The 198,833-nt window shown below is 60.0% G+C and carries 190 protein-coding genes, 1 tRNA gene and 3 pseudogenes; 96 read left to right on the forward strand and 98 right to left on the reverse strand.

The annotated features are described in order from the left end of the window. Positions 1-344 precede the first annotated feature (344 nt). Positions 345-1,133: an AraC family transcriptional regulator gene (locus PspCFBP13528_RS17090; protein ID WP_101221296.1), complete on the reverse strand. Its 789-nt coding sequence runs from the start codon at positions 1,131-1,133 to the stop codon at positions 345-347. 187 nt (positions 1,134-1,320) lie between these two features. Between PspCFBP13528_RS17090 and PspCFBP13528_RS17095 the strand changes: the two genes are divergently transcribed. From PspCFBP13528_RS17095 to PspCFBP13528_RS17115, 5 genes are read left to right on the forward strand one after another with little or no spacing between them, the layout of a single operon-like run. Continuing rightward, entirely contained in the window at positions 1,321-2,946 is a 1,626-nt protein-coding gene (locus tag PspCFBP13528_RS17095) for an APC family permease (RefSeq protein WP_137200836.1), read from the forward strand. 11 nt (positions 2,947-2,957) lie between these two features. After that, the gene (locus tag PspCFBP13528_RS17100; protein ID WP_065952646.1) at positions 2,958-3,884 is read left to right on the forward strand and encodes a 4-hydroxyproline epimerase; all 927 of its coding nucleotides are present in this window, start codon (positions 2,958-2,960) and stop codon (positions 3,882-3,884) included. Positions 3,885-3,921: 37 nt separating this feature from the next. Further along, the gene (locus PspCFBP13528_RS17105; protein ID WP_065952645.1) at positions 3,922-4,869 is read left to right on the forward strand and encodes a dihydrodipicolinate synthase family protein; all 948 of its coding nucleotides are present in this window, start codon (positions 3,922-3,924) and stop codon (positions 4,867-4,869) included. 60 nt (positions 4,870-4,929) lie between these two features. After that, positions 4,930-6,501 (forward strand): aldehyde dehydrogenase (NADP(+)), encoded by a 1,572-nt coding sequence (locus PspCFBP13528_RS17110; RefSeq protein WP_137200838.1) that lies wholly within the window; start codon positions 4,930-4,932, stop codon positions 6,499-6,501. Positions 6,502-6,504: 3 nt separating this feature from the next. Beyond that, positions 6,505-7,752, forward strand: a complete 1,248-nt coding sequence (locus tag PspCFBP13528_RS17115) for an FAD-dependent oxidoreductase (RefSeq protein ID WP_101221297.1) — start codon at positions 6,505-6,507, stop codon at positions 7,750-7,752. Positions 7,753-7,760: 8 nt separating this feature from the next. Here PspCFBP13528_RS17115 and PspCFBP13528_RS17120 read toward each other — a convergent pair whose 3' ends face one another. The 3 genes from PspCFBP13528_RS17120 to PspCFBP13528_RS17130 all read right to left on the reverse strand — a co-directional run bounded on the left by PspCFBP13528_RS17120 (position 7,761) and on the right by PspCFBP13528_RS17130 (position 10,668). Beyond that, entirely contained in the window at positions 7,761-8,678 is a 918-nt protein-coding gene (locus PspCFBP13528_RS17120; protein WP_137200840.1) for an ADP-ribosylglycohydrolase family protein, read from the reverse strand. Positions 8,679-8,710: 32 nt separating this feature from the next. Then, positions 8,711-9,694, reverse strand: a complete 984-nt coding sequence (locus tag PspCFBP13528_RS17125; RefSeq protein ID WP_137201060.1) for a GlxA family transcriptional regulator — start codon at positions 9,692-9,694, stop codon at positions 8,711-8,713. A gap of 365 nt (positions 9,695-10,059) precedes the next feature. Continuing rightward, the gene (locus PspCFBP13528_RS17130; protein WP_137200842.1) at positions 10,060-10,668 is read right to left on the reverse strand and encodes a LysE family translocator; all 609 of its coding nucleotides are present in this window, start codon (positions 10,666-10,668) and stop codon (positions 10,060-10,062) included. 227 nt (positions 10,669-10,895) lie between these two features. Between PspCFBP13528_RS17130 and PspCFBP13528_RS17135 the strand changes: the two genes are divergently transcribed. After that, positions 10,896-11,153 carry a hypothetical protein gene (locus PspCFBP13528_RS17135; protein ID WP_137200843.1) on the forward strand — a complete coding sequence of 86 codons (258 nt, stop codon included), beginning with the start codon at positions 10,896-10,898 and terminating at the stop codon, positions 11,151-11,153. Positions 11,154-11,186: 33 nt separating this feature from the next. Here the strand turns inward: PspCFBP13528_RS17135 and PspCFBP13528_RS27615 are convergent, their stop codons facing one another. Continuing rightward, positions 11,187-11,354 carry a hypothetical protein gene (locus PspCFBP13528_RS27615; RefSeq protein WP_175413306.1) on the reverse strand — a complete coding sequence of 56 codons (168 nt, stop codon included), beginning with the start codon at positions 11,352-11,354 and terminating at the stop codon, positions 11,187-11,189. Positions 11,355-11,602: 248 nt separating this feature from the next. Further along, entirely contained in the window at positions 11,603-11,800 is a 198-nt protein-coding gene (locus tag PspCFBP13528_RS17140; RefSeq protein WP_137200845.1) for a hypothetical protein, read from the reverse strand. A gap of 534 nt (positions 11,801-12,334) precedes the next feature. On the opposite strand from PspCFBP13528_RS17140, the gene PspCFBP13528_RS17145 reads away from it, so the two are divergent. Further along, positions 12,335-12,544 carry a hypothetical protein gene (locus PspCFBP13528_RS17145; RefSeq protein WP_137200848.1) on the forward strand — a complete coding sequence of 70 codons (210 nt, stop codon included), beginning with the start codon at positions 12,335-12,337 and terminating at the stop codon, positions 12,542-12,544. Positions 12,545-12,547: 3 nt separating this feature from the next. Here PspCFBP13528_RS17145 and umuC read toward each other — a convergent pair whose 3' ends face one another. Beyond that, positions 12,548-13,822, reverse strand: a complete 1,275-nt coding sequence (umuC, locus tag PspCFBP13528_RS17150; RefSeq protein ID WP_137200850.1) for a translesion error-prone DNA polymerase V subunit UmuC — start codon at positions 13,820-13,822, stop codon at positions 12,548-12,550. Beyond that, the gene (locus tag PspCFBP13528_RS17155) at positions 13,815-14,240 is read right to left on the reverse strand and encodes a S24 family peptidase (RefSeq protein WP_137200852.1); all 426 of its coding nucleotides are present in this window, start codon (positions 14,238-14,240) and stop codon (positions 13,815-13,817) included. Before PspCFBP13528_RS17155 ends, umuC begins: the two co-directional genes overlap by 8 nt. A gap of 101 nt (positions 14,241-14,341) precedes the next feature. Here PspCFBP13528_RS17155 and PspCFBP13528_RS17160 point away from each other — a divergent pair, with 101 nt between their 5' ends. After that, on the forward strand, positions 14,342-15,091 hold the full coding sequence (locus PspCFBP13528_RS17160) for an SOS response-associated peptidase family protein (RefSeq protein WP_137200854.1): 750 nt from the start codon (positions 14,342-14,344) through the stop codon (positions 15,089-15,091). Positions 15,092-15,182: 91 nt separating this feature from the next. Here the strand turns inward: PspCFBP13528_RS17160 and PspCFBP13528_RS17165 are convergent, their stop codons facing one another. The 6 genes from PspCFBP13528_RS17165 to PspCFBP13528_RS17190 form a co-directional block, all read right to left on the reverse strand. After that, on the reverse strand, positions 15,183-15,713 hold the full coding sequence (locus tag PspCFBP13528_RS17165; RefSeq protein WP_137200856.1) for a lysis system i-spanin subunit Rz: 531 nt from the start codon (positions 15,711-15,713) through the stop codon (positions 15,183-15,185). Next, a complete protein-coding gene (locus PspCFBP13528_RS17170; protein WP_137200858.1) occupies positions 15,710-16,243 on the reverse strand; it encodes a glycoside hydrolase family 19 protein in 534 nt (177 codons plus the stop codon). Before PspCFBP13528_RS17170 ends, PspCFBP13528_RS17165 begins: the two co-directional genes overlap by 4 nt. A 56-nt stretch (positions 16,244-16,299) precedes the next feature. Further along, positions 16,300-16,854 (reverse strand): tail fiber assembly protein, encoded by a 555-nt coding sequence (locus PspCFBP13528_RS17175; protein ID WP_137200860.1) that lies wholly within the window; start codon positions 16,852-16,854, stop codon positions 16,300-16,302. Then, positions 16,855-17,628 (reverse strand): hypothetical protein, encoded by a 774-nt coding sequence (locus PspCFBP13528_RS27620; RefSeq protein WP_178084437.1) that lies wholly within the window; start codon positions 17,626-17,628, stop codon positions 16,855-16,857. A gap of 56 nt (positions 17,629-17,684) precedes the next feature. After that, a complete protein-coding gene (locus tag PspCFBP13528_RS17185) occupies positions 17,685-18,383 on the reverse strand; it encodes a hypothetical protein (RefSeq protein WP_137200862.1) in 699 nt (232 codons plus the stop codon). A 334-nt stretch (positions 18,384-18,717) separates the two neighbouring features. Then, on the reverse strand, positions 18,718-22,680 hold the full coding sequence (locus PspCFBP13528_RS17190; RefSeq protein ID WP_137200864.1) for a phage tail protein: 3,963 nt from the start codon (positions 22,678-22,680) through the stop codon (positions 18,718-18,720). A 78-nt stretch (positions 22,681-22,758) separates the two neighbouring features. Between PspCFBP13528_RS17190 and PspCFBP13528_RS17195 the strand changes: the two genes are divergently transcribed. Beyond that, positions 22,759-23,097, forward strand: coding sequence for a YceK/YidQ family lipoprotein (locus tag PspCFBP13528_RS17195; protein WP_162515433.1), 339 nt, complete (start codon positions 22,759-22,761; stop codon positions 23,095-23,097). Between the two features lie 48 nt (positions 23,098-23,145). Here PspCFBP13528_RS17195 and PspCFBP13528_RS17200 read toward each other — a convergent pair whose 3' ends face one another. Both PspCFBP13528_RS17200 and PspCFBP13528_RS17205 read right to left on the reverse strand, forming a co-directional pair. Continuing rightward, entirely contained in the window at positions 23,146-23,757 is a 612-nt protein-coding gene (locus PspCFBP13528_RS17200) for a tail assembly protein (protein WP_137200866.1), read from the reverse strand. A gap of 62 nt (positions 23,758-23,819) precedes the next feature. Continuing rightward, complete coding sequence (locus tag PspCFBP13528_RS17205) at positions 23,820-24,170, reverse strand: hypothetical protein (RefSeq protein ID WP_124424266.1); 351 nt, start codon at positions 24,168-24,170, stop codon at positions 23,820-23,822. A gap of 180 nt (positions 24,171-24,350) precedes the next feature. Between PspCFBP13528_RS17205 and PspCFBP13528_RS17210 the strand changes: the two genes are divergently transcribed. After that, complete coding sequence (locus PspCFBP13528_RS17210; protein ID WP_137200869.1) at positions 24,351-24,839, forward strand: hypothetical protein; 489 nt, start codon at positions 24,351-24,353, stop codon at positions 24,837-24,839. 203 nt (positions 24,840-25,042) lie between these two features. Beyond that, positions 25,043-25,246 carry a hypothetical protein gene (locus PspCFBP13528_RS17215; protein ID WP_137200871.1) on the forward strand — a complete coding sequence of 68 codons (204 nt, stop codon included), beginning with the start codon at positions 25,043-25,045 and terminating at the stop codon, positions 25,244-25,246. A gap of 510 nt (positions 25,247-25,756) precedes the next feature. Here the strand turns inward: PspCFBP13528_RS17215 and PspCFBP13528_RS17220 are convergent. The 20 genes from PspCFBP13528_RS17220 to PspCFBP13528_RS17315 all read right to left on the reverse strand — a co-directional run bounded on the left by PspCFBP13528_RS17220 (position 25,757) and on the right by PspCFBP13528_RS17315 (position 42,047). Next, complete coding sequence (locus PspCFBP13528_RS17220; protein WP_241669102.1) at positions 25,757-26,584, reverse strand: C40 family peptidase; 828 nt, start codon at positions 26,582-26,584, stop codon at positions 25,757-25,759. Positions 26,585-26,586: 2 nt separating this feature from the next. Then, positions 26,587-27,339, reverse strand: coding sequence for a phage minor tail protein L (locus PspCFBP13528_RS17225; RefSeq protein ID WP_137200873.1), 753 nt, complete (start codon positions 27,337-27,339; stop codon positions 26,587-26,589). A gap of 11 nt (positions 27,340-27,350) precedes the next feature. Next, positions 27,351-27,689, reverse strand: a complete 339-nt coding sequence (locus PspCFBP13528_RS17230; RefSeq protein ID WP_057009018.1) for a phage tail protein — start codon at positions 27,687-27,689, stop codon at positions 27,351-27,353. Beyond that, the gene (locus tag PspCFBP13528_RS17235) at positions 27,689-30,733 is read right to left on the reverse strand and encodes a phage tail tape measure protein (protein ID WP_137200875.1); all 3,045 of its coding nucleotides are present in this window, start codon (positions 30,731-30,733) and stop codon (positions 27,689-27,691) included. The genes PspCFBP13528_RS17230 and PspCFBP13528_RS17235 overlap by 1 nt, the downstream gene beginning before the upstream one ends. Before the next feature lie 27 nt (positions 30,734-30,760). Continuing rightward, entirely contained in the window at positions 30,761-31,063 is a 303-nt protein-coding gene (locus tag PspCFBP13528_RS17240; RefSeq protein WP_137200877.1) for a DUF1799 domain-containing protein, read from the reverse strand. A gap of 17 nt (positions 31,064-31,080) precedes the next feature. Beyond that, positions 31,081-31,461: a phage tail assembly chaperone gene (locus PspCFBP13528_RS17245; RefSeq protein ID WP_065950818.1), complete on the reverse strand. Its 381-nt coding sequence runs from the start codon at positions 31,459-31,461 to the stop codon at positions 31,081-31,083. A gap of 3 nt (positions 31,462-31,464) precedes the next feature. Beyond that, positions 31,465-32,121, reverse strand: coding sequence for a phage tail protein (locus PspCFBP13528_RS17250; RefSeq protein ID WP_137200879.1), 657 nt, complete (start codon positions 32,119-32,121; stop codon positions 31,465-31,467). 72 nt (positions 32,122-32,193) lie between these two features. Next, entirely contained in the window at positions 32,194-32,610 is a 417-nt protein-coding gene (locus PspCFBP13528_RS17255; protein WP_137200881.1) for a phage tail terminator-like protein, read from the reverse strand. Beyond that, positions 32,607-33,191 (reverse strand): hypothetical protein, encoded by a 585-nt coding sequence (locus tag PspCFBP13528_RS17260; protein ID WP_137200883.1) that lies wholly within the window; start codon positions 33,189-33,191, stop codon positions 32,607-32,609. The genes PspCFBP13528_RS17255 and PspCFBP13528_RS17260 overlap by 4 nt, the downstream gene beginning before the upstream one ends. A gap of 1 nt (position 33,192) precedes the next feature. Next, the gene (locus PspCFBP13528_RS17265) at positions 33,193-33,585 is read right to left on the reverse strand and encodes a hypothetical protein (protein ID WP_137200885.1); all 393 of its coding nucleotides are present in this window, start codon (positions 33,583-33,585) and stop codon (positions 33,193-33,195) included. A gap of 2 nt (positions 33,586-33,587) precedes the next feature. Beyond that, a complete protein-coding gene (locus PspCFBP13528_RS17270; protein WP_137200887.1) occupies positions 33,588-33,965 on the reverse strand; it encodes a hypothetical protein in 378 nt (125 codons plus the stop codon). 10 nt (positions 33,966-33,975) lie between these two features. Continuing rightward, complete coding sequence (locus tag PspCFBP13528_RS17275; protein ID WP_101220443.1) at positions 33,976-34,281, reverse strand: HeH/LEM domain-containing protein; 306 nt, start codon at positions 34,279-34,281, stop codon at positions 33,976-33,978. 55 nt (positions 34,282-34,336) lie between these two features. After that, positions 34,337-35,314, reverse strand: a complete 978-nt coding sequence (locus PspCFBP13528_RS17280) for a major capsid protein (RefSeq protein WP_012724055.1) — start codon at positions 35,312-35,314, stop codon at positions 34,337-34,339. A gap of 3 nt (positions 35,315-35,317) precedes the next feature. Then, positions 35,318-36,055 (reverse strand): hypothetical protein, encoded by a 738-nt coding sequence (locus PspCFBP13528_RS17285; RefSeq protein WP_178084438.1) that lies wholly within the window; start codon positions 36,053-36,055, stop codon positions 35,318-35,320. Between the two features lie 92 nt (positions 36,056-36,147). After that, positions 36,148-36,918 carry a hypothetical protein gene (locus PspCFBP13528_RS17290; RefSeq protein WP_137200889.1) on the reverse strand — a complete coding sequence of 257 codons (771 nt, stop codon included), beginning with the start codon at positions 36,916-36,918 and terminating at the stop codon, positions 36,148-36,150. 50 nt (positions 36,919-36,968) lie between these two features. After that, complete coding sequence (locus PspCFBP13528_RS17295; protein WP_101220440.1) at positions 36,969-37,457, reverse strand: DnaT-like ssDNA-binding protein; 489 nt, start codon at positions 37,455-37,457, stop codon at positions 36,969-36,971. 8 nt (positions 37,458-37,465) lie between these two features. Next, entirely contained in the window at positions 37,466-38,560 is a 1,095-nt protein-coding gene (locus PspCFBP13528_RS17300; protein ID WP_178084439.1) for a minor capsid protein, read from the reverse strand. Then, a complete protein-coding gene (locus PspCFBP13528_RS17305) occupies positions 38,496-39,956 on the reverse strand; it encodes a DUF4055 domain-containing protein (RefSeq protein WP_137200891.1) in 1,461 nt (486 codons plus the stop codon). The genes PspCFBP13528_RS17300 and PspCFBP13528_RS17305 overlap by 65 nt, the downstream gene beginning before the upstream one ends. Further along, positions 39,956-41,446 carry a terminase gene (locus PspCFBP13528_RS17310; RefSeq protein ID WP_101220437.1) on the reverse strand — a complete coding sequence of 497 codons (1,491 nt, stop codon included), beginning with the start codon at positions 41,444-41,446 and terminating at the stop codon, positions 39,956-39,958. Before PspCFBP13528_RS17310 ends, PspCFBP13528_RS17305 begins: the two co-directional genes overlap by 1 nt. 1 nt (position 41,447) lies before the next feature. Further along, positions 41,448-42,047, reverse strand: a complete 600-nt coding sequence (locus tag PspCFBP13528_RS17315; RefSeq protein WP_101220436.1) for a hypothetical protein — start codon at positions 42,045-42,047, stop codon at positions 41,448-41,450. Between the two features lie 71 nt (positions 42,048-42,118). On the opposite strand from PspCFBP13528_RS17315, the gene PspCFBP13528_RS17320 reads away from it, so the two are divergent. Next, positions 42,119-42,325 carry a hypothetical protein gene (locus tag PspCFBP13528_RS17320; protein ID WP_101220435.1) on the forward strand — a complete coding sequence of 69 codons (207 nt, stop codon included), beginning with the start codon at positions 42,119-42,121 and terminating at the stop codon, positions 42,323-42,325. Between the two features lie 31 nt (positions 42,326-42,356). Here the strand turns inward: PspCFBP13528_RS17320 and PspCFBP13528_RS17325 are convergent. Next, positions 42,357-42,610, reverse strand: a pseudogene (locus PspCFBP13528_RS17325) (hypothetical protein). Positions 42,611-42,726: 116 nt separating this feature from the next. Between PspCFBP13528_RS17325 and PspCFBP13528_RS17330 the strand changes: the two are divergent. Both PspCFBP13528_RS17330 and PspCFBP13528_RS17335 read left to right on the forward strand, forming a co-directional pair. After that, positions 42,727-43,173 carry a hypothetical protein gene (locus PspCFBP13528_RS17330; RefSeq protein ID WP_137200893.1) on the forward strand — a complete coding sequence of 149 codons (447 nt, stop codon included), beginning with the start codon at positions 42,727-42,729 and terminating at the stop codon, positions 43,171-43,173. A 108-nt stretch (positions 43,174-43,281) separates the two neighbouring features. After that, complete coding sequence (locus PspCFBP13528_RS17335; RefSeq protein WP_101220434.1) at positions 43,282-43,647, forward strand: hypothetical protein; 366 nt, start codon at positions 43,282-43,284, stop codon at positions 43,645-43,647. A gap of 9 nt (positions 43,648-43,656) precedes the next feature. Here the strand turns inward: PspCFBP13528_RS17335 and PspCFBP13528_RS17340 are convergent, their stop codons facing one another. From PspCFBP13528_RS17340 to PspCFBP13528_RS17385, 10 genes are all read right to left on the reverse strand, one after another. Continuing rightward, entirely contained in the window at positions 43,657-44,001 is a 345-nt protein-coding gene (locus PspCFBP13528_RS17340) for a hypothetical protein (RefSeq protein WP_137200895.1), read from the reverse strand. Further along, the gene (locus tag PspCFBP13528_RS17345) at positions 43,998-44,336 is read right to left on the reverse strand and encodes a hypothetical protein (RefSeq protein ID WP_003175039.1); all 339 of its coding nucleotides are present in this window, start codon (positions 44,334-44,336) and stop codon (positions 43,998-44,000) included. Before PspCFBP13528_RS17345 ends, PspCFBP13528_RS17340 begins: the two co-directional genes overlap by 4 nt. 432 nt (positions 44,337-44,768) lie before the next feature. Beyond that, positions 44,769-46,364, reverse strand: a complete 1,596-nt coding sequence (locus tag PspCFBP13528_RS17350; protein WP_101220432.1) for a histidine kinase famiy protein — start codon at positions 46,362-46,364, stop codon at positions 44,769-44,771. Between the two features lie 167 nt (positions 46,365-46,531). After that, positions 46,532-47,209 carry a hypothetical protein gene (locus tag PspCFBP13528_RS17355; protein ID WP_101220431.1) on the reverse strand — a complete coding sequence of 226 codons (678 nt, stop codon included), beginning with the start codon at positions 47,207-47,209 and terminating at the stop codon, positions 46,532-46,534. Then, positions 47,206-47,805 (reverse strand): recombination protein NinG, encoded by a 600-nt coding sequence (locus tag PspCFBP13528_RS17360; RefSeq protein WP_137200897.1) that lies wholly within the window; start codon positions 47,803-47,805, stop codon positions 47,206-47,208. The genes PspCFBP13528_RS17355 and PspCFBP13528_RS17360 overlap by 4 nt, the downstream gene beginning before the upstream one ends. Then, complete coding sequence (locus PspCFBP13528_RS17365) at positions 47,802-48,272, reverse strand: hypothetical protein (RefSeq protein WP_104503085.1); 471 nt, start codon at positions 48,270-48,272, stop codon at positions 47,802-47,804. Before PspCFBP13528_RS17365 ends, PspCFBP13528_RS17360 begins: the two co-directional genes overlap by 4 nt. Further along, positions 48,269-49,066, reverse strand: coding sequence for a hypothetical protein (locus PspCFBP13528_RS17370; RefSeq protein ID WP_137200899.1), 798 nt, complete (start codon positions 49,064-49,066; stop codon positions 48,269-48,271). Before PspCFBP13528_RS17370 ends, PspCFBP13528_RS17365 begins: the two co-directional genes overlap by 4 nt. Next, a complete protein-coding gene (locus PspCFBP13528_RS17375) occupies positions 49,053-50,030 on the reverse strand; it encodes a phage replication protein (RefSeq protein ID WP_137200901.1) in 978 nt (325 codons plus the stop codon). The genes PspCFBP13528_RS17370 and PspCFBP13528_RS17375 overlap by 14 nt, the downstream gene beginning before the upstream one ends. A gap of 176 nt (positions 50,031-50,206) precedes the next feature. Beyond that, positions 50,207-50,821 (reverse strand): hypothetical protein, encoded by a 615-nt coding sequence (locus PspCFBP13528_RS17380; RefSeq protein ID WP_137200903.1) that lies wholly within the window; start codon positions 50,819-50,821, stop codon positions 50,207-50,209. A gap of 54 nt (positions 50,822-50,875) precedes the next feature. Continuing rightward, positions 50,876-51,103: a helix-turn-helix transcriptional regulator gene (locus PspCFBP13528_RS17385; RefSeq protein ID WP_137200905.1), complete on the reverse strand. Its 228-nt coding sequence runs from the start codon at positions 51,101-51,103 to the stop codon at positions 50,876-50,878. 43 nt (positions 51,104-51,146) lie between these two features. Here PspCFBP13528_RS17385 and PspCFBP13528_RS17390 point away from each other — a divergent pair, with 43 nt between their 5' ends. The 15 genes from PspCFBP13528_RS17390 (at position 51,147) to PspCFBP13528_RS17460 (ending at position 60,958) form a co-directional block, all read left to right on the forward strand. Then, positions 51,147-51,854 carry a LexA family transcriptional regulator gene (locus PspCFBP13528_RS17390; RefSeq protein ID WP_137200906.1) on the forward strand — a complete coding sequence of 236 codons (708 nt, stop codon included), beginning with the start codon at positions 51,147-51,149 and terminating at the stop codon, positions 51,852-51,854. After that, a complete protein-coding gene (locus PspCFBP13528_RS27875) occupies positions 51,854-52,093 on the forward strand; it encodes a hypothetical protein (RefSeq protein WP_137200908.1) in 240 nt (79 codons plus the stop codon). Before PspCFBP13528_RS17390 ends, PspCFBP13528_RS27875 begins: the two co-directional genes overlap by 1 nt. 133 nt (positions 52,094-52,226) lie before the next feature. Next, a complete protein-coding gene (locus PspCFBP13528_RS17400) occupies positions 52,227-53,141 on the forward strand; it encodes a hypothetical protein (RefSeq protein ID WP_137200910.1) in 915 nt (304 codons plus the stop codon). An 88-nt stretch (positions 53,142-53,229) separates the two neighbouring features. Continuing rightward, positions 53,230-53,574 carry a hypothetical protein gene (locus PspCFBP13528_RS17405; protein WP_137200912.1) on the forward strand — a complete coding sequence of 115 codons (345 nt, stop codon included), beginning with the start codon at positions 53,230-53,232 and terminating at the stop codon, positions 53,572-53,574. Positions 53,575-53,722: 148 nt separating this feature from the next. Next, on the forward strand, positions 53,723-54,049 hold the full coding sequence (locus PspCFBP13528_RS17410) for a DUF2388 domain-containing protein (RefSeq protein ID WP_137200914.1): 327 nt from the start codon (positions 53,723-53,725) through the stop codon (positions 54,047-54,049). Between the two features lie 104 nt (positions 54,050-54,153). Further along, positions 54,154-55,038: a zinc ribbon domain-containing protein gene (locus tag PspCFBP13528_RS17415; RefSeq protein WP_241669103.1), complete on the forward strand. Its 885-nt coding sequence runs from the start codon at positions 54,154-54,156 to the stop codon at positions 55,036-55,038. A gap of 164 nt (positions 55,039-55,202) precedes the next feature. Then, positions 55,203-55,454: a DUF1654 domain-containing protein gene (locus PspCFBP13528_RS17420; protein WP_124426948.1), complete on the forward strand. Its 252-nt coding sequence runs from the start codon at positions 55,203-55,205 to the stop codon at positions 55,452-55,454. A 779-nt stretch (positions 55,455-56,233) separates the two neighbouring features. Then, positions 56,234-56,671, forward strand: a complete 438-nt coding sequence (locus PspCFBP13528_RS17425) for a hypothetical protein (RefSeq protein WP_137200916.1) — start codon at positions 56,234-56,236, stop codon at positions 56,669-56,671. Beyond that, entirely contained in the window at positions 56,668-56,859 is a 192-nt protein-coding gene (locus PspCFBP13528_RS17430) for a hypothetical protein (RefSeq protein WP_104503097.1), read from the forward strand. Before PspCFBP13528_RS17425 ends, PspCFBP13528_RS17430 begins: the two co-directional genes overlap by 4 nt. Continuing rightward, on the forward strand, positions 56,856-57,050 hold the full coding sequence (locus PspCFBP13528_RS17435; RefSeq protein ID WP_137200918.1) for a hypothetical protein: 195 nt from the start codon (positions 56,856-56,858) through the stop codon (positions 57,048-57,050). The genes PspCFBP13528_RS17430 and PspCFBP13528_RS17435 overlap by 4 nt, the downstream gene beginning before the upstream one ends. 156 nt (positions 57,051-57,206) lie before the next feature. Beyond that, a complete protein-coding gene (locus PspCFBP13528_RS17440; RefSeq protein WP_137200920.1) occupies positions 57,207-58,370 on the forward strand; it encodes a hypothetical protein in 1,164 nt (387 codons plus the stop codon). A 7-nt stretch (positions 58,371-58,377) separates the two neighbouring features. Further along, the gene (locus PspCFBP13528_RS17445) at positions 58,378-59,193 is read left to right on the forward strand and encodes an ERF family protein (RefSeq protein ID WP_178084440.1); all 816 of its coding nucleotides are present in this window, start codon (positions 58,378-58,380) and stop codon (positions 59,191-59,193) included. Continuing rightward, positions 59,190-59,957: a lambda exonuclease family protein gene (locus PspCFBP13528_RS17450; protein WP_137200922.1), complete on the forward strand. Its 768-nt coding sequence runs from the start codon at positions 59,190-59,192 to the stop codon at positions 59,955-59,957. Before PspCFBP13528_RS17445 ends, PspCFBP13528_RS17450 begins: the two co-directional genes overlap by 4 nt. Then, the gene (locus PspCFBP13528_RS17455) at positions 59,954-60,550 is read left to right on the forward strand and encodes a hypothetical protein (protein WP_137200924.1); all 597 of its coding nucleotides are present in this window, start codon (positions 59,954-59,956) and stop codon (positions 60,548-60,550) included. Before PspCFBP13528_RS17450 ends, PspCFBP13528_RS17455 begins: the two co-directional genes overlap by 4 nt. A 69-nt stretch (positions 60,551-60,619) precedes the next feature. After that, entirely contained in the window at positions 60,620-60,958 is a 339-nt protein-coding gene (locus tag PspCFBP13528_RS17460) for a hypothetical protein (protein WP_137200925.1), read from the forward strand. Here PspCFBP13528_RS17460 and PspCFBP13528_RS17465 read toward each other — a convergent pair. Together PspCFBP13528_RS17465 and PspCFBP13528_RS17470 are read right to left on the reverse strand one after the other, a co-directional pair. After that, positions 60,930-61,379 carry a hypothetical protein gene (locus PspCFBP13528_RS17465; protein ID WP_137200927.1) on the reverse strand — a complete coding sequence of 150 codons (450 nt, stop codon included), beginning with the start codon at positions 61,377-61,379 and terminating at the stop codon, positions 60,930-60,932. The genes PspCFBP13528_RS17460 and PspCFBP13528_RS17465 overlap by 29 nt on opposite strands. 94 nt (positions 61,380-61,473) lie before the next feature. Further along, the gene (locus tag PspCFBP13528_RS17470) at positions 61,474-62,031 is read right to left on the reverse strand and encodes a hypothetical protein (protein WP_137200929.1); all 558 of its coding nucleotides are present in this window, start codon (positions 62,029-62,031) and stop codon (positions 61,474-61,476) included. Between the two features lie 106 nt (positions 62,032-62,137). Between PspCFBP13528_RS17470 and yejK the strand changes: the two are divergent. Then, a pseudogene (yejK, locus tag PspCFBP13528_RS17475) lies at positions 62,138-63,144 on the forward strand (nucleoid-associated protein YejK). A 41-nt stretch (positions 63,145-63,185) separates the two neighbouring features. Here yejK and PspCFBP13528_RS17480 read toward each other — a convergent pair. Then, complete coding sequence (locus PspCFBP13528_RS17480; protein WP_137200932.1) at positions 63,186-63,455, reverse strand: hypothetical protein; 270 nt, start codon at positions 63,453-63,455, stop codon at positions 63,186-63,188. A gap of 85 nt (positions 63,456-63,540) precedes the next feature. On the opposite strand from PspCFBP13528_RS17480, the gene PspCFBP13528_RS17485 reads away from it, so the two are divergent. The 9 genes from PspCFBP13528_RS17485 to PspCFBP13528_RS17525 all read left to right on the forward strand — a co-directional run bounded on the left by PspCFBP13528_RS17485 (position 63,541) and on the right by PspCFBP13528_RS17525 (position 69,711). After that, entirely contained in the window at positions 63,541-64,899 is a 1,359-nt protein-coding gene (locus PspCFBP13528_RS17485) for a DNA cytosine methyltransferase (protein ID WP_137200934.1), read from the forward strand. 46 nt (positions 64,900-64,945) lie between these two features. Then, on the forward strand, positions 64,946-65,587 hold the full coding sequence (locus tag PspCFBP13528_RS17490) for a hypothetical protein (RefSeq protein ID WP_137200935.1): 642 nt from the start codon (positions 64,946-64,948) through the stop codon (positions 65,585-65,587). After that, on the forward strand, positions 65,584-65,895 hold the full coding sequence (locus tag PspCFBP13528_RS17495; RefSeq protein ID WP_137200937.1) for a DUF4406 domain-containing protein: 312 nt from the start codon (positions 65,584-65,586) through the stop codon (positions 65,893-65,895). The genes PspCFBP13528_RS17490 and PspCFBP13528_RS17495 overlap by 4 nt, the downstream gene beginning before the upstream one ends. Continuing rightward, positions 65,892-66,401, forward strand: coding sequence for a hypothetical protein (locus tag PspCFBP13528_RS17500; RefSeq protein WP_137200939.1), 510 nt, complete (start codon positions 65,892-65,894; stop codon positions 66,399-66,401). The genes PspCFBP13528_RS17495 and PspCFBP13528_RS17500 overlap by 4 nt, the downstream gene beginning before the upstream one ends. Before the next feature lie 46 nt (positions 66,402-66,447). After that, positions 66,448-66,771 (forward strand): hypothetical protein, encoded by a 324-nt coding sequence (locus PspCFBP13528_RS17505; RefSeq protein ID WP_137200941.1) that lies wholly within the window; start codon positions 66,448-66,450, stop codon positions 66,769-66,771. 49 nt (positions 66,772-66,820) lie between these two features. After that, on the forward strand, positions 66,821-67,900 hold the full coding sequence (locus PspCFBP13528_RS17510; RefSeq protein WP_137200943.1) for a site-specific DNA-methyltransferase: 1,080 nt from the start codon (positions 66,821-66,823) through the stop codon (positions 67,898-67,900). A 50-nt stretch (positions 67,901-67,950) separates the two neighbouring features. Further along, positions 67,951-68,331 (forward strand): hypothetical protein, encoded by a 381-nt coding sequence (locus tag PspCFBP13528_RS17515; protein WP_137200945.1) that lies wholly within the window; start codon positions 67,951-67,953, stop codon positions 68,329-68,331. Between the two features lie 86 nt (positions 68,332-68,417). Continuing rightward, positions 68,418-68,660: a DUF4224 domain-containing protein gene (locus PspCFBP13528_RS17520; protein WP_137200947.1), complete on the forward strand. Its 243-nt coding sequence runs from the start codon at positions 68,418-68,420 to the stop codon at positions 68,658-68,660. Between the two features lies 1 nt (position 68,661). Further along, on the forward strand, positions 68,662-69,711 hold the full coding sequence (locus tag PspCFBP13528_RS17525; RefSeq protein WP_137200949.1) for a tyrosine-type recombinase/integrase: 1,050 nt from the start codon (positions 68,662-68,664) through the stop codon (positions 69,709-69,711). Between the two features lie 100 nt (positions 69,712-69,811). On the opposite strand, the gene PspCFBP13528_RS17530 is transcribed toward PspCFBP13528_RS17525, so the two are convergent. Together PspCFBP13528_RS17530 and PspCFBP13528_RS17535 are read right to left on the reverse strand one after the other, a co-directional pair. Further along, positions 69,812-69,885 (reverse strand) — tRNA-Cys (locus PspCFBP13528_RS17530). A 240-nt stretch (positions 69,886-70,125) separates the two neighbouring features. After that, a complete protein-coding gene (locus tag PspCFBP13528_RS17535; RefSeq protein WP_137200951.1) occupies positions 70,126-72,405 on the reverse strand; it encodes an acylase in 2,280 nt (759 codons plus the stop codon). Positions 72,406-72,640: 235 nt separating this feature from the next. On the opposite strand from PspCFBP13528_RS17535, the gene PspCFBP13528_RS17540 reads away from it, so the two are divergent. Continuing rightward, positions 72,641-73,021, forward strand: coding sequence for a fe2+ zn2+ uptake regulation protein (locus PspCFBP13528_RS17540; protein ID WP_065952631.1), 381 nt, complete (start codon positions 72,641-72,643; stop codon positions 73,019-73,021). 11 nt (positions 73,022-73,032) lie between these two features. Here the strand turns inward: PspCFBP13528_RS17540 and PspCFBP13528_RS17545 are convergent, their stop codons facing one another. Further along, entirely contained in the window at positions 73,033-73,227 is a 195-nt protein-coding gene (locus PspCFBP13528_RS17545) for a hypothetical protein (RefSeq protein ID WP_005788056.1), read from the reverse strand. Between the two features lie 414 nt (positions 73,228-73,641). Between PspCFBP13528_RS17545 and PspCFBP13528_RS17550 the strand changes: the two genes are divergently transcribed. Continuing rightward, a complete protein-coding gene (locus PspCFBP13528_RS17550; protein ID WP_241669104.1) occupies positions 73,642-78,429 on the forward strand; it encodes a hypothetical protein in 4,788 nt (1,595 codons plus the stop codon). Positions 78,430-78,484: 55 nt separating this feature from the next. Here the strand turns inward: PspCFBP13528_RS17550 and PspCFBP13528_RS17555 are convergent, their stop codons facing one another. Genes PspCFBP13528_RS17555 through PspCFBP13528_RS17575 form a run of 5 tightly spaced genes read right to left on the reverse strand, consistent with a single transcriptional unit; the run spans position 78,485 to position 82,901 of the window. Further along, the gene (locus PspCFBP13528_RS17555) at positions 78,485-79,255 is read right to left on the reverse strand and encodes an ABC transporter permease (RefSeq protein ID WP_137200955.1); all 771 of its coding nucleotides are present in this window, start codon (positions 79,253-79,255) and stop codon (positions 78,485-78,487) included. Next, positions 79,252-80,451 (reverse strand): ABC transporter substrate-binding protein, encoded by a 1,200-nt coding sequence (locus PspCFBP13528_RS17560; RefSeq protein WP_137200957.1) that lies wholly within the window; start codon positions 80,449-80,451, stop codon positions 79,252-79,254. The genes PspCFBP13528_RS17555 and PspCFBP13528_RS17560 overlap by 4 nt, the downstream gene beginning before the upstream one ends. Next, complete coding sequence (locus tag PspCFBP13528_RS17565) at positions 80,438-81,241, reverse strand: ABC transporter ATP-binding protein (protein ID WP_137200959.1); 804 nt, start codon at positions 81,239-81,241, stop codon at positions 80,438-80,440. The genes PspCFBP13528_RS17560 and PspCFBP13528_RS17565 overlap by 14 nt, the downstream gene beginning before the upstream one ends. Then, on the reverse strand, positions 81,238-82,299 hold the full coding sequence (locus PspCFBP13528_RS17570; protein ID WP_101221287.1) for an acyl-CoA dehydrogenase family protein: 1,062 nt from the start codon (positions 82,297-82,299) through the stop codon (positions 81,238-81,240). The genes PspCFBP13528_RS17565 and PspCFBP13528_RS17570 overlap by 4 nt, the downstream gene beginning before the upstream one ends. 41 nt (positions 82,300-82,340) lie before the next feature. Continuing rightward, a complete protein-coding gene (locus tag PspCFBP13528_RS17575) occupies positions 82,341-82,901 on the reverse strand; it encodes a carboxymuconolactone decarboxylase family protein (protein WP_137200961.1) in 561 nt (186 codons plus the stop codon). Positions 82,902-83,003: 102 nt separating this feature from the next. On the opposite strand from PspCFBP13528_RS17575, the gene PspCFBP13528_RS17580 reads away from it, so the two are divergent. Then, positions 83,004-83,906, forward strand: a complete 903-nt coding sequence (locus tag PspCFBP13528_RS17580) for an AraC family transcriptional regulator (protein ID WP_137200963.1) — start codon at positions 83,004-83,006, stop codon at positions 83,904-83,906. Here PspCFBP13528_RS17580 and PspCFBP13528_RS17585 read toward each other — a convergent pair. Then, complete coding sequence (locus PspCFBP13528_RS17585; RefSeq protein WP_137200965.1) at positions 83,903-84,814, reverse strand: LysR family transcriptional regulator; 912 nt, start codon at positions 84,812-84,814, stop codon at positions 83,903-83,905. The two genes, PspCFBP13528_RS17580 and PspCFBP13528_RS17585, sit on opposite strands and share 4 nt — an antisense overlap. A 114-nt stretch (positions 84,815-84,928) precedes the next feature. On the opposite strand from PspCFBP13528_RS17585, the gene PspCFBP13528_RS17590 reads away from it, so the two are divergent. From PspCFBP13528_RS17590 to PspCFBP13528_RS17710, 23 genes are all read left to right on the forward strand, one after another. Continuing rightward, entirely contained in the window at positions 84,929-85,924 is a 996-nt protein-coding gene (locus PspCFBP13528_RS17590) for an aldo/keto reductase (protein ID WP_137200967.1), read from the forward strand. A gap of 132 nt (positions 85,925-86,056) precedes the next feature. After that, positions 86,057-88,051: a methyl-accepting chemotaxis protein gene (locus PspCFBP13528_RS17595; protein ID WP_065952621.1), complete on the forward strand. Its 1,995-nt coding sequence runs from the start codon at positions 86,057-86,059 to the stop codon at positions 88,049-88,051. 89 nt (positions 88,052-88,140) lie between these two features. Further along, complete coding sequence (locus PspCFBP13528_RS17600) at positions 88,141-88,611, forward strand: SRPBCC family protein (RefSeq protein WP_101221293.1); 471 nt, start codon at positions 88,141-88,143, stop codon at positions 88,609-88,611. 88 nt (positions 88,612-88,699) lie between these two features. Continuing rightward, on the forward strand, positions 88,700-89,143 hold the full coding sequence (locus PspCFBP13528_RS17605) for a YqaA family protein (RefSeq protein ID WP_065952619.1): 444 nt from the start codon (positions 88,700-88,702) through the stop codon (positions 89,141-89,143). 46 nt (positions 89,144-89,189) lie between these two features. Beyond that, positions 89,190-90,191, forward strand: a complete 1,002-nt coding sequence (locus PspCFBP13528_RS17610; RefSeq protein WP_137200969.1) for an alpha/beta hydrolase — start codon at positions 89,190-89,192, stop codon at positions 90,189-90,191. Between the two features lie 18 nt (positions 90,192-90,209). Further along, positions 90,210-91,163 carry a D-2-hydroxyacid dehydrogenase family protein gene (locus PspCFBP13528_RS17615; RefSeq protein ID WP_137200970.1) on the forward strand — a complete coding sequence of 318 codons (954 nt, stop codon included), beginning with the start codon at positions 90,210-90,212 and terminating at the stop codon, positions 91,161-91,163. A gap of 1,011 nt (positions 91,164-92,174) precedes the next feature. Next, on the forward strand, positions 92,175-93,731 hold the full coding sequence (gene glgA, locus PspCFBP13528_RS17630) for a glycogen synthase GlgA (RefSeq protein WP_065952616.1): 1,557 nt from the start codon (positions 92,175-92,177) through the stop codon (positions 93,729-93,731). Positions 93,732-93,750: 19 nt separating this feature from the next. Next, entirely contained in the window at positions 93,751-95,499 is a 1,749-nt protein-coding gene (gene treZ / locus PspCFBP13528_RS17635) for a malto-oligosyltrehalose trehalohydrolase (RefSeq protein ID WP_137200975.1), read from the forward strand. After that, positions 95,496-97,580 (forward strand): 4-alpha-glucanotransferase, encoded by a 2,085-nt coding sequence (gene malQ / locus PspCFBP13528_RS17640; protein ID WP_137200977.1) that lies wholly within the window; start codon positions 95,496-95,498, stop codon positions 97,578-97,580. The genes treZ and malQ overlap by 4 nt, the downstream gene beginning before the upstream one ends. Continuing rightward, a complete protein-coding gene (locus PspCFBP13528_RS17645; protein WP_137200979.1) occupies positions 97,577-100,327 on the forward strand; it encodes a malto-oligosyltrehalose synthase in 2,751 nt (916 codons plus the stop codon). Before malQ ends, PspCFBP13528_RS17645 begins: the two co-directional genes overlap by 4 nt. Before the next feature lie 21 nt (positions 100,328-100,348). Further along, entirely contained in the window at positions 100,349-100,609 is a 261-nt protein-coding gene (locus tag PspCFBP13528_RS17650) for a DUF2934 domain-containing protein (protein ID WP_101220905.1), read from the forward strand. 129 nt (positions 100,610-100,738) lie between these two features. Continuing rightward, positions 100,739-102,898 (forward strand): glycogen debranching protein GlgX, encoded by a 2,160-nt coding sequence (gene glgX / locus PspCFBP13528_RS17655; protein ID WP_065952611.1) that lies wholly within the window; start codon positions 100,739-100,741, stop codon positions 102,896-102,898. A gap of 1 nt (position 102,899) precedes the next feature. Continuing rightward, positions 102,900-103,898: an acyl-CoA dehydrogenase family protein gene (locus PspCFBP13528_RS17660; RefSeq protein ID WP_101220904.1), complete on the forward strand. Its 999-nt coding sequence runs from the start codon at positions 102,900-102,902 to the stop codon at positions 103,896-103,898. Beyond that, a complete protein-coding gene (locus tag PspCFBP13528_RS17665; protein ID WP_101220903.1) occupies positions 103,895-104,653 on the forward strand; it encodes a PIG-L family deacetylase in 759 nt (252 codons plus the stop codon). Before PspCFBP13528_RS17660 ends, PspCFBP13528_RS17665 begins: the two co-directional genes overlap by 4 nt. Continuing rightward, positions 104,650-105,249 carry an SAM-dependent methyltransferase gene (locus PspCFBP13528_RS17670; protein ID WP_137200981.1) on the forward strand — a complete coding sequence of 200 codons (600 nt, stop codon included), beginning with the start codon at positions 104,650-104,652 and terminating at the stop codon, positions 105,247-105,249. The genes PspCFBP13528_RS17665 and PspCFBP13528_RS17670 overlap by 4 nt, the downstream gene beginning before the upstream one ends. Next, entirely contained in the window at positions 105,246-105,905 is a 660-nt protein-coding gene (locus PspCFBP13528_RS17675; RefSeq protein WP_065952607.1) for a glycosyltransferase family A protein, read from the forward strand. Before PspCFBP13528_RS17670 ends, PspCFBP13528_RS17675 begins: the two co-directional genes overlap by 4 nt. A 141-nt stretch (positions 105,906-106,046) precedes the next feature. After that, a complete protein-coding gene (locus PspCFBP13528_RS17680; protein ID WP_065952606.1) occupies positions 106,047-106,847 on the forward strand; it encodes a PIG-L family deacetylase in 801 nt (266 codons plus the stop codon). A gap of 123 nt (positions 106,848-106,970) precedes the next feature. Next, the gene (locus PspCFBP13528_RS17685) at positions 106,971-109,127 is read left to right on the forward strand and encodes a TonB-dependent siderophore receptor (protein WP_137200983.1); all 2,157 of its coding nucleotides are present in this window, start codon (positions 106,971-106,973) and stop codon (positions 109,125-109,127) included. Positions 109,128-109,300: 173 nt separating this feature from the next. Then, a complete protein-coding gene (locus tag PspCFBP13528_RS17690) occupies positions 109,301-110,794 on the forward strand; it encodes a methyl-accepting chemotaxis protein (protein ID WP_065952604.1) in 1,494 nt (497 codons plus the stop codon). A gap of 259 nt (positions 110,795-111,053) precedes the next feature. Further along, positions 111,054-111,293 (forward strand): hypothetical protein, encoded by a 240-nt coding sequence (locus PspCFBP13528_RS17695; RefSeq protein ID WP_065952603.1) that lies wholly within the window; start codon positions 111,054-111,056, stop codon positions 111,291-111,293. Positions 111,294-111,452: 159 nt separating this feature from the next. Next, positions 111,453-112,598: a sensor histidine kinase gene (locus PspCFBP13528_RS17700; RefSeq protein ID WP_137200985.1), complete on the forward strand. Its 1,146-nt coding sequence runs from the start codon at positions 111,453-111,455 to the stop codon at positions 112,596-112,598. A gap of 138 nt (positions 112,599-112,736) precedes the next feature. Further along, complete coding sequence (locus PspCFBP13528_RS17705; RefSeq protein ID WP_137200987.1) at positions 112,737-113,684, forward strand: hypothetical protein; 948 nt, start codon at positions 112,737-112,739, stop codon at positions 113,682-113,684. Positions 113,685-113,753: 69 nt separating this feature from the next. Then, positions 113,754-114,374: a hypothetical protein gene (locus tag PspCFBP13528_RS17710; RefSeq protein WP_137200989.1), complete on the forward strand. Its 621-nt coding sequence runs from the start codon at positions 113,754-113,756 to the stop codon at positions 114,372-114,374. A gap of 711 nt (positions 114,375-115,085) precedes the next feature. On the opposite strand, the gene PspCFBP13528_RS17720 is transcribed toward PspCFBP13528_RS17710, so the two are convergent. Further along, on the reverse strand, positions 115,086-115,625 hold the full coding sequence (locus PspCFBP13528_RS17720; protein ID WP_137200991.1) for a GNAT family N-acetyltransferase: 540 nt from the start codon (positions 115,623-115,625) through the stop codon (positions 115,086-115,088). Positions 115,626-115,795: 170 nt separating this feature from the next. On the opposite strand from PspCFBP13528_RS17720, the gene PspCFBP13528_RS17725 reads away from it, so the two are divergent. Next, positions 115,796-116,416, forward strand: a complete 621-nt coding sequence (locus PspCFBP13528_RS17725; RefSeq protein WP_137200993.1) for a LysE family translocator — start codon at positions 115,796-115,798, stop codon at positions 116,414-116,416. Positions 116,417-116,471: 55 nt separating this feature from the next. On the opposite strand, the gene PspCFBP13528_RS17730 is transcribed toward PspCFBP13528_RS17725, so the two are convergent. Together PspCFBP13528_RS17730 and PspCFBP13528_RS17735 are read right to left on the reverse strand one after the other, a co-directional pair. Beyond that, entirely contained in the window at positions 116,472-117,686 is a 1,215-nt protein-coding gene (locus PspCFBP13528_RS17730; RefSeq protein WP_137200995.1) for an aldose 1-epimerase family protein, read from the reverse strand. Positions 117,687-117,897: 211 nt separating this feature from the next. Next, positions 117,898-118,344, reverse strand: coding sequence for a GNAT family N-acetyltransferase (locus tag PspCFBP13528_RS17735; protein ID WP_137200997.1), 447 nt, complete (start codon positions 118,342-118,344; stop codon positions 117,898-117,900). 716 nt (positions 118,345-119,060) lie between these two features. Between PspCFBP13528_RS17735 and PspCFBP13528_RS17745 the strand changes: the two genes are divergently transcribed. Continuing rightward, positions 119,061-119,294 carry a DUF6124 family protein gene (locus tag PspCFBP13528_RS17745; RefSeq protein WP_065896840.1) on the forward strand — a complete coding sequence of 78 codons (234 nt, stop codon included), beginning with the start codon at positions 119,061-119,063 and terminating at the stop codon, positions 119,292-119,294. A 253-nt stretch (positions 119,295-119,547) separates the two neighbouring features. Here the strand turns inward: PspCFBP13528_RS17745 and PspCFBP13528_RS17750 are convergent, their stop codons facing one another. From PspCFBP13528_RS17750 to PspCFBP13528_RS17765, 4 genes are all read right to left on the reverse strand, one after another. Then, the gene (locus tag PspCFBP13528_RS17750) at positions 119,548-120,339 is read right to left on the reverse strand and encodes a hypothetical protein (protein WP_137200999.1); all 792 of its coding nucleotides are present in this window, start codon (positions 120,337-120,339) and stop codon (positions 119,548-119,550) included. A 420-nt stretch (positions 120,340-120,759) separates the two neighbouring features. Next, complete coding sequence (locus tag PspCFBP13528_RS17755; protein WP_124433416.1) at positions 120,760-121,095, reverse strand: GrlR family regulatory protein; 336 nt, start codon at positions 121,093-121,095, stop codon at positions 120,760-120,762. Positions 121,096-121,476: 381 nt separating this feature from the next. Further along, entirely contained in the window at positions 121,477-123,246 is a 1,770-nt protein-coding gene (locus PspCFBP13528_RS17760; RefSeq protein ID WP_137201001.1) for a hypothetical protein, read from the reverse strand. Between the two features lie 278 nt (positions 123,247-123,524). Continuing rightward, a complete protein-coding gene (locus tag PspCFBP13528_RS17765) occupies positions 123,525-124,040 on the reverse strand; it encodes a GNAT family N-acetyltransferase (RefSeq protein ID WP_065952591.1) in 516 nt (171 codons plus the stop codon). 119 nt (positions 124,041-124,159) lie between these two features. Between PspCFBP13528_RS17765 and PspCFBP13528_RS17770 the strand changes: the two are divergent. Continuing rightward, positions 124,160-124,630: pseudogene (locus PspCFBP13528_RS17770) on the forward strand (GNAT family N-acetyltransferase); the annotation flags it as partial. Positions 124,631-124,817: 187 nt separating this feature from the next. Here the strand turns inward: PspCFBP13528_RS17770 and PspCFBP13528_RS17775 are convergent. Then, positions 124,818-125,072: a hypothetical protein gene (locus PspCFBP13528_RS17775; protein WP_101220890.1), complete on the reverse strand. Its 255-nt coding sequence runs from the start codon at positions 125,070-125,072 to the stop codon at positions 124,818-124,820. A 425-nt stretch (positions 125,073-125,497) separates the two neighbouring features. On the opposite strand from PspCFBP13528_RS17775, the gene PspCFBP13528_RS17785 reads away from it, so the two are divergent. Beyond that, positions 125,498-125,992: a hypothetical protein gene (locus PspCFBP13528_RS17785; protein ID WP_241669105.1), complete on the forward strand. Its 495-nt coding sequence runs from the start codon at positions 125,498-125,500 to the stop codon at positions 125,990-125,992. Between the two features lie 69 nt (positions 125,993-126,061). Continuing rightward, positions 126,062-126,877, forward strand: a complete 816-nt coding sequence (locus PspCFBP13528_RS17790; protein ID WP_137201003.1) for a hypothetical protein — start codon at positions 126,062-126,064, stop codon at positions 126,875-126,877. Positions 126,878-126,950: 73 nt separating this feature from the next. Here the strand turns inward: PspCFBP13528_RS17790 and PspCFBP13528_RS17795 are convergent, their stop codons facing one another. Next, positions 126,951-128,003, reverse strand: a complete 1,053-nt coding sequence (locus PspCFBP13528_RS17795) for a DUF1176 domain-containing protein (RefSeq protein ID WP_137201005.1) — start codon at positions 128,001-128,003, stop codon at positions 126,951-126,953. A 234-nt stretch (positions 128,004-128,237) separates the two neighbouring features. Between PspCFBP13528_RS17795 and PspCFBP13528_RS17800 the strand changes: the two genes are divergently transcribed. Next, positions 128,238-128,789: an ankyrin repeat domain-containing protein gene (locus PspCFBP13528_RS17800; RefSeq protein WP_101220887.1), complete on the forward strand. Its 552-nt coding sequence runs from the start codon at positions 128,238-128,240 to the stop codon at positions 128,787-128,789. Positions 128,790-128,912: 123 nt separating this feature from the next. Here PspCFBP13528_RS17800 and PspCFBP13528_RS17805 read toward each other — a convergent pair whose 3' ends face one another. The 3 genes from PspCFBP13528_RS17805 to PspCFBP13528_RS17815 are packed head-to-tail and all read right to left on the reverse strand — an operon-like array spanning position 128,913 to position 131,378. After that, positions 128,913-129,581 carry a hypothetical protein gene (locus PspCFBP13528_RS17805; RefSeq protein ID WP_232790588.1) on the reverse strand — a complete coding sequence of 223 codons (669 nt, stop codon included), beginning with the start codon at positions 129,579-129,581 and terminating at the stop codon, positions 128,913-128,915. Positions 129,582-129,614: 33 nt separating this feature from the next. Next, entirely contained in the window at positions 129,615-130,946 is a 1,332-nt protein-coding gene (locus PspCFBP13528_RS17810) for a M48 family metallopeptidase (RefSeq protein WP_241669106.1), read from the reverse strand. Positions 130,947-130,949: 3 nt separating this feature from the next. After that, positions 130,950-131,378, reverse strand: coding sequence for a hypothetical protein (locus PspCFBP13528_RS17815; protein WP_065952583.1), 429 nt, complete (start codon positions 131,376-131,378; stop codon positions 130,950-130,952). 173 nt (positions 131,379-131,551) lie between these two features. Between PspCFBP13528_RS17815 and PspCFBP13528_RS17820 the strand changes: the two genes are divergently transcribed. Beyond that, positions 131,552-132,499, forward strand: coding sequence for an AraC family transcriptional regulator (locus PspCFBP13528_RS17820; RefSeq protein WP_065952582.1), 948 nt, complete (start codon positions 131,552-131,554; stop codon positions 132,497-132,499). An 89-nt stretch (positions 132,500-132,588) separates the two neighbouring features. Here the strand turns inward: PspCFBP13528_RS17820 and PspCFBP13528_RS17825 are convergent, their stop codons facing one another. Together PspCFBP13528_RS17825 and PspCFBP13528_RS17830 are read right to left on the reverse strand one after the other, a co-directional pair. Then, positions 132,589-134,610: a methyl-accepting chemotaxis protein gene (locus PspCFBP13528_RS17825; protein WP_137201007.1), complete on the reverse strand. Its 2,022-nt coding sequence runs from the start codon at positions 134,608-134,610 to the stop codon at positions 132,589-132,591. Positions 134,611-134,936: 326 nt separating this feature from the next. Then, positions 134,937-135,830, reverse strand: a complete 894-nt coding sequence (locus tag PspCFBP13528_RS17830; RefSeq protein WP_137201009.1) for a LysR substrate-binding domain-containing protein — start codon at positions 135,828-135,830, stop codon at positions 134,937-134,939. Positions 135,831-135,924: 94 nt separating this feature from the next. On the opposite strand from PspCFBP13528_RS17830, the gene PspCFBP13528_RS17835 reads away from it, so the two are divergent. From PspCFBP13528_RS17835 to PspCFBP13528_RS17850, 4 genes are all read left to right on the forward strand, one after another. Then, on the forward strand, positions 135,925-137,130 hold the full coding sequence (locus PspCFBP13528_RS17835; protein ID WP_065952579.1) for an MFS transporter: 1,206 nt from the start codon (positions 135,925-135,927) through the stop codon (positions 137,128-137,130). A 16-nt stretch (positions 137,131-137,146) separates the two neighbouring features. Continuing rightward, positions 137,147-137,533, forward strand: coding sequence for an ester cyclase (locus tag PspCFBP13528_RS17840; protein ID WP_137201010.1), 387 nt, complete (start codon positions 137,147-137,149; stop codon positions 137,531-137,533). A gap of 288 nt (positions 137,534-137,821) precedes the next feature. After that, on the forward strand, positions 137,822-139,198 hold the full coding sequence (locus PspCFBP13528_RS17845) for a cystathionine beta-synthase (RefSeq protein WP_137201012.1): 1,377 nt from the start codon (positions 137,822-137,824) through the stop codon (positions 139,196-139,198). Then, on the forward strand, positions 139,195-140,361 hold the full coding sequence (locus tag PspCFBP13528_RS17850; RefSeq protein ID WP_137201014.1) for a cystathionine gamma-synthase: 1,167 nt from the start codon (positions 139,195-139,197) through the stop codon (positions 140,359-140,361). The genes PspCFBP13528_RS17845 and PspCFBP13528_RS17850 overlap by 4 nt, the downstream gene beginning before the upstream one ends. Positions 140,362-140,655: 294 nt before the next feature. Here PspCFBP13528_RS17850 and PspCFBP13528_RS17855 read toward each other — a convergent pair whose 3' ends face one another. From PspCFBP13528_RS17855 to PspCFBP13528_RS17880, 6 genes are all read right to left on the reverse strand, one after another. Further along, the gene (locus tag PspCFBP13528_RS17855; RefSeq protein WP_137201016.1) at positions 140,656-142,854 is read right to left on the reverse strand and encodes an OsmC domain/YcaO domain-containing protein; all 2,199 of its coding nucleotides are present in this window, start codon (positions 142,852-142,854) and stop codon (positions 140,656-140,658) included. A gap of 144 nt (positions 142,855-142,998) precedes the next feature. Further along, a complete protein-coding gene (locus PspCFBP13528_RS17860) occupies positions 142,999-146,502 on the reverse strand; it encodes an AAA domain-containing protein (protein WP_137201018.1) in 3,504 nt (1,167 codons plus the stop codon). 119 nt (positions 146,503-146,621) lie between these two features. Further along, positions 146,622-148,031 (reverse strand): hypothetical protein, encoded by a 1,410-nt coding sequence (locus tag PspCFBP13528_RS17865; RefSeq protein WP_137201020.1) that lies wholly within the window; start codon positions 148,029-148,031, stop codon positions 146,622-146,624. 126 nt (positions 148,032-148,157) lie between these two features. Further along, positions 148,158-148,916 carry a nucleotidyltransferase domain-containing protein gene (locus PspCFBP13528_RS17870; protein ID WP_137201073.1) on the reverse strand — a complete coding sequence of 253 codons (759 nt, stop codon included), beginning with the start codon at positions 148,914-148,916 and terminating at the stop codon, positions 148,158-148,160. Between the two features lie 14 nt (positions 148,917-148,930). Next, a complete protein-coding gene (locus tag PspCFBP13528_RS17875; RefSeq protein ID WP_065952571.1) occupies positions 148,931-149,410 on the reverse strand; it encodes an ATP-binding protein in 480 nt (159 codons plus the stop codon). 40 nt (positions 149,411-149,450) lie between these two features. Further along, entirely contained in the window at positions 149,451-150,479 is a 1,029-nt protein-coding gene (locus PspCFBP13528_RS17880; RefSeq protein ID WP_065952570.1) for a UV damage endonuclease UvsE, read from the reverse strand. 252 nt (positions 150,480-150,731) lie between these two features. Between PspCFBP13528_RS17880 and PspCFBP13528_RS17885 the strand changes: the two genes are divergently transcribed. From PspCFBP13528_RS17885 to PspCFBP13528_RS17895, 3 genes are all read left to right on the forward strand, one after another. Next, on the forward strand, positions 150,732-151,055 hold the full coding sequence (locus PspCFBP13528_RS17885; RefSeq protein ID WP_137201022.1) for a hypothetical protein: 324 nt from the start codon (positions 150,732-150,734) through the stop codon (positions 151,053-151,055). Positions 151,056-151,169: 114 nt separating this feature from the next. Next, entirely contained in the window at positions 151,170-151,592 is a 423-nt protein-coding gene (locus PspCFBP13528_RS17890; protein WP_065952568.1) for a DUF2231 domain-containing protein, read from the forward strand. Further along, a complete protein-coding gene (locus tag PspCFBP13528_RS17895; protein WP_137201024.1) occupies positions 151,589-152,881 on the forward strand; it encodes a sorbosone dehydrogenase family protein in 1,293 nt (430 codons plus the stop codon). The genes PspCFBP13528_RS17890 and PspCFBP13528_RS17895 overlap by 4 nt, the downstream gene beginning before the upstream one ends. 30 nt (positions 152,882-152,911) lie before the next feature. Here the strand turns inward: PspCFBP13528_RS17895 and PspCFBP13528_RS17900 are convergent, their stop codons facing one another. After that, a complete protein-coding gene (locus PspCFBP13528_RS17900; protein WP_137201026.1) occupies positions 152,912-153,820 on the reverse strand; it encodes a LysR substrate-binding domain-containing protein in 909 nt (302 codons plus the stop codon). 92 nt (positions 153,821-153,912) lie between these two features. Between PspCFBP13528_RS17900 and PspCFBP13528_RS17905 the strand changes: the two genes are divergently transcribed. Further along, positions 153,913-154,881, forward strand: a complete 969-nt coding sequence (locus tag PspCFBP13528_RS17905) for a DMT family transporter (protein ID WP_137201028.1) — start codon at positions 153,913-153,915, stop codon at positions 154,879-154,881. Here PspCFBP13528_RS17905 and PspCFBP13528_RS17910 read toward each other — a convergent pair. The 8 genes from PspCFBP13528_RS17910 to PspCFBP13528_RS17950 all read right to left on the reverse strand — a co-directional run bounded on the left by PspCFBP13528_RS17910 (position 154,868) and on the right by PspCFBP13528_RS17950 (position 168,080). After that, positions 154,868-156,280: an MFS transporter gene (locus tag PspCFBP13528_RS17910; RefSeq protein WP_101220873.1), complete on the reverse strand. Its 1,413-nt coding sequence runs from the start codon at positions 156,278-156,280 to the stop codon at positions 154,868-154,870. The two genes, PspCFBP13528_RS17905 and PspCFBP13528_RS17910, sit on opposite strands and share 14 nt — an antisense overlap. A gap of 142 nt (positions 156,281-156,422) precedes the next feature. Next, positions 156,423-156,953: a GNAT family N-acetyltransferase gene (locus PspCFBP13528_RS17915; RefSeq protein ID WP_137201030.1), complete on the reverse strand. Its 531-nt coding sequence runs from the start codon at positions 156,951-156,953 to the stop codon at positions 156,423-156,425. A gap of 593 nt (positions 156,954-157,546) precedes the next feature. Beyond that, entirely contained in the window at positions 157,547-159,097 is a 1,551-nt protein-coding gene (locus PspCFBP13528_RS17925) for an efflux transporter outer membrane subunit (protein WP_101221353.1), read from the reverse strand. Continuing rightward, entirely contained in the window at positions 159,094-162,201 is a 3,108-nt protein-coding gene (locus PspCFBP13528_RS17930; protein WP_137201032.1) for an efflux RND transporter permease subunit, read from the reverse strand. Before PspCFBP13528_RS17930 ends, PspCFBP13528_RS17925 begins: the two co-directional genes overlap by 4 nt. A 112-nt stretch (positions 162,202-162,313) precedes the next feature. Continuing rightward, the gene (locus PspCFBP13528_RS17935) at positions 162,314-165,406 is read right to left on the reverse strand and encodes an MdtB/MuxB family multidrug efflux RND transporter permease subunit (protein ID WP_065952561.1); all 3,093 of its coding nucleotides are present in this window, start codon (positions 165,404-165,406) and stop codon (positions 162,314-162,316) included. Continuing rightward, on the reverse strand, positions 165,403-166,701 hold the full coding sequence (locus PspCFBP13528_RS17940; RefSeq protein WP_101221351.1) for an MdtA/MuxA family multidrug efflux RND transporter periplasmic adaptor subunit: 1,299 nt from the start codon (positions 166,699-166,701) through the stop codon (positions 165,403-165,405). The genes PspCFBP13528_RS17935 and PspCFBP13528_RS17940 overlap by 4 nt, the downstream gene beginning before the upstream one ends. 232 nt (positions 166,702-166,933) lie before the next feature. Then, complete coding sequence (gene tpx, locus PspCFBP13528_RS17945; RefSeq protein ID WP_065952559.1) at positions 166,934-167,434, reverse strand: thiol peroxidase; 501 nt, start codon at positions 167,432-167,434, stop codon at positions 166,934-166,936. Between the two features lie 241 nt (positions 167,435-167,675). Then, positions 167,676-168,080: a hypothetical protein gene (locus tag PspCFBP13528_RS17950; protein ID WP_137201034.1), complete on the reverse strand. Its 405-nt coding sequence runs from the start codon at positions 168,078-168,080 to the stop codon at positions 167,676-167,678. Between the two features lie 234 nt (positions 168,081-168,314). On the opposite strand from PspCFBP13528_RS17950, the gene PspCFBP13528_RS17955 reads away from it, so the two are divergent. Both PspCFBP13528_RS17955 and PspCFBP13528_RS17960 read left to right on the forward strand, forming a co-directional pair. After that, the gene (locus PspCFBP13528_RS17955) at positions 168,315-169,604 is read left to right on the forward strand and encodes a glycosyltransferase (protein WP_137201036.1); all 1,290 of its coding nucleotides are present in this window, start codon (positions 168,315-168,317) and stop codon (positions 169,602-169,604) included. Between the two features lie 71 nt (positions 169,605-169,675). Next, on the forward strand, positions 169,676-170,581 hold the full coding sequence (locus tag PspCFBP13528_RS17960; RefSeq protein ID WP_065952557.1) for an AraC family transcriptional regulator: 906 nt from the start codon (positions 169,676-169,678) through the stop codon (positions 170,579-170,581). 217 nt (positions 170,582-170,798) lie between these two features. Here PspCFBP13528_RS17960 and PspCFBP13528_RS17965 read toward each other — a convergent pair whose 3' ends face one another. The 5 genes from PspCFBP13528_RS17965 to PspCFBP13528_RS27890 all read right to left on the reverse strand — a co-directional run bounded on the left by PspCFBP13528_RS17965 (position 170,799) and on the right by PspCFBP13528_RS27890 (position 173,786). Beyond that, positions 170,799-171,278, reverse strand: coding sequence for a DUF6392 family protein (locus PspCFBP13528_RS17965; RefSeq protein ID WP_137201038.1), 480 nt, complete (start codon positions 171,276-171,278; stop codon positions 170,799-170,801). A gap of 189 nt (positions 171,279-171,467) precedes the next feature. Continuing rightward, positions 171,468-171,944 carry a DUF6392 family protein gene (locus PspCFBP13528_RS17970; protein ID WP_178084442.1) on the reverse strand — a complete coding sequence of 159 codons (477 nt, stop codon included), beginning with the start codon at positions 171,942-171,944 and terminating at the stop codon, positions 171,468-171,470. Next, on the reverse strand, positions 171,944-172,300 hold the full coding sequence (locus PspCFBP13528_RS27885; protein WP_241669107.1) for a hypothetical protein: 357 nt from the start codon (positions 172,298-172,300) through the stop codon (positions 171,944-171,946). The genes PspCFBP13528_RS17970 and PspCFBP13528_RS27885 overlap by 1 nt, the downstream gene beginning before the upstream one ends. After that, positions 172,300-173,409, reverse strand: coding sequence for an S-type pyocin domain-containing protein (locus PspCFBP13528_RS17975; protein WP_241669108.1), 1,110 nt, complete (start codon positions 173,407-173,409; stop codon positions 172,300-172,302). Before PspCFBP13528_RS17975 ends, PspCFBP13528_RS27885 begins: the two co-directional genes overlap by 1 nt. A gap of 206 nt (positions 173,410-173,615) precedes the next feature. Next, positions 173,616-173,786, reverse strand: coding sequence for a PAAR domain-containing protein (locus PspCFBP13528_RS27890; RefSeq protein WP_241669109.1), 171 nt, complete (start codon positions 173,784-173,786; stop codon positions 173,616-173,618). A 453-nt stretch (positions 173,787-174,239) separates the two neighbouring features. Between PspCFBP13528_RS27890 and PspCFBP13528_RS17990 the strand changes: the two genes are divergently transcribed. The 9 genes from PspCFBP13528_RS17990 (at position 174,240) to PspCFBP13528_RS18030 (ending at position 185,820) form a co-directional block, all read left to right on the forward strand. After that, the gene (locus PspCFBP13528_RS17990; RefSeq protein ID WP_137201044.1) at positions 174,240-174,488 is read left to right on the forward strand and encodes a DUF6124 family protein; all 249 of its coding nucleotides are present in this window, start codon (positions 174,240-174,242) and stop codon (positions 174,486-174,488) included. 203 nt (positions 174,489-174,691) lie between these two features. Continuing rightward, positions 174,692-176,014 (forward strand): sugar ABC transporter substrate-binding protein, encoded by a 1,323-nt coding sequence (locus PspCFBP13528_RS17995; protein WP_137201046.1) that lies wholly within the window; start codon positions 174,692-174,694, stop codon positions 176,012-176,014. Between the two features lie 152 nt (positions 176,015-176,166). After that, entirely contained in the window at positions 176,167-177,057 is an 891-nt protein-coding gene (locus tag PspCFBP13528_RS18000; RefSeq protein ID WP_065952553.1) for a sugar ABC transporter permease, read from the forward strand. 10 nt (positions 177,058-177,067) lie between these two features. Then, on the forward strand, positions 177,068-177,898 hold the full coding sequence (locus tag PspCFBP13528_RS18005) for a carbohydrate ABC transporter permease (protein WP_065887345.1): 831 nt from the start codon (positions 177,068-177,070) through the stop codon (positions 177,896-177,898). A 23-nt stretch (positions 177,899-177,921) separates the two neighbouring features. After that, positions 177,922-179,025 (forward strand): sn-glycerol-3-phosphate ABC transporter ATP-binding protein UgpC, encoded by a 1,104-nt coding sequence (gene ugpC, locus PspCFBP13528_RS18010; RefSeq protein WP_065952552.1) that lies wholly within the window; start codon positions 177,922-177,924, stop codon positions 179,023-179,025. A gap of 18 nt (positions 179,026-179,043) precedes the next feature. Next, the gene (locus PspCFBP13528_RS18015; protein WP_137201048.1) at positions 179,044-180,525 is read left to right on the forward strand and encodes a mannitol dehydrogenase family protein; all 1,482 of its coding nucleotides are present in this window, start codon (positions 179,044-179,046) and stop codon (positions 180,523-180,525) included. Positions 180,526-180,664: 139 nt separating this feature from the next. Then, on the forward strand, positions 180,665-182,146 hold the full coding sequence (gene xylB / locus PspCFBP13528_RS18020) for a xylulokinase (RefSeq protein WP_101221345.1): 1,482 nt from the start codon (positions 180,665-180,667) through the stop codon (positions 182,144-182,146). A 12-nt stretch (positions 182,147-182,158) separates the two neighbouring features. Beyond that, positions 182,159-183,097, forward strand: a complete 939-nt coding sequence (locus PspCFBP13528_RS18025; protein WP_101221344.1) for a carbohydrate kinase — start codon at positions 182,159-182,161, stop codon at positions 183,095-183,097. Between the two features lie 116 nt (positions 183,098-183,213). Further along, entirely contained in the window at positions 183,214-185,820 is a 2,607-nt protein-coding gene (locus PspCFBP13528_RS18030; protein ID WP_137201050.1) for an autotransporter outer membrane beta-barrel domain-containing protein, read from the forward strand. A 67-nt stretch (positions 185,821-185,887) separates the two neighbouring features. Here PspCFBP13528_RS18030 and PspCFBP13528_RS18035 read toward each other — a convergent pair whose 3' ends face one another. Next, positions 185,888-186,154: a DUF1652 domain-containing protein gene (locus PspCFBP13528_RS18035; RefSeq protein WP_065952547.1), complete on the reverse strand. Its 267-nt coding sequence runs from the start codon at positions 186,152-186,154 to the stop codon at positions 185,888-185,890. 369 nt (positions 186,155-186,523) lie between these two features. On the opposite strand from PspCFBP13528_RS18035, the gene PspCFBP13528_RS18040 reads away from it, so the two are divergent. Further along, complete coding sequence (locus tag PspCFBP13528_RS18040; protein WP_065887356.1) at positions 186,524-186,727, forward strand: ParD-like family protein; 204 nt, start codon at positions 186,524-186,526, stop codon at positions 186,725-186,727. Continuing rightward, complete coding sequence (gene map / locus PspCFBP13528_RS18045; RefSeq protein ID WP_137201052.1) at positions 186,724-187,479, forward strand: type I methionyl aminopeptidase; 756 nt, start codon at positions 186,724-186,726, stop codon at positions 187,477-187,479. The genes PspCFBP13528_RS18040 and map overlap by 4 nt, the downstream gene beginning before the upstream one ends. Before the next feature lie 57 nt (positions 187,480-187,536). Here the strand turns inward: map and sfnG are convergent, their stop codons facing one another. Continuing rightward, the gene (sfnG, locus tag PspCFBP13528_RS18050; RefSeq protein WP_065952545.1) at positions 187,537-188,622 is read right to left on the reverse strand and encodes a dimethylsulfone monooxygenase SfnG; all 1,086 of its coding nucleotides are present in this window, start codon (positions 188,620-188,622) and stop codon (positions 187,537-187,539) included. A 266-nt stretch (positions 188,623-188,888) separates the two neighbouring features. Here sfnG and PspCFBP13528_RS18055 point away from each other — a divergent pair, with 266 nt between their 5' ends. Then, complete coding sequence (locus tag PspCFBP13528_RS18055; protein WP_137201054.1) at positions 188,889-190,127, forward strand: acyl-CoA dehydrogenase family protein; 1,239 nt, start codon at positions 188,889-188,891, stop codon at positions 190,125-190,127. A gap of 775 nt (positions 190,128-190,902) precedes the next feature. On the opposite strand, the gene PspCFBP13528_RS18065 is transcribed toward PspCFBP13528_RS18055, so the two are convergent. The 3 genes from PspCFBP13528_RS18065 to PspCFBP13528_RS18075 all read right to left on the reverse strand — a co-directional run bounded on the left by PspCFBP13528_RS18065 (position 190,903) and on the right by PspCFBP13528_RS18075 (position 193,839). Beyond that, positions 190,903-191,688, reverse strand: a complete 786-nt coding sequence (locus PspCFBP13528_RS18065) for a sulfite exporter TauE/SafE family protein (protein WP_065952543.1) — start codon at positions 191,686-191,688, stop codon at positions 190,903-190,905. A 144-nt stretch (positions 191,689-191,832) separates the two neighbouring features. Continuing rightward, a complete protein-coding gene (locus tag PspCFBP13528_RS18070; RefSeq protein ID WP_137201056.1) occupies positions 191,833-193,134 on the reverse strand; it encodes an ATP-binding protein in 1,302 nt (433 codons plus the stop codon). A 3-nt stretch (positions 193,135-193,137) separates the two neighbouring features. Next, on the reverse strand, positions 193,138-193,839 hold the full coding sequence (locus PspCFBP13528_RS18075; protein WP_065952541.1) for a response regulator transcription factor: 702 nt from the start codon (positions 193,837-193,839) through the stop codon (positions 193,138-193,140). Between the two features lie 289 nt (positions 193,840-194,128). Here PspCFBP13528_RS18075 and PspCFBP13528_RS18080 point away from each other — a divergent pair, with 289 nt between their 5' ends. Then, a complete protein-coding gene (locus tag PspCFBP13528_RS18080; RefSeq protein WP_137201058.1) occupies positions 194,129-195,271 on the forward strand; it encodes an efflux RND transporter periplasmic adaptor subunit in 1,143 nt (380 codons plus the stop codon). Positions 195,272-195,277: 6 nt separating this feature from the next. Beyond that, entirely contained in the window at positions 195,278-198,376 is a 3,099-nt protein-coding gene (locus PspCFBP13528_RS18085; protein WP_065952539.1) for an efflux RND transporter permease subunit, read from the forward strand. Positions 198,377-198,833: the final 457 nt, after the last annotated feature.

The following is a 198,833-nucleotide window of genomic DNA, read 5'->3' on the forward strand; positions in this document are numbered from 1 at the left end:
CAGGAAAAGTGAGAACCTCAGTAGTGTAGACCTGAGGTTCTCGCCGGGCTGACCATCTCATTAAGGCTCTTGCCCCACCACTCGGCACCTCGCCTAGGCTCGGTGTGCCCTCTCTCCGGCTTGAATCCGTGGGCCGCCGCAATGGGCCATCCATGGCCCAGTGCGGCTAACCCGGCGTCCTGCCGGGTTACCCACGGATTCAAGCCTGCGTTCGGCCAGCGTGGTTTAACGGGGCGCCTGAGATCAAGATCAAAAGCAGATCAAGATCAAGGTCAAGGTCAAGAGCGGCTCGCTTCGCATCGTGGTTAGCGTTGGCTGCTACAGCATTGTGTAGATAGCCAAGGCTATCGGGAGCAAGCCCCCTCCCACGAAGGTTGGGTGGCCTGCCGGTATTGCCTGGGCGTGAACCCTGTCGATGCCTTGAACTGTCGAGTGAATGCACTGTGGTCGGTATAACCGCACTGCAACGCCACGTCGGTAATCGGCAGTTCGGTGTGCAGCAATCGGTGGGCATGCTCCAGCCGTACCTTCTGGATCATTTGCCGGGGCGTGAGGTGGAATACGCGCTTGCAGTAGCGCTCCAGCTGCGCCACGGAAATGCCGGCAATGCGCGTCAGCTCGCCGAGGGTGACACGGCGGTTGAAGTGCGCGCGGATATGTTCGTCCACGGCCGCCAGGCGCTGGTAGGCGGGGTGGGTTTCGCTGGCCGATTGCAGGTCGAGCGAGATGCCGGCCAGGCCGATGATCGCGCCGTCATCGTTATACAGCGGCCATTTGTGCGTCAGGCACCAACCCGGTTCGCGGCTGCCGTAAAGGTGCAGCTCAAGCTGGTCCTCCAGCACCAGACCCTGCTGCAGCACACGCCGGTCCTGTTCGGTATAGCCCGGCCCCAGTTGTGCGGGGAATACGTCGGCGCTGGTCTTGCCCAGCAGCGGCTGCAGTTGCCGCAGACCGCAGCGCTGCACCAGGGTGCGGTTGGCGAGCACGTAGCGGGCCTCGATGTCCTTGATGAAAATCGCCGCGTTGGGGATCACGTCCAGCAACGGCAACAGCTGCGCCGCGCCCGTCAGCAACTGCTCGATGCTGTGGGGGCGACTGCCCTGCAAGAGACTCGCAAACACGTGCTGAACCATGACCTTCATCGCCCGTTTCTGACCCCGACGCCGAGCAGATTGCCCCATGCCCGAGACACTGTCGAGCGCTGAAAACTGTGCTGAATTCGTCGTCCATTCCGGCGCAAACCATCAATCGCCGCTCGCGCATCGGCATCACGATAGCGCCACTGCATGCCTATCCAATAACTCACAAGAAGGCGCCGCTATGTCAGGCCAAGGCAAGTTCAAGAAACAGCTGTCATTGATGGACCTCACCTTTATCGGGTTGGGGGCCATCTTCGGTTCGGGTTGGTTGTTCGCCGCCAGTCATGTCTCTGCAATTGCCGGTCCCGCCGGGATTATCTCCTGGCTCATCGGCGGCTTCGCGGTGCTGCTGTTGGGCATTGTCTACTGCGAACTCGGCGCCGCCCTGCCCCGTGCCGGTGGCGTGGTGCGTTACCCGGTGTATTCCCATGGCCCGCTGTTGGGCTACCTGATGGGTTTTATCACGCTGATCGCGTTTTCCAGCCTGGTGGCGATCGAGGTGGTCGCCTCGCGCCAATACGCGGCGGCGTGGTTTCCGGAACTGACCAAGGCCGGCTCCAGCGACCCCACTACCCTGGGCTGGCTGGTGCAGTTCGCGCTGCTGTGCCTGTTCTTCGTCCTCAACTACCGCAGCGTAAAGACCTTCGCCATCGCCAATAACCTGGTGAGCGTGTTCAAGTTCATCGTGCCGCTACTGGTGATCGGCGTGCTGTTTACCTTCTTCAAACCGGCAAACTTGCAGATGCACGGCTTTGCGCCGTTCGGGCTGTCGGGCATCGAGATGGCGGTGTCGGCCGGTGGGGTGATCTTTGCCTACCTGGGGCTCACGCCGATCATTTCAGTGGCCAGTGAAGTGAAGAACCCGCAACGTACCATTCCGATTGCGCTGATTCTCTCGGTACTGCTGTCGACCACGATCTACGTGCTGCTGCAAACCGCCTTTCTGGGTGGCGTGCCCACGGACATGCTCGCCGATGGCTGGGCGGGCATCAGCAAGCAATTGGCGTTGCCGTATCGCGATATCGCCCTGGCACTCGGCGTGGGCTGGCTGGCCTACCTGGTGGTGGCCGATGCGGTGATCTCCCCGAGCGGCTGCGGCAATATCTACATGAACGCCACGCCGCGCGTAGTGTACGGCTGGGCGCAGACCGGCACCTTTTTCAAGATTTTTACCCATATCGATGCGAAATCCGGCATCCCACGCCCAGCCCTGTGGCTGACCTTCGGCCTGTCGGTGTTCTGGACCCTGCCGTTCCCATCCTGGGAAGCGCTGATCAACGTGGTTTCCGCCGCACTGATCCTGAGTTACGCCGTGGCCCCGGTCACCGTCGCTGCGCTGCGCCGCACGGCCCCGCAGTTGGCGCGCCCGTTCCGGGTCAAGGGCATGGCGGTACTGGGCCCGCTGTCGTTCATCATCGCCGCGCTGATCGTGTACTGGTCGGGCTGGAGCACGGTGTCCTGGTTGCTCGGCCTGCAAATCCTGATGTTCGGGGTGTACCTGCTGTGCGCCCGCTGGGTGCCCACCGCGCACGTGAATCTCAAGCAGCAGGTGCGCTCGTCGGCCTGGCTGATCGGGTTCTATGCGCTGACCATCCTGCTCTCCAAGCTCGGCAGTTTCGGCGGCCTCGGCCTTATCAGCCACCCGTTCGACACCGTCGTCGTGGCGGTCTGTGCCCTGGGCATCTACTACTGGGGCGCCGCCACCGGGGTACCGGCCCATCTGGTGCGCCTGGAAAGCGAGGACGATGAAAGCGAAGCCGTCAGTGACGATCGTTACAGCCCCCCACTTTCTCCGGCCACCCACTGATGGAGCCTTGCATGAAACGCCTGCACGTTATCGACTCCCACACCGGCGGCGAACCCACACGCCTGGTCATGAATGGCTTCCCCACGCTGGCCGGCGCCACGCTCGCCGATCAACTTGACGACCTGCGCAACCACCACGATCAATGGCGCCGCGCCTGCCTGCTGGAACCGCGCGGCAACGATGTGCTGGTGGGGGCGCTGTATTGCGCGCCGGTCACCCCGGGCGCGACCTGTGGCGTGATCTTTTTCAACAACGCCGGCTACCTCGGCATGTGCGGCCACGGCACCCTCGGCCTGGTTGCCTCGCTGCACTACCTGGGGCTGATCGAGCCGGGCGTGCACACCCTCGACACACCGGTGGGCCCGGTGACGGCCACGCTGCACGCCGACGGCACGGTGACCCTGCGCAATGTCCCCGCCTATCGCTATCGTCGCCAGGTCGCGGTGCAGGTGCCCGGCCACGGCGAGGTCGTGGGTGATATTGCCTGGGGCGGCAACTGGTTTTTCCTGGTGTCCGACCACGGTCAGGCGCTGCAGATGAGCAACGTCGACGCCCTCACCGACTATACCTGGGCCATGCTCAAGGCCCTTGAAGCCCAGGGAATACACGGCGAAGACGGCGCGCTGATCGACCACATCGAACTGTTCGCCGATGACACCGAGGCCGACAGCCGCAACTTCGTGATGTGCCCCGGCAAGGCCTATGACCGCTCTCCCTGCGGCACCGGCACCAGCGCCAAGCTCGCCTGCCTGGCGGCCGACGGCAAACTCGGCGCCGGTGAGCCCTGGGTCCAGGCCAGCATCACCGGCAGTCAATTCCAGGCGCGCTATGAATGGGACGGCGAACGCATACGCCCGTTCATCACCGGCCGTGCCCACATGACCGCCGACAGCACGTTGTTGATCGACGAGCAGGACCCGTTTGCCTGGGGCATCTGAGCCCTTCCCCACTACTCAATACCAAGGAGTCAGCACCATGAGCGACAACCTCTTCACCGGCTGCATGCCCGCCCTGATGACGCCGTGCACCGCCGCACGCAAACCGGACTTCGACGCCCTGGTGGCCAAGGGTCGCGAACTGATCGATATCGGCATGAGCGCCGTGGTGTATTGCGGTTCCATGGGCGACTGGCCGCTGCTCACCGAAGCCGAGCGCCAGGAAGGCGTGGCGCGCCTGGTGGCCGCCGGCGTACCGACCATCGTCGGCACCGGGGCGGTCAACAGCCGTGAGGCCGTGGCTCACGCCGCGCATGCCGCCAGGGTCGGCGCGCATGGCTTGATGGTGATTCCGCGTGTGCTGTCCCGTGGTGCCTCGGCTACCGCACAAAAGGCCCACTTCGCGGCGATCCTCAAGGCGGCGCCCAACCTGCCGGCGGTGATCTACAACAGCCCGTACTACGGTTTCGCCACCCGCGCCGAGCTGTTCTTCGAACTGCGCCGCGAATACCCGAACCTGATCGGCTTCAAGGAATTCGGCGGCGCCGCCGACCTGCGCTATGCGGCCGAAAACATTACCTCCCAGGACGATGACGTGACGCTGATGGTGGGTGTCGACACCCAGGTGGTGCACGGTTTTGTCAATTGCAACGCCACCGGCGCCATCACCGGCATCGGCAACGCGCTGCCCCGCGAAGTGCTGCAACTGGTAGCGCTGAGCAAGCTGGCCGCCACGGGCGATGCCAAGGCCCGGCGCCAGGCTCGCGAGCTGGAAGCCGCGCTGGCGGTACTGTCCTCGTTCGACGAAGGCTGCGACCTGGTGCTGTATTACAAACACTTGATGGTACTCAACGGTGACCAGGGCTACGCCCTGCACTTCAACGAAACCGATGTGCTCAGCGACGCTCAGCGCCGCTATGCCGAGCAACAGTACGCGCTGTTCCGCCAGTGGTACGCCAACTGGTCGGCCGAGCAGAACGTCGACTGATCCCTGTGGCGAGGGAGTTTGCTCCCCCGCCACACCCACCTTTGTTTCCAGGATGATCCCATGACTCTGACGGGCAAGATGCTGATCGGTCAGCACTCCCTTTCCGGCACGCGCGAGGCGATCCGGGCCATTGATCCAGCCACGGGCACGCCGCTGGAGCCTGCCTATGCCGGCGCCGATTGCCAACAGGTCGAGCGGGCCTGCGCACTGGCAGGGTCCGCGTTGGATACTTATCGCGAAACCTCCCTGGCCGCACGCGCCACGTTTCTCGAGACCATCGCCGACAACATCGAAGCCTTGGGTGACGCGCTGATCGAACGCGCCGTCGCCGAAACCGGCCTGTCCCGTGTGCGTATCCAGGGCGAACGCGGTCGCACCTGCGGGCAGTTGCGCACCTTCGCCCGCACCGTGCGCCTGGGCGAATGGCTGGACGTACGCGTAGACACCGCGCAACCCCAGCGCCAACCCCTGCCCCGTGCAGACCTGCGCCAACGCCACATCGCCCTGGGCCCGGTGGCGGTGTTCGGCGCCAGTAACTTCCCCCTGGCCTTCTCGGTGGCGGGCGGCGATACCGCGTCGGCACTGGCCGCCGGTTGCCCGGTGATCGTCAAGGCGCACGCGGCCCACCCCGGCACCAGTGAACTGGTGGGCCGCGCCATCGCCCAGGCGGTGCACCACTGCGGCTTGCCGGACGGCACATTTTCTCTGCTCTACGACGCCGGGCATGACGTGGGAGTTGCGCTGGTGACCGACCCCCGTATCAAGGCGGTAGGCTTTACCGGCTCGCGCAGTGGCGGTATTGCCTTGTGCCAGGCGGCCCAGGCGCGCCCGGAACCGATTCCGGTGTATGCGGAAATGAGTTCGATCAACCCGGTGTACTTGTTTGCGGCTGCGCTGCGCGCACGGGGCGACGCGCTGGCCGAGGGTTTTATCGCCTCTCTGACCCAGGGCGCCGGCCAGTTCTGCACCAATCCGGGCCTGGTGATCGCGGTGCAGGACGCCGCCCTGGACCGCTTTATCACCCGCGCCAGCGACGCGCTGCAGCGCTGCCCGGCCCAGACCATGCTCACTCGCGGTATCTTCAAGGCTTACGAAAGCGGGGTCGGCAGCTTGACCCAGCATGCGCGGGTCGCCGCAAAGGGCTTGTTGCCCACCGGACCGAACCAGGGCCAGGCCCACCTGTTCGTGACCCAGGCCCAGGCTTTTCTCGGCAACCCACATTTGCAAGCCGAAGTCTTCGGCGCGGCCGCGCTGGTGGTGCAGTGCAGCGATGCCGAGCAGGTGCGCCAGGTGTCCGAACACCTGGAAGGCCAGCTCACCGCCACCCTGCATCTGGACGACGATGACCTGCCGCAGGCACAAGCCTTGCTGCCGGTGCTGGAGCGCAAGGCCGGTCGCCTGCTGGTCAACGGCTGGCCGACGGGCGTGGAAGTGTGCGACGCCATGGTGCATGGCGGGCCGTTCCCGGCCACCTCGGATGCGCGCAGCACCTCGGTGGGTACGGCAGCGATCCTGCGATTCCTGCGCCCGGTGTGCTATCAGGATTTCCCGGACGCGTTGCTGCCCAGCGCCTTGCAGCACGGCAACCCGTTGCTGCTGCGGCGCTTGCTCGACGGCCGGAGAGAGGCATAAGTGATGGCCGATCCCCACTCAGCGGACATCGTCGTGATCGGCGCCGGCATCATCGGCGTTGCCTGCGCCTTGCAACTGGCGCGACAAGGGCGGCAAGTGCTGGTGATCGACGCGCAGGCACCCGGTATGGGCGCCTCCTACGGCAACGCCGGGCACCTGGCCACCGAGCAGGTATTTCCCATCGCCGACCTGTCGATCCTCAAGCGCCTGCCGGCCATGTTGCTCGATCCCATGGGCCCGCTGCGCCTGGACTGGACCTACCTGCCCCGCGCCCTGCCCTGGTTCATGCGCTTGTTGCTGAATCTGCGGCCGACACGCTATCGGCGCACTGTCGCCGGCATTCGCGCGTTGAATGAAGCCAGCCTGGGCGCTTGGCAGCGTTTGTTGGGCTCTATCGGGCAACCGCAGCTGCTGCGCGAAGACGGTTCGCTGCTGGTCTTCGAGCACGCCGAATCCCGCGCGGCGCTGGATGCCTTGCACCAACGGATGCAGCAGCAAGGCGTGCCCGTGGCGTTCTGGTCGGCGCAAGCGGTACGCACGGCGGCGCCGCAGTTGAGCGAGGCGATACGGGGCGGCTTGTTTTTTCCGGGCACCGGGCATTTTCTCGACCCGTTCGCAGTGGTCGGCGAGTTGGTGAACGCGGCCAGGGCCTTGGGTGTGACCTTTCTGCAACAACGCGTCGTGGATGGCCGCGTGGATAATGACGGTGTGTCATTGATGACGGATCACAGCGTAGTCACCACGCGCCAGGTCCTGATCGCCTGCGGCGCTCACTCGGCTCATCTCACCGCCGCCCTCACCGGCAAGCACGTGCCGCTGGACACCGAGCGCGGCTACCACCTGATGCTGCCCCACGAACACCAGCGCCTGCCCTTCGCCGTCACCTCACTGGAACGCAAATTCATCATGACCCCCATGGCCGACGGCCTGCGTCTGGCCGGCACCGTGGAATTCGCCGGCCTGGAACGTCCGGCGAATATGCAGCGGGCGTGGCAGTTGCACCGTTTGAGCGACGGCCTGTTCCGCCAGCCGCTGAATGCCGCTGACGCCACACCGTGGATGGGCTTTCGACCTTCCCTGCCCGACTCATTGCCGATCATCGACCGGGTATGCGACGGCAAGGTGCTGCTTGCGTTCGGTCATCAGCATCTGGGGTTGACCCAGGCGGCGGTGACGGCGGAAAAAATCGCCGGGCTGGCAGGCGGTGAGGCGGTGCCGGGATTGCAGGCGTATCGATTGGAGCGGTTTTGATAAAGCCCTTAACAGGGCTGATTCGAGGAGGCCGCGAATAATGCATCGGCGGTCTCCTGGATATCGTCGCACTGGCAGAGCGTGTTCAGCCAACCGATGGGGATCCCATGGACACCATAATGTGCACCGGCCAACTGCCCCACGATAGCGGCGGTCGTGTCGGCATCATCCCCCAGGTTGGCCGCTGCGAGCACCGCTTCGGCAAAACTTGCGGTGTGCTCGAAACACCAGAACGCCGCTTCCAAGGACGCGACCGCATAACCTGATCCTGTAATGTCTGCCTGGGCCTTGTCGCGATACTCACCACGGGCGATCGCCATGACCTTGGGCGCCGATAACGCGCTGTCCTCCAGGCGCAGCACTTCATTCTTCGGCGCACCGCTCAAGGCCCTGCTCATCGCCTCGGCCAGCAGCACGCAGCATTCGATAGCCTCTTGGGCGGCGTGAGTAGTACGCGAACTGAGCGCGCTGAATCGGCGGATGCTTTCCAGGTCTGGAAAGTAAAACAGCACCACAGGCGCGAGTCGCATCATCGAACCATTACCGGCCGAATACGGGTCGGTGGAACCGGAAAACGCCTCGCCATTGCGCTCGAATGACGCCAGCGCTTCACGCACTGTCATGCCGATATCGAAGCATTCACCGGTCGAGCTCAAGTAGCCCCACTTCCACCAGTTCAGATAACGCCCCATCTGATCGGCTGCGTCAAAACCGCCCTTGCGCAGCAGGCTCTCGGCCAGGCACAGCGCCATGGAGGTGTCGTCGGTCCATTGGCCCGATTGGAGGTTGAACGGCCCGCCGCCGACCATATCGGTGACGGGCGAAAAGGTGCCCCTGGGCATGAACTCAACCGTGGTGCCTACCGCGTCGCCACAGGCCAGCCCAAGCAAGCTGCCGCGATAACGATCCAAAAGCGTGATGTCCATCAACCCTCCCTGAGAAAACATTGCCCCCCCTACTACTTGACCAAGCGCTTTTCTTTAGAGGGGCGATAGCCGAAATACGCGCTGTAGCACTTGCTGAAATGACTCGGTGAGACAAAACCGCAGGCCACCAGCACGTCAACCTGCGACAGCTCGGTGTGCTGCAACAGCCGCCGCGCTTCGGTCACGCGCAACTCCATGTAGTAGCGCTGCGGCGTGGTGCCCAGCTGTTCCTTGAACAGGCGCTCCAACTGGCGACGCGAGCGGCCGGCGTAGACGGCGAGTTGGTCGAGCTCAAGCGGTTCTTCGAGGTTGGCGTCCATCAGCTTGAGCACTTCGCGCAGCGGTGCGCTGACGCAGACGTTTTCGGTCGGCTTGATGCGGCGGTAGCGCGACTCTTCGAAGGCGAGGATGTCTTCGATGCCTTCGACCAACGCCTTGCCGTGCAGGCCCTTGATCCAGTCCAGGGCCATATGGAAGGCACCCGAGGGGCTGGAAGCGGTGAGGCGGTCGCGGTCGATCACATAGGGCTCGCTGGTGACCTGCGCGGCTTTGCACACCTCCGCCAGCGCCGGACGATGCTCCGGGTGGATGGCGCAACGGTAACCCTGCAACAACCCGGCGCGGCCGAGAAACCACGAGCCGTTCCACAGGCCGGCAAGCCCGATACCCTGTTCGGCAGCGGCGTGCAGGATATGGATAAAGTCTTCACTGGCCTTGAGTTCGGTGCGAAATCCGCCACAGATCACCAGCAGGTCCAAATCCTGCAACACCGAAGGTTCCAGGCGCGCATCGGGACGGATGACCAGGCCCAGGTCGCTGATGATCTCACGCTCGTCCCACCCGAACGTGCGTGTCACGAACAGCTCCGGACGCAGCAGGTTGGCGGTGACCAGCGTGTCGAGGGTCTGGGTGAAGGCAGGCAGCGAGAAATGTTCGAGCAGCAGGAAGCCGATGCGGGTGACCGCCGCTCTATGCTGGGGGTTGTCATTGAGGTAGCGCAGGTTCTTACCCTTCATGCCACCGCTGAACTGGCGTCTTTCCATCGCGGGTTGGCCCACTCTTATTGTTGATGCAGTGGGCGCTATCTTAGGGGCAAACGCGGTGGCTGTCTCACTCCCTGCGGCTGATCAGCAAAAACCTGTGGTGCCTGAAAACCTGCGACTCAGGCGCTCGCTCGCCATCTGATACGGTTTTTTGCGCATCATCTGCCTCTGTATCGAAAGCCGCCCGAAGCGGACAATGGCGCCACCCGACATTCCTGTCGTCTCCCCCTTCCCTTTGGAGGCCTTATGACCAAGATGGCTATTTTCCTGTTCGGTTTTCTGGTGCTGACCATCGGCATCGGCTTGCTGGCGACCATCTCGCCGGTCTAGTGGGGCTGTCACCCCACAAAAAGCATCGGATACAGCGACAGCACCAGCAACCCCGCCATGGTCCAGTTGAATGCCCGCAACCAGCGCGGCTCGCGCAATACACTGCGCAAGCCGCTGCCGCAGCCGACCCACACGCACACACTCGGCAGGTTGACCACGGCAAACACCAGCGCAATCACCAGCACATTGGTCACGTAACCCTCGGCCGGCGTGTAGGTCGTGATCGCGCCCAGTGCCATGATCCACGCCTTGGGGTTGACCCACTGAAACGCCGCCGCGCCAAGAAAAGTCATCGGCTTGCCCTGTTCGTCCTCACTGTCCGTCATGCCGCCGGCGCTGGCGATCTTCCAGGCCAGGTACAGCAGATAGGCAGCGCCGACATAGCGCAGCAGCGTGTACGCCCAGGGGAACAGCTTGAACACTTCGCCCAGGCCCAGTCCCACGCAAATCACCAGCACCATGAACCCAAGGCTGATCCCCAGCGCATGGGGCATCGAACGGCGAAAGCCGAAATTCACGCCAGAGGCCAGCAACATGGTGTTGTTGGGCCCAGGAGTGATCGACGACACGAAAGCGAACAGCACAAAGGCTGACAGAAGACTGGTGGACATGACCATGGCGCGGCATCCAAGCGGGATTGATGTGCCTGCGACAGTAGAGGGTTGTGCGCTTTATCGCCCCATACAGCTGGCGCTGGATCGAGGAATACACTTTGATGACATGGGTTTCACGAAGCTTTCACAGACGCAGGCCTAGAGTTATCCCAGCTCCTACATGAACACCTTTTAGCCCGCTCCCCCATCGCGGGCTTTTCTTTGCCTGTGATTTTCCCCGGATAAACACAATGGACGCGTTGATAGACGATCTCGGCGGTCCCAGGACTGCGCAGCAGGAACTGTTCTACGACCTCGAAGATGCCGGCGCCGTGATCGGCTGGTCGGTGGTTGAACTGACGGCCCTGGCGGCCGGCGGCAGCGCGGGTAATCAAGCGGCGCTGCTGACCAAAGTGTGCGCCCTGCTGGCCATCCAGCAGAAACGTCTTGAAGCCTATGCGCATGAAGTCAAAGAGCAGCGAATCAATCGAGCTGAAGCGGCTGGCTGAGACCAGCCGCAAATCTGCATGGGGGTGGGGCAATCAGCGATGTTGCGTTGAATGCTGGCTACCGTCGGTTTGTTGTTTTTTTACACGTTTGCGCGTTCTGAGTTCGTATTGGTGGTGGACAAACCAGATCACCAGAAGCAGAGCCGTCACGCCGAAAACCAAAGTTAAAAGCTCTAGCGCAGTACCTTCGTGTGCAAACATTTTTCGTTCCTCATCCTGAAGCCGTGTGACCGGAAAACAGTCACACCGAAATTGTTTGTAACAATACAAACAATTTCAGGGTAGTCGGCTGAGGCGTCCGTGACAACCGTTTAAGGGCCGGAACCCTTGATCCAGACACGTCATTCGTCGAAAACCACGCATTCGGGATTTGAAAAAACGAAGGCTGGATCGTTCTGCACCGCAAAAAAACCCGGCGCCAGGCCGGGTTCATTCGCGTGAATCAATCACTAGTTATCCGGATGCTCACTGGCCACCGAATCGGCCGCATCCACATCCGACATATCCTCCTCCAGCGGCGCCTCGTCGTCCGGCGGCAGTGGAATAGTGCCCTCATCACGCTTAGGGTCGTGACCTGTTTCGTTATCGGTATTGCGGGTCACATCCTGTTGAGACAGGTTCCCCGGGGCATTTTCGTTGATATGCATGCTGGCTCTCCGTTCCTACGCTCGGGATATCCGCGCTTGATATTCAGAGACGGCATGGCAGGCAGAGTGCCGGGTGGCAGACGAATGGTGATCCTATGTGGGAGGGGGCTTGCTCCCGATGGCGGTGGGTCAGTCAATATAGATGTTTCTGACTCACCGCTATCGGGGGCAAGCCCCCTCCCACCTTTGATTTTTAGTCCTGATTCTTGGGCGGATGAGATTTCCACTTTTTCACGGACAATAAAAAACCCCGTAGACGCTAATCTACGGGGTTTTCAAGAGTGGAGGCCGAGGTCGGAATCGAACCGGCGTAGGCGGATTTGCAATCCGTACGTGAAACACAAGCGCGCTGCGGCTTATAGCCATATTCATTTCCGAAACCCCGAATAATTTTATGCCCTGGAGACCGCGTAGAATGCGGTTCTTCCTTTTTGTTTCGGAACGTTTTTTACCCCTCCTTCGGCGTTCTGCCGACTCAAATCAAATACCCTATTTCATTGCCTGCTACGCTGTTCAATCTACGGAGGAACAGCTATGCCCAACTCAGACCTACTCCCTTCCCTGCTCTCAAAACTGTACGAAAACCAACTGGCCCTTGAGGCTTCCATCATGGAGCTATCGAACTGGGTTGAGCAGCGTGGTTCCGCCGAGGTCGCAGAAAATATCCGGGGTGCGCTGCACACCATCGACGGCAACGAAGAGTTCATCAAATTGACGCTCGCAGTTCTCATGGCACCGGAGTAATCGCTACTTGCAGGCCACTGACCAGAGCTGGTCCAGCTTGGTGGTGTAGCTCTGGCTCATCATTTCCCGGCGCATGCCCCACTCAGGATTGGTAGGCACGCTGGCCGACCGCAGCGTTCCCCTTCCCCATCGATCGTTAATTTGGTCCAGCACCGACATGACCCGCGTTGCTTCTGTCGGCTGCGAGACCGCGAACAGATCATCGGTGTACTCGCCAGGCTGGCAGAGGTTTAGCAGCATCACCTCGGCCTTGCTGTACTTGAATCCAGGCCGGAATATCCGGTCTAGCGCGTCGACGGCAGCCTTAGTGAGCAAGCGAACGTCATCTGTTGGATACGGCATATCGACCACCACCCCGTTCGCATACTTCGCCTCGTCCGGGTTGAACATGCCGGTGCGTATGCACACTCGGACCGTCTTGCAGAGCGAGTTCTGGGCGCGGAGCTTTTCAGAGGCTCGCATCATGTAGGTGGCCACCGCCTCTTTGATCGGTGCAAGCTCGGTCAAGCGCATGCCGAACATTCGGCTGCAGCAAATTTCCTGCTTCGGCGGATCGGGCTCATCAAGTTCCAGACACGAAGTGCCGGCCAGCTCCCGCGCCGTCTTCTCGATCACCACGCTGAATTTTTTCCGGAGTGTCCAAGGATCGGCTTTTGCCAGGTCCATCGCGGACTTAATGCCCAGGGCGTCTAGGTGCAGCTTCATTTTGCGGCCCACGCCCCACACCTCAGATACATCCGTGTTGCGCAAAACCCAATCACGCTTCATCGGGTCGGTGATGTTTACCACTCCCCCAGTCTGAGCCTGCAAGCGTTTAGCCGTATGGTTCGCCAGCTTGGCCAGGGTCTTTGTATTGGCGATGCCGACACCTACGGGGATGCCGGTGCAGCGAAGTACTTGGGCTCGGATCTGCCTGCCGAGCGCATCAAGTTCACCAATCCCAGTGAGGTCGGCAAAGGCTTCGTCGATGCTGTAGATCTCGACAGCCGGCACCATGCTCTCGATCAGCGTCATCACTCGCTCGCTCATATCACCGTACAAGGCATAGTTCGATGAAAACGGGATGATCCCGTGCTGCTTTAGCTTTTGCTTAATCAGAAAATACGGCTCGCCCATCTTGATGAAAGGCTTCGCGTCGTAGCTTCGGGCGATGACGCAGCCGTCGTTGTTGCTGAGCACCACGATAGGCGTCTTGGCTAGGTCAGGCCGAAACACTCGCTCGCAACTGGCATAGAAGCTGTTGCAGTCGATCAGCGCGAATACCGGCGGATTAGACATGGCTACGTACTGTGCTGGTGATTACACCCCAGATAGACAGCTCGTCTCCTTCCAGCACGTAGCGTGCGGGGTACTTAGGGTTTTCGGATAGCAAGATCACTTCCTTGCCACGCTTGCACAGTCGCTTGCACATAGGGTCATTGTTGAGCAGGGCCACCACGATGTGCCCATGAGCCGGCTCAATTGAGCGGTCAACCACAGCCAGATCGCCCTCAAAAATCCCTGCGCCTTGCATGCTCTCGCCGGTGATCATCACCAGGTAGACGTGCGGGGCCCTGATATTGAGCACTTCATCCAGAGAGATATGCTGCTCGATATGGTCTGCTGCCGGCGAGGGAAAACCGGCAGGAACGTGAAACGAACAGAGAGGGAGTTTTGCGCCCCCGAGGGCAATCGGACCCAGGATGTTGAAGCTCATGACAACGCCTTATGCGGATACTGTACGAATATACAGTTAACTTTGTGGGGCGCTTGCGGTCAATTTCTCTATAGGGGATTTCGACGGGCGGAGGTGTTTCTATGTGCGGTCGATTCGTGCAATACGAGGGGATGGCTATCTACATTGAGGAGCTAAGCCCTCAAGTAGAGCTGTTCAGCGGGTACGACGCCGAGCCGATAAATCGATTCAACGTCGCTCCAACGACGCGCGTGCAAATTATGCACGGCAAGGAAGATGGTTTGCACATTGACGCGTTGCACTGGGGATGGGCGCCCTTTTGGGCGAAGGGAAAAAGGCCTGACCCAATAAATGCCAGGGTAGAGACCGTCACGACGGGGAAGTTTTTCAAACAGTTGTGGCCCACAGGACGCGCCATTGTCCCGAGCGAAGGCTGGTACGAGTGGGTCAAAGACCCAGACGCCCCGAAAAAGAAGCAGCCCTACTTCATTAGGTTAAAGAGCCGGAGGCCAATGTTCTTTGGCGCCCTGGCCCAAGTACACCCTGGACTCGAGCCGCACCATGGTGACGGATTTGTCATCATCACCGCCGCCAGCGATCAGGGCATGGTCGACATTCACGACCGAAGACCTTTGGTGCTGACACCTGAGCTTGCGAACGAGTGGCTTGATCCTGATTTGGCGCCATCGCGCGCCGAGGAAATCGCGAAAGAGTTTTGCCAGCCTACAGAAGACTTTGAGTGGTTTGCTGTAGGCAAGGCCGTGGGCAACGTCAAAAACCAGGGGCCCGACCTCATACGCCCAGATCCGTCAGCTGAAAAACCACATCACGAAGATCACGGCAGTGACCCAGCTGAGGGTGAGCAGAATTGAAAGGCCTGCAAGACGTTTGTCCATGCTTCCCCTTTGGGGTTGGTTCGGTGATCGCAATACGAACTTCTGGTGGAAGCGTAGTTCAGTGATCTCAGCGGGCAACTTCCCTTACGTACGCCTGGCAAGCGCGCAGCGCAATCAGTCCTTGGTCGCCGGCGTTGGTGATATCGATAATTCGTTGAGCATGCGCTGGGTCAAGTTGGGCTCGACGGGCTGCATGAACCACGCCGACGGCGCCGGGGGCGGTAGGCACGTCGCAGCGACTGGCTGTGTCCGTGGCGTCGAGAAGGACTGACAGCCTGACATCAGCAGTGGCAAGGCGATCGCGCAGAGCAGCTTGGTTACGGTGGGCATCGGATAATTCCTGGGCGTGTTGTTGGTCCTGCACCGCAATCTGTTGCTCGGTGGCCAGGCGCTTTTCCTGCTCGGCCTTCTGCTGACGCCAGGCCTCGTTGGTGATGGCGTCGAGCTGACTCTGGTGCGCGGTGTTCTGCGCTGATAGCTGTTCAGACAGTTGCTTGCCCAGGCGCCAGTCCTGAATCTGCCAGGCGCCGGCGGCGGCACTGGCCATCAGGACCAAAATCAGCACGACCAGGCCGGCCAACTTCTGCACCGGCGTCATGCCAGCACCTTGAGCGCTTTGTCGTACAGCGCCTGGCGGTCGGCCTGTCCGGTGAGCCCACCATTGATTCGCTTGGTGATCCTCTCGAACTGCCCCTGATCCGCCAACGTGTTCAGACCCTTGGTCGACCAGAACCAAGCCGCTGACATGGCGGCGTGCTGGGGCAGCTCAAGCAATTCAGGCTTGTTGATCAGGTCCAGGCCCAGGGCCTCGCCGCACGCGGCATAATTCGCGCGCCCGGTGACCTGGATCAGGCCGCGTCCGCGGTACTTTGAACCGTCTCCCTTCACGGTGTTGCCCAGATCGGCACGACCGTCGTACCCGGCCTGCTGCTTGGTTGGCCCCCAAATCTCCCGCACATATCGCAACTGGCCCGACTCATGCCCGACCTGGGCGATGAATGCGGCGATGCGCAGCGGGGTCACGATCGCGTGCCGGCCCATGGCCGTGTTCAGCACGGGAACAAAAACGCCGGCATTGCGGCCGGCGTTCGGGAGTATCTGCAGCAACTGCTGCTCGGTGATAGGCATGGCTTTCTCCAGGCGAAAAAAAACCGCACAAGGCGGGTGGTGGTCTGCTCCAGGGTTTACGCGGGGACTTGCGGCCACTCAATCGTTTGAGGGTAATCCGATTGGTCGGGAACACGGCTCAGCGCCACGCGGTATTTCTTCCACGCTTTCAGTGCGGCCAGGCCGGCATCGGTGGCTTCGTCGACATCAACCGCATCCTGGAGTGGAACGATCGCGTAGTCGGCGGCGGAGCGTAAACGGGCGATTTCTTCCTGGGCAACTTCCAGAGGATCAGCTGACGGCGGGGGCAGTTCGGGCATCTCCTGAACGGGCAAGGCCTCGACGGCCACATGAAGGGTGATGCTGTGTTCCAGATCAGCAGGCTCGCCGTCCTTGGCAATGCTGACCGCCAGCACCCCGTCGTGGTAGCTGATCGCGACCGAGCAGGCCGCATCGATCTGGTTCACGACGTAGCCCCAACCTTCAGGGGCCGGCGCCATCCCAAGCGTGCCGTAGACCAGGTACTGCCCTGGGCCTGGGTGTTCCGTGGTGATGGTTTCCACTCCCAGGGACGTGATGTCGATGACGGCGCCCGTAGCGCCGAGGATATTTACTGCTGCGCGAGTTTTCATTTAGATCGCCTTCAGTGTGCCGTCAGCGGCGCGAGTGGTGTTTGCGGTGCTGTAGAACTTCGCCCAGGCAGACCAGCCTGAAGCACCGGTGAGCCGGCGCATCATCAATTCTGTCGACGCATAGTCAATTGCCAACTGCGCGCCATAGTTGTACGTGCCATCGTATGAGGCTGAGAATTGCTGGAGCGCTCCAAATCCGGAGCCGAAATCAGGCTTGCCGGCAGTAGTGGACGAATAACGGTAGATGCCGGTTTTCGATACCTGACTACCGCTGATGTCCGTGCACAAGCTCAGCCCGGTGAGGTAGTCGACGCCGTTCCCGAATGCGCCGACTCCCATAACGTTGCCGGGGTTGAGGCCGATGGTGGCCGTAGCAGCGTTGCCCAAACCCAGAGCGGTGCGAGCTGCAGCTGGAGTAGAGCTCCCGGTACCGCCCTTCGTAACCGGCACAATGTTCTCAACAGATACCGACCCAAGGCCCGCGAGAGTCGCCCCCCACTGCTGCACCAAAAGGTTGACGGCGTCAGCGAGCGCCTTGGGGTATCCGTTCACGGGAACGATTCCATAACCAGCGCCTGCTGAAGTGGGACCCCGGTACGCGGGCGAGATCGATACCGACGTGTCGTTCGCCGGATTGATGATTTGGTATATACCGTTGTCCGGCCCGACAAACATATCGCCAGATCGGCAATTTGAAAACTTCGTGCCTGCACCTGTTACAACGGTAGTTCCATTGGTAACGGTGACCGTCCCTTCTGAAAACCAAGATGGCATGTTTTTCTCCAGAAAAAAAATACCCGCATGATGCGGGATTCGGAACTTTAAAATAATTAAGAAGTCATTCGCGCTACGACAATCGTAATTCCGAGAAACGACGCATTGTAACCGGGTATACCTACGGCTCCGACGTTGATAAGCCTGTTTGGATAATCCCAGAAAAAACCAATCTGCCTATTTGACTCAACTCCAATGGTGTTAACTCCTACCCCCATGTTATTTATCAATACATACTCATCCTCTGCCATTGCAAAAGGCGCTTGAAAGTAGGTAATGGTTTGTCCTTGCCCTGTCTGACCACTTCCCGTAAAGGTCCAGGTGTTTGTGGCCCTAACGAATAAAGCGGCGGGCGTGCCAGTATCAAAAATGACCTTCTGCCCTGGCCCCAAGATACGCGCACCAAATTGTGCTACAGGCGCACCGCCAAATATTCCTGCAAACCAGCGACCTACCGGCTTGATGGTGTAATTGTTATATATCCGAACCCGGAAACCAGTCCAGTTACCAGGCCCACCTAAAACTTCTATGTTCGCCATGCCTATCATTCCGGCGGCACTGTCTGGGCGTATGAATATAAGCGGCTGTTCTTGGGTCGTGAATGGGGAGGGAAATAAAGTTGTAGATGAATTGCCGCTTTCCTCAGTTCCTACATATCTCCCTTTATGAATAACCGTCAATCGGAAGAATTCGGAATCGATGATGACACGACCGTCAGGAGGAGCGGTGAAAGACATGCCAAACGTTTCAGCCATTATTTAAACCTCACCACAAAGAGCCGCATAACTGTAGAGGATCTCCCTGAGTTACCCCAGGGATCCCCTCTCAATGTTTTCCAAACCCTGACAACTCCATTCAGCACCTCCGGCTCAAGCTGCTTGTCATAAAGAGGTGCCGCTGCCTGAGCAAGAACGCAGAATGCCGAGGCATTGTCAGGAGTGATTCCCGCGACCGCGATATCCAGATATTTGACGTTTCCCCAGGCCGCTGGCGTGAGGACCGCTGTGTAAACGGTCCGCATCGTGAAAGACGTCGGAGTGATCTCGGCGACGTTGCCAGGGCCCCACGTCCACATTCCGTAATCGGCCATTAGGAAAGTCTCCCAACCATCACGCGCCGATCTTCATTCCCATCGAATACAGAAAGTCCGTCGTTGTTGAGCAGCGACGATCCACCAGTGCCCGAACTGCGCAGGGTGAAAGTACCCGCCGGAATGTTGATCTCCAGTAATGGGCGCCCTTTCGAATCCACCGTCGGCGAACGAAGCACCATGCCCAGGATGATTTCCTGAATAATCGCTTTGCTGATGATCGCGGTGTTGAACACGGCCTGGCCGTTTTCAATAACGAACATCGGGTCGATCTTGCCGCTCACCTCGTTAACGACGCCGAACCTCTGCGCGAAGATAAGGAATTCCGACTGCTCGCCATTCGATCCGAAGGCCATGCCCGTAGTGACCCTGCGGCCGTCTACGATTGTCTGGGCCTTCAAGGTGACCTGAGAGGACACCCTTCCGTCCAGGCCAACCAGCGTCTGGCTCACCTGCTGAACCGAGGCGTTTGTCTGACCGAGACTCGACTGGACCGTATCAGTCCGTTTGGACAGAACATCTATCGCAGTGGCCCTGACCAGCTCCTCCTGCTGGATAAGACCCTTCGCGCCATCAACCCCAGCTTGCAAGGTAGTCAGGCGCTCAGCAGTTGCTAATTCGCGGGATGCTTCTACACGAATTTGCTGGGCGATACTCGCGACGGACTCATACGTTTTCAAAGCCCCCGCCAGTTCCCCGGCCCCGTCATCGCCGCGCACAGAAGCGCGCAACGCCTCGTTGCTCGAAGCCTGGGATGTGATCTTCCCGTCGAGGTTTGTGACTTTCGTGTTGAGGCCCGTGATTGCCTGGGCATTGCCGGTCGCCTTCTGCTCGACAACAGACAGATCGCTCTTGAGCTGGTTGATCTGCGCTGCTGAAGCCTCGCGGTTACTGGCCACCACCTGCTCCAGAACGGTCAACGACGACTTGTTGTCGCCGACCTGAGCGCCGAGGGTGAGCAACTGCTGGGCCGCCGCTTCATTCTCGCTGGCTCGCGTTTTACGCTCGACGGCGAGATCTGCCGTGGACGTCCATCCCTTGATCGCGTCAGCAAGATCGCCCGCGCCATCATCACCTCGAGCAGCAGAGCGCAACGCCTCCACAGAGGTGGCGGTGGCCAACACCCTGCCGTCGATTTCTTCGATGGTGGTTTCGATGATCTTGACCTGAGACACCAGTGCATCAGTGGTCTCAAGAATGGTGCCGATATCGATCCAATACGCAGCGTCCGGCGGTGCTGCCCCAACCGGGACAGGGCCTTTTGCTTGGTACAGATGCTGATCGAGCCGGACAATATCGCCCTTCAGATAAGGTTTCGCAGGGTCGTAGGCGAGCGCGTCGTTCACCTGCTTGATCAGCTCCTCCAGTTCCTGCTTGGCTTCCTCGAGACGTTCATTTACAGAGCCTGGCCCGTCACCGGTGATCAGCTCTATCTCTTCGCGCAGGCTCTGGTACAGGGCACCCTTGCCGATTTTGTCGGCGTAGTACGCCTCATAGTCGCTCTGCTTGGTGCTGGCCTGTCCATTGACCGCACCAGGTACCGGCCAGAACGGGCCGATGTTGCCGGTCCGGTCCACCAGGCGAGCCCAGAAGAACAGGCTCGCACCAGGCAACAGCGCGTGCATCTCGTGCTTCGTCTGCGGATAGCTGAAGTCGCTCAGCTTGATCGCGGTGGCCAGGTCGGCCGACTGGCTGTACCAGATCTCCGTCCGCTGAGTGTCCTCTGCACCTGGTGGAAAGCCCCATTGAATGCCGATGCCATAAACCAGGCTGGTGGTGGTCAGGAAAGACACCGCCGGCGGCAAACCGGTTTTGCCTTCCAGGTTGGTCAGGATGGAGTTTTTCCAAACCGACGAAATGTCGAAGGCACTCACCGCGCGCACCCGAGCCAGGTATGCGCCCGAATAGATGCCGGTTACGTCGACGCTCGTCGAGCCGGTGCGCTGCACCTTGATCCAGTTTCCGCTGTCCTTGCGCCACTCCACGTCATACGCGACGGCGCCGGTGACGCCCGGCCACGAGATGTTCATGGTGCTGATGGCGATGCCCTGATTAACCGAGTAGCTCGACGTCAACGTGACGCTGGCCGGTGCCGGTACCACCGTGATCGGAATCACGCTGATGGGGCGCTCTTCCAGACGCGCGCCGGTGTCGATGTGAGCAAACTTGCTCGGATCGTACTGAATTGCCGATATCTCAAACACGCCTGGCTCAGGCCGGGCCACGCTCACCACGCGGTACAGCGGAATCGCCAGGTCGTCAGCATCCAGCGCCCACACCAGCTCGCGCTCAGGCGGCATGGAATAGGCGACGGTCACGGTGACCTGCCGGCCGCTGACAAGCTGAACCGTACGTCCCTCGCACTTGCCGTCAGGCAGATTGAGTATCAACCGGTCGCCGGGCTTGGCCTGGGTATCGCGGTCCAAGGTGATCACTTTGCCGTTTACCGCCGAGATCCGGCCGCCGACGGCCCGACCAGCCAGCAGTTCGTCAGCAATCGGGATTACGTAACCAGGCAGCGGAATACGCCCGTCCAAGCCCACCTTGAAGGTGACGGCCCGATCCTTAGAGTTGGTGAACAACGCCCACTTGCCGCGGCGCTGCGCCTCGGATTCGCGGGTGCAGCCGATGGCACTGATCTCCAGCGGGTTGTCGCCGTAGCGCCGCTGCAGCTTGGCATCGGTTACAGCTGTGACGTCGGTGTCGAAGTTGTTCAGCGGGTTGTCGTAGCTGATCAGCGCCCGGGTGTAGCGGGTGCGTTCCGACGCACTGGAGTAAGTGAACTTGCCATCGATGACGTTTGCCCGGGTGTAGGCGAAGTCGAAGTCGGTAGCGCGCGGCATATCTGCCAGGGTGAAGACTTGGCCCTGGGCCCAGTAGGTCATGCCGCGGTAGATGGTCGAGATGTCCTGAAGCAGCGACCAGGCGTCAGCCTTGCCCTGCAGGTTCAGGTTGCAGATGAAGCGCGGCTCCTGACCGCCCTTCCCGTCCGGCACCAACTGATCGCAGTACTGGGAAATCCGGTACAGCTCCCACTTATCCACCATCCACGGCTTGATACGACGGCCGAGGCCGAAGCGGTCAGCGGTGGTGATGTCGTAGGTCATCCAGACAGGGTTGTCGGTCCAGGCCTGCTTGAAGGTCCCGTCCCAGACGCCGCTGTAGGAGCGCGACATAGGTTCGTAGTTGCTCGGCACCTGTATCTTCTTCAGCTTGGTCTCGACCGTCACGGCCGGGATGCTGCGGAACTGCTCGGCAGAAAACTCGACGTAGAGTAGCGCCGTGTTCGGGTAGCGGATCTTCGCGTCGATCACCTCGGTAAACCCGGCGATCTGCATCGTGTCCGAGATTTTGTTGTTGTTCTGATTCAGAGTGATGCGGGTGATGCGCATCAGCCAGCCCGTCGTGGCTTTGGGTAAGTCGATACGGCGCGTGCGCTCGTACACGCTGGTGGTCTTCCCATCGACCGCCTCGCTCAGTACCTGCTGGTAGGCGCCGCCATCAGTGGCCAGTTCGACTTTGTATTCGATTCGGTACCCGTTGATGTTGCCCCCGGCGTCCACGGACTGGAGCGCTGGCCACGCAAAACGAACGCGCACAGCGGAGAGCTGGGTGTTGTTGATCGCCCTAATCCACGGGGTGCCGCTGCGCAGCTCGGTGCTGATGGTGGTCTCGTTCTCGACCGATGGAATCCCCTGGATATAGGTTTGGTCCACGGCCCCAGTGCGCCATTCCCACTTCACATTCGGGAAGTTCATGTTCCCCTGGGGGTCTTGCAGTGGGGTGTTGTCGAGGTAGATGTCCCTGGCGGTCGGCGTGCCTTCGAATTCCCCCTCGCCCACGGCGATCAGCATTTTGGCAATGGCAACAGAGCGCAGACTGTCCGGGGCTTCCGTCGGCGTTTTTGGTTTTTTTTCGCCGCCCTTAGCGCCGTGGATGTCGATCTTGCGTGCTGCGCCCATGCTTTTCTCCAGGCAATAAAAAACCGCGATATCGCGGCTTCGGTTAACCTCAAACTTTTCTGGCAAGGAGCCAATGTGATGAAGATCAAAAACGCTTTGGTGCTGGTAGCGGCGATATCAGCTACAGGCTGTGGGACTGTCAACACCACTTTCCGAGACGACACCGTCGCGAGCAATAAGCTGGCTCGTTGGAGTTCGAGCTGCGATTCGGTACCGAGAATCTATAGCGGTGCCGTTTTTGATTACTGCACACTCGATGCAGCGCCACGTCAGAGCACCGGCTTTGACGGACACCCGTCTGCGTCATTAATTTTGCTAGATATGGGGCTGTCTGGAATTGCAGACACCCTCATTTTGCCCTACACAATTTACCTACAGAGTAAGCACGGAGACATAGAAAAGGCGCGATTCGAGTAATCGCACACGCACTAACTTCAGGTGACAAGTAGCTTGCTCCGACCATTGCTACATATGGTCCTCGGCGTAAATGGCAGCGCTAATGATCGCCCCGCCGACACGGCGCTTGCCGTAGCACAGCGGAACCGGGTTACCGGATGCCGTGGTGTTCTTGGCACTGCCGAAGGCGTAGCCGGGGGTGTTCTCCGGCGCGGCGCTGGTCTTGAGTCCACCAGCCTGGGGGCTGAGCATTTGGATCACGCCGCCCAACGCCATCGATCCGCCCATCATTATCAGGGCGGAGCCGAAAGGAGCGCCCGCGCCGAAGGTGCCGCCGGTGATGACGAGACCAACAACGATAAGCACTGCCCCGATAATGGTTTGCAGCGCACCGCCGCGCTTACTGCCGGTGATAACGGGAGCAATGCGGATATCTCCAGCGCCCGCGAACCCAATTTCTTTCTCGCCCAGGTTCGTTTTGCCTCGAAAAACCGCGAACTCAATACCCTTAGATTTGGCATTGGACAGAAACCGCTCGAAACCTGGAATTTGGACGCAAAGCGCTTTCACGGCCTCGGCCGGAGTACTCACAGCCATTCGGAAAGACCGTCCAAACTGTCGGAGCTGACCGTAGAGCAGGATTGTGGTCATGGGCTGATAATTGATGGCAAGTGCCGCCATTTGCTTTTCTCCAGGTAATAAAAAAGCCCGCCGAAGCGAGCCTTGAACAATTTGATGTGACGCTATAAGCAGCCTTGCAGCGCGGTCAGCCGTTTATTCGCGATCCAATTACCCACCACCACGTAATATTTCGCCTCTGATCCGTAGCCCTTTGGCTGGATGTCAACGAAGTACTGAGAGCCCTCAGTGAATACCGTATACCCGGTGTCACGCCCAGGCTGAGAGGTTGCGCCAGGCGTGCCGCCGAAGATCGGCTGGTTCTGCCATTCATACTGCACGCACTTAGCCAGCGCGGCGTCAGTTTTCTTCGAGGTCAGTACCTTGTAAGGTCCTTCCTGGCGCGCCTCGTTCATCGTGGGTGCCATGCACCCCGCCAGCATCGCCACCGCTACCGCCGCTATCAAAATCCGCATGTCGTTCTCTCCTTATTTAGAGCGGAAATCTAGCATCTCCGATCTGTACCTAAAACCGACATCGGGCAGATCGCCAGATTATTCATCAGCTAGGTTAAGGCTACCCGCCATTTTTTCATCCTGCCGTAAAGATTCGGAACGCGGTGCAGATAAGAGGTGTTCCATATAAGGAAATTAAGCATGCTCCCTAATATCAGACCCTCCCTTTCGCTGCTCACTATGCTGTTAGCTACTTCCGCCTTAGCCCAACAGCAGATCACTGAGCCTTTCCCGCACATTCCAGCGATGAGCCATCAAACGATGACCTACAACGGAAAAGTCATTTACGAAGCGGACGTAGATCAAAACGCCCCAAATCCTAGGCCGTTTTCTCTTCAGGTGAAGGTCGACTCCTACACTGGGAGTTGCACCAGCATCGTGGGCCATGTTTCGGCTGCCGCCTCAAATAATAGTGGCGCGAAAGGAGCCTCATCGTCTGAATACATCAGCTGTGTGATCACTGAGTTCTCCCCTGACGGGCGGGCAAAAGCAGATATCGTTTATGACTTCCAGAACGAGAAACAAAACGTTCACAAATCCGGCCACGTCAAAGCCAATTTGCAGGCAGGGAAAGAATACAAAACCGAAAGCAATGGCTCACAAGTAACTCTTCTTTTGCGCACCCACTGACGTACGAAAGCTGCCGAGTTGTGCGAGACCGAGCACTGGGATCACGGCAAGTGAAACCAGTGCTACCTCAAGCGATAGATAGCTCAGCAGAAAAGTTTTCGTTGATCAGACCTGTCCGGGCATCCAGCGTGGATGGAATGCCAGTAACGCCCAAGTCGCAATCAGTAGTAGCGTTTGGCCTTCAACCCAGAAGGAACTGAGCGATGGCCAAGCAACCCTCCAACGGCGGCAAGGAATGGACAGCGGCAGAGATTACCCAACTGCGCACGCTGGCAGCAGGCAACACCCCCACCCGCGTAATCGGCCTCAAGCTCGGTCGTTCTGAGGCGTCCATCTACAGCAAAGCCGCCGAGCTAGGCATCAGCCTCAAGCCGACGAATCAGTCACCTTACAATCGCAAGCCTTGAGGGTTGCTGTGGCGCGCTCGTAGGAAGCTCTTAGCTCATCACTCCAGCTGTGCCCGTGATCAGCCAACGCCAACGCGAGAGCATCCATCGTGCGCGCGATGTCGCTACGTTCGATTTGAGTCATTTCGAATACTCGAATGAGTGAAAAAGGATTTCCCCAGTCCTACGCCTGCAAGCCAAGGACTGGGATAGCGCCAATGTCGGCGCGTTAATGACCTGGAGGTCAATGTGTCAGGAACACCAGCAAACCCAAGTGAAGTTCGCGCTCTCGGACTAGCGCTTCAATGTCTAGCAGCGAGCCTAAAGCAAAATGGCGCCCTCAACGCTGACCTTTATACTGCAAGACTCAAAGGTCATATTGCCGCGGAGTATCCAGCAGCCGAAAACAAAGATGTTTTCAATCTTGTGCTAGAAAACTTGATCAATGACTTAGCACGCATACCAGCCCCTGACGCTTAACGACCTTTGGGGCCGAACAGAGCGAAGTCTCTCTCGGCCCTTTTTTTAACTTCATCGTCGATAGCTTTTTGTTGTGCGTCCGTAAGCATGCTCTTCTCCTGCGGCCATGCCGCGTGATGTTGGTTGTTTTGCGTCTTTGTGCCTGAGGATCAGGCGTGTGCGGTCGTGCCAGGGCCCGCCGTAGACGATGATCTCCGACGGCCTGCCATACAGGTGGTGCAGCAGGAAGGGGCCGGGGCCGAAAGCGCCCGAATCTTCACTAGGCAATGCCGGATCTGTGCCGAGGTAAATCCCAGCGTGGTTCGGGTGAACTGTCCGGCCCACATGCATAACGATCAGATCGCCGCGCTGCGGCTGGTCGACTCGCACAAAGCCGGCCGCGTCGTAATGTTGCTCGTACAGGCTCGCGTTCTCCGCACTCTCCCACCAGCCGTCGGTGCGCTGGAAGGCTTCGAACTCAAGCCCCCATTCACGCTGGTACCAGTCAGCGCAGACCTGCCAGCAGTCCCAAGCGCCGTGCACGAACGGACGCTTAAGCAGCGGCGTGCAGCCCGTGGGAGTTATCGTGCGCATATCGCCCTCAGGCCAGCTCAGAATGTGCCAGGGCAAGGCGGTGGCCTCGCACATGGCCAGGTCATGCGGTGACGGCCTGCTGGTGGCGTCCGGGTGGGAGTGAGCGATGCCGATAACTTCACCCACGTCTTCAGCCGCAGCGTAGTCCTCAGGATCAAGCCGGAATTCTTCGTTAGGCTCCGCGGCGATGTTCCGGCATGGAAAGTACTTCTGCGCGCGGCCGACGGCCAGCAATAGGCCGCAGCATTCGCGCGGATATTCGGCTGCCGCATGCGCCTGGACCGCCGCGATGATGTGCTTGCGCATGGTCAACTCCGGGCAATGAGGGAGACAGCGGGGAATCCGCCGAAGGACAGTTCGTTGTTCTCGCCGAAGCGCAGCTTGCAGGACGACAGGCAGCCCTTGCACTGGTCGAGGGCTGGGTTATCTGTGGGGTTGTCCTCGTCATCGAACATCGCCGATCCGGTGTACCCGCAGTCCGGCCCCCGGTAACCGTTGGTCATGGCCCAGTGGCAGAACGTCGTCATTTGCCGGCCGGGAAGACCGTGGTTATCGATCTCGCCCGGTGAAGACAACTCCCAGACCACAGCCTCGCCGTCTTCGCTGGTTTTTTGGTCGATGTACCAAATTTCCAGCGCTTCCTGTGTTGGGTCAGCAGTTGGGTTGCCATCGGGGAAGTTGGCCGCATCCAGGTACTGGGCCAGGGTCTCGCGAACTGTCAGCTTGAACTTCAGCATGTCCTCGAAGGCCAGGCACAAGGCGGTCACCCGTCCGTTGACGTTGCCGGCGGCGAACGTTGGCCGAGAAGCGGTACCGTCGCTGCTCGAGGAAATACCCTCAATCTGCACCGGCCAGGCGGCGTACTCCTGGCCCTGCCAGATAATCGACTTGGCGGGCAAGTCGTCCTCAGAATGCTCGTAGGCCAGCAGTTCCTCAGCCGTATGCGGGATTGCGTGGCCGTGAAAGCGCAGGTAATCAGCGCCGTATTCCGTCCCGTCAATTTCAAACAGGCGAATTTCGCCGCCGGGCTCCAGTTTCTGGATGTCCGTGATCAGTGCCATGGGCGGTTATCTCAGGGGTGGAAGGTTTGCTGGAAGGTGGCGGTGATGGCGTAGACCTGACCGCCGCGGTGAATCGGCTTGTAGCCGTTGCACTTGTAGAGGCCAAGCTCGCCAAGGGGCGGCTCCCACAGGAAGCCCTTCGCACCCTTGTGCCGGTCGAGGAATGCCATGATTTCCTTGATTCGCGGTTTCAGACCGGTAAAGGTGACCGGCCAGGACTGCGAGCGATTGTTCAGGCCATCCTCGACCGACTGCTCGTAGCCATCGCCGAACTGCTTGGATCGGACGCGCTGAGCGATATCGCCCTCCGCGCCCTTCTCCGTTGCCCAGGTAAATCGTTCGATTGCCATCAGCGCCCCTTGATTGCTTTGTTGATGACGCCACCCTGACGCATGTCCTTCGATCGCAGCTCCTGATACTTCTGCTCCACGAAGGTCGCCAGCTCTTTACCAAACAGGTCGTAACCAGGTGCGTCAGCGGTGGAGGAAGCGTTGCCGTCACCGTCGATATGCACTTCTACATTGATCTGCGTTGCGCCAGACCCACCGCCGCCCATAGCCATAACGCCAAGCTTGCCGCTCGACGTACGGGTCAGAGGCATAATGGCCTCTGCCCCCGCCTCGCCCATGACGCCTGTTTTGCCTCCGGCCATGCCGAATGCCGTGGGCTTGCTGACAACCGAGTTGGTGAAGGCACCGCCGTCGGCGAACATCTGGACGCCGCTCGCCCATGCGCCACCTTTGGCCTGGTTGACTCCGGACCAGCCTGCCAGCACTTCAGGGCTGTAGCCGGCAGCGGTTGAGCCGGCCGATGCTGGTGTCGCGCCTCCGCCGAAATACGCACCTGCTGCCGAAACGCCAAGGCCCACTAGAGAGCCGAGCAGTCCCGATGCTGCTTGACGGGTGGCGATGCGCGCCATATCGGCCAGGATCGACTTGGCGAAGTCCGAGAACGACGCTTTACCGGTCATGGCGAAGTTGACGATGGAATCCTCCATGGAGCTGAAGGCGTTGCCGAATAGGCTCTTGGTCTGGCCGGCAATGTCCTTTGCTGAGTCCAGGTAGTTTTCCCATGCGGCCGTTGCACCCTTGGTCCAATCGCCCTGGGCACTTTCCACGTCCGCGTAGTTCTGCCTGATCTGGTCGGTGGATTTCTTGTTCGCGTCAGCGAGCGCCTGCGACTTGCGAGTGAATTCCTCGTCCGACATTTTGCGTGACGGGTCGGATCGCTGGTTTTCCAGTTCAAGCGACTGCTGAGCAAACCGGTCTTGCTGGCTGTTCAGTTGCCCGTTCAATGCGTTCTGACGATCACCCTGGCCCACGCCCAGCACGGCTCGTTGCCCGGCCAACTCCAAGGCCCTCTGTTGCTGCCCCAGCGCCTGCACGTACGAACTTATCGCCCGTTCCTGCTTGGCCAGGCGCCCGGCCTCGTTGGTCGCCAACACCTCAAGTTGGCTGTCAGCTTCTTTCTGTGCCTTGACCATCCCTGCGCGCGCGTCAGCGATTTTCTGGTCCAACTGGATGCTTTGCGCGGCTGATGTTGTCTTCTTGCCCTTGGCGGTTTCCAGCGCGGAAATCTCGGCCTCGTAGGCCGCCGTTGTCTGGTCGAGCTGGTTGCCGATCAGCGCCTGACGCCGCAACAGATAGTCTTCCTCAGACAGCAGGCCGGCTTTCTGCGCCGCTTCCAGTTCCTTCTGGTAGTTTTTGTAGGTGTCGGTGATGGCTGCCAGGTCGTTTTTGGCGTTGTTGAAGCTGGTTAGGTCGACCTGGGTGCCAGCGGCTTTCGGATCCTTGAATTTGTCGTTGATGTTGGAGATGTTTTTATCGACAACGTCCTGCTGGAGACGGGGATCATTCGGCGCAACCTTCCGGATATCCGCGAGTTGCTGCTTATAGTCCTCAATCTCCTTTGTCCGCTTTTGCTCGTTGGTCAAAGCCGACTTGGTCAGCGCATCAACCTTCGTCATTGCCGTGACTGCCGCCCCTTGCGCCTTGGCCTGCTCGCCCTCCCACTTGGCGATATCGGCCTGGGCCGCCTTTTCGTCCTCAAGCATGTTCAGACGATTCTGCCGGAACTCGATAATCTCCTTCTGGTTTTGGAACAGCCCGATATTTCCTTTCTGCGCATCGGCCAGGTCTCGGCGAGCCTGCTCAATGTCTGCACCAATGTCAGGTCGGCCGATGTTTTTGAGATTGTCAGCAGCACGCGCAACGGCGTTGTAGCCTCGCTCCCAGAAGCTCAGATTTTCCAGAATCTTCGGCGTGCGCTCATTGATCGCGTCGGCGTAGGACTCGGTCGCCAGCTTCACGGCTCCCGCGTGATCGCCCTGCTCTTCCAGTGCGGCAATCTGCGAGTAAACTGAAGTGGTGAGGTAGTGGTACTGCTCGTTGAGCGCAGCGGATGCCTTGACCGGGTCATCGGCCAGCTTCACGAACTCGGAAACCGTCTCGCTTACTGCCTTGCCCGTGGCTTCCTGCATCGACACTGCGGCCTGGGTGATTCCGGTAAAGCTCTCGCCGGCGATCTTTCCGTTGTCCGCCAGCTGCGCCAACACTGCGGCCGCCTGGCCAGTGGTGCCCACGGTAGCGCTGACCTGCCGCGCCATATCGCCAAGTTGTCCGGCACTGACCCCGGCGTAGTTACCGGTCAGAATCAACGATTTGTTGTAGCGGTCCTGCTCTTCGCTGCCCTTGTAGTAAGCAACGGCGAGGCCACCAACCGCGGCGGTGGCCAGTGCTAACGGCGCCAGGATAGCCAGCAACCCGGCAGCGCCCGCACCAGCACCAGCGCCCAACTGCGCAACGGCGCGTACGCCGCTACCCCAGTCACCCGACGAGAGTGCATTACCAAGCTGAACAACGTTTTCCTGCGCCTGGCGGGTGCCGAGGCGTAGCTTGTCGAAGCCGGTGGCTGTCTTTTCGAGCTTTCCGTAATCCTTGTCGATCTTGCTCAGGGCGCTGTTGTACTGGTCCTGGCTGATCCGGCCCTCGTCGAGGTGTTTGCCGAGCTGCTCGACCTGATTGTCCAGTTTTGCCAGCGCCGCGCGGGCCGGGTCAATGGCGCCCAGCAGGCTGTTCAGCGCCTTCTGCTCGTCCATCGCAGACTTGGCCAGGGCGATCTGCTGCTTATCGAGCTGAGCCGATATCTTCGCTGCCTCGGCCTCGCCATAGGCGCCGGTCTTGGTCAGCTTGGTTAGCGCTTCACGCTGCTTAGCCAGGTCCCGGGTGGTTTTGGCGCTGGTGGACAGCGACTTTTCCAGCGCCTGCATTTCGTTCATCAGCGAAACAGCGGACTGCTCGGCCCGGCCGCCAGCTTTCGCCATTTCATCCAGGCTCGTTTTCGCCTGGATTGCATCGGCCGAGTCGATCTTGACGCCGAGTTCTGCAATGTTCATCGACTCACCTTGAATAAGTGCCCGTGATTACGGGCTATTTTCCCTTTCCTCCGCCATAACGCGCAGGGCTTCGCCTTCCAGGACCTGAAGATCAGGGAAGATTTCAGCGAGTTTCTTTTTCTTGATGCCGAGGAAACCGGCCACGTCGCGGATGCAGCTGTAGTCGAGACCGATCGCGCCGCCTGCGCCTGCTCGCCACTGGGTGGACATGCGGTTGAACAGGAGGAAGGCCGGCCAGTTGCATAGCCAGACCTCCACTTCTTCAACCAAATCGCCAGGGGCAAGGCCGAACATGCCGATAATTGCGTCGGGCACGCTTGGCGAGTACATGGCGCGGGCAGCGTCGGTCAGTTTCCCAGGCGGGCCTGACTGTATGCTCCCTCGTGAGCCTTGACGACAGCCTCGGCAGCGCCCTGGCAGGACTTCACGAATGCGACGATGTTGTCGTCGTTGTATTCGTCATCGAAGCCCCAGCCAACCACCAAGTCCTTGATCTGCTGAGTTTGCTGCTCAGTATCCACAGCAACAATTTCTGACCATGACGGCTTATCGCCCAGCGCAGCCTGTGCCTTCTTGCGCTTGTCGTTCCATTCATCGAAAAGAGCGGCAAGCTCGGCTCGATCCCGGTACTTGAAGGTGAACTCGATTTTCTCGGGCTCACCCCCAACGATCGGGATTGACACGAGGGTCTTGAACGTCGGGTTCTGGGCAATTCTGATCTTTGCCATGGATTAAGCCACCGAAGTCAGGTAACGGGTTGGCTCGCCCTGCAGCGCCAGGTTCACAGTCCGGGTCAGCAGGTTGCTACGGGACACGGTCGGCTGGTTGGAGAACGAGGTGAAAGCGCCGTAGAAAAGCGTGTCGTTGCCAGGCAGGTTCAAGCGCGCAGCCTGAATGGTCTGACTGGCATCCGCTGCGCGCAGAATGGCGTTGAATGCTTGGGCCGGGTCATCCGCGATGGTCAGCGCCAGGCTCGCGGCAGCCTTGTCAGTCGGCATCTGGCGTCCCTGCTTGTCTTCCAGAAACGCCACATCGAGATAATTCTGGGTTCCGCCAGCGAAATTGACGTCGGTGATTTGTGGAATTTGCACCCAGGTCAGCACCTTCTTGAGCGAGCCGATGCCGGAGCCTGCCGGGTAAACCTGCAGGTCGGTGGTGTCGATACCTTCGAGTGTGATTGCAGTAGCTGTCGCAGCTTTGACGCGCACAACGCGATTCCCCAGGCGGGTCCACCCGGAGGTGACAATCACGATGTCGCCAGCCGACAGGGTGCCGCCTGTGACTGTAGCCACGGCTTCTGCCGCATTGCTCAGCGCCGAAAACGGGATATCAGGGCCATAAGTGGCACCGTGCTGAAAGGTGCCGCCGTCGGGAATTTTGTAGCCCATGGGTATTTCCTCTTTGCAGATGTGAAAAAACCCGCTCGATGGCGGGCCTTAGGGTTTGCCCAATGGGCGGGATCAGTTGGTGTCGGCCCGGTACAAGAACGAGACCGGGACGGTGTAGGTCGAATCGCCGGTGATGCCTGGCCCCGGGTCAACTGGCGACATGGTCACCACGGTGACCGCACCCTTCGTGTCCCGCGCGTAAATAGGAAACAGGTCGGTCAGTTCTGCTGCGACTGGATTCGTCTTGGTCTTGCCGGTGCCGGCCGGCGCGATGATGCTCACCTGGAACACTCCCGTGAACAGCCGGTGATCTCCGCCGAGCGTGTTACTGGCGGTATCGCCGGGAATGGTGAAGGCTCGTAGGTAGGTCTCGCCGTCTGCCGGCGCGTAGGCCGTGTTCTCGAACACGATCTTGAGCTTGTCCGCCCTGCCAGCGCTCCAAGCGATCAGCTTGGCCTCGTAGATCGAGGTGATGATTGCGTGACTCATACCTGGTTGTTCCTGATGGCCTCCAGCACGATTTGCTGAAAGCGAGCCACGGTTACCCGGACCATGCCGCCGGGGGCCTGGGTGGAATGGCCAAACTCAAGCGGGATCGCGTAGGGCAAGTTATTGATGATGTAGGCCATCTGGCCGGCGGAGAAATCGCTCATAGCGGCGACCAGAGCAGCGGTGGTTTCGGCGCCGCTCGGGTCTACCTCGTCAAAGGTGACATTCTCGACCACGCCGAGCGAGATGTGCCAGTTCGCACGGAACCGGCCGCCGACGTAGCCTTCGGGCGCCTTGATGTCCATGCCGTCATTGAGCTTGCGGCCCTTCTTGAGCCTGCCACCCTTCGTGAGGTTGTCCGGGTCACTGCGCAGCGTGCTGTTGTGGTCGTCGACGGCCTTGTTGTACTGGGTCGCCAATGCGTTCACCGCCCAAATCTCCGGGTTACCCACTGGAGACATGCGAATCAGGCTTCTGCCAACCTCGATGATGATTTCGCGGACGCTGGCGTCAATGGCCTCACCTGTCTGAGCGGCGAACTCAGCCAGGCTCAGGGCGAAGCTGCCGGATTGAGTCGCCATGTCACTTCTTCAGCTGAGCTGTCCAGGTGGCATCTGCCGGATCGGCGGACACATTCATAACCCGAAACCCGTTGACGATATCGCCAATGGCCGGGGCAGCCGGTACCGCTGTCCGAACACCGGCCTCCGATACGAACAGCTCGTTTTGCAACACCAGCAGCTTCTTGTCGGTGGTCTGGATAAGGGAGCCGTCGATTTCCTTGGACAGGTAGCTGCCTAGAACACCGCGCCCCGTGTAAGTGACGGTGCTATCTGGCGTTTCGCCCCCTAGGTCAGGGTCATACTCGCCCGCAACCTTGCGCACGCCCGTCACGGGCTTAACCGCGTCGGCCAAGCCATCAGGATCATCGAACGCTTCGGCCAGTTCGGCCTGGATCTCCTCGCGCATGCCCATGATCAGATCCTTTTCAGCATCATCACGCCGGAGCGCGTGATCCACGGCGCCAGCAGGGCCAGGGCGAAGTTCACGCCCGCCGACTGATCGGTAGAGCCTGACACATAGGTCTTGCTCACCGATGTGCCGGACTGAGCCGATACCGTCTTACTCTGCACTTCCTTCTGCGTTGCTGTGTACAGCTTGCCCGCCGCCGCCTCTTTGGCAACCTGGGCGCCGGCTGTTTTGATCTCATCCGGTACCGGATCAGGAACAGCCCGCTTAATCTTGGCCGTAAGCCAGGCGTTTGCCATGGTCACAGCACGGACCGGATCACCGGTGCCAGCCCAACCAGAACCCAGCGAGGCGTCAACATCGGCAACGGTGATGAAGTCGGTCATATGCTTGTCCTTATTCCGCCGGCACTAGGGCCTGCAGGTCTTCTTTCTTGGCGGACGGGTCGAAGGCAATGCCCTTCTCGGTTAGCCATTCTTTCAGCTCGGGGACCTTCATTTTCAGCGGGTCGGTTTCTTTGCTCTCTGGCTCCTTGTCGTCGGAAACCTTGATGCCGGCGGCCTGGTAAGCATCGGAGATATCCGGTGCATCGCCATCAACGACTACCTCCGTCGCGGAACCGATGACGCCGAAAAACTCGCTCAGCAGGCGGTAGCACACGCCGCGCTCTTTGCCCGGCTTGTCCGTGTAGATCACTTTCATAAGTCACCTCAAAAGCATCCCGGCGCCATGTGGGCGCCAGGCTGTGTGGGCCGAGTTACGGCGTGGTGGTACCGCTGATCACAGCGGCGAACGGAACCTGCTTGCGGCTGAACACCCGCTGCCAGTTGGCAGCAGCGGCGTATTGGGTCGCGGTCGGGCTGAGGTTCTGAGCCTCGGAGCCCTTCCAGCTGAAGCCGGCAGGCTGGAGGATGTAAGTCTTCCGCTCCCACAGCACTTCGGCACCGCCGCCGTTACCGCCGCCGGGCTTACGCTCCAGTTCTACCGGAACCTTCGGCGTGCCTTCGCCGTAACCGAAAGCGCCCTGGCCGAAGAACACGGACAGGTACTTGCCAGCGCCGTACACCAGGGCGTCGTCCATGAAGACTGGTTTGCCGAGGTAGGTTGCCAGGATGATCTTGCCGTCGGAGTCACGCAGGTACTCGATGAGATCCTGCTTGACCATCTGGTTCATCACCACGGAGTGCACGCCGATCGCGCCGAACTGGTCAGCGGCATCGCCCGCGGTGAACGCAGCATCCTGGAAGGCGTTCGCGCTGATGGTCGCGCCCGCGTCGATGACCATGTCACCGCCGTTGTTGGCGATGTTCGACGCGATGATGCCGCGAGCCGCGCCCAAGGTGTAACGCTGCCACTGGCGGGTCCAGTAGGTGCCGAAGCGGTTGCGAATCTGCTGCTGTGGCTCGCTGTTTGCCAGCTCAGCAGTGAGGTCAGTCACGCCGTAGCCTTTGTTGAGGTACAAGACGCGGGCACGCATGCTGTCCTGGGTGACTTTGCCAACTTCGCCCTGGTCGTTCGGGTCGTCGTTGCTGATGTTCGGCGCTTCATCGGCGTTGAGATCCTGCCAGTAGCTGATCTCGGCGGTGCCCTGGCTGCCGGAGGCGATCGCGTCCAGCACAGGGGAGCGAGTCACGATGCCCGACTCGTATACAGCGGTCTTTTCCGGGCTGTTAACCGGCGCCAGGGAGGCGTAGTAGTCGCCGACGAAGATATCGGTCAGTTGGGTAGTTGCCATGGATTAGGTTCCTTTGGTGGCCTGGATTTTCTTGAAGAGCTCAGGGTTGTCACGGGCGATCGCGGCACGCTCGGTTTCCGTGTACTCACCCCACTTTTTCGTGGCCTTGCCACCGTTGTCGCCGGTCTGCCCGGCACCCTGAGCCCTTGGCCACAGGTGTGTTGCTGTTTCGCGCAGCGATTCCGCCCATTCGAGCGGCGACAGAGGGGTCTTCCCGTCCTTCCCGTAAACGACCTCGCCGTCACGGTCGGTGGCAATCGCCTCGCCGTCCTCACTGAGTTTGAAAGTGCCCCGGGCGCGCAGGATAATGTCCTCGGCGGCCTCGGGGAGCGCGCCGGCCTTTATGGCGGCGGCGCGGATTGAATCAGCAAGCACCTTGTCGCTGTACTTGGCGGCGAATTGTTCGGCCTTGTCGGCTCGGGCCTTCTCGGCTGCCAACTTGGTGTCGTAGTCGGTGCGCAGGCGCTCGGTACGGCGGGTGATGACCTCGTCCAGCTTGCCCTCGGCAATCAGCTTGGTCTCTTCATCCTGGCCAACCTTGGTCAGCAGCCCCTTCACTGCTGCAATGTCCAGCCCTTCGAACTGGGACTTGAAGCCGTCCAGCTCGGTTTTGGTGGTCCGGAGCGAGCCAAGCAGCTCGGTGTTTTTGTTCTTGAGGCCCAGGGTGGCCGCTTCCACCGCTTCGGCGATCGCGGATTTAACTGCTGGGTCTTCAAGATCAATCTGGTTTTCTACTGCCACTTGGTGCACCCCTTGGGTTTGATCGGCCCGCTTTGCGGGCATAAAAAAACCGCCCATTGGGCGGCTTGAGGTTAATTAATCACTCTTGAAACTTACGTCTCTGGATCACCGTATTCAAGGTGAAGTCCTGCGTCATATCTTGCTCGCGCCTCGCCATTCCTAGATGCCGCTCGCTCTGTTTCTTCAGTCTTCCTAGTATTTATAACGTAGCTCTTAGCTACCGATGAAAACTCTGGAGAGACCTCAACTTTTACATCCTTGCTAACCAGCCTAATTAGGATTTTTAGCTCTTGCTCAAAGAAATCCTCAAGCCGATCAAAGAACACCTTGTTCAACTTAAAATAGCCGTTACCTGGATGAATTTCACTTCGACGCATTTGATTTATGGGGTTTGCAACCCATTGCTCAATAAACTGAAGTAGGTCGTGCTTATTCAAAGCAAGGATATCAAGATATTCTCCCCTCTGAAGTTTTGTCGTTGCGCCACCTTTTGGGATTCGACTAAACGTCAACAGGTCGATCTTAGAACCATCTTTTTTGGATATCAGCTCAGCACCCAGAACACTCTCAGGAACAATCCCCTCTGAGACAACCCTAAGTAGCCATTCATCAGGCGTAAATTGATTGATTATTTTTACTCTTGGAAGTTCTTTTTGTTGCTGTCTATGAGACTGCCACAATGCAAAGGCAACTGCGGAGAAGGCACCTATAGCGGATGCCCAGTCTCCCAAACTCCCCCAGACCGGGACAAATGTGATTGTGGATTCAGGATTAAAATAGATACCTATAGTTAGGCCAAGAAGTCCGCAAACTATCCCTAACAAAATCCCTGCAACTGCTATCGCTACCCATTTGATTTCCATAAGGCCTCCATTCCGAAAAGCCACTTATACCAAATGGCCACCTTTTCAAGCTATGAAATTATCAATTGCAGTCCTCTCATTACCAAATAATCGGCAAACTGCGTCCTGCTCGGCGCGTATGGCGGCGGTCGCATACGCAGGCCTGGCGTATCTCGATTCAATCGAGTCCGCCGCCCGTTCGGCTCGGTACAGTGAGTCGGCTCTTCGATCTGGAGGCCCTGCTCGGAAGCGTATAGCTCGACCGCCAGCCTTACCTGCCCCCACTCAAGCTCAAAGGGCACGAATGTCTCCGACAGCGTCTGGTATTCGATCTTGCAGTCACGCCGGGGCCAGGCCATTGCCTGATCTGGATTGGCCTTTCGTCCCTTCCACTGGCGGCCATTGATATCAGCGGCGGCCCGCAGCAACAGCTCGAGCTGGCCAGCCTCAGCGTCAGGTATCCGGAACCCGTAGTAGTCGCGGTAAAAGGTCAGCTTCTCCAGTGGCACGAAGCTATTCGCGTCTGGCCTGCCCTTCCCGTCCTCAACGATGATCTGCATCGACTATCTCAACCTGGTGGAGCGCCAAGTGTAACGCCGGCTCGGGTGAACATGTCAGGCTCTGCGTCCTTCAGCTGCGCCAAGGTCAGCGGCTTGAACGATTTGTCGAGCTGCAGCTTGGCAAACTTCTCCGGCGTCAGCCCTCCATCGCGGAACAACTTGCCCCGGACCGGCCCGAGGGCATGATCCTGGAAGCTAGCCGGCTGCGTTGCCAGCCACTGGTAATAATTCAGGCCTGCGTCGACCTGGGCCCCGCCGTTATCTCCCACCGAGGCGCGTGTGGCGTCCTTGGCGAACATCTCCGAAAGCCTGGTGGTGGGCACCGTGGTTGACCGGCAGTTGATGTGCGCCGGCGGTAGCGGGCCTTTGCCCAGGTCGAATCGCATGCCATCCAGGCCCTTGCACTGCTGCGAGGTCTTGCGGTCGAGCGTCGACACCCAGCGATAGCCCAGCACCACATCGCTGTTGGCCTTCAGCGTTTCCATTCGTGCCGTGGTGGCCACATGCTGGATTGCTGTCTGCACCGCAGCGGCAGCGTTGCGGTTGCTCACCGCCAGGACGCCGTCCGTGAAGTTCTGCGCCGCGGTGCCGCGAATCGCCTGAATGATCTGGGCGTTGGTCTGGCCCTGGCCGAAGCCGAGCCGTATGGTGTTTGTGACGCGCATCGTCTCGGTGCGAGTCCAGCCGCTGACGAAGCTCTTCAGCAGCTTGCCACCGTCGATGCCCTTCACCTGCAGCGGATAGGAGAATACCGCCGCGCGGATCACTGTGTTGGTAGGCACCACTGCGTCGATGGAGAGCGCATTGCTCAGGCTGTTCGCCTCAAAGGTCGACTCATACAGCGCGATATCGACCAGATCGGCCTGCACTAGGTCGCCGTAGGCCTTGTATATGCCCAGCAGTTTGCCGTCCACGCGGGCCAGGAACTGCTCAAGGCGGTCCCGGCTATAGGTGGTCAGTTCCTTGCGGGTCAACTGCTCCCGTACCAACGTGTCGATCTGGCGCAAGTACTTTTCGAACTTCTTGACCTCGCCAGCCTTAAGCCGCTCCAGCATTACCGAGTGGCGCGTCGTCTGCTCTAGCAGCTGGCTGTCCGCCTGCATCAGGTTTGTCGTTGGCATCGTCTTTGTCCAAGTTGATGCCGGCCGACTCGCGCTCATCGCTGATCAGTTCGGCTTCTTCTTCGTATGGGCGCTCCGGCAGCTTGCCGGTGGTGAGGTACTGCCAGTAGGTGTCGGCGCTGATCGTGCCGGCCATCACGCCCTTGAGCAGCTCGGCGAGAACCTGGGCGTCGACCACTGGGGTCACGAACTCAGGATTCACCTTGAACGTGACCTGCTTGGGGTCGTAGCCCTTCCACTCGGCGGCGTACCGCAAGCCTTGCTCCACTGCCTCGGCCACGGTGATGACAATGCTGTGTAGCGTGGCGTGCTGATCGTTCTGGCGTGTTTTGCGTGCCTCTCCTGACTCGGTACCGGCCACGTCCATGACCTTGGCACCGGCTTCGAGCGCGGCGTTCTTCTGGTCATCCATGGCCTTGCGCACAGCTTCAATGCCCGCGCCCTGGAATTCCAAGTAGCCACATTCGCCATTCGGGCCTAAGTCCCACGCAGCAGATGGGCCGGTGACGCTCAACTCTACCGCCTCATCCAGCCCTGAGACCCACGGCTGCGGGTGACTGGTCTGGTGCAGCGAAGTGAAATAGTCAGCACTTAGCTGATAGGACTTCAGCGCCGCGCGCGCCATTGTTAACAGCGGCACCTCGTCGACTTCCGGTGAGTTGTCGGTCGAACCGCAGTAGATCACCGGCAGGTATGGCAGGCCTTTGACCAAACGGTTGTCGGTACCGGCGGTGCCCAGCGGCTTCTCGTCCTCGACCAGCTCCCCGCCTTCATTCCGCACCGCGGTGTAGCAAACGTCGCCGTCCATGAAGAACTCACGAAATACCGTGTCGCAGTCATGGCTATAACGATCACCGCCCTTCCTGCGGAACTCGCGAAACACCGAAAGTACCAGGTCCTGCCGACCGCCTTGATCAGCAGTGTCCCAGTTGATCGCGTTGCGAGTGGCATACGTAGAGAAGTACGGCTCGCCGCTCTCGTCGATGTTCACCACCAGCGGTACCCGGCCGTGGGAGATAGCCTGGCGCACCATGCGGAAGAACAGCTGTTTCAGGCCGAAGCCGTCGGCAGTGGCGTTGTCCTCCAGCCCTTTCAAGCCAAACGGTAGTTCGATCTCAGGGATCAGCCGGGAAACCAGGCCCATCATCGACCGCAGCGAGTCGCGCACCCAGTGTTCGTACTGGGCACGGTTCGTGTAGTTCTCGTAGAGGTACTTGTTGCCCGCACCGTCGAGCTTTTCAGCCTCAACCATGCCGCTTGGCTTGGGCAGGTTGCGCTCATTGCGCTTGACGGCACACTCACCCTCGAGCGCGTCGTCCATCATCTCCCACTCGGCGATATGCGCGTCGTAGTCGGGGTTTGTCGATTGCACTGGCATCAGGCCAAGCCTCCAATTCGGCGTGTTCCGCCTGTGCGTTTGCGCCTGCCCATCGAGACGGCGAAGTAGCGGAAGGCGTCCGCGCCGTGCGATGACCAGTCGTGAAGTGGTTTGTCTTTCCAGCAGCCGCGCTTGTCGTCCCACTCCTTTCGGTAGTTCTCCAGGCAGGAAATACCCAGTTCGCACTTGGACTCATCGAAGGCACAGGCCGGAAGGATCTCCCGCACCTGCTCAATGCCCTCGTCGATGCCGAGCTTTGGAACAACGCTGAACTTGAGGCTGTATTTTTGCCCGTCGATCTCGTAGCCCTCCCTGGCCAGCTCGCGCCGGGTCTTGCCGTCGCTGCCAAATTCACGGTTATCGATGTCGTGGGGCCCCCAGTGATCGCCATACGTGTATTTGCGATCCTTGAGCATCTTCATGTAGTGCCGCAGGCCTTCGCCGCTGTTCTCATAGAAGTCGATGACGTGGTATTCCTCGCCGACGATCCGGACGAACCAGATGGCCGTGGAGTCGCCGACACCGATATCCCATATCGTATGCACCGGCAGATGACTGTTGTCTGGTAGCGGGCCGATCCTCTGCGCGCCATACAGCTTGGTGAACTGCTTGGCGTAATAGGCGCCTTCGACCGACTGCTGAAAGGCTTCGGCGGGGATCGACGGGTATTCCCGCTTCATGTCGTCGCCGAGCGTCTTCTCCTTGGCCGCATACCAGGCGCGTTGGCCGTCGTTGGTGACGATCCCGTGCTTGGCGTGCAGTTCGTTGAAGTAGTCGGTCAGGCGCTGGGGCAGTACTACGTCGGTCGAATCAAGGCTGTAGGCCTTGTTGTTCCACCAGCTGAAGAAAAAGAACTTCCAGTCGAGCAGGCCCAGTGGCACACCAGCCAGTTGCTGGCGCTCTGCTGACTGACTGTAATCAAAGAAATACCCGGCCCTGCCCTCTGCCGTCGACTCGATGGTGACAAAACACTCAGCAGCGACAGCCTCGAAAGCACCGGTGACGATCTCCCGCGCCTTGTGCGGGAACTTGGCGCAGATCTTCCCGAACTCGGATACGTGCAGATACCGTAGAGTCCCGCCCCGGAAGGACGTGGACACGTAGAGCGATCCGCCCTTGCTGAACACAAGCTCACCAGCAGCATCGTTAGAAGCAGGGTTGGCAGCGCGTATTTCAGCAGGCAAGTTGTCGTAGGCATATTTGACCTTCTCCCGGAACAGGCGCTTCGCGTCGTTCAGGGTGTGAGCGATCAGGGCGCACTTGGCCGACTCGAACAGAGCGGCGTCCAGTTGGATGATGCAGCACTCGGTCGTGAAGCCGAGCTGCCGGGCTTTCAGGATGATGTTGCGGGTGTGCATCCCATCGAAGTATTCAATCTGCTCGTCCGTCATCCGGAAGCGGACTTTCTTGCCCTGCTTGTCGGTGATGAAGTAGAGATTGTTCAACCGCCAACGCTTATCCCGGAGCAGCTTCATGTGCTCGGGCTTCATGTCAGGCGTCCTTCGATAGTTCGTCCATCATCTTCGAGAGTTCGTCGGCTTCGTCCGTCTTCTCCTTCTCGTCCAGGCTGTATGCCTGACGCTCCAGAACCTGCAGGTTCTTCATTGCAGAGGAAAGCTGGAACAGTGTTTTGGAATTGCTGGGCAGAGAGACGGCGGCGAGCATTGAGGCGCGGCGCATACCATTGTTGTCTTCGGAGGTCTCGGCCTCGATGTCCTCTTCGATCTCTTCGCGGCGCCGGATGGTCGACAGCAGATCATCCATCAACAGGTTCGCAAGGTTTGTGGCCTTGCGAATGTCTCGCCTGTGGCTGCGAACCACCCGGGCTCCTTCCTCGGCGGCCTCTTCGATGATCTCAGCATCAAGTTCGCAGTTCGCGCCTTGGTCGTTGCGAACCTCTCCGCGAACCAGCTTGCTGCGAACCTCTTTACGCACCTGGTCAGAAAGGTCTCTCGCCCATCCTTGAACCTTGGCTTTCTTCCGGATTGCCGTGTCGCTCACGCCTTGGCGCTCAGCGATAGTCCTGATGGAAAGCGAACCAGCCCGGTAGGCGCGCTCGATCGCCTCCCAGTCGGGTTGCTTGGTTGTCATATCGTCTCTCTGATGCTTGAAATAGTGGCGCGTTGCCGGTATTGATGAGGATCAACCAAAGGAGAGCCACTGTGACTCAAACTTTTATCGATCTGAACACTTACAACAATCGTGTCAAAAGCGCTGAAGATAGACGAGCTATGGCGGTAGCAGCTGCCCTATCAGTCATCCACGCAAAGGCCTCTAACACCCCTGCCGACTGTAATATTTTGACGGACGAAATGAACAATCTCAGCGACTACGCCGATCAGATTCAGGAAGCGCTGAAAGTTAAGTGATGCACCAGTGCCGTATTAACCTGCGGCACGCCTAACCTTCCCCTCCATCCAGCAGCACATCAATCAGCTTCTGCTCGCCCAGGCGCATCGCACCGAGGCATTGCAGGTCGTCGCACTTAGGGCCGAGGCCGAACACCGTCACCTCTCCCTTGGCGCCGATTAGGGTCGAGGCGCCTGCAGTGCACTCTGGATGCTCACCTGCATCCAGGTCATCGGCGATCTTGCGCAGGTCTTGGCGGCGTCGCGCCAGTCCTCCCACTTGAACTCCAGCAATTTAACGGTCATTCAGGCCACCATGAATTTGTTGATCTACAAGCTGCGCGCCAGCATGATCTAACGTTCCGATCCGTAAAACGTGACCAGACTGCCTGGCACTACACCAGTCAAAGGATACTGACCTAATGAAGTCAATGCTCACCGCTGCAGCGCTAATATCTGCGACGACTCTTATGGCAGCCTGTCAGAGTGGGCCATACGCCCCGCCGGAGCCAAAAACTGAAGTACCGACTGCAAAAATGAGCGTTGGCAACTTCATTTCACCGAAAGCGTGTACGAGTGGCACAAATACTCTGAATGGCAAATTGATTGGAGCCAGCCTATGTATCCGATCGCAGAAATATGAAGTCTTCGGCGGTCCAGATATCACCCTGAGTTTCAATCGTGAGCTCGTTACGGTGCTTACCCCTGAGGAAGCGGTCAAAGGGTTCAGAGCTACAAAATACGGCGTCACTGCGTCATTCAAGTGCGAAGAAATCACGAAAAAAGACACCGATGATGGGCGTTCTTATCATTGCTCCTACGATGCAAGCAATCTTCCTTTGATTAGGGCTGATATCACATTTCCGTAGCCAAGCATGACACCCAACCTCGCGCCACGATTTGGCGCATTCGAAAACGTGGCGCGGATCAGCCGGATATAATCCGCCGACTTTGATTTTTTTCGAGACGTCGATCCCATGCACGGACGCTTGTATCTCTCCGCCTTACTTCTCGCTGGCACAGCAGTTGCTGCGGAGCCATCCCGCTACAGCTACGACGAAGCCCCAACTGACGGCTACATGTATGCCGTTAGGTATCAGCAGGCCAAACTGGCTTGTGAATCGCTGCCTGATGACCTTGAAGCTGACTATGCGAAAGCGATGCGCCTTACCAAAGAAGCCAGCCCCGAATTTGAGCAAACTTACGCCAAAGGCTCGACGGCTAATATTCGGTGGCGCAAACCAGCAACTCCCGAAGATCAGCAGCAGGAGTGCGAGCAAAGCCAACATGCACTGCGTGTGACGGTGAACCTTGCCAGACAGTGGTTTCCAGGGGGCTGGTAGGCCCTGCCATTACTTGCTCCGGCGCTCGATGCCGCCCGGCGCCTTATCACAGTGCAGACAGTGCTCGCAGTTCAGCGTCCGGCAAAGCCAGACCTTCGCCCGCTGCCAGTACGTGACCATGAAGATGTGACGTGCACCGGCTAGGGCCAGGGCGACATGCAGCGTCAGGCCAGCAGTCGTCGGTCCAAAGAAGATGTTCTGGCTGCGCACCGACACAACGAAACCGGTGATGGCGATCGTGGTGTAGATCAGCTTGCCAAGAATGCCGTCCCTCACCTTACCGCTCAGTACGCACCAGGTGGCCCACAGCGCGATGAGGCCGCAGGCGATGGAGTTGATCAGTTCAAGATTCATGGTGGATTGCCTCCCCCGAACCGCTGGCGGATAAGCGCCCAGAGGTCAGCGGCTTTGATGGCTCGGTTGATTGCTGCCAGGAGCGAGCCGCCGAACGTGCCCAGCAAGAAACCGATGCCGGCGACGATCTTGGGCTCGGTGACATTCAGGTAGGCGCTGACCATGCTCGTCAGGTACAGAGAGCAGGCCACCCCAGTGACCAAGAACACCATCCAAGCGCGCCAGTCGGACAAGTCGTCCTTATGCCACCAGCTCGCAACGACAGCCCCAATGAGACCCGCAATCAACAATTCGAACCTGTCGATCTTGTCGAGCAGGCGCTGTAGATACTCCATGCGCTCGACTCCGTGGGGCATGTTTGGGAATTGAATCGGCTCACACAGCACTCCCAGCTCGGAGCAATGGGTGTGGTGGAGCCGAAAACGAAAAGGCCCCGATCATGTCGAGGCCCTGAATAGGTGCGCGGTCTTTCCCGCAGTCATCCAAAGACCATTCCAGCGTCCACGCCCAAATGCATCGATCTCGCTAATCTGGTCTCGCGCCACCTCGGAAGCACAGTGAGATCAGGATGCACGGGCTGCCGGTTTTTCCCCCAGCGCCGCACTACTGGCTCATCAGCGTCCAGGCCTAACAGAAGGAAGCGTCGGGAACGACGGAGCTTGATCCTTCCCCCACAAAAAAACCCGACATGATAGTCGGGCTTCAAAGGACTCGTTTCATTCAGCAGCTAAAAAGCCGCATGGTTATTGATGCATAGATAACAAGAATTAAATGCCACCTGGAGAATCCAGGATCTGCCTGACTTTACGAGCGAGGTCGTGAGGCAGATACGGCTTCGATATCACTTCAAATTCCGATCCACCTGCATCCGTGCGCTCGATGGAGTTTTCTGCATAACCGGTAGTAAGCAATACCTTGGTCTTCGGCATGCGTCTCCTGACCTCTCTCGCCAGCATTACCCCATTCATACCACCAGGCATGATTAAATCTGTGAAAAGAAGATCGTACTTTTCGCCGGCTTCGTATCGCTTTAACGCCTCACGCGCATTCAGCGATATTTCAGTAGTGTACCCGTAATCCTCAAGCACCATCTTAACTAGCTCAGCAACGTCTGGACGATCTTCTACGATCAGGACCTTTTCAGTACCATCCTCATAGTCAGACTTCTGCCTATTCTCCTCGGGCGTAACGGAAGCCGTATCAACAGGGAAGTACAAGCGAAGGGTTGTGCCAATACCTTCTTCTGAATAGATCCGAGCTACCCCACCGGACTGCTTGGCAAAACCATAAACCATAGACAATCCCAATCCAGATCCTTTGCCCTCATCTTTGGTGGTAAAAAATGGATCCATCACCCTATCGCGAATCGTTGAAGGCATACCAATGCCGTTGTCCGTTACCGATATGCTTACATAAGAGCCTGGGAAAAGTCCTTCGTAGGATGTGGCCAAGTCTCGAATACTGACGTTTCTTGTTTCAACGAATACTTTCGGATTATTACGACCTATCAATGCATCGCGCGCATTGATAAAGATATTCAGGAGCGCCATTTCCGCTTGAGTAGGATCGATTCGGCAATTTTGTAACGAATCGTCTAGATCAAGTTCTATCCTGACGCCACTACCAAATGTCCGCTCAATCAGCGGCTCTACGAGTCCAACCAGGGTGTTTAAATTCAAAACCCGACCTTGCAGCTTTTGCTTTCGCGAAAAAGCCAATAGCTGCTTCGTCAGTGTACTGGCCTTCTCGACTGCAGATTTTGCGTGGAAAGCGCTCTTTTTGATCCGCTCTAGGTTTGCTTCAGGCTTTTCGACAGCACTACCAATTAGATCGACATAGCCGCCTATGACCTGGAGGAGATTGTTGAAGTCATGCGCGATCCCGCCGGTGAGCTGGCCAAGCGCTTCCATTTTCTGAGCTTGTCTCAGCCCTTCCTCTGCATCGCGTCGTCGGCTCACGTCCAACTGAGAGGCAAAGAAATAAATCAAATCGCCCTTTTCGTTATAAATAGGAGATATGAATAACGCGTTCCAAAAGCTGCTGCCATCTTTTCTGTAATTCAGAATCTCAGTGGAGAACTCTTGCTTCGCTTTTATGGCGTTCCTGATAGAGGTTACGACGTCCCTATCGGTATCCACCCCTTGGAGAAAACGACAATTTTTGCCAAAAATCTCGTCGTGCTCGTAACCCGTCATCTCCAAAAAAGCTTGATTGGCGAAAATTATCGGGTTGTTTGGCGAATTGGGGTCCGTGACGATCATCGGCATGCGAGTCGTTTCAACAGCAGCGAAAAAAATATCTTTAGGGTGGTCAGATATATCGGCAGAGACATTATCGTCTACCCGAAGGTCTTTATGCGGCACACATGCCTCCAGCCAAAATAGAAGTCGTATGAGTTACTGATTCTACTCAAATTTCTTTCGGCTGGAAAAAAACCCGGCGAGTGGCCGGGTTCAGAGTTTCGTGTGCGTTTCGCGTTACTTGTGCACTATGGGAAAAGTACGCTCAAAACCCCGTCATGTCAACATCATTATGCCGCTTCTTGATCTTTTTCCGCGTGAATCACCTGCCACACTGGCTGTTGTGCCTGAATATCCACTTCCTTGATCACTTCTTTCAGGGATTCCCACAGGTCAAGCCAGTCGCGCGTCCAGTTCTTTGGGTCAATGGTAACGCCGAAGAAGGTGTTCATCTCGGCAGCGACCCGCGCCGGCCCCCACTCGGCAGATCCGGCCACCTCCCCCTTGTACGATTGCAGGGCCAGGGTAACCAGGTACTGCGCCTTCACGCGCTTGGCGGATGTCAGGTCTGGCAGCGCAGCCTTTGCGGTGATTAGCAGCACCGCATTCAGCAGGTGCCGCATGTTCATCGCTGGGTGATAGAGATAGTGCCCGAACTGCTGCACCTGGAACGGCAGAGTGTCTATGGCGCGCAAAACCTTACCTATGGTCGCCAGGTGAGCGGCGCGGGCGGTGGAGCGACCAACCGGTGTCCCGCGCGTCTCGCTGATGCTGATCTTCTGCCGCACAACCTGGATGCGCTCTTCCTTGTCATCTCCAAGCGCAGCAAAGACTGCCTCGGCGCGGCGCATGCGCTGGCCTTTCTTGATCGGTGCGGATTGCGCTTTGTCGATTGCCACAGCGCTGATCGACGCGTTCGATTCATGTTGTGCTTCGGTCCACACCTGTCTTGCATTGATCAGCTTCATGCGGCTTCCCCTTTTTTCAGTTCTCTGGTCATTGCTCGATACTTGGCCTTGATGGCCTTGATCTCTTCCACGGTGTACTTGCAGGGCGCATGCTGCCCTTCCAGCCAGGCCACCTTCTCGGCGCCGATGCGAACCACCAGGCGAATGCGGTACTCCACGGCGTTGCCGGACAGGTTGCGGTTGCACCTCACGCACTGCCGGTGGATGTTCAGCGGCTCGAAGCGCAGCTCCGGGCAGGCGCCGACGGAACGGTAATGTCCGGCGTCCCAGCGGCTGCCGGTCATGAGGTCGTTGTCGTTGGGCGCCGAGTCGCAACTGATGCACGGCAAGTACGCGTCGCGAAGGCGCACGTACGCATTCACTGCGGCCTGAGCCTCACGCAGGTGATCCGCCCTACTCTTCAGCTTCTCCTTACGGACTTTGATCTCGCGGCGGTTAACCTGGGCCAGCGACTTGCGCGCCTTCGCCTGATTCACGTCCTTGATGGCCAAGCCGCATTTCGGGCTGCATACGGCTTGGCCCAGGCGCTGCGGCGGGAAGCTGATGCCGCATGCGGGGTTCTTGCACTTCTTCGGTTTGGGTTGCTTGGCGATCATGCAGCCTCCTTGCTGAGCAGATCATTGAAAACCACACCCTGGCCTGTGAAATAGGCGGCGATGCGATCGGTGTAAGCGACGCCCTGGGCGCGGTTGAACAGGCTGGTCACCGGGAAGCCATCAGGGCCAAACAAATGGCACTCGCCCATCATGGCCAGCTTCGTTTCGTATGGCAGATGACGCATGACCCGGTACCACTCGGCCTGGAACCCAGCGTCCTCGTTCAGCAGGATCTGCACGCCGAAGTGCAGCTTGCAGTAACGGCGGGCGTCGGCCGCATCGCCGATCTGGCTCATCTCGGCGATGCGCTTGTACATGCCGAACCACAGCCGGTTCTGGTCGAGCGTACGGTCCTTGCCTGGGCGCAGGGAGACCACTACAAACTTCTTGTCCCGGTACATGGTGGTCAGGCATGTGATGGCCTCAGTGAGCTTGGCCTGGCAGTTGACGCTGATCTTGTCGGTCATTGCGCCGCACTCTTCTCTTCCAACTCTCGGGCCTGCTTGATAAGGAACGCCCGGCGATCTGCCAACTCGTTGGCCGCTGCTATCCGTATTTCGTCCCTCTGCTCTGCGCTGGCTTTGCGCATTTCCAGCATCGAGCTCTTAACGATCTCGAGCTTTGCGCGAAGGGCGGGCTCCGGCCGGGTGACGTTGCCAGTAAGTAATCCGGCAATGGCCCGGCCATCCTCGGTGATCGGCTCAACACTCAGGTCTTCCAAGTACTTCTGGGCGTGTTCGCGCAGGATGCGCTTCAGCTCCATCGCCTTGGTCACAGCCTGGATGCGGCGGTTGGCGTCGAAGCCTACGGATACGTGCCAGTTGACCGGCTTCGCATCCTCGCGGGCCTGGCTCACGAACCGCTGGTAGGCGTCGATGAACGCCATGCGCGCACCGATTTTGTCGCCACCATCCAGGATTGGTTTCGCGGCAGCCAGTGCCAGCTGGATCTCGTCGGTCAGCACCACGGTTTCATATTCGTCGTTGGTGGTCATTGCAATCGCCCAAGCCTCGTCTTTCCCAGGGCGGCCGTCGGAGGTTTGTACGCGCTGCAGGATGTCGGCCATTGCCAGCTTGCCTTTCACTTCGAAGCGGCAGGACTTCAACGCGGCTTTGACGACGGGTACCTGATAGGCGCAGAGGTCTTCGGCCATCATCGCGGCAGTGCCTGGGTTCATTTCCTGACCCATGGCCTCGGCGGTTGCGCAGATGGCGGCGGCCAGCCCTGCAACTTGCTGGTCGTTCATTTCAGAGGTATTCATTGCGGTCACCTGATTGGCGTTTGGAAAGGACCATCTGGGCGGCCTGCTCGGCTGCGGAGTGGTTCGCCTCGGTCCGTTCCATCTGGCGTGCGGTCGTCCCGTTGATGCGCTGCCCGGTCACCCACTGGGTGTGGTAGCTCTCGGCGTTGGCCAGCAGTTCGTTGAGGCTGTGGCACTTGCGCAAGACGGCGGCATCGCTGGTTTTCAGGAAGTGCGCCGCGACGTGGTGGGCAACATCGGCGCCGAGGCGGTCGACCAGTTGGCCGAGCTGGCCGCCAACCTTGGCATTCCACACCGGCCACGCGCCGTAGCGTTTGCGGTAAGCCATTGCGTAGTTCGCCCAAACCTTGAAAGTTTTGCAGGTCTGTTCCTTGGGGCCTGGCATGTCGGCGGGGATCTCAACCCGAGGAGTGTCGGTGCGATCCACCACCAGCACCAAGCCGCGGGACTGAGCCGGCTTGCCGTTGGCGTCCTGCAAGTCCTGACTGGTGCCCTGATTGGTACCCTGATGATTGGTATCCTGATTTGTCGGAGATTTTTCCGACCCTTGCCCGGATTTTTTTCCGACCTTGCTCGGAGATTTATCCGAGGTAGATCGGATTTTTTTCCGACCCTTATTGTTTGGCGGGGTCGGATATTTTTCCGACCCGTCGAGTTTCTGGTTCCACTCGACGGCCTTCTCTGTGAGGCGGAAAAGCGTGATGTTCGAAGTACTTGAAAGCTCAATCAAACCCGCCTCTTCCAGGGCCTTCAGCATGCGATAAGCAGTGTCCGGCTTGTCAGTGAGCAGCGGCAGCTCCTCGATGATCTTGGCCTTGCTCAGCGCGAAGAAGATCCCGTCATCGGTCTTCATTGGCTTGGTCCAGCTCGGGCAGCCGTAGACGAAGGCGAACAGCAGGGCCTGCTGAGAATTCAGTCCCCACTCCAGCGCCTTCACCTGGTTAATCGTGACGGTGTATTGCATGTCAGGCCGCCAGGTAAACTGTATGCGAGCTATTGCGCGCCACGTTTTCAGATTGCGAAAAACGTGCCGCGAGATTGGTAGTGCTATTGATATGTGGCAGGGTTTGCATATAATCGGTCTCACAAAGTGTTATCGAATCAGCCGACCTCGTACGTCGGCTTTTTTGTGCCTCAGATTCAGGCGATGGATTTCAGCGCAGGCTTGCCGTTGAGCAGAGCCTCAGCCTTACGGCGCAACTCTCCCGCCTTCGCTTCAACTTGCCTGCATTGCTTGGCGAACGCTGGCAAGTGCGGTAGGTCCTGCTCGCACATCACCTGGTCATCAAACACTTCGCTGCCGGTGTCGATCACATCGCCAAGGGCACGGATCAATGCGCTGAAGCTTTTGTTCGCGCATTGGTCGCTGGTCATCTGGCGGGCGCCGGTCAAGCCGTGACGGCTTGCCAGTTCGTTTACGCAGTGGTCGCGGAATTCAGGCTCAAGGGCGTTGACCCACGACTCTTCTAGCCAGGACGGCATTTCCTGATCGCCGGATAGCCAGCGCTGAACACGCTTGAGCCAGCGGCCGGTCGCCTTCACAAAGTCAGCGACGTCGTTCTGCAGCGTCAGCGCGGCGAAGTCCGGAACCTCTTTGGCGACGGCCTTCTCTGGGCACGACAGATGCAGTTCGCGGCTCAACGCCTGGGCGAAGTCGTCTTGGCTCAGGCTGGTTCGCGCGATCTGGTTTGCAGCGTGGGCAACCAGCACCTGATCACGGGTTTGTACGGTGTGTCTGGAACTGGACGTTTGCATGGAGACTGCTCTCTTTTAATCTGGCTTCAATGGAACGGCGGACAGGGATGTTGCTTAGGCGGCCCGAACATCCGCATAAGATTGCTGCGGAAAAACGCGATCCAAAGTGCATTTCGCACCCAATTCATTCAACGCCTGGACGATCTTCCGGGCGTCTTCAAGCTTCAATGGGCGAGCCCCCGACTCGTAGTTAGCGAGCCGCGACTGCTTCCAGTTGAGCTTTCGGTGTAAGGCTGCCTGGGTGATTCCGGCCTCCTCACGAAACTCTGCTATGAGATTCATTGCGTTGCTCCTACGGACAATAAACCAAGGATAAACACATATCGTGTTATTGGCAAACACAATAAGTGGGCGGATTTTATTTCACTCCGTGATTAAAATTCGACCCATGAAGACACTCGGATCGCGCATCGCGCACTACAGAGAAAAAGCAGGACTTTCTCAGGCTGCATTGGCAAAGGCTTGCGGATGGAAATCCCAATCGCGCATAGGAAACTATGAGAAAGATGCTCGGGAGCCAAACCTTGAAGATATCGCCAAGATTGCCCATGAGCTGAAAGTCGATCCGGCAGCGTTGCTTTTGCCTGGCGCAAGCCCCTCGAATATCTCAATCGCCGCCCAGCCCACCAAATCATTCCGCTACCCGGTAGTGAGCTGGGTCGCCGCCGGGGCTTGGGCGGAAGCAGTGGAGCCCTACCCGGCTGGAGTCTCAGACACCTACGAGTTTTCGGAGTACGACTCCAAAGGCCCTGCGTTCTGGCTGACGGTCAAAGGTGACTCAATGACGGCGCCCGCCGGCCAGAGCATCACCGAAGGCACGCTGATTCTGGTGGACACTGAGGCTGAAGTTGCACCAGGTAAGCTGGTGGTGGCCAAGCTACCGGACAGCAATGAAGCCACGTTCAAGAAGCTGGTCAGCGATGGCGGACGGCTGTTCCTGAAACCGCTGAACCCGAGCTACCCAATTGAGGCTGTCGACGAGAACTGCCGGATCGTGGGCGTGGTTGTGCAGGCGCTGCAGAAGTTTTACTGATGCCATCCGCCCTTGGAAAACCTTCGACCTTATGGCGAAAGCAAAGCGTTTGGAGCAAGGTGTGGACCTATACTCTGCTGGCGCTCATGGTGGTTTTCACAACCGAAGCTGGCATTTGGCCGGACGACAGTTCATCCCATCGCAAGCGAGTCTTCAGCCCTGGCTTCGTTGTGCTTTGCGTTTTCGTAGCGGTGGTTGAGCTGATAGTGCTGAATCACTTCTATGGTGTGCCCAGGTGAGCTGACGGTCAGCTGATTATCAGGTTTGTAGCTGAGTGGGCGGCATTTAGACGGTTCTGGGGATGGTGGAAGTTATAGCCTACAGACCAAGCAGCAGGCCGTAGATTTTTTGTTGTTTATCATGGAGTTAACGATGAAAAAACAAGGTTTGCAGGCCATCAAAAAGCAGTTCACTCTCGACCTAGGCGTGGAGGTCCAGCGAGATGTCAACGGGATAGAAATGGGTATTCTGGAAAACGGAATACCATTTCTCACACAGCGAGGCTTGGCATTGGCAACTGGAGCGCAGCGTAGTGCGATCCAAGAGATAACCCAAGAATGGATCGACCACTTCGACGACGACATCCTGACCAAGGACAGAATTTCATTTATCAGAGGATATTTGTTCGCTCAGGGATACACTGACAAATCCCTATATATTGAGACCGTACGAGAAGGGAAGCCACACTACGCATACCCCGACGTCGTTTGCATGGCAATTCTTGAATACTATGCATTTGAGGCGAAATCACCGAACAAGCAAGCAACTGTTAACTACAGGAATTTTGCAGCTTTCGGATTACGTCGTTTTATATACGATTCTCTAAACTACACCCCGGGTGACAAATGGCAATATCACCATGAAAGGGTATCCATACTTAACGATGCTGCACCCTTAGGCTATTTCATAATTTTTAATGAGATAACGGGTCTCATAGTGGATCTGATAACTGCCGACCTCACCGTAAACCATAAAACCATACCTGATATAAGCGTTGGTCAGATGTGGGCTAAACACTGGAAAGAATTCAACTATTCATCCATATACGGTGAGCGTGTGCCTTGCCAGCATAATTATCCGGCCCGATACCCGCAGGCAAAAAGCAATCCGCAAGAGGCTAGCGCTTATCCGAACCACGCCCTCGCCGAATTCCGCAGATGGTTTAGGTACGACTATCTCGTCACTAGATTCCCGGAGTACATATTGAAGAAGGCGCCAATGTTGACAGGGGGTAAGGCCGAGGCGCTGAAGATCGGAGCTATGTACCAACCGAAACAGATAAAATAGCGATATAGAGCCCGGCCCAGCGCCGGGCTTCTTGTTTCTGTCATCTGAGCTGATAAAATCTTGGCCCCTCTCGAATGGACTCGTTTTCATGCGCCTATCCTCGATGCCACTGGTCTTCTGCGCCATATTCACCTGCATTTCCTTAACCGCCCAAGCAGAAACCCCAAAAGAGAGAGATCTCCACTGCGCGGCCTACTACGAAGTGCTTTCAGTAGCTGGTGACCAGCCAGACATAAGCCGCAGTCAGTCCTCAAGAGCCTCCTATGTACTATTGGTGCATGCTGGCTATACCCCGGAGGCTCAGGAAGAAGTTGCGCAAAAAATGGTGGAATTGCACAAAGAGACACCAGGGCGGATGACGCCAGCTAGCACTGCCAAGCTGCGTGAAAAATACGACGCCGAATGCAAAGTCCTTCTGAAGGCCGCCATGTGAAGATCCTGGTGCTTGTGAGAGCTGTTACCCTGGCGTTAGCAGCATAAGCAGCCATCATCGAGCCCGGCCCAGCGCCGGGCTTCTTGTTTCTGCCAAGCGCCCTCCTCTGCTATGGTGGTCCCTCTGATCGCAGTGGACGCAACGAAGCATGGACTCATGGAAGACCCTGGCGATCGCCTTACTGGCATCGGTCAGCACGCAGGCCGTATCAGGTGATGGCGCCAACCCTATCGCTGCCGCGATATTTCTCACAATTTCCGCGCCAACCATTTTAATTGGGGCGACCACATCCCTCACAACCGAGCCGCCAAAGGTTTTCAAGTCGGCGAAGGCCGACGCTCTAGCGTTCATTGGTTCGGACGGAGAGATTCGCGGCGCTCAGTTTGAGCAAGCCTCCAGGTACTACCACTCAACCAGCGCACCGCCGCTGGTGTCGGACGCTCAACTGGCCCAGGCGATCGCAGCATTTCCTTGAGCACTCTCTAGCGGCTGAACTGTCGTAATGACGCTTCCCTGCGAGTCAACGGTGGCTGTGCGCCACGAATGGTAAATTGCGGGCTCAATTACTGGAGGGATCCAATGGAACGAAAATTCAGGAATCCGGCAAACGGTCACATTGAAAGTGTTGGCGGGATGTCGTGGCTCGCGGTTGTTTTTTTCGGGGTTTTCTACCTTGCCTATAAAGAGCTGTGGGGCCACTTTTTTATCTGGCTGTTGTTGGTTGGAGGCGTCACGGTTCTGACTGGCGGCCCTGGGATGTTCATCGCTGTCCCCCTGGTGACCATCGGGTATGCGATTGGCATCAACGGCATTCTGACGAACTCATATCTTCGTAAGGGCTGGGTTGAAGCATCAGGGGACTCCGCTGGTGCGAAGAATATCGACCTCCGCAACTGCCCGTTCTGCGCCGAGACCATCAAAAAGTCTGCCGTAAAGTGCAAGCATTGCGGGAGAGACATTGAGCCAGCGCGTGCCCCAAGACTGAAAACCGGATGGGTTGCAGCAACCGCCTGCCGTGACGAAGAAGAACAGCGACGAACAATCGAAGCCATCGCCAGCACCGGGCTCCCGGTTGTTCCTATGATTGGCTTAGCCGTGGGTGCCGGCCCATTTGAAACAAAGGAAGAAGCCAACCAAGCCCTCATCACGATGCGCGACGGCCCCAGGCTTTCCAGCGAGATCGTATACAGGGATTCGGTGAGTGGCAAATATCCGCACTTTACTGATCAGGCTCTAAAGTCCGCTTTTCAAGGCTGGACGGTTCGCATAAAAGCCCATCCGGGGGACTTAAGCCGGGTTGAAGGCGTGCTTGAAGACCTGGCAGTACCCGTTCTGGCGGTAGATGGGAACACAGTCATCACCGGCCCCTTTGAAAGCGAACAATCCGCTAAAACTGTTGCGGTTGAGCTTTACGACAATTATGAGATCCATTGCCAAATGTATTGGGTGCCCCGCCAGACCTAACCGAAAACAGTACCCATCAAGCCCGCCACTCAGCGGGCTTTTTCATGCCCGCCAGAAAGCACAGTGAAAAATATGCATTTACGCATGAATCTTCTTGCTGCCCTATTGCCAAGATATATCAGTGCAAATACTGTGTATGCATACAGTATAGCAAGGAGCGAAGCATGATCCAGGCCCCCTACCCCACATCGAAACCGAGAAAGTCCTACGAGCTTGTGGGCCATCGCCTGCAACGCATAATTGCCTCCCCCAGAGTGCAGAGGATTCAGTTGGTCGAGGTTTCCAGGCGCGACGATGAAAGCCCTGAAGCCTGGCACCAGGTCATCCAGGATATCGGCGACACCGCCGGCATAAGGATCGAGCATCTGGAAGACGGAGCCGTCAGGATCGGTTGGCGCGAGTACTGCGATTCCTAGATGAGCACGCCAGCAGGCGGGCTCACCACCCCGTCCTTCTCAATTACCTTATAAAAACCACACAGCGTGATTCGATCATGAAAAACATAAACACATTACGTGTTGACACAATAAACACACTCTGTGATTATTGCCTCAAGCCAGCAACGAAGAACGCCGGCCAGCAGCTAAACCTGCGCCGCTCTTTAGGGATACCCCTTGCCGGATCACCACCGGCCCAGATTCAAAGGCAGCGATGAACCGGCCTAAACAGTTCAGAGGGTTGGCAACTGACCCGGGCGTGCAGCGTAAAGCGCCAAGAACAGTTATCCAGCGGGAGAACAAGCCGAAAGGCCCGCGGCTGGAAGAACATTTGATTCAAGCCGGTGACCGACGCCAGTAGCGTGTCACGGCCAGCTCCAAAAGATTTGAATTAGCGATCCCGATAGCCTCGGCTGGGAACGCCGGACCTCATGCACCCTGCCCCAATCAGCCAGGGCATTCAGAGCTGTAGCGTGCATGTTGTAAGGACCTGTGATCCACGGCGAACAGATGCTGTTTGACGCTGTGAGTAGGAAGCTCGAAGCCCACACCTAAGACGACCGGCCAGCCCTGCAATCAGCAGCGGGCAACGGGCCACACCGCTGACGAAAAAAACCCAGGCCGTCGCCAGTAGCGGGCCTGGGCTCACTTCCGCACCTTTATTACGTCAGCACTCCTCCCCCGCGCCCATCGGCAACCAGCGGGAGGCATGAGTGTTGACGAATACAGGTGAACAACCCGCCACTTTGGAGGCGACCATGAACGCAGCATTGAAGATTTGCCAAGAGCGTTACGACGCTCAGTTGCCTCCAGAGGTCAGCGAGAGCGGCGAGGTGACGGACTGGCTTGAGCATTCGGCGGAGCGCCTGGTGTGCGGCGTCGACATCAAGTGGAAGCGGCGCTTCGGCCAGCCGCAGGTCGTAACGTTCGACCGGTTCTGCACGGTCCTGCAAGGCCACCTGAACCAGCGCCAGATCGACGGTCTGGACCAGCGTGATTCGTTTGCCCGCCTCCTGCTGTCGGCAATGCTCGGCAGCCAGAGCGATGCCCGATCCCACGCTGCCGACCTGCTGGGCCAGCAAAAGCCCATTGAAGCGGTCGAGAAGCTCGCTGTAGCGCTGCTGCGGCCCTACGCCGAAGACGCTGTAGCGGCGGAACGCGAAGAGCGCGAACACGACGTGGATGCCGATGTATGAGCCCGCACATCCTGATCGATGAGGCGCTTGAAGCGCTTGAGCATCCCAGCAGCGAGCCAGGCGCCCAAGCCGTCGTGGTAAGGATGATCACAAACATGCTCACCGGCGACGCAATCACCGTCGACGAATTCAACCACTACTGCCAGCGCCTGCTGAAAATCACCAGGCTCCGCAAGGAGGCCGCATGACCACCGCACCGGTTAAATCACTGATCGACGAGCAGCTCGATGAAGTTGAGCGCCGCATCGCCATTTTGGGCTTCGGCCTTCCCTTCAACGAGCTGATAGGTCGCAAGCGTGAGGACCTGGTGCGGGATCTGCCGCAGCGCCTAGCGCCAACCATGAAAGGTGGTCGGATTGTGGTGAGGATTCGGCCTTGACTTCCCACCAGCGGACCAGGCGCATGCTTATCTGGCGCGGCGCCTTCCCTGTCATCGCCCTCTTTACGTTCCTGATGCTGCTCAGCGCCCTCGCTGATCGAATCACTCAATAACCAACATCTTCAATCGCTGCGAGCATCGCGGCAAGGAATCCCCATGTCCGCAGAAACCGAACTGGCAGTCGTACCACCGAAAGAAACAGCGTTGATGGTATTCAGCACCGTCAAGGGGCTTGACCCTTGGCTTCAGCAGGTCCGCGCGAAGGTAGACGAATTCAAAAGAGTGCTTCCCGACCTGAAAACGGACAAAGGTCGCAAAGCTTATGCATCGATGGCGCACCAGATCGCAAAATCGAAAAACGCACTTGAAGCGGTAGGCAAAGAGATCTCCGCAAAGCAAAAAGAGATCCCGAAGCTGATTGATGCCGAGCGTAGGCGTGTATGGGACACGCTGGAGTCATGGCAGAAGGAGGTGCGGCAGCCGCTGGATGATTGGCAGGCGGCCGAAGATGCGCGGGTTGCCAAGCACAACGAAGGTATGCAGCAGATCAAGGACATGGCGATGTTCGCAGCAACACCTCCAGCATCCGTAGTCGCCCGGGTGATCGTCGACCTCGAAGCCATCGAGATCAACGATGCTTGGGAAGAGTTCCTGCCAGAAGCAGCCCAGGCGAAAGACCGCACCCTCTCGCTGTTGCGCGCCCTGCACGCCGAGCGCCTCCAGCACGAAGCCGAGCAGGCTGAGCTCTCGCGTTTGCGCGCCGAAGCAGAAGCCCAGGCCCAGCGCGCCCGTGATGCTGCTATCGCCCAGGCCGCCGCTGATCAGGCCCGCCGTGAAGCAGCCGAGCGTGCCGAGGCCGAACGCCTGGCCGCCGCCTGCCGCGAACAGGATCTTCTTGATCAGGCCGCCGCCGCCCAGCGCGCCGCCGCACAGGCTGCATTGGACGCCGAGGCAGCCGCCGAGCGCCAGCGCCTACAACTCCAGCTACAGGCCGAACAAGCAGAGCGCCAGTCTGCCCAGGCCAAGGTCGACAAGCTGGCCGCCGAACAGCGCGCCGAACAAGAACGCATCGCTGCGGTGAGGCGGGCTGAAGAGGCTGCCGAGCAGGCCCGTCAAGATGAGCGCCGACGAGCTGATGCGGCGGCTGCCGAAATCGTCCGTCAGCAAGAGATGCGCGAGCGCGACGAGGCGCATCGACGCGCAATCAATCGTACCGCCTTGGAGGCCTTCATCGCTGGCGGCATGCCAGAGGAATGCGCCAAGCAGGCAGTAAAGTTGATTGCCCAGCGCAAAATCCCAGCTATTACCATTTCCTACTGAGGTCGCCATGACTAACTCAGCCCTGGCCGAGCGCACCGAGGCACGGCAGGTCGCCAACCCGGCGACCACCAATGAATCAACCGCGATGCTGTCAATGATCCAGCGGGCCGCAACCGACCCGGCATTCGATGCAGACAAAATGCAGAAGATGATGGAGATGTACGAGCGCCACACGGATCGTACGGCGGCGGCAGCCTTCAACGCCGCTATGGTCCGCGCCCAAGCTGAAATAGGCCCGGTGTTTCGTGACAAGTTCAACGCCCAAACTAATAGCGCTTATGCCGCGCTTGAGTCGATTGATCGCAAGATTTCCCCTGTCTACACGCTCCACGGGTTTTCACTTTCGTTTGGAACAGGTGATAGCCCGTTGGTTGGCCACATCCGCACCGTCTGCGACTGCATGCATGAGGCCGGGCATACAAAGACTTACCACGTCGATCTTCCTATCGACTCCGCAGGGATCAAAGGCAGCGTAAACAAGACTGGAGTGCACGCAAGCGGCTCAACCTTCAGCTATGCCAGGCGCTACCTGACGATGATGATCTTCAACGTCGTGCTGACAAACGAGGATAACGACGGCAACGGCGACGAGGGCCAGCCTCAAAGCCTTGGGGAGCTGATGAACGAATGGATCCCGAAGGCCTACGCCGCTGACTCCAAAGAATCGCTCACGGCAATCTGGCAAGAGGGCGTCAAGGCCTCTCAGGACCTGAAAGTCACCGACAACAAGACAGCAACCGATCTCTACGAGGCTTTGAAAGTCGCCGTCACCACTCGTGGCTCGCAACTCAGCGCCGCGCCGCAAGAAGGAGCAAGCCAATGATCATCGTCAACTGCACACAAGGGTCCGCCGAGTGGCTTCAAGGCCGCGCCGGGGTGATCACCGCCAGTATGTTCAGCACCGCTCGCTCCAAGGTAAATGGGCTGACTGCGCAGCAGCGCAAGTATGTGGAGGCAATGCTCGCTGGTCACAGTGAAGGCCGCGCCCGTGATCTGGCCGGCTACAAGGCTGCGCCAAAAGCAGAAGTAGTTCAGCGAGCTCTGGACGGCGAAAAAGTCGGCGAGCCGTCGAACGCCGCCCTGTCGTACGCCTTCGAACTGGCGGTCGAGCGTATCGGTGGTGCGCCGCTGGATGGCGGTTTCGAGACCTGGCAAATGCGCCGAGGGCATGAGCTGGAGCCTGAGGCGCGCATGGAGCACGAAATCCAGACAGGCCTGATCGTCACTCAGGTCGGCCTGGTAAAAACGGATGACGGGGTATTTGGTGCCAGCGCGGATGGATTCATCGGCGACGATGGCGGCTCGGAGTACAAGTGCTTCCTGGCGCCCGAAAAGCTGCGGTCCTTCCACATTGATAACGACGCAAGCGATGTGATTGACCAGGTGCAGGGCTGCATGTGGATCACCGACCGAAAATGGTGGCATATCGGGATGTACTGCCCGCTCCTGAAGCCGGTGGGCCGCCAGCTCTGGTGGAAAGAGTTCAAGCGCGACAATGACTACATCGAAAGCCTTGAGGAAGACCTGTGGGAATTCAAGCTGCTGGTCGACGGGTACGAGGCGGTACTCAGGAGCAAGGCAGCATGATCAGCATCCTACAGAACGAAGTGGAACGCCTTCGAGGCGCATCGAACGAACTGGCAGCCGCCGTTGAGCAGTTCCTGGCAGCCGGCGGGCAGATTGAAGAAGGCCCGGCCAGCGGATACATCCCCAAGCCCATCACCTACAGCAACCAGATGCCGCCAGCGCCGAAGCCGTTTGTGCGGCGCCGGGTTGAACCCGTATCGGAAAGGGTGCCCACCAAGCTTGAAGAGCAGATCGAAGCGCGCAAGCAACGCTTGGCGAAGGTGATGGAACTGGCTCCGCATCACACACAGGGCGAAATCGCCACGATGATCGGTGTCAGTCGCCGCTCGCTGCTGAATATGTCGAGGGAATTCAGCTTCACGTTCAAAACCTCACCGCGTGGCAGGCATGGCAATCCCGAGCACATGAAGGCCCTCGCCGATCGAGACGCCAAGCTGGCAGAGCGCATCAAGACATTCATGGAACTCGGCATCAGCCGCCGAAAGGTCTGCGGGAAGCTCGGGATCAACACGAAGACGCTGGCCCGCATCCTCGCAAATCACGCGATCGACTATCCATTGTCGACTCCAGGCGGAAAACGATGCGCCGCATAGCCCGCACCCAGCAACGCAAACGTCAAACCTGGCTCGCACTGCCGGCCAGCGGAATAGAAGAGGTAGGCCATGGCCAAATCAGTACAGGAACGGTCGGCCAAGGCAGCGCAGAAACGCCTGGCGGTCGCCGAGAAGGAGTTGCGACACAAGGTCAGGCCGGGCATCGAGCAGGCCATGGACCGGATCTGCGCCAGAGGCAAAACGCCGATCATCAGCGAGGTTCTACAGATCGCCATCATGAAGATGGACTTGATGGGCGACAACGAGTTGGCCGACTTCTTGAGTTATCCGCGCCACGAAATCGTGATTAGCGAAAACGTGGCGCGTAAATTCTACAGCGAAAGTATGCGTGAGCTGATGAGAGACCCAGGCGACGAGCCTATACCTGCACGGGGATCGCTCGGATGACGCGACGAACCACTGCTATCAGCAGTTTGAAGCTCTGAGCTTCATCCTCTGAGCTCAAAAGCTCCACTCTTTCCATTGAAAGAACATCGCCATTTACCGAAATAAGGAAACGATCAATCTCCAGCGGGAGCTTGCTCACCAAGTCAACTACGGTAACTACCGCAAGAGCGTAGTTATCATTTTCGAACGCTACTGGCGTAAGAGAAATGGCGAACTTTTTTCCAGCAGCTATGCCTGAAATACTTTCCCCATCTGCTCCGATTTCGAAAGAGACCTGATTGTTTAGAAAGCCGGCGCCAAGCTCTTTCCAGTGTTCAAAATTCCGTAAAAGCCTTTCTTTTATGCGCTGGTACGCGTAGGCCACTTTGCCCAACTCGCCTCGAAATTGGTTGTGATCGTACTCGAAATCTGCTTTTTCCATGCTTTCAGCTCCATGCGTTAGTGGCGACTTACCCACATCTGTTTAACCCAACCCAAACCAAATTGCCACCACCGGTAACCGGAGGGCGAAAAGTCTACGGTCCGTGAATCTCTTCGGGTGTAGGCCTTGGCGCTCCTGTCGACGCTGAATCGGCACATGCCGAAACGACAACCGAGAGGTGATCGTTAATTTCGGATAGCATTCCTGACCATCTCTCGTACTGGAATTTACGCACCCTCAAAGCCCCCCAAGAGGAATGTGAAAGTGTCGCGATGGCATCAGCGGAGAATGTCTGGATCAGACCCAGCGCTCTTGCAGCTCTCTTGGCTGCGTGGTTTTTCAGATGAAGCAGCGGGTACAAATCGTCAATCGAAATAGCCTTGGCCATCACTTCAAGTTCTTGAATGGCCAAGAGGGCACTTGCGTGCTGTTCGACGGACTCTTCCTCGTCAAAACTAAAAAAAGCGTACAAGTATCCCGCTTTCCGTTCCAGGGCAATGATCGGACTTAGCATCTTCGCAGCTGCCAATTCTGAGCGATCTTTTTCAGCCCGCCTGCTAGCCCAGGCTGTATGACCTGAAACTCCTAGCGCAACAACAACAGCGGCCAACGTACCAACGGCCGATAGCATATCCCACGGCGAATCAGCCACTATCTTCTCCTTAATCCGGCTCTATAACGGTCACCCGTATTACCCCAACCCAACCCAAATTGCCACCACCGGCCACGGAGGGCGGCGCCTACCTGAGGTAAACGCAATGCCCATTCGCCACAGTGTCATCCACAAGATCGACAAGAAGCCCGACGGCAGCCCGGCCATTCTGTTCCTGGGCGCATCCGAGCAAGGCGAAAGCCAAGCCCGCGACGACCTAATGAGCCAGCTCAACGAAAGCTACAACGCCACCGCCGGTAAGGGCTGGGGGTTCTTTCACGCTGAGTCTGGCGCCTACCCGCTCAGCGGCTGGCTCAGCAAGTACCTGGCCGGTGGATCCACCTTCTTGGAGTTCAGCACCACCGCGGTGGAACACCTGACCAAGCTGATGGAAGAATCGAACCTTTCGACCGGTGGGCACGCGCTCTTCTGCCATTACCAGCAAGGTATGACCGATTACCTGGTCATAGCACTGGTGCAGGAAACAGAAGCGGTGACCATGACCGAAGAACTCCACCTGATGACAGTGAAGCGCCTGGACCTGGACCACATCCGCCTGGCCGCGCGGATCAATATCAGCGAATGGCAGAACAACCCGCGGTCGCTGCAATACATCTCCTACCTCAAGGGCAAGCAGGGCCGCAGGTTCAACGAGTACTTTCGCGATTTCATCGGCTGCCAGGAAGGAATCGACGGCCCGGGCGAGACCCGCACGCTTTTGAAAGCTTTCAGCGACTTTGTTGAGAGCGAGGACATGGTCGATGAGGCGGCGCGTGAGAAGACGGCCACCTTGGTCAACTATTCAATGGCCAGGCCAAAATCGGGGAGCCGATCACGCTGGACGAGCTGTCGGGACTGATCGACGAAGACCGGCCGAAGAACTTCTACGAGTTCATCAAGGCGAAGGACTACGGGATTTCCGAAACCCTGCCGCCGGACAAGAAGACCCTCAACAAATTCCGGCGCTTTACCGGCCGTGCCGAAGGCATGTCGATCAGCTTCGAGGCGCACCTGCTGGGTGACAAGATCGAGTTCGACGATGCCGGCGGCACGCTGACGCTCCGCGGGCTTCCACCTCAGCTTACCGAACAGCTCAAGCGTGCGTCGATTTGAAAGGTTAACTCCGCGCCCTAATAAGGGCGCTTTGCAAATATTTAGCGAATTGACACGTCGACCTCTCTAACAACTTCACCTTCCGCAAAACCTTCGTCCCTGACGAATGCAACCTGGATGTGGGGATTTTTCTTCCGGAATTTCTCATTCAAGTAAGCCTGCGCCTCGCTGAACTCCAGCACTTGAAGATCGTCACCACGTCTTTTGATCCTGTTGAAAGTCAGTCCGCCTTCGAATTCCAGTTCATCGTCGGGATTTAGATTCTTCAGATGGTATTGAAGATCGCCAACGGTAAATTTTTGATCGCTCATTAGAATCGCTCCATTGATCCGGCTCCATGCCGGTCACCCGTAATACCCCATATCAACGAATCACGCCAGCCGGCGAGGATCCCATATGCCCGATATCACCTACGGCTCTGTGTGCAGCGGCATCGAAGCCGCGACACAGGCCTGGCACCCGCTGGGCATGCGCGCCGCCTGGTTCGCCGAGATTGAGCCGTTCCCCTCGGCGGTCCTGGCCCACCACTACCCCGACGTGCCGAACCACGGCGACATGACCAAGCTGGCCGCCCTGGTGCTGGCCGGCAAGATCCCGGCGCCGGACGTGCTGGTCGGCGGCACACCGTGCCAGGCCTTCTCGGTCGCCGGTATGCGCGAAGGCCTCACCGACCCGCGTGGCGCCCTCACCATCAAATACGTGGAGCTTGCAGATGCAGTTGACTATGTTCGCGCCGGCCAGCGAAAGCCCGCCAGCGTCATCGTCTGGGAGAACGTCCCCGGCGTCCTCAGCGACAAAGGGAACGCCTTCGGATGCTTTCTTGGCGCGCTTGCTGGGGAAGACTGCGAGCTGCAGCCTCCAGGGAAAAAATGGCAGGACGCTGGTTGTGTGTATGGACCCAAAAGAACAATCGCGTGGCGGGTATTGGACGCCCAATATTTCGGCCTGGCCCAACGACGCCGTCGTGTGTTCGTTGTCGCAAGTGCTCGAGACGGGTTCGATCCCACCGAGGTACTTTTTGAGCGAGAAGGCGTGCGCCGGGATACTGCGCCGCGCCGAGGCGAGGGGCAAGACGTTACCGGAACAGCTCCTTTCGGCCCTGCACTCCAGTGCGGATGTGGATCCGTATTCGCTGAGTCACTAGGCCAGTACGGCTGCCCGAACTGCGAAGGCGATGAAGGGCCGGCGATCGATATGTTCGGCGGCATCCCTGCATTCGGCGGGCACAGCCTTACAGGATCGATCGAGCGCGCCGCCACGCTCACCGCCAAGGGCAGCCGGCTGGATGTGGAAAGCGAGACGTTCTTTGTCGTGCACGGAACGCAAGATCCATGTGTCAGCGTCAACCAGGCACATGCCTTGGGTCGCAACAGTGGGCAGGAGAACGTACTGTACTGCCGCGAGATTGCGCAAACGGTGACCAGCAACTATGGCAAGCAGCTCGACAATACGGACTCCGCATTGGGGCCGAACATCGTTGCTGAGCTCTCTCCAACCCTCAGGTCAGGGAACATGCGCAACAACAGCAACCCGACGACGGAAGTATCGATGTTGGTAGGCGGGTCTGCCGTGCGCCGCCTCACTCCCGTCGAGTGCGAACGCCTCCAGGGCATGGCCGACGACTACACCCTGATCCCCTGGCGCGGCAAGTCTGCCAGCGAATGCCCCGATGGCCCACGCTACAAGGCGATCGGCAACAGCAAGGCCGTCACCGTGGTTCGCTGGATAGGCTGCCGACTCCTGCAACAACTCTGAAATCCCCCCACTCCACCCCCCGGGCATGGCCCGGCAAGGACTCCCCATGCCTACAGAAAATAAACTCACCGCGCCGCTGCAGGTCGAGCGCTCGACAGTCACGAAGCTGGTGATCACCGGCGCGGCGCGGCTTGATGCGATTACCGTATTCCTCGAAGACTTCGGCCGACGCGACTGCCCCATTGAGTCGAACCCGAACTACCAAACTGCCCAGGGCAAAATAACCATCAACTGCTGGGACAACAGCTGGAACGCTTACTGGGGCGGTATGGGCCCGCGCACCGTTGCGGAGTTTGTCGCAGACTGCGGTTGGGACTACGTCCTGAATTGCTTGGATCGCGGCATCAGCGCCACGGTCTTCAGCGGAGAAGCGCTCCACGCCCTCGCCAAGAAGTGCATCGTCCAGCGCCGGCGGCAACAGACTGGCCGGCATGACTGGGAACTGGGTGAGCTGAGCAAAGATGAAGCCCGTGAGCTTTGGCATGACATCGAGGTGCTGCGCAGTATCGAGAGCTCGAGCGAATGCTGGCACCAAAGCGCGCTGCTGACCGAATTGTTCGGCGATGAGTGGCATTACCCACTCGACGGCAAGGCGGTCGAAGAGAACCACAAATTCACGTACCTGCGTCGGGTTGTCGAGGCCGTCCAGGCTGCGCTGCGCCAAGAACAACAGCAGGTGGCAGCATGAAGCGCATATACCTCAGCGGGCCAATGACCGGCCTGCCCGGCCTCAACTTCCCCGCCTTCGCCGCAATGACCGCCAGCCTGCGCGCCGACGGCCACGTCGTCACCAACCCCGCCGAGCTCAACCCTGACAGCGGTTCGTGGACCGACTGCATGCGCCGCGATATCGCCGCCCTGATGGAGTGCGACACCGTGGCCACCCTGCCCGGCTGGGAGCATTCAAAGGGTGCAAGCCTGGAAGTCCTGATCGCCGAACGCCTCGGCATGACGGTTGTGAATGCCCATGATCTGGTAACGAGGGAGGCTGTATGAGCGAATTCAAACGCGAAGACCGCTACATCATCATCAAGCGAAGCGACCTGAAAAAGGTTCCTGTAGCGTATCGCAGCGCCTTGGTCGATCCGATGTTCTCGCTGCTATCTCACCTGCCTCGACGTGAATTCGTGGTGGTGGAGCACGACTGGCCGGAGTACCACCTTGTCTGGGCCATGATTGAACATCGCATGGCCGGCAAACCGGTTCCAGACTTCGACCTGTGGCGCCGCGCAGACGCCCTGCAAGCACTACTGACCGCAGCGGATGAGCGGGCGGATAGCTTTGATCGGCTTTACACCTCATCGCTTGATGAGCGCGATCAACTACAGCAGCGGGCGGATGTGCTGGAGGGGTTGTTGCTCCAGACAAATGAACTGCTCTATGCGATCCAGGGTGATCCGGGGGCGGTGCCGTCTTCGTCGATTGATTCGATGCGCGGAAGAGTATTTGAAGCACTCAAGCGAGACAGGAGTACATCCGTACTCCACCCGCAAAACCTGTAACCCCTCCCCCTTCAAAGTCAGCCGCTATAGCGGCAAGGACGAAGTCATGCCTGAAGAAACTGTTTTGATCCGGCCGCTGCCCGTCGAGCGCGACGCTCACGGCTACTGGACCCACCCGGCCTGGCCATCCACCGAAGACGAGTTGATCCCATACGCCTGGTTTGACTCGCGCGGCCTGGAAGCGCGCGAACTGGCTTTCGAATACGACGCGTCAGATGAAGTGCAGGCGTCGTGGCTTGCTGAAGGTATCGCCGATTGTGCGGCCTGGCACCCGAGCAATCCTCCTGGCGAAGGCTGGTTCATCTTCTCGATCCACGATACCGACGACGGCCCGATCTGTGTGTGGGTGCGTAAGCGGGTGACGCCATGATCGCCACCCTCTGGTTCGCCTACGTCTTTATCTACAAGGGGCCAAGGCCATGACACAGCATCGCGTTTTGATCGGCGACTGCATTGAGTCGATGCAGAAGCTGCAGGACCAGTCGGTAAACACCTGTGTCACGAGCCCGCCCTACTTCGGCCTGCGCGACTACGGGGTAGATGGGCAGATGGGGCTTGAGGCCACGCCACTTGAGTTCGTGGATGCGCTGGTTGCCGTTTTCCGCGAAGTCCGGCGCGTACTGCGTGACGACGGAACGCTATGGCTTAATCTCGGTGACAGCTACAACGCACACCCTGGTCAGCGGAAGGAAACCGACAAGGCCGGCGGCAAGCAGCAGTCGGTCCGAGGATCAACGGCTTCACCTTCACGGAGCGTGGCCGGCATCAAGCCTAAAGACCTAATTGGCATTCCATGGCGCGTCGCCTTCGCCCTCCAGGATGATGGCTGGTACCTGCGCCAGGACATTATCTGGAGCAAGCCGAACCCCATGCCGGAATCCACCAAGGACCGGTGCACAAAGTCGCATGAGTACCTGTTCCTTTTGAGCAAGTCACCTCGTTATTACTATGACCAGGATGCGATCAAAGAACCTGTAGCGCTCAGTTCGATCACGCGACTGGCACAGGATCTCGAGCAACAGCACGGAAGCGATCGCGTTCCCGGAAAGACGAATGGGCCAATGAAAGCTGTGCGTAGCAAGCGGGACAGTTTCAAGCGTGATGATTCAAAGCGAGAGCAGCCTATCCCTGGGCAGTCACTAGGAACGCACCGACCAGACCGAGAGGAAAGCGACTGGCCCTTGGATACACGCAATAAGCGCAGCGTGTGGACAGTGCCAACGAAAGGATTCAAGGGCGCCCACTTCGCCACCTTCCCGCCTGACCTGATTCGCCCATGCATACTGGCTGGCGCGCCACTCGGCGGCGTGGTGCTTGATCCTTTCGGCGGTGCCGGGACTACGGCGGTGGTCGCCATGCAAGAAGGTCGCAAATCAATTCTGTGCGAACTGAACCCGGAATATGCCGCAATGGCTGAACGCCGGATCGCGGCCGCCTGGCTCGACGGCGCGGCGCAGATGGATGTCTTCCGCGACACAGTGCAACACCCAGCAGCCTAACCCCAATCCCCCTACATGCCTGCCGGTGAGCGGCGGGCGAGGTATTCGCTATGCCTGAAATAAAGTGCTCCCAGGGCCACACCCAAAGCATAAGCACCGACGATTGGGTCGCCACGCTCACCCTTGACCAGATGCGCTACGCCCGCGACCAGATGGCCGACAAGATCAAGGCGGCCGAGGCACAGCCAAAGCGCACGGTCTGGCGTGTCTGCCGATCAAGTATCTGCGTTGCCAACTACCGAGAAGATGAATACGAGAAAGCCGCCGACCACCTGCTTCGTATCTTCAAGGATAAGTTCATGGAAGAGGCAGCGGACTACGTGCAGAAACCCTACGGTACGGAGACTTTCCGCCGAGAACTGCCAAGCATCGAAATCGCTCGCGTCACCCAGCTCGAATACGACACCGAGTGGTTCCCCGCCAAACCCTAACCCACCTTCTGCCGCCCAGCGCGGCAAGGACATCCCATTAACATCATTAAGATCGCGCGGCCGTATACGGGCGGCGGGAGGTAACTATGCAAGCAGAGATCCTGTCGGACGATGAGCTCGCCGACCTAACAGGCTACAAACACAGAGCCCATCAGCGGAAGTGGCTGAAGGACCGCAATTGGGTATTCATCGAAAGCCGCGGCGGCCGGCCCCTGGTAGGTCGCATGTTTGCCCGCATGAAACTGGGCATGGCGAATGCGACGGTCTCCGATCAAAACCCTCCGCCGGTAAAACCGGCTTGGACGCCTGATTTTTCCAGAGTGAACTGATATGCGCCCCCGCAAGACAGAGAACAGGGACTTGCCGCCAGGGATGGTTCGACGAAAGCGCCCTCGCAAGAATGGAACAGTGTGGGTAGGTTATTACTACCGTGACGCAAACGGAAAAGAGCTTTCGCTAGGAGGCGATCTCGACAAGGCCAGACTGAAATGGGCAGAACTGGAAGCAAAGGCAAAGCCGGCTGATCTGAAAATTATGAGGGGGATTTTTGATAGGTACGAGCGCGACATTATCCCGAAGAAGGCACCGCGGACACAGAAAGATAATAAGGCCGAATTGAAGCACTTGCGCAATGGCTTTGAAGGCGCGCCAATCGATGCGATAACCCCGTCTATGGTTGCGCAATATCGCGATGCCAGAACGGCAAAGACGCGGGCCAATCGAGAGATTGCTCTGTTGTCCCATGTATTCAACATGGCTCGAGAGTGGGGTTTCACCGATCGGGAAAATCCCTGCGCTGGGGTTCGCAAGAACAAAGAGAAGGTTCGGGACTATTACGCGAATGACATGGTCTGGGCGGCGGTCTACGAGCAAGCTCCACAAGAGCTTAAAGACGCGATGGACCTGGCCTATTTGACTGGCCAGCGCCCCGCCGACGTTATCGCAATGAAGAAGGGAGATGTTGAAGGAGATTTCTTAACTGTCCAGCAAGGCAAGACCAGCAAGCGATTGAGGATTCAAATGCAGACTGACGGGGTGAAAAACAGCCTGGGTCTGCTTATCGACAACATCACCGCCAGGAACAAGCATCACATCTCGCAGCACTTCGTGCTCAGCAAGACGGGGATGCGAGTTTCGCAGCAGATGTTACGTAACAGGTGGGATGATGCCCGCGAAAAGGCAGTAGCTCTTGCGGCAAGCGAGGGCCGGGCCGGCGACGCGGAAAAGATCCGGCAATTCCAATTTAAGGACATCCGCCCTAAAGCCGCGTCCGAGATTACCGATATCGCCGATGCAAGCTTGCTACTTGGCCACTCAGAACAGGAGATCACTAAGCGTGTCTATCGACGCATCGGAGCGGTCGCCCAGCCATCCAAATGAAATAGTTTCGGAACTCCACCCCCTAAAGTTTCGGAACTCCTGCACTTTCTCGAGGGCAATAAAAAACCCCGTAGACGTTAATCTACGGGGTTTCTAAGAGTGGAGGCCGAGGTCGGAATCGAACCGGCGTAGGCGGATTTGCAATCCGCTGCATAACCATTTTGCTACTCGGCCTCAAACGATCAATGCCTGTGTTGCCGGCACTCACCGCATACAAACTTGAGTGGGCTCTGTGAAGCGCGCCTCTACTCTGACTCATCCAACACATCCAACACATCTAACTCATTGAATACATTAAAGTTTTTAATGCTTCGTTGCGTTCGATGGGCGCCATTATGTACTTATTTGCTTTTGCCCGCAACCCCTTGATTTCAAAAATATTTCGCATTGGCATCAAGGGGTTGCGTGGCCGCCCTACTCCTGAACGCGCTGCATCTGGTACTGCGGGTCGGCCTTGATCTGGGCTTCGGTGAACGGCATTGGGTGCAGCTGTTTCTCGGAGAAGGCTTGGGTCTGGTCCTTGGCGTATTTTGAGTCAGGGTTGCTGGATTCGGAGAACGCCAGTACGCCTATCGCCTGGGGGCCTTGGTCGTCGAAGCTGACGATTTGCAAATAGCTGGTGCCGCTGACGACTTCGCGTTTGCCGTCGGCGCGGGGTACGGTTTGCATGGCGTTGTAGATGCCCAGGTCCTGCGGGCCGCCATGCATGGGGGTTTGGCCGGAGACCTGGATGTCGCCCCAGCGTTTCACGCCGAGTGTGTCGACGGCGGCGCTGGAGGCGAGCATGGCTTCGCGCAGGGCTTTGGCCACGGGCGCGCGGTCGATGGCAAGGCCCTTGGGTGTGGTCAGCGGGTGGGCCGGGTCGAAGGCGACGCGCCACGCGTCGGGAATCTGCTGCAGGTGTTCCATCAGGTTGATGAAGTGCACCAGGCCCAGGCCGCTGTCGAGGTTGGCGCGCTGGTCCCAGGTTTTCAGGCGGGTGCACACTGACTCAAGCGCTGCGGCATCGTTGCCCAGGTACCTGGCGCAGAACGCCAACAGGTCAGGCATGACTTGCCCCGCCAGGTACACCTCGTTGTCCATGACCATGCTTTGCAGGGCGCTGACGGTAATCGGCTGTTTCTCCAGGGCTTGCAGGCGTTGCAGGGCAAAACGCGCACGGGGGCCGAGGCCGATGTTGTCCTGGCTGATCACCGGGGAGAAGCCGGTGAGCGGCGCCTTGGGGTTGGCCATCCAGGCCGAATCGTTGGAGTGCTGCACGTAGTCGCTGCGTTGCAGTTGCGGCAATTGAGCGGCCGCGAAGATGCCCGCTTGTGCGGCGTGAGGGTCGATGTCCCAGGCGCAGGCGCTGCGGCTGCCGTCGAGCATGATCATTTGCAGGCCTGCCCGCGGGTCGCTGCATTGCGCGAGCTTGGCGGCACTGACGTTGGGCACTACCGACAGGTTCATGTACAGGCTCTGGCCCTGGTCATCGGCAGCCAGGGTGTTGACCCACGGGATGCCTTGCAGGGTATGCACCGAGGTTTGCAGCGCCTGGAGGCTGTCGGCGCGGTTCATGGCGTACCACTGTTGCAGCACGCGGTCGTTGCCGAGGTTGGCGTCGCGCAGGCTGTAGGCGTAATGGTTGTCCCAGTCCAGTTTGCCGGGCCATTGCACCACGGGGCCGAACTGCGAGCTGTAGACGTCATGGGTGACGTCCTTGAGGCTGCCATCGGCTTGCTTGGCCTGAACGGTCAGCGTGGTTTTATCCAGGGGCAAGGATTTGCCGTCGAGCAGGTAACGGGTCGAATCCTTGGGGTCGAGGGTCAGGCGGTACAGAGTGAAATGCTTGGAGGTGTCCACCGTGTGCGTCCACGCCACGTGCTGGTTGAAGCCGATATTCACCACCGGCAAGCCGGGTAGCGCCGCGCCCATCACATCCAGCTGGCCGGGAATGGTCAGGTGCATCTGGTAAAAACGCATGCCGCCCACCCATGGGAAATGCGGGTTGGCCAACAGCATGCCGCGCCCATTGAAGGAGCGATCTCGGCCCACCGCGACGGCGTTGCTGCCCCGGTCCAGGGTGAAACGCTGTTGATGCGCCGCAGCCAGCTCGAATGCCTTGGCGTCGGGCTGCACAGCGGCCGTGGCCTGGGGAGGCGTCGCGCCAACCAACGCTTCGGCGAACTGCCCGACGCCACCTTCTACCAGCAGCCTGCGTGTCAGCTTGACCAGGTCTTCTTTGACCAGTGGACGCACCCACGCCGCCTGACACTGCGCCGGTGCGCCCTGCTCTTTCAGATAACGATTGAAGCCTGCCACATAGCCGTCGATACGCTGGCGGATCTGCGGCGTTTGCGCGCTCCAGAATGCCTGCACCGCGCTCGGCGTGTTCAGCCAGGTAAAGAACACGTCGCTGGCGAGGTTGTTGCGTTCTTCCAGGGTGGTCTGCTCGGGGCCAAAGAATCGGGCACGCTGACCGTTCACCGTAACGATTTCATTGGCCAGCAGGCACAGATTGTCCTGGGCATACGCGTAGCCGATGCCGAAACCCAGGCCACGTTCGTCGTTGGCGCGGATATGCGGCACGCCATAGGTGGTACGCCGAATCTGCGCCGACGCCTGCGTCACCTCCTCGCGCGCCGATGCCGCCAGGCTCAACCCCAGCAACATCCCCGCCACGCCTATCCTGGACAACCTATTGGAAATAATCACGCCGACTCCACAGTCAATTGAACACCCTCGATAGGGACAACTACCCCACCGTTAGGACGCAACTCACCGGGAATAATTTAGCGGCGCGGCAGGTTTATTCCTGGCGAGTGCACTGTGACAAACCCGATACCGACAAATTTTCTACAGTCTGCACTTCATGATTTTGCTCGTTCGTTCGTCTTATTGAATAAGAGCACCATCATTTTCCTGATCAGGCTCTGATAAGGAGTTTTGCATGTACAACCCACAAGCACCCACGGATGGACATTCAGCAACCGCCGAGGCCGGTTTCGGCAACGGCCCGCAAGGGTTCGGCAACGCGCCCGAACAGCAGGGCAACCAGCGCATACGCCATTTACTCAAGTGTTTCGGTCTGCGCACCAGCCTGATCCGGCTGAAGGTCATCGACGCCCTGCTCACCGCTGCCGACAACCAGCGCACCCTCGGCGTGCGCGGTGTGCACAGCCATTTGCTGGAACTGGGCATCCCGTTGTCGTTTCTCAGCGTGCGCGAGGTGCTCAAGCGCCTGTGCAGCGAGGGCGTGATCACCCTCAATGCCGACAAGAGCTACAGCCTCCACGAAGAGGCTGCCAAAGTGCTCGATGGGCGCGCCTGAATCACGCGCTATCAGAAGTGAGGCTTGACCTTGCGCCGCATGATGCCGTTGATCACCACCACGACAACGGCAATCGCAATGGCCAGGTACTGGAAGGTTTTTTCGCTGATCACCCCGATGTTCTGCAGGTAAGACAGGCCGAACATCGAGGCCAGGACGGCCAGGGCAATCAGAATCGAGTATTTCAAACGTTGTTTTTGGGTCATGACGAGTTCCTGTACCTGAAGAATGTATCCACTTTGTATCGCTGCGCATGCCAGGCACCTACCCGGTGGCGAGGACGGATGGGGCCCGGCGGGGGCTTATGTTACAGGCGATGAAAAATTTTGGCTTGTGCTACGCCTGACTGGTTTGAACCGATACCCAGGACACCGGCGGATACACCATATTCGCCCCGCCTTTACGGAACGTACCGACGCTATAGACCCAACTATACGAAGCCCAACAAGGAAGAATCATTCCTCAAACATCATAGGGAAACTTGGGCCAACGTCACTTGGACTACTCAATTGATTTCAGGCCTCGCCAACCTCCGTATACGCCGGGACGTTTCCTCCCTGGAAAACACCCCGCCACCTCAACTTACGCCACAGCCTGTACCTGCATCGACGCTTCCCTCCGTGCAAGGGATCGCACCGGTCAGCGCGATACGCACAGACCTGCTCAGTGGCCTGCAGATAACCGATCAACGCCTGTTGCTCAATCAATACCAGACACTCAATCAGACTATCCAGGCGCTGCTGCTGCGCCAGCCAACGCTCAGCAGCGTTATCGAGCAACAACTGGCCCGCAGCTTCGGCGCCACCCCACCTGTGGACGCTTCATCACTGTATGTGCATCGCTATCACACCGACGAGCAGGGACAGCGCACGCTGGTCTCGACGCAAAGCATCACCGAAGCCTTGTTCGATGCGCTACGAAAGCACAACAGCTCGGTTGAACCGCTGTCGCCGATACGCCCAGGCACCACGCAAGTCGGCTTTTACAGCACGGCAGAGCCCAGCGAAAGTGACCAGCAGTTAAGCGCCGGCAGCTCGCTGCTGGCGATGGCCCAGGCCATCGAAAACGAACTGCCTGCAAGTTTTACACGGTTCTGGACGCAGCCGCGCCCGAGCGAGGTCAACCCCGAGTCGCCCCAGGATCAATTGCTCAATACTCATCGTGAGATGTTGTCCACACTGGCGGCCTTGAAAGTCGAAGACGGCACACTGAGCCCAGTCGCCAAGACCCTGATCGACAAGGCCTTTGAGTACCCGACGCTGGCGGCTCGAGAAAGCGCCATGCGCGATGGCGAGCGGCCGGGGGTTTATCCGCTCAAGCTCAATCTGCCAATACCCACCGGCACGCTGCTGGCCGGCGCGTTCATGATTACCAGCCGCGACGGCTCATCAGCGACACGTGCCTACGACAAACCGGAAACGGACAGGACCTTGACGCTCGCCGAACAACAAGGTCTGACGGTGCTGTACACCCCGCGCGACGGGTATGAAACGTTCGACAGCCCGGCCAAGGCGTTTGAAAAGCTCGGCCAGCGTCTGCGCTCCGATCCGGAGGCGGCAGAGCAGTTGAAACAGACACTGCCATTGACGCTCCAGCACAGCCTCGGCAGCGACTGGAGCAAAGACCTGAGCCAACAGCTCACGCCAGTCGCGACCGACGTCATTGCCACCGGCGTGCCGCAACTGCTGCAGCTTCATCAGAACAGGCTGACTAACCAGTTGCAGGCGCTGTATGAACCCGAAAACAGCGTGCAATATGATGATCCATGGCGAGCGCGGCAAGTGACGACCGACCTGCAGCAAGCCGCTGACCTGCGCCTGCATTTCGACGGGACCAATGCTCTATGGGCGCGTACGCAATCGCTGCAGGATCGCTTGAGCAACGTGGACGGTCGCCAGGCACTGAGTCAGCAATTGGCGAATCACAAAAACTGGCAGTACCTGGCGCAGCAACTGAACCTGGCCTATCACTGCCTGTCCGAGCAAGCCCCCGCGCGGGACTTATCTGCCGCCCTGAAAAAGGCGCCGATGAACATAGCGCCGGACTCGGCCCAGTATCAGGCCTACATCCTGGAGCCCGGAAAACCGGCCTCAGTGGAAGCCTTCATCATCGAGAACGGCTTGCCACTGCCCAAGACCAGAAGCGAGTTGCAGTCCCTGGCAGAGACGGCAGCGTTAAAGGCACGTCAACATCCCTACGGCAATTTCGGTGGCGGTTTGTCCTGGCCGATCCCACTGAATATCAGCCAGCAACAGACGCTGCGAACGGCTGCAATCGCGCATGCCAACAGCGGCATGCAATCATCGCAGGAGGGGCCGGAACGCAACGTACTGGCCTATCTCAACAGCAACCAGCTCCTCTCCTCCGACACCTTGGAGGATCCAGTCAAGACGCTGGAAAGCCTCGTCAGTTCCGCTGCAGGCCAGGCGCTGGGCCTGGCCATGCAGACCAAACTGAACGGCATCTCTACCGACGCCAGCATCAATGACTACACATTGGCTGCGCTGCAGCTGACGCTGGATCCGCAATCCATTACGTCGCCCCACCGCAACCGGGTAGCCGGGTTCGACCTGGCCAAAGAAAGCCATTGGGGGCAACCTCTCTCGACGGTCACCAAAGGCCTGCGTCAGCACTTGATTGACGAGGGACGGGCATCACCCGCGCTGGCAACGGCAGCCGCCCATCTGCTATTGATGCGCACCGCCCCGCAATATCTGGTCAGGGATATCCCCGATAATGTGCGCCAGGGCACTCAAGCCTGGCGGGACCTTTGCCTGGCAGTTGCCGCCATTGGATGTACCGCGGCCAACATGACGTTCGCCGAGGTGATGGTCAAGGCCTGCGCACTGCCGCCCGCCCCGGCTTGGGCACAAACAGCGGCGTTGGTGGACTGGGGCGTCAGCAACAATATTCTTGCAGCAAAGAGCGATGCGCTGTACAGCCAGGAAGACCTTGATCGGGTGCAGGCAGCCTTCAGCAACCAGCGGGAAAAACTCAAGGAAGGCAGTGCTTTAATGGACACGGTCATGCCGGATCGTGCTGCAATGGCAGCGGATCTGCTCATCGCCGAGTTCGGCGTGGACGTTGACTTCGATAAGAAAATATTTTCAAGACTCTCCGACACCTTACCCCGAAAGCCAGGCAAACCTTACTCCATGCGCGACATCGTGATGGAGCAGATCGTCATGGATGATCGCTGGAATATCGCAAAAGGCACCCACGGCGTCGGCCTGGCTACCTTCGTCGCCTTCACCCAGCGACCACAATTCAATATTAAAACTGCCTTCGACACGGCGTTTTCCGACGCGATCGCCAAGTTCAAAAAAGTCAAACACCTGAGCGTGATCAACGCCCTCAATAATCTGCCACCTGAAGACAAGAAGAATCTCAGCTTCGGAAAAATTACCTATTACCTGGAGAAAAGTTACAAGACCAGCACAGTGCCCTTCGTGGGGCCGAAACTGTTCCACACCAGTCCCCGGATACTGGTCACCGCAGAAAACAACGGAAAGACTTCCAACTATGCGTTCGATACGCAAAAAGGCGTTATCCGTAACCTTGGCGACAGGGAAATACCCCGCGCGCCAGAGTACTTCTCGAACGAAATAACCAAAGAGGAAGAGTTTTTTCCTGATGTCAGCCGAGAAAAAACCGTTGAAGGCATGAAAACGTTCGTCCAATACCTGGGCGGCGGCTCACTGCTGAAGGGATTGGACATAGACAGCGCCAAGCGCGACCCCCTCGATAGCGAGCGGTCCGGCACAAATTCGGCACCGTACATGTTCATCAATCCCCGTACCCACGAACTCGCCGACTCGATCGTCAAGGCACTGGACCTGGACAACCCATCCATCCGTAAAGCCGCTGCAGGCGTCACGCCCTCGGAGCAAGCCAACGAATGGTTGGCCACCTTGCGTGACGGGTTTCTCGATCTGATTCCCCTGCGTTCGGCCATTGTGAACTTCAATAAGGGCGAATACAGCGACGCCATCAACGACCTTGCCTTTGATGCCTTTGGCTTCGTCACTGCCGGGGCAGGGGCCGCCGCCAAAGCGGCGAAAGTGCTGAGAACGACGGCATCGGTTGCGAACAAGGCGTCCAAGGTCACGAAAATCATGGTTGTGCCCATGGCCAAGGAGTTCAACCCGTTCAATGGCGCGGACGAGATAATAATCGGAGCAGGTAAAGTTGCCTTCGAGGCCGCTGGCGCGGTGAACAGCGGGCTGCGCAGTCTCAAGGGTACGGTGGCGCTCGACGAACTCAAAACCGCCAGCAAACGCTTTGACGCAGCCGCGACGGGCAGATTGAACGTGGATAACCGTGCCGTGAACGTCAATGCGATGAAGCACGACGGCCAGTGGTACGCATTTGACGCGAGCACCCAACGCCCCTACGGTTCGCCCTTGGTGGCGTTCAATCCGGCCCATACGCTGATGCCGCCGTCACCCGATCTCAACGCCTCGAGGACGCGTCTCAACGCGCACAAAGCAGAACGGGGTCATCCCTACAGGAGGCCTGACCCGTCTTCGCTTGCAGCACACCGAGTGCCTGACTTGGCGGAACACATTGTGCCTAAGACCGATCATCTGCCGCCGCTGGACATACCGTATGTCGAGTACATCCAAGGCGCGCCCATCGAAGCCCATTTCACGCCGAGCCGCAGGCAAGCTACAAAGGATCGCTTCGAACTGGAGATGAATAGAAGCCTGGCGGCGCCTGAACTACCGCGCCCTGCACTTCCCGAAATGAAACCCTATGAACCAATCGCCAACCTGGTTGAAAAAACCCTGGACAGTGCGGATATCGTGGCCTTCGGCGAGAATCACCTTAGCCTGGCTTCATTTCGTGTCCTCACCGACCTGATCCCCGTGTTCAAGCGTAAAAACGTCAAGGTGTTCGGGGTGGAAGGTATGGTCTATGACAAAGAAAAGCGGCTCAAGAACGATGGGATGGCCACCACAGGCCCCAATCATCGGCCCTACGATCCCGATTTCAATTTGCAGACACTGATCGACACATTCAAGGCCAACGGCATTGAAGTGGTGCCTCTCGATCACTTCTATCTGACCCGCCATCGACACCTGCGCAGTGCCCATACCGGCCTGAGCCGGGCCGACCGGAATATACGACGGCTCAAGGAAATGAACTACTACGCCGCCCGTGAGCTGCTGAGCCATAAGCGTAAGGGCAAGGTGGTTGCCCTGGTGGGTCGTCAGCACATCAACACTACCCAGGGTGTACGTGGCCTGGCCGAAGCGACCGGCGGCGTTGGCATTGGTATCTATGAGAGAGCCGGCATCAGGGTAGGCTACGGCACGAAATCCACAGACCTGCGACCGGGCCCGAATGGTGAGCTCAAAACCCATGACGACATCACGGGAGACCTGCAGATTTTCACGGCCGAGTGACCAGGCAACCCGTCGAGCCGCTGCTTGCACAGCACGCAGGCAGCGGCTCGAACCATCAGTCAGCATGCACCCAGCGCTGGTGCAACCACCGCGCCAATGCATCCAGCGCGAACCCCAGCAGCCCGATCAGCAACACCATCGCCATCAATTCCGAATACGCCAGCCGGTCACGCGTATCGAGGATGTAATACCCCAGCCCCGCACTGACCCCAAGCATTTCGCACGGCACCAGCACAATCCACAGAATACCGATGGCCAGGCGCACACCCGTCAACACATGCCCCACCACCCCAGGAATGATCACCCGCCGCAACGTCTCCCAACGCGTGGCGCTCAGGCTCTTGCTCAACTGCAGCCAACGCGGGTCGAGATGACGCACGCCGGCAGCCGTGTTGAGCATGATCGGCCACACCGCGGCGAACGCCAGCAGGAAGTAAATCGGCTGGTCGCCTACCCCCATCAGCATCACTACGATGGGCATCCAGGACAGCGGCGAGATCATGCGCAAAAACTGGAAGGCCGGGGTGGTCGCAGCCTCCAGGTTGCGCGAGCTGCCGACCAGCAGCCCCAGCGGCACCCCCACCAGCAAGGCCAAAAACAACCCGATAAAAATACGCTTGAGACTCACCGCAATATGCAGGTACAGCTCGCTGCGCCCCAACAGTTCCCACAGGCTGCTGAACGTGGCCGCCAGGGAAAAACGCGAAGACAATCCATCCGCATCGCCCAATACCTTGACGCCCAGCCACCAGAGCACCAATAACCCTGCCAAGCCGCCCAACCCGAGCAACCAGCCCGGCCACGCTACGGTTTTGCCGCTGTTCAAACGCCAATCTCCTCGTTGCGCTCATAACCATCGGGCAAGCCGAAGGTCTTCATGCCGCCGACCGCCTCGATGGCGTTGCGCACGAAACGGTCATCGACCAGGTCCCTGGCGACGAAGGCCGGGTCCAGCTCAGCAAGGAATTTTTTGTCGCCTTCGATCAAGGTGTCTTTCAGACGGCGTACCAATTCCTCGGTGTAGCTGGGGAATGGGTAAGGCTGGAAGTCGATGCGGTGCTCGTCCCAGCTGGCGTGGCGGATCGCGCCGTCGGCCAGGTACCCGGCGCGATCGGCGGCGGCAGGCGCCAACACCTTGCTCAACACCGGTTCGGCATGCGGCGTGTAGCGGTTCGGGCCGTCCTTGGACAACAGCTTCACCGCTTCTTCGCGATGGTCGCGGGTCCAGACCTGGGCCTTGACGATGGCGTTCACCACTTTCTGCGACCACGCCGGGCGCTGGGTCAGGTCATGCTCGTGCATGAACACCACGCAGCACGCATGGTTGCGCCATACATCGCCGGTGAAACGCTGCACCCGGCCGACCTTGAGGTTCTCCGCCAGTGCGTTGAACGGCTCGGCGACGATATAACCGTCGATGCGCTTGCTGGCCAACGCCGGCGGCATGTCCGAAGGCGGCAGCACGATCAGGTTGACTTCATTGGCGGCAATCGCACCGCCCGCCGCACGAGATACCGGGGTCAGCCCGTTGTCGCGGAACAACTGCTGCACCACCACGTTATGAATCGAATACCAGAACGGAATCGCCACCGACTTGCCGCCCAGTTGCTTCACGTCGGTGATGCCCGGCGCCACGGTCAGGCCCGAACCGCCCACGTGGTTCCACGCCACCACTTTGGCCGGCACCTTGCTGCCATAGCGCGCCCATACGGTCATGGGCGACAACAGGTGAATCACATTGACCTGGCCCGAGATAAACGCTTCGATCACCTGGGCCCAACTGCGCAGCAACACCGGACGTTCGGCCTTGATACCCTCGGCTTCGAACAGCCCGTTATTGTGCGCGACCAACAGCGGCGTGGCGTCGGTGATAGGCAGGTAGCCGATGCGTACCGGCGCGTCGGGCTCACTGGCGGCGCGCGCCTGCAGGCTGCTCAGCAGCGGCAAGGCGCCGGCGGCGCTGAGCACCGCAGACAGTTTGAGAAAATCACGGCGCGAGTGGGTCAGGTCATCCAGACACATGGCTAGGCTCCAGCAGTTCAAGGGGGTTGGGTTGAGGGCGGCTCGCCTGCCGCAGGGTTTTAAGAATGTCGATGCGCAGCGCGCCGATGGCTTCGACCTGTTCCTCACGCGGTTGCGGCAGATCGATTCGCCATTCGCCCAGCGTGCGTGCCGGGCGGTTACCCAGCAGCAGGATACGGTCGGACAACAGCAACGCCTCATCGATGTCGTGGGTGATCAGCACCGCCGCCGAGCCCTGTTCGCGATTGACCTTGAGCAACAGGTGCTGCATGTCCGCACGGGTCACTTCATCCAGGGCGCCGAAGGGCTCGTCCAGCAGCAGCACCTGTGGCTGGCGTGCCAGGCAGCGGGCCAATGCAGTGCGCTGGGCCATGCCGCCGGACAACTGCGCGGGGAACTGGTGACGGGCGTGTTCCAGGCCGACCGCGGCAATCGCGTGGTCGACACGCCGGCGGCGTTCTTCGCTGCTCAAATGCGGTTGACGGGCGAAATCCAGACCGAAGGCGACGTTCTTTTCCAGGTTCAGCCAGGGCAGCAGGCTGGGGTCCTGAAACGCCACCGCCACCCGTGGATGCGGGCCGTTCAACGGCTCACCCAGCACGTGCACGCTGCCGCCCTGGGGCGCCTGTAAACCGGCCAGCACCCGTAACAGGCTGGACTTGCCCACGCCGCTGGGACCGAGGATCGACACCACTTCGCCGGGCTGCAACTGCAGGTCGAAGCCCTGCAACACCGGGCCACTGGCATACCCCAGGCGCACCCCCCGGGCCGTCATTACCGCCGGGCTCATGGATTGGCCTGGCGTTGCAGTTCGGTGCGCAGCTGCACCAGGCTGGGCGTGACGATCGGCACAAACGCCGATTCGCGCCAGCGCCGGGCAAAGCCACTGCCATGGGCGGTGAGGTAGGCCTTGCCGCCGCTGGCCTGCAGCTCCAGCTGCACAGCGCCGGCGGCAGTTTCCGCCAGGGCAATGCGCAGCTTGAACAACGGCACCGGTTCGGCGGCGAAGCGCCCGGCCAACAGGCCGTTCTTGAGTTCAGTGACCAGGTGATCGAGGGTCACCCGCAGCGCTTCGAGCTCTTCACGTAACACGGTGCGCGAAGCGCCCAAGTGATGGGCCACCTCCGCCAGGGAACGCCGCGCCAACCCGATCGACAGGCCGCATTGCAAGCCCAGGAACGCCGGGCGCACGGCGGGCAGGAACTGACGCGCGTCCTCGTGCAGCAGCCAGTCGCGGCTCAGCTCCACGCCTTCCAGGCCGAGGGCAGCGGTATTGCTCGACTGTAACCCGAGCAATTCCAGGTCGCGGGAGCGCTGCAAGCCGGCCACTGAATCCGGGATCGCCAGGATAAACGGCGCGCCGCCACCGGCGTGTTCGATGGCTGCGGCGGCGACAAAGCCGTTCCTGCGCAGGTTGGTCACCCAATGCAGGCGTCCGTTGAGGGTCCAGCCGTGGTCGGTGGGCTCGGCGCTGATCTGCAGCGTCTCGATGCCGGACAGAAACTTCATCGCATTCGAAAGCCCGGTGGCACCGGCCAGCTTGCCGCTGATCAAGTCCGGCAGCAGTTGCTCGCGCAGCCGCGCATTGGGGCTTTGCAGCAGGTATTCGATAAAGGAGCGCTGGCCCCAGCAGACGAACGCCGCCGCCAGGGAATGACTGGCAATATTGGCGATGGCCTCCACCGCCCCCGCCACGTCGCCGCCCAGGCCACCGAGGGCTTTAGGCACGCCGACTCGCAACACATTGGCCTCTGCCAGCCGCGGCAGCACTTCCTGTGGATCGCAACTGCCCACGTCCAGGGCCTGCGCTTGAACATCGAGCCAACGGCTCAAGATCGGGTCAAGCATGGGTGTTTCTCCTTGATGACAACAGGTGGATCAGCGCCGATTCAGCTGGCCGGTTTTTCCCAACGGTATTGCGCCAGCTCCGGGTTCAACGGCGTACGCGCGAACACGTTGGCGAAATTGCACAGCGTCGCCAGGCTGACCCCCAGGATCACTTCCAGCGCCTGCCCGTCGGTGTAGCCGGCGGCGCGGAACGCGTCATAGCCGGCATCGCTGACATCGCCACGGGTGGCAATCACTTCACGGGTGAACGCAGCAAGTGTCTCATAGCGGGCATCGGGCAGTTCACCGCGCTGGCGCAGCGCCTCGATCACTTGCTCGGGCAACTTGGCTTTGTTACGCGCCACTGCGGTGTGCCCGGCAACGCAAAAATCGCAACCGTGGCTGGTTGCAGCGATCAATTGCACCACTTCACGCTCCGCCAGGCTCAGGGCTGACTTGGCGTTCAGAGCGGACACGGTAACGTAGGTTTCCAGTGCCGCCGGCGCATTGGCCAATACGGCGAGCAGGTTAGGAATAAACCCCGAGCCTTTCAGCGCATTCTCCAGGAAGGGCTTGGCGGCCTCCGGTGCGGTTTCAGGGGTAAGCAGTGGTACACGGGACATGGAGTGGTCTCCTGATGGGTGAATGACTCCAGTCTGTTGGTTATAAAAAAACCCCTCAATAGGCTAAAGTAGCGATTACTTGCTCCAGAGTCTTTTCGTTAGATGAATTCGTCCAGTGCACTTGTCGATTGGTTATTAGACAGCCTCGAACTCAACACCAGCCTGTTTCACGTCGGTCGCTATTGCGGCGACTGGCACGCGAGCACCCATGGCCTGGCCCGGGCGAGTTTTCATCTGATTGTGCAAGGCGAATGCTGGCTGCATATCGACGGCCAGCCGACTGAATACCTGAACAATGGTGATGCCGTGTTCCTGCTGCGCGACCTCGAATACCGGCTGTCCGGCGCCGACAGCGCAGCCGGCGCGCAGGAATGCCCGCGCCGGCCGATGCTGCCCCTGGACAGCCGTGCCACCGATGGGGTGGGTCTGGTCTGTGGCTTCTTTCACTTTCAATCCGGACTCTCGGCGATGATCGTCGACAGCCTGCCCGCCTGGATCATCCTGCGCGCCGGCGACCCGTCGTTGACCGCCGCGCGCAACCTGTTCGCACTGATCCTGCAGGAATGCGAACGCCTGCCGGCGCCCTCCCAGGCCTTGCTCGAACGCCTGTGCCATCTGCTGTTTCTGTATGTGCTGCGTCAACAGGTGCTCGATAACACTGAATTGGGCGGCCTGGCGGCACTCGCTCGGCAACCGGCATTCGCCGATTTGTTGGAACAACTGATCGCACGCCCGGCAGAGAACTGGACACTGCAAAGCATGGCCGCCTGCACCGGACTGTCACGCTCGGCGTTTTTCAAACGCTTCCATGAGCTGTGCGGACAGTCACCGGGCCAGGTGCTGTTGATGATGCGCATGCGCCACGCGTGCCAGTTGTTCCAGACGGACCAGACCGTGGCGCAGGTATCGCTGGCGGTGGGTTATCAGTCGGTGGCGGCGTTTACCCGGGCGTTTCATAAAGTCACCGGTCAGCAACCGGGGGCCTACCGCCGGGCGCAGAGCTAGCGCTGCAACCCGGTGCCCGGCTGCGCGCACAGCGCCACCAGCCAGTCGACAAACACCCTCACCCGTCGGGACAGCTGTCGGTGCGGCGGGTACAGCGCCGTCAATGCCATTGTCGGCACCGCCACCTGCGGCAACACCTCCACCAGCGAGCCCTCGGCCAGTTGCTTCATCGCATGATAATGCGGCGCCTGGATCAGCCCGTAGCCCGCTTCACAGGCGGCGAAATAGCCATCGGAACTGTTTACCGCAACCACCTTCGCCAGGTTGACCGTGCGCAGTTCGGCGCCGAGCTGGAATTCCAGGCCAAAGCGCTTGCCACTGGCGCTGGAGACATATTCGATCATCTGGTGCTTCGCCAACTCGTCCAGGCTGGCGGGCACGCCCATGCGTTGCAGATACGCGGGACTGGCCAGCGTCAGTTGGTCCATCATCGCCAGCGGACGCGCCACCAGCGATTCGTCCAGCGCCAGGCCACCGCGCAGCACGCAATCGACCCCTTCGCGAATCAAATCCACCGGACGATCATTGAGCCCGATATCCAGCTCGATCTGCGGATAGAGCGCGGTGAAGGTCGGCAACCCCGGAATCACGATCAGACGGCCAATGCCCGACGGCATATCAATGCTCAGCGTGCCTCGCGGGTTCTGTCGGCGGGCGGAAAACACCGCCTCGGTTTCCTCAAGGTCCGCCAGCAACTGCACGCACCGCTGGTAGTACGCCGCGCCGTCCAGGGTCGGGCTGACCTGGCGCGTGGTGCGTTGCAGCAGTTGCACGCCAAGGTGCGCCTCCAGTTGCTTGATCAGGATCGTCACCGAGGCGCGCGGCAGTTGCAGGCTGTCCGCCGCCCTGGCGAAACCGCCCAACTCCACAATCCGGGTGAATACGCGCATGGCATTGAAACGGTCCACGATGAGTTCCTGGCGATTGTTTAGATTTTCCAAACAGTGATAGTGCTTTTAGCCTGTTTATCCAGGTTTTGTCGAGCGTGACAATGGGTATCTTCACCCACAGGAGCTTAACCCATGCGCACTCGTCAACTCGGCACCAACGGCCCCCACGTCTCCGCCATCGGCCTCGGCTGCATGGGTATGAGCGATTTCTACGCACCGCGCACCGATAACTCGGAGGCGATCGCCACCCTGCACCGCGCGCTGGAGTTGGGCGTCAACTTCCTCGATACCGCCGACATGTACGGCCCCCACACCAATGAACAGCTGATCGGCAAGGCTATCGCCGGCAAGCGCGATCAGGTGTTCCTGGCCAGCAAGTTCGGCATCCTGCGCGACCCGGCGAACCCGGCGCTGCGTGGCGTGAACGGGCGCCCCGACTACGTGCGCGCGTCCATCGACGGCACGCTGCAACGCCTGGGCATTGACACCCTGGACCTGTATTACCAGCACCGCATCGATCCCGAGGTGGCCATCGAAGAAACCGTCGGCGCCATGGCCGAGCTGGTGCAACAGGGCAAGGTGCGTTACCTGGGCCTGAGCGAAGCGTGCGCCGCCACACTGGAACGGGCGCATAAGGTCCATCCCATCAGTGCCCTGCAAAGTGAATACTCGCTGTGGAGTCGCGATCAGGAAGACAACGGCTGCCTCGCCGCCTGCCAGCGCCTGGGCGTCGCATTCGTACCTTACAGTCCGCTGGGCCGGGGTTTTCTGACCGGTGCATTGAAGCGCCCGGAGGATTTCGGCGCCGAGGACTACCGCCGCTTCAACCCGCGTTTCCAGGGCGAGAATTTCGCGAAGAACCTGCAACTGGTCACGCAGGTGCAAGCGCTGGCGGCGGATAAAGGCGTGACGGCCGGCCAACTGGCGCTGGCCTGGGTATTGGCCCAAGGCGACTACATCGTGCCGATACCCGGCACCAAGCAACGTAAATACCTGGAAGAGAATGTGGCCGCCGTGTCGATCAGCCTGACCGCGACCGAACTGGCGGCGCTGGCGGCGATCTTTACGGCTGATGCAACGGCCGGCTTGCGCTACCCCGAGGAAGTGATGGCAATGCTGGAAATCTGACCTTGCGGCGCCGTCCGACGGCGCCTGCACTTTCTTGCACCCGCGCACCTAAAGCTCCCCCGATCCAGGCCGATAGCCCTACGAAGCTCTAATAAAGCCGCGTCGACAATAACGCTTCGTAAGGACGACCCCATGCCCCCACTGCGCTCCATCCAAGCCCGCTATACCCTGTTCCTGGTGCTGTTCGTCCTGGTGTTATTGGTGTTGACCGTCGTGGGTATCGGCCAGTTGGTCGCGCCCAAGCTGCAATACACCGAAGAACAGGTGGTACTCAACCGCATCGCCGAGGTGGCCGAACAGATCCAGGGCGAACTGAACAAGGTTCAGGCCCAGCAACGCACCATCACCCAAACGATTCCTTTGCTCGACAGCGACGCCATCGACAAGGTCCTGCCCGGCCTTGTTGACCAGTATGGCGAGCTGAAAGTGTTCGGCGGCGGTATCTGGCCGCTGCCCAACCAGCGCACGCCCGGGCGTAACAAGCACAGCACGTTCTGGCACCGTGATGCCTCGGGCAAGCTGGCGGTCAACACCTTCTGGAACAGCGACGCCGCGCCCAACTATTATGACCAGAGCTGGTACAAGGGCGGCCTGGCCTCACCCCGTGGCCAATGCGCCTGGGCCGCGGCCTACAAGGACGATGCCAGCCAGGAGCCGCGCACCAACTGCGCCATGGCGATCCAGCGTGACGGCGCCGCCTATGGCGTGGCAACCATCGACGTAACCCTGGGCTTCTTCAACGACCTGGTGGCCAGCAAGGAAAAAGACATTGACGGGCAAATGCTGATCGTCGAAGGCGACGGCAAGATCATCAGCAACAGCTCGCGCATCAGCAGCCCGGTCGTACTGAAGAATATCAGTGAGCTGACCGGCACGTCGGCGTTCGCCGCCCAGGTCAGCAAAGCCCTCGCCCATCGCGACCAGGCCCTGCAACGCGCCGAGTTCGACAACCAGGGCGTGGCCAGCACCTTTTACATGCGCCCGATCGAAGGCACACCGTGGTTCCTGGCGACCGCCCTGCCCACCTCGTTGATCACCGCCCAGCGCAATGATGTGCTCGGCACTCTGGCACTGCTGCAAATCCCGATGGTGATCCTGCTGGTGCTGCTGGCGGCGTACGCCATTCGCCAACTGGTACAGCGCATGAAAGCGCTCAAGGGCAATATCGACGCACTGTCCGCCGGCGACGCCGACCTCACGCGGCGCATCACCATCCGCGCCGAAGACGAACTCGGCGCCATCGGCCACTCGGTGAACCGCTTTATCGTTTATCTGCAAAACATGATCGGCGAAGTGACCCAGGCCACCGGCGCCATGGCCTCGGGCCTTGAGCAGTTGCAGCACACTTCGGCGCACACCAACCAGATCCTGTTGCGCCACGCGTCGGAGACGGATCAGACGGTGACCGCCATCACCGAAATGAGCTCCACCGCCGACACCGTCGCGCAAAATGCCGCAGAAACGGCGGCTTTCACCCAGCGTGCCAACGAGCATGCCGACCGTTCACGGGTGGTGGTAGGCGAAGCGTCCACCAGCGTCAGTGCCCTGATCGGTGAAGTGGCCAGCGCGACCCACACCGTCGAAAACATGCGCCAGGATGCCGCGCGCATCACCGAAACCCTCGGCGTGATCGGTGCCATCGCCGGCCAGACCAACCTGCTGGCGCTCAACGCCGCGATCGAAGCGGCGCGGGCCGGCGAGCAAGGCCGCGGGTTTGCCGTAGTGGCCGACGAGGTACGCGCACTGGCCGCACGCACCCAGTCCAGCACCTCGCAGATCAACGAGATGCTGGCGCGCTTGACCACCGGCGTCAGCTCGTCGGTAGCGGCCATGGAAAACACCCAGGCCAGTTGCCAGTCGGCGGCGGATGCCACGGCGCGGGTGAACACCGGGCTCGACGAGATGGCCGGCTCAGTCAGCCACATCAACAACCTCAGCACCCAGATCGCAACGGCCGCCGAGCAACAGAGCGCAGTGACCGAAGAGATCAACCGCAGCATGGTGCAGATCCGACAAATGGTTGAAGAGTTGGTAGAAAGCGGTCATGCCACCGAAACCAATACCCAAAGCCTGCTGGAAGCCAATGGCCGGGTGATTGCCTTGATGGGACGCTTCAAAGTGCGTTGATCCAGGCCGGAATACTCCCGTGCACAGCGCGGGAGTCGAACTATCCTGACAACTCCTGGTTTAAGACTCCCCACACAGGAAGGTGTGTCATGCATGCGACCGAGCAGCCAGTGCGCCTGAAGCGGATCAGTCAGGAACGCTTCATCCTGGCGGCAGTCGAGACCGTCTATGACTACGTGACCCAGCCCGACCGCTGGCACGAATGGCACCCCTCCTCCCTCAGCGCCGACACCGGCACCTGCGGTTCGCTGCCGGCCGGCGCGCGTTTTACCGAAATCATCGACCTGCTGGGCATCCGCCTTGCGCTGAGCTACCGCGTGCAAGTCGCCCGGTGCCCCAACGAGTTCAAGACCGTGTTCACCTCGCTGGCGGTCGATGGCTGCATTGAGTATGTGCTGCACGCGCATCAGGGCGGCACGCTGTTCAAGCGCGTATTGACCTATGAGACCGAGCTGCAACTGGCGACCTTGCATGAACGCATGATCGCACTCTCGGGCGTTGCGCTGGACCGCCTCAAGCATCGCCTGGAAAATTCAGCCATAGACCGCTCTATCGCTTAACTGACCCGATTCAGGGAAAATGCCGGGCCCCTTGTCGCGCCTTCACTGAGACCCCCATGAAATTCTCTTTGCAACGAGCCCCAGCCCGATGTTGATGGCGTACCTTGGGCTGTTCGTCGCCGCCTTTGGCGCGGCGACGTTGCTGCCCCTGCAGTCGGAGGCCGTGCTCGTCGGGCTGCTGCTCAGCGGGCATTACAACCTCTGGCTGCTGTTGGGCATCGCCACGCTGGGCAATGTGCTGGGTTCGCTGGTCAACTGGCTGCTGGGGCGTTCGGTGGAGCGCTTCAAGGCGCGGCGCTGGTTTCCGGTCAGCGCACGGCAACTGGACAAGGCGCGCAGCCACTACGCGCGCTGGGGGCATTGGACGCTGCTGCTCAGTTGGGTGCCGATCATTGGCGACCCGCTGACCCTGGTGGCCGGTGTCATGCGCGAACCGCTCTGGCGGTTCCTGCTGCTGGTCACCCTGGCCAAGGCGCTGCGCTACGGCGTGCTTGCCGCAATCACCCTGCACTGGGTGTTAATCCCCCGTTAATCTTCCCCAAACAGCATCCGGAACATCTTTCCCGGAGCTTATGACCATGCCTTCCATCCGTGACCTGTGCATCGCCGGCCTGCTCACGGCCAGCGCCGCGCCGGCGTTTGCCGCCACCTACGGCCCTGAACTCCAGGGTTTCCAGTACCCCTATCCGGTTGAACGCTTCAACTTCGAGTCCCAGGGTGAAAGCCTGCAAATGGGCTATATGGATGTCCCGGCCAACGGTAAAGCCAACGGGCGCAGCGTGGTGCTGATGCACGGCAAGAACTTCTGCGGCGCCACCTGGGAGGCATCGATCAAAGCCCTGAGCGACGCCGGTTACCGCGTGATCGCGCCGGACCAGATCGGCTTTTGCACCTCCAGCAAGCCCGAGCATTACCAGTACAGCTTCCAGCAACTGGCGCTCAACACTCACCAGTTGCTGGAAAAGCTCGGCATTCAAAAAGCCACGCTGCTCGGTCACTCCACCGGCGGCATGCTGGCCACGCGCTATGCCTTGATGTACCCGGCACAGACCGAACAACTCGCCCTGGTCAATCCCATCGGCCTGGAAGACTGGAAGGCCCTGGGCGTACCCCACCAGAGCGTTGACCAGTGGTATCAACGCGAGCTGAAACTGAGCGCCGACGGCGTACGCAAATACGAGCGCGACACGTATTACGGGGGGCGCTGGAAGCCCGAATACGAGCGCTGGGTGGACATGCTCGCCGGCCTGAACCAGGGCCCGGGGAATACCCGAGTGGCCTGGAACTCGGCGTTGATTTACGACATGATCTTCACCCAGCCGGTGTACTACGAGTTCAAGAACGTGCAAGTGCCCACCCTGCTGCTGATCGGCACCAGCGACACCACCGCCATCGGCAAGGACCTGGCGCCGCCGGCGGTGAAGGCGCGGATCGGCGATTATCAAGTGTTGGGCAAGCAGGTGACCAAGCTGATTCCCCATGCCACCCTGGTGGAGTTTCCCGGCCTGGGCCATGCGCCGCAGATGGAAGAACCGGCGCAGTTTCATACCGCGCTGTTGCAGGGTTTGAACGCCCTTTAATCCTTTGGGGACGCGTGCATGTCGCTACAGATCGCCGTGATTGATGATTGGCAGCAAGTGGCCAGTGGCGTGGTGGATTGGTCGGTACTCGATCCCCTGGGCCAGGTGCACTTTGTCCACGACTACCCCGCCGACACCGTCACGATGGTCGAACGCTTGCAGAGGTTCGACGTGATTTGCGTCATGCGCGAACGTTCGCCTTTCGACCAGGCCCTGCTGCAAGGCCTGCCCAGGCTCAAGTTGCTGGTGACCGGTGGCATGCGCAACGCCGCCATCGACCTGTCCGCCGCCCAGGCGTTGGGGATCCAGGTGTGCGGTACCGACAGCTATAAGCAGGCTGCGCCGGAGCTGACCTGGGCCCTGATCATGGCCTCGACGCGCAACCTGCTGGCCGAAGCCAACGCCCTGCGCGCCGGCGGGTGGCAGGTCGGCCTGGGCGGCGACCTGCATGGCAAGACGCTGGGCATCCTGGGGCTGGGCAGCATCGGGCAGAAAGTCGCACAATTCGCCCAGGTATTCGGCATGCGCGTGATTGCCTGGAGCGAAAACCTCACCCCGCAACGGGCCGCCGAGTCGGGGGTGACTTGGGTCAGCAAGCGCGAGCTGTTCGAGCAGGCTGACATTCTCACCATTCACCTGGTCCTCAGCGAACGCAGCCGCGGGCTGGTCGACGCGCAGGCACTGGGCTGGATGAAACCCGGCGCGCACCTGGTGAACACGGCGCGTGGACCGATTGTGGATGAACAGGCACTGGTGGATGCGCTGAGCAACGGGCGTCTGGCCGGCGCGGCGCTGGACGTCTATAGCCAGGAGCCACTTCCCCTTGAGCATCCCTTCCGCTCTCTGCCCAACGTACTGGCCACGCCCCATGTCGGTTACGTCAGCGAGCAAAACTACCGGCAGTTCTACCAGCAGATGATCGAAGATATTCAAGCCTGGGCGAACGGCGCGCCCATTCGGGTGCTCGGGTGACGCACCAATAAAGTGCATGTATTGAATGACAATGCCCAAGTGCACAATGTTGGCATACGCTGTTGATTTGTGTGGGAGGGGGCTTGCTCCCGATAGCCATAAGTATCTACACAATTTTGGTGCGACACCGCACCTGTGGCGAGGGGCTAACGCGTATCTACCTGACGCTCCGAGGTCCAAATGTGGGAGGGGGCTTGCCCCCGATGGCGGCCTCTGGGCCGACCAGGATGTTGGATTGGAACGAATACATATCCGTTTCTGCGGTAACGGCTGCTATGGGTTCCGCTTTTACAGCGGGTCACTTTTGGAAAAGAGCCCCAAAAGTAACCAAAAAGGCTCTTGCCCCACCACTCGGCACCTCGCCTAGGCTCGGTGTGCCCGAACGCAGGCTTGAATCCGTGGGCCGCCGCCACGCGCCATCCATGGCGCGGGGCGGCTAACCCGGCGTCCTGCCGGGTTACCCACGAATTCAAGCCTGCGTTCGGCCAGCGTGGTTTAACGGGGCGCCTGAGATCAAGATCAAAAGCAGATCGAGATCAAGAGCGACTCGCTTCGCATCGTGGTTACGGTTGGGCGCTACAGAGTTGTGTAGATACCTATGCCCCGATGGAAGTGTGCCAGTCAATACTCTTCGCTATCGGGGGCAAGCCCCCTCCCACATTTGGATCCGGGCGTCCGCCGGCATAAGGTTAAACGTTTTTTGTCCTACAAAAATGCCTTTAAACCCGACAGGCTCCGGGATCTGGCCTAGACTCAGGACCGATGGGTCCCTTCCAAAACAAAAACCCCGCAAAAAAACTAAACTTTTCAACTCGGCCCCTGGTCAAGTTTTAAGGCAAGGCGAGCACTCCGCGATTCACGCTACATGCCCGTCCATCCAATCTTTTTAGTTATCCGAGCAACTGGCATACGCCTTGCCAGATTGTCGTGCGCTTGTGCGCTTGGCCGCAGGAAGCGGTCATCGAGCTAATGGCAGCGGGCCACTAGCTAACCAACACGTTGGAGAGAATTATGATCAGTGCCGCAGCAAGTATTCAGGGAGAGCGTGTTAGTCAGCCAGTTGGCGGGTCGACCCCTTTGGTCGTCGACCTCAACACGGTGCGGCCGGTGTCCAGTCATAACCCCAACCGAAAGAAGGTGCTGTTTGTCACGTCCGAGTTTGCCGACCTGGTGAAAACCGGCGGCCTGGGCGATGTGTCGGCGGCCCTGCCCCGCGCCATGGCTCACTTGCACGATGTGCGTGTGCTGATTCCCGGTTACCCGCAAGTGATGGAAAGCGACAACCCGATTCACATCATTGGCGAACTGGGTGGCCACGCTGCGCTGCCGCCGTGCAAGATCGGGCGCATGGACCTCAAGGACGGCCTGGTCATCTATGTGCTGATCTGTCCCGAGCTGTACGAGCGCGAAGGTACACCCTACGGCGCCAACAATGGCCGCGACTGGCCGGACAATCACATCCGCTTCGCCCGTCTGGGCCTGGCCGCCGCCGACATGGCCGCCAACCTGGCACAGATCCACTGGTGCCCGGACCTGGTGCACGCCCACGACTGGCCCGCTGGTCTGGCCCCGGCGTATATGCACTGGCGTGGTTCACGCACCCCGACCCTGTTCACTATTCATAACCTCGCCTACCAAGGCGTGGTAAGCCTGGGTTGCACCCCGGAACTGGGCATTCCGCCCCATGCGCTGCAACAGGAAGGCATGGAGTTCTACGGCAAGATGTCGTTTCTCAAGGCCGGCATGGCTTATTCCAGCCATATCACCACGGTCAGCGCCACCTACGCCCAGGAAATCACCACGCCGGAATTCGGCTGCGGCCTGGACGGCTTCCTCGCCAGCAAGACCCAGCAGGGCCTGCTCAGCGGCATTCCCAACGGGATCGACGAAAGCTGGGAAACCTCCACCGACACCCACCTGACCCACAACTTCAATATCGGTGACTGGGAAGGCAAGGCCATCAACGCCGCCCACGTGCGCGAACTGTTCGGCCTGCACGATTCCACCGGCCCTTTGTTTGCCGTGGTTTCGCGACTGGTCTACCAGAAAGGCCTGGACCTGACCGAGGCAGTCGCCAGCTTCATTGTCGAAAACGGTGGCCAGATCGCGATCATCGGGCGCGGCGAGCCGGAAGAGGAACACGCCATGCGTGAACTGGCGCTGCGCTTCCCGGGCCAGGTCGGCGTGCGCATCGGCTTCAACGAAACCGACGCCCGCCGCATGTTCGCCGGCAGCGACTTCCTGTTGATGCCTTCGCGTTATGAGCCCTGCGGCCTGAGCCAGATGTATGCGCAGCGTTTCGGCTCGTTGCCGGTGGCGCGCAATACCGGTGGCCTGGCCGACACCATTGAAGACGGCGTAACCGGTTTTCTGTTCAACGAATCCACCGTCGACAGCTACAAGGCCGCGCTGGAGCGCGCGTTCAAAGTGTTCTCCTTCCCCGGCCTGCTCAACGCCATGCGCAGCCGCGCCATGACCCAACCGTTCAACTGGTCGCAGGCGGTGGAACCCTACGCCGAGCTGTACGAACAACTGGTGGTTAAAGCACTGGGGAAATCGACTAAATAATCAAGAGAGGTCTTCATAGATGCCGTTACGGACTTTGGAAACCTGGCCCCACGGCGCACTGATGCTGGACGCGCAACACACGCGTTTCGCCTTGTGGGCGCCAGACGCGTTTTATGTCAGCGTTGAATTGCAAGAAGGAAAATCCATCGCCATGCTGCCCCAGGCAGATGGCTGGTTTGAAGTCGAAATAGCCTGCCCCGCCGGGACGCTCTATCGCTTCAATATCGACGGGGAACGCGAAGTTCCCGACCCCGCGTCCAGGGCCCAGGCCCTGGATGTGCACGGTTGGAGCCGCGTGGTCGACCCGCTCGCCTATCAATGGCGGCACACCCACTGGCAGGGGCGCCCCTGGCATGAGGCGGTGATCTACGAACTGCACGTCGGCGCGATGGGCGGTTACGCCGAAGTCGAGAAGCAGCTGCCGCGCCTGGCCGAGCTGGGCGTGACCGCCATCGAATTGATGCCCCTCGCGCAGTTCCCCGGTGAGCGCAACTGGGGCTACGACGGTGTACTGCCCTACGCCCCGCAAGCAACCTACGGCTCCCCCGAACAACTCAAGCACCTGATCGACAGCGCCCACGAGCACGGCCTGGCGGTGATTCTTGACGTGGTCTACAACCACTTCGGTCCCGATGGCAACTACCTGGGCCAGTACGCCAAGGGCTTTTTCCAGGAAGACGTGCACACACCCTGGGGCGCGGGGATTGATTTCGAACGCCGTGAAGTGCGGGATTTCTTCCTCGATAACGCCCTGATGTGGCTGCTGGAATACCGCTTCGACGGCCTGCGGCTGGACGCAGTGCACGCCATCGACAACCCCGGCTTCCTCCAGGAGCTGGCGCAGCGAGTACGCCAGCAAGTCGACACCGGGCGCCACGTATGGCTGATGCTGGAAAACGAGCTGAACCAGGCCGGCCTGCTCAAGCATGATTTCGACGCACAATGGAACGATGACTTCCACAACGTGCTGCACGTGCTGCTCACCGGCGAAACCGACGCCTACTACAGCGACTTCGCCGAGCAGCCCACGGCCAAATTGGCGCGCTGCCTGGGTGAAGGCTTTATCTATCAGGGCCAGACCACCCGCCACGGCCATGCACGCGGCGAACCGAGCGGCGAATTGCCTCCGACCGCGTTCGTGGCGTTTTTACAGAACCACGACCAGATCGGCAATCGGGCCCTGGGCGAACGCCTGCACCAGCTGTGCCCGCCCCAGGCGTTGAAGGCGGCGACCGCGCTGTTGCTGTTGTCGCCGATGATCCCGCTGATGTTCATGGGCGATGAGGTCAATGCTGGCGAGTCTTTCCTGTTCTTCACCGACCATCACGGGGAACTGGCAGAGGCTGTACGTGAAGGTCGACGCAACGAGTTTGCCGATTTCGCCGCGTTTCATGACCCTGAGCAGCGCGAACGCATCCCCGATCCCAACGCCTTGACGACCTTCCTGCAATCCAGGCCAACCCTGGTGGAAAACGAGCATGCCCAGCTCTATCGACATTTATTGAGCCTGCGCCATCAATACGTAGTGCCTCATCTGCCTGGCAGCGCGGCCCTCGGCGCGCAGGTGCTGGCTGACAGTGCCGTTAGCGCGCGCTGGCGCCTGGGCAATGGCAGCGTGTTGCAAATCGATCTGAACCTGAGCACCGAGCCCGTCGATCAGCCGGCTTCGCCCCACGTGATTTTTCAAACGCCTGCCGACCCTGCGGCGGCGCAGTTGCCGCCCTTCAGCGCACGCGTGTCCCTATTCCCTGCTGGAGAACAGTCTTGAGTGAAGCGAACCTGGAAATACTCGCCAGCCGCGCGGGCCTGGCCGTCGATTGGATCGATGCCAATGGTCGCCCACAACATGTGAAACCCGACGCCCTGCGCGCCGTGCTCAAGGGGCTGGGTCACCCGGCCGATACCGAGGCCGAAATCGAGGCCAGCCTGCAGTCGTTGGAACACGTACAGCAGGATAAGCATCTGCCCCCGCTGATCACCGTCGACAGCGGCGAAGGCCTGGACCTGGCGCGTTTCTTTGCCCCGGACACGCCGTGCCGCGTGCAGTTGGAAGATGGCGAAAGCCTGGAGCTGCGTCTGGATGGTGATGCCGTGCTGCCCGGCGTGATCGCCCTTGGCTACCATCAGGCGCATATCGACGGCCAGACGTTCACCCTCGCCGTCGCCCCCGCCCAGTGCTACAGCGTGGCCGAAGCGGTGCAAAATGACCCCGCCCGCGCCTGGGGCCTCAGCGCTCAGCTCTACTCGCTGCGCCGCCTCGGCGACGGGGGGTTCGGCGACACCCTGGCCCTGGAGCACCTGGCCCGTTCGGCCGCCGAACGCGGGGCCGACGCCGTGGCGATCAGCCCGATGCATGCGATGTTCAGCGCCGATGCCGAGCGCTACAGCCCCTACTCGCCTTCCAGCCGGCTGTTTCTCAACAGCTTGTATGCCTCGCCCGGGTGCATCCTGGGTGAACGTGAAGTGCGCAATGCCATCGAGGCCACAGGCCTGGCCGATGAACTGCACGACCTGGAACAGCTCACGCTGATCGACTGGCCCGCCGCCGCCAAAGCCAAGCAGCGCCTGCTGCGCGCCCTGTATGACGACTTCCGCCACGGCCACCACCCGCAACATGCCGATTTCCAGAGCTTCCGTCAGGCTGGCGGCGAAGCCCTGGAAAACCACTGCCGTTTCGAAGCGGTGCAGGCATTGCGCGCCGCCGCCGGGGAAGACCTCGACTGGCGTCACTGGCCGCAAGACTGGCGTACGCCGCAGAGCCCGGCGCTGGCGCAGTTTGCCGAGGAGCACCGTGATGAAATCGGCTATTTCGCTTTCACCCAGTGGTTGATCGCCCGCAGTTTGCAGCGCGCACAACAGGCCGCGCGTGGCAGCGGCATGGGTATCGGCCTGATCGCCGACCTGGCGGTGGGTGCGGACGGCGGTGGCAGCCAGGCATGGAGTCGCCAGGACGAATTGCTCGCCGACCTCACCGTCGGCGCGCCACCGGACATTCTCAACCGTGCAGGCCAGGGTTGGGGCATTTCCGCGTTTTCCCCCGAGGGGCTCAAACGCCACGGTTTCCGTGCCTTTATTGAAATGCTGCGGGCTAACTTCGCGCACGCGGGCGGCCTGCGAATCGACCATGTGATGGGCCTGCAACGCCTGTGGGTCATCCCCAACGGGGCTTCACCGCGCGAAGGCGCCTACCTGTATTACCCGGTGGACGACATGCTGCGGCTGTTGGCCCTCGAATCCCATCGTCACCAGGCCATTGTCCTCGGAGAGGACCTCGGCACCGTGCCCGACGGCCTGCGTGAAAAACTCAGCAGCCGGGCAATTCTGGGCATGCGTGTATTGCTGTTCGAGCAAAACCATGAAGGCCAGTTCAGGCCGATCCTCGACTGGCCCGACAACGCCCTGGCCACCACCAGCACTCACGACTTGCCGACGCTCAACGGCTGGTGGCACAGCCGTGACATCGAATGGAATATCGAACTGGGCCTGATCGACGCGCCGACCGTGGATCAATGGAGCGAACACCGTCTGCGCGAACGCCAGGCATTGCGCCAGGCCTTGAGCCAGGACCCGCAGAACTTTGTCGATGAGATCCGCAACGACACCGACCACATGATCGATGCCAGCGTGCGCTACCTCGGCCACACCCGTGCGCCGCTGGTGCTGCTGCCCCTGGAGGATGCCCTGGGCATGGAAGAACAACCCAACCTGCCCGGCACCACCGACACCCACCCCAACTGGCGCCGCCGCCTGCCCGGTGAAGCGTCCAGCCTGCTCGACAATGCCGGCGCCGCGCGCCGCCTCGAGCTGCTGGCCGTCGCGCGCAACCAAGCCTATGAGCGTGACCGATGAAAGCACTGCCCCTGCGCGCCACTCAGCGTCTGCAATTTCATAAAGGCTTCACCCTGGATGATGCGGTGCCGTTGGTGCCGTATTTCGCCCGACTGGGCATCAGTCACCTGTATGCCTCGCCCCTGCTCAAGGCGCGGGCTGGTTCGATGCATGGCTATGACGTGGTCGACCCCACCTGTGTCAACCCGGAACTGGGTGGTGAAGCGGCGTTGCAGCGCTTGGTTGCCGCGTTGCGCGAACACGACATGGGCCTGATCCTCGACATCGTCTCCAACCATATGGCCGTGGGCGGCGCCGACAACCCCTGGTGGCTGGACCTGCTGGAATGGGGACGCTTGAGCCCCTACAGCGAATTCTTCGACATTCAATGGCACTCACCCGACCCGCTGCTCAAGGGCCAACTGCTGATGCCGTTCCTGGGCAGCGATTACGGCGAAGCGTTACAGAGCGGCGGCCTGGTGCTGAAGTTCGAGGCGGCGCACGGCGCCTTTTACGTTGAGCACTACGAACATCGTTTCCCGATCTGTCCACGGGACTACGCACTGATCCTGGGCAACGACGAACCGCTCAAGCCGCTGGCCGAGCGCTTCGCCGCCCTGGCGTATCAGGACGACGCCTACGCCGAAGCCGGCTGGCTGAAACAGGCACTGGCCGAGCGGGCCGGCGAGGTATTGCCCGCCATCGAACAGCGCCTCGCCGCGTTCGACGGGCGCACGCCTGAGGGTTTCGCCCGCCTGCATCAGTTGCTGGAAGAACAGAGCTACCGCCTCGCCAGTTGGCGCACGGCGGCGGACGACATCAACTGGCGGCGCTTCTTCGACGTCAACGAACTGGGTGGCCTGCGCGTCGAGCGCACGGCGGTGTTCGAGGCCACTCACGGGAAGATTTTCGAGTTGATCAGCGCAGGCCTGATCGATGGCCTGCGCATCGACCATATCGACGGGCTGGCCGACCCGCGTGGTTACTGCCGCAAGCTGCGGCGCCGGGTGGATGCGCTGTCGCCGCAGCGGCATTTGCCGATCTTCGTGGAAAAAATCCTCGGTGAAGGCGAGACCCTGCGCGAAGACTGGCAAGTGGACGGCACTACCGGCTACGAATTCATGAACCAGCTGTCATTGATGCAGCATCACCCGGACGGTTTCGCGCCGCTCGCCGAGTTATGGTCGCGCCACAGCGAACGGCCGTCGGCGTTTATCGAAGAGGCGCGGCTGGCCCGCCAGCAAATCCTCAACGGTTCGTTGGGCGGCGATTTCGAGAGTGTGGCCCAGGCGCTGTTGCAAGTGGCCCGTGACGACGTAATGACCCGCGACCTGACCCTGGGCGCGATCCGCCGCGCGTTACAGGAACTGATCGTGCATTTTCCGGTGTACCGCACCTACATCAGCGCTCGCGGGCGCAGCGCGGCTGACGACAAGATCTTCCAGCAGGCCATGGAGGGCGCACGCAGCACCCTGAACGAGGGCGACTGGCCGGTACTCGATCACCTGGAACAATGGCTGGGTGGGCAACCGTGGCGCAATCGCCCGCTGGGCCGTGCGCGCAAGATGCTCAAGCATGCCTGCGTGCGCTTCCAGCAACTGACCTCACCTGCCGCAGCCAAGGCCGTGGAAGACACGGCGTTCTATCGTTCGGCGGTGTTGCTGTCGCGTAACGACGTGGGTTTCAGCACCGAGCAGTTCAACGCACCGTTGACCGATTTTCATGCAGTGAATCAGCAGCGTCTGAAGAGCTTCCCCCATAACTTGCTGGCCACCGCCACCCACGACCATAAACGTGGCGAAGACACCCGCGCGCGCCTGGCGGTGTTGAGCGAATGCGCGCCCTGGTATGCCGAGCAGGTCGAACACTGGCGCAGCCTGGCCGCGCCGTTGCGCGAGACGCCAGACAGCCCCTCGGCGGGCGACGAGCTGATCCTTTATCAAGTGCTGCTCGGCAGTTGGCCGCTGGAGCCGAACCCTGACCTTGAGGCCTATCAGCAACGCCTCTGGCAGTGGCAACAGAAAGCGCTGCGCGAAGCCAAGCTGCAAAGCAGCTGGAGCGCGCCGAACGAGGCATACGAGCGCGGCGTCGAGACCTTTGTGCAGCGTGTATTGCTCAGTGAAACCGGCAAGCCGTTGCGCGACGCTCTTGCCGGCGCAGCCCAGGCCATCGCTCCCGCCGGCGCCTTGAACGGGCTGGCGCAGACCTTGCTTCATCTGAGCGTGCCGGGTGTGCCGGACGTGTACCAGGGCGATGAGTACTGGGACTTCAGCCTGGTCGACCCGGACAACCGGCGCCCGGTGGATTTCCAGGCGCGGCAACGTGCCCTGGAAAACCCGGCGGACATCGGTGAACTGCTGTCCAGCTGGCGCGACGGGCGTATCAAGCAGGCGGTGATCGGGCAAGTACTCGCCTTGCGCAAGGCTAACGTCGAGCTGTTCAGCGACGGCGCCTACACCGCTCTGGAGGTGGTTGGCCCACTGGCCGATCATGTCGTTGCGTTCTGCCGCGAACTTCACGGCAAACACGTGTTGGTGGTGGTGCCTCGCTGGCCCCGGCGCCTGCTCGAAAATGCGCTGCTGCCCCTGATTCCTGCCCAGGTTTGGGGCGATACGCGGGTGAAATTACCGTTCGCCGCCACAACTCAAAACTGGAAGGGACTTTTTCAGACAAGCGCAGTCACACCAGACAAGGAGCTGTTGATCAGCGCTGCCCTGGGGGATTTCCCGGTCAATGTCTTTATCAATGCCGATATTCAAGAAAGCTGAACATTTTCTGAGGAGTGTGTGATGAGTAATGAAGACAAACGCATCCGCGAACTGGCACACCAGATCTGGGAGTCCGAAGGCAAGCCCCACGGTGAAGATGCGCGTCACTGGGAAATGGCACGCAAGCTGGCCGAAGCCGAGGCATTGACGCCAAGCAAGCCCAAGCCGGCCGCCAAGCCCAAGACCGCGCCCAAGCCTGCGGCCAAAGCCAAGCCGGCGGCGCCCGCCGCTGCCAAACCTGCGCCGAAGAAGCCCGCGGCACCAAAGAAACCCAAGCCCTAAGCTCATCGATCGCCACGCCTCCTGACCGCATTGCCGTCAGGGGGCTCTCAACTGTCTACGTCATACGCTGAATAACTGTCAGTACGGCCGCGTTCGGCCCGAAAAAAGAATCCTTGCAGGAGCAACACCATGAGCAAACCCGATAAAGCCTCAACCACGCCGGACCATGAGCCGTCGCGGATTCGTGAAGGTTTGCCCTTCCCCCTCGGCGCCACCTGGGACGGCCTGGGCGTCAACTTTGCGCTGTTTTCAGCCAACGCCACCAAGGTCGAGCTGTGTCTGTTCGACGATGCCGGCGAAGTGGAACTGGAGCGCATCGAGCTGCCCGAGTACACCGATGAAATCTTCCACGGCTACCTGCCCGACGCCCATCCCGGGCTGATTTACGGCTACCGTGTGTATGGCCCTTACGACCCGGAAAACGGCCATCGCTTCAACCACAACAAATTGCTGATCGACCCCTACGCCAAGCAACTGGTGGGCGAACTCAAATGGTCTGAAGCGCTGTTTGGCTACACCATCGGCCACCCCGACGACGACCTCAGCTTCGACGAGCGCGACAGCGCGCCGTTCGTGCCCAAGTGCAAGGTCATCGACCCGGCGCACACCTGGGGCAATGACCAGCCGGTGCGCGTGCCATGGGACCGCACGATCATCTATGAAACCCACCTGCGCGGCATCAGCATGCGTCATCCTTCGGTCGGCGAATCCGTACGCGGCACCTGCGCCGGGCTGATGGAAGACGACGTGCTCAAGCATATCCGTCAGTTGGGGGTGTCTTCGGTCGAGCTGTTGCCCGTCCATGCCTTCGTCAACGACCAGCATCTGCTGGAAAAAGGCATGACCAACTACTGGGGCTACAACAGCATTGCGTTTTTTGCGCCCGACCCGCGCTACCTGGCCAGCGGCAAGATCGCCGAGTTCAAGGAGATGGTCGCGCACCTGCATGAGCAGAAGCTCGAGGTGATCCTCGACGTGGTCTACAACCACACCGCCGAAGGCAACGAGCGCGGCCCTACCCTGTCCATGCGCGGCATCGACAACGCCTCGTACTACCGCCTGATGCCCGACGAAAAGCGCTTCTACATCAATGATTCCGGCACGGGCAACACCCTGGACCTGAGTCACCCGTGCGTACTGCAGATGGTCACCGACTCCCTGCGTTACTGGGCGACCGAGATGCACGTTGATGGTTTCCGCTTTGACCTGGCGACCATCCTCGGACGCTATCGCGACGGCTTTGACGAACGTCACAGCTTCCTCGTGGCGTGCCGCCAGGACCCTATCCTGCGTCAGCTCAAACTCATCGCCGAACCCTGGGACTGCGGACCGGGCGGCTATCAGGTGGGCAATTTCCCACCGGGCTGGGCGGAATGGAACGACCGTTTCCGCGACACCGTGCGCGCCTTCTGGAAAGGCGATGACGGCCAGTTGGCGGACTTCGCCGGGCGCATGACCGCCTCGGGCGAAATGTTCAACCACCGTGGGCGCCGACCTTACAGCTCGGTGAACTTCATCACCGCCCATGACGGGTTCACCCTGCATGACCTGGTGTCCTACAACGACAAGCACAACGAAGCCAACGACGAGAACAACCAGGACGGCAGCAATAACAACCTGTCGTGGAACCATGGTGTCGAAGGCCCTACCGAAGATCCGGAAATCAACGCGTTGCGTCTGCGCCAGATGCGCAACTTCTTCGCCACCCTGCTGCTGGCCCAAGGCACGCCGATGATCGTGGCCGGCGATGAATTCGCCCGCACCCAGCATGGCAACAACAATGCTTATTGCCAGGACAGTGAGATCGGTTGGGTCAACTGGGAACTGGACGACGACGGCAAGGCGCTGCTCAAGTTCGTCAAGCGCCTGATCAAGTTGCGCCTGGCGTACCCGATCCTGCGCCGTGGGCGCTTCCTGGTCGGCGACTATAACGAAGATATCGGCGTAAAAGACGTCACCTGGCTGGCCCCGGATGGCAATGAAATGACCACCGAGCAGTGGGAAGACAGCCATGGTCGTTGCCTGGGCATGCTGATGGATGGTCGCGCCCAGGAGACCGGGATTCGACGTGCCGGCGCCGACGCGACGTTGCTGCTGGTGGTCAACGCCCATCACGACATGGTCAATTTCCGCCTGCCACCGGTGCCCCAGGGCGAGTACTGGAATTGCCTGCTCGATACCAATGACCCGGCAGTCCGTGGCCAGGAGCGTTTTGAGTTTGAGCACGAGTACGCTGCAACCGGCCGCTCGCTGCTTCTGTTTGAGCTGCATCACGACGACGAGGTGTGAAATGGCGTTGCACGGATTCCTTTCCGGCTACCGGGGCTATGCGAATACGCAAGCCCTGGGTAATGCCTTAAGGGACCTTCAGGAAGAAGGCCTGGACCAACTGCCCTTGCCCGGCAGCGGCCAGACGCTGGAGCGCTACAGCGGGCTGGCGCAGGTCGCCGGACATGACCTGCGCTTGTGCAAGCTGTTCGAGGGCCACACCGACGCCCTGGCGATCATTGCCGAGCTCGACAGCCCGCTGCCGCCGTTGGGCAGCATCTGGGGGATGTGGGCCGCCGAGCCGCCGAGCGCCAGGGCGCGCGTGCGGCGCGATGGCCAACGGCTGATTGTCGACGGGCGTAAAGCCTGGTGCTCAGGGGCCTCCGTTGTCTCGCACGGGTTGTTGACCGCGTGGGATGAAGAAGATCGCCAGCAACTGGTTGCCGTGGCGATGGACCAGCCCGGCGTCACGGTGACGGATGAAGGCTGGGATGCGGTAGGCATGGCGGCTACTGGCAGTGTCGAGATCGTCTTCGATGAGGCCCCGGGGCTTGCGGTTGGCGGGCCAGGCGACTACCTGGCCCGCCCGGGCTTCTGGCACGGCGGCATCGGCATTGCGGCGTGCTGGTATGGCGCGGCGCAGCGCCTGGCCGAAGTGTTGCGCGAGCAGTGCGGCAAGCACCCTGAGCCCCATGCCCTGGCCCACCTCGGCGCGGTGGACAGCGCACTCAACAGCGCGGCCTGCGTGCTGCGCGCCAGTGCCGAGCAGGTCGACCAGGCACCGACCGCCGATGCCCGGCTACTGGCCCAGCAGGTGCGCGCGTGCGTCGAGGAAACCGTCGAGCAGGTGATCCATCATGTCGGGCGTGCCGTCGGTGCGGGGCCTTACTGCAAGGACCCGCACTTCGCCCAATTGATGGCGGACTTGCCGGTGTATGTGCGTCAAAGTCACGCCGAACGCGACCTGGCCGCCCTGGGCGAACAGGTCGCCGGCGAACCGTCAGGGAGGTGGCAGTTATGAAACCCAACCCGATTGTCGGCCAGGGTACGTCACTGCATTACTGGCAAACTTCGTCGCGCCTGGCTGAATTGCCGCATATCAGCGTTGAACAACTGGTGCCCGAGGGGCGGCGCGCAGTCATCATTGCGCCGCATCCGGACGATGAAGTGCTCGGCTGCGGCGGTTTGCTGCAAGGTCTGGCCGAACTGGGCCGGCCCATTCAACTGATCTCGGTCACCGACGGCAGCGCCAGCCATCCGGGCTCCAAACGGTGGCCGGTGCAACGTCTGAGCGTGGTACGGCCCCAGGAATCGGCCCAGGCGTTGCACCGCCTGGGCTTGCCGCTGCACAGTTTGAAGTGGCTGCGCGCCGGGTTTACCGACAGTAAAGTTGCCGAGCGTGAAGAAGAGCTCGCCGCTTTCATCCAGCGCTACCTCAAGCCCGACGATGTGGTGTTCGCCACCTGGCGTGAAGACGGGCATTGCGACCATGAGGCCGTCGGCCGCGCCAGCGCGAAAGCCGCCCAGGCAGTGGGCGCTACGTTGTACGAACTGCCTGTGTGGACCTGGCACTGGGCGACCGCTGAAGATGGCATGGTGCCTTGGGACCGTGCGCGCAAGATCCCTTTGACGCCCGAAAGGGTGGCGCGCAAACGCCATGCCATCCACGCCTTCGCCAGCCAGCTGGAGGGCGACCCGCAGGCCGGTCTGCCGCCTGTATTGGCGCCCTATATAGTGGAGCGTTTGCTGCAACCTTTTGAAGTGGTGTTCGTGTGAGCGTGACGACCCCTTATTTCGACCGGATGTTCGCCGGCAACGACGACCCGTGGGCGTTTCGTCAACGCTGGTACGAGCAACGCAAACGCGCATTGACCCTGGCCATCCTGACCCGGGCGCGCTACACCTCGGTGTTCGAACCCGGCTGCGCCAATGGCGAGTTGAGCGCCGAGCTGGCGGCGCGTTGTGATCGCTTGCTGTGCTGCGATACGGCGAGCGCTGCGGTGGCGCTGGCCAGCAAGCGGCTGGCCGGGTTTTCCAACGTGCAGATAGAGCAGCGCTGTTTGCCCGAACAGTGGCCATCGGGGCAATTCGAGCTCATCGTATTGAGCGAATTCTGTTACTACCTGGACGCCGCTGATCTTGAGCGCCTGGCCGAGCGCTGCCTCGCCGCCCTAGCGCAGGGCGGCCAACTACTGGCCTGCCATTGGCGACCGCCCATCGAAGGGTGCCCGCAGACCGCCGAACAGGTGCACGCGCTGCTTGAGCAACGACTGGGGCTGCACGCGGTGGTACGCCACCATGAAGACGATTTCCTGCTCGACCTGTGGGGCCGAGATGGCACCTCGGTGGCACGTCTTGAGGGCCTGCGATGATCGGCATCCTGATTCCGGTGCATAACGAAGAAGCGTTATTGGGCGAATGCCTGAACGCTGCGTCAATCGCCGCCAACCATCCGGGATTGCAGGGTGAAGCGGTGCACATCCTGGTCGTCCTCGACAGTTGCAGCGACGCCAGTGCGACGATTGCCCAAGCGCACGGGGTGCACAGCCTGCCGGTGCAGGCACGTAATGTCGGGCATGCCCGCGGTGCGGGGGCGCGGCATCTGCTGAATCAGGGCGCGCGCTGGATCGCTTGTACGGACGCCGACAGCCGCGTTGCCCCGGACTGGCTGGTGGCGCAATTGGCGCTGGGCTGCGACGCCGTATGTGGCACCGTGACCGTAGACGCCTGGAGCGAGGGCTTCGACGCGGCGGCGCAGATGCGCTATCACCAGGCTTACGAAGCCCGCGACGGGCATCGGCATGTCCACGGCGCCAACTTGGGCGTCAGCGCCAGCGCGTATTTACAGGCGGGTGGCTTTGAACCAGTGGCCTGCCATGAGGATGTGCAATTGGTGCGCAATCTGGAGCGTTGCGGCGCGTCCATCGCCTGGAGCCATTCGCCCCAGGTGATCACCAGCGCGCGCCTGGATTGCCGCGCCCAGGGTGGTTTTGGTGACTACTTGAAGGGCCTGCTGCAGGTTTCGTAAAAATACGACGCTGCGCCCATTCGTCCTTGTCTATGCTCATAACGTCTCGCACAGCGCTCCAGGATCGGAGCGCCGCGCACTCACCGCAGCCGGAGCGTGGGGTGAGCACAAGAGCGTCAACCGACAAGGATGTAATTCCCCATGAGAACTGCCTCGTTAAGCGAGGGCCGTCGCGGCCCCGCGCAAATCTGGAACAGCGCGCCACAGTTGGCGCAGATCCCCGTCATCAGTTTGTCCAGCCTCATACCGCCGGGTGCTCGCGTGGTGGTGATCGCGCCGCACCCGGGCGATGAAGTGCTCATCTGCGGGGGCCTGCTGCAAATGCTCAGCACGCGCCAACACCCCTTGAAACTGATCTCCGTCACCGATGGCAGCGCCAGCCACCCCGGCTCGCGGGTCTGGTCGGCCGGTCGCTTGAGTGTGATTCGCCCCCAGGAAAGCGCCGAGGCCCTGCGCCGCCTGGGTATGCCGTTGCACAGCCTGAAATGGATTCGTGGCGGGTTTTGCGACAACGCCCTGGCCAACCACGGGCAACGGATAAGCCAGTTCATCGCCCGATACCTGACGCCAGGTGATGTGGTGTTTACCACGTGGCGCCATGACGGCAACGATGATCACGAAGCCGTCGGCCGTGCCAGCGCCGAGGCATGCAATCGGGTGGGCGCGCAATTGTATGAACTGCCAATGTGGGCCTGGCACTGGCCCGCACGCGAAGGCTCGGTGATGCCGTGGCAGCGTGCGCGCAAGTTGTGCCTGGACACTTGGAGCGTCGCGCACAAACTCCACGCCTTGCATGCCTATGCCAGCCAGCTCACGGGGGACCCCGCGATCGGCCTGGCGCCGATGCTCGCCCAGGTGTTGCTGGAGCGCATGCGTGAGCCTTACGAAATCGTATTCATCCAGGCACAGGCAGCAAAACGCACTGGCCCTCCCCACGTGTGAAAAATTCGTTAACTGATTCATTCATTGGGCTTTTTCCCACAGACCTGATCTGCCACACTGCCGCGAATAATTATCAACAGCCTTATTATTCGCCACGGACGGCATTCCGGGAGAGTTACATTCATGTCTGTGCACCACCACGGCGATAAAGGGTTTTCACCCAGCTTGATAGCGATGGCCATCTGTCTGACCACCTCCCACGCGGCCTTCGCCGCCGACGTCGCCACTCAGCCCGCCACCATAGAACTGGGCGCCACAGAGGTTTCCGGCCAACAGCTTGGCGAAACCACCGAAGGCAGCCAGTCGTACACCACCGGTTCGATGAGCACCGCGACCAAGCTGCCGCTGACCCTGCGCGAAACGCCGCAGGCCGTCACCGTGATTACCCGTCAGCGCATGGATGACCAGGCGATGACCAGCATCAACGATGTGGTCAATGCCACGCCGGGATTGTTCCTCAACTACTCCAACGGCCCCGGCCGGCAGGCCTACACTGCGCGCGGTTTCAACGTCGACAACCTCATGTACGACGGCATTCCCAGTGGCTATAACGGCGTCGACGTAGGGGCTCAACCGAACCTGGCAATGTTCGATCGCGTCGAGGTGGTACGCGGCGCTACCGGGCTGGTCACCGGCGCCGGCAACCCATCAGCGGCCATCAACCTGATTCGCAAGCGGCCCCTGGACGAGCAGAAAGTCACCCTGACCGGTGCCGCCGGCAGTTGGGACGACTACCGTGGCGAACTCGACGCCTCCAGCCCCCTCAATGACAGCGGCACCTGGCGCGGCCGAGTGGTCACCTCCTACCGCGACGCCAACAGTTTCATCGACAAGGCCGAGCAGGATCATGGTCTGTTCTATGCCGTGACCGAAGCCGACCTGAGCGAGGACACGAGCCTGACCCTCGGCTACTCCAACCAGAAAGACAAGACCAACTACTTCTGGGGCTCGTCGATGGTCGGCCTGGACGGCCATCACCTTGGCCTGTCGCGTTCCTACAATCCCGGCACCGACTGGGAGAACAAGGACCAGGAGATCAACACGGTTTTCGTCGAATTGCGCCAGCAACTGGCCAACGACTGGAAACTGCAGGTCAATGCCAATTACGCCGAACAAAACGCGCTGTTCTCCGGCTCCTACCAGTCGCGCTGGGTCGAAAATACCTTGGCGCGCACGGTGTACCAGGCCGCCTTCGATGAGAACCAGGCCGGGCTCGACGCCTTTGCCAGCGGCCCGTTCCAGGCGTTCGGGCGCACCCATGAGCTGGTGGTGGGCGCCAGCAAACGCATCTACGACATGACCACCCACGGTTACAGCCCGTACCGTCTGGATTGGCCGATCAATGCCGGCAAGCCGAACTTCACCCGCACCACCAACCAGCGTGACGTCACCACCCAGGACGGTGTCTACGTCACCACACGCCTGAGCCTGGCCGACCCGCTCAAGCTGATCCTCGGCGGGCGCCTGGACTGGTACGACTATGACAACCGCGATGGCGACGGCGACTATAAGGTCACCCGCAACCTCACCCGCTACGCAGGCCTGATCTACGAGCTGGACGACCAGCACTCGGTGTATGCCAGCTACAGCGACATCTTCACGCCGCAAAAAGAAAAGAGCACCGGCGCGACGCCGCTCAAGCCCATCGTCGGCAAAAACTATGAAGTGGGCATCAAGGGCGAATACCTGGGCGGCGCACTGAATGCAAGCGTGGCGCTGTTCCGTGTCGACCAGGAAAACCGTGCCGTGCAGATCGTTGTGCCGGACTGCCCGCAGGCGGCCTGCTATCAAGCCTCGGGGGAGATCCGCAGTCAGGGCATCGACTTCGAACTGCAGGGCGCCTTGACCGATAACTGGCAGGTCGGCGGTGGCTACACCTACGCGCGCACCCACACTATCAGGGACGACGCCAATCCGCAGAAGGTCAACAAGCAGTTCGATACCGACACCCCGGAACACTTGTTCAAGGTCACCACCCGCTACAACTTCCAGGGCCCGCTGGAGAAACTCCGGGTGGGCGGCAACGTCTCCTGGCAGAGCCGTATGTACAACGACATCCAGCTGGCGGACGGCAGCACCTATCGGCTCAAGCAAGGCGGCTACGCCGTCACCGACCTGATGGCCGGGTACCGGGTCAACCAGCACCTGGATCTGCAGCTCAACGCCAACAATATCTTTGATCGGCACTACTACCAGTCCATCTCCGAGGACGTCAGCTACGGCGGCGACTCCTACGGCAGCCCGCGCAACATGATGCTGACGGCCAAGTACAGCTTCTGATCGTCATTGCAACCTCGGCTGCCCGCCCGGGCAGCCGTTCTTAAAGTCTCCCTGCGACGTGCCGATAACCGATTTGCCGGATCTTATCGCCGCACCTGCCTGGCTCTTTACCGGCTCCGCGCGTGGCACGCCGCGTGCTTGATTCCTGGCTAAATCACATGGAGTAAACGCCAATGCCCCTCCGCACACGCTTTCTGGAGCACTACCGCAAGGCCGACCGCATCATGCTGGCGTTGATCTGGCTGATGTTCCTGTTCTCCCTCGGCCTGGGGTTCTGGCATGACACCTTCACCCAGGCGGTGATCGTCGGTGGCGGCACCGGCGTGGTGCTGACCGCGCTGTATCGCGCCATTGGCGGCACCCGTGCGATGCGCTGCGCACTCGGTGCCGGCCTGATGGTGATGGCCGCCTTGCACATCAACCAGGCGCAGGGTGTCATCGAAGCGCACTTTGGTATCTTCGCGCTGCTCGCGGTATTGACGTTCTACCGTGACTGGCTGCCGATCCTGGTGGCGGCGCTGACCATCGCCGTGCATCACCTGGTGTTCCATGCCCTGCAGCATCAAGGCTGGCCGGTGTTTGTGATGGCGCATCATGGCGGCTGGACGATGATCTTCGTCCACGCCTTCTATGTGGTGATGGAAACCGTCGCCCTGCTCTACCTCGCCGTGCATAGCCACGCCGAAGCGGTCGAAAGTCAGGAAATGCTGGAAAAAATGCTCGCCGTCACCTCGCAGTTCACCGAAGACACGGCCAAGGGTGAAGACAAGGAGCATGTGTCCCTCGCCAAGCGCTTCGACCATTTCCTGCAGCAACTCACTCACCTGATCGACGGCGTCGCACGCGACTCCCATGGCCTGGGCCAACTCGGCCAGGAACTGGCCACGGCCAGCGGCACCCTGGAACAAGGCGCGCGGCATCAACTGGCGCAAATCAATGAAATGACCGGCTCGATGCAGCGCATGGAAGACGCCACGGGCCACATCACTGTGCACGTCGAACAGGCCGTGGAGCACGCCGGCCAAGCCAGCCAGCAGATTGAACGCGGTCAGCAAAGCGTGGGGCGCGCCCAGCATGAAATCACGCAACTGGCCTCGCGCATCAATGGCACGCAATCGACCGTGCAATCGCTGGCCGTGCAGGCGGAGCAAATCGGTTCGGTGCTGGAGGTGATCAGCAGCATCGCCAACCAGACCAACCTGCTTGCCCTCAATGCCGCCATCGAAGCCGCCCGCGCCGGCGAGCAAGGCCGTGGCTTTGCCGTGGTCGCCGACGAAGTGCGTAGCCTGGCCCAGCGCACCGCCCTCTCCACCCAGGAAATCAAGACCATCATCGAAGGCTTGCAGCAAGGCAGCCGCCAGGCCGTCGAAGCCATGCACGACAGCCGCCAGGGTGTGGAGCGTTGCGTGGAAGACAGCCAAGTGGCCGTCGATATGCTGCGCGCAGTGGGCGAAGACATTGCGCATATCGACCAACTCAATGGCCGCATCGTCACCACCACCCGCGAGCAAAGCTCGGCGAACCTGGAAATTGTCGAGCGCCTGCAATCGGTGCAGCACATCGCGCAAAACACCGCCGACGACGTGGAAACCCTGGCCCGCAGCAGCGAACGCCTGCCACCGATCGCCGTACGCCTGGATGCGCTGGGGCGCAGGTTTCATCCCTGATTCAAGGGTGTACGAACAGTCGTGGGTCGGCCGCAAGGTCGACCTCTTCATCGCTTGACCCACCGCCATCGCAGCCTCGCCGGGGCTCGAGCGCTCCTACAGAACATTGAAAGGTTGGGCAGGTTTGGCTTTGCACTGCAGATCATCGCCTCCCGATCGCGCACGACGAAACTCTCGCACCATCCTTCGGTCGATGCTTTCAAGAGGCCGACAGTGCCTCTGTTGCCTTGTGTGTAGTGAATGCCTGCGGAGAACGGCCATGAAAGAAGCCTTGAACGACTTGCCCGGCCCTATAAAGCGACAGGCTGACAGAATTCTGCGTGAGATCGAGCTGGCGGGGTCGATGATTCTTGCCGTCAAAGGCGGTGCCAAGGCCCAGGGCTTTGTGTTGGGAATAACCTGCTGTGAAGGGCTCACCCCGGAGCGCTGCGAGCAGCTGGCAAGCCATTTCGACAGCGTGGTGGAACAAAGGCTGCGGTCGCTGACATTGGGGCTGTAGCGTCAGCCCCATGAATGCTGTCTGTGCACCGATGGGATCAGCGGCCTCACGCTAGCGGCCGGGCTTTAAAAGCGACGAACAACCTCCTACACTGCCGGGCATTGCCCCTTCATCTGTGCAGCCTCGCTTTTCTGCCCGCCTCCCATCAGGATTACAGACATGCGCCTGCCCGACTTCATTCTGGAAAACCTCGAGCCGATTCTGCAGGCCTGGGAAGATTTTGCCAGAACCCTCGACACCCCGGGCGAGGCACTCGACAGCGTCGCGCTGCGCGATCATGCCGAGCAGATGTTGCTGGCCATCGTCAGCGACCTGCGCACCAAGCAGACCCGCCAGGAGCAAATCGACAAGGCCCAGGGCCTGGCCCCGGCGGATGATCAGGAAACCGCGGCGGAAACCCATGCAATGACGCGGCTGATGGCCGGGTTCACGATCGATCAGATGGTCTCGGAATACCGCGCGCTGCGCACCAGTGTGGTCAGCCAGTGGATGCGCCAGGTCAAGGACGGCACACCGATCAACGTCGACGACATGACCCGATTCCACGAGGCCATTGACCAGGCCCTGGCCGAATCGATTGCCAGCTATTCACGAGCGGTCGAGGCCTCGCGCAATATGTTCCTGGGCATCCTCGGCCACGATCTGCGCACCCCACTCGGCGCAATCCTGCTGGGTGCCGACGTGCTGCGACGCTCCCAGGACGCCGGAGCCCGGGCGACCAAGATCGCCAATCAGGTCTACACCAGCGTGCGCCGAGCGAGCCAGATCGTCGGCGACCTGCTTGACCTGACACGCTGCCAGATGGGGCCGGGCATCCCGGTCAAAACCGCCGATATAAACCTCTCGCCGCTGTGTCAGCGGGTGATCGAGGAAATTCGCGCGTTTCATCCCGAAGCCATCGTGACGTTCAACGCGAACACAAGCGTGTCAGGCAAGTTTGACGGCGGGCGGATGGAGCAGGTGTTTTCAAACATCATCAGTAACGCGGTGCAGCATGGCGACACCACACGGCCTATCCAGGTCGAGCTGGGCATACAAGAGGATTTCGCGGTATTCACCGTGCACAACAGCGGTGAAGCGATACCCGAGGATGCGCTCCCGTTCATATTCAACCCCATGGGCCGTTTTTCCCAGCGTACCGCAATCAACCACGGCCCCACGGAGGGCCTGGGCCTGGGGCTGTTCATCGCCTCGGAAATCGTCGCCTCCCATGGTGGGTCGATTGAGGTCAGCTCCGACACGGAACAGGGCACGGTGTTTCGGGTGAGAGTGCCGCTTGATAGGCAGGAGCCCGGCGTTGCCTGAAGTCGATTATCCCTGACGCTGGCAGAGACACTTTGCGGCGGGCAGACGCAGTAAGACATAATGCACCCGCCTGACTACAACGGGCGTGGTGACTGTGCTCTGGGCCAGCAGGTTCGATAATTTAAAAGGAATTTAAGTATGAAAATAGAGCCGCCTTTCGCGCGTCGCTTCTACGCGTCTCCTATACCCAATTTCGACAAGTTTGATCCCTGCCGAGGGGTTGAAGGATATTGCACGGCGATCCGAAAATTTCTCATGCCAGACTCATCACCCGCCAGCTTCAGCTTTGCGGAGTTTGAGATCGTATCGCGCACTTACTGCAAAGGCTCGGTCTTTTCAAGAGTTCGAAAACTCAGCGAAGAAAAACTTGACAAGCTGTCATCAACTCCTCTAATGGTCGATGACTTCTTCCCCCCAACATCCAACGCCGGGCAAGTCCGTGCCGGCCGCTTCAACGCCGAGGGCGAACGCAAGCTTTATTTGGCCGACCATCCGTTTATTGCATTAAAAGAATGTGGCATCAAGCCTGGCGACTATTTTCTATTCAGTTATTTTACGTTCAGCAAAGATACACACTTCACGTATGCAGCCCACGACGGCTCCAGATTTTCACAACTGCTGAGTTCTTTATTTGCCACTAAAGACGAAAGATTTTATGAGGTTATCAGACGGGTCTACAACGATTATTGCAACTATGAAACGCATCACGGAATCGCTTACGACTCTGTAAAAGTACAGAGAAACCAGCAAGACGCCACGTGGGGGACAATTGACTCTGTCACGAATCTCGCAATGACCGAGGACAAATTTCCCGCCGCGCGCCTGCACGCCGGCTGGCTTGCCCGCTGTGACGAGCAGTACCGCCCATGCTACGAGCAGATGCTTTTGCCCACTGCCAAGAAGAAAAGACAACTTCTCTCTGTGCCCTACTTCGGTAACGAATCGATGTTTTTGTCAGCGCACCGAAACGTAATGAAAAAAATCCAGCAGATCAGAAAGAAAAACGAAATCCTCATCCAGCGAGAAGATTACGAGGACATCCACGCCACCCCATTCAAGTTACTAACGCAACAGGGATATAGGTGAGCGCTCGGCGCGCACGCGTCCCAACACCTAACCACATTGGCGCTCGAATACGCTCTACCGGAGAAATAAATGCAATTTGCCGTAGCCCTGATCGAATATCTTATTTCCGGCGTAGTCGCCTCAGCGTGGCTGACCGCGATATTCCATCATTACTATCCGCTGCCACTCGATAGAATAAATGATTACAAAGAGGTTTTTATTATCATTTACCTGCCCATCACGTACATTTTGGGCATTTACATCGACACCACGTCCTCCTATCTCATAAGAAGAAGTGGAGAAATATTCAGCCTACTGGATGAAAAGCTGACTATCGCCGAAGGCGTTCGAACTAAGCTCGCTTCAATATATTTTGCTATTGCCGGGACGCCGAAGAAAGACTCCTATGAACGAAGCTCGGCAATTCTAGCGCGTTCAGTTCCAGATGCCGTCAGGACAATGGAGGCCTATGTCAGCAGAGACCGAATTGCCCGTGGCGCCGCCCTCAACGCTTTTGCAGGAGCCGTCACCGCATTTTTTTATGCGCCCCCTGAGTACCAAACCGTCATAACGGTCATCTGCTCCGTTACATGCGTGTATTCGATCATTATGCATAAGCGATTACGCCGCCTTTCATCACGATTCAAAGAGGTCGCACTGTCGAATCTGGAGAAGATTAAGTCGACTGAAGCGGACGAGGTCAAAGGCTAGACAACTTCCGGCACCAGCGATTCGGAAACATAAGCCCAGCCACGCCCGATTGCAGGAAGGTGACCCCACAGGCGCGGGCATTGGAAGCGCATCTGTATGATGGGCAATCTCAGCGCCATCCTCATGATTAGAACAAACAGAGCACGCAAAAATTGAAGGATTTTTTACAGGAGAACAGGTTAAAAAAAGCAGCGCTCCTGGCGATCATATGTTCACTGTTTGGTGCCTGGATACTTTACATGCTGTGGGCCGCGCGCATTGGCATGCGCACGGTTCTAATGGCGTCAATCCCTGAATGGACCACTTATATAACAGCCGGATGTGTCGTAGGACTGATCTTTGCAGCAAAGGCGTTCTACTCTCGGCCCGCTCAACAGACATCAGCACGGGCCGTAGACCCTTTTTTTGGCGGATTTTGCTTGGGTTTTGCGTGTTCCTTCAATATTTACGCCGTCTGCGTTTACCTATTGCCCGGGGACGTCATCCACTACGAATCGGCGTATGAAATCACTTACCCAGGGCCCGCCGCTGGCAAATTCAGCCGTTGCGAGGCGGGCTTGCGCATCAAGGATATAAACACCGGACGCTGGACTGAACTCTGTACAAACCCATCGGATTTAGACAAACAACGGCAGCGCGGCATGGATGCCGTATGGGTGACTGCCCGGGCAAACACAGTGGGTTCTTATATTGTGGGCTATCAGTTTATTTTCAAAGGAAGCATGGCTGAGTCACTCGGATTATCGTCAACCCATACCTCACCTCCACCAGGGTGACACCGCCCCTCTCAAGCGTGCGCTCTGTTCCGGTTTGCTCAACACATCCTGCCTTGCGATAAAATCGGATAGCCCTTTCATTACCTGCCAGGACCCACAGCGTCAAACGCTCATATCCTTGCGCCATCAGATCCCGCAGGCCCGCGCGCCACAGGGCCAGCCCGACGCCTGTTTGCCAATACCGGGCCAACACATAGAGCGCCATGACCTCACCGGCATCTGCACCAACGGCATCGTCATCGCGGCTGGCGCCGACCGATATCCAACCGACAATCTGCTGGTCCAACTCCGCAACCCAGACGTTCGACTCGCCCGATGCAATCAAGCGGCGCCAATGCGTTTCCCGTTGAGCCAGCGTTGTATTCAGCGCGCTCAAGTAATGGGCAGGCATCAGATCGCGATACGCGTCTTGCCAACTGCTGATATGCACCTGGGCGACAGCCTTGGCGTCGGCAGGTAACGCTCTGCGGATCATGGGTTTGCTCCATCTTGCCGTCGTCTGACTATGCACGCGACCCTATGACGAAATTAAGTTTCGCTAGGGGTAATACCGCTGGATAACGCCCGCTTTCGGCGCACGGATTGCCGCACCGCCCCAACAACCCTTATTCTCGACACTCCCGCCCGACCCACTCCGGAGCCGCCATGGACCTCGCCACCCTCGCCCTCTTCCTGCCCGCCTGTTTCGCCCTCAACATGGCACCCGGCCCCAACAACCTGCTGTCGGTGAGCAACGCCACCCGTTACGGCTACCGCACCTCATGTCTCGCCGGTATCGGCCGCTTGCTGGCCTTCGCCGGCATGATCGCCCTCGCCTCCGCCGGGCTGGCGGTGGTGCTGCAAACATCGGAGTTGTTGTTCTACGCGATCAAGCTGCTCGGCGCGGCGTATCTGTTTTACCTGGCCTATCAACTGTGGCGTGCAGACCCGCAGGCAGAAGCGGAAACGGCGACGAAAAAAGTCGGCTTATGGGCCCTGGCGCGGCAGGAGTTTCTGGTGGCGGCAGGCAACCCCAAAGCCATCCTGATCTTCACCGCTTTCCTGCCGCAGTTCGTGGTGCCCGGCCAACCCATCACCACGCAATTCGCTTTGTTGGGCGCACTGTTCCTGGCCCTGGAATGGATCGCCATCAGCGCCTACGCCTACATGGGCCTGCACATGCGCCGCTGGTTCGCCGAGCCGAGCGGCAAGCGGCTCTTCAATCGTTGCTGCGCGGGGCTGTTGTCGGCGGCGGCGGCGGTGTTGTTGACCGCGCGCCGGGCGTGAACCCCGCGCCTGCGTGTGCGAGCAGTGCAGGCGCCCGACCGCGCTTTAGCTGGCCTTACTCCTTGGTCAAATCAACCAACGGCGTCTGCCGCACCTCGGTCTCGCGACCCGCCTGAATCTCGCTGACCTGCTTCAAGGCCCTGTCCACAGCCGCCTTATCCGCCAACAAGCTGTAGCTGATGCGGAACTGCTTGTGTTCCTTGGCCCCAATGGTGGGCACCAGGTTCAGCGGCCGCTGATAACGACGGTTGTAGGAAAAACTTGTCCCCGGCTCCAGCCCCGTGACATAGCCCTGCCCTTGGGTATCGGTGTTCTTCCACAGGGAAAATACCGGCAGTGTCTGCGTATTGAAACCAACCGACACGCCCAGGCTGCCGGCCTTGTTATGCAGCACGGTCAAGGTATCGCCCTTGGCATCGGCATAGGGCACCACGTTGTAAACCGTTTCGTCGTAGTCCTTGGTGGGTGCGCGGTAGGTTTGCCAGTCGGCCAATTCGCCCTTGGCCTTGTCGTTGAACGGCGACACCTGCTTAACCGGCGCGGCGAACTGCGCGCCCTGCTCCAGGAACGGGGTGCTGAAGTTACTGTGATACAGCGCCTGGTATTCCTTCGGATAGTCGCCGTTGTTGGTCAGCGTGTCGTTGAGCGCGAACACGACGCTGCCGGGCTCGGTGACCAGTTCGGTCGCCACGGAGAAGTCGACCTTCTTGAACGCCTGCTCTTTCAGCTCACCGCGCAGAGTGATGGCGTACGGCGGTTTTTCATCGATGTGCAGGGTGACTTTGTTCGCAGGGATATTCGCCGCCCGACCATGCAGGGTCAGCAATTCGCCATTGTCGATGCCCGGGTGACCGACCCATTCGTAGCCGCAACGGGTGACCAGCTCGTTGAAACCTTCCAACCAGCCCAGCCCGCCGCGGCCAGTGAGCTCGATAAAGGAAGGATTGACCACTTCCTTGACCGGTGAATCCCACCCCATGCGCACCTCGCCGACCGAAGCCTGCAACACATTCATACCGCGAGTTGGCACTACCGAGAGCTTCATCGTGCCGTTATCGATGTCGACAATGCTCACGCCCTCCTGCCGACCGCCGTGCAAGGTGCGCAAGGTTACGCTGAAGGGTTTGTCGGTTTGCACGCCGAGTTGCTGGCTGGTGACCTGCCAGTTCTGGGCGGCTTTGTCGGTGTCGAGGAGCACGTAGTCCCAGGCCATGGCGTGGGAGGCGGCAGAGAGTGCGCTGAGGGCGACAACGAATTTGAGTGGGGTCATGGCGATAGCCTTTTTTGGAGTTGTGTGCGATTTATAAACTCGATGAAACGTTTCAGCAAGCTTAAAAGGCGGTATCTGGCCAAGCGCTGAAAAGGGGGTTGAGGCTGTAGGTCGGCTCCCTTGGTGCCCTGAGCTATACGCGAATGAATCTGAACGTGCAGTGCAACCTGTTAAAAGCTGAGTCACCGATTCTTGCCGATGCCCAACATACTCAAAGGCTTGCGACCTGCACGATATGGCTCGCATGAGCGTCTTCTATTCGAATGAATCCGCAGCGCAGGTAAAAAGTGTTCCCCTGGGAGGTGTCGGTGTAGAGACGCACACGTTCAAAATGCACTGCGGCGTGGGCAAGCAATGCGCCAACCAGTCTGCGGCCAACCTGTTGCCCGCGTGACGCAGGCGCCACATACACACGTCGCAGCCTTCCTGTACGGTCATGGGTGAACGGATCAACCGACAGGCCTCCAATGCCCACAAGCTGCTGGTTCAGATAAGCCGCCATGAGGCATTCGCCAGGCGCATCAAAGCGATGGGTGCCTGATTGCCATTCTGAAGTCAGCCGGGTGAGAAACCTGAAGCCTTCTGCAACTGCCGCTTTTTCCAGGTCGAGGATTTGGGGCGGCAGATGCGTGATCCGTTGAATCTCCATTGAGGTCAATCTTCTCCTGACCGGGCGCGAGACCCTTCTGAGGTCTCTGGGGATCTTGATGTGGGCCGTGGGCACGCCAGTGGCAGCTATCGACTCAGGCTGTGTGAAAACGCAGACGTCAAATCACAGTTTTGTTGCTTATAAAAAGCGGCACAAATTTGAAGCCAGCCTTGACTATAAACGCCGTGACATAAGGTATTGCTCTTTCCCCAGGCCTCAAAGCGCTCCAATACTTTCCAGCCAGGCTGGGTGTAATAACTGCTCTGGCTGTGGGTGTGCAAGTACAAACGGGGTCAGGCCACCACTATATAGAGTGTGGTCCGACCCTGGCTTTCTGATTAATAGTGGTCTGACCCCTATAGTGCATGACCCCTATAGTGCACCGCAGAGCAGCGCCTGAAGGCAAAATCCGATTCCCTCGCCGCGGCTTGCTCCATTGCCTACGCGTGCGTCAGAATCCGCCGGCTTGTGCGCTGGGGTGGCCGTCTCTAAGGTGGCTCGGTCGCTGAATTGTTCAGTGATTCGGGTTTAGTAGCCTGAGCTTGGGTATCTATTAGTGCATGAGTTTCATCAGTCAGACAGTGCGTCTGTGCTTGATGGTGGCTGTGCGTAGGGCGTCTTCGGGCGCGCCGGCTTTAGATATCCACCGGTCTACTAACCTGCGTACAGCTGCCACCCACTGTTTAGTAGCGGAAAGGTGGTGGCATCACTCAGGATGTCTACTCATGTCAAAAGCAGATTCAAGTGCCCTCTTCAACGTTGCCCCCAACGCCAGCAACGAAACCCTCATCACCAACAGCTACGAAACCTTCACCAGCGTCAGCACCCTGCTGCTCGACCTGTCCGAAGACCTCAACGGCAAACACCGCGACATCGCGCTCGCGATCCATCAACTGAGCGAACTGGGCGTACTCCTCACCGCCAGACTCCTAGACCGCGAAGCGCCCTGCCCTGGCTGATGATTAACACTTCGACTCAATAGCTAGATAACTCGCCGCGTCGTCGTAAGCCACGTACAACGACTCGGCGATTTGTTTTTTGATCACCTTGGTGGACTCCAGCCCCAGCACAAAACCCTCTGCGATGACGAAAGCGGCGACTGCTTTCGGCCAAAAGCGGTCACTCTGTCTATCTACTGAATAGGGGCGTTTCAGTTACCGGTATAGTTTGAAAAACGGTACGCAGCAACCTAGAAGGTAAGCCGAGGGCTATTCACTTTTGCTTCTTCTGGACGATTGGGACACAGATGGCAGTGCCGTATTTCTGACCACTTAGGCGCGACAGCAAGCTAGGGGCACTCTTCCTAAACTCGGCAATCCCAAGCTCAGCCATTGCGTCACAGTGTTTAAGCATCTGGTTGACAAATATCTCTGGCTTGTCGCTTGAGGCGTAAATCAGCGTCATGTTGCCGGGCAACATGTGTTCGCCGTAGTAGGGGATCTTTCGAGCGTTGATGTCGGGGAGTAGCCCCAACTCACTATCAACAATCACGCCCACTCGCTTTGAGATCAAAGCTGGAATGGTGGTGAGACGAGATATATTCAAATGCCATCCAAGAGGCTCTGGGTTCACGGTGGGGCCAGGATCTAAAATCAAGTAGGCGGCAACTGGTTGTGACTGCACGTCCGCTGGCAGAGAGTCTAAAGATTGGCTAATTGCGCTGCTCGCACACACGCTAACTCTGCATCCTTGTGTACGCTTGGGCTTTTCGATGGTGTTGGTATCAACTGCAATTAAGTAATCGAACTGTTTCTTGAGCTGATCTAGATGACTTTCGTTTAATGTCGAAAACCCCATGACCGGCGTTGAGTAGATCACTTTATCCTTACCATTTTGTTTTTGGTAGGAAATTTCGCTACGTAGTGTACTAGGATCTAATTCTAGAATGCTGGGAATACCAGTTATAGGGTCAACGTGGAATGTTAGCGATTCAACTATTTCAGTAGCGTGACCAGTTACAAAGTGATCCCGTGTGATCTTATCTTCATCTTTCTTGCTTGACATCCGTATCACCCTTCAACCTGAGAGCCTCGTGCTGGCTTCACCACTCTAGCAGACTACACATCATAGCTGGCCTCGCTTTACTTGCTGGAGCGCTATGTACGGGGATCAGTTGCCAGCACCTCTAGGTGGGAATCCATCAGGGTATGCATGCAATGCTCTAGTGAATCACCCTTGGCTTGATAGATACCATTGAGTGGCAGCTTCTGGCCGATCAATGCCCGTCGTGATGGGTAGCACAGGACCCGTACCATCGCCGCGTCTGACTGATTCGCCTGTGGTGCCACCGTCCGTTGCGGGCCGATAGAAATATTAATCAAAAGCAGAAGCTTGCGGCATGGCTCAGGTAGATTGCACAAATAGGGCAAAATAACAAAAAGGAGCTGCCTTAATATCAATAACAGCAGCCCCCAATATCCAAAACTATATGGCGGCTTGGATTTTTTTCCCTTTCAGTTGGATGGTCAGGTGAGGGGCTCCGACTACAGATCCCTGAAGTTCGAGAGTTCCAGTTTCATAGTTGACGAGACCCTTCGCGTCAAGGATGTAGTTGTCAACCCCAACCACATTTGTATTCCCGTCGCGCCACTTTCTCACAGTGAATTTGGACTCAAACGAACCCGAGACTGTAGGGACTTGCCCTTGATAAAGGTAGTGAGGATCCCCGCCATTTACTGTGCCATCTTTCACAACCACCAAACCGTCACCGTAGTCACCGGTGCTTGCGCGAAAGTCAACGTGAAAAATTCCATTCGTCATTATGAGGCTCCAGCAAGGTTAGGATCTCTGAGCGTAGTCGCTGGATGATGAGTAGCAGAGGGTATTTGTAAAAATGTGCATTAACCCTATTTTGCTAGCCGCATCCGCCTGAATGGTATTGTGTGATAGCAGTCAGGCGGAGCGTCCGCAATTGGCCGATTTCTGCCCCTCGTAACAGGCAAAAATCGACCCATTGCAGCCCTTCACGCCGGGCGACAATCTGCCAGAAGCGGACGATCATAAAAGGCAGCTTTCGACCATCTCAGCGTTGGCATTGCTATCGCTGCGCGCGAAGCCGCTGCGCTAAACTGGCGAGCGGCTTCGCGGACGAGTGCCAGGCGAGCCGAGGGGAAGAATTAATCTTCCCAGCGTCCTTAACTGCTACTCGACTAGACCACCAGGCTCGCCGAACAAGTATTTTCCTGTATACCAAATCGACCGCCCAACGTTGTGAATTAGCTGCTCTCCTTGTCTTAAGGGCGAATTATCTTCATTGACGCCCGCGAGCTTGATCGCATCTGTAACCTTCGAACCAGTAGGGTGCGCATCTCCCACTCGCATGTCATAAGCACCGGCAATTTCAGCAAACACTCGCTGGGCGCCGTCGGTTCCAATACTCTGAGCCAAGATACTTTGTAGCAATTTATTCGAACCAAGCTTATCTTTCTCTGCGTGTGTAGAAAGCTTGCGTAATTCGCGCACGTTGAGTCTGTCCGAGAATACTCGAATAATATCTTTGGCCAATCTGAGTAGGGTTGGTCTATCCTTGCTCGAAAATCTAGATATTTGTTGTCCGACCTCGGTGTCATTAATGTCATGGGCAAATAAGGATATATTGTATTTTTCCCGAAACCCATCTTCTAGAAGCCTCATGCTTCCAAAGAATAGTTCTTCAACCGCATGTGTAGATGCTGGTTTTGCCTTTACCTGCGATTCTAGCAACTCGCTTGAGACTTTCCCTTCTGGAGCAGTGTTATGTGCTGCCCAAACATGTTGTTCCCACGAGGCCAAGCGTGCGATGTCATTGGCGTAGACAGTAATCAGGTCAGCGCTATTGATCCCAAAGTGAGTTTTATACCCTGATGTGGACTGAATAGCCCCAGTTTCGCCAGTGTACCAGGTCAACTTAAAGCCGCGGTTATTCAGAAGCTCAGTGATAACGCTAGCCCGAAACCATAACCAACGACCGATGTCCTCGTTCCTAAGCGCCCGTGATGGCATTCGAGTTCCATCAGTTTCCACGATGAATTGAGGGAGGTTCTGATCGGTATCTCCACGAACACGCTGGCTTTTTGATTGGTGGTCGACCCACTCCTCCCGCCAAAACTCACCCTCGACTCGAACGCCTGCATAGCCTCCACGTTGCCCATCGGAGCTTTCATGGCCTGTGTTCGTATCATTTTCAGGCCCCATCACCGGAGCGTCTTCATCCTCATCGACGTCCGTCCTCCAAGCACGAAACATCGCCCAGCTTCCCCCGAACACGTCATTGAGATCCCTAACGATTAGCTCGAACCTGCCATTATCTCTTTCCTCGCTTCGTGTTTGCAAATTTGAATAATTGCTATTCTGCAAAGCGGCGACATTTTCTACTCTCTGTCGATAATACGATAGGCGAAGTGACAAATTTCTAGCTGCCAAATAATCAATTAGAAACTCTCTTTTTATCTCAATAAGACGATGTTCGCCGTTCGCGTCGAAGGTTTCGCGAGCTACTACGACGAAGTTTTCTTCAGGTCTAACCCAGTTATCACCTTCTTTGATGAGACGCAGCGCAACGATGAGATCCGGACTCAATATCCATTTATTGCCACCTATGACGGGTTGCGGCAGCACGTAAACCAAGTTAAAGCCTATTGGCTCTTTATCGTTATATTGATATTGATCGATTGACGCATAATATCCATCTCCGTACGCATACGGGGCGACCGTGTGCCCTATTCCTATGTCGCTCCAGCCAAGGCGCTCTTCTACAAAGACTCGATGTTCTGGAGGGAATGCAACCGAGCCACAACCGAAATACTCACTGACATGACCTATCTCTTTTAAATCTCCTTTCTTGTCTTCTACAGACGCTCTCAAAGGAACCCATGTCGCGTTACAAAATACTCTGCGAGTTTCTTTGGTTTGGAGAATCCACTCTTCATTCATGGTTGAACTTCCGTTATTCATAATAGCGTTTGGTAATAAAAGAGTGCCCTTCGCTTTGTTTAGCATTTTAGCTCGCGACTGGTTGGCATCGGTGCGCAGGCTACTCAGGATGCCAGGGCTGAGGATAAAGTAGCAACGCGCCTAGCCTTCAAGGGGACAACAGTTGTATGGATCTGCTGGTGCTCAAATGGGGAAGGAACTGCGTTCAACGGAAGGCCGCTTTTGGCCGGTTTCTGCCGTTCGTGAAGGACAACAATCGGCAAACCTGTTACCCAGAGTTAACCCCCCGGTATCTGGTACACAACCGAATCATATTTCTCCGTCATTCGCCTCTCAATGACGACTCCCCCCAAAGCTTCGGCAATACGTCGACTCGCACGATTCTGCGTCGCAACAGGGTAGATGAAGCACTTCGCCGCCACCCGCTTGCTAGCCCACTGAACAACTGCCCGCACCGCTTCACCACCAAAGCCCAGCCCGTGTTTATCTTCACGGATCCAGATACCCAACTCCGGTGTTTCACTGCCGGTATGGTGCAGCCCGACCAAGCCGGTAAAACGGGCACTCACCAGTTCCCTGACCGTGAACACGATGTCGCTGCCATCCGCTATCGCAGGCAGCCACTGCTCCCAGACTTGCGCGTACTCTTCTAGCGAGGCAGGCGGTTCCCAGGACATGTAGCGAGTCAGAGACGGTGTGAGACAAGGGAAAGACTCAGCAACGTCCTGCTCGCAGAAGGGCTCAATACTAAGGCGTTGCGAGAGAATGCGGATTGGGTGGGTGTCGACTGGCATTGCAATTTCCTTCCTGGCGGCCGTTACTCCATTTATGCCGTGAACATACCATGCGGGTCGCTTCATCAGAATCAGGCTCTCTATACTGAGCCCCCAGGATGGTAGTTGGAGCACACCAAATGCCCGTCACACCCAATCAAAATTCCCCCATCATTTTGGTCCCCGCTCAACAAAGCGACTTGGATAATCTGGTAGCCATTCGAATTGAGGCCATGCGCGAAAGTCTGGAGCGTGTTGGGCGGTTTGATCCGGTCCGTGCGCGGGAGCGGTTTCTTAGCGGCTTTGAAGCTCGCTACACACGTTACATCGAGGTATCTGGAGAGAGGGTGGGTTTCGTAGTGGTCAAACATCACCGCACTGAACTCTTGCTCGATCATTTGTATGTAAGGCCGAGCGCGCAAGGATCAGGGGTGGGGTCTGCTGTTCTCACGCAGATTTTCAAAGAGGCGGATGCAGCTGCGCTTCCTCTTAAAGTGGGCGCTCTCAAAGAAAGCGCTTCCAATCGCTTTTATACCCGCCATGGCTTCCAGTTCATCGAAAGCAGTGAATTCGACAATTATTATGTTCGTCAGCATGTTCCGGCGATTGGCCCAGCCTGCCAGCTGGATATGATGCACCTGGGCGTACGCAAAGCTGTGCCTTTTCAACAGGCTCGTTTTCAGTTTGGCCAGCCGGGTTCAAACGCTGCAACGCGACCAGGCACTGGCCACCGTTCAACAGAATCAATTCATAGTCCTGACCCGCCTTTGGGGTGAAGCGGAAGGTTTGCTGGCAGGGTTAGCGGCAGTGGTAAGGACTCTCGCTGCGCAGTTCCTCGCCGGTTTTGGCGTCGCGAATGATCACCGTCGCCCCTGGCGCGTTAAGGCAGAAGGCGTTGCGTATGGGGTAAATGTTATGGCCCTGGGCAACGAAGGTCCCGAGCTTTGTTATCTGAGCGCCGGATGCGTCGTGAGCCGTCACGGTGTACTCACCCGACATGGTCACGCAGCCGCTCAGCGCCAGAAGCAAGGTGGCGCAGATTGCGTACTTCACAGGTGATGTCCTTAAAGCGTTCAATGCGATTGCTCCAGAAGTGGGCGAGACGGTCCAACACCCGATCTGCCCTCGCCGCCCGAGCGACGGCGGCCTGCTCTTCATTGCCGACGGTGGCCGCTACCCACGCGCCCGCCCACTTTGCCAGGAGGATGGCGGCAGTGCCATCTTTCTACCGAAACGAGCAGAGCATAGTGGTGCCGGCAGGCAATGGCGAAAATGAATAACTCAACCTATGTACTGTGACTAGGGTGATAGCCGGCAGCGGCAACCAGGACCACTGCGCAAGCTATTGAAATTGAAGGGTTGCAGGCTGGATATGTGTTAGTTCCTGCAGGTAGTGAATTCGCTGTTCATCCGATGTGTCAAAAAGGCAACCCTTGGCTTAAAGAATTCTGGTCACCTGCCGTTATAGAGGTTGAGTCTTGCTGTCTTTTCTATACAAGACGACGCGCAAGGACAAGAGTCATAGTGATTATCAAATTAAAGGGATATTTATGAGATTCGCTAAACTGTTCGGGGCAGCAACTCTATTCGCCTCTATGATTGCATCTGCCCAGGCAGGCATAATCGTCACCGTCAAGGTAAAGAACTCTACGACCGGTCCAGCCGCCTACACCTTCGAGTACTTTTCAGGGAGTGTAGCCCCCTCCCCAAGTACGATTCTGCCGTCTGCAACGACCACATTTGCCCTGACCAGTGTGGCGGATACGGTTTCAGGAATGCGCTTCGTCTATACGTCAGGTAATAAGAAATGTCGTTTTGCAGCAAGCCACCAAGTCAATCCAACGACTAAAACTCCTAGCTGGACTAAAATGGGCACCAGCACTGGTTCTGATATGGCTACTTGCAATGCCACTATCACAGCCATTCAATCGACGCCTCCCTATAACTACACTGTCGAATTTGAAATCAAATAATCCGACATTTGTATAGGCACTTTAGCTAAAGATAGCTCTCGATCTATCTCCAGCGCATGGAGTATCACCATGGATATTTCGATTAAATCGTATCAAGCAAGCACACAGGCAAAAGTGTCTACACAAGAGAAGCCGCCTTCGTCCAACCCTGTAAATTTACCTTCAGGGGATGTCGCCCTCAAGACGACGGAGACCGTCACAATCTCCGATTCTGCACGGGCACTGTACGCATTAAGTAACGCTGATGATAAACAAGCCTCTATGTCCAATAAGGATTTAAAAGGACAATATGCAAAAGGTCAGAGCGATATGTACAATTTCGGGCAGCGGATTGCTGGCGGGAATCTTGATAATGAGGACCTGCTTCCCAAAACAGACGACCTTGCCCGTTTGGCGTTAGGTCAGCAGTCACTGGATTACGCAATTGGGCTTTCTAAACTCCCCCCGGAAAAACTTCCAAACCCATTTGAAGGTATGGCTCGAAACGGGCTAAGCAATATTGTTTATGATGATTCAGGAACCTATACGGATGCCGAACGATATGCCGCCTATGGGGAGCTTAGCAAGCAGGATGAAACCTATTTTTCCAAGTTGTACGCCACTATCACGAACGGCGGTGACAACAGTGAAATCTTCAAAGGCATCATGGACTATTTCGATGATCTTCCAGCGGTCGAGAAAGCGGCATACCCTGATGGCTTTAGGGACAGTATCAAAAGTCTTTACCAAGAGCAGTTAGAACACTCGGGGCCGCTCGCCCTTCTCAGGCAATCGACTGAAAACGACGCTGATACATTGGCACCGAGCGTCTTCAACAAGGCACAATCACCGGAGAAGATGTTACAAGCCGTCTTAGAAAAAGCGATTGCCCTTTCGACGGCCTGACCAGTCCAAAGCAACCAATGTGTCACTGCTCGGATCAATCAGGAACATCAGCATGGTGGGATATCCGACAGTATCAGCGGCTTGCCTGGGTACGCCACAACACAGGCCAATACACCTGATCCAGCCCCATGCACGGGATCATTTCAGCCGCATGCGTCAGCGTGAAACCCTTACCATCGTAACGCCAGCGCAGCGTAGTGCCACAATTGCCCATACTCATCGCCCTTACCTGACTGCTTAGTTCACCCGTGGCCGGATCAAACTCTACGAAGCCCTGGGGCTCTCTTTCCGGCAGGTTTGGCACGTCGGCGATCAGCGCTGCACGCGCCTGCTCCGGGTGGTCCAGGGGCGCTTGGTAAATAGTGTAGAAACAGTTGTAGGCCCCACAGCCGGTTTCGATGATCACTAGCGCTTGATCTGAACTCAAGGCATACGCTTTGGCTTTTGGCGCGATACCTTCATTCAGATCTTCCTGCCAGTCCTTGCGCGTGGCGACCACCACGGCATCCGTGATCTCTTTTGCTTTGTCCGGCGTCAGCGCGGCAGGTGCCTGCCAACTTGGCGCTAGCGGAGCGGCAGCGGCTTGCGGCACGCTGCCAGCGGGCGCCGGCCCCTTGGAGATCAGGGCGTCCTGCGTGCCGACCCGCCCCTGGACCGAGTCCATCAGCAACAGCGCCGCACTCATCCCGCTTAGCGATGCGTACGATTTATCCTCCTTGAACGGCAGTACCAGGTAGTTCCCGTTGCGCAATTCTGTGATCAGGGCTTGGGCTGACTTACCGTTCAGCGCAAACACCTCGGGTGTATCGCCTTCTTTCAGTTCGCCAGGCTCAAATTGAGACTTCAGCGGTTCGTCATCAAGTGTTGGCTGGCCGAGGGGTTTCGTGTAGCTGAACACCCCGACATGCAAGGCGCCCTGCGGGCCGGCTTCACGTGTGATCCGTACGCTGAACGTTGAAAAACCAGTGTCATCGCGCTGCTGCACGGCACTGATGGCCGTGCATGTTCGTGTGTTATCGCAGCCGATAATCCAGTCCTTGATTTCGCGCGCCAACGGCACCTTCTCGGCCGCGTGGACGCAGCCAATGCCTGCAGCCAAAAGGAATATGAAAGTGCTTCGTATCATCAGACAGACGCCTTTGAACCAGTAAAAGCCTATTAGGACAGAATTATTTGCTCATACCTATTGCATGGCCGTCAGTCACAACAGAATTGCCGTAATGAACAATCGGCAATAAAAAAGGGGGCAGACTTTAAACAAATGAAAAACTGATATGTCGCAGCGTTACCTCCACCGTAGATAATCCCGCGCAACCTGATCCCGATTAGAACCACACTGTCGATCATAGGTCGTAAACGCATGAGCGCTCTGAACTATCTGATAAGTCAAATTTACGAGCAGGCCAAAAATGGAGACTGGGACAGCGTTATGTCGCAGTGGATGCAAGAGCCTTTGCTCGGCCGGCTTTGCAGCCTGTACCAGGCGCCCTCCTCCGGCTGGACATTCTTGCACCAAGCCGCTTATTTCGGGCACGAGGCTGCATGCATTGAACTCATTCGCCTTGGTGGTTCAGCTGCCAGGCAGAGCGCCAAAGGGAAGTCCGCAATTGAGGTGGCTCGGGAGCATGGACACAGTGAACTCGCTCTTCTACTGGATCGGTCAAGCTTTGAGGATCGCTCCTTGTGGTCAGTTCCGTCCAACCCAGCTCTGCTGCCCAGCAGTAACCTTTTCCAGGAGGCGAATGAGCATCGAGCGAGTACGTTGATGCTCGTTGCCTATGCGGGAGGAGTGGTACAAATTCCCAGCGACGCCAGGTATTACGCAGATTCGTTTGGGCGCCCGCTGATTGGATGGCATGGCACATTCGATCCTCCCTGCGGAATGGACGGTGAATCGATGCTGCGTATGTGAAATGCCCTGTCTATCGGCCTTGCCCATCGCATACATGCGGGGCCATACAAACAGGGTCAGACCACCACTATCTGAAGTGTGGTCTGCCCTGATTTCATGACCCAGATTTCACCGTACAACCACTCAGGAATCGCTCCGAGTGCCCTGGCGCAGCGCATCAAGCTGTCGTTGCGCGTGGGCGGCTTGGCAATAGGCGTTGAGGATGTGTGCAACCTGGTCGCAATCCAGGGTAACGCCCTCATGCATCAGGCCGGCAGATTGGATGCGGATCTGCGGCTGGGGCTTTTTCAGGGCCAGGGCCTGGTTGCCGAACAGTTGTCGCGCGGAGCGATGAACAGGCAGGGGCGCATCGGGCCGCAACATCAGTTTCTGCACCGTCAGCCAGCCTTCCTCACCGGCGCAGACGTCGACAATGTCCACCAGATTCAACGGTGCGCTCAGGGTGTCTACAAACAACTGGCGGCGGGTCAAGCGCATAAACGCGTGTTGCCCGGCGTTGCGGTGCTGCCAAGTGATCAATACAAACACCACCGCCATCACCGCGGCACACACGGCCAGGCCGGTGGCCCCGCGATTCAGGGCGTACCCCAGCAAGCCCAGGGCAATCAGCAAAAACAGCGGGCCGCGCACCTTGTACCGGCGCGAGTTGGTGAATTCGGTCTGTTCGGGGACGCGCTGGATAACCTGCTCGAGTTCGGCCATCGCACGCTCGCGCTGGGCGTCGCGGGATTCGGCATATTCCTGGCTGAGTGAACTGGCGAGATCCGACAGCGGATCGAAGGGTTGGGTCATGGGTCATTCTCCTTGAGCGTTTGGTATCTGCGGTTATCCGGGCTGCGCGGCAGCCAGCGGCGCCGTACGGGTGAGTTGGCTGAACCAGTGTCGGTCGTGCTCGGTGGGCACGCGGGTGGCCTCGGCCAGCAGCGCCTCATCCAGCGTTACGCCCAGTTGCTGGAGGCGTAATGCCGTCGGCGGGTGTGTATCGAAAGGGTGCGCGATGGCGTGGTCCAGCGCCGCCTCGTTCAGGCGCAGCGGCGCGTGGCTCAGGTGGTCGGCCAGCGCCTGGATCAGGTTGGAGTGACGCTCGGCGAGCAGCGTGGCGATTTCACCGTCCAACGCGATCACCCGTAACAGCGCCTGGCAGAACAGGCGCTCACCGCCGATATTGGCGCCCACCCGATCCGCGACCAATTCCTGAGCGCGTCCCCAGTGATGCACCGCCAGTTGAAAGTAATGCAGGAAACGTTGCGTCATCCAGATCGCCGGGCGCTCGATCCACGCCGGGTCGGCATCCTCGGCACGGATAAACGCAAAGTGCAGGCACATCAGGCTGAATTGCGCACCGATCTGGCTGCCGCGCTCGGTGTCGCGGCGGCTGAAATGGCCCAGCTCATGACCGATGATCGACGCGGTCTCGGCCTGGCTCAGGGTCGAGAGGTAGGTCAGCGGCAGGTACAGGGTACGCCCGCAGAGCAAGTCGCAGGCCGGTTGCAGGGCCACATTGACGCTGGTGACGAAAAACGATTGGTCGATGCCCACCACGATATGGTCGGGCACCGGCGCGCAGGTGGCTGTGGCCAGTTGTTCAATCCACGCCCACAAGGCCGGGGCCTTGTCACGCCCGATCCTTTGCCCCAGAAGCGCCGAGGACGGGCTATCCAGGGCATGCCATCGCTGGCGCAGACGCCCGATCAACAAACATCCCGCCCACAGCACCGCAATCAGCGGCACCGCCACCACCAGCATGAACGCGCCACCGGCCTTGAAGTGGTCCCAGCCCCAGCTCAGTTCATACACCAGGCTCAGGGCCAACGCGCCCACCAACAGCCCGGTGTACGCCACCAGCCAATGCCCCAAGGCACGCCAGCAACGGAACAGGCGTTCGTAGAGAAAATCCCTGGACTTCAGCGCGCGCCACGCATCCAGCCTCAGCTTGAGCCACGCCGCAGGCCCGGCCACCAACGCGGCGAGCGCCAGCCAGTAGGCCAACCCCGCCAGCACCTGACGCACGCGCAGCCAGGCGTAGTCGCTGCCCAAACCCTGTGCTTCGCGCAGCACATCATCGACGCGCCCGCTTTGCACACTGGCCCAGCCCATCAGTACCAGCGGCAGCAGCAACATCGTCAGCGGCCACGACCACCGCGCGAACCGACCCATGGCTCAGTTGGCCTGCAAATAGTCGGTCAGGAAAGCCTGTGCATTGCCTTGGCTGGACAGGAACTCGTCATAGCCGACGTTCAGCGCCTGCGATTCGCCAGGCAGGTACAGCTCGCCCCAACCTTGTTGCAGCACCAGCACCACGAATTTCTGGCCGTCCACGGTGGTGGAATAACGGGTGTCCTTGCTGGTCTTTTCCACGGCCATTTTCTGGATCTTCATGTTCCAGTCATGGTCCACGCCCTCCACCTGCACCAGCGCCTGATTGTCACCGCGCGCACCGATGCGCAGGGTCCAGACTTTCACGCCGCCTTCGCCGGCATAGGCCAGCACTTTTTCCGCGACTTGCGGACGATTGTCAGCATGGGCGAGGCCCGCGATCACGGCCAGAACCAGGCCCAGCAGCGCTGCCCACTTGCGATACATCAACATTTATGGCTTCCTCGAGAGTTGAAAGCCAACCATTGAAATCAAAGCTCCGGCGCGTGCCAAGCGGCCCGGCCGTGGCGCACAACAATAAGGCCGTGAGTCACAACAACTGATCGGACTGCCCGATGTCGATATCATGCAACGCTGCCCACCAGCCCTGACGGACGCTTTTACCAATGGACCGCCGCAACCCCTATCTGGACACCCACTTCTGCTTCGATCACCCAGAGGCCCTGGACCAGGCCGGTGTATTCGATGCCAGCGCGCGGCAGGTCATCGGCAGCGCGGTCGGCCATTACCGCGCGCAGACTGTGCGGTCGCACCTGCAATATTTCGACTGCGATTTGCAGTTCCCCGAACCGTTACGCATCCACAAGGTGCTGCCCGACAGCGTGTGCATCGTGCAGGTACTGAATGGGCAATGGCAGCATCGGGTAGACGGTCGGCTAAATGAATACACCCTCGGCGCGCCTCATGTGCTGGGCTTGAGCGAAAGCATGGAAGCCATGGACCAGATGCCTGCCGGCAGCCATGCGCGCATGGCCGGGCTGCGCATCGGCGGCGACTACCTGCGCGAATTGGCCGAAGAAGACCCGTCACTGCAATCGCTGGCCAGGCTGCTCGACGATGGCATGCACTTTTCAGAACTGCACGGCTGCCGTGTCGTCGGGCGTTTGTTCGAGCGCCTTTATCACTCGCCCTACCAGGGCACGTTGGAACGGCTGAATCAGGAAAGCCTGAGCCTGGCCGTGCTGGTCGAGCTGGCGACGCACCTGGCGCCACAGCCGGCCACCCCTGAGACCGCGTTGCGCAGCCATTCGGACCTGGCACACGAAGCACGCTTCAAGCTCGACGCCAACCTGATGAACCCACCCGGCACTCTGGCGCTGGCACGGGAACTGGGCGTGGGTGAAACCACCCTGAGACGCGCCTTCAGCCGGGTGTACGGCCAGTCGATGCTCGATTACGTGCGCCAACAGCGCCTGGAACTGGCGCGCAACCTGCTGCGCCAGCGCAAATGGCACGTGGCACAGATTGCCCACCGTCTGGGCTACGCCAACCCTGCCAACTTCAATCATGCCTATAAGGCGTATTTCGGCCATCCGCCAGGGGCGCAGTCCTGACGTTCGCTACGCCCCGCAGCCGCTTTGATGATGCTTTTTCAACCGATTATTGCGGATAAGCGTTGTAGCCCTGGCGACTCGACTTGCGCCTACGCATGGGTGAGCCCGGTCAACGTATCCGCAATGGTTTTAGTGCGTTGCGCCGTACCCTCGGTCGCGCGGCTCGACGCCCCCAGTGCATCGAGCATTTCGCGCAACGCGCCGACGCCGGTGGATTGGTCTTCGATCTGCTGGGCAACACGCTGGATCTCACTGGACAGCAGGTCAATATCCACACCGATTTCCGCCGCATTCTTACGGGTGATTTCCGCCAGTTTGCGCACTTCATCCGCCACCACCGCAAAACCCCGGCCCAGGTCGCCCGCGCGCGCCGCCTCAATGGCGGCGTTAAGCGCCAGCAGGTTGGTCTGCCCGGCGATCTGCTGGATCACCTGCACAATCGACTGGATACGCAAACTCGACCCGGCCAGCGTGCGCGCACCTTCCACCGCCACATCCGCCTGGCTGGAAAGCCCTTCCACCGTTGTCCCGGCCTGGGCAGACACGGCGTTCTGCTGGTTGATCGTACCCACAAGTTCATCCATCGACGCGTGCAACTCACCCGAGTAATGCTTGAGCTGCGCGGCGATGTCCTCCTGCTGACGCTCGGCATGGGCCAACACCATGCCTAAGTCTGCCAAGCCTTCGAACACCGGCAGGATATTGCGGTCCAGCCCACGGGTATTGAGGGTATTGCTGAAATCATTGTTCTTGAACGCGGTAATCTGCTTGACCACCACATGGTTCAACCCCGCCAACTTCTTCACCTGGCGCCGTAGGAAAAACGCCTTGAACTCGCCGTAATGAGCGATGAAATTGTCCACGTACTCATCACTGAAACTCGCACCCTTGGCCACCCGAAAGAAGAAAATCGCAGTCAGCGTCTGATTCAGGTTCAAGCCCAAAATCTCCCCAAAGGTCGAAAAACCCGCCAACGGTACATCACCAAAAATGCCGGCCATGCTGCCCAGCTCGGCGCCGTTGTTCAGCCGGCGCAAAATGCAGTCATTCAAAATCCCCGCCACCGGCTGGCCACCCTTGCCGCGCAGGAACTGCTCATAGTCCAGGCGCGTCGCCTCACGCAACGGCGTACGCCGCACCATCACCAATTCCTCGCCCGGCGCCACGTCGCAAAACAACTGCACGATCTGCTGCTCATAATCGATGCGCGCGATGGATCGTACAAACAACTCACTGCCCACCCGAATCGCAAACGAATAGTCCGCCAGCTTCGACTCCAGCGCCTGGGGCACGCAACTGAACGCATCACACAGCGCTTGCACCATGCTCTTGATATTGCCGTTGCTGTCGATCACCTGGTCAATCGTGCGGTCCTCCACCGACGCGGTCAGCACACTGAAGGTCAAATCCGCCGGTTTGAAGTTCTGGCTCTTGAACACCCCAAACCGCACATTTGCCGCAGTCTTCAGGAACACAATCTGCGCATGGTTCTGATAACTGCGCTGACCGTCATGAATCAGCGTCTTCTGGAAATCCGACTTACCCCCGGCCGATCCCCCTACAAACAAACAAGGAAACCGCCCCGACTCATACAGCGCCTCCATAAAGAACGACTCCGACGCCGACAACCCGTCGAACACCACATACGCCAACGTATCGCGATGATCAATCGACATGCGTACCTGCACTCGCTTGATATTGGCCACCAACTTGGCAATCCGCTCCTGCATCCCCAACCGCTTACCGCCACCGCGAATGTCCTCACACTCCAACGGCACCATCACCACCTCGGCCGAGGCGATCAGACTGTCGTCGAACAGCTGCAATACAACCCGGTCCCAGCGCTCGCCCGTGGCGCAATACAGCGAATTGGGTGCATTGCAGAGTTCGCCGGAGGTGGTGCACAGGCTGATGGTGGATTGGGGGAAGCGGCGTGTGAGCTTGGTGGAGATTACGTCGATGTCCAGATGCGGCGAGATAAAGCCGGTGATCAGGGTGGGGGTGATACGTAAGGCGGTGAGGGAGGCGTCCAGATCGTTGGCAGTGCTGGTGAGCGTGGCGGTGCCTTGACGATCACCCCGGGCTTTTTTTAGACGGGAGAGTGGGTTCATGTGGTGGACTCGATTTGGGGGGATAGGGGTAGGCACGCGATTGGTAGGGTTATCGGCCGGTTGGGTGGGGGCTGGAGGGGGATGTGACGGATGGACGCGGTTTTAGGGAATTCTCCTTTATTGACAGGCCGCTTTGGGCCGAGCGTGAATCGCTCCGGGTTTCGTAGACGCTCCTGGTGTCCGCTTTTAGCCGACTCAAGCCCTTCGTCAGAAGCAGGAAACTGCGCAGTTCTTCGCCGGTCCCGGCGTCATGAATGATCACCGTAGCCCCCGGGCTTGACCGACATATACCCACTATCCGCCAAGCGATACAGCCAGGGATATCGTCAATCCTCATGCCGCTCCAGCAAAAAATCCACAAACGCCCTCACCCGCGCCGGCATCGCCGTGCCCCCCACAAACACCGCATGAATCGGCTCCACATCCCCCGGGTTATATGCCTCCAGCAACGGCACCAGATCCCCGCGTTCAATATCCTGCGCCACGCTGAACGTCCCTACTCGCGCAATCCCCGCCCCCAGCTTCGCCAATTGCGCCAATGCCTCGCCGCTGTTCCCCTCAATCGTTCCCGCCACCTTTAAAGAAAACTCCCGCCCGTCCATGCGAAACGGCCAGTCGGGAGCCGCCCGGCGGAAGTTGAAGCGCAGGCAGTTGTGCTGAAGTAGGTCCTGCGGCGTCACCGGGGTGCCGTGCCGGGCCAGGTAGTCCGGGGAGGCGACGATGACTTGGCCGGTGGCGCCGATATGGCGGGCGGTCAAGGGGCTGTCGGGGAGTGGGCCGAAGCGGATGGCCACGTCTGCCTGGCCGCCGAGGATGTCCACCACTTCGTCGCCGAGCATCAGGTCGACCACGATGGCGGGATAGCGGGCGCTGAAGGCGGCGACCAGTGGAACGATAGTCATGCGGCCATGGGCCAGTGCCGCGCTGACTCGCAAGCGGCCGCGTGGGGCGCCCTGGTCGGTGATGGCGTCTTCGACTTCGGCCATGTCCGCGAGGATGCGCCGGGCGCCGCGCAGGTAGGCTTCGCCTTCGGCGGTGAAGGTGATGGCGCGGGTGGTGCGCAGCAGTAGCCGGGTGCCGATGCGCTGTTCGGTGCGGGTGATGATGCGGCTGATGGAGGATGGCGTCAGCCCCAGGGCGCGCGCCGCGCCGGACAGGCTGCCGTGTTCGGCGACCAGGGTGAACACTTCCATCTCGCCTGAGCGGCCGGCCATGTCCATTTTTGCCTCCTGCGCAAAGGTGTAGTTCCCAACCAGGGGCTACTGCTGGAAAAGGCTGGATTGTAGCATTCGGCACACAGATGAGGAGTCACCCATGCGTATCAATCCACCCCTTGTAGCGTTGTCCGTCGGTGCCTTTGGCATCGGGGTCACCGAGTTTGCACCCATGGGCATGTTGCCCGGTATTGCCGCCGATCTTGGCGTATCCATTCCCGCCGCCGGGCTGTTGGTGAGCGCCTACGCCATGGGCGTGCTGATCGGTGCGCCGATCATGACGCTGGCGACGGCCAGGGTGCCGCGCCGTTATCTGCTGATCGGGCTGATGGCGATTTTCACCCTGGGTAATTTGCTGTCGGCGCTGGCGACCAATTACCAGACCTTGATGATCGCCAGGCTAGTGACGTCGCTGAACCACGGGGCGTTCTTCGGCATTGGCGCGATTGTGGCGGCAAGTGTAGTAGCACCGGAAAAGCGCGCGGGTGCGGTCGCGGCGATGTTTCTGGGGCTGACCCTGGCGACCATCGGAGGCGTGCCGCTGGCGACCTGGTTTGGTGAGAACTTCGGCTGGCGCACGGCGTTCTGGGGCATCAGCGGGCTCGGCGCGGTGGTGATGGCGGCGCTCTGGTGGGCATTGCCGAATGCGCCCGCGCCCAAAGGCGGCAGCCTGATGGCGGAGATTCGCGTGCTGGGTCGCGGGCCGGTGCTGGCGGCGTTGGCGCTGACGGTGGTGGGCTCCAGTGCGATGTTTACGGTGTTCACTTACATCGCGCCAATTTTGCGCGACGTTACTCACGCATCGACTAACTTCGTCACTGGCATGCTCGTGCTGTTCGGTATCGGGCTGACCCTGGGCAACGTGTGGGGCGGCAAATCTGCGGACCGCTCGGTGGACCGTACGCTCATTACGTCGTTGGTGGTGTTGATTGCCGTGCTGCTGGCTTTCTCGGTGCTGATGCAATGGCCGCTGCCGGCCGCCTTGTCGATCCTGCTGTGGGGCGCCGCCAGCTTTGCCCTGGTGCCGCCGTTGCAGATGCGTGTGATGGAGGCCGCCAAAGCTGCGCCCAACCTGGCCTCGGCGATGAACATCGGTGCCTTCAATTTCGGCAACGCGATTGGCGCGGCAGTGGGCGGCGCGGTGATCAACGCCGGCTTGGGCTATCCGGCCATTTCCCTGGCCGGTGCGCTGATGGCAGGGCTGGGTTTGCTGATGGTGCTGGGGTTGGGCTGGCGTTCGCGGCGTAAGGGGTCACGCACTTGCGCCGACATCCATTTTCCGACGACAGTGGATGAGCGCGTTTAACCGAAGAGAGTAGCCCATGACCCGCGACCAACTCGCCAGCTTCTACGAAAGCTATATCGATTGTCTGAATCGCCAGGATTGGCAGCACCTGGGTGATTTTGTTCACGCCGATGTCACCTACAACGCGAGCCGGGTCGGCCTGGAGGGTTATCGGGCGATGCTGGAGCGGGACTTCCGGGAGATTCCCGACCTGGCGTTCCGCATTCAGTTGCTGGTTGCCGACCCGCCGACGGTCGCCAGTCGGCTGAACTTTCGGGTCAGCCCCAGGGGTGAGTTTTTCGGGCTGCCGATCAATGGCAAGACGGTCGTGTTCGACGAGAACGTGTTCTATGAATGCGTCGACGGTAAATTCGCTCGCGTCTGGTCGGTGATTGACAAGGCTGCGATCGCCGAGCAGTTGTGAGGCAACGCCCACTGACGGTGTGGGAGCGCTCGAGCCTTGGCGAGGCCGCGATGGCGGTAGGTCAGGCAACGTGAATGCCAGCAGTGCCGCCGCCTTCGCGGCCTCGCCAAGGCTCGTGCGCTCCCACATTTGCTCATCACCTGTCCCACCTCCCCATCGCCCATGCGCCAAAAAAAGTCATGCATCGGACCGCTCGGTTGCGAGCCTGGCGATAGCGGCCTATGTTTCAAGCCATGCAGTAATTTGCTGTCCCCCACCCTGTGCCCATCCCGTAACCCAGGTGACGACATGCCTACCCTCTCCCGCCCCGCCGTACTTGAACTGATTGGCAACACGCCGCTGGTCAAGGTCAGCCGCTTCGACACCGGCCCCTGCACGCTGTTTCTCAAGCTTGAATCGCAAAACCCCGGCGGCTCCATCAAGGACCGTATCGGCCTGGCCATGATCGACGCCGCCGAGCGCGACGGCCGCCTGTGCCCCGGCGGCACCATTATCGAAGCCACCGCCGGCAACACCGGCCTGGGCCTGGCGCTGGTCGGTCGGGCCAAGGGCTATCGGGTGGTGCTGGTGGTGCCGGACAAGATGTCCACGGAAAAGGTGCTGCACCTCAAGGCCATGGGCGCCGAGGTGCATATCACCCGCTCGGATGTGGGCAAGGGCCATCCCGAGTATTACCAGGACGTGGCGGCGCGCCTGGCCAAGGATATTCCGGGCTCGTTCTTTGCCGATCAATTCAACAACCCGGCCAATCCGCTGGCCCATGAAACCAGCACCGCACCGGAGATCTGGGCGCAGACCCAGCATGATGTCGATGCGATTGTGGTGGGCGTCGGCTCGGCCGGCACCCTTACCGGCCTGACCCGTTTCTTCAAGCGCGTGCAGCCCGAACTGGCCATGGTGCTGGCCGATCCGGTGGGTTCGGTGATGGCCGAATACAGCCGCAGCGGCCAGCTTGAAACCCCGGGTTCCTGGGCCGTCGAAGGCATCGGCGAGGATTTCATTCCGTCGATTGCCGACCTGTCCAGCGTGCGCCACGCCTACTCGATCAGCGATGAAGAAAGCTTCGACCATGCCCGCCAACTGCTCAAGGCCGAAGGCATTCTGGGCGGCTCGTCCACCGGCACCCTGCTCGCCGCCGCGCTGCGCTATTGCCGCGAGCAAACCGAACCCAAGCGCGTGGTGACGTTCGTGTGCGACACCGGCACGCGCTACCTGTCCAAGGTCTACAACGACCAGTGGATGAATGACGCCGGGCTGTTGCAGTACAAGCATTACGGCGACCTGCGCGACCTGATCGCCCGCCGCTTCGAAGATGGCCGGGTGATCAGCGTCAGCCCCGACGACACCCTGCTTACCGCCTTCCAGCGCATGCGCCTGGCGGATGTCTCGCAACTGCCGGTATTGGTCGACGGCCAGCAACTGGCCGGGGTCATCGACGAGTCCGACCTGCTGCTGGGCCTGCATCAGGACGCCGCGCATTTTTCCATGAGCGTGGCCAGCGCCATGACCCGCACCCCACACACCCTGGCCCCCAGCGCCAGCCTGGCCGAACTGCAGGCGGAACTGGATCGCGGCCTGGTCGCCATCATTGCCGACGCCTCGGGCTTCCATGGCCTGATCACCCGCGTCGACCTGCTCAACCATCTACGGAGATCCCTTGCATGAGTCAGCCCGATAAAAGCGCGTTTGCCACCCGTGTGATCCATGCCGGACAGTCCCCCGACCCGACCACGGGCGCGCTGATGCCGCCGATCTATGCCAACTCCACCTACCTGCAAGACAGCCCTGGCGTGCACAAAGGCTTCGACTACGGGCGCTCCCACAACCCCACGCGCTTTGCGCTGGAGCGTTGCGTGGCCGACCTTGAAGGCGGCACTCAGGCCTTCGCGTTCGCCTCGGGGCTGGCGGCGATTTCCACGGTGCTGGAGTTGCTCGATGCCGGTGCGCACATCGTTTCCGGCAATGACCTGTACGGCGGCAGCTTCCGCCTGTTCGACAAGGTGCGCCAGCGCAGCGCCGGCCACAGGTTCAGCTACGTAGACTTGAGTGACGTGTCGGCCTTCGAAGCGGCGCTGCAAGACAACACGCGCATGGTCTGGGTCGAAACCCCGAGTAACCCGCTGCTGAGCCTCACCGACCTCAACGCCATTGCCCGCGTGTGCCGTGCGCGCGGCATTCTCTGTGTGGCCGACAATACCTTCGCCAGCCCGTGGATCCAGCGCCCGCTGGAGCTGGGGTGCGATATCGTCGTGCACTCCACCACCAAGTACCTGAACGGCCACTCGGATGTGATCGGCGGCATCGCCGTTGTCGGCGACAACCCGGAATTGGCCGAACGCCTGGGCTTTCTGCAAAACTCGGTGGGCGCCATCGCCGGCCCCTTCGACGCCTTCCTGACCCTGCGCGGCGTGAAAACCCTGGCCCTGCGCATGGAGCGCCACTGCCGCAACGCGCTGGAACTGGCGACCTGGCTGGAACAGCAGCCGCAGGTGGCGCGGGTGTACTACCCAGGCCTTGAATCCCACCCGCAGCACGAACTGGCCAAACGGCAGATGCACGGGTTTGGCGGGATGATTTCGGTGGACTTGAACAGCGACCTGGCGGGCGCCACACGCTTTCTGGAAAATGTGAACATCTTCGCCCTGGCCGAGAGTCTGGGTGGCGTGGAAAGCCTGATCGAACACCCGGCGATCATGACCCACGCCAGCATCCCGGCGGCGACGCGGGCGCAGTTGGGGATTGGTGACGGGTTGGTGCGTTTGTCGGTGGGGGTTGAGGATGTGGAAGATCTGCGCGCAGATTTGGCCCAAGCCCTGGCACACATCTAAAGTCAGGCATCAATCAAATCTGGGAGGGGGCTCCCGATAGCGGTGTGTCAGTCGGCTTATTCACATCTGACCCACTGCTATCGGGGGCAAGCCCCCTCCCACACTGATTGTGCAAATCAGCTGATGTTAGGCCGCACGGGCAGATCTGGCCCCAGGCCCTGGCACGCATCCCAGCTCAAACATCGCTCAAACTGTGGGAGGGGGCTTGCTCCCGATGGCGGTGTGTCAGTCAGTTTATTTGCAACTGACCCACCGCTATCGGGGGCAAGCCCCCTCCCACATTGACGGTGTACATCAGCCAAGAATGACGTTGGCCCGCGCCGCATGCAGCTTCTTGTAGCTGTCGATCAAGCGCAAATGCCGGTCCAGCCCTTCGAGCTTCATGCTGGTCGGTGTCAGCCCGTAAAAGCGCACACTGCCCTCGACCGAGCCGATCACCGCGTCCATGCGCTCATTGCCGAACATGCGCCGGAAGTTGGCTTCGTAGTCGGCCAGTTCCAGGTCGTCGTCCAGTTCCATTTCCAGCACCGCATTCATCGCCTGGTAGAACAGCCCACGCTCGACGGTGTTGTCGTTGTACTGCAGGAACATTTCCACGCACTCCTTGGCCTCTTCATACTGCTTCAACGCCAGGAAGATCAGCAGTTTCAATTCCAGGATGGTCAGTTGGCCCCACGCGGTGTTGTCGTCGAACTCGATGCCGATCAGCGTGGTGATATCCGTGTAGTCGTCCAGCTCGCTTTCGATCAGGCGCTCGACCAAGGCCTGCAACGCGTCCTCATCAAGGCGGTGCAGGTTGAGGATGTCTTCGCGGAAAAACAGTGCCTTGTTGGTGTTGTCCCAGATCAGGTCGTCCACCGGGTAGATTTCCGAATAGTCCGGCACCAGGATGCGGCAGGCGGTGGCGCCCAGGTGTTGGTAAACCGCCATGTACGATTCTTTGCCCATGCCTTCCAGGATGCCGAACAGCGTTGCGGCCTCCTGGGCATTGGAGTCTTCGCCGTGGCCGGAGAAGTCCCATTCGACGAATTCGTAGTCCGATCGGGCGCTGAAAAAGCGCCACGACACCACCCCGCTGGAGTCGATAAAGTGCTCGACGAAGTTGTTCGGCTCGGTAACCGCCTGGCCTTCGAAGGTCGGCTGCGGCAAGTCGTTCAGGCCTTCGAAACTGCGGCCTTGCAGCAGTTCGGTGAGGCTGCGCTCCAGCGCCACTTCAAAGCTTGGGTGCGCGCCGAACGAGGCGAAGACACCGCCGGTGCGCGGGTTCATCAGGGTCACGCACATCACCGGGAATTCACCGCCCAGGGACGCATCCTTGACCAGCACCGGGAAGCCCTGGGCCTCCAGGCCTTCAATACCGGCGAGGATGCCGGGGTATTTGGCCAATACCTCGGCAGGTACGTCCGGCAGGGCAAATTCACCTTCGATGATTTCGCGCTTCACCGCCCGCTCGAAAATCTCCGACAGGCACTGCACCTGGGCTTCGGCCAAGGTGTTGCCGGCGCTCATGCCGTTGCTCAGGTAGAGGTTTTCGATCAGGTTGGACGGGAAATACACCACTTCGCCATCGGACTGGCGCACGAACGGCAGCGAGACAATGCCCCGCGCTTCGTTACCGGAGTTGGTGTCGAACAGGTGCGAACCGCGCAGTTCGCCTTCGCGGTCGTAGACCTTGCGGCAGTAAGCGTCGAGGATCTCGCTCGGCAGCTCGTCGTTGGGGCCCGGCTGGAACCAGCGCTCATCCGGGTAATGCACGAACGGCGCATTGGCCAGCTCTTCGCCCCAGAACTGGTCGTTGTAGAAGAAGTTGCAGTTGAGCCGCTCGATAAACTCGCCCAGTGCCGATGCCAGCGCGCCCTCCTTGGTCGCACCCTTGCCGTTGGTGAAACACATCGGCGAGTGGGCATCGCGCACATGCAGCGACCAGACATTGGGCACGATATTGCGCCACGAGGCGATCTCGATCTTCATGCCCAGGCCCGCGAGGATCGCCGACATATTGGCAATGGTCTGCTCCAGCGGCAGGTCCTTGCCGGCGATGTAGGTGCCCGCCTCCGACGTCGAGTTCGGCATCAACAACGCCTGGGCGTCGGCGTCGAGGTTGTCCACTTGCTCGATCACGAACTCTGGCCCGGCCTGCACCACTTTCTTCACGGTGCAACGGTCGATGGAACGCAGGATGCCTTGACGGTCCTTGTCGGAAATGTCCGCCGGCAGCTCGACCTGGATCTTGAAGATCTGGTTGTAGCGGTTTTCCGGGTCGACGATGTTGTTCTGCGACAGGCGAATATTGTCCGTGGGAATATTGCGCGTGGCGCAGTACAGCTTCACGAAGTACGCCGCGCACAACGCCGACGAAGCCAGGAAGTAATCGAATGGCCCCGGCGCCGAACCGTCGCCCTTGTAGCGAATCGGCTGGTCGGCAATCACCGTGAAATCATCGAACTTGGCTTCAAGCCGAAGGTTGTCGAGAAAGTTGACCTTAATTTCCATGCGGGCACACCAGAATAACGGGCTAAACAAAATGGCCGCCATTATGAAGATTTTCACCGGGAAGTCGCAGGGTTTTGCGCATGGGCTGCTGATCGGTAGCGCTATGCCAACCGCCTGTGGCCGCTGGCATAGCGTTGCGCGGGACTAGGGCTGGCTTGAGCTCAGGCGTTGCGCCAGGCTCCTGCGGTTGATGGCCAGCTCGCTGCTGACGTCCGGCCCGTGGTAGACCATGGACGTTTCATGGTGCACGTAATCGCCCGAGCGCGCCGCGCTCAACCAATTGAACGACCCAACACACAGCAACTGCTCATCGGCCATCACCAGTTTGCTGTGCACCTTGTTGACCACGCGCACTTGCACATCGTGACGCTTGAGGGTCGCAAGCGCATCCTTGAATTCGGCGATTTTGCCTGGATCACCGTCGGGCTTGCCGTGGCCGATGTCTGTGTTGAAGCGCAAGTCGGTATACACCGTTACGGGCACCCCGCGCTGGACGGTACCGCACATGGCCTGGAGGGCGCCGCTTTCGTGCATCCCGCGCAGCCGCACCCAAGGCGTCACGATCTGGACCTGCTGTTGCGCGGTTTCCAGCGTCTGCAACAGGAACCGATCATGCTCGGCAAATTCATGCAGGTGGCTCAAGCCGGTGCGCACCGTGAGCAAATCCGCCCGGGGTTGGAAATCGAATGCGAGCTCATTCTCCGGGTTGTTCAGCAGGTACTGCGCCAGCCTCCCGCGCGGCTTGCTGGCGGGTACCTGGCTGAACAAGTCCATATCGCCGAACACCAGGAAACTGTCCTTGGCGCGGGAGACGGCCACGTTCAGCATGCTGTCGCGGCGGTCGATAAAAGGCCCGTCGGCGTGCTTGGAATACACTGCGGAAAAAATCACCACCGGCCGTTCGGCGCCCTGGAAGGAATGCACGGTGCCCACGGTGAGTTCGCCGTCGCCTTTGCCGGTACGAATACCCAGCGCGCTGCACGCTTCAGTAATGGCCTGCGTCTGGGCGCCGAACGGTGTGATCACCCCGAGGATTTCCCAGAGTGCCTTGCCGTAGCGCTGGGTGAGTTGCTGTTCATGGGCCTTGATCCAGGCGGCGATGGTCTGGGCTTCCAGCAGGTTATGGCGGCTGCCACCCTGCTTCTGCTGGCACATCCCGTCGATATGCAGGTACCCCAGCCCCGGCAGGCCGCCGTCGGGCTTGGCGCCGCGTCGCGGTTGCAGCTTGCCCTTGTAGCAGAGCGCGTTGCAGTAATCGATGATCGAGTCATAACACCGGCGGTGTTCGTACAGGTAAAGGCCGCGCGCCAGGTCGCGGTCGTAATGATAGCGGCTGGTGGACTGCGCAATCGCCATGACGCTGCCACTGGCAGCGCTGCGTCCGCTGTCACAAAAGGCCTCGTACTCATCGTCCACGCGGCTGCGCGACACCAGGCCGGCGGCGAGCAGATTGCCGATATCCACCGCCGGCGGCACCGACCAGATAGGTTCGATCTGCTGGGTGTCGCCAATCACCAGCGCTTGCCGCGCCAGGGCGAACGACGGCGCCGCCACCTCGGGCAGCACCTGGCCGGCTTCGTCCACGATCAACAGGTCGATGAAATTCAGCGCGTAATCGTCGACATCGCCATTGCCGTCATGGCGCTTGCAAGACAGCTCTGCGGGCAGCCGGTAAAACGTGGCCACGACGCAGGGCGTGAGCTTCATCCAGCGGCGCCAGTTTTTCTCCAACGTCTTGCGGCCGGTTTTGTTGCGACTTTTGAGAATCAGCGGCAGCTCGTCGATGACTTCCAGCAGCCAACGGCCCTCCCAATAATGCGTGGTCAGCAGGAAGGTCTCGAAGCGCAATGAGGTGTCGGCCCAACGGTCGCAATCTTCCAACGTCACCAGCGCGGCGGGCTTGCCGGCGGCCTGGGGTAACCGGCCAATCACCGCCTGCCAGTTCGACAGTTCACGCTGTTCGTCACGCAGCAATTGCTCCACACGCTCACGCTGGGTTTCGAGGGTTTTCAGGCTTTGTGCGTGATGCGCCACCGCAGCCGTCAATCGGCGCTCTATGTCATGCACATCGGTGGCATCCTGCAGCTGTGCGTCAGCCTCATCGATGTGCAGTTTGGCCAGGCGCAGGCGCTTGGCGGCAATCGGGCCGAACCAGCCGAACAGCGTATACAGCAATGACTCATGGGCCAGGTAATGCCTGAAGGCTTTCAGGCGTGCCTTGGCATTCTCCAGCCGCTCGGACAGCCCGCGCAGTTGAGCGTCAAGACCCGCAATCGCCGCCTGTGGATCATCGCCAAGCACGGCCTTGAGGGCGTCGCGCGCCACCCGCAATCGGGCCCACCCCTGCTCGATATCACTCAGTTGCTGCAGGCGCAGGCGAATCCGCGCCTGAAGCGCGTCGACGGTGCCCTTGAGCGTGGGCTGCGACTGTCCCGCAAAAGCGATGGCGGCGTGCTCCAGATAAGCCTGCTGCGCTTTATCGACATAGGCCTGTGTCTCCAGCGCCAGGTAAAAGCTCTTGGTCTGGTAGGTGCGGGCCATCTCCGCTTCCGCCGAGGCCGTCGGAAAGTAGGCGCCAAAGCTGCTGATATCGGGAAGCCAGCGCCCTGCAAAGGGGCCGGTGCCTTCGGAGAAGTCTTTACCGAACGCCTTGATGATGTTGGTGACCGCCTGATTGTTCGTCGAACTGGCAACGATCACCGGCGGCTCGCCGCCCTCGGCTGCGGCCCTGGCCCAGAGCGATGCGACGACGGACAACAGCAGCGTGGTCTTGCCGGTGCCCGGCGGCCCGTTGACCGCGAGGATATCCCCGGTGTTACCCGCCAGCAGGTGCGCAAGGCTGTCGCGTTGAGCCGGCGCCAGCGCGTATTCGTCACCGGCATGCCCGCCTCGTCCGGCGAACAGGCCATTGGCGGGCAGGCAGGGTTCATCGGGCGTGGGTTCGCGTTGTGCAAAGCGCTCGTACAACGGCGCCTCCGGCTTACCGAGGCGCAAGTGATCGTAAAGCGCAACGATATTGCGGCTGAAACCGTCCGCCTTCTGCTCCTTGAACACGTAGCAATAGCTGGCCGGATCGAACCCGTCGTCCGCGCCGTTCCAGGCGTTGCACACCGTTTGGAACATCGTCTTGCAATAACGCAGGTAGGTGAGCCATTTGTCACGATATTCGTCCGGCTGCACCTCTGTGCCGGGGGCTGGCACTTCGAACCGGGACACGTCTTGCGCGGTTAAAAACCTGTCCAGGTCAGGTTGGGCGCCGATGGTGAAATTGTCGCGGTCCAACGGTTCCAGGATGTCGCGGGGTACCAGCGTGGGCCCGGTCGGATAGATGAGCCCGTCACGGGTGACTGACACCCGGCAAATGATCGGTGTGATAAAGGCCGGCAACCCTCTGCGCGCCATGCGGTGTTCCTGGCGTGAGGCATACACAAACGGGCGCAGCGTGACATCTACATGGAGCCGTTGCGCCGGTTCGCCGGCGAATAGCAGGTCCACCTGCTCGACCGGCAGACAACCGGCGGCCAGGGCGGCCAAAGGTACGACCGCGTAGGTTTTGACATGGCTGGGGGACAGGGCACCGTTGCCGTTTTCCGCGTCGGCCAGCGAGTTTCGCCAGTAGTTGGCAAGCTTCAGAGAGTAGTCGTTCATCGTCCTGATTCGGTGCAGACCGTGACTCACTGTTACGGTCGGTGGCTAGTAAAGTCAAAACCGAGGGTAACGGTTCCGTGCGTAGGTGGGCAATCACCTGTGTCTTGGGTTATCGGGCGTCAACGCGGCTGCCTGCGGTACATTCCGGTCAGATAATCCTGCGCGTCCGGCGCCGAGTTGTGATTGATCACGGCAAAGTTCTTCACCAGTTGAATGTGATATGGCCCGTTGGATTTGGGCGCCAGGGGTTCACGCACGATGATCAGGTTGTCGGTTTCCATCGGCACGCGGTGCTGCGCCGTGACGATCACTTTGGAGGTGCCGGCGTCTTTGAGCGTCAGGCTCAATTCGGCGATTTCCCGGCCCTGGGCATCGCGCTCGGGCAGGATGTTCAGCTCCAGGTCACCGTCGCGGCCCAGGAAGTCATCGCGCATCTGGTAGTGGCCACTGCGCTGGTCGAGGGGTACATCGCCGAGTTTTTTGTATTCCGGCTCGCGGTCCTCGTAGCGCAGGTCGATGGCCAGTTCGCGCGGGCTGCCCTTGGCGTCGCTGACCCAGGTACCGCTGTAGAGATAAGGTGCGACGGTCTGCCGGGTGATGCGCCAGATGCCGGTTTGATGGCCGTCATCGGCATACTCGTGCAGGTACACAAACGGCTTGCCATCGTACTCGTCCTGGTCGCCCACCAGCTTGATCGGGTTGCCGCTGCCGCTCCTGGTATAACGCAACTCGCCAATCAGCACCGCGCCCTGCTGCTGGTACCAAAGCTGCACCGGGATCTTGCCGTCGAGCGTACCGACCAGGTATTGCGGGTCTTCGTTGACCGGCCCTTCGAGCCGGGAAGTCTCCACCCACTGGCCGTCTTTCCACTCGCCGGTGGTGCGCAGCATATAGCCGCCGGGCATGCTGGAGTTTTCGCCAAACTCTGTGGGCGGGACCTGCTCCTGGGTGTAGGCACCGAGTCGCACCAACTCGCCGCCGCGCATCTGCAAGCGACTGGCACGAGTCCAGCAGCAACCTCGGTCGGATTGGGAATGGATGATGCCGTCGTTCGGGGTGACCGAAAACATCCCGCCGAAGGTTTCGTTCGCCAGCGCCGACAACGGGCCATTGCGCCGCCATTGCGTTTGCTGCGGGTCCTGCAGGTAGACATCGTAGTGGTACTGACTGTCGTCATCGTCGCTGCTGCCGTTGCGGATCGCCACATCCTGGCGGCCGTCGGCGTCGATATCCAGGAAGTACAGCAGACCGTACTGCCCCATCAAACGATAGGCATCGGTCTTGCCGTTCTGGTCCAGCGGCAAATTGCCGGCCGGGGTGTGCAACTGCTGCAGGATGTCGAGGGTGGCTTTGTCGCGCAGGGTAATAAGTGCCGGTGCCAGTTGTTGCAGGTCTTGAGGCGCATCCGGGAACAGGACTTCCACCAGGTAATGACCGCTGGGATCGTTGAGCGAAAACGAGCGCGGCTCGGCCAGGGCATTGGCCGAAAAGGTCATAAACAGGCATACGGCGCTGACGAGCGAACGCATTCAAAGCATCCTTGCTGAAAATCGGGGCCCGCAGTGTAAAGGCAAATGCTGGATGCATCGAACAAATCGCTACGCGCCTACACCGTTTCAGTTGTGCCGATCGCCCTCCTGCCCCCAGGTGTTGATTTATTCCGACTGCGAAGCCATCCACGCAACAAAAGCGTCAAGACGCTGCAAAAATGCCGCGCACTCGGCGCTTGGGTTTCTGGCTTCGAAGAGAAAATACGCGATTTGCGCGACCCTGGTGGGATAACGCTGGGTGAACAGCGTCACATGCTCCTCCAGCGTTTGCGGCCACATCAGTGCGTCGGGTGAACGCAGCGTATGCGTGGAGCGGATCAACTTGCGTGCGGCTTCGCGCTGCAAGCGCAGGCGCTGCGGTGTGTTCGCGGCCTGCAGGATAGACGCGCGATAGCCTGACAACACCTGCGCAAAATCACCGTTGAGCGCCAGGGCGATGTCCCGGCTTGGCCGGAATGGCCCGAACCGCAACCCAAGGTCATCGCCCCACACACACCGGCAATGATGCTTGAGCCAGAAGCCCCAGCGATGGTGGTTTTCCGGCGCCAATACCTGTGCGCGGTGGCCGATGTCGAAATCGATTTTGCTGACACAGGAATGCCGCTGTTCCAGCGCCAGCCGCGCCAGCTCAAGCTGTTCAAGCACCGCGGCCTGGGGTGGATCACGCAGGATCAGGGTGAGATCGAGATCGGACGCTTCGGCATGGGCATCACCCCGGGCGACACTGCCGTACAGGTAGATACCCTCCAGGCCGAATGCGGGCTGTGAAAGCGTCGCCAACACATCCTTCAGTAAAGGCTCGAACTCGGGCTGCACAGGGACGGTGCCGACGCTGACCACGTGGCCATTAAGGTCTACACCCATGGAGTGTCCGGCGCTCACGGCCGATGCACCTCGATCACCAACCCCTCCTCCTCACTCGGCACACAAAAGTGGCGGGTAATCAGGTCGAACTCGGCGTCGGTTGCTGCAAAGTCATGCTCTCCGCTGGCGTTGCGTGCGTGCAGTCGCGCACGACAGGCGGCGTCATCCAGTTCCAGGTAATGCAGGCAATGCAGTGCCTGTGCAGCCTGGGCCAGGCCCAGCAGCCATTGGCGATTGGCCAGGGTGTTGGCCGGAAAGTCCAGCACCACGTTGACGCCGGACTTCAGGAGATCGATCACCAGTGGCCCCACCACACCGCGAATCTGCCGGGCACAGGTCAGGTAATCGGCAATCGTCTGGATCTGGCCGGGATACAGCGTAGCAAGCCAGTGGTCTTCGCTGAGCAGGACAGCGGCGTGATCGGTGGCAAGACGGCCGGCAAGGGTGGATTTGCCGGACGCGATCTTGCCGCAGAGCAGATGCAGGGTAGCCATGGGACGGTTCCTTTTGTCAGGCCGTCAAGCATGCCATGGTTCAGGCCGATTGGCTTTGCCAATACCTGTAGAACGCCAGTGCCGCGACGTTTTTGTCCTTGGCCTCGAGCATGATGTCGAAGCGATCCAGAAACTGCAGCGCATAGTCGTTGGTCCAGCGGTTCCACATTTGCGCGCTGTGGCCGTAGAGGTCGCGCTTGGAAACCACCTTCAACAAGGCGGTCATTTCCAGTTTGTGCTCGGCGTCAAACCCCAATGCCTGCAGGCTTTCCTGGGGCTGGGAGTAATGCAGGGTCGGGCGCACGCCGCGCCAGCTGTCGATCACCCTGGCGACGCGGGGCGAGTGCGGGTCGATGTACTCGTCCTCGTTGATCCAGCAATGGTGAATATCCAGCACCACTGGCGCCAGGTCAGCGACTTGCAGGCAATGGTCCAGGCCGTAGGTCTTCTCGTCATTTTCAAAGGTGATGCAGTTGCGCGCCACGTCGGACAGGCGCGACCACACCGCGCGGGTACCCGCCACGCCCAGGCGACCGGCGATATGCACGTTGCACTTGAGGTCCTGGAAGCGGCGGCCGTAGCCCATCATGCGGATCATGTCGGCGTGGTATTCGAATTCGGCCAGGCTGTTTTCCACTACGCCGGGGTTTTCCGAGCCCAGCACACAGTATTGGCCGGGGTGAAACGACAGGCGGATATCCGACGCCCGCGCCAGCGCGCCGATGGCGGCAAAGCCGTCCTGCAACTGGCGCGCGATGGCAGGGTCCTGATACACGGCGGCGACTTTCGGATGGCTGTAGAACGGCAACAGATCACTGCTCAGGCGCAGCATGCGCAAGGTCGGCGGCAGTTCGGCGACGTAGGCCAGCAGGCGCAATTGGGCGGCGAGATTGTGCGTGACCACCTCGACCAGTTTGCCGCGTGCCACCTGCGGCTCGACGCTGTCCATCCAGCGCAGCGTGGTGGTACGCGGGTTGAACGGGCCTTCGATCACCTTCAGAGCGCTGGCGGACGGGAGTCGTTCGGGATGCTTGTATTGGCATGCAAAGCCGATGCGGGGGTGGGTCATGGGAGCGCCTGGTGATATGCCATCGGGGAGATTATAGAGGCTTAGGCGATGGATGCTGCCAAGGGTTCATTCGTCAAATTCGGTTGAATCCTGCGCCCTGAGCGGGGTCACCTATTGCAGGACAACATTGGAACGACGACGTTAGAGAGGTGGTTATGAACCTTGCAATGACACTCTTCAGCCTGTTCGCCGGTTGGCTGGCTATTGTGATGTCGATGATGTGGGGCGTGCTGCGGGTGCTGCGCTGGCACCATGATTAACACCCCGGATGGGCGCTATTTCGTGCTCAAGGGTCGACTCTGGCGGCGCACCAACCCGGCGCTGGATGAGCCCGCACGCCAGCGCTGGGTGGATGCGTTGATGGATGCACGTCGTGCCGTCAAAGCGGCCAAGGCCTGCGGCGACCCACATCAATTGAAGCAGGCCCGCGAGCAGGTACAGCGCGCGAAGGTCGCACTGGGTGAGCGCGGGCCGGTGTGGTGGACGGATGGCAGCCCGGATTTCAATCGCTACAAGGTGGTGAACACACCCTACGCCGACTGGTTCGATAAACATTCCGACACGAACCCCCAGTGAACTTTCTCACAAACGACACGCTCCTTTCCTAAGCAAGTCTCTATGCAAAGACTCTGCAAAGTCATCGCACACCTGCCACCAAGGCGTGCCGAACGATAAGGAGCTGCACCGCCCATGACTACCCTCCCCGCCTATCGCTGCACACCAGGCCCGCTGCATGCGACATTGCTCGCCGGCAGCGTGCCGCTGTTCCTGGGCGCCCTGCTCAGTGACGTTGCCTACGGCCAGACCTACCAGATCCAATGGGCCAACTTCGCCTCCTGGCTGATCGCCGGTGCGTTGGTGTTCAGTGGATTTGCCCTGTTGTTCGCGCTGGTCAATTTGCTGCGCGCCGACCGCAAGGCCGGGCGCCCTGCGGCCTACTTTCTCCTGTTACTGGCCGCCTGGGTGCTGGGGCTGATCAACGCCTTCCAGCACGCCAAGGATGCCTACGCCATGATGCCGACCGGCCTGGTGCTGTCGGCAGTCGTCACCCTGCTGGCGATGCTGGCGACCTGGATCGGCCTGACTAACCTGCGCTCGGGAGCTGCCCAATGAAAACCACCCGCACATTGACCTTGTTAAGCGCAGCGTTGGTACTGAGCGCCTGCGGTGGTGAAGGCGACAAGACCCAGGTCCACGGCCCCGATCCCAAGCTGCCAGCGCAACAAAGCAGCCTGCTGCCGAGCATGAAAATCGCCGAGCCGGCCGCCTGGGGCGATCAGAAACCCAAGGTACCGCAGGGCTACAGCATCACGGCCATTGCCACCGACCTCGCCATTCCGCGCCAGACCCTGGTACTGCCCAACGGCGATATCCTCGTCGCCGAAGGTCGTGGCGGCAGCGCGGCCAAACTCAAGCCCAAGGACGTGATCGCCAGCCTGATCAAGGCCGAGGGCAATACCAAGGTCAAGAGCGGCAATCGCATCACCCTGTTGCGCGATGCCGACGGTGACGGCACCTACGAACTCAAGACCGTCTTCGCCGACAACCTCAATGCGCCCTATGGCCTGGCTTACGCCGATGGAAAACTGTACGTGGCCAACCAGGATGCGCTGGTGCGCTTCGACTACACCGACGGCCAGACCAAGGCCAGCGGCGCCCCGACCAAAGTCACCGACCTGCCCGCCCAGATCAATCATCACTGGACCAAATCCCTGGCCGTGAGCGAGGACGGACGCCAGCTCTACGTCGGCATCGGCTCCAACAGCAACATCACCGAGCGCGGCATGGAAGTGGAAATCGACCGGGCGATGGTGTGGCAGATCGACGCCGCCACCGGCGCGCACAGACCCTACGCAACCGGCCTGCGCAACCCGACGGCACTGACCATCCAACCGGGTTCGGGGCAGTTGTGGACGGTGGTCAACGAACGCGATGAATTGGGCCCGGACCTGGTGCCCGATTACCTCAGCTCGGTACGCGAAGGCGCCTTCTATGGCTGGCCCTACAGCTATTGGGGCCAGAATGTGGACCCGCGTGCGCAACCGCAAAATCCGGCCAAGGTCGCGTCGGCGATCAAACCGGATTACAGCCTGGGTTCTCACGTAGCCGCACTCGGCGTGGATTTCTCCATCCCGGCCATGGGCGAAAAATTCGCCGACGGCGTATTCGTTGGCGAACACGGCAGCTGGAACCGTGACAATCCGGTGGGCTACAAAGTGATTTTCGTGCCCTTCAGCAACGGCAAACCGGCCGGCGAGCCTGTCGACTTCGCCACCGGCTTTCGCGGTGACGACGGCAAGACCCGTGGGCGTCCGGTGGGCGTGACAGTCGACCCGAAAGGCGCGCTGATCATTGCCGATGACCTGGCCAATACGGTCTGGCGCGTGACACGTAATCAATAACCGGGGATGACAGGGGCCGTCGCGCCCCTGTCAGCCGTCACGCTGCAACTGCGCCTCGAGCCAGGCCAGCAGTGCCACGACCTCATCCCGATTGCCTGCCCCTTGCTGCCTGTAGACCGAAATAGCCTCTGGCAAAAACACGCTCTCGGCACAGGGCCTGACCAATGCCCCACTCTCAATCAGCCTGCCTGCGGTACGACGCCAGCCCATGGCCATACCATGTCCTTCCACGGCGGCCTGCAACATCAGCGGGTAGCTGTCGAACGTGACGCTGCGCGCGTCACGGGCCAACGACTGACCGAACACGTTCAGCCACTCATCCCACGCCATCAAGTGCGGAGGTTCGCTGCTGTGGTGCAAAAACGTGCAGGCCGCCAATTCAGCCAGCGCCAGCGGTTGTTCCGGGCACAGGTAAGCGGGACTGCACACCGGGAACACTTCATCGGAGGCGGTAAACATCAGCGCATGGGCGCCACTGGCGCGCCGGGTACTTTGCAGGGCGACATCGAAAGGGTCATTGAACTGCGTGATCGGCCGCGTGCAGGTCACCACCTGGATTTCAATCTGCGGGTATTGCTGGTGGAACGTCGCCAACCGCGGCATCAACCAATAAAACGCCTCGCACAGCTGACACAGCAGCACCACCCGATTGCGCCGCGGGGACGCCCTCAGGCTGGCCGCGCCCTCACTGATGCTTTGCAACGCGAGGCTGACCACCCGCCCCAACTCACGCCCCTCTTGAGTCAGGAACACTGCACGGTTGCGTCGGCAAAACAGCTTCACTCCAAGATTGTCTTCCAGGCCGCGTATCTGCCGGCTGACAGCCGCCTGGGTGATGTGCAGTTCATCGGCCGCCCTGGAAAAACTCTCCAGGCGCGCTGCGGCTTCAAACGGCAACAAACTGGCAAGAGGCGGTAGGGTTTTTCCAAGTAGATTCATAATCTCAGGTTATGTACTCAGGACCGAGAACTCGTTTGTAGCACACCCGCGTGGCTGGGCACCATGGACCCATTACTTCATGGATCAGCCTGATGAGCACCTCCCCCTCCCCTGTAATTGCCGGCGTGATATTCGCGATGGTCGCCACCCTCGGCTGGGCGCTGAATTTCATTGCGCCCTATGTCACAGGCGCCTACAGCATCTACGACCTGATGAGCGTGCGCTTTCTGATGGCCGGTGGGCTGGGCGTGGCCGGGGTGGTCCTGTGCCGCGCGCAACTGCGTGCGCTGAGCCTTGGCCAATGCCTGCTCGCGGCAGTACTGGGCGCATGGGGTTGCCTGGGTTATGGCGTATGCATTGCTGCCGGCGTGATAGTCGGCGGCCCGGTATTGACGCCGGCGTTTGTTGGGATGGTACCGGTGCTACTGGCGCTGCTCGGCAACTCCAGCCATAAAACCCTGCGCTGGCGCCAATTGGTGAGGCCGTTATGCTGTATCACGGTAGGGCTGTTGCTGACCAATATCAGCAGCGTCCACCAGCCCTCTCCGAGCCCCCAATCCTGGCTGGCCGGGCTGTTTTTCTCCTTGGTCGCGGTGGCCTTATGGGTGGGCTTCAGCATGATCAACCAGAAGCAGATGGCGCACCTGCCCGCCAACGTGACAGGCCTGTGGACCGCCCTGATGCTGACGGGCGCAGGTGTCGCAGCGCTGTTGATCCTCCCATGGACATACGCGACGGGCCTGTTGCGCTTGCCAACCCTGGGCGCTGGCTGGAGCCAGGCGTGGGCGCTGTATGCCTGGAGCCTGGTGATCGCCGTGATGTCCACCGTCGTCGGTGCCTGGGCCTGGAATGCGGCAACGCGGCGCCTGCCCATGGTGCTCAGTGGCCAATTGATTGCGCTTGAGTCCTTGTTCGCCACGCTACTCGGCCTCTGGTTTCATCAGCGCTGGCCAACCCCCATGGAAACAGCAGGGCTGGCCGCAGTGCTGGTCGGCGTCATGATGTCGGTGCGGATCATTCTGGCCGATGCGACGTTTCCAGGCCGCGCTACAGGTCGGTGATTTCCTTGTGGCGCGGCACCAGCGCCTTCATCACGCTCCACGCCACCAGGTACGCCAGGGCACAGATCGCAAACATGATCATGTAGCCGGTGTGGATGTCGTTGATGGACTTGTAGTAGTCAAATACCCAGCCGCCGATCTTGGTCATCACCACACCGCCCAGGCCGCCTGCCATGCCGCCGATACCGACCACCGACGCGACGGTTTTCTGCGGGAACATGTCCGACACCGTGGTGAAGATATTGCATGACCATGCCTGGTGCGCCGAAGCACCCACGCCGATCAGCAGAACCGGAACCCAGAAGCTGATGTAGCCCAACGGCTGCGCCAGCAACACCACCAGCGGGAACAACGCGATCACCAGCATGGCTTTCATGCGGCCATCATAGGGCGCATCGCCCCGCGCCATGAAATAACTGGGAAACCAGCCGCCACCGATGCTGCCGACCATGGTCATGCTGTACAGCACGGCCAGCGGCATCACGATATCGGCGCCCTTCATGCCGTACTGCGCCGACAGGAACGTGGGCAGCCAGAACAGAAAGAACCACCACACGCCGTCGGTCATGAACTTGCCGAAGGCAAAGGCCCAGGTCTGGCGGTAGGTGAGCAACTTGAACCATGAGACTTTTTTCGCGGTTGCGCCCGCAGGGCCCACTGAGGTTGATGCGAAGGGTTGTACGGTCTGATCACTGCGAATGTAGGCCAACTCTTCGGCCGACAGGCGCTTTTGCTGCTCAGGTTTTTCGTACACCGCGGCCCAGACCGCCACCCACACGAAGCCCAGCATGCCGATGACCATAAAGGCCGCTTCCCACCCCCACATGCCGGCGATCAAGGGCACACAGATTGGCGCCAGGATCGCGCCCACGTTGGCCCCCGAGTTGAAGATGCCGGTGGCAAAGGAGCGCTCTTTCTTGGGGAAGTACTCAGCCGTGGCCTTGATCGCGATGGGAAAATTGCCCGCCTCGCCAATCGCCAGCACCGCGCGTGACAGCATGAAGCCAGCAATCGACACCGGAATCACCGCTAGGCCGATGGCACTGCTGACTGCCGCAATGCCCTCGCCCATCTGCACCGAGAACGCATGCATGATCGCGCCGGTGGACCAGATGCCGATCGCCACGACGTAGGCGGCCTTGGTGCCGATCTTGTCGACAAAGCGTCCGGCGAACAGCATGGAAATCGCGTAGACGAACTGGAACACCGCCGCGATGTTGGCGTAATCGGTATTGCTCCAGCCAAATTGCGTCGACAACTGCGGCGCCAGCAGGCTGAGCACCTGACGGTCGAGGTAGTTGACGGTCGTGGCGAAAAACAGCATCGCGCATATCGTCCAGCGATAGCTGCCGACCGCCTGGCCGACACGATGGGCACTGATGGGCTCGTTCAGATTCATGGCATCACTTTTTATTTTTGTTAGGTAGGACATATGTAACGTCATATGTCGTCGTACAACTGCGACTTTTATATCGAGCTGTTCTGACGGTGTCAATCTGAAAAATCAAGGTCAGCCAAGGTGTATAGGGGAGAGACGAAAATCAGGTTGAGCGAGTTGTAGGATGACAAGCGCGCATTACCAGGCTAGGCGCTTGGCCGGGCACATCGTCCAGCAGCCCGAATGGCTGCAAGCCGATTTTTTCCAACACCCGGATCGACGCCGCATGATCGGGTCTTACCAGGCCAAACACTTCCGGCAGACCCAGTGTGTCGAACGCCAATGCCAAGGCATCGCGTCCGACCTCGGTGGCATAGCCCTGCCCCCAGGCTTCGACGGCGAATCGATAACCGAGATTAATGCGCCGCGCGGTTAGATACTCGAGCGGTGCAATGCCGCCGAAACCGATGATCTGCTCGGGGCTCTCGCGCCGCGCAATCGCCCACCAGCCGTAGCCCTCGCTGGACCATTGCTCGATCCATCGGCCCAGCAGGCGCTGGGCGTCCTCGATACCGGCCATGGGGCCGGCAGGATTGAACAGGTTGGTCTGGGGATCGCCGAAGATGGCGAATAAACGCTCTACGTCTTCCGGAACAGGTGTGCGATAGACGAGACGTGACACGCTGCCTGGCATCAGATGGCTCCACTGGCGTAAAAAACTAATGACTCTCAAACCCACCCAGCATAGGCATTTACACAACTCTGTAGCGCCCACCCGTCACCACGATGCGAAGCGAGCCGCTCTTGATCTTGATCTTGATCTGCTTTTGATCTCAGGCGCCCCGTTAAACCACGCTGGCCGAACGCAGGCTTGAATCCGTGGGCAACCCGGCAGGACGCCGGGTTAGCCGCACTGGGCCAGGGATGGCCCATTGCGGCGGCCCACGGATTCAAGCCTGCGTTCGGGCACACCGAGCCTAGGCGAGGTGCCGAGTGGTGGGGCAAGAGCGTTTTTGGTTACTTTTGGGGCTCTTTTCCAAAAGTGACCCGCTGTAAAAGCGGAACCTATAGCAGCCGTTACCGCAGAAACGGATATGTACTCGGTCCAATCCAACATCCTGGTCGGCTCTGAGGCCGCCATCGGGGGCAAGCCCCCTCCCACATTGACCGAGGCGTGTCTGTCGCCTGGGAGACGACGGCAGCTAGCTCCCTCGCCACATGTCAGTGTCATACCAACGTTGTGTAGATACCTATGCAGCATAGGCCAACACGAGATTGAGTTACCCCTTACTTATCCTGATCAGCCGGCCGTGTATTCCCATCCCATCCGCCACCCAACGCCGCAATCAGCTGCACGCTCGCCACCAACCGCGACTGCAGCAAGGTCAGTACCGTGCGCTCGTTACTCAAGGCCGTTGCCTGCACGGTAACCACGTCCAGATAGGCAATCAGTCCGGCTTTGTACTGGTTCTCGGTCAACCGCAACGACTCGCGGGCGGACTCCAGCGCTTCGTTGCTGACCACCGCTTCGTCGGCCAGCACCTTGAGCTGCACCATGTAGTTTTCCACTTCGCGGAATCCGTCCAGCACGGTCTGACGGTACTTGGCCACGGTTTCATCGTAGCTGGCCACGCTACGGTCGACTTCCGCCGAGCGTTGGCCGCCGTCGAACAGCGTCATGGCCAGCTTCGGGCCTACCGACCAGAAGCGGTTCGGCAGGCTGATCCAGTCTTCATAGGTGCTGCTGGAGTAGCCCCCCGCCAGGCTCAGGGTCAAGTCGGGGTAATAGGCGGCTTTGGCCACGCCGATGTTGGCGTTGGCTGCAATCACCGAACGTTCCGCCGACGCGATATCCGGGCGGCGCTCCAACAGGTGCGACGGCAGGCCGACAGGAATCTGCGGCAACGCCGGGATGTCCTTGCTGACGGCCAGGCTGAAATTGGCCGGCGCCTCACCGATCAATACCGCAATCGCGTTTTCCAGCTGGGCACGCTGCCAGATCAGGTCGATCAGGCTGGCCTGGGTGGTCTTGAGCTGGGTTCGCGCCTGGGCGATAGCGTCCTTGCCGGCGACACCGGCGCGGTACTGGTTTTCGGTCATCTGCTGCGAGCGCTGGTAGGTGTCCAGCGTGGCTTGCAGCAAACGCGTCTGTTCATCCATGACGCGCAACTGCAGGTAGCTCTGCACCAGTTCCGACTGCTGGCTCAGGCGCATCGCCGCCAGGTCTGCCGAGCTGGCCTCGGCGCTGGCTTCGTTGGCTTCCAGGCCACGGCGCAATTTGCCCCAGACGTCAGCTTCCCAGCTCACGCCCAGTTGCGCATTGAGGGTGTCGCGAATACCGCTGCTGGAACTGCTCAGGCTGGCGCTGCTGCTGCCGGTGCCCTGGCTGGCGCGGGTTTTGCCGACGCTCAGGTCGACGCTCGGGTAAAACGCCCCGCGAGCACTGCGCACCAGGGCCTGGGCCTGGCGGAAACGCGCCTCGGCCTGGGCGACGGTCTGGTTGGCGCTGTTGAGGCGTACCACCAGCTCGTTCAGTTGGCGGTCGCCGTACAGCTCCCACCACGCACCACGCGCCAGGGAATCGCTTGGATTGGCCTGGCGCCAGCCCTGGGCTTGCTTGAATTGTGCCGGTTCGACCACGGGCGGACGCTGGTAATCGGGGCCGATGGCACAGGCGCTGAGCAACAACGCCAACCCCACTGTAGGAGCGAGCTTGCTCGCGAAGACCGTCAACGATAACGCGCCGAGCTTGGAAGAACGCGGTGTCTGCACATTTTTTGCGAGCAAGCTCGCTCCTACAGGGAGCCGGGGTGCATTGGCGTTGGTTGAATCGTTCATAGCGCAGTGTCCAGGGCAGCATCGGTACGCACGCCGCGCCAGGCATTGAAGCGGTGGCGCGCGCGGTCTAGATAGAGGTAAACCACCGGAGTGGTGTAAAGGGTCAGGATCTGGCTGAACACCAGGCCGCCAATGATGGTCAGGCCCAGGGGCTGGCGCATTTCCGCGCCATCGCCGGCGCCGAGCAGCAGTGGCAACGCGCCGAGAATCGCCGCCAGCGTGGTCATCAGGATGGGTCGCAGGCGCAGCAGGCAGGCGCTGCGAATCGACTCCAGCGGGCTCATGCCGTCATGCCGCTCAAGCTGCAGCGCCAGGTCGATCATCAGGATCGCGTTTTTCTTCACCACCCCGATCAGCAGGAACAGCCCCAACAGTGAGATCAGGCTGAACTCCCCGCCCAGCAGGTAGATGGACAACAACGCGCCGACGCCGGCCGAGGGCAAGGTCGACAGAATCGTCAGCGGGTGGATATAGCTTTCATACAGCACGCCCAGCACCAGGTACACCGCCACCAGCGCGCCGAGAATCATGAACGGCTGGCCCTTCTGGGTCGCGGCGAAGGCGTCGGCGGTGCCGGCCATCTTGGCGATCACGTCTTCCGGCAAGCCGACCTTGGCAATCGCGCGCTCGATGGCGGCAGTGCCCTGCTCCACCGTGACGCCTGCCGCCAGGTCGAACGCGATGTTTTCCGAGGCGAACTGCCCTTCGTGGCTGACGCGGTCATCGGCCAGGCTGTTTTCATAATGGGCAATGGTCGACAGCGGCACGCGCGCGCCATCGGCGGTAATCACCTGCACCTGGTTGAGGGTGATCGGGTCCTGGGCATATTTGGGGTTGACCTCCATCACCACCTGATACTGGTTGAGGCTGTCGTAGATGGTGGAAATCTGCCGCTGGCTGTAGGCGTTGTTGAGCACCGAGGTGACCATGTCCATATCGATGCCCAGGCGCTTGGCCTGGTCGCGGTCGACGATCAGCGTGACCTGGGCCGCGCCGCGCCCTTCGCGGGCGTCGATGGCGGTCAGCTCCGGCAGCTCACGCATGGCGGCCACCACTTTGGGGTACCACAGGCGCAACGCGGCGAGGTCACCGCTTTGCAGGATGTAGGAATACTGCGCGCTGGTCTGGTCGCGGCCGCCGCCGAATTGCAGGTCCTGGTCGGCCATCAGGAACAGGCGCCCGCCCGGTACCAGCGGCACTTCCTTGCGCAGGCGCTCGATAACCGCCTGGGCCGAGATCCTGCGCTCGGCGATCGGTTTGAGGCGCACCAGCATCACCGCGTTGTTGGTGCCGTTGGTGCCGCCGATAAAGCCGGCCACGCTGAGTACCGCCGGGTCCTTGAGCACGGCCTGGCGGAAGATTTCCATTTTCGGCTGCATCACGTTGAATGACAGCCCGTCATCCCCGCGCACAAAACCGATCAACTGGCCGGTGTCCTGCTGGGGCATGAAGGTCTTCGGCACCACCACGTACAGCGCGATGTTCACCCCCACGGTAATCAACAGGCTGAGCAGGGTCAGGCGCCGATGGCGCAGCACCCAGTCCAGGCTGGTGGCATAGGCGGCGACCATGCGTTCGTTGATGCGGTGGCTCCAGCGCTGCAAGCCGGTCATCTGCCCTTTGACATGGGGCTTGAGCCAGCGCGCACAGAGCATCGGGGTCAGGGTCAGCGACACGATCAGCGAAACAATGATCGCCGCCGACAAGGTGATGGAGAATTCACGGAACAGGTTGGTGACGATCCCGCCCATGAACAGGATGGAGAGAAACACCGCCACCAGCGACACGTTCATCGACAGCAAGGTAAAGCCGACTTCCTGGGCGCCCAGGTACGCTGCCTTCATCGGCGGCACGCCCTCGTCGATATGCCGGGAGATGTTCTCCAGCACCACGATGGCATCGTCCACCACCAGGCCGGTCGCCAGGATCAGCGCCATCAGCGAGAAGTTGTTCAGCGAAAACCCGTACAGGTACATCACCGCAAAGGTGCCCACCAGCGACACCGGCACCGCCAGGGTGGGGATCAACGAAGCGCGGAAGTTACCCAAAAACAGGTACGCCACCAGCACCACCAGGGCCACGGCGATCAGCAGGGTCATCTCGGCTTCGTGCAAGGTGGCGGTAATGACCGGCGAACGGTCCATGGCCAGGTTGAGCTTGACGCTGGACGGCAGCACCGCCTGCAACGCCGGCAGCTGCGCCTTGATCTGGCGCACCGTTTCGATGATGTTGGCGCCGGACTGGCGGTTGATCACCAGCAGCACCGCCGAATCGTTGTTGAAAAACCCGCTGTTGTAGCGGTCTTCCACGCCGTCGCTGATCTTCGCCACATCGCTCAGGCGCAGCGCCGCGCCGTTCTGGTAGCGAATCAGCAGCGGCTCGTAGTCCTTGGCTTTTTCCAACTGGTCGTTGGCCTGGATCTGCCAGTTGCGCTCGCTGTCTTCCAGGGAGCCCTTGGGTCGGCGCTGGTTGGCGTTGGCGATGGTAGTGCGCACATCGTCCAGGGCCACGCCGTACTGATCAAGCGCCTTGGGCTCCAGCTCGATACGCACGGCCGGCAGGGAGCTGCCGCCAATCTGCACTTCGCCCACGCCCGGCACCTGGGACAGGCTCTGGGACAAAATGGTCGAGGCCAGGTCGTACAGCTGGCCCTTCTGCAACACGTCGGACGTCAGCGACAGCACCATGATCGGCGCCTGGGACGGGTTGATCTTCTTGTACGTGGGCATGCTGCGCATGCCACTGGGCAACAGGTTGCGCGACGCATTGATTGCCGCCTGCACTTCCCGCGCCGCGCCGTTGATATCGCGGTCGGAATCGAACGCCAGGATCACCCGCGTGGAGCCCTGGCTGGAGGAACTGCTCATGGTGGTGATGCCGGCAATTGCGCCGAACGAGCGCTCCAGCGGCGTGGCCACGGTAGACGCCATCACCTCGGGGCTGGCGCCCGGCAAGCTGGCCGACACCACGATCACCGGGAAATCGATCTGCGGCAACGGCGACACCGGCAGCAGGTTGAAGCTGACGCCGCCGAGCAACATGATCGCCAGGCTCAGCAGCATCGTGGCCACGGGACGACGGATAAATGGTCCAGAAAGGTTCATGGGGGGGAGCTCCAAGCAGCAAGCTTCAAGCGGCAAGCTAAAGCCATGCGCCGCGCCCGCGTTTCTCTTGCAGCTTGAAACTTGCCGCTTGCAACTGCTTTAACCCCCCCCATTACGCGACTTCCTCGACGCCAGACTTCCGCCAGCGGCGTCCCAACCTGTCGAAATACAGGTAGATCACCGGCGTGGTGAACAGCGTCAACACCTGGCTCACCAGCAGCCCGCCGACCATCACCAGGCCCAGGGGCTGGCGCAATTCCGCACCGGAGCCGCTGGCCAGCATCAACGGTACCGCCCCGAACAAGGCCGCCAGGGTGGTCATCAGGATGGGCCGGAAGCGCAGCAGCGCCGCCTGGTAGATGGCGGTCTGCGGGTCCAGGCCCTGGTTGCGCTCGGCGTCGAGGGCGAAGTCGATCATCATGATCGCGTTCTTCTTGACGATGCCGATCAGCAGGATGATGCCGATGATCGCGATCATGCCCAGGTCATTGCCGCTGAGCAGCAAGGCCAGCAAGGCGCCCACCGCCGCCGACGGCAAGGTCGAGAGAATGGTGATCGGGTGGATATAACTCTCGTACAGCACGCCGAGCACGATGTACATGGTGACCACCGCCGCCAGGATCAGCAGCAAGGTGCTCGACAGGGAGGCCTCGAACGCCTGGGCCGCGCCCTGGAACTGGGTCTGCACGCCGACCGGCATGCCGATGTCCTTCTGGGTCTGGTTGATCAGCTCTACGCCCTTGCCCAGCGCCACCCCGGGAGCCAGGTTGAACGACATCATCACCGCCGGGAACTGGCCGATATGGGCAATCGCCAACTGTGCCTGACGCTGCTCCACATGGGCCAGGCTCGACAGCCGTACCTGGCCGCCATCGGTGGTCTTCACATGGATCTGGTTGAGCGCGGCCGGGCCGAGGGTTTCGCCGGACTGGGCCTGCAAGACCACGCGGTACTGGCTGGCCTGGGTGTAGATGGTGGAAATCTGCCGCTGGCCGAAGGCATCGTACAGCGCGTCGGTGATGGTCGAGACGCTGACGCCCAGGCGCGAGGCGGCGTCGCGGTCGATCACCAGGTACACCTGCAGGCCTTTGTCCTGCAGGTCGCTGGCCACGTCGGTGAGTTCCGGCAACTGGCCGAGGGCGTGCACCAGCTTGTCGCTCCACAGCGCGAGCAACTCGGCGTCCGGTGAGGACATGCTGAATTGGTACTGGGTACGGCTGACGCGGTCTTCGATGGTCAGGTCCTGCACCGGCTGCATGAACAGGCGGATGCCTACCAGCTTGTCGATTTGCGGTTGCAAGCGAGCGATCACCTGCACCGCGCTCAAGTCGCGCAGGCCGTGGGCCTTGAGGTTGATCAGCAAGCGACCGCTGTTGAGGGTGGCGTTATCACCGTCCACGCCAATATAGGACGACAGGCTTTCCACCGCCGGATCGGCCAGGATAATCTTCGCCAGCGCCTGCTGGCGCTGGCTCATCGCGGCAAATGAAATCGACTGCGGCGCCTCGGAAATCCCCTGGATCACCCCGGTATCCTGCACCGGGAAAAAGCCCTTGGGCACCACCAGGTACAGCACCACCGTGAGGCCCAGGGTGGCGATGGCCACCAGCAGGGTCAGCGGCTGGTGCCTGAGCACCCATTGCAGCTTGCGCCCGTAGGCGTCGATCAGCCAATCGATCCAGGCGCCGCTGGCCTTGTAGAAACGCCCCTGTTCTTCTTCCTTCGGCTCACGCTTGAGCAAGCGCGCGCACATCATCGGCGTGAGCGTGAGGGACACCACCAGGGAAATCAGGATCGCCACCGCCAGGGTAATGGCAAATTCGCGAAACAGGCGCCCGACCACATCGGCCATGAACAGCAGCGGGATCAGCACGGCGATCAGCGACAGGGTCAGGGAGATCAGGGTGAAACCGATCTGTTTGGCGCCCTTGAGCGCGGCGGCCATGGGCGTCTCGCCTTCCTCGATATAGCGGGAGATGTTCTCCAGCATCACGATGGCGTCGTCCACCACAAAGCCGGTGGCAATGGTCAGGGCCATCAACGTCAGGTTGTTGACCGAGAACCCCGCCAGGTACATCACGCCAAAGGTGCCGACCAGCGACAGCGGTACGGCGATGGACGGAATGATCGTGGCGCTGACCCGGCGCAGGAACAGGAACGTCACCATCACCACCAGGGCAATAGCGATCAGCAATTCGTGTTGCACGTCCTTGACCGACGCGCGGATCGTCTGGGTGCGATCGGTGAGCACCGTCACGTCCAGGCCCGCCGGCAGGTTGTCGGTGATGCTCGGCAGCAGGGCCTTGATACGGTCCACCACCTCGATCACGTTGGCGCCCGGCTGACGCTGGATATTGAGCAGCACGGCCTGGTTTTCGTTGGCCCAGGCGGCAAGGCGCTCGTTTTCAGCGCCGTCGACAATCTGCGCCACGTCCTTGAGGCGCAATGGTGCACCGTTGTTGTAGGCCAGGATCAGTTCGGCATATTGCTCGGGGGATACCAACTGGTCGTTGGCATCGAGCATCGACACCCGCGTGGGCCCGTCGAAGTTGCCCTTGGGCTGGTTGACGTTGGACGCGGCGATCAAGGTGCGCACGTCCGACAGGTTCAAGCCGTTGGCCGCCAGGGCCTCGGGGTTGACCTTGATGCGCACCGCCTGGCGCTGACCACCGGCGATGCTGACCATGCCGACGCCGCTGATCTGCGCGATCTTCTGCGCCATGCGCGTATCGACCAGGTCATTGAGCTTGGGCAGCAGCATGGTCTTGGAAGTAATCGCCAGGGTCAGCACCGGGGTGTCCGCCGGGTTGACCTTGTTGTACACCGGCGGTGCCGGCAAATCCTTGGGCAACAGGTTGGTGGCGGCGTTGATCGCGGCCTGCACCTGCTGCTCGGCGACATCCATATTGATGTCGAGGTTGAAGCGCAGGGTCAGCACCGAGGCACCGCCCGAGCTGGTGGAGGCCATCTGGGTCAGGCCGGGCATCTGCCCGAACTGGCGCTCCAGCGGCGCGGTGACCGCGCTGGTCATCACGTCGGGGCTGGCACCGGGGTACAGCGTCATCACCCGAATGGTCGGGTAATCCACCTGGGGCAAGGCCGAAACCGGCAACAGGCGATAAGCGATCAGGCCGGCCAGCACGATGGCGAGCATGCTCAGCGTGGTGGCAACCGGGCGCAGGATAAACAGGCGCGACAGGTTCATGCGCCGACCTTTTGCGCCTTGCCGGCGTCAGTGCCGGTCTCCCCTTTCGCCGCGGGCTTGCCTTGCAGGTGTTCGGTCGGCGTGGTCGGCACTTCGCTGCTGTCATTGACCACTTCGATTTCACTGCCGTCCTTGAGACGGTCAGTGCCTTCCATGACCACCCGATCACCCGCCGCCAGGCCTTGCTTGATCACGGTGTTGTCGCCATCGCTATCGCCCACCACCAGCGGCTGGACCTTGACCTTCTTGTCGCCGTCGAGCTTGTAGACAAAGGTGCCGTTGTTACCGAACTGGATCGCGGCGGAGGGTGCCAGCACTACGTTGTGCAAGGTATCGGCGAGCAAGTGCACATTGACGAACTGATTGGGAAACAGCGCCTGATCCTTGTTATCGAAGCGCGCCTTGAATTTGAGGGTGCCGGTGGTCACGTCGATCTGGTTGTCCAGGCTCTGCAGCACGCCCACCGCCTGCTTTTTCGTGTCGCCACGGTCCCAGGCCTCCACCGGCAGCTTGTTGCCGGCGTGATAACGGGTGAGGACGGTGTCCAGGGTGTTTTCCGGCAGGGTGAAGGCCACGCTGATCGGTTGGGTCTGGGTGATCACCGCCAGGGCGGTGGTGTCGTTGGCGGCCACCAGGTTGCCGACGTCGAGCTGACGCAAACCGACGCGACCGGCAATCGGCGCACGGATTTTGGTGAATTCAAGGTTGAGCTTGGCATCGTCGACCGCACCCTGGTTGGTCTTGACCGTGCCCTGGTATTGCAGGACCAGCGCTTCGGCGGTGTCCAGGGTCTGCTTGGCGATGCTGTCCTGGGCGTACAGGCCGCGATACCGCTCGACATCGACCTGGGCGTTTTTCAACTGCGCCTGGTTCTGCAGCAACGTACCCTGGGCCTGGAGCAAGGCATTCTGGTAGCTGCGCGGGTCGATCTCGGCGAGCAAGTCGCCCGCCTTGACCATTTGCCCCTCTTCAAAGGCGATCTTCACCAGCTCACCGCCCACCCGGCTGCGCACGTTGATCGTGTTGAGCGCGGTCACCGTGCCCAAGGCCTTGTAGTACACCGGGAACTCCCCCACTACCGCCGGCGCCACGCGCACCGGCACCGGGCCGGTGGAGCCGCCGAACCCTGGGCGCGCCATGCCGGTCTTGCCGGTGTGCCCGGCCGGGGCGTCCTTATGGGCCGCGCCGCCGGGCCAGAATTTCCAGCACAGGCCGGCGATAACCAGCAGCACAAGCAGGCCAAACAGCCAGCGGCGGGAGTTGCGGGGGGAGGATTGCATGGAGTGATCAACCATTGGGCGCGAGAGCTTCTTCTTTGGGAGGCTGAAAGATAAGCACTGGAGCGCATTTAGAAAAGCGCCTTTACCGGCTATTTACCTTGAGCTTACAACTTTCAAAATTCGGATCCTGGTCTGCGGGCTGTTTCGCTAAGCTGCTGACACCCAAATAAAAACGGCCTGGACTAGGCCAGGCCGCAATCGTGCATCATACGTGTTACTGCCTCACGACAGTCATGCGCAGAAACAGTTACTTCAAAACAGCCAGGGCCGCTTCGTAGTTTGGCTCTTCAGCGATTTCCTTGACCAGTTCGCTGTGCAGCACGTTGTCGTTTTCGTCCAGCACCACCACAGCGCGAGCGGTCAGGCCCTTGAGCGGGCCGTCGGCAATCGACACACCGTAGTCAACGGCGAAATCCGAGTCGCGGAAATCCGACAGGTTCTTCACGTTTTCCAGGCCTTCGGAGCCGCAGAAACGCGCCTGGGCGAATGGCAGGTCGGTGGAGATGCACAACACCACGGTGTTTTCCACGTCGTTGGCCTGGGCGTTGAACTTGCGCACGGAAGTGGCGCAGGTTGGGGTGTCAACGCTGGGGAAGATATTCAGCACTTTGCGCTTGCCGGCAAAGGTGGCCAGGGTAGCGTTGGACAGATCGCCGGCGGTCAGGGTGAAGTCTGCAGCTTTGGCGCCGACTTTCGGCAATTCGCCTTCAACCTGGACCGGGTTGCCTTTAAGGGTGACTTGAGCCATGAACGGAATCCTTATGCTGGGTTTTGGTTAAACGAATTCGAGAGGCCGAAGTTAACCACAAAGTGCCGACGCTACCTACCGCCAGATACAAATTGTCATGGCGCCGAGCATGGTCCATATTGGCGTAGTTTGGAGTCGAGCCTGAACAAGCGCTTCACTCCCGCAGGAGCGCTGATGCAGATTCAGTTCGGTAGACTGAGCACCGCACCTGATCCCAAGTACGGTGCTGCTGGGGCGTTGATTAGATTGCAGCGGTATGTCTAGCCTCCGCCTTGGGATCGGTGCCAGACGTATCAAACACGAATTCTGATGTGAATTTCACCAGATGTGCACCGTTTTTAAGCGGTAGGTCTCGCTCATTTTTCCAGTCATGCCAGATATTGTCCTGCCTCCTGTCATCCGGTGAACGCCAACTAAATTGTTGATTCGTGGTGGTTACCAGGACAGAAAAATTGATGTTGGCTTGGTTACGTGAGCCATCGCCGGTGATTCTGTATCGCTCGGTCCTCACCGTCAGCCAAGCGCCCTCCCGCTTCCAGCGAATTTCCAGGAAACCGGTATGGCCACCGGCACCGTTTGTCAGTGTGTGACTATGCCAGTCTGCATCCGCTGCACTGGCTTCACTCGCGTGTTCGTTGATATCCATGGATATATCTCCCTATTGCGTTTTGAAGACTTTCGGCCCCCCATACCCAAAGAGCTGTAGTGAAATTAACACCCTGCACAATCCGCGATAACTGTGAAAGTTGACAGGTCGCAAGATCACTTAACAATTACACCCCACGTTAATCAGCGTTACGTTGCATAGCGTGCTGCAAAAGAAAAATGTGATTTAATCGCCCGTTTTTTCAGAGCTTGCCTACGGGCTAAGGACTCATTTATGAATCAGCCCGCCACCAAAGTCCTGGTCATTGGTTACGTCTGGCCGGAGCCGCGCTCCTCAGCTGCAGGCGGGCATATGATGCAGATTCTCGAGAGCTTTCTTACACAAGGTTGGGCCGTTACCTTCAGCAGCCCGGCGACCATTGGCGAACACAAGGCTGACTTGCCCGCCCTCGGCATCGCGGAATGCGCCATTGAACTGAATAACAGCAGCTTCGATGATTTTGTTCGCGAACTGGCCCCGGATATCGTGCTGTTCGACCGTTTCATGATGGAAGAGCAATTCGGCTGGCGCGTCGAAAAATGCTGCCCCGACGCCCTGCGCGTATTGGAGACCTCCGACCTGCAAAGCCTGCGCGACGCCCGCCACCAGCGTTTCAAGGAGCACGTAAAGGCCAACCCCGAGAGCGACGACTTCAGTGCCCTGTTCGCGCCGGCGCTGGAGGACGAGTACCAACGCATGGCCGACACCGACCTGGCCAAACGCGAAATCGCCGCGATTTACCGCTGCGACATCAGCCTGATGATCTCCGACGTGGAAATCCGCCTGCTCACCGAACAGTTCAAGGTGCCGGCCGCCCTGCTCCACTGGTGCCCGTTGATGCTGCAGCCGCCCAAGGCCGCGTTTGCGCGGTTTGAAGAGCGTGCGCACTTTCTCAGCATCGGCAACTTCCGCCATGCGCCCAACTGGGACGCCGTGCTATGGATGAAGCACAGCCTGTGGCCGCTGATCCGCCAGCAATTGCCGGGCGCGCAGTTGCATATCTACGGCGCCTATACGCCGCCCAAGGCCACTGCCCTGCACAACCCGGCCCAGGGTTTTCATGTAATGAACTGGGCCGAAGACGCGCTGCAAGTGATGAGCGCCGCGCGCATCTGCCTGGCGCCGTTGCGCTTTGGTGCGGGTATCAAGGGCAAGTTGATCGACGCCATGCTGTGCGGCACGCCTAATGTCACCACCCCTATCGGCGCCGAGGCCATGGGCGACGACCAGCCCTGGCCCGGCATGATCGCCCACGACGCCCCGGCCCTGGCCGCCGCTGCCGTGGCCCTCTACCAGGACCGCGAGCGCTGGACCCAAGCCCAGGAACACGGGCGCCAGCTGCTGGCCCGGCGTTATGACCAGGCGCTGCATGGGCCAGCCCTGGTCGAGTGCCTGGAGCAATGCCGCCGCCACCTCGCTGCCCATCGCCGGGACAACTTCACCGGCAGCATGCTGCGCCATCATGCGCACAAGAGTACCCAGTACATGTCCCAGTGGATCGAGGCGAAAAACCGCAGCCTATAGCGCTGCCGCTGGCGAGGTCGCGCGCGACGGGGCATTATCCTACGCAGCGACCACAATAAAGCGACGGCAACATGACCCGAGCAACGCGCATCACCGACCCTTCCTACGAGTTGATGGACGATCACAACGGTCTGTCCATCATCTATCGCCAGCACGGCTTCCCCTGCCCGCTGGTGCGCTGGCATTTCCACAAGGAGTACGAGCTGCACCTGATCGTCGCCAGCTCGGGCAAGGTGTTCATCGGTGACTACATCGGCAATTTCTACCCGGAAAGCCTGTTCCTCACCGGCCCCAACCTGCCCCACAACTGGATCAGCCAGGTGGAGGAAGACGAAGTGGTGCCCAAGCGCGACATGCTGGTGAACTTCACCGACGAGTTGTTCGAACACGGCAGCCATATATTCGCCGAACTCAAGAGCCTGGCGCCGTTGCTCGAGCGCGCCCAATACGGCATCCAATTCCGCTGCAAAAAGACCATCGCCCAGGCCATGACCCTGATGCAGCAGATCGAGGACGCCCACGGCATGGCGCGCCTGGGGCACTTCTTTATCTTGCTGGAAGTGTTAAGCGCCTGTGAGGACTATCAACTACTGTCCGGCGTGACCACCCCGCAGCAAGCCGACGAACACAGCATCGACCGCACCAACCGCGCGGTGGACTACATTTTCGCCCACTATGCCCGCGAGCTGCCGCTGGAGGAAGTCGCGGAGTATCTGGGGATGAAGCCGACGTACTTTTCCAGGGTATTCAAGCAGGCCACCGGGCGGACGTTCATTGAATTCGTCAATCGACTGCGCATCAGCAAGTCCTGCGAATTGCTGGCCGATGGCGACAAGGCTGTAACGGATGTGTGCTTTGAGTCGGGGTTCAACAATATTTCCAACTTCAATCGGCGTTTTCAGCAGCTTAAAGGGATGACGCCGTCCCACTATCGGCGGTTGGCGGTGCAGCGGTTGACGGAGCAGAATTTGGCTTGAACGCCATCACTAGATGCCTGATCCAACGCTCAATTGTCACGAGGCCCATCAATGCCACATGTATTTTTGATTGACATCGTGTATCTGAGAAAGAGCGATCTCTGTTCTTGGCCACATGGAAAATTATGGAGGGCTTGCTTGAGCGAACAGCTAATTGCCACTGGCGATCATGTTAGCAATTCGACGTTCTATAGTTATAGCAAGCCCCTGTGGGAGATCAATCGTGTCCGGAATCAATCAAGGAGAAACTGATATTGTTAACTCTAAGATTTCCCAGATAGCTGAGAGTTATCATCACGTTGGGATGTGCCTTTTGGTCCAAGTAATATATGTCCGCTCCGCCCCGCACACCCAATCCACCTGGCAGTTTTACGGAGGGCTTGGATTTAGTGGGCACACCTAAAACCTCACGTACGTATCGCTGATCCATACCTAACCTGAACGGCTGAGGTAATTGCCCGGTATAGACAGGCTGCCCGACTGTTTGAATCAGGATGATCATTACTTGCTCCAGCCGTTTTGTTTCTGCCCAGAACCATAATTTCACGCCGGGTTCTGGATTTTGAATCAGCTCCTCGTTATCAGACGTATCAAATAGCCGCTTGAGCAGTAATTCCTGAATGAGTCCTTCGCTCACCAATTTGTGATAAGGGAAACCGAGCCCCCCTACTAAATGACTGATCGTAACGGCGTCCATCAGTACCACCCCTGTGTTTCATTTATTTTGTGCATTTTAACGCGAGCGTCTTGAAGATCTGATTCGGTGAATCCCTGCTCCAGCATATGAAGGCATAAAGGGAACGCATTTGTTTCGGCTTAAATAAATGCGTGCCCCTTTTTCAGTATTCAAAGTTTTTCCACGTTAAAGATAAATTTTTCTGCTGCACTAAGGGTGCCCTCGGTTGATTAACGAAAAAACCAACGTTTTAATCTGCATTGTGGATGTGTACTGAAAGGACACTTTCAGATTTGGGAAGCTAATCTGATCCAGCGAATAAGTATCGAAGCCACCCAATACGGTATCCAAAGGCAGCTTCGTCAGGCCTTGTGATTCCATGGGCATACCGAAAGCTGCTCGCACCTCTGACTTGGATGCTAGTAACGCAAAAGGCTTGGGAAGCTCACCCTTGTACTCTGTTGTACCTTCAACAGTAGAGCGCAGGGTGATAAAGAGTCGCTCGTACCTCCTCGTCTCCGCCCAGAAACTTAACTCCAGGCCGTCAGCTGGTTTTTTCAGCGATAACCAATCACGCCCGCTATAGAGCTCAGTGAGTGGCAGGCCTGGAATAATTCTGTGGGAAATTAAATCCTCATAGAGCCATCCTAGATGTTTGATCCAACTTTCAATTGTCACGGCGTCCATCAATACCACCCCTGGGCTTGGTTGATGTCATGTAATTGTTGACGGGCGACCTCGATATCGAACTCAGCGAACCCCTCTTCGAGCAGCCCTCTCTTAATCGCATCCACGTTACTGTTCACCGCTGCTCGAAGGTCTTCAGCATCTTTACTCTGTCTGTATTTGGTATTTCGGCCGCCATAAGTCTCACTGTGATTCTGATGCACTCTGACTGGTATAGCGATGCTGGCGCCACGACGAAGAAAGCTCTGAACCTCCTCATCCGTCAAATCCGCCATACGATGCCTTAACGCCAGTTCCAGCGCCTTTTGCGCAGGAATATGGTCAATATCCAGCCCATCCTTACGGCTACGACTCATCAAATTAGCTGCCTGCCCAACCTCCAATGGCCTGACCGCCGGCTTGGCAAACACCAGATACACGGCGGCACACCCGAATCAGCCGGAAACGAAATGATCGTATCCTGCCAGGTGATGTTTTCTGCATCCCGTCCTGGATAGTGACTGATTGCCGAATCTTGCCCCACCGCAACTGGATGAACAAACACGTTATCCAAGCGTTCCGGTGTACCGGGATACGGGCTCGGCACGCTGACAACCGGGCCGTGGTTCGGCGTCCAGGTGATGCTGATGCCATCCAGCACCGCGACCATCGCGCTGTGATCCTCATTCCACCGGGCTTGCGCAACGGGTACGCGGTCAGCGCCACTGCCAGGTTGGGTATGTAGGCCGTAAACACGCAGTTCACCGGACTCATCCTGGCGAAACTGGAAACGCACCCGCGTACTGGCCGAACGCATCCCCTCCAACTGCTCCGGGGTGTATAGCGTTGAATCACCGATATCCCGTGGCCAAAAGGCCAGCAGCACAAGGTTGAGGGCCGAACTGGCTCCGGCCAAGCCTCGTACAGCCCAGGCACCGAGGTCGCTGCCGAGTGTGCCTGCTACCCTGCCGACGGCGCCCGTCTTACCGGTTGAGGCCATGACGGCCGTGGCGCCAAAGTTTCTGGCGTTTTCCGGGCCGGTTCCCGCGGCTGTAGAACCGGCGGGTACCGAAACGCATGATTTGGCGAAAACGCAGGTATCAGCGGCACGATTTGGCGCAGCGGGCGCGGCTACGTTGGAAGGTGTCGCGGCGGACGCGGTCGGCCCCATTCCAACGGTGGTGAATCGTTGAGGCTGGGGACCGAACTCCTGGCATTTGAAGCGCTGATTGGCAATCAACTCCGGCGGCGGATCGCATTTGCAGATACACAGATCCCCCTCAAGTGCCGCTTGTTTGCCGTTCCACTCTTCGTGCAGATGAGGACCGACGAGCGCGATGAAGCCTTCAGTGCCGCAAGCCGGGCAAGCGACCCGGTCACCCTCCCTTGAGATTAATTCGCCGTTGAAACTGGTGCGCTCACAACCACCGGTCACTTTGCCACCCGCTGTGGTGGTTGAACCCGTGGTGATGTTGTAGCGCCTCACATCTGACTCTCCCCGTGATATCCAGGCTTTAGAAGGCCAGGAATACCATCGCCGTCCGCGTACTCCACCACCTGAGCCAGGTTTTGCAGGCTGCCCGTCACGGTGTCGCCGTTGTCGGTAGCGCTGCCGACAATGGCGATGGGCAGACCTTTGTAGGTGGCTGCGAAACCTGCTCCCGAGACAATTTCGCTCTCTTTGCCATCGGGTTAGCGCACTCGGTCGCCGACGCACGCGATGCGCAAGTCATGGATCTCGAGGCTGGTGCTTGCAGTAATGATTTGTCCACCCATACGCGTTCTCGAGCCGAGTGTCGCGTAGTCGTAGATGGCTTTGATTGGGCGAGTTGATTGTTGGATTTCAGTATCGGTGTCTTTCATGTTTCGTCCTTTTTTAGCGTGCGGGGGTGCTCAAAGGCGATCATGGCGTTGATGTATGCAAAGGGAATAGCGCCGAACTGGCGCAAGAAAGATGTTGCTGGCTGGCGCTAAGCCAAACAACTGTCCGTTCGGCTAGGTATTGGGAAAAACAGAAACGTCTTACAAGGCGTTGAGGTTGTCCCTAGGACACTCAATCTCTAGTCTTCGTACACCGCTACACAATCAGCGGTCGGGCGTCGCGGCCCGTATTTCTTCAGACGCAAAAGCGTCATCGTGTCCTTTTAGTTGGCGCTTTTTTGTCGTCTACTGTGCGGCGCTATGGCGGCTGTGCGTGGGATACCTTCGGGTATGCCGATGTTCTGGAGAGTCGGTCCGCGAACCTGCGTACAGCTGCCACCCCCATCGCGTCGCGGCGATCAATGGCAGCTCCTTTAATATCTCCGGAGTTTCACCATGATCAAACCCACCCCAAATCCCCCACTCGATTCAACACCCAGCGTGCTGTTCACCGTTAAAGACGGCATCTGCACCCAAGACCTGCTGGTCAACCTCAGCGAATCACTCGCCTCTGCCCACGCCCTGACCTGCGATTTCGCCTTTGACCTCGACGGCTCACGCCGCGAGGGCGCGCTGGGTATTGCGCAGTTGATCGAGGTGTCTCGGTTGTTGGCTGAGCGTGTGCTGGCTGATATCGAGGGTTAGGCACTGCACTGATCATTCCCACGCGGAGCGTGGGAGCGATCATGCCGAGTGCAAAAAAGTATCAGTCCCAGTGCTCCCAAGGATTTGTCACAACCGCATTTGAAGGCTGTAATCAACGCACACTCTTCCTGCCACCTTGATGGGAAGACACAACAACAATAACTGTCCTTCCGTAGCCCCTGGGCGCGGAAATGGAGTGCGCGATGAAGTTCACAGCAAAAGTACTGCTTGCCTCTACCTGCATGACTGCATGCATGACCCTCAGCGCCGTCAGCTTTGGCGCGCAAACCCTGACCATTGCCACCGTCAATAACAGCGACATGATCCGCATGCAGAAGCTCTCGAAAACCTTCGAAGCCGAGCATCCGGAGATCAAGCTGAACTGGGTGGTGCTTGAAGAAAACGTGCTACGCCAACGCCTGACCACCGACATCGCCACCCAGGGCGGGCAGTTCGATGTATTGACCATCGGCATGTACGAAGCCGCACTCTGGGGTGCCAAGGGTTGGTTGGAGCCCATGAAGGACCTGCCGGCGTCCTACGACCTGGATGACGTATTCCCTTCGGTACGTGACGGGTTGTCCGTCAAAGGCTCGCTGTACGCCCTGCCGTTCTACGCCGAAAGCTCGATCACCTATTACCGCACCGACCTGTTCAAGGACGCCGGGCTGAGCATGCCCGAGCACCCGACCTGGAGCCAGATCGGCGAATTCGCGGCCAAACTCACCGACAAAACCAAAGAGCAATACGGCCTGTGCCTGCGCGGCAAAGCCGGTTGGGGCGAGAACATGGCGCTCATCACCACTCTGGCCAATGGCTATGGTGCGCGCTGGTTCGATGAGAAGTGGCAACCTGAATTCAACGGCCCCGAGTGGAAGGACGCGCTGACGTTCTACGTCGACAACATGAAAAAATCCGGTCCGCCGGGCGCTTCCAGCAACGGCTTCAACGAAAACCTGGCGCTGTTCAACAGCGGCAAGTGCGCGATCTGGGTGGACGCCAGCGTGGCCGGCTCGTTTGTCACCGACAAAACCCAGAGCAAGGTGTCCGAACACGTCGGCTTTACCTTCGCCCCCCACGAGAAGACCGACAAGGGCACCTCGTGGCTGTACTCCTGGAGCCTGGCGATCCCCACCAGTTCCAAGGCCAAGGACGCCGCCAAGGTGTTCACCAGTTGGGCCACCTCCAAGGAATATGGCGCATTGGTCGCCAAGACCGACGGCGTCGCCAACGTCCCGCCAGGCACGCGCAAGTCCACCTACAGCGATGAGTACATGAAGGCCGCACCGTTTGCCAAGGTGACCCTGGAATCGCTGAAAGTGGCGGACCCGACCAAGCCTACCGAGAAGCCGGTGCCGTACATCGGTATCCAGTTGGTGACCATTCCCGAATTCCAGGCGATTGGTACCCAGGTCGGCAAGTTCTTCTCCGGTGCGCTGACCGGTCAGCAGACCGTCGATGCTGCATTGACCGCCGCGCAGACTACAACCGAGCGGGAAATGAAGCGGGCCGGTTACCCCAAGTAATCTCAGCCCTCACCACAGTCAAATGTGGGAGGGGGCTTGCCCCCGATAGCAGTGGATCAGCCAACTGATTCATCAACTGATACACCGCTATCGGGGGCAAGCCCCCTCCCACACTGACCGCGTTTGCATGTACCTGACTGGTTCTGATCACCATGAATACAACGCCCAAAAACCGCCTGGCCAACCCCGGCTGGTTCCTTGTCAGCCCCTCGGTGGCCCTGTTGCTGCTGTGGATGATCGTGCCGCTGGGCATGACCCTGTACTTTTCGCTGATCCGCTACAACCTGCTCTACCCCGGCGAAAACCAGTTCGTGGGGCTGGAAAACTTCACCTATTTCGTCACCGACTCGGGCTTTCTGCCCGGCGCAACCAACACCCTGTTGCTGGTAGGCAGCGTGCTGTTGATCAGCGTGGTGTTCGGCGTGTTGATCAGTGCGCTGCTGGAGGCCAGTGAATTCTTTGGCCGCGGCCTGGTACGGGTGTTGTTGATTTCACCGTTCTTCATCATGCCCACCGTCGGTGCGTTGATCTGGAAGAACCTGATTTTCCACCCGGTGTCGGGGATTCTCGCCGCCGTGTGGAAGTTCTTCGGCGCAGAGCCCGTGGACTGGCTGGCGCACTACCCGCTGCTGTCGATCATCATCATTGTGTCGTGGCAGTGGCTGCCCTTCGCGATCCTGCTGCTGATGACCGCCATGCAGTCCCTGGACCAGGAACAAAAGGAAGCCGCACGCCTGGACGGGGCCGGCGCCATTGCGATCTTCTGGCACCTGACCCTGCCCCACCTGGCCCGCCCGATTGCGGTGGTGGTGATGATCGAGACGATCTTTCTGCTCTCGGTGTTCGCCGAAATCTTCACCACCACCAACGGTGGCCCGGGCTACGCCTCGACCAACCTCGCCTACCTGATCTACAACCAGGCGCTGGTGCAGTTCGACGTGGGCATGGCTTCGGCCGGCGGCTTGATCGCCGTGGTCATCGCCAATATCGCGGCGATCATCCTGGTGCGGATGATCGGCAAAAACCTGACTGACAAGCCTTGAGGGCCGCGCCATGACGCTTCAACAATCCCGCCGCCTGCAAAGCCTGTTGCTCGGCACCCTGGCCTGGGCCATCGCGATCCTGATCTTCTTCCCGATCTTCTGGATGGTGCTGACCAGCTTCAAGACCGAAATCGACGCCTTCGCCACGCCGCCGCAGTTCATCTTCACGCCGACGCTGGAGAACTACCTGCACATCAACGAGCGCAGCAACTATTTTGCCTACGCGTGGAACTCGGTACTGATTTCCTTCAGCGCCACCGCCTTGTGCCTGCTGATCTCGGTGCCGGCCGCCTACTCCATGGCGTTCTATGAGACCCAGCGTACCAAGGGCACGCTGCTGTGGATGCTGTCGACCAAGATGCTGCCGCCGGTGGGCGTGCTGATGCCGATCTACCTGCTGGCCAAGAGCTTTGGCCTGCTGGATACGCGCATTGCGCTGATCATCATCTACACCCTGATCAACCTGCCGATCGTGGTGTGGATGGTGTACACCTACTTCAAGGACATTCCCAAGGACATCCTCGAAGCCGCCCGCCTGGATGGCGCCACGCTGTGGCAGGAAATGGTCCGCGTGCTGCTGCCGATCGCCAAGGGCGGCCTGGCGTCGACCGTGCTGCTGTCGCTGATCCTGTGCTGGAACGAGGCCTTCTGGTCACTGAACCTGACGTCCTCCAGCGCCGCGCCGCTGACGGCGCTGATCGCCTCCTATTCCAGCCCTGAAGGTTTGTTCTGGGCCAAATTGTCCGCCGTGTCGACCCTGGCCTGCGCGCCCATCCTGATCTTTGGCTGGATCAGCCAGAAGCAGTTGGTGCGCGGCCTGTCCTTTGGCGCGGTCAAATAATAATTTCAAGCGGAGGGCCCATCATGGCCAACCTGAAAATCAAGAATCTGCAAAAAGGCTTCGAAGGTTTTTCCATCATCAAGGGCATCGACCTGGAAGTGAACGACAAGGAATTCGTGGTGTTCGTCGGCCCGTCGGGCTGCGGCAAATCCACCCTGCTGCGCTTGATCGCCGGCCTGGAAGAAGTGACTGAGGGCACCCTCGAACTCGATGGCCGCGACATCACCGAAGTGACCCCGGCCAAGCGTGACCTGGCGATGGTGTTCCAGACCTACGCCCTGTACCCGCACATGAGCGTGCGCAAGAACATGTCGTTCGCCCTGGACCTGGCCGGCGTCGACAAGACAATCGTCGAGAGCAAGGTCAATGAAGCGGCGCGCATCCTGGAGTTGGGCCCGCTGCTGGAGCGCAAGCCCAAGCAGCTCTCCGGCGGCCAGCGCCAGCGCGTGGCGATTGGCCGGGCGATTGTGCGCAACCCGAAGATCTTCCTGTTCGACGAACCGCTGTCCAACCTCGACGCCGCCCTGCGCGTGCAGATGCGCCTGGAACTGGCACGCCTGCATAAAGAGCTGCAGGCGACCATGATCTACGTGACCCACGACCAGGTCGAAGCCATGACCCTGGCCGACAAAGTGGTGGTGCTCAACAGCGGTCGCATCGAACAGGTCGGCTCGCCGCTGGAGCTGTACCACCAGCCGGCCAACCTGTTCGTGGCGGGCTTTCTCGGCACGCCGAAGATGGGTTTCCTCAAGGGCAAAGTCACGCGTGTCGACGGCCAGGGCTGTGACGTGCAACTCGACGCCGGCACCCTGATCAGCCTGCCGCTCAGCGGCGCCAGCTTGAGCGTGGGCAGCGCGGTGACCCTGGGTATTCGCCCCGAGCATCTGGAAATCGCCACGCCGGGCCAGACCACCCTGACCGTCACCGCCGACGTCGGCGAGCGCCTGGGCAGCGACACCTTCTGCCACGTCATCACCGCCAACGGCGAGCCGCTGACCATGCGCATCCGTGGCGACATGGCCAGCCAGTATGGCGAGACGTTGCACCTGCACCTGGACCCGGCGCACTGCCATCTGTTCGACACCGATGGCGTGGCCGTCACCCGCCCCCTGCGCGCCGCCGCCTGATTTCGCGAGTATTACGCCATGAAGCTGAATAAACACACCCTCACCCAGTTGGCACCCGAAGTGCAGCGGCCAGCCTACGCCATCGCCAGCACATCGCAGGGCATTGCGCATATCGGCGTCGGCGGTTTCCATCGGGCGCACCAGGCGTTTTACACCGATGCCTTGATGAACACCGGCGAAGGCCTGGACTGGAGCATCTGCGGCGTGGGCCTGCGGGCCGAAGACCGCAAGGCCCGCGACGACCTGGCGGGCCAGGATTATCTGTTCACCCTGTATGAACTGGGCGACACCGACGACACCGACGTGCGCGTGATCGGCTCGATCAGCGACATGCTGCTGGCCGAGGACGGTGCCCGGGCGCTGATCGATAAACTGGCCGAGCCGGCCATCCGGATCGTGTCACTGACCATCACCGAAGGCGGCTACTGCATCGACGACAGCAACGGCGAATTCATGGCCCACCTGCCACAGATCCAGCATGACCTGGCGCACCCGAGCGCACCGAAAACCGTGTTCGGTTTTCTCTGCGCCGCCCTGACCCAACGCCGCGCCGCCGGCACCCCGGCGTTCACGGTGATGTCCTGCGATAACCTGCCGCACAACGGCGCTGTCACGCGCAAGGCCCTGCTGGCGTTTGCCGCGCTGCACAATGCCGAGCTGCATGACTGGATCCAGGCCACTGTGAGCTTCCCGAATGCCATGGTCGACCGCATCACGCCGATGACCAGCACCGCCCACCGCCTGCAGTTGCATGATGAACACGGCATTGACGACGCCTGGCCGGTGGTGTGCGAGCCTTTTGTGCAATGGGTGCTGGAAGATAAGTTCGTCAACGGACGCCCGGCCTGGGAAAAGGTCGGCGTGCAGTTCACCGATGACGTAACGCCTTACGAGGAAATGAAGATCGGCCTGCTCAACGGCAGCCACCTGGCCCTGACGTACCTGGGGTTCCTCAAGGGCTACCGGTTCGTCCACGAAACCATGAACGACCCGCTGTTTGTCGCCTACATGCGCGCCTACATGGACCTGGACGTCACGCCGAACCTGGCGCCAGTGCCGGGCATCGACTTGACGGACTACAAACAGACCTTGGTGGACCGCTTCTCCAACCAGGCAATCGCCGACCAGCTGGAACGGGTGTGCTCGGATGGCTCGTCGAAGTTTCCCAAATTCACCGTGCCGACCATCAACCGCTTGATTGCCGATGGGCGCGAGACCGAGCGCGCGGCGCTGGTGGTGGCCGCCTGGGCCTTGTATTTGAAGGGTGTCGACGAAAATGGCGTGGCCTACACGATTCCCGATCCTCGTGCCGCGTTCTGCCAAGCGCTGGTGAGTGATGACGCGTTGATCAGCCAGCGCTTGCTGGGGGTTGAAGAGATTTTCGGCACGGCTATTCCCAACTCGCCTGCATTTGTGGCAGCGTTCGAGCGGTGTTATGCAAGCTTGCGCGATCACGGCGTCACTGAAACGCTGGAGCATCTTCTGAAGAGACCGGCTTGAAACTGTGGGAGGGGGCTTGCCCCCGATGAGGGTGTGTCAGTTAATAAATCTTTCACTGACCCACTGCTATCGGGGGCAAGCCCCCTCCCACATTGACCGCATTGACAACTCCAACAATAAGACTGCTGAGCACTCCATCATGACCCAGCCAAACCTGTTCCTCGGCATCGACTGCGGCACCCAGGGCACCAAGGCCATCGTCCTCGACGCGTCCAGCGGCAAGGTGCTGGGCCTGGGCGCCGCCGCGCACACACTGCTCAGCGGCGCCAACGGCCGGCGTGAGCAACACACCCAGGAATGGCTGGATGCCTTTACCGAAGCCACCCACCGCGCCCTGCAACAGGCCGGGGTGGACGGCCAGGACATTCTCGGTATCGGCGTGTCCGGCCAGCAACACGGCCTGGTCTTGCTCGACGCCCAGGGCCAGGTGCTGCGCCCGGCCAAGCTGTGGTGCGACACCGAAACCGCAGCCGAAAACGAGCGCCTGTTGCAGCACCTGGGCGGTGAAAGCGGCTCGCTGGAGCGTCTGGGCGTGGTCATTGCGCCGGGCTACACCGTGTCAAAACTGCTGTGGACCCGTGAACAGCACCCGGACCTGTTTGCGCGCATCGCCCATATCCTGTTGCCCCATGACTACCTCAACTACTGGCTCACCGGCCGCGCCGTCGCCGAATACGGCGATGCTTCAGGCACCGGCTATTTCGACGTGCGCCGCCGTGAATGGGACGTGGCGCTGCTGCAGCACATCGACCCCAGTGGTCGTCTGCAAGCAGCGCTGCCCGAGCTGATCGCAGCCGACCAGGCGGTGGGCACGATCCTGCCGGCCATCGCCGAGCGCCTGGGCATCAACCCCAACGCCATCGTCGCCAGTGGCGGCGGCGACAACATGATGGGCGCCATCGGCACCGGCAATATCGCCCCCGGCGTCATCACCATGAGCCTGGGCTCATCAGGCACCGTCTACGCGTTCGCCGACCAGCCCAACGTGAGCCCGCAGGCGTCGGTCGCCACCTTCTGCTCATCCAGCGGCGGCTGGTTGCCGTTGATCTGCACCATGAACCTGACCAACGCCACCGGCGTGGTGCGCGAGCTGTTCGAGCTGGACCTGAACGCCTTCAACACCCTGGTCGAACAGGCCCCCATTGGCGCAGACGGGGTGAGCATGTTGCCGTTTCTCAACGGCGAACGGGTGCCCGCCCTGCCCCAGGCCACCGGCAGCCTGCACGGCCTGACCATGACCAACCTGACCCGCGCCAACCTGTGCCGCGCGGTGGTCGAAGGCACCACCTTCGGCTTGCGCTACGGCCTGGACCTGCTGCGCCAGACCGGTCTGCAAAGCCTGGGCATCCGCTTGATCGGCGGCGGTTCGAAAAGCCCGCTGTGGCGGCAGATGGTCGCCGATATCATGAACACCGAAGTGGTGTGTACCGAACAAAGCGAGGCCGCTGCCCTGGGCGCGGCGATCCAGGCGGCGTGGTGCCAGTCCGGCGAATCCCTGGCCAGCCTGTGCGACAAATGCGTGAGCCTTGACCCGGCCAGCCGCACCTTGCCGGTGCCGGCCAATGTCAGGGCCTATCAACAGGCCTACGAGCGCTATCAACAGCGTGTGGCAACCCTTTAAGAGCGAGCGACTATGTATCTGGTGTGCGGTGAAGCGCTGTTTGATTTTTTCAGCGAGGAGGATGCCAGCGGGCTTGCGTCCAAGGTCAACTACACGTCTATTGCCGGCGGGTCGCCGTTCAACGTGGCCGTGGGCTTGCGCCGCCTGGGCATCGAGGCCGGGCTGTTCGGCGGGGTGTCCACCGACTTCCTCGGCCGGCGCCTGGTGCAGGTGCTCAAGGATGAAGGCGTGAGCCGGCAGTTTCTCGTGGAGTTCGCCGCACCGACCACGCTGGCGATGGTTGCCGTGGGTGCCAATGGCTCGCCGCACTACAGCTTTCGCGGCGAAGGTTGCGCCGACCGGCAACTGCAGGTCGCGCATCTGCCGGTGCTGGGCGATGAGATTCGCGGGCTGCATGTCGGCTCGTTCTCGCTGGTGGTGCAACCGATCGGCGACACGCTGCTGGCCCTCGTCCAGCGTGAAAGCGGCAAGCGCCTGATCAGCCTCGACCCCAATGTGCGCCTTAATCCGCAACCGGACATCCAACTGTGGCGCGACCGTATCGCCGAGCTGGTCAAGCATGCCGACCTGATCAAGGTCAGCGATGAAGACCTGCACCTGCTGTACCCCGAGCAATCACCTGAAAGCGTGCTGCAAGGCTGGCTGCAACACCGCTGCCAGTTGGTATTCCTCACCCGTGGCGGTGATGGCGCCAGTGTGTTCAGCCGTAGGCATGGCACCTGGTCGCAACCGGCCGTCGACATCGTGATGGCCGATACAGTCGGCGCCGGCGATACCTTCCAGGCGGCGTTGATTGCCTGGTTGACCGAGCAGCAATTGGACTCGATTGAAGGGCTGCAACAGCTCAGCCGCGAACAGATCGACGCCATGCTCGGCTTTGCCATCCGCGCTGCGGCGCTGACCTGCACCCGCACCGGACCGGACTTGCCTCACCGTAGCCAATTAGGCTGATAGCCCACCGGCCGTGCCCTGCGCGGCCTTTACGTTTTATCCAAAAACCTTGCCATGCAGCGAACCTGTGCTACACCGAAGAACAGCAGTAATTAAAACAATACGTAGGACGCGTCATGACCAAGGCATCTGGTTTTCCAACCCGAGCCGTTATTGCTGTCGGCATTCTTTCACTGCAGTACTTCACTCCCCAGCCCGCGCATGCCGCGTGCGCTTTCAGCCCCGGTCCCGGTGACGACACGTTCGTCTGCGACAGCGGCACCAGCACCGCCGGGCTCACCGATCTTCTGGGCAACAATCGTCTGACGCTGCCCGCCGGTGGTACGGGAACCGTCAACGGCCCTGTCACGTTCGGCGCGGGCCAAGATCGAATCCTGATCGATGCCGGCAGTATCCTGGGCGCTGTGCAACAAGGCACCGGCATCGATGACTTTGTCATGAACGGCGGGCGGATTGTTTCCCTGGCGCAGGGCGATGGCCGCGATACCTTCCTGATGACCGGCGGTGTCATCGAAAGGGAATTCGTCGACGGTGACGTGGCGCGACAAACCGCCGGCACGATTGGCCGGGTCGACCTGAGGCTGGACGATAACGAATACGAGATGACCGGCGGCGAGATCCTCGGCAACCTGGTCGCCGGGTTCGGCAAGGACAGGGTCGACATCTCGGGAACAGCCAGCGTAGGCGGCAATATCAGCACCAGTGGCGGCGATGACATCATCCGGGTGAGCGGCGGCGTGATCAAAGGTGAAATCCGCGCCAGTTTTGGCAACGACACATTCACCTGGAGCAATGGCGGTGAGGTCCAGTCTTCAGTCTTGATGGGCGATGGTGACGATAACGCCCTGCTCAGCGGTCTTACTGAAAGCCGGCTGGCCGCCACGCCGTCGATTGACGGCGGCCTGGGCAATGATCAACTGACCTTCGATAACACCACCTCCAGTACCGCCGCGCGTTATGTCGGCTGGGAGACGGTCAATCTCAACAACGCCTCGCGCGTTGATCTGGTCGGGGACTTTTTCCTCGGTGACAGTGCGAGCAACACCGGTACGTTCAACATCGATGGCAGCAGTATCCTGGCGGTGAGCCAGGGCGCAATCCGCCCTTACACGGCGGGCCAATTGGCGACGCTGAACAACGCCGGCACCCTTGACATGACCACCGACAACCGCGCGAACAGTTCATTGACGGTGCACGGCAACTATGTGGGCAATAACGGCCAGCTGTGGCTGCAAAGCGTCCTCGGTGATGACAACTCCGCTACCGACAAGCTGGTGGTGTCCGACGGCATTATCAGCGGTCACACGCAACTGGGCGTCACCAATCTTGGCGGTGCAGGCGGGCTGACTCAACACAGTGGCATCGAGGTGGTCCAGGCCCTCAACGGCGCGACCAGCAGCGCAGATGCCTTTGCGTTGAAGGGCTCGGTGTCGGCCGGTGCCTATGAATATCAGCTGTTCAAAGGCGGCGTGACCGCCGGCACGGAAAACAACTGGTACCTGCGCTCTTCGGTGGTGGCCGTGCAGCCACCTCCCGTCCCGCCGGTAACGCCCACCCCGCCGGTGGTGGTACCTGTTGCACCGATTACGCCGACGCCTCCTGTCGTCGACCCCGATGAACCACCGGTGGAGCCGCCGACCGCGCAACCGGTCGCGCCGATCGAGACCCCGGCGCCCCCGCCGAGCCAGGTCGCGGCAGCCAATTCACCGCAACCCGCCGCCAGCAGCCCGGCGCTGCCAACAGCCGTGGTCGGTGCCGCACCCATCCCGCTGTATCGCCTGGAAGTGCCGGTGTATTCGGTGGTGGTCCCGGCCGCGCACATAATGACCCGGATGGCCCTGGGCACGTTTCATGAACGCCAGGGCGAGCAAAGCCTGCTCACTGAAACGGGAGCAGTTGCGGCCGGTTGGGCGCGTGCCTATGGCGGCGATTTCAACAAGCACTGGTCGGGCACCGTGTCGCCAAGCTTAGACGGCAGCGTCAAGGGCTATCAGGTGGGGCATGACCTTTACGCTGCGCAAACCAGCGGCGGGCAACTGCAACGCTTCGGCCTGTTCATCGGGCAGAGTCGCTTGCGCGGCGACGTGAAAGGTTTTGCCGAAGGCTTTCAGGACCGGCGCTCCGGGCGGATCAAACTCGACGGTGATAACTTCGGCGCCTACTGGACCCTCACCGACCCCAAAGGCTGGTACATCGACCTGGTCGCCATGGGCACACGCCTGGACGGTGACAACAAGTCCGACCGTGGCGTAAAGGCGGACACCAAGGGCCGTGCCCTGGCGCTCTCCGCCGAAGCGGGTTATCCAGTCACCGTTTCCGAACATTGGGTGCTGGAACCGCAGTTCCAGGTGATCCGCCAGACCCTTGACCTGGACAACCAGAACGACGGTATATCCAAGGTATCGTTCGACTCCCAGGCGTACTGGACCGGCCGTCTGGGTGCCCGCGTCAAGGGCCGCTACCGGGTGGGCACCACGCCTGTCGAACCGTATGCGCGCGCCAACGCCTGGCGCACCTTCGGCGGCAGCGACACGGTGACCTACGACGATGTGGACCGCATCAAGAGCGATCACGCGTCGTCCACCGCCGATGTCGGCGTCGGGGTTATCGCCCACTTGTCGCCGGCGGTGAGTGTTTACCTGGCGGCGGACTACTCCACCAATCTGGACGGCAACGCCCAGGAGGGTGTGGGCGGCACCGCCGGGGTGCGCATGAGCTGGTGAACAGCACGAGGCTCAGGGGGCCTGGTCACTGCCAGGCCTCCAAGTCAACGCGCAGCCAGGCGCGCTCTTAAAATCCACGCCCTCCTGCTCGCTGCTGGGCAGGCGTGTGAGCATGCTTGAGGTCTTCACGCAGCCCGGCGATCAGGTTACAAATGGCGCGACTGCTGTCGAGTCTGTCCGCGCTGATACCTTTGACCTCCAACTCCACGCGATCACGGTCGCGGTCGTCGTACACCTTGATCGTCAGCGAAGCATCTTCGGCTTTGGTGCACTCACACCGCTTAGGCAGGAAACTTCCTTCAATAATACTGCGAAGCTCTAATTCCGAAAGCATGGCTAACCTCTCCTTGTTTGAGACTGCCAACAGTTTTTATGGGGTCCGGCAGGCACTTGCCTGCCACGTCTTGCCGGCCTTGGAAGACGCCTTCAACAAAGAAGCCTACTCGCCAAATCCACTGCTGTTGTAACCTTTCTTCATAAGCTCAGCGCTTGCTTATATGAGGTAAATTTCGCCGCACCCATCATCGCCGAACCGCGCCGATTAAACGTTTAACCGCCCGTCTCACATCAGGCGCATTTGAAGTAGCCGATTTTTTGGCAACATGTGGTAATCAATCAACGGGTCAACCAAGCGTCGAGCGGGGCTTTCGCAAAACATACGAAACATATACGCTTCGTATATTGAATTCTCACAGTGAAGCGTATGGGCATCGTCAAAATCACCGACCAATTGCACGAACAACTACGCCTGGCCAGCGCCGCGATGGACCGTTCCATCAACGCCCAGGCCGAGTTCTGGATCAAGATCGGCCTGCTTGCCGAGCTCAATCCTCAGTTGCCCTACAACGACCTGATCAACAAACTGTTGCTGGACAAACCCGACCTGATCAGGGGGCGCAGCCAATGATCAAAACGCCACAACAGCTTGCGCTGATGCGCGAGTCCGGGCGCCTGCTGGCCCAGGTGTTCAGCATGCTCGACGGCTTCGTCGCCGCCGGCCGCTCCACCCTGGAACTGGACAGCGCCGTCGAAACCTTCATCCGCCAGGAATTGCAGGCCCGCCCGGCCAGCCTCGGGCAATATGACTACCCCTTCAGCATCAATACATCGATCAATGAAGTGGTGTGTCACGGCATGCCCAGCGCGAAGCAAATCCTTAAAGATGGCGACATCATCAACATCGACATCACCCTGGAAAAAGGCGGCTTTATCGCCGACTCCAGCAAGATGTACATGATCGGCACGGTGACGCCCAAGGCGCGGCGCCTGGTAGAAATGACCTTCGAAGCCATGTGGGCCGGCATCCGTCAGGTCAAGCCTGGGGCGCGCCTGGGAGATATCGGCCATGCGATCCAACACCATGCGCAGGCCAACGGCTACAGCGTGGTGCGTGAATACTGCGGCCATGGCATCGGCCGGGAAATGCACGAAGAGCCGCAAATCCTGCACTTCGGCCGTCCCGGCACCGGGCTGGAACTGCGCGAAGGCATGGTGTTTACCATCGAGCCGATGCTCAACCAGGGCAGCGCCAAAGTGCGCAGTCTCAAGGATGGCTGGACGGTGGTGACCAAAGACAACAGCCTGTCGGCGCAGTGGGAACATACGGTGGCGGTGACGGCGGATGGGTTTGAGGTGTTGACCCTGCAACCGACAGCCTGAACTGCACAGAACCGGTGTACGACCGTCCCACGCTCGGCGTGGGAACGATCAATCGGGTCAGGCCACCTGCTTGACGAGGGCCTTGGCCTCCAGTTCACGCACCAGCGGCAACACGCGCTTGCCGAAGTACTCCACCTCCTCCTGAAAATGCAGGAAGCCGGCCAGCACCAGGTCCACGCCCACCGCCTTGAGCGCGACGATGCGCTCGGCAATCTGCTGCGGGGTGCCGATAAGGTTGGTCTTGAAGCCGTCGTTGTATTGCACCAGGTCCTCGAAACTGGACTTGGCCCAGTTGCCCTCGCCTTCCGGTGACGCCTTGCCCGCTTGTCTGGCGGCATCACCGAAGGCGTTGACCGCTTCCGGGTCGGCTTTGTCGATGATGTCCGCCAGCACGGCGCGCGCCTCTTCTTCGGTATCGCGAGCGATCACAAAAGCGTTGACGCCGATCTTTACCGAATGGTTATTGGCCGCAGCCTTGGCGCGGATATCGTCGACCTGGGCCTTGATGCCTTCGGGGGTGTTGCCGTTGGTGAAGTACCAGTCCGATACCCGCGCCGCCATGTCGCGCGCCGCCCTTGAACTGCCGCCCTGGAACACTTCGGGCTGTCCCAGGGGCTTGGGCTTGAGGGTGTAATTGTTGAAACGGTAAAAGTCACCCTTGAAGGTGAAATCGTCCTGGGTCCAGATGCCTTTCAAGGCGCGAATGAATTCTTCGGAACGACGATAGCGCTCATCGTGCTCCAGCCACGGTTCGCCGATGGCCTGGAACTCGCCCTTGAACCAGCCGCTGACGATATTCACCGCGATGCGGCCGTTGGTGAGCTGGTCGATGGTCGCCAACTGCTTGGCCGCCAGCGCCGGCTGCCACGGGCCCGGCAGGATCGCCGCAATCACCTTGAGGGTGGTGGTGGCCGCCAGCAACGCGTGGCTGAACGCCACCGACTCGTGCTGATTCTCGGCGCCGTAGCCGGCGGTGAAACGAATCTGGGTCAGGCCATATTCAAAGCCGGCGGCTTCGGCCAGTTGCGCCAGTTTACGGTTGTAGTCGATGCCCCAGTGGGTGCGCTGCTCGATCTTGCTGACCACCAGCCCACCGCTGACGTTGGGCACCCAATAGGCAAATTTCACGGCGTGTTGACTCATTGGGGGTACCTCGCACAAAGGAATGTAGGAGGGCTTGAGCAGCAAGCGTGCCAGCCACGCGCAAAGGCCCTGGCCTTGCGGTCTGCGGCGCACAACCTGGGCGTTGCGCGGAGCGCCGCGACTGTCATGAATCGCAGCGTTTTGTGCAAACGCTGTTGCGGGCGCAACAGTATTTGGCGTCCTCGCGCCGTAAACACGGGCCACGGTGCCCGGCACGGACTGTGCAAACACCCAGGGACTTGATCACTGCCCAGGAGCCGCCCCCCATGACCGAGCAACACGTCATCAACCCGCTGTCCGTTGGCGTCGACTACCCCGCCCTGGCCGAGCGCTTCCGTCCCATCTTCGAGCGCATCGCCGCGGGCGCGGTGGAACGCGAACACAGCCGCACCCTGCCCCATGAGCCGATCCGCTGGTTGAAGGAAGCCGGTTTCGGCGCGGTGCGCGTGCCGGTGGAATATGGCGGTGGCGGCGCGTCGCTGCCGCAGCTGTTCGAACTGTTGATCGAACTCGCCGCCGCCGACTCCAATGTGCCCCAGGCCCTGCGCGGGCATTTTGCGTTTGCCGAAGACCGCCTGAATGCGCCGCCGGGCGCGGCGCGCGAGGTGTGGTTCAAGCGCTTTGTCGACGGCGACATCGTCGGCTGCGCCTGGACCGAAATCGGCAATGTCGCGATCGGCGACGTCGTCACCCAGGTCAGCCCCAACGGGAACGACTGGACACTCAACGGTGAAAAGTTCTACAGCACCGGCAGCCTGTTTTCCGACTGGATCGATGTATACGCCCAACGCAGCGACACCGGCGCCGACGTCATCGCCGCCACCCGCACGCGCCAGCCTGGGGTGGTGCAAAGCGATGACTGGGACGGCTTTGGCCAACGCACCACCGGCAGCGGCACCACGCGCTTTACCGATGCCGTGGTCGAAGCGCAAAACGTGATCGACTTCGCCACCCGCTTCAAATACCAGACCGCGTTTTATCAACTGGTGCTGCTCGCCACCCTGGCCGGCATCGGCCATGCGGCACTCAACGACGTGGCCCATCAGGTGCGCACGCGCAAACGCATCTACAGCCACGGCAACGCCCCGCACGTCAGCCAGGACGCGCAGGTGCAACAGGTGGTGGGCGAAGTCGCCGCGCTCGTCTACGCAGCCCGTGCCAGCGCATTGCAGGCCGCGCTGCCGGCGCAACGGGCCTATCTGGCCCGCTTCGGTGGCGATGACGTGGCCGAACGCGAAGCCAACGTAGCCGCCGAGATCGAATCGGCGACGGCCCAGGTGGTCGTGTCGGAATTGATCCAGCGGGCCACCAGCCAACTGTTCAACGCCCTGGGGGCCTCCGATGTGCGTCAGGGCAAAGCCCTGGACCGGCACTGGCGCAATGCGCGAACAGTGTCATCGCACAATCCGCTGATCTACAAGGCGCGGATCGTCGGCGACTGGGTGATCAATGGCACCGAGCCGCCGTTTGTCTGGCAGATCGGCAATGGCCCGGCGAAGGCTTAATACCAGTCAGTTAGGCGTTTTGTAGGAGCGAGCTTGCTCGCGAAAAACTCACAGGCACCGCGTTCATTCAGGAAACACGCGTTATCGTTGACATTTTTCGCGAGCAAGCTCGCTCCTACAGAGGGCAGCGTACGCTTAATTGACTGGCATTAGGCCAAGGCCTAAGCCGTTCTAACGCAATGTGGAAGAAGTGAAGCAAAGGTGTCATAACGCTCTAACACCCAACACTAACCACAATGCGAAGCGAGTCGCTCTTGATCTTGATCTGGCTTTTGATCTTGATCTTAGGCGCCCCGTTAAACCACGCTGGCCGCAATTCGACATTGATGTGGGGGGTAAACCGGCAGGGATGCCGGTTTAGCCGCCCCGCGCCATGGATGGCGCGTGGCGGCGGCCCCCCACATCAATGTCGGATTGCGGGCACACCGAGCCTAAGCGAGGTGCCGAGTGGTGGGGCAAGAGCCTTTTTGGTTACTTTTGGGGCTCTTTTCCAAAAGTGACCCGCTGTAAAAGCGGAACCGATAGCAGCCGTTACCGCAGAAACGGATATGTACTCGTTCCAATCCAACATCCTGGTCGGCCCAGAGGCCGCCATCGGGGGCAAGCCCCCTCCCACATTTGGATGGTGGAGCATCAGTCAGATAGTTTCAGACCGTCGGCCGCCCTCGGGAGCAGGCCCCCTCCCGCATTTGGATGGTGGAGCATCAGTCAGATAGTTTCAGACCGTCGGCCGCCATCGGGAGCAAGCCCCCTCCCACACTGGACCGCGCCCACCCTAGAACGCCAGTTTGTAACCCACCGCCATCAACATCACCGCCAGACACGGACGCAGCACACCATCCGGAATCCTGCCAGTCATATGACTGCCCAGATAAATCCCCGGCAGCGAGCCCATCAGCAAAAACCCCAACAGATGCCAATCCATATTGCCCATGCTCGCATGGCCCAGCCCCGCCACCAGGGTCAGCGGCACAGCATGGGCGATCTCGGTGCCGACCAGACGACGCGTGGCGAGAAACGGATACAGAATAAACAGCGCCACCGTCCCCAGCGCGCCGGCGCCGATGGACGTCAGCGCCACCATGGTACCCAGCACCGCGCCCGTCACCACCGTCAGCGCATTCAGATTGCGCGGGCGCATAGAATAGTCGTCACCGGCATGGCGCTGGGCGAACGCCAGCAAGCTTTTCTTGAACAGGATCGCCAGGGCCGTCAACAGCAACACCACGCCCAGCGCCTGTTTGATCACCGCGTTCATGGCGCTGGGGTCGGTATGCAGGCTGGCGAGGAACCACAGGGTCAGCAACACCGCCGGCACGCTGCCCAGGGTGAGCCAGCCGGTAATGGTCCAGTCGATGTTCCTGTTCTTGCTGTGCACCAGCACCCCACCGGACTTGGTGATGGCGGCATACAACAGGTCAGTGCCCACGGCGGTGGCCGGATTGATCCCGAACCACAACAGGATCGGCGTCATCAACGAGCCCCCGCCCACGCCCGTCATGCCCACGATAAAACCTACGATCAGGCCGGCAACCACGAAACCCACATTACCTACATCCATTACAGCTACCTGCGGCCTTATAAATTTCTGGCGGCAGGATAGCGATTTTTCTTATAACGACTTATACCAATATGATCTGACTTTATGCCTTTTCAACCAGGCACGACAATCCGGGCGATCGGCCGCGCGATCAAGCTGCCTCGATCAATCGACGTTGGGCAACCACACGCGAAACCGCGCCCCACCGAGCGGTGAGGCCTCGGCGGTCAAGGTGCCGCCCTGGGCTTCCAGGGCCCGCCGGCTGATGGCCAGGCCCAGGCCAAAGCCCCCGGTGGCGCGGTCACGGCTGCGGTCCAGGCGATAGAACGGCTCAAAGATGCGTTCACGCTGGTCCGGCGGAATGCCGATGCCGTCATCATCCACACGGATTTCACAGCCTTTGGGGCAAACCTTGACGCCGACCTGGATGCGCTTGTCGCAGTAACGCGTGGCGTTGCGCAGCAGGTTCTGCAGAGCGCGGGCGGTGAGGCGCGGATCGAGGCTGAAGCGCTCCACAGCGCAGTCGAGCACCACCTCGATGACGATGTCGGGGTTTTCCAGCTCATCGTCGACACTGCCCAACACGCTGTCGATGAATTCATCCAGCACCACCTCCACGCGCTCGGGCAACTGCGCCGGGTTCTGCAGACGGCTGTAGGAGAGCAATTCCAGCACCAGCTCATCCAGTTCACGAATATGCGCCACCAGGCTTTGCAGGCGTTCCCGGCCGGCCGCGGGCAAGTCTTCCGAGAGCGCCAGGGCCAGGCCGAAATCCAGCCGGGTCAGCGGAGTGCGCAGCTCGTGGGACACCGCGTTAAGCAGGTCGCGCTGCTGGTTCAACAGATGCTCGATGTCATTGGCCATGGTGTCGAACACCGCCGCCAGGCTGCCGATGCTGGAACTCGGCGGAATCTGCGTGCGTTCGCCCAGGTTGCCCTTGCCCAACTGCGCGGCGGTGCTTTTCAGCCGCTCCAGGTCGCGCCAGTGGGGGCGCAACCACACCAGCAGACAGGCCAGCAGCGCGGCGCCGACCAGTACGTTCATCGACCAGTACAGCAGGTTCATGTCCAGCGGGTCCGGCGGGATGATCAGCTTGACCGCGAACTGCTCGTTGATCGGCGAGCTGACTTCTTCCATCCAGCCCCACTCGCCCAGGCGGATCACCGGTTTGCCCTGCTCCAGCAATTGCTCCTCGGCAGGCGTGTAGCGCGCGTCCTGGCGCAATAGCAATTGCACTTTCAACGGCGCAAAGTCACGGCTCAGTTGCTCGGTAACCTGCGACCAGCGTTCCACCGGCGCGCGCAGGTATTGCTTGACGATGAGCGTTTGCAGGCCACGGGACTGTTCGACGTTATAGTCCATGTACCGGTGTTCGAACAGCTGGATCACCAGCTTGGGGATCAGGAAAATCGCCGCGCTGTAGGTGACGATGGTGATCAGGTAGAGACGCAGCAGGACACGAAACATGGCTCAGCATTCCCACTCGGAACGGCTGAACAGGTAGCCCTTGCCCCACACCGTCTTGATCTTGCGCGCCTCACCGGCGTGGTCGTCGAACTTGCGCCGCAGCTTGGAGATGGCCACGTCCACCGAACGGTCGGTGCCGTTGAACTCGATACCGCGCAGGCGCTGCAGGATCTGGTCGCGGCTGAGTACTTCACCGGCATGCCGCGCCAGGACCACCAGCAGGTTGTATTCGCCACTGGACAGCTCCACCGCCTGCTCGCGCCAGGTCACGGTGCGCTCGGACAGGTCGATGCACAGGTTGCCCATGATGATGCGGTCGCTGGCCACCTGCGGTTCCGACAGGCTGCTGCGGCGCAGCAAGGTGCGCACCCGGGCAAGCAGCACGCGGGGCTCACAGGGTTTGGTCACGTAATCGTCGGCGCCCATTTCCAGGCCCAGGACCTGATCATGGCTGTCGTCACGGGCAGTGAGCATCAGGATCGGCAGGCCCGCCGAGTCCGCGCGCAGCAGACGGCAGACCTGCAGGCCGTCGAGGCCGGGCAGCATCAGGTCGAGGATCACCAGATCCGGCGGGTTCAGCCGCGCCTGCTCACGTACCAGGTCGCCCCGGCTGAGCACGCTGACGTGGTAGCCATTGCGCTCCAGGTAGCTGGCAATCAACTCGGAGAGTGCGGCGTCGTCTTCCACCAGGAGGATATTGGGCATGGAGGTGTTTCCAGAAAATACAGTGAGGTGTCGTACACAAATCCAATGTGGGAGGGGGCTTGCCCCCGATGACAGGGTGCCGGTCGACTGTTGATTAGCTGACACACCGCTATCGGGGGCAAGCTCCCTCCCACATTTGATCTTCATTGCAAGCAAGGTTGTGCAAGGATATACGCCCTCAGCGCCCCGCGCGCCGCCCCTTACAGTTCTTCACACACGACCTACACAGCTTCACAGCACCACAGCGCAGGTGACCTTAGGATGCGCCAGTCAATATTGGGATAAGAGCATGTCGAAGAATCTGTTTGCGCCGTTTTGCCTGTTGGCCCTCACACTGGCGCTGAGCGCGTGTGACAAGTCCACAGCCGAGGCGCCCCAAATGCCCCTGGCCAAAGTGCGCATCGAGACGCTGCAGGCCAAGCCCCTGTCCATCACCAGCGAATTGAGCGGGCGCATCGCCGCGCCGCGCATTGCCGAGGTGCGCGCCCGGGTCGCCGGGGTGGTGATGCAACGGGTGTTCAATGAGGGCCATGACGTGAAACGCGGCGACGTGCTGTTTCGCATCGACCCGGCGCCGTTCAAGGCCGACCTCGACAGCGCCCAGGCCAACCTCAGCAAGGCCGAGGCCAACGCATTCCAGGCGCGCCTGCAGGAGCAGCGCTACAGCCAGTTGGTGGAAGGCAACGCCATCAGCGGCCAGGAATACGACAACGCCCGCGCCGCCCTGCGCCAGGCCAACGCCGAAATCGCCGCCAACAAGGCCGCCGTCGAGCGCGCCAGGTTGAACCTGGGCTACGCCACCGTGACCGCGCCGATTTCCGGGCGCATCGGCCGGGCCCTGGTGACCGAAGGCGCGCTGGTCGGACAGAACGAGGCCACGCCGCTGGCGATCATCCAGCAACTGGACCCGATCCATGCCGACCTGACCCAGTCCACCCGCGAGCTCAACGACCTGCGTCGTGCCTTTCGTGCCGGCAGCCTGAAGCAGGTCGGCCAGGACCAGGCCAAGGCCACTCTGATCCAGGACGACGGTAGCCTGTACCCGTTGCCGGGCAAGCTGCTGTTCGCCGACATCAGCGTCGACCCGGGCACCGGGCAGATCATCCTGCGCAGCGAGTTTCCCAACCCGGACCTCGACCTGCTGCCCGGCAGCTTTGTGCGGGTACGCCTGGAACAGGCAGTCGACAGGCAAGGCCTGAGCGTGCCGCAACGCGCCATCACCCGCGACAGCGCCGGCATCCCCATGGTGCTGTTGCTGGACGACGAGCAGACCGTGCGCCAGCAGCCGGTGGAGTTGGGCGCGGTGATCGAGGATCGCTGGATCGTCAGCAGCGTCCTCAAACCCGGCGACCGCATCATCGTCGAGGGCCTGCAACGCGCGCGCCCCGGTGAAAAAGTAGAAGTGGACGACAGCCCGCTCGTAAAGGAATAACCCGCCATGCCGCAGTTCTTCATCGACCGCCCGATTTTCGCCTGGGTGGTGGCCTTGTTCATTTTGCTGGCCGGCTTCCTGGCGATCCCGCAATTGCCGGTGGCCCAATACCCCAACGTCGCACCGCCCAAGGTGGAAATCTACGCGGTGTACCCTGGCGCTTCGGCCCAGACCCTGGATGAAAGCGTGGTCAGCCTGATCGAGCAGGAGCTCAACGGCGCCGATCACCTGCTGTATTTCGAGTCCCAGAGCAGCCTGGGCTCGGCGACCATTACCGCCACGTTCCAACCGGGCACCAACCCGGAGATGGCTCAGGTGGACGTGCAAAACCGGCTAAAGGCGGTGGAGCCTCGCCTGCCGCAAGCCGTGACGCAACAAGGCTTGCAGGTGGAGAAAGTCTCGGCCGGCTTCCTGCTGCTGGTGACGCTGACGTCCAATGACGGCAAGCTCGATGACGTGGCGCTCAGCGATTACCTGGCGCGCAACGTGATGAACGAACTCAAGCGCCTGGACGGGGTGGGCAAGGCCCAGCTGTATGGCGCCGAGCGCGCCATGCGCATCTGGATCGACCCGCAGAAGCTGATTGGCTTCAACCTCACGCCGGCCGACGTGAATGCCGCCATCAGCGCGCAGAACGCCCAGGTTTCGGCGGGCAGCATCGGCGACTTGCCGGGCACCCCCACCCAGGAAATCACCGCTGCCATTCTGGTCAAGGGCCAATTGTCGACGCCGGCGGAGTTCGCCGATATCGTGCTCAAGGCCAACCCTGACGGCTCTACCGTGCGCATCGGTGATGTGGCGCGGGTGGAAGTCGGCAGCCAGGAATACCAGTTCTCCACGCGCCTGAACGGCAAGCCGTCCACCGCCGTCAGCGTGCAGCTGTCGCCAGGCGCCAACGCGCTGAACACCGCGACCCTGGTGCGGGCGAAGATGGACGAGCTGTCGCGCTATTTCCCGGCCAATGTGGAATACAAGATCCCCTATGACACCTCGCCGTTCGTCAAGGTCTCGATCACCAAGGTGGTCTACACCTTGCTCGAGGCGATGGCGCTGGTGTTTGCGGTGATGTTCCTGTTCCTGCAGAACGTGCGCTACACCCTGATCCCCACGCTGGTGGTGCCGATTGCGCTGATGGGCACCTTCGCCACCATGCTGTTGCTGGGCTTTTCGATCAACGTGCTGACCATGTTCGGCATGGTGCTGGCGATCGGTATCCTGGTGGACGATGCGATTGTGGTGGTGGAGAACGTCGAGCGGATCATGGCCACTGAAGGCCTGTCGCCCAAGGAGGCAACGAAAAAGGCCATGGGTCAGATTACCGGCGCCATCGTTGGTATCACGCTGGTGCTGGTCGCGGTATTCCTGCCGATGGCGTTCATGCCAGGCTCGGTGGGGGTGATCTACCAGCAGTTCTCGCTGTCGATGGCCACCTCGATCCTGTTCTCGGCGTTTCTGGCCCTGACCTTGACCCCGGCGCTGTGCGCCACCTTGCTCAAACCGATTGCCCAGGGCGAACACCACGCCAAGGGCGGCTTCTTCGGGTGGTTCAACACGCGCTTCGCACAGCTCACCGACCGTTACGAAAGCTGGGTGGCCTATGCCCTCAAGCGCAGCGGCCGCTACCTGCTGATCTATCTGGTGCTGCTGGTGGGCCTGGGGCTGCTGTTCAGTCGCCTGCCCTCCTCGTTCCTGCCGGTGGAAGACCAGGGCTACACCATCACCGATATCCAGTTGCCGCCGGGCGCGAGCAAGAACCGCACGGTGCAGGTGGCCGAGCAGATCGAGGCACACAACGCCACGGAACCGGGCGTGGGTGATACCACCATGATCATGGGCTTCAGTTTCTCCGGCTCCGGGCAGAATGCGGCGCTGGCGTTTACCACGCTCAAGGACTGGTCGGAGCGCGGCAGCGATGATTCGGCCGCGTCGATTGCCGACCGCGCCAACATGGCCTTCAGCGAGCTCAAGGATGCGATTGCCTATGCGATCCTGCCACCCCCGGTAGACGGCCTCGGCACCTCCAGCGGTTTCGAGTTCCGCCTGCAGGACCGTGGCGGCGTCGGCCACGCGGGGCTGATGGCTGCACGTACCGAGTTGCTGGAAGCGGCCGCGAAAAGCCCGATCCTGGCCAACGTGCGCGAAAGCGCCCTGGCCGAAGCCCCGCAGGTACAGCTGGAAGTGGACCGCAAGCAGGCCAATGCGCTGGGCGTGTCGTTTGCCGACGTCGGCAATATATTGTCGTCGGCCATCGGCTCGGCCTACATCAACGACTTCCCCAACCAGGGTCGCATGCAGCGCGTGGTGGTGCAGGCCGAGGGTGACCAGCGCAGCCAGGTGGCGGACTTGATGAAGATCAACGTGCGCAACAACGCCGGGAAAATGGTGCCGCTGTCGGCGTTTGTCGAAGCCAAGTGGACCCAGGGCCCGACGCAACTGACGCGCTACAACGGCTACCCCGCCATCGCCATCAGCGGCGAAGCGGCGCCAGGGCACAGCACCGGCGAGGCGATGGACGAAATCCAGCGCCTGGTCAGCCAACTGCCCGCCGGTTTGGGCCAGGAATGGACCGGGCTGTCCTTGCAGGAACGCCTGTCCGGGTCCCAGGCGCCGATCCTGTTGGGCTTGTCGCTGCTGATCGTGTTCCTGTGCCTGGCCGCCTTGTACGAGAGCTGGTCGATCCCGACCTCGGTATTGCTGGTGGTGCCGCTGGGCGTGCTCGGGGCGGTGCTGGCGGTGAGCTTGCGCGGCATGCCCAACGATGTGTTCTTCAAAGTCGGCCTGATCACCATCATCGGCCTGTCGGCGAAAAACGCGATCCTGATCATCGAGTTCGCCAAGGACCTGTATGAACAGGGCGAGGACTTGATCGACGCCACCTTGAAAGCCGCGCGCCTGCGCCTGCGCCCGATCATCATGACCTCGCTGGCATTCATCCTCGGCGTGGTGCCGCTGGCGATCGCCACCGGGGCCAGTTCGGCGAGCCAGCAGGCGATCGGCACCGGCGTGATTGGCGGGATGATCACGGCGACCTTGGCGGTGGTATTCGTGCCGGTGTTCTTTGTGGTGGTGATGAAGCTGGTGCGCAAGCGTCACAAAGCCGCTTAGTCGAGCCAGGCACGGTAAAAAATGTGGGAGGCGCCTTGCTCCCGATGACGGTGTGTCAGTCATGTGTTTGTGACTGATCCACCGTCATCAAGAGGCATCTACGTAGCGCTCAACCCTAACCACGATGCGAAGCGAGTCGCTCTTGATCTTGATCTGGCTATTGATCTTGATCTGGCTATTGATCTTGATCTCAGGCGCCCCGTTAAACCACGCTGGCCGAACGCAGGCTTGAATCCGTGGGCAACCCGGCAGGACGCCGGGTTAGCCGCACTGGGCCAGGGATGGCCCATTGCGGCGGCCCACGGATTCAAGCCTGCGTTCGGGCACACCGAGCATTAGCGAGGTGCCGAGTGGTGGGGCAAGTGTACGGGTCAACCACATGGGTTACAAAAAAGTGCACTCACATAGGTGACACTTTGATTGAGACATAACCGTTCTTTGCATCTCTCGCATTCAC

Source organism: Pseudomonas sp. CFBP13528, assembly GCF_005233615.1.
Lineage (GTDB): Bacteria > Pseudomonadota > Gammaproteobacteria > Pseudomonadales > Pseudomonadaceae > Aquipseudomonas > Aquipseudomonas fluorescens_AM.

Bases quoted from the DNA above. Each gene is read 5' to 3' on its own strand.
- PspCFBP13528_RS17835 (WP_065952579.1), top strand. From the start codon at position 135,925: ATGCGTATCAATCCACCCCTTGTAGCGTTGTCCGTCGGTGCCTTTGGC.
- PspCFBP13528_RS17340 (WP_137200895.1), bottom strand. From the start codon at position 44,001: ATGAATCTTGAACTGATCAACTCCATCGCCTGCGGCCTCATCGCGCTG.
- PspCFBP13528_RS17545 (WP_005788056.1), bottom strand. From the start codon at position 73,227: ATGACCCAAAAACAACGTTTGAAATACTCGATTCTGATTGCCCTGGCC.
- PspCFBP13528_RS17415 (WP_241669103.1), top strand. From the start codon at position 54,154: ATGGAACGAAAATTCAGGAATCCGGCAAACGGTCACATTGAAAGTGTT.
- PspCFBP13528_RS17280 (WP_012724055.1), bottom strand. From the start codon at position 35,314: ATGGCAACTACCCAACTGACCGATATCTTCGTCGGCGACTACTACGCC.
- PspCFBP13528_RS18080 (WP_137201058.1), top strand. From the start codon at position 194,129: ATGTCGAAGAATCTGTTTGCGCCGTTTTGCCTGTTGGCCCTCACACTG.
- PspCFBP13528_RS17690 (WP_065952604.1), top strand. From the start codon at position 109,301: ATGCCCCTCCGCACACGCTTTCTGGAGCACTACCGCAAGGCCGACCGC.
- PspCFBP13528_RS17270 (WP_137200887.1), bottom strand. From the start codon at position 33,965: ATGACCGACTTCATCACCGTTGCCGATGTTGACGCCTCGCTGGGTTCT.
- PspCFBP13528_RS17295 (WP_101220440.1), bottom strand. From the start codon at position 37,457: ATGCAGATCATCGTTGAGGACGGGAAGGGCAGGCCAGACGCGAATAGC.
- PspCFBP13528_RS17435 (WP_137200918.1), top strand. From the start codon at position 56,856: ATGACCACCGCACCGGTTAAATCACTGATCGACGAGCAGCTCGATGAA.
- PspCFBP13528_RS17255 (WP_137200881.1), bottom strand. From the start codon at position 32,610: ATGAGTCACGCAATCATCACCTCGATCTACGAGGCCAAGCTGATCGCT.
- PspCFBP13528_RS17485 (WP_137200934.1), top strand. From the start codon at position 63,541: ATGCCCGATATCACCTACGGCTCTGTGTGCAGCGGCATCGAAGCCGCG.
- PspCFBP13528_RS17105 (WP_065952645.1), top strand. From the start codon at position 3,922: ATGAGCGACAACCTCTTCACCGGCTGCATGCCCGCCCTGATGACGCCG.
- PspCFBP13528_RS17090 (WP_101221296.1), bottom strand. From the start codon at position 1,133: ATGGTTCAGCACGTGTTTGCGAGTCTCTTGCAGGGCAGTCGCCCCCAC.
- PspCFBP13528_RS17495 (WP_137200937.1), top strand. From the start codon at position 65,584: ATGAAGCGCATATACCTCAGCGGGCCAATGACCGGCCTGCCCGGCCTC.
- PspCFBP13528_RS17665 (WP_101220903.1), top strand. From the start codon at position 103,895: ATGAAACCCAACCCGATTGTCGGCCAGGGTACGTCACTGCATTACTGG.
- PspCFBP13528_RS17145 (WP_137200848.1), top strand. From the start codon at position 12,335: ATGCCCAACTCAGACCTACTCCCTTCCCTGCTCTCAAAACTGTACGAA.
- PspCFBP13528_RS17910 (WP_101220873.1), bottom strand. From the start codon at position 156,280: ATGAATCTGAACGAGCCCATCAGTGCCCATCGTGTCGGCCAGGCGGTC.
- PspCFBP13528_RS17650 (WP_101220905.1), top strand. From the start codon at position 100,349: ATGAGTAATGAAGACAAACGCATCCGCGAACTGGCACACCAGATCTGG.
- PspCFBP13528_RS17110 (WP_137200838.1), top strand. From the start codon at position 4,930: ATGACTCTGACGGGCAAGATGCTGATCGGTCAGCACTCCCTTTCCGGC.
- PspCFBP13528_RS17425 (WP_137200916.1), top strand. From the start codon at position 56,234: ATGAACGCAGCATTGAAGATTTGCCAAGAGCGTTACGACGCTCAGTTG.
- PspCFBP13528_RS17460 (WP_137200925.1), top strand. From the start codon at position 60,620: ATGGCCAAATCAGTACAGGAACGGTCGGCCAAGGCAGCGCAGAAACGC.
- PspCFBP13528_RS17605 (WP_065952619.1), top strand. From the start codon at position 88,700: ATGTTGATGGCGTACCTTGGGCTGTTCGTCGCCGCCTTTGGCGCGGCG.
- PspCFBP13528_RS17200 (WP_137200866.1), bottom strand. From the start codon at position 23,757: ATGGCGGCACTTGCCATCAATTATCAGCCCATGACCACAATCCTGCTC.
- PspCFBP13528_RS18025 (WP_101221344.1), top strand. From the start codon at position 182,159: ATGTATCTGGTGTGCGGTGAAGCGCTGTTTGATTTTTTCAGCGAGGAG.
- PspCFBP13528_RS17685 (WP_137200983.1), top strand. From the start codon at position 106,971: ATGTCTGTGCACCACCACGGCGATAAAGGGTTTTCACCCAGCTTGATA.
- PspCFBP13528_RS17370 (WP_137200899.1), bottom strand. From the start codon at position 49,066: ATGAATACCTCTGAAATGAACGACCAGCAAGTTGCAGGGCTGGCCGCC.
- PspCFBP13528_RS17720 (WP_137200991.1), bottom strand. From the start codon at position 115,625: ATGATCCGCAGAGCGTTACCTGCCGACGCCAAGGCTGTCGCCCAGGTG.
- PspCFBP13528_RS17840 (WP_137201010.1), top strand. From the start codon at position 137,147: ATGACCCGCGACCAACTCGCCAGCTTCTACGAAAGCTATATCGATTGT.
- PspCFBP13528_RS17310 (WP_101220437.1), bottom strand. From the start codon at position 41,446: ATGAAGCCCGAGCACATGAAGCTGCTCCGGGATAAGCGTTGGCGGTTG.
- PspCFBP13528_RS17675 (WP_065952607.1), top strand. From the start codon at position 105,246: ATGATCGGCATCCTGATTCCGGTGCATAACGAAGAAGCGTTATTGGGC.
- PspCFBP13528_RS17760 (WP_137201001.1), bottom strand. From the start codon at position 123,246: ATGAATGAAGAGTGGATTCTCCAAACCAAAGAAACTCGCAGAGTATTT.
- PspCFBP13528_RS17820 (WP_065952582.1), top strand. From the start codon at position 131,552: ATGGACCGCCGCAACCCCTATCTGGACACCCACTTCTGCTTCGATCAC.
- PspCFBP13528_RS17580 (WP_137200963.1), top strand. From the start codon at position 83,004: ATGAATTCGTCCAGTGCACTTGTCGATTGGTTATTAGACAGCCTCGAA.
- PspCFBP13528_RS17440 (WP_137200920.1), top strand. From the start codon at position 57,207: ATGTCCGCAGAAACCGAACTGGCAGTCGTACCACCGAAAGAAACAGCG.
- PspCFBP13528_RS17990 (WP_137201044.1), top strand. From the start codon at position 174,240: ATGATCAAACCCACCCCAAATCCCCCACTCGATTCAACACCCAGCGTG.
- PspCFBP13528_RS17125 (WP_137201060.1), bottom strand. From the start codon at position 9,694: ATGAAGGGTAAGAACCTGCGCTACCTCAATGACAACCCCCAGCATAGA.
- PspCFBP13528_RS18070 (WP_137201056.1), bottom strand. From the start codon at position 193,134: ATGTTTCGTGTCCTGCTGCGTCTCTACCTGATCACCATCGTCACCTAC.
- PspCFBP13528_RS17205 (WP_124424266.1), bottom strand. From the start codon at position 24,170: ATGCGGATTTTGATAGCGGCGGTAGCGGTGGCGATGCTGGCGGGGTGC.
- PspCFBP13528_RS17385 (WP_137200905.1), bottom strand. From the start codon at position 51,103: ATGAATCTCATAGCAGAGTTTCGTGAGGAGGCCGGAATCACCCAGGCA.
- PspCFBP13528_RS17135 (WP_137200843.1), top strand. From the start codon at position 10,896: ATGGACGCGTTGATAGACGATCTCGGCGGTCCCAGGACTGCGCAGCAG.
- PspCFBP13528_RS17160 (WP_137200854.1), top strand. From the start codon at position 14,342: ATGTGCGGTCGATTCGTGCAATACGAGGGGATGGCTATCTACATTGAG.
- PspCFBP13528_RS17330 (WP_137200893.1), top strand. From the start codon at position 42,727: ATGAAGTCAATGCTCACCGCTGCAGCGCTAATATCTGCGACGACTCTT.
- PspCFBP13528_RS17315 (WP_101220436.1), bottom strand. From the start codon at position 42,047: ATGACAACCAAGCAACCCGACTGGGAGGCGATCGAGCGCGCCTACCGG.
- PspCFBP13528_RS17660 (WP_101220904.1), top strand. From the start codon at position 102,900: ATGGCGTTGCACGGATTCCTTTCCGGCTACCGGGGCTATGCGAATACG.
- PspCFBP13528_RS27620 (WP_178084437.1), bottom strand. From the start codon at position 17,628: ATGCCATCTTGGTTTTCAGAAGGGACGGTCACCGTTACCAATGGAACT.
- PspCFBP13528_RS17805 (WP_232790588.1), bottom strand. From the start codon at position 129,581: ATGACCCAACCCTTCGATCCGCTGTCGGATCTCGCCAGTTCACTCAGC.
- PspCFBP13528_RS17260 (WP_137200883.1), bottom strand. From the start codon at position 33,191: ATGGCGACTCAATCCGGCAGCTTCGCCCTGAGCCTGGCTGAGTTCGCC.
- PspCFBP13528_RS17570 (WP_101221287.1), bottom strand. From the start codon at position 82,299: ATGCTTGACCCGATCTTGAGCCGTTGGCTCGATGTTCAAGCGCAGGCC.
- PspCFBP13528_RS17855 (WP_137201016.1), bottom strand. From the start codon at position 142,854: ATGGAAATTAAGGTCAACTTTCTCGACAACCTTCGGCTTGAAGCCAAG.
- PspCFBP13528_RS17935 (WP_065952561.1), bottom strand. From the start codon at position 165,406: ATGAACCTGTCGCGCCTGTTTATCCTGCGCCCGGTTGCCACCACGCTG.
- PspCFBP13528_RS17845 (WP_137201012.1), top strand. From the start codon at position 137,822: ATGCCTACCCTCTCCCGCCCCGCCGTACTTGAACTGATTGGCAACACG.
- PspCFBP13528_RS17825 (WP_137201007.1), bottom strand. From the start codon at position 134,610: ATGAACCCACTCTCCCGTCTAAAAAAAGCCCGGGGTGATCGTCAAGGC.
- PspCFBP13528_RS17745 (WP_065896840.1), top strand. From the start codon at position 119,061: ATGTCAAAAGCAGATTCAAGTGCCCTCTTCAACGTTGCCCCCAACGCC.
- PspCFBP13528_RS17525 (WP_137200949.1), top strand. From the start codon at position 68,662: ATGCGCCCCCGCAAGACAGAGAACAGGGACTTGCCGCCAGGGATGGTT.
- PspCFBP13528_RS17815 (WP_065952583.1), bottom strand. From the start codon at position 131,378: ATGTTGATGTATCGCAAGTGGGCAGCGCTGCTGGGCCTGGTTCTGGCC.
- PspCFBP13528_RS18030 (WP_137201050.1), top strand. From the start codon at position 183,214: ATGACCAAGGCATCTGGTTTTCCAACCCGAGCCGTTATTGCTGTCGGC.
- PspCFBP13528_RS17700 (WP_137200985.1), top strand. From the start codon at position 111,453: ATGCGCCTGCCCGACTTCATTCTGGAAAACCTCGAGCCGATTCTGCAG.
- PspCFBP13528_RS17810 (WP_241669106.1), bottom strand. From the start codon at position 130,946: ATGGGTCGGTTCGCGCGGTGGTCGTGGCCGCTGACGATGTTGCTGCTG.
- PspCFBP13528_RS17230 (WP_057009018.1), bottom strand. From the start codon at position 27,689: ATGGCAATCGAACGATTTACCTGGGCAACGGAGAAGGGCGCGGAGGGC.
- PspCFBP13528_RS17210 (WP_137200869.1), top strand. From the start codon at position 24,351: ATGCTCCCTAATATCAGACCCTCCCTTTCGCTGCTCACTATGCTGTTA.
- PspCFBP13528_RS17615 (WP_137200970.1), top strand. From the start codon at position 90,210: ATGTCGCTACAGATCGCCGTGATTGATGATTGGCAGCAAGTGGCCAGT.
- sfnG (WP_065952545.1), bottom strand. From the start codon at position 188,622: ATGAGTCAACACGCCGTGAAATTTGCCTATTGGGTGCCCAACGTCAGC.
- PspCFBP13528_RS17215 (WP_137200871.1), top strand. From the start codon at position 25,043: ATGGCCAAGCAACCCTCCAACGGCGGCAAGGAATGGACAGCGGCAGAG.
- PspCFBP13528_RS17960 (WP_065952557.1), top strand. From the start codon at position 169,676: ATGACCCGAGCAACGCGCATCACCGACCCTTCCTACGAGTTGATGGAC.
- PspCFBP13528_RS17165 (WP_137200856.1), bottom strand. From the start codon at position 15,713: ATGACGCCGGTGCAGAAGTTGGCCGGCCTGGTCGTGCTGATTTTGGTC.
- PspCFBP13528_RS17220 (WP_241669102.1), bottom strand. From the start codon at position 26,584: ATGCGCAAGCACATCATCGCGGCGGTCCAGGCGCATGCGGCAGCCGAA.
- PspCFBP13528_RS17755 (WP_124433416.1), bottom strand. From the start codon at position 121,095: ATGACGAATGGAATTTTTCACGTTGACTTTCGCGCAAGCACCGGTGAC.
- PspCFBP13528_RS17955 (WP_137201036.1), top strand. From the start codon at position 168,315: ATGAATCAGCCCGCCACCAAAGTCCTGGTCATTGGTTACGTCTGGCCG.
- PspCFBP13528_RS17480 (WP_137200932.1), bottom strand. From the start codon at position 63,455: ATGAGCGATCAAAAATTTACCGTTGGCGATCTTCAATACCATCTGAAG.
- PspCFBP13528_RS17305 (WP_137200891.1), bottom strand. From the start codon at position 39,956: ATGCCAGTGCAATCGACAAACCCCGACTACGACGCGCATATCGCCGAG.
- PspCFBP13528_RS17490 (WP_137200935.1), top strand. From the start codon at position 64,946: ATGCCTACAGAAAATAAACTCACCGCGCCGCTGCAGGTCGAGCGCTCG.
- map (WP_137201052.1), top strand. From the start codon at position 186,724: ATGATCAAAACGCCACAACAGCTTGCGCTGATGCGCGAGTCCGGGCGC.
- PspCFBP13528_RS17795 (WP_137201005.1), bottom strand. From the start codon at position 128,003: ATGATACGAAGCACTTTCATATTCCTTTTGGCTGCAGGCATTGGCTGC.
- PspCFBP13528_RS17170 (WP_137200858.1), bottom strand. From the start codon at position 16,243: ATGCCTATCACCGAGCAGCAGTTGCTGCAGATACTCCCGAACGCCGGC.
- PspCFBP13528_RS17505 (WP_137200941.1), top strand. From the start codon at position 66,448: ATGCCTGAAGAAACTGTTTTGATCCGGCCGCTGCCCGTCGAGCGCGAC.
- PspCFBP13528_RS17410 (WP_137200914.1), top strand. From the start codon at position 53,723: ATGGACTCATGGAAGACCCTGGCGATCGCCTTACTGGCATCGGTCAGC.
- ugpC (WP_065952552.1), top strand. From the start codon at position 177,922: ATGGCCAACCTGAAAATCAAGAATCTGCAAAAAGGCTTCGAAGGTTTT.
- PspCFBP13528_RS17930 (WP_137201032.1), bottom strand. From the start codon at position 162,201: ATGAACCTTTCTGGACCATTTATCCGTCGTCCCGTGGCCACGATGCTG.
- PspCFBP13528_RS18015 (WP_137201048.1), top strand. From the start codon at position 179,044: ATGAAGCTGAATAAACACACCCTCACCCAGTTGGCACCCGAAGTGCAG.
- PspCFBP13528_RS17195 (WP_162515433.1), top strand. From the start codon at position 22,759: ATGAAGATCAAAAACGCTTTGGTGCTGGTAGCGGCGATATCAGCTACA.
- PspCFBP13528_RS17100 (WP_065952646.1), top strand. From the start codon at position 2,958: ATGAAACGCCTGCACGTTATCGACTCCCACACCGGCGGCGAACCCACA.
- PspCFBP13528_RS17155 (WP_137200852.1), bottom strand. From the start codon at position 14,240: ATGAGCTTCAACATCCTGGGTCCGATTGCCCTCGGGGGCGCAAAACTC.
- PspCFBP13528_RS17520 (WP_137200947.1), top strand. From the start codon at position 68,418: ATGCAAGCAGAGATCCTGTCGGACGATGAGCTCGCCGACCTAACAGGC.
- PspCFBP13528_RS17510 (WP_137200943.1), top strand. From the start codon at position 66,821: ATGACACAGCATCGCGTTTTGATCGGCGACTGCATTGAGTCGATGCAG.
- PspCFBP13528_RS17115 (WP_101221297.1), top strand. From the start codon at position 6,505: ATGGCCGATCCCCACTCAGCGGACATCGTCGTGATCGGCGCCGGCATC.
- PspCFBP13528_RS18085 (WP_065952539.1), top strand. From the start codon at position 195,278: ATGCCGCAGTTCTTCATCGACCGCCCGATTTTCGCCTGGGTGGTGGCC.
- glgA (WP_065952616.1), top strand. From the start codon at position 92,175: ATGATCAGTGCCGCAGCAAGTATTCAGGGAGAGCGTGTTAGTCAGCCA.
- PspCFBP13528_RS18065 (WP_065952543.1), bottom strand. From the start codon at position 191,688: ATGGATGTAGGTAATGTGGGTTTCGTGGTTGCCGGCCTGATCGTAGGT.
- PspCFBP13528_RS17500 (WP_137200939.1), top strand. From the start codon at position 65,892: ATGAGCGAATTCAAACGCGAAGACCGCTACATCATCATCAAGCGAAGC.
- PspCFBP13528_RS17865 (WP_137201020.1), bottom strand. From the start codon at position 148,031: ATGCGTTCGCTCGTCAGCGCCGTATGCCTGTTTATGACCTTTTCGGCC.
- PspCFBP13528_RS17870 (WP_137201073.1), bottom strand. From the start codon at position 148,916: ATGGGTGTAGACCTTAATGGCCACGTGGTCAGCGTCGGCACCGTCCCT.
- PspCFBP13528_RS17355 (WP_101220431.1), bottom strand. From the start codon at position 47,209: ATGAAGCTGATCAATGCAAGACAGGTGTGGACCGAAGCACAACATGAA.
- PspCFBP13528_RS17360 (WP_137200897.1), bottom strand. From the start codon at position 47,805: ATGATCGCCAAGCAACCCAAACCGAAGAAGTGCAAGAACCCCGCATGC.
- PspCFBP13528_RS17915 (WP_137201030.1), bottom strand. From the start codon at position 156,953: ATGCCAGGCAGCGTGTCACGTCTCGTCTATCGCACACCTGTTCCGGAA.
- PspCFBP13528_RS17895 (WP_137201024.1), top strand. From the start codon at position 151,589: ATGAAAACCACCCGCACATTGACCTTGTTAAGCGCAGCGTTGGTACTG.
- PspCFBP13528_RS17130 (WP_137200842.1), bottom strand. From the start codon at position 10,668: ATGGTCATGTCCACCAGTCTTCTGTCAGCCTTTGTGCTGTTCGCTTTC.
- PspCFBP13528_RS17575 (WP_137200961.1), bottom strand. From the start codon at position 82,901: ATGTCCCGTGTACCACTGCTTACCCCTGAAACCGCACCGGAGGCCGCC.
- PspCFBP13528_RS18000 (WP_065952553.1), top strand. From the start codon at position 176,167: ATGAATACAACGCCCAAAAACCGCCTGGCCAACCCCGGCTGGTTCCTT.
- PspCFBP13528_RS27890 (WP_241669109.1), bottom strand. From the start codon at position 173,786: ATGAAAGACACCGATACTGAAATCCAACAATCAACTCGCCCAATCAAA.
- PspCFBP13528_RS17515 (WP_137200945.1), top strand. From the start codon at position 67,951: ATGCCTGAAATAAAGTGCTCCCAGGGCCACACCCAAAGCATAAGCACC.
- PspCFBP13528_RS17600 (WP_101221293.1), top strand. From the start codon at position 88,141: ATGCATGCGACCGAGCAGCCAGTGCGCCTGAAGCGGATCAGTCAGGAA.
- PspCFBP13528_RS17875 (WP_065952571.1), bottom strand. From the start codon at position 149,410: ATGGCTACCCTGCATCTGCTCTGCGGCAAGATCGCGTCCGGCAAATCC.
- PspCFBP13528_RS17300 (WP_178084439.1), bottom strand. From the start codon at position 38,560: ATGCAGGCGGACAGCCAGCTGCTAGAGCAGACGACGCGCCACTCGGTA.
- PspCFBP13528_RS17610 (WP_137200969.1), top strand. From the start codon at position 89,190: ATGCCTTCCATCCGTGACCTGTGCATCGCCGGCCTGCTCACGGCCAGC.
- PspCFBP13528_RS17750 (WP_137200999.1), bottom strand. From the start codon at position 120,339: ATGTCAAGCAAGAAAGATGAAGATAAGATCACACGGGATCACTTTGTA.
- PspCFBP13528_RS17710 (WP_137200989.1), top strand. From the start codon at position 113,754: ATGCAATTTGCCGTAGCCCTGATCGAATATCTTATTTCCGGCGTAGTC.
- PspCFBP13528_RS17430 (WP_104503097.1), top strand. From the start codon at position 56,668: ATGAGCCCGCACATCCTGATCGATGAGGCGCTTGAAGCGCTTGAGCAT.
- PspCFBP13528_RS17375 (WP_137200901.1), bottom strand. From the start codon at position 50,030: ATGCAATACACCGTCACGATTAACCAGGTGAAGGCGCTGGAGTGGGGA.
- PspCFBP13528_RS17940 (WP_101221351.1), bottom strand. From the start codon at position 166,701: ATGGTTGATCACTCCATGCAATCCTCCCCCCGCAACTCCCGCCGCTGG.
- PspCFBP13528_RS17175 (WP_137200860.1), bottom strand. From the start codon at position 16,854: ATGAAAACTCGCGCAGCAGTAAATATCCTCGGCGCTACGGGCGCCGTC.
- tpx (WP_065952559.1), bottom strand. From the start codon at position 167,434: ATGGCTCAAGTCACCCTTAAAGGCAACCCGGTCCAGGTTGAAGGCGAA.
- PspCFBP13528_RS17800 (WP_101220887.1), top strand. From the start codon at position 128,238: ATGAGCGCTCTGAACTATCTGATAAGTCAAATTTACGAGCAGGCCAAA.
- glgX (WP_065952611.1), top strand. From the start codon at position 100,739: ATGAGCAAACCCGATAAAGCCTCAACCACGCCGGACCATGAGCCGTCG.
- PspCFBP13528_RS17680 (WP_065952606.1), top strand. From the start codon at position 106,047: ATGAGAACTGCCTCGTTAAGCGAGGGCCGTCGCGGCCCCGCGCAAATC.
- PspCFBP13528_RS17185 (WP_137200862.1), bottom strand. From the start codon at position 18,383: ATGGCTGAAACGTTTGGCATGTCTTTCACCGCTCCTCCTGACGGTCGT.
- PspCFBP13528_RS17225 (WP_137200873.1), bottom strand. From the start codon at position 27,339: ATGGCACTGATCACGGACATCCAGAAACTGGAGCCCGGCGGCGAAATT.
- PspCFBP13528_RS17900 (WP_137201026.1), bottom strand. From the start codon at position 153,820: ATGAATCTACTTGGAAAAACCCTACCGCCTCTTGCCAGTTTGTTGCCG.
- PspCFBP13528_RS17645 (WP_137200979.1), top strand. From the start codon at position 97,577: ATGAAAGCACTGCCCCTGCGCGCCACTCAGCGTCTGCAATTTCATAAA.
- PspCFBP13528_RS17595 (WP_065952621.1), top strand. From the start codon at position 86,057: ATGCCCCCACTGCGCTCCATCCAAGCCCGCTATACCCTGTTCCTGGTG.
- PspCFBP13528_RS17880 (WP_065952570.1), bottom strand. From the start codon at position 150,479: ATGACCCACCCCCGCATCGGCTTTGCATGCCAATACAAGCATCCCGAA.
- PspCFBP13528_RS17345 (WP_003175039.1), bottom strand. From the start codon at position 44,336: ATGGAGTATCTACAGCGCCTGCTCGACAAGATCGACAGGTTCGAATTG.
- PspCFBP13528_RS17970 (WP_178084442.1), bottom strand. From the start codon at position 171,944: ATGGACGCCGTGACAATTGAAAGTTGGATCAAACATCTAGGATGGCTC.
- PspCFBP13528_RS17190 (WP_137200864.1), bottom strand. From the start codon at position 22,680: ATGGGCGCAGCACGCAAGATCGACATCCACGGCGCTAAGGGCGGCGAA.
- PspCFBP13528_RS17095 (WP_137200836.1), top strand. From the start codon at position 1,321: ATGTCAGGCCAAGGCAAGTTCAAGAAACAGCTGTCATTGATGGACCTC.
- xylB (WP_101221345.1), top strand. From the start codon at position 180,665: ATGACCCAGCCAAACCTGTTCCTCGGCATCGACTGCGGCACCCAGGGC.
- PspCFBP13528_RS17730 (WP_137200995.1), bottom strand. From the start codon at position 117,686: ATGACCCCACTCAAATTCGTTGTCGCCCTCAGCGCACTCTCTGCCGCC.
- PspCFBP13528_RS17540 (WP_065952631.1), top strand. From the start codon at position 72,641: ATGTACAACCCACAAGCACCCACGGATGGACATTCAGCAACCGCCGAG.
- PspCFBP13528_RS17705 (WP_137200987.1), top strand. From the start codon at position 112,737: ATGAAAATAGAGCCGCCTTTCGCGCGTCGCTTCTACGCGTCTCCTATA.
- PspCFBP13528_RS27885 (WP_241669107.1), bottom strand. From the start codon at position 172,300: ATGAGTCGTAGCCGTAAGGATGGGCTGGATATTGACCATATTCCTGCG.
- PspCFBP13528_RS17695 (WP_065952603.1), top strand. From the start codon at position 111,054: ATGAAAGAAGCCTTGAACGACTTGCCCGGCCCTATAAAGCGACAGGCT.
- PspCFBP13528_RS18040 (WP_065887356.1), top strand. From the start codon at position 186,524: ATGGGCATCGTCAAAATCACCGACCAATTGCACGAACAACTACGCCTG.
- PspCFBP13528_RS17245 (WP_065950818.1), bottom strand. From the start codon at position 31,461: ATGGCAAAGATCAGAATTGCCCAGAACCCGACGTTCAAGACCCTCGTG.
- PspCFBP13528_RS27615 (WP_175413306.1), bottom strand. From the start codon at position 11,354: ATGTTTGCACACGAAGGTACTGCGCTAGAGCTTTTAACTTTGGTTTTC.
- PspCFBP13528_RS17275 (WP_101220443.1), bottom strand. From the start codon at position 34,281: ATGAAAGTGATCTACACGGACAAGCCGGGCAAAGAGCGCGGCGTGTGC.
- PspCFBP13528_RS17420 (WP_124426948.1), top strand. From the start codon at position 55,203: ATGATCCAGGCCCCCTACCCCACATCGAAACCGAGAAAGTCCTACGAG.
- PspCFBP13528_RS18035 (WP_065952547.1), bottom strand. From the start codon at position 186,154: ATGCTTTCGGAATTAGAGCTTCGCAGTATTATTGAAGGAAGTTTCCTG.
- PspCFBP13528_RS17765 (WP_065952591.1), bottom strand. From the start codon at position 124,040: ATGCCAGTCGACACCCACCCAATCCGCATTCTCTCGCAACGCCTTAGT.
- PspCFBP13528_RS17120 (WP_137200840.1), bottom strand. From the start codon at position 8,678: ATGGACATCACGCTTTTGGATCGTTATCGCGGCAGCTTGCTTGGGCTG.
- PspCFBP13528_RS17560 (WP_137200957.1), bottom strand. From the start codon at position 80,451: ATGTGTCTGGATGACCTGACCCACTCGCGCCGTGATTTTCTCAAACTG.
- PspCFBP13528_RS17850 (WP_137201014.1), top strand. From the start codon at position 139,195: ATGAGTCAGCCCGATAAAAGCGCGTTTGCCACCCGTGTGATCCATGCC.
- PspCFBP13528_RS17465 (WP_137200927.1), bottom strand. From the start codon at position 61,379: ATGGAAAAAGCAGATTTCGAGTACGATCACAACCAATTTCGAGGCGAG.
- umuC (WP_137200850.1), bottom strand. From the start codon at position 13,822: ATGTCTAATCCGCCGGTATTCGCGCTGATCGACTGCAACAGCTTCTAT.
- PspCFBP13528_RS17290 (WP_137200889.1), bottom strand. From the start codon at position 36,918: ATGGAAATCAAATGGGTAGCGATAGCAGTTGCAGGGATTTTGTTAGGG.
- PspCFBP13528_RS18005 (WP_065887345.1), top strand. From the start codon at position 177,068: ATGACGCTTCAACAATCCCGCCGCCTGCAAAGCCTGTTGCTCGGCACC.
- PspCFBP13528_RS17335 (WP_101220434.1), top strand. From the start codon at position 43,282: ATGCACGGACGCTTGTATCTCTCCGCCTTACTTCTCGCTGGCACAGCA.
- PspCFBP13528_RS17725 (WP_137200993.1), top strand. From the start codon at position 115,796: ATGGACCTCGCCACCCTCGCCCTCTTCCTGCCCGCCTGTTTCGCCCTC.
- PspCFBP13528_RS18055 (WP_137201054.1), top strand. From the start codon at position 188,889: ATGACCGAGCAACACGTCATCAACCCGCTGTCCGTTGGCGTCGACTAC.
- PspCFBP13528_RS18075 (WP_065952541.1), bottom strand. From the start codon at position 193,839: ATGCCCAATATCCTCCTGGTGGAAGACGACGCCGCACTCTCCGAGTTG.
- PspCFBP13528_RS17405 (WP_137200912.1), top strand. From the start codon at position 53,230: ATGCGCCTATCCTCGATGCCACTGGTCTTCTGCGCCATATTCACCTGC.
- PspCFBP13528_RS17890 (WP_065952568.1), top strand. From the start codon at position 151,170: ATGACTACCCTCCCCGCCTATCGCTGCACACCAGGCCCGCTGCATGCG.
- PspCFBP13528_RS17590 (WP_137200967.1), top strand. From the start codon at position 84,929: ATGCGCACTCGTCAACTCGGCACCAACGGCCCCCACGTCTCCGCCATC.
- PspCFBP13528_RS17905 (WP_137201028.1), top strand. From the start codon at position 153,913: ATGAGCACCTCCCCCTCCCCTGTAATTGCCGGCGTGATATTCGCGATG.
- PspCFBP13528_RS17455 (WP_137200924.1), top strand. From the start codon at position 59,954: ATGATCAGCATCCTACAGAACGAAGTGGAACGCCTTCGAGGCGCATCG.
- treZ (WP_137200975.1), top strand. From the start codon at position 93,751: ATGCCGTTACGGACTTTGGAAACCTGGCCCCACGGCGCACTGATGCTG.
- PspCFBP13528_RS17250 (WP_137200879.1), bottom strand. From the start codon at position 32,121: ATGGGCTACAAAATTCCCGACGGCGGCACCTTTCAGCACGGTGCCACT.
- PspCFBP13528_RS17925 (WP_101221353.1), bottom strand. From the start codon at position 159,097: ATGAACGATTCAACCAACGCCAATGCACCCCGGCTCCCTGTAGGAGCG.
- PspCFBP13528_RS17140 (WP_137200845.1), bottom strand. From the start codon at position 11,800: ATGCATATCAACGAAAATGCCCCGGGGAACCTGTCTCAACAGGATGTG.
- PspCFBP13528_RS17965 (WP_137201038.1), bottom strand. From the start codon at position 171,278: ATGGACGCCGTTACGATCAGTCATTTAGTAGGGGGGCTCGGTTTCCCT.
- PspCFBP13528_RS17995 (WP_137201046.1), top strand. From the start codon at position 174,692: ATGAAGTTCACAGCAAAAGTACTGCTTGCCTCTACCTGCATGACTGCA.
- PspCFBP13528_RS17450 (WP_137200922.1), top strand. From the start codon at position 59,190: ATGATCATCGTCAACTGCACACAAGGGTCCGCCGAGTGGCTTCAAGGC.
- PspCFBP13528_RS17380 (WP_137200903.1), bottom strand. From the start codon at position 50,821: ATGCAAACGTCCAGTTCCAGACACACCGTACAAACCCGTGATCAGGTG.
- PspCFBP13528_RS17265 (WP_137200885.1), bottom strand. From the start codon at position 33,585: ATGGGCATGCGCGAGGAGATCCAGGCCGAACTGGCCGAAGCGTTCGAT.
- PspCFBP13528_RS17400 (WP_137200910.1), top strand. From the start codon at position 52,227: ATGAAAAAACAAGGTTTGCAGGCCATCAAAAAGCAGTTCACTCTCGAC.
- PspCFBP13528_RS17235 (WP_137200875.1), bottom strand. From the start codon at position 30,733: ATGAACATTGCAGAACTCGGCGTCAAGATCGACTCGGCCGATGCAATC.
- PspCFBP13528_RS17365 (WP_104503085.1), bottom strand. From the start codon at position 48,272: ATGACCGACAAGATCAGCGTCAACTGCCAGGCCAAGCTCACTGAGGCC.
- PspCFBP13528_RS17860 (WP_137201018.1), bottom strand. From the start codon at position 146,502: ATGAACGACTACTCTCTGAAGCTTGCCAACTACTGGCGAAACTCGCTG.
- PspCFBP13528_RS17950 (WP_137201034.1), bottom strand. From the start codon at position 168,080: ATGGATATCAACGAACACGCGAGTGAAGCCAGTGCAGCGGATGCAGAC.
- PspCFBP13528_RS17885 (WP_137201022.1), top strand. From the start codon at position 150,732: ATGATTAACACCCCGGATGGGCGCTATTTCGTGCTCAAGGGTCGACTC.
- PspCFBP13528_RS17445 (WP_178084440.1), top strand. From the start codon at position 58,378: ATGACTAACTCAGCCCTGGCCGAGCGCACCGAGGCACGGCAGGTCGCC.
- PspCFBP13528_RS17565 (WP_137200959.1), bottom strand. From the start codon at position 81,241: ATGAGCCCGGCGGTAATGACGGCCCGGGGGGTGCGCCTGGGGTATGCC.
- PspCFBP13528_RS17830 (WP_137201009.1), bottom strand. From the start codon at position 135,830: ATGGACATGGCCGGCCGCTCAGGCGAGATGGAAGTGTTCACCCTGGTC.
- PspCFBP13528_RS17790 (WP_137201003.1), top strand. From the start codon at position 126,062: ATGGATATTTCGATTAAATCGTATCAAGCAAGCACACAGGCAAAAGTG.
- PspCFBP13528_RS27875 (WP_137200908.1), top strand. From the start codon at position 51,854: ATGCCATCCGCCCTTGGAAAACCTTCGACCTTATGGCGAAAGCAAAGC.
- PspCFBP13528_RS17240 (WP_137200877.1), bottom strand. From the start codon at position 31,063: ATGTACTCGCCAAGCGTGCCCGACGCAATTATCGGCATGTTCGGCCTT.